Genomic DNA, 228,224 nt, shown 5'->3' with positions numbered 1-228,224 from the left:
CCTGCGCGCGAAAACTCGACATGACGCCGGATGCGATCCGCCGCAAGAACTTCATCCCGCCGAAGGCGCTGCCCTACAAGACGGCCACGGGCAAGGTCTACGATTCCGGCGACTTCGCCGCGCATCTGAAGCGCGCGATGGAGATCGCCGAATGGAAGGAGTTTCCAAAGCGCGCCAAGGTGGCCAAGAAGGCCGGCCTGATCCGCGGCATCGGCCATGCCAGCTATGTCGAGATCTGTGGCACCATGGGCGAGGAGACCGCCAATGTGCGGCTCGATCCCAATGGCGACGTCACCGTCCTGATCGGCACGCAGTCGAGCGGACAGGGCCACCAGACCGCCTATGCGCAGATCGTTGCCGAGCAGTTCGGCGTTGCGCCCGAGCGCGTGCACATCCACCAGGGTGACACCGATATGATCGCCACCGGCCTCGGCACCGGCGGCTCGGCCTCGATTCCATCCGGCGGCGTCAGCGTCGAGCGCGCCACGCGCGAGCTCGGGCAAAAGCTGAAGGAAATCGCGGCGCAGGCGCTGGAGGCCGGCGCCGGCGACCTCGAGATTTCGGAAGGGGTGGTGCGCATCGCCGGCACCGACCGTTCGATCTCGTTCGCCGATCTCGCCAAGCGGCCGGACGTCGATCCGTCGAAGCTGAATGCCAGCGCGACCTTCGCCAGCGCCGACGGCACCTATCCCAACGGCACGCATGTCGCGGAGGTCGAGATCGATCCGGCCACCGGCATCATCAAGATCGTCAACTACGTGATCGTCGATGATTTCGGCAAGACGCTCAATCCACTGCTGTTGGCCGGCCAGGTGCATGGCGGCGCCATGCAGGGCATCGGCCAGGCCCTGATGGAGCAGGTGGTCTATGGACCCAATGACGGCCAGCTCATCACGGCGACCTTCATGGACTATGCGCTGCCGCGCGCGGCGGACGGGCCGGCCTTCGTGTTCGAGACCAACAACGTCCCCTGCAAGACCAATCCGATGGGCGTGAAGGGGGCGGGCGAGGCCGGCGCGATCGGCTCCTGTCCGGCGGTCGTGAACGCCATCGTCGACGCCCTCTGGCGCGAATACAAGATCGACCACATCGACATGCCGGCAACGCCCGAGCGGGTGTGGATCGCCATCAACGAGCACCATCGCCGTCACAGCCTGTAAGTCCAAGCAGACGCGGAACGCGTTTTTGCGGGCTCAGCCAAATGATCCGGAGTGCGACGATTTATCGTCGCGCTCTGGATGGAATGAAATCTGCCAATCGGGGTTGGCCCAATGTGGGGTCAGCACGATCCTGTCTCAGCGAAAGGGATTTTGCGAATGAAGCGAGTGTTGGTTGTTGGGGGCGCGCTGCTGCTCGGGATGGGCGCCGTCTGGGCGGATCAGAACTCCGTCAAGGAAGTCCAGACCCTCATGAAGGGCAACGGCAAGAACGCCGGCGCGGTCGCGGCGATGGTCAAGGGCGAAAAGCCCTATGATCAGGCCACGGTGGACAGCGCGTTGGCGCAGTTCGAGGATACCGCCAAGAAGCTGCCGAACCTGTTTCCGGCCAGCGCCAAGGGCATCAAGCCCGAGGGCGACTATAGCGCCTCGCCGAAGATCTGGGAGGACAAGGCAGGGTTCGATGCCAAGGTCGCGAGCTTCGCCAAGATCGTCGGCGAGGCCAAGGGCAAAATCAAGGATATCGACACGCTCAAGGCGAATTTTCCCGCGGTTGGGAAGGAATGCGGCGGTTGTCACGAGACCTACCGCGTCAAGAACAGCTGAGGCGGTGGCTTTTGTAGCCCGGATGGAGCGCAGCGAAATCCAGGAAGCCTGTGCGGGTTGATAAACTTGTCCCGGATGTCGTCTCGCTCATCCGGGCCGCGGGAATCGAAGGGCAGTTGCGAAAGCGACTGCCCTTTTTTCTGTTCGCAAGGTCTGACGGATCGCTGCCGGAGCGGCTATCTTCGAGTCAACAGCCGCGGCGCTGATGCGAGTCGGCGCGTCTCTTTCCTGACTGCATGACATCGGGAGTTCCAACGCGCGGCGAGGATCTCAATCAAGAGCGAGACAGGCCATGGCAAAACCGTTTCCGTCGAAGACGCACATCGGCAATCACATGCTGCATCCCGAGACGCTGATGCTGACCTATGGCTATGATCCGCAGCTGTCGGAAGGCGCCATCAAGCCCCCGGTGTTCCTGACCTCCACCTTCGTGTTCAAGACGGCCGATGACGGGCAGGACTTCTTCGATTTCGTCGCCGGCCGGCGCGAGCCGCCGGAAGGGATGGGCGCGGGCCTGGTCTATTCGCGCTTCAATCATCCCAACAGCGAGATCGTCGAGGACAGGCTCTCGATCTACGAGCGCACCGAAAGCTGCGCGCTGTTCTCATCCGGCATGGCGGCCATCGCGACGACGATCCTTGCCTTCGTCCGCCCCGGCGACGTCATCCTGCACTCCCAGCCGCTCTATGGCGGGACGGAAACGCTGCTCACGAACACGCTGGCGCGTCTGTCGATCGGCGCCGTCGGCTTCGCCGACGGGGTCGACGAGGCGGCGGTCAAGCAGGCCGCGGAGGAGGCCATGGCCAAAGGCCGCGTCTCGATGATCCTGATCGAGACACCGGCCAATCCGACCAACGGCCTGGTCGACATCGCCATGATCCGCCGTGTCGCCGATTCCATCGGAAAGGCGCAAGGCGACACGCCGATCATCGCCTGCGACAATACGCTGCTCGGGCCGGTGTTTCAGCGGCCGATCGAGCACGGCGCGGACCTTTCCTTGTACTCGCTCACCAAATATGTCGGCGGTCATTCCGATCTGATCGCGGGTGCGGCGCTCGGCTCGAAGGCGATCATGAAGGGCATCAAGGCGCTGCGCGGCGCCATCGGCACCCAGCTCGATCCGCATTCCTGCTGGATGATCAACCGCTCGCTCGAAACGCTGAGCCTGCGCATGGAGAAGGCCAACAGCAACGCGCGCCTCGTAGCGGACTTCTTGCGCGATCACCCCAAGGTCGCCAAGGTCCACTACCTCGGTCATCACGAGGAGTCCTCGCCAGCCGGGCGTGCGTTCGCGCGGCAGTGTCTGGGGGCGGGATCCACCTTCTCCTTCGACATCGTCGGCGGCAAGGAGGCAGCCGTCAAATTCCTCAACGCGCTGCAGATCCTCAAGCTGGCGGTGAGTCTCGGCGGCACCGAGTCGCTCGCGAGCCTGCCTGCAACCATGACTCATTCCGGCGTTCCCGCCGACATCCGCCAGAAGATCGGCGTGCTCGATTCCACGATCCGGCTGTCGATCGGCATCGAGAACCCGTCGGACCTGATCGCCGACCTCACGCAGGCGCTGAATGCGGCTTGACCGCGTCGAAAGATGCGTAGCCCGGGATGGACGCTAGCGTAATCCGGGGTCTTCACCCCCTCGGAGTCCGTCCCGGATTGCGCTGCGCTTCATCCGGGCTACCTAGGTTAACCGCTTTGGAATCGAAAAGGCCGGACGCTCCCTCTTGCGCCCGGCCTTCGCGCGACGAAGCAGCGTTGCGGCTTACTTCGTGACCTGACCGCGGATCTCGCCGCCCGGATTGGCCGCGGTGTGAATGTTGACGTAGAGCTTGCCGCCGAGCAGATCGGCGGCCTGCGCATCGGTGAGCGTCGCTTCGCCCTTGACCGGGCTCGAGGTCGCATTCGGGATCGCAACCGCGACGCCGGCGTTCTTGCCGGCCTCGGCAGGCCCATGGAAATGCGCTGCAGTGGCCGGGCCGGAGAGCCCGGAATAGGTGACGGTCCAGGACAGCTTCTTGCTGGCGGCATCATAATCCAGATCGGCGGTTCCGGTGGCGCTGCTGGTCGTTGCCGGCACTTCGGACTTGCCGTCGAGCGTTGCTTTGAGCTTTTCGGCGCTGGCCGGGCCCGCAAAAGCGACGGCACCGAGCGCCAACACGGCGATGACGGTCTTGTTCATGACATTCTCCCTGCTGAACCCGTTCGGGCTGCCAAACTTTCAACAGCCGGCATTTCAGTTTATTCCCGTTTCCGGCCAGGGCAGGCTAAATTCTTCGTGGCTGGAGCCGCGACGACATTGGTCCTAGGTTTGCCGCGACGAGTGAATGGATCTGCATGTTGCAACGAACAATTCTCGTAGGGCTGCTCGCCGCGGTCGCTGCCGCCGGCGTCTATTGGTGGCTCAGCGCGCCGGTCGTGGCAGCCGCGGGCCATGCGCCGGCCCATGTGGCAAACCTTGCCAACGGCGAGGCGATGTTCAATGCCGGGGGCTGCGCGTCCTGCCATGCCACTCCCGACCAGCCCGATCGTGTCAGGCTCGGTGGCGGCGTCGCGATCAAGTCCCCGTTCGGAACGTTCTACGCGCCGAACATCTCCCCCGATCCGAATGACGGTATCGGCAAATGGACCGACGCCGACTTCGTCAACGCGGTGATGCACGGCGTTTCGCCGGGCGGGCAGCATTATTTTCCTGCCTTTCCCTATACGTCCTATCAGCGCGCAAGGCGCGAGGACGTGCTCGATCTCTTCGCCTATCTGAAGACGCTTCCGCCTGTGATCGGCAGGGTGCGCGGCCATGACATGCGCTTTCCCTTCGATATCCGGCGCAACGTCGGCATCTGGAAATTCCTGTTTCTGGACGACAAGCCGCTCATTGCCGACGGTACGAAGTCGCCGCAATGGAATCGCGGTGCCTATCTCGTCAACAGTTTTGGCCATTGCGCCGAATGCCACAGCCCGCGTAACGCGCTCGGCGGCATCATCGAAGGCCAGCGCTTTGCCGGCGGCCCCAATCCGGAAGGTGAGGGCTGGGTGCCCAACATCACGCAGAAGCGCCTCGGCGAGTGGAGCGCGAAGGACATTGCCTATTTTCTCAAAAACGGCGAATTGCCCGACGGCGACAGCGTCGGCGGCGCGATGACGCGTGTGATCAAGAACACCTCGCAACTGTCCGACGAGGACCTTGCGGCGATGGCGGACTATCTCAAATCGCTGCCGCCGGTGGACGGTCCGCCGCGGCCCAAGCGCAAGGAAGCCGGCAAGGAAGCTGGTTAGCTCAGCTGGCGCCAAACGCCTTGAAGGTGATGATGGTGAGGGTGTCCTGGATGCCCGGCAGCACCTGCACCTTCTCGTTCACGAAATGGCCGATGTCGGTGTCCTTGTCGACATAGAACTTCACAAGGAGATCGTATTGGCCGGCCGTGGAGTAGATCTCGGAAGCGATCTCGGCTTCGGCAAGCGCATTGGCGACCGTATAGGACTGTCCGAGCTTGCATTTGATCTGGACGAAAAAAGGAACCATCGCGGGCACTCCGAAAGCGTATCTGGCGGCTAATAGGCCAAAACCGGTACGATTTAGCAAGCGGACTTGCCGGCCGCCAGTTGCCGGCCGGGCATTCAGGACGTCACGGCCGTCGCGGCAAATGCGTCTCTGAGCCGCTGGGCGAGCTCGACCTTGCGATAGGGCTTGGTCAGCACGATCGCCTGTGCAGGCGCTCGGCCCTGCTCGACCAGGGTCTCCAGTGCGTAGCCCGAGGTGAACAGGACCGGCAGACCGGGACGAATCCGCCGCGCCTGATCGGAGAGCTCCCAGCCGTTCATGCCGCCCGGCATCACGATATCGGTGAACAGCATGTCGATGCCGGGGTCGGTGCGCAGCTGCTGCAAGGCCTCCTTGCCGTTGACCGCGGCAACGACGCGATATCCGAGCGCTTCCACCCTGCGAATGACGGAGGAACGGACGAACGGATCGTCCTCCGCGATCAGGATCGTCTCGTATCCTCGCGGCGCCGCGTCCTCGCCATCGGACAGGTCGGCCTGCGATTGTCCGGTGTCCGCGCGCGGCAGATAGATTCGGACCGTCGTCCCAAGGCCGGTCTCGCTGTAGATCGAGACGTGGCCGCCTGATTGCTTCGCAAAGCCATAGACCATGCTGAGGCCGAGGCCCGAGCCCTTGCCGACTTCCTTGGTGGTGAAGAACGGCTCGAAGGCGCGTGCGCTGACGTCAGGTGTCATGCCTTCGCCGTCGTCGGTGATCGAGATCAACGCGTAAGCGCCGGCTGCGACTTCGGGGTGAAGGGTGCAATAGTCCTCGTCGATCGCGGTCAGCTCCGTGCTCAGCGTCAAATGTCCTCCTGCGGGCATGGCGTCCTGCGCGTTGAGCGCGAGGTTGAGCACGGCGGATTCCAGCTGGGCGCGATCGGCAAACGCCACGATCGTGCCGGGGCCGGTGCTCGTCCTGGTCTCGATGTCTTCACGCAAGGTGCGCTTGAGCAGCTTGAACATGGAATCGAGCAGGCCACGGCAATCGATCATCTGGGGCTGCAGCAACTGGCGGCGGCTGAATGCGAGCAGCCGCTGCGTTAGCTCGGCGCCCCGTTCGCCCGACTGGCAGATGTCGTCGGCAAAGCGCCGCAGATCGGGCCGAGCCTTGAGCTGCTCGCTCATGTGCTCGGCGTTGCCGATGATGACGGTGAGCAGATTGTTGAAGTCGTGAGCGATGCCTCCGGAAAGCTGACCGACCGTCTCCATCTTCTGCGCCTGCTGGAGCTGCTGCTCGGTCAGCTTGCGCGCGGTCAGGTCGTGGACGATGCCGACGAAGATCAATTCGCCGTCCTGACGCGCCTGGCCGACCGACACGTCCATCGGAAAGGTCGATCCGTCCTTGCGGAGGCCAATGGCCTCGCCCGCGGTCGCGAAATGGCTCGCGTGGCTGTCGGGCCCAGCGGCCGCCTCGGGCATCAGCATCCCGACGTTGCGGCTCATCACCTCGTCGGCAGAGTAGCCGAACAAGCGCTCGCAGGCCGGATTGAACAGCAGGATGCGGTCCTGCGCATCCAACAGGATGACGCCGTCGACCGCGGTCTCGACGATTGCAGTGAGGCGCGCCACGCTCTCGCGCATCGCACGCTGCGCGTCTCCGACCTGCTGGAGCAGCAGCGTGGCGTCCCGGGTCTTGATTTCCTCCTCCTCGAGCGCGGCCTGGACCTGCCGCAGCTCGAACGGCGAGGGGATCGTCAGGATCTTCGGCAGCAGCGGCCAGAGCGCGCCCGCAGTAACCACCGATGCCACCGCGGTCGCCGCCTTGACGATGCCCTCGATGCCGTAGATCGGAACCCAGAGCGTGTAGATCGACAACACATGGGTCAGGCCGCACGCCATGATGAAGATCGCGAATGCCCAGTAGACCCAGCCGAATTTGAGGTCGCGCCGCTTGGTGACCAGAATCGCAAGGGCAAACGGGATCGAAAAATAGGCGGCGGCAATGCAGGCGTCGGCAACGACGTGAAGCCAGATCAGCTCAGGCTCCCACAACAGGCAGATGCCGTGCGGCGAAAGCATGGACGAGTCGAGGAGACGTTCAAAAAAGGCCCACATCGTTCCACCCCAAGATTCCGTTCCAGGCGGCTTGCGGGCCGGGGCGGCCCGCAGCATCGGTGAATGGTTCCACCACCTGACGTCTCACACATCGGCGAAGCAGTTCGCGACTATACCAAGGGCCCGGCGCGGTTGCATTTTCAAGCCCGCACCATTGCGGGGCGAAGCCCGCAATGTGCGCCTGATTCGGTGCGCCACGGTATCGCGAATCACGGTCGGCTACGGCCCGGCGCGCTTGCCGGTGTTGCGCGGTCGCGCTAGGACAGGCCATGGCGGTGTCCGTATCCAGCAAATGTGTCCGGCGATGACGACCCCGGTCGCACTCACCATCGCCGGCTCCGATTCGAGCGGCGGCGCCGGCATCCAGGCCGATCTGAAGACCTTTGCCGCGCTCGGCGTCTATGGCGCTTCCGCCATCACGGCACTGACGGCTCAGAACACGCGCGGCGTCACCGGCATTCAGGCCGTGCCTGCCGCCTTCGTCACCGCGCAGATCGACGCGGTGTTCGCCGATCTTAAGGTCGGCGCCGTGAAAATCGGCATGGTGGCCCAGGTCGCCAGCATTGATGCGATTGCGGCGGCGCTTTCGCGCTGGCAACCGGGGCATGTGGTGCTCGATCCCGTGATGGTGGCGACATCGGGCGACCGCCTGCTGGCGTCCGAAGCCGTCGATGCCCTGCGCACCAAGCTGATGCCGCTGGCGTCCGTGATCACGCCCAATCTGCCGGAGGCCGCGGCTCTGCTCGACGAGCCGATCGCGGCAAGCGAGGCTGAGATCGAAAAGCAGGGGCGGCGCCTGCTGGCGCTCGGCTGCCGTGCGGTCCTGATCAAGGGCGGGCACGGCGAGGGCGCGGAGAGCACCGACTATCTCATCGATGCCGACAACACGATCGCGCTCGCCGCGCCCCGCGTTGCGACCCGCAACACCCATGGCACCGGCTGCTCGCTGTCTTCGGCAGTTGCGGCGGGGCTGGCCAAAGGCGAGGATCTCGAAAGCGCCGTGCGCAACGCCAAGGCCTGGATCACCGCCGCGATTGGCGCCGCCGATCGCTTCAGCGTCGGTCACGGCCACGGCCCGATCCATCATTTCCACAAGTTCTACTGACGCGGGCTTGCGCAACCTCTCCCGCTTGCGGGAGAGGTCGCGCCGAAGGCGCGGGTGAGGGCTCTCTCCACACGCTGACTATCGGTTGGGGAGACAACCTCTCCCCAACCCTCTCCCGCAAGCGGGAGAGGGAGCCCACCTGCTCTCGCGGCGTCCAGTGTCAATCTGATCCTAGGCACCCCTGCGGCGCCATGTCGCCTGATTGTCGCATGCGACTGATATTCGCGGGGTGGGCGAGGCAAGGCGTGATTCGTATCTGAAGGTGCCTCAAAAGTTCAATCGGTCATTCCCCTGTCACGGGACATTGTTACAGGCTGGCGCATGGGAAGTTACGATGTGAGTGACGAGAGCCCGGAGCGGCGCTTTCGCACGTTGTTCATCTCCGACGTTCATCTCGGAGCCCGCGGTTCTCAAGCCGATCTTCTGCTCGACTTCCTGCGCTATCATGATGCCGATACGATCTATCTCGTCGGCGACATCGTCGATGGCTGGGCGCTGAAATCGAGCTGGAACTGGCCGCAATCCCACAACGACCTCGTGCAGAAGCTGCTGCGCAAGGCGCGCAAGGGCGCCAAGGTCGTCTACATCCCCGGCAATCACGACGAGTTCCTGCGCAACTATTACGGCACGCATTTCGGCGGCATCGACGTGGTCGAGAACACCGTCCACACCGGCGTGGATGGCAAGCGTTATCTCGTCATCCACGGCGACATCTTCGACCTCGTGGTGCAGAACGCGCGCTGGCTCGCCCATCTCGGCGACAAGGCCTACGACTTCGCGATCCAGATGAATCGCTTCGTCAACTTCTTCCGGCGCTTGTTCGGCGTGCCCTATTGGTCGCTGTCGCAATGGGCCAAGCAGAAGGTCAAGAACGCCGTCAATTATATCGGCGCGTTCGAGCAGGCGCTTGCCGCCGAGGCGCGGCGCCACGACGCCGACGGCGTGATTTGCGGCCACATCCACTACGCCGTGATCCGCGACGAGGGCGGCATTCGCTACATGAATTGCGGCGACTGGGTCGAGAGCTGCACCGCGCTCGTCGAACACGACGACGGTAATTTCGAGATCATCACCTGGGCGGATCATCTGCAGAAGCCGGCAGCCGTGCCGCAGGTTGCAGCCAGAGCTGCATAAAGAGGCCGCCTGATGCGCATCCTGGTCGCGACCGACGCATGGCACCCGCAAGTCAACGGTGTGGTTCGGACGCTGACCAAACTCGCTGACGCTGCCGAGACGCTCGGTGTCGAATTCACGTTCCTGACGCCGCAATCGTTCCGCACCTTCGCGATGCCGAGCTATCGCGACGTGCGGCTGGCGATGCCGCGCCCGGCGCGGATCGCCAAGCTGATCGAGGAAGCGCGGCCCGACAGCATCCACATCGCGACTGAGGGGCCGATCGGCCTGATGGTCCGCCGCTATTGCCGCCAGCGCAGGCTGCCGTTCACGACCAGCTTTCACACCCGCTTTCCCGAATATGTCCGCGCCCGCGTGCCGGTTCCGGGCTCGCTGATCTGGCGGGCGCTGCGCCGTTTCCACAGCCCCAGCCGCGCGGTGATGGCGGCAACGCCGGCGCTGGCCCGCGAGCTGACCGAGCGCGGTTTCGACAACGTCGTGCTGTGGCCGCGCGGCGTCGACACCCATTTGTTCCATCCCCGCGCCATCGATCTCTGCCTGCCGGCGCCGGTGTTCCTGTCGGTCGGCCGCGTCGCGGTGGAGAAGAATCTCGAGGCCTTCCTCGATCTCGACCTGCCCGGCACCAAGGTGATCGTCGGCGACGGCCCGGCGCGTGTCGCGCTGGAAGAGGCCTATCCCGAGGCGATCTTCCTCGGCCAGAAGCACGGCGAGGAACTGGCGGACATCTATGCGGCCGCCGACGTGTTCGTATTTCCCAGCAAGACCGATACGTTCGGTCTCGTCCTGCTGGAGGCGCTCGCGAGCGGCCTGCCGGTTGCGGCCTTCCCGGTGAAGGGCCCCCGCGACGTCATCGGCGATGCCCCGGTCGGCGCGCTCGATCACGATCTGCGCAGCGCCTGCTTCGCCGCTCTCGATGTCTCCCGGCAGGATTGTGTCGCGTTCGCTGCCAATTACACCTGGGAGGCCTCGGCGCGGGTCTTCATCGACAGTATTTTGGCGGTCGGCGCGGTGCTGCCGGGTCGGACCGGCGCGGAACAGCCCCGCCGGGTCGCCTGAGCGGGTAATTCCTCGCGCGCAGGTGTCTTGCCCGGGCCTCATCGGCCGCGATAAGCTCGGACATGACCGAACAGCTCCTCCCGATCGGCCCTGCCGACATCGATGCTGCGGCGCGCGTGATCGCGCCCTACGCCATCCGCACCCCGCTATTGTCCTTCCCCGTGCTCAACGAGCGCGTCGGTGCGAAGGTGTTTTTGAAGCCGGAGATGCTCCAGCGCACCGGCTCCTTCAAGTTCCGCGGCGCCTTCAACAAGGTGTTCTCGATCCCGCAGGACAAGCGCGCCGGCGGCGTCGTCGCGTTCTCCTCCGGCAACCATGCCCAGGGCGTGGCGGCGGCGGCGAAGATCCTCGACATGCAGGCGACCATCGTGATGCCTGCGGATGCGCCGCTGTCCAAGCGTGAGCGCACCAAATCCTATGGCGCCGAGGTCGTGCTGTACGACCGCGACCGCGACGATCGCGAAGCAATCTCGCGCGGCATCGCCGAGAAGCGCGGCGCGACGCTGGTCCGGCCTTACGACGATCCCTTCGTGATCGCAGGGCAGGGCACTGCCGGCCGCGAGATCGCGGAAGACATGGCAACGCTCGGCCTCAGCCCCGACATCGTGGTGGCGCCGGCCTCCGGCGGCGGCCTGATCGCGGGCGTCGCGACGGCGGTGAAGGCGCGCTATCCGCTAGCCGAGATCGTGGTGGCCGAGCCCGAGGCGTTCGACGATCACGGCATTTCGCTGAGCGCCGGCCATCGCGAGCCGCATCCGCCCGCCGGCCGCACCATCTGCGATGCGCTGATGGCCCTGATTCCCGGCGAGATGACGTTTGCGATCAACAGCAAGCTGCTCGCGCGCGGCGTCACGGCGTCGGACAAGGAAGTCGGTGCCGCTGTCGCGTTCGCCTATCGCGAACTGAAGCTCGTGGTGGAGCCCGGCGGTGCAGTCGGCCTTGCCGCGCTGCTGGCGGGGCGCCTCGACGTTGCCGGCAAGAACGTCGTCATCGTGCTCTCCGGCGGCAATGTCGATGCGGATTTGTTTGCGGAGCTGGTGGCCTGATCTTTATTCCGGAGCACGCGAAGCGAGAGCCCAAAACCCATACTCCCGATCGTGGCTATGGACCTGCGCCTTTCGGCGCATCCCGGAATGACAACGCTCAAGGGCTGATATGAAGAAGGGGCAGAGCGTCGCCGCTCTGCCCCTTTGTTTTATCGATTTCGAGGTTCGAATGCGCGGCTTGTTCGGTGCAACCTCTCCCGCTTGCGGGCGAGGTCGGCGCGAAGCGCCGGGTGGGGGCTCTCTCCTCGTTGGGGGTCTCTCTGTGGAAGCACACTCTCCCCAACCCTCCCCCGCAAGCGGGGGAGGGAGCGCACCTTCTTCTTCGCTCGATCAGCGCATGAAACCGCGATGGTTGTTGCCGCCACTCATGCTCGGCGCCTGGTTCATCGACTGCCGGAAGTTGCTGCCGCTGTTGACCATGCGGGTCGGCATTGTGTTGACCTGCGGACGCTTGTTCTGCAGGTTGTTCTGGACCTGCACCTTGTTCACCGGGTTGTTGGTGATCTTCACGCCATCGTTGATGCGGATCGGGCGGTTCTGCGTCTGAACGTTGACCGGCTTCGACTCGATGTTCGAGCCACCCTTGCCGACATTCACGGGCATGCTCACGATCTTGCCCGGCTTGCCGTTGACGTTGCCGCCATTCGGGGTGTTGGTCGCTGGCAAAGTGACGATCTTGCCAATGCCGCCATTGGTGTTGTTCGGCGCAGGCAGGGTGACGATCTTGCCCGGGGTCTGCGAGGGCGTGCCGTTCGGCTGGCCCGGCTGGTTGTTGTTGCCCGAGGGCAGGTTGACGATCTGGCCGCCATTGCCAAGCTTGCCGATGACATTGCCGTCGACCGGCTTCTGCACGACCGGCAGGTTGCCGCCCATCTGCGGCCCACCATTACCCTGCTGCAAGGGCATGTATTTGGGCTGGCCGAGATTGCCGATCTTGAAGGTCGGGGCGATGTTCTGCGGCGCCAGGAACTTGGTCGCCTGCATCAAGGGGATCTGCTTCGGCTGCGCCTGCAGGTTCAGCGCGACTTGCGCATAGGGGCTGTTGCCGTAGCTGTCATAGAAGGTCTTGTAGCCGAGCGGGGAGTTCACGAGCACCGCCTTGTGCCAGGCCTGCGAGAGCAGGATGTTATTGAGCAGCCAGCGGACGTGGTCGCACAGCGGATCGTGCGGATACATCTGGATGAACTCCTGATAATATTCCGGCCGGCCCTCGGAGACGACATAATCATAAGCCTGGCGCGTCGAACGGCTCGGCAGGTTGGGGGCCATCTGCACGACCGGTGTCTTGACCGGCGCGCGGTTGGCGGCAATTGCGGTGTCGCCGAAGAAGGTGAAGTCCGATGTCAGCGAGGAGCTCTCCCACGGAATCTGCGCGCCGCTGGTGGTCTGGTTCACCTGCAGGCGCACGCGCTTGAACAGCTGCTCGATCGGCACGTTGGGTTCGCGCGCGACGTTCAGGAAGGCTCGCGTATACGGGCTGTGGCCGCCGGTGCCGTCGAGCGCTTCGGCGCCCGGCGCGGTCGAGTAACCCACGATCGAGCCGTTCGGCGCATCGACGATGGCAAGGCCGCGGCCCGCGTCGTTCACGCTCGGGAACGGATTGTTGCGGCAGGCATCGAGGATGACGATGCGCATGCGGCTCGGGATCGTCTCCAGCGTCGACATCACGTCGACGAGGCGCACCGAATTGCTGACGAGCTCGGTGGGATTCGAGATCTTGGCATCGACCGGAACCAGGTAGTTCTCGCCGGCGAGCTGCACGCCGTGGCCGGCATAATAGACCATTGCCACTGTGTTCGGACCGCGCGAAGCGACCTTGGCGGAGAAGTCCTGGACGACGCGGAGCATATCGTTCTGGGTCAAATCGGTTGCTGAGACCACTTCGAAGCCGGCGGAGTTCAGGAACTGCGCCATCGATTGCGCGTCGTCGTCGGGGTTCGCAAGCTGCGGTGCGTTTTGGTAGTTCGCATTGCCGATCACCAGCGCCACCCGCTGCTCCGGGCCTTGCAGCGCGGTGGGGGCGGGCTGGACCGGGGCGACCTGCCCGGAAACGGGCCCGCAGGCGAAGCCGAACAGGCTTCCCAGAAGACCCGCAGTCATCAGGAAAGGCTTTAGGCGGAACATGGCGTGCTCCTTTGGCACTGATCTCGATGCGAGATTAGTTGCGAGGTAGCTTGGCCGCGTTCGAGCGTATGCTCCGTGATCTCTGTCACCATGGCGGCGTACGTGATCTGAATCACGCTTGGAACCTGCTATGGTTAGCGATCGACAACGGGAACCGCCGTCACATGCTGAAATCGATCGATCCGATCCTGACGCCCGACCTGCTTTGGCTGCTCGCCTCCATGGGCCACGGCGACGACCTCGTGGTCGTCGATGCCAACCACCCGGCCACGCACATCGCCCGCAGCACATCGTCGCAGCGCCTGATCCAGTTGCCGGGCATGACGATGGAGTCGGCCGTCCGAGCCATCATGTCGGTCTATCCGCTCGACGATTTCGAGCCCGACCCGGTGCGGGTGATGATGCCGGTCGACGATCCCGACCGCGTGCCCGACGTGCAGCGCGCGGTGCTGGCCGAGATCGAACGCGCCAGCGGCAGCGCCATTGCTCCCGGCAAGCTCTCTCGGGCGGATTTCTATCGTGCGGCAGCGGCGGGTTTCGGCGTCGTGCAGGTCGGCGACAGCAGGGGCTACGGCTGCTTCCTGATCCGCAAGGGCGTGATCAGTTAGCTGGACTGGCGCATCAGCTCCGACGGCCAGCCGATCCGGACGAGGAGGCCGTCAGGCCCGTTGATGCCCACTTCATACATGCCCCATTCGCGGTGACGCAGCACGCCGCCGGGGCGGATGATCAGATCGTCCACGCGCGCGGCAATGGCCTCGACGTCGGGCGTGCGGATGAAGACGCCAAAGGGATTGTGCTCCGGCACACGCCATGGGCCATCGCCGGCCTGCGTGAGATGGACCTCGCAGCCCCAACCGCTCATGATGACATAGCCATCATCGCCGCCCGTGCGCGTAAAGCCGAGACGTTCCCAGAACGGTTTAGCGGCGGGAAGATCATTGTTCGGAATGATCGCGAAGGCGCCGACGCGCGGGTGCTGAGACATGGGTCAACTCCGGAACTTGCAAGACGTTTCGTGCAGCACTCGTGCTGCACTTTGCAAGCGTATCGAGAGACGCCGATGAGCAGAAGCGGCGAAAAGCCTCGCACTCGAATTTGAGTGGTCTTCTCGCATCCGCCTGTTTATTGTCGAACCATGTCTCGCCTTGTGTGCCTATCTGTTGCCATCGTCCTGTCGCTGCTACCCGCCACAGCGCCCGCCGCGTCAAACAAGCCTGCTAAGCCGGTCTGGAAAGGCTACGGCTTCCTGCCGGGCTATCGGCAGCCGCTGAGCAACAGCATTCCGCTCTACAAGCAGAAAGACGCGATGCGCCGAATGTCGCGCGCCGACCGACGTCATTGGTATATCGACCCGGTTCCGCAATATTACCGTTGGGACGGCGAGTGGCACTATTTCGGCCGCCCCGGCTTCAACGGCGGCCGCTACAATGGCGGCAGCTTTGGTCCGTGCTGGACGCGCACGCCGATCGGGGCGGTGTGGAATTGCGGGTGACCAAGTTCGCGAACGGTAGTTAGTCCGTCATTGCGAGGAGCGAAGCGACGAAGCAATCCAGAGCCTTTCCGCGGAGAGATTCTGGATTGCTTCGCTGCGCTCGCAATGACGTTGTGGCGGGACTGCGCGCGCGGCATCTCGCTCTCGCTGCCCCGGACGCAGCGCAGCGTCTCTTCGACGGTGCGCTGCTGAGCCGGGGCCCATGTTGCGGTAGAACTCGCGGCTCCTGGGCCCCGGCTCTGCGCTTCGCTTGTCCGGGACACGAGAGAGAGCACTCGTCCTACGAGAAGAACGCGATCTTTTCGGCCTGGGTCATGCGGCGGATCGGCGCGAGGGGATCGTTGGCGGGCGCGCGAGGCTTCTGCAGAATGCCGCTGGCGAGGATGGTGGCGCCGAGCGAGGGCTCGGGCAAGGACGCGGACAAGGGTGAGGGCATCGGTGGCAGCGTTGCTGCTGGCGCTGCGGCGAATGTCGCCGTCGCAGCCATGGCCGGGACCTGCTGCTCCATCACTTCGGCGGCGGCCTCCGCAATGGCGTCGGTAAGGCGCGCGAGCGAGTCCATCGCGATCGGCGCGTCCGCGGCGTGCTCTTCCATCACCGGGGCAACGGCCGGCTGAGGTGCGATCGGCTCCGGAAGCTCGGCGGCAACGGGCGCTGTGGTCTCCGCTGGCATCGGTTCCGGAGCGGCCGTTTCCATCTCGACCGGCGTGATGATCTCGTCGAAATCAGGATCGGGCGCGGCCATCTCCAGCGCGATGGCCTCGAGCACGGCGTCGTCCTCGGCTTGCGCGGCAGCGTCGAGCGCGAATGCGTCAGCGCCTTCCGCGAAAGGGGCGGTGTCCGTGACCGGCTCTTCAAACGAGACGTCTTCAGGCGTGGTTTCTCCAGGCGCGACACTCTCCGGCGCGACATGGTCGAGCGCGGCGTTTTCGACAGCGATCTCGCCTTCGGCCGCAATCTCCGGCGCGACGGCCGCGTCCATTGCCTGCTCGGCAATTGCGGCTTCGGTGGCGACGGCCGCGTCTACGGCGGCTTCGGACTCGGCAACTGCCGCGACATCCTGCGGCGGCTCCGTAAAAGCCACGGGGGCTTCGCTGGTCATCGCTGGGGCTGCGGTCGGGGCAGGCGCGGTCTCGGCAGGCGGAGCTTCAGCGGCGGATGAGGGCGCCTCCTGCACCGGAGCCGCGGGCGCCGCCTGCGGCGTTGCGCCGCCGTCGGTCTGCTCGACCCGATCCCTCAACAGATCGAAGGCAATCTTGAGCTCGACGCGGGGGTCGATGGTCGAAACCTGTCCGCAGGCGGCCTCGATCGAGGCGAGCTGCGAATCAATGAGGTCGCATATTCGCCCGTCGGCGCCGATCTCGCGCCAGCGCCATGAGATCTCCTTGATGATGCGCACCCCACGCGGGATCGCCGCGAGGCTCGCCTCGATCACCGCGGGGTCGAACGCGGCGATCGCGATCGTCTCGGCTTCGCGGATGGCACGGCGGATCTCGACCAATGCTTCGGGCAGGCGGTCTTCGACGACGGGTTGTCGCTGCGCCGCAAGGGTTTCTTCGATCTTCGCGACCGCATCGAGCACCATGCGGGTGTCGGCATTGCGGTTGCGCTTGGCGTATTCGCCGAGGAACCAGCGGCCGCGCGCGGTCTCCATGAAGGCTTCGCGGATCGCGTCGTAATCCTGCTCGTTCGGCTCGGCCGCGCGGGCAGACATAGGCGAGAGGGCGAATGCTTCGTTGGCCATGGCAATCTCGTCGCGCAAATCACTGCGCGGTATTGTAACGATCATCACGATATCGACCGAATCGCAATTGGTTTGATGCAGTCCGAATCACAAATCCCCATCGCGGCATCCAGGAAGCGGCGATTCGCCGTCAGCCTCGCCCTGTTCTATTCGGCCATCTTCGCGGTTTCGGGCACGCATCTGCCGTTCTTCCCGGTGTGGCTGAAGGCGATCGGCATCGATGCGACCTGGATCGGGCTCATCAACGCGCTGCCGGCGATCACGCGCTTCACCACGCTGCCGCAAGTGACCGCCTTCGCCGAAAGGCGACATGCCATCCGCGCCGCGATGATGGTGTCGGTGCTGGCGACGGCGATCGGATTTACGGCGGTCGGCCTGCAGCAGCAGCCGCTGGCGCTGTTCCTGATCTACGCGCTGACCTGCATGATGTGGACGCCGACGATGCCGCTGACCGATGCCTATGCGCTGCGCGGTGTCGCCCGTTTCGGGCTCGACTACGGGCCCTTGCGGCTGTGGGGCTCGGCGGCCTTCGCCGCCGGCTCGCTCGCCTGCGGCTATCTCATCGACAGCATCGCCGCGCGCGACCTGATCTGGATCATCGTTGCATGGGCGGTCGTTGCGGTCGGAGCCAGCCTGTTGCTTCAGCCGCTCGACGATGTCAGGCGCAGGACGACGGAGAGGCATGCCGGCAAGGCGCTGCTGCGCGATGCCGGCTTCTGGGCGATCATCGCCTCGGCCGCGCTGATCCACGGCAGCCACGTCGCCTACTACACCTTCTCGGCAATCGACTGGCAGCTCCATGGGATCAGCGGGCTGACGATCGCGGGGCTGTGGACGCTGGGCGTGATCGCCGAGATTGTCGTGTTCGCGCTGTCGCCGCGCTTCTCGCTGCATCCATCCACGATGATTGCGATCGGAGGCGTAAGCGCCGTGGTGCGCTGGATCGTCACCGCCAACGAGCCGCCGCTGGCGCTGCTTGCGATCGTCCAGCTCGGCCACGGCCTCACCTTCGGCATGACCGTTGTCGGCACCATGAATCTGCTGGTGCAGCGCGTGCCCTCGCATCAGATCGCGCGCGGGCAGGGCTATTATGCCGCCTGCAGCGGCTTCTTGGGCGCCACGACCTCGATCGCGTCGGGCGCGATCTACGCCCGCATCGGCGACGGCCTGTACTACGTCATGGCGGCGATGGCCGCTGGCGGCGCGCTTCTGATCTGGTCGGCGCGGCAACGGCTCAAGGCTCAGCCCCAGAGCGAGGCGTCCGGCGGATAGATCAGGCTGTCGTCGTAACGCAGCCCATGGTCGCGGTCGCGCGCCAGCAGCAGCGGGCCGTCGAGATCGACGAAGCGCGCCTGCGGCGTCACCAGCATCGCCGGGGCCATCGACAGCGAGGTTGCGACCATGCAGCCGATCATGATCTCGAAGCCAAGCGCCTGCGCGGCATCGGCCATGGCGAGCGCCTCGGTGAGGCCGCCGGTCTTGTCGAGCTTGATGTTCACGGCGTCGTAGCGCTCGCGCAAGGGCGCAAGCGAGGAGCGGTCGTGCACGCTCTCGTCGGCGCAGACCGCGAGCGGCCGCTTGATCCGCGACAGCGCCTCGTCCTTCCCGGCCGGCAGCGGCTGCTCGACCAGCGTGACCCCGACAGCGTCGCAGGCGGCGAGATTGTGCTCCAGATTGGCCTCGGTCCAGGCCTCGTTGGCATCGACGATCAGCTCGGCTTCGGGCGCGGCCTTGCGCACCGCCGCGATCCGCTGGGGATCGCCGTCGCCGCCGAGCTTGATCTTGAGCAGCGGCCGGTGCGCCGCCTTGGCGGTCGCCGCGGCCATGGCCTCGGGGGTCCCTAACGAGATCGTGTAGGCCGTGGTGCGCTCGCCCGGCACCGGGCGGTCGAGCAGGTTCCAGGCCCGCTGGCCCGCCGCCTTGGCCTCCAGGTCGATCAAGGCGCAATCCAGGGCGTTGCGGGCCGCTCCGGGCGCCATGGCGGCCTGGAGGGCCTGCCGCGTGAGCCCGTCCACGACGGCCTGCTGCATGGCCTGGATGGCCGCGAGCGTCGCCTCGGGCGTCTCGCCATAGCGGGGATAGGGCACGCACTCGCCGCGGCCGGTCAGCCCGTCCCGGCTGACCTCCGCCACGACAGTCACGGCCTCGGTTTTGGCCCCCCGGCTGATGGTAAAGCTGCCCGCGATCGGGAAGCGCTCGATTCGCGCCGCCAGGGAAGCAAATTTCATGGAAGTCATTTTGAACTCTGGCGAAATCTGAACCTGCTAGTTACCTCTAGCAACTAACATTAACCACTTGGGGATACCTTCTCTGGGTAAGGGCGCGTGCGCAACTCTCTGATCTTCTCCGCCCCGGCACGGGAGCGGACATCTTGAACAGCGATCCGAAGCTGGAACGGATTGCCAAGGGCAACGCGCTGGCACTTTGCGCCACTGGGACCTGGACCGCGAGCTTCGCGCCGGTGCTGGAGCGGATCGTGGCCGACGCCGAGAAGCTCGCCGGCAGGCCCCAGAGCATCTTCATCGACGTCTCCGAGGTCGCCAAGCTCGACACCTTCGGCGCCTGGTTGATCGAGCGCCTGCGCCGTAGCCTGACCAATGGGCCCGTCGAGGCGCAGATCGCGGGGCTCTCCGCCAATTATTCGAGTCTGGTCGACGAGGTGCGGCGGGTCAGGGCGACGGCCGTGGTCGACGGCGGCACGGTGACCATCACCGGCATGCTGGAGCAGATCGGCCGGACCGTAGCCGGTGTGGGCGGGACGGTTGCGGGCCTCGTCGACATGCTCGGCGCCGTGCTCGCGGCAGGATTTCGCGTCCTGATCCATCCGCGCTCGTTCCGCCTGACCTCGACCGTGCATCACATGGAGCAGGTCTGCTGGCGCGCGGTGCCGATCATCGTGCTGATCACCTTCCTGATCGGCTGCATTATCGCGCAACAAGGCATCTTCCATTTCCGAAGATTCGGCGCCGACATCTTCGTGGTCGACATGCTCGGCGTGCTGGTGCTGCGCGAGATCGGCGTGCTCCTGGTCGCGATCATGGTCGCGGGACGCTCGGGCAGCGCCTACACCGCCGAGCTCGGCTCGATGAAGATGCGCGAGGAGATCGACGCGTTGCGCACCATGGGCTTCGACCCGATCGAGGTCCTGGTGCTGCCGCGCATGATGGCCCTCGTGCTGGCGCTGCCGATCCTCGCTTTCCTCGGCGCGATGGCCGCGCTCTATGGCGGCGGGCTCGTCGCCTGGCTCTATGGCGGCGTCGAGCCCGAGGCGTTCCTGCTTCGCCTGCGCGATGCCATCTCGATCGACCATTTCATCGTCGGCATCGTCAAGGCTCCGGTCATGGCCGCGGTGATCGGCATCGTCGCCTGCGTCGAAGGGCTCGCCGTGCAGGGCAGTGCGGAATCGCTCGGACAGCACACCACGGCCTCGGTGGTGAAGGGCATCTTCTTCGTCATCGTCATGGACGGCGTGTTCGCGATCTTCTTCGCCTCGATCGGGATGTGACGATGGCAGGCGAGATCCAAAATCCCATCATCCGCGTCCGCGACATCACCGTGCAGTTCGGCAGCACGCGCGTGCTCGACGGCCTCAACCTCGACGTCAAGTGTGGCGAGATCCTCGGCTTCGTCGGCCCTTCCGGCGCGGGCAAGTCGGTGCTGACGCGCACCATCATCGGCCTCGTGCCGAAGGTCGCCGGCTCCATCGAAGTGTTCGGTGTCGATCTGGATTCCTCCAACACCTCGCAGCGCCGCAACGTCGAGCGGCGCTGGGGCGTCTTGTTTCAGCAGGGCGCGCTGTTCTCCTCGCTCACCGTGCGGCAGAACATCCAGTTTCCGATGCGCGAATATTTGCGGGTCTCGCAGCGGCTGATGGACGAGATCACCATGGCCAAGCTCACCATGGTCGGCCTCAAGCCCGAGGTCGCCGAGCGATTTCCGTCAGAACTCTCGGGCGGCATGATCAAGCGCGTGGCGCTGGCGCGCGCGCTGTCGCTCGATCCGGACCTCGTCTTCCTGGATGAGCCGACCTCGGGCCTCGACCCGATCGGCGCCGGCGACTTCGACGAGCTGGTCAGGACGCTCCAGCGCACTTTGGGGCTGACGGTTTTCATGGTAACCCACGACCTCGACAGCCTTTACACAGCATGTGACCGCATCGCCGTTTTAGGGAACGGTAAGATCATTGCGGCAGGGTCGATCGCCGACATGCAGGCCTCGCAGCATCCCTGGCTGAGGCAGTATTTCCATGGCAAGCGCGCCCGCGCGGTCATGGGTTGAGAGCTGGGTTGAGTAGCTGGGATGAGTAGCCGGAGCACCTGATGGAAACGCGGGCGAACTACGTCTTGATCGGGTCGTTCACGCTGGCGGTGATCGCCGCGGCGATCGGCTTCGTGCTGTGGTTTCAATCGCTGCACACCACCAAGCAGCGCAGCCCCCTGCGCGTCGTGTTCGAGGGCCCGGCCGCGGGCCTGCGCAATGGCGGCAGCGTCAATTTCAACGGTATCAGGGTGGGCGAGGTGGTCTCGGTGAAGCTCGACAACCCGCGGCGGGTTGTCGCACTCGCCATGATCGAGAACAACGCTCCGATCCGCAAGGACACCCTGGTCGGCCTCGAATTCCAGGGCCTCACGGGCGTCGCCGCAATCTCGCTCAAGGGCGGCGACGAGGCCGCGGCCCCGCCGCCGCTCGACCAGGACGGCATCCCGACGCTGACCGCCGATCCCAACAAGCTCCAGGACGTTACCGAGGCGATCCGCGGCACGCTGCAGAACATCAACAAGATCGTCGCCGACAATCAGGAATCGGTGAAGAACTCGCTGAAGAATCTCGAGACCTTCACCAACTCGCTCGCGCGCAATTCCGAGAAGATCGATGGCGTGATGGCCAAGGTCGACGGCGTCATGCTCAAGGCGGACAATCTCATGCTCGGCCTCAACTCGCTCGCCGGCGGCAAGGACGGCGGCGAGCTGTTCCAGGCGGTGAAGTCGATCCGCGAGCTCGCCGACGATTTCGACAAGCGCTCCGGTGCGCTGATGGCCGACGGCCGCCGCACCCTCGGCGACATCAGCCGCGCCGTGAACAATTTCGACCGCAACCCGACCCGCGTGCTGTTCGGCGCCAGCAACTCGTCGCAAGCAGCCCCGCCGCCCGAGCCGCCGAAGCCGGCCGCGGGCGAGCGCAGGCGGCAGTAGACGTTAGTCCACGGACCTCTCCTCGTCATTGCGAGCGTAGCGAGGCAATCCAGACTGTGCCCGTGGCAGCAGAGTGGATTGCTTCGTCGCAAGGGCTCCGCGCAATGACGGTGCTTGTAGCGAGCAGCCGCATTACCAATGCGAAGTGAACTGCCGGCGCAATGACAGCGCAAAGAAAAAACGGCCATGACGCGTCCATGCGCGCTGCGGCGATACGAAAGTATGGGGGTCCGGCCGAGCCAAGGTAGGGGAGGGGCTGGCCCTGCTTGTCAGCTATATCGCGCTCAAGTCGCGCTCACGAAAAAGCGCGTCGACTTCACTCACAGGGGAGGAGAGAGCGTGATACGTCTGTTGCTGCTGTTGCCGTTCATCGGCCTGATGATCGTGCCGTTCTACAACATCCGGGAGCCCCATCTGTTCGGCTTCCCGTTCTTCTACTGGTATCAGCTCGCCTGGGTGCCGCTGACCTCGCTCCTCACTTACATCGTCTACAGGAGCGCGCGCCGTGCTGACTAATGTCGATAGCGCGGCGTTCGCCGTATTCCTCGCTTTGTTCGTCCTCGTCACCGGCATGGGCTTCGTCGCCTCGCGATGGCGCAAGCCGGAGACACTCGCCCATCTCGACGAATGGGGTCTCGGCGGCCGCAAGTTCGGGACCTGGATCACCTGGTTCCTGGTCGGCGGCGATTTCTACACCGCTTACACGGTGATCGCCGTTCCCGCGCTGGTCTATGCGGTCGGCGCCTACGGATTCTTCGCGCTGCCCTACACCATTATCGTCTATCCCTTCGTGTTCGCGGTGATGCCGGTGCTGTGGAAGGTCGCCAAGGAACGCGGCTACGTCACCGCGGGTGACGTGGTGCGCGGCGCTTACGGATCGCGCGGTCTCGAGCTCGCGGTCGCGGCCACCGGCGTGCTGGCAACGATGCCCTACATCGCTCTCCAGCTCATCGGCATGGAGGTCGCGATCAAGGCGCTCGGCCTGCACGGCGAGGTGCCGCTCGTTCTCGCCTTCCTGGTGCTCGCGCTCTACACCTATTCGTCGGGCCTGCGCGCACCGGCGCTGATCGCCTTCGTCAAGGACATCATGATCTACATCGTGGTGATCGCTGCGATCGCAATCGTGCCGTCTAGGCTCGGCGGTTACGGCGCGATCTTCACCGCGGCGGACGCGGCATTTGCTGCAAAGGGCTCTGGCGGCATCCTGTTGTCGCCGGCGCAGATCGTGCCCTATGCCTCGCTGGCGCTGGGCTCGGCGCTCGCCGCCTTCATGTACCCGCACACGCTGACCGGCATCTTCGCGTCCTCGGGCGGCAACACCATTCGCAAGAATGCGATGCTGCTGCCGGCCTACACGCTGCTGCTCGGCCTGCTCGCGCTGCTGGGTTACATGGGCCATGCGGCGGGGTTGAAGCTCGCGAGCAACAACGACGTTGTGCCCGAGCTGTTCAAGATGCTGTTCCCGAGCTGGTTCGCGGGCTTCGCCTTCGCTGCGATTGCGATCGGCGCGCTCGTGCCGGCCGCCGTCATGAGCATCGGCGCGGCCAACCTGTTCACCCGCAACTTCTGGAAGGTGTGGGTCGATCCGAAGGTGACGCCGGCGGGTGAGGCAAAGGTTGCCAAGATCACCTCCATGCTGGTGAAGGTCGGCGCGCTGCTCGCCATCCTGCTGATGCCGACGCAGTTCGCGCTCGACCTGCAGCTGCTCGGAGGCCTCTGGATCCTGCAGACGCTGCCGGCGCTGGTGTTCGGTCTCTACCTGAACTGGTTCTCGAGCAAGGCGCTGCTGGCCGGCTGGGCCGTCGGTCTTGCAGGCGGATCGTGGCTGGCCTGGTCGGACGGGCTGAAGCCGCTGCACAGTGTCGATTTCGGCATGGGCAAGGTTGCGATCTACACCGGCCTCCTGGCGCTCGTGCTCAACATCATGGTGGCCGTCGCGGTCAACCTGGTGCTCAAGCGCGTCCCGCAGGAACGGCTGTCCCGCGAAGCGGCGGAGTGACTGCCATCGGCGGCCGGAGATCGCTCCGGCCGCTGGTCCTCTTTGGAATGAATAGCCTTCCATGCGATTGAAAACGCTCTAGTATCCGCCCGCGTTCCGGAGCCGCTCGTTGCGGGCGGATCGGACGGTTTCGGGTGAGGATGTCTTGCAGGCGTGGTTCGTTCTTGCGGTCGCAGCCGGCTATGTGACCACGCTGTTCCTGGTCGCCTGGTGGGGCGACCGGCGAAGCGCCGGTGGGCCGCTGGTTGCGCCAAATTCCTGGGCGGCCGCGATCAGCTATTGCCTGACGCTCGCGGTCTACAACACCTCGTGGAGCTTCTACGGATCAGTCGGGCGTGCCGCCACCAGCGGACTGGACTTCGCCACGATCTATATCGGCCCGACCCTGGTGCTGCTGTTCGGCCAGAGGGTCCTGTCCAAAGTGATCGCGATCGCCAAGGCGCAGAACGTCACCTCGATCTCGGACTTCATCGCCGCGCGCTACGGCAAGAGTCAGGTGCTCGCGGCTTTCGTGACGCTCGCATCGCTGCTGGGCGTGCTTCCCTACATCGCGCTTCAACTCAAGGCGGTCGGCAAGAGTTTTGATTATCTGATCCTCCAGCCGGAGCGGGCCAGCGGCGAGGCGCTGCAGTTCTGGCAGGATTCGGCGTTCGGCGTGGCGGCGTCGATGGCGCTGTTCGCGATCGTGTTCGGCGTCCGGCATGTCCATGCCAGCGAGCATCATCGCGGCCTGATGCTCGCGATCGCCTTCGAGAGCGTCGTCAAGCTGGCCGCTTTCCTGATTGTCGCGCTGTTCGTGCTGTTCGGCCTGTCCGGCGGGCCGACCGCTCTGCTGTCGCAGTTCCAGTCGGATCCGCAATCGGCGGGGATTCTGACCTTCGATCTGGCGCAGCCGGTTTGGCCCTCGACGATCATCATCTCGGCGATCGCCTTCCTCTGCCTGCCGCAGGCCTTCCATGTCGCCGTCGTCGAGAACGAGAGTCCGGCCCACACGCGCACCGCGGCGTGGCTCTATCCTGCGTATCTTGTGCTGTTCAGCCTGCTGATCCTGCCGATCGCCGCAGCCGGGCTCGACCGCTTCGGCGCGATGATGGACCCCGACACCTACGTCATTTCGCTACCGATCGCGGCGGACGCGGGCACCGTCAGCCTGATCGCCTTCCTGGGCGGCCTGTCGGCCGCCACCGGCATGGTGATCATGACCTCCGTCGCGCTCAGCACCATGCTCTGCAACGACGTCATCATGCCGCTGCTGCTGCGGTCACGCGTCTTCGGCCTGCGTGCGCAGAGCCGGCCGATGACGTCGGTGTTGGTGGCGGTGCGCCGGCTCTCGATCCTCGGCATCCTGCTGCTCGCCTATCTGATGCACCGCCTGGTCAACCAGTCCTATCCGCTCACCGTGATCGGACTTCTGTCGTTCGTCGCGGTCGCGCAATTCGGTCCCGCCTTCGTGGGAGGGCTGTTCTGGCCGCGTGCCAACAAGACCGGTGCCTCGCTCGGGATCGCAATCGGGTTTTGCATCTGGGCTTATACGCTGCTGCTGCCCTCGGCAGCGCCACTGTGGCCAGGGATCGAGGAGATCGTTCGCCACGGTCCGTGGCAGATCGCCTGGCTCAGGCCGAACGCGCTGTTCGGCCTCGGAGGGATTGATCCGATCTCGCACGCCACGCTCTGGAGCCTCGGCCTCAACCTCGTCTGCTTCCTGATGTTCTCGGCGCTGGGGCGGCAATCGACCGTCGAGCGCAACCAGGCCGCGGCATTCGCCGACGGTGTCGTGCGCGAATCGATTCCGAAACTGTCGTCCCGCGTGGTGGTCCGGCTCGACGATCTCCGCGCGCTGGCGCTGCGGTTTGTCGGCGCGGAGCGCGGCGTGGCGGCCTTCGACGGCTATCTCGCGGCTCGCATCGCCGGCACCGGGCCGCGACTCGATCCGTCGGGGCTCGTCGATCTCGACTCGATCCGATTCACCGAGAACCTGCTCGCGGGGGCGATCGGTGCGGCATCGGCGCGCGTGGTGATCGCGGCGTCGCTGGAAGGGCACTCGCTGTCGCGGCGGGCGGCGATGGCGATGCTCGATGAAGCCTCGGAGGCGTTGCGCTTCAACCGCAGCCTTTTGCAGAGCACGCTGGAGAGCGTACCGCAGGGCATTTGCGCGTTCGATGCGGATTTCAACATCACGGCCTGGAACGGCCGGTTCATCGCGCTCCTGGACCTGCCGCCGGATTTCGTGCGCGTGGGTCTTCCACTGGCGGACCTGATTGCCTTTAACGTGGAGCGCGGCGAATATGCCGCCTCCGAATTCGCCGCGCTCCTGGTCAATCGTGACGTCGCCACGCAGAGCTGGCCCTATCTGTACGAGCGCAAGCGGCCGGACGGCACGGTGCTCGAGATCGTTTACGACCGCGTTGCCGAGGGCGGCTACGTCTCGACCTACACCGACGTCACCGAGCGTCACCGTGCCGCGGAAGCCCTGCGACGCGCCAATGAGGGGCTCGAGCTGCGTGTCCGCGAGCGGACCGAGGCGCTCGAGCAGGCGAAGGCGGAGGCCGAGCAGGCCAATCTCGGCAAGACCCGCTTCCTGGCGGCGGCCAGCCACGATCTGCTGCAACCACTGAACGCGGCCCGTCTGTTTCTGTCCGCGCTCGACGAGGGCCTGCATGCCTCGTCGCGAGCCGGTGATGCCGACAAGGAGCGCACCTTGGCGAGCAGCGCGATTGCGGCGCTGCGCTCGACCGAGCACGTGCTGGACAGGCTGCTCGACATCTCCTCCTACGATGCCGGCGCCGTCCGCGCGGAGGCGTTCGACTTTCCGATCGCCGACCTGCTCGTGCAGTTGAACGTCGAGTTCTCGGCGATGGCGCACGATCGCGGGCTCTTCCTCCGCGTCGTCGATTGCCGCCTCGCCGTGCACAGCGATCCGCATCTGCTGCGTCGCATCTTGCAGAACCTTTTGTCGAACGCGCTTCGCTACACGCCTAGGGGGCGCATCCTGCTCGGCTGCCGCAGGCGCGGCGACGGGCTGCGCATCGAGGTCTGGGATACCGGCATCGGGATCCCGGCGGAGGACCAGACACGCATCTTCGAAGAGTTCCAGCGTCTCGCGCCCGGCTCGGACAAGGGATTGGGCCTGGGGCTCGCCATCGTCGATCGCGTGTCGCGGTTGCTGGACCATGCCGTCGATGTCCGTTCGCGCCCGGGGCATGGGTCGTGCTTTGCCGTCACGGTGCCGCTTGCGCGCGGACCGGCCAGGCCGCTTCAGCGCAATCCAGCCATTGCGGCGCCCGCAGCGGCGGAACGGCCGCTGACGATCCTGTGTCTCGACAATGATGCGACGATCCTCGAGGGCCTGACGGCGCTGCTCGGCGGCTGGGGACATCGCGTGCTCGTCGCGGCAGATATCGCCGAGGCGATGGTTGCGGTCACAGCCGGTCCGCCCGATGTCGTGTTGCTCGACTACCATCTTGATGGCGGTCGCACCGGCTTGGACTTTCTCGACGATCTCAGGCAGAAGTCGGGTCGCACCGTCCGCGCGCTGGTCGTCACCGGCGATCGCAGCGAGGCGGTGCGCAAGGAGGCGAGGGCGCGCGGCTGCGAGATCCTGTCGAAGCCGGTCAAGCCGGCAGCTCTGCGGCGCTTTCTCGGCGGCGAAGCCCTGAGCCGGCAGTTCGGGACTAAACTGGAGGCTCCCTAACGATGCGCATCCTGATCGGCGACGATCATCCGCTGGTACAGGCCGCGTTGCGGAGCGCGCTGTCGAGCGTGCTGCCCGATCTCGACATCGTCGCCTGCCAGTCGCTGGACGAGGCCATCGGCATCCTGACGGCCCAGTCCGACGAGATCGACTTGATCCTCTGGGATCTGACCATGCCGGGTATCCAGGGCTTTGCCGCGCTGTTCATCCTGTCGGCGCAATTCCCGACGGTGCCGGTGGCGATCATCTCGGCCCGGCAGGATGCCACCACCATCCGCCGCGCCATTGCCTACGGCGCATCCGGCTACATCCCGAAATCGCTCGGCCTGCCCGAGATGGCGGATGCGATCACGAAGATCCTCGCCGGCGAGATCTGGATGCCGCCCAATGTCGGCGGCCGCGGCTCGATCCAGGGCGCCGATGTCGAGCTCGCCGCACGAATGGCCACGCTTTCCGCGCAGCAGCTGCGCATTCTCGCAATGATCGTGGAGGGCAAGCTCAACAAGCAGATCGCGGGCGAGCTCGACATCGCCGAGCAGACCGTGAAGGGCCATGTCTCGACGATCCTGCGCAAGCTCGGCGTCGGCTCGCGGACCCAGGCTGCCGTGCTGGCCGAGCGGCTGTCATTCGGCCAGCCCGGCGCGAACTGAGCTTTCCCTGCAAAACAAAACGGAGGCCGCGAGGCCTCCGTTTTCATTCGCTATTCGTTACTCGCCAGTCGCGAGCCGCTTTACCCCAGCCGTCCCGCCGCATGCGCGAGCAGCGTGTAGACCAGACCCGTCTCCGAGGTCAGGTGGCTGCGCAGCTCCTGCGGGCCGCGGCCGTCGCGGGCGACCTCGTCGAGCAGGCGCTCGAACTCGGCGACGTAGCGGTCGACCGTGCCCTTGAAGTTGCGGTCGGCGCGATACTTGCGGGCGACCTCGTCGAAGGCCTTCTGGCCGGCGGGCGTGTAGAGGCGCTTGGTGAAGGCCTTGTTCTCGCCGCGCTGGTAGCGGTCCCACATCTCGGCGGCGAGGTTGCGGTCCATCAGCCGGCCGATGTCGAGCGACAGCGACTCCAACGGATTGCTGCTGGCTTGCGGGGCCTGCGGCTGCGGCGCGGGTGCGGCGCGGCCACGGGAAGCCTGACCGGTCGGGGCGCCCTGATTGGCGTCGGTCCGGTTGAGGAGGTCCGACAGCCAGCCGTCACGTCCCTGGTCGTTGACTGCGGGCGCGACCGGCGGCGCTTCGGTGCGGCGCGAGTTGGCGGGCACGCCGAGGTCCGGCGGCGGCAGCGTGGAGGCGCTGCCGGTGTCGCGCATGCGGGTCTCGGTGCCACGACCACCCGCCGCTGCCATGATCGGCTCTTCCTGGCGCTGGACCGCGGCGGACGCGCGGCCCGTCGTGGTGACGTCGAGGCCGCGGCCATGCTGGGCCACGATGCGGTTGAGCTCGGCGAGGGCCTCGATCTGATCGACGATCACCTTGCGCATCTGCGCAGTGCTCTCGGCGGCCTCCTGCGGCATCTCGAGCACGCCGCGGCGCAGCTCGTTGCGGGTGGCTTCGAGCTCGTTGTGCATCTCGAAGGCCATCTGCTTCATGCTGGAGACGAGGTTGGTGAACTTCTCCGTCGACTGCTTGAACATCGTATCCGCCTCGTCCGTGGTCTGGCGGTAGATGTCGTGCATCGCCTCGATGGTCTGGCGATGCTCCTCTTCGGAGGCGACGCGCACCGCCTCGAACTGGCGGGTGATCGCGGCGGAGCCGGCGCCGGCGGTCTCGGCGACGACGCGCGCGATGTCGCGGGCGCGCTCCTCGGCGGCCGCCAGCGATTCATCGAGCAGGCCGGTGAAGCGCGACAGCCGCTGGTCGAGATCGGCCGTACGCAGGTCGATCGTGGTGACGAGCGATTCCAGCGCCTGCTTGCGCTCGGCGAGCGAGGCGGTGGTGTTCTTGTTGCTCTGCTCGACGACCTGCGCGGCGTCGACCAGCGCCTTGCCGTGCGCGTCGAACTGGGTCGACAGCTCGCCGAGATCCTGGAGGGCCTTCGTGGTCTTGCTGTTGAAGACGTTGAGCTGCTCTTCCAGGTTCTGCGTCGCCGCGCCGTTGCGCGAGGTGACGTCGTTCATCGCCGAGACGAAGTCGGCGACGCGCGTCACCAGCGCCCGCTCGAGCGAGTTGAGGTTGTCGTGCGCACCGGTCAGCACCTCCTGAAGCAGGATGTTGCCTTCGCGCAGACGTTCGAACAGCGCCACGGTGTCGGTACGCAGGATCTTGCTGGTCTCCTGCATCTCGGTGACGGCCGCGATCGAGACCTGGCGCGACTGGTCGATCGCGGAACGCGAGGACTGCTCGAGGTCCTTGAGCGACTTGCCGACCGCGCTGGTGGCGATCTCGCGCGCCGCGTTGATGGTGCGGGCGACTTCCGAGCCGTTGCCCATCATGGTCTGCGAGAAGGCCTGGCCGCGCGTCTCGATCGACTTCAGCGCGTCCGAGGTGACGCGGTCGATGTCGAGCGTGAGCTGGCTGGTCTTGGAGCCGATCGCATCGACCAGCGCACCGCGCTTGGCGTCGATCATGTTGGACAGACGGTCGGCCTGCTGCTGCACATAGGTGACGATCTCGTCGGTCTTGCCGGTCATGGCCTGGCCGAAACTGCTGCTGGCGGCGAGCACCGAACGCTCGACGTCGGACGAGCTCGACTTGACCCGCGAACTCGCCTCGTTGGAGGCCGTGATCAGCGCGTTCTGGGCATTGAGCGCGCTGGTCTGGATGTCGTTGGTCGCGTTCGCGGTGGCCGCGCTCAGCGTGCGCTCGATCTCGGTCGAGATCGTGCGGATCTGGCTCGCGGCGTCCGCCGAGGTCGAGGTCAGCGAGGTCTGGGCCTCGCGTGCGCTGTTGAGGATGGTCGAGGCGGTGTCGGCGCCGACCGCGGTCAGCGTGCGCTCGATGTCAGTGGTCAGCGACTTGATCTGGCTTGCCGCGTCGGTCGAGGCGGAGATCAGCGAGCCCTGGGCCTCGCGCACGCCGCTGGTGAGCGCCTCGATGGTGGCGCCGCCGGCGGTTGCCAGCGCGCGCTGCATCTCGGCCGCGAGCGAACGGACCTGGCTGGTCTGTTCGGCCGAGACCGTGAGCAGGGTGCTCTGGGCGTCGCGGGCGCTGGTGGTGATGGTCTCGGCGGTCGACTGGCCGACCTGCGAGAGCGAACGATGAACTTCGGCCGAGAGCGACTTGACCTGGCTCGCCGCCTCGGAGGACGCCGTCACCAGCATGTTCTGCGCTTCGCGAGCGCCGGCGGTGATGGTTTCGGCGGTCGAAGTGCCGGCCATCGTGAGCGAGCGCTGCACATCGGCCGTGAGCGACTTGACCTGGGCCGCCGCATCCGAGGACCCGGCAACCAGCGTGTTCTGGGCCTCACGGGCGCCGCTGGTGAGGATCTCGGCGGTCGAGGTGCCGGCCATCGTCAGCGAACGCTGCACGTCGGAGGACAGCGCCTTGATCTGGTTGGCGGTCTCGGTCGAGGCCGCGATCAGGGTGCTCTGCGCATCGCGGGCGCCGGCGGTGATCGATTCCGCCGTGGTGGAGCCGGCCAGCGACAGCGAGCGCTGCACGTCGGCGGTGAGCGTCTTGACGTGGTTGGCCGCATCCGAGGACGCGGTGACGAGGGTGGTCTGGACCTCGCGGGCGCCGGCCAGGATCGAGGCCGCGGTGGCCGAGCCTGCCGCCGACAGCGTGCGTTCGACGTCGGCCGCGAGCCCCTTGATCTGGTTGGAGGCTTCGCCCGAGGCGGCGACCAGCGTCGACTGCGCCTCGCGGGCGCTGCTCAGGATCGAGTTCGCGGAGCCGGTGCCGACCGCGGTCAGCGCGCGCTCGACCTCGGCGGAGGTCATCTTGAGCTGGGCGTTGACGTCGGAGGAAACCGTCATCAGCGACTGCTGGGCGGTGCGCGCACCGGTCTGGATCGTCTCGCTGGTGTTGACGACGAGGTTGGTGAGCGAGCGCTCGGCGTCCTCGACATGCGAGCGGATCGCGGTCGAGATCATCTCGGCGCGGGACATCATGTCCTCGCTGGCCTGGCGGCCGCTGCTTTCGATGCGGCCGGCGACGGCCTCGACGCGCGAGCCGAGCAGGTCCTCGAACTGCGCCACGCGCACGTCGATGTCGCTGGCGACCGAGCCGACCTTGGTCTCGATGACCTGATGGATCTCCTGGAAGCGCGCCGTGACCGTGTCGGTCAGGTGCGTGCTGCGGCCGTCAATGATCTCGGTGACGCCGGTGATGCGGCGGTCGACCGCCTCGATCGCCTGCGCGGTGCCGTCCGTGAGGGTCGAGGTCAGGAGGGTCAAGCGGGTGTCGATCGACTGCACGGCCTGCGATGCGCCGTTCGTCACCGCGGTGGTGAGGTAGGTGAGGCGGGAGTCGATGGACTCGAGCGCCTGCGACGCGCCGCCGGTGAGCGTCGTGGTGAGGTGGGTCAGCCTCGTGTCGATCGACTGGATGGTCTGGGATGCGCCATCGGTCAGCGAGGCCGTGAGGTGGTTGAGGCGCGCATCGATGGTTTCGATGGCCTGCGATGCGCCATCGGTCAGCGAGCTCGTGAGGTGGTTGAGGCGCGCATCGATGGACTCGATGGCCTGCGATGCGCCGCCGGTCAGCGAGGTCGTGAGGTGGGTGAGGCGGGAGTCGACTGACTGGATCGCCTGCGCGGCACCGTCGGTCAGCGACGAGGCGAGCGTGTTGAGACGCTCGTCGATGGTGTCGGTGACGGACTTCGCGCGGGTGTCGAACGACTGTTCGAGCGCCGCGACGCGGCCGACGAGCTGGTCGTCGAACGTCTTGATGTGGCCTTCGATCGTCGAGTCGAGGCTGGAGATCTTGCCGTTCAGCGAAGAGTCGAGATTGCTGACGCGTTCGCCGATCGTGGTTTCGAACTGCACCAGGCGCTGGTCGAGCACGGCCGTGATCTCGCCGCCGTTGGCGGTGAAGCGGGTGTCGAAATTGTCGACATAGGTCTTCAGCGATTCATGGATGTCCTGCGTGCGCTGGCCCATGCGCTCGACGATCTCGCCGCCGAAGGTCTTCACGGTGCGGTCGAACTCGGAGATGTGGCGCGTGATCAGGGCGCCCAGCGTGCCGGAGTCGCGGGCGAACTTCTCGACCAGCTCGGTGCCCTGGTTCCGCACCAGCTCGTCGAACGCGCTCATCTGCAGCGACAGCGAATCGTGCGCAGTCTCGGTCTGGCTGACGACCTTGGCCACGAGGGTGTTGACGGTGGCGTCGAGCGCCTCGCTCGCCTTGTCGCCGCTCGTCAAGATCTGGCCGGCGAGGCGGCTGCCGGCGTCGTCGATCTTGGAGGAGAGGTCGTTGGAGCGCAGCTCGAGCTCGAGCAGCAGCGAATCCGAGGAATTCTTCAGGCTGTCGTGCACCTGCTCGGTGCGCTCGGAGATGCCGTCGACGATCGCGGCGGAGCGCTGCTCGAATTCGCCGGTGATGCGGTCGATGCGCTCGTTCAGCATCTCGTGGACGCGGTCGGCGAGGTCGACGAACTCGTCGTGGACGTGGCCGGTCTTGAAGTTGAGGCTGGTGGTCAGCCGCTCGCTGGCGTCGAGCACGGCGCGCGTGGTCTCGTTGCTGGCCTCCTCGAGGCGGTCGAGCAGGTCGCCGCCGCGCTCGCCGAGCGCCAGGATCATGTTGTCGCCGGCATTGCTCAGCGCGCTGGTGATGTGGGCGCCGCGCTCTTCCAGCGCACCGGTGATGGACTTGGCGACCTCGTCGACGCGCGAGGCGATCGCGTCCGAGATCAGCGCGATGTCGTGGCGCAAATCGATCTGCACGCCGGAGATGGCGCTGCGGACCTGCTCGGCCTGGCCGACCAGATTGTCGCGCTGATGCGCGATGTCCTGGAGCAGGGCGCGGATGCGCACTTCGTTGTCGGAATAGGCGCGTTCGAGCGCAGCGACCTCGTTGGCGACCAGCGTCTCGAGCTCGCCGGCGCGCGCGATCGCGCGCTCGATGCCGTCGCCCATCGCCGCGACTTCGCGGCGGATGGCCTGGCCGACGGTGACCATGGAATCGGACGCCGAGCCCTCGGGCTCGGAGAAACGGATCGCGACCTGCGCCATCGCCTGGGCGATCATGCGCATTTCCTGGCCGCGCCAGACGAGGCTCGCCAGAAAGTAGAACAGCATGATCGGCGCGAAGAACATCGCGATCAGGCCGGCGATGACGAGCACGCCGCCGCTCTGGCCCATGGCGGCCTGGATCGAGGGCAGGAAGCCGAAGGTCAGCGCGGCGCAGGCGGCGAGCCAGACGCCGGCGAAGATGGTGGCGAACGTATAGACGCTGCGGGCAGGGCGGCCCTTCTGCAGCGCCTGGAGCAACTGGCCGATGGTCTCCCGGTCGTCATTGGCGGCGCGGCGCGAGGTGCGCGGCTCCTCGATCGGGTCGAACACGTTCGCCCGCTCATTGGCGGCGGGGCGCGGCTCGAAGCTCGGCTCGTCGTCGAAAATCGGGGGCGGCGGCGGCGCCACCGAGGACGTCGTCTCGTTGCGCATCGCGGCGCTGCGGCTGGTGTCCGCAGCGGTGTCGCTGATGTTGAGGGCTTCCTGGATCGCAGAAAGCGCAACTTCTGTGGGGTCTTTGACCTTCTTCGGAGTGTTCGCCATGTTCAGTCCGAGCCCTCGTTACTTGTACGCGTCCCCCCGCGAGCCCTGCGCACAACGCAAGCCCACAGACCGGATCATGCCGCTTGCGCGGATCTCCGAGCCGTCCCCACCCGGACGGCTTGTCCGCCAATTTCTGCAACATCCTATTGGCAGAGCGTCGCGAATGAAATGCCCGCGATTAAGACATTCTTAATCATCGTTAACAGGATCGCGCCCTAACGCCTTAGCAATAAATGCAATTCTCCACCGGACGCGGTCGATTGCGGCAACTTTTCGTCAATAAACGGGCAGATCTACGTCAAACAGCCCAAACATTTCGTTAACCATTTCCATGCTTGGGTGAGGTCAAATTCGCCCGCCGGACCGGCGGAACCGTCGCGCGATGCCGGGGCCTGCGCCATGACGCCTGAACTGCAACGGATGGACTGGATGCCCTCGCCCCCGCTTGCACCCATCGACAGTCCGCTCGACCTCGACCATCTCTCCCGGATGACGCTGGGCGATGCGGAGCTGGAACAGGAAGTGCTGGCCATGTTCGCCGAGCAGGCGGTCCGCCTGATGGCGGCGATGGCGACGCTGCCGGCCGAGGCCGGTGCACTTGCCCACAAGCTCAAGGGCTCGGCCCGCGGGATCGGCGCTTTTGCGGTGGCAGATGCCGCAGCGAGCCTCGAGACCGCGATCCAGACCGGCCGCAACCAGCGCCACGCCTTCGCCGCGCTGAAGGAGGCGGTGACCGAGGCCCGCGCCGCCATCCAGGCGATCCTGAAGCCTTGAGGCCACGCGGCGGAGCCGGGCTCTAGTCTCTTGTTTTGACGCATTTTCTTGCCGCAAAGCGGGATTCACTTCGCATCAAAACCCTATGGCGCCGGGCGGATCGACCCGTTATAGGACAGCCCGGACCCTCCTTCATTCCAGCACCGCGGCAGCACGAGCACACATGGCCAAGATTCACTTTGTCGACCACAAGGGCGAAACCCGCACGGTGGAAATCGAGAACGGCGCAACGGTGATGGAAGCCGCGATCCGTAACAGCATTCCCGGCGTCGAGGCCGAATGCGGCGGCGCGTGCGCCTGCGCGACCTGCCATGTGTATGTCGACGAAGCCTGGCGCGAGAAGGTCGGCAGCCCGACGCCGATGGAGGAGGACATGCTCGATTTCGGTTTCGACGTGCGCCCGAATTCGCGTCTGTCCTGCCAGATCAAGGTCTCCGACGACCTCGACGGTCTCGTCGTGACGACGCCGGAACGCCAAGCCTGATCGCTACAGGCGTCGTCCTGACGGGCTTTGTCCTGACAAGCCCGCCCCTTCTGAATTGAACTATACGTTCGGCGGCGCGACCTCGATGCCGCGCTTGTGCCAGGGTCTGAGCTTCTCGACGATCTCCGCGCTGAGCGGCGCAGGCCGCCGCGTTGCCTCGTCGAGCATGACGCCGACCGACATCGCCGAGGCGATGCACTTTGCTTGCGAGAACACGACCTGCTCGAAGGTCACCGAGGTTCGCCCCAACTTCACCACGCCGAGGCCAAGCTCGATCGTGCCCGGCCAGTGCAGCTCGGCGCGGAAATGCATGTCGAGCCGCACCATGATCCAGGCAAGGCCCGGCGGGGTCAGGCCGTACTGCGGAAGCTTCATCAGCGTGACGCGGCCGGTCTCGAAATAGGTGGCGTAGACCGCGTTGTTGACGTGCTGGTTGGGATCGAGATCGCCGAAGCGGACGTTGTCGCTGAGGCGGTAGGGAAAGTCCTCCAGGCGCGGCGTCGTATCGAGGCGACTTGGTGCGTTCACCGATTGATCTCCGTCATATCCTTGCTCGTTACAGCCCAGTTATGCTGCCCCGGCAAGTGGGCGCGGCTGCGGGGCGCTCCTGCTTTTATGCCTTCCCTGATCCATTCCCGTTGGCTAGACAGGCAGGGTCACCTCTGCCCAAAGGGCGCCGTCCAACAGACAACGACAAAGAGACGACATGAGCGACGCGATCAAAACCGATGTGCTGATTATTGGCGCCGGCCCCTGCGGTCTGTTCGCCGCTTTCGAGCTTGGCCTTCTCGACATGAAGGCGCATTTCGTCGACATCCTCGACAAGGTCGGCGGCCAGTGCGCCGAGCTCTATCCGGAAAAGCCGATCTACGACATTCCCGGCATTCCGCAGGTTTCGGGGCAGGGCCTCACCGACGCGCTGATGGAGCAGATCAAGCCGTTCCATCCGACCTTCCATCTCGGCGAGATGATCGAGACCGTGGAGAAGATCGGCGATCCCCTGTTTCGCTGCACCACGGATGCGGGCAAGGTGTTCGAATGCAAGGTGTTGGTGATCGCGGCCGGCGGCGGCTCGTTTCAGCCCAAGCGTCCGCCGGTGCCGGGCATCGAGGCCTATGAAGGCACTTCAGTCCATTACGCCGTGCGCAAGATGGAAACGTTCCGCGACAAGAACGTGCTGGTCGTCGGCGGCGGCGATTCCGCGCTCGACTGGACGCTCAATCTGCATCCGATCGCCAAGCGCATCACGTTGTTGCATCGGCGCGACGAGTTTCGCGCCGCACCCCACAGCGTCGAGCAGATGCGCGCGCTGGTTGCCGCTGGCAAGATGGATCTCCGGCTCGGCCAGGTCACCGCTCTCTCCGGTACCGAAGGCAAGCTCGCCGGCGCCACCATCAAGGGCAACGACAACAGCGTGACCGACATTTCCTGCGACACCTTGCTGCCGTTCTTCGGACTGACCATGAAGCTCGGTCCGGTCGCGAACTGGGGCATTGCGCTGGAGAATAATCTGGTGCCGGTCGAGACCTCCGCGTTCGAGACCAACGTGCCGGGCATCTTCGCGATCGGCGACATCAACACCTATCCCGGCAAGATCAAGCTGATCCTGTGCGGCTTCCACGAGGGCGCGCTGATGTCGCAAAAAGCCCATCGCTACGTCTATCCGGAGAAGCGGCTCGTGTTCCAGTACACGACCTCGTCCTCCAGCCTGCAAAAGAAGCTCGGTGTCAACTAACGGCGCCGAGCCCCCATGTTTCTGGTGCTGGAACCGTTCGCGAAATCGCCGTAGTCTGCGGCCATTCCGGTCGTGGCTTGGCAACGAGATTGGCTCAGCAAGGTGATGATAATGCGGACTCTCTTTTCCAGCTTTCGGCTCCCCCTCCTCGCGCTGGCATTGTCGCTCGCGACGGTGACGCCGTCTGCGGCGCAGACCGCCGAGCCCACGGCGGCGGGCCTCTGGCAGAAGGTCGAAGACGGCAAGACGGTCGGTTGGTTCCTCTTCATCGACCGTAACGGCATCTTCGAAGGCGTGATCGCAAAGACCTTCCCGCGGCCCGGCGACGATCCGAACGAGATCTGCAGCAAGTGCACCGACGACCGCAAGAACGCGCCGGTGCTCGGCATCTCCTTCGTCCGCAACATGAAGCGCGAAGGCATGAAGTACGAAGGCGGCAACGTGCTCAATCCGCGCGACGGCCAGATCTGGAAAGCCAATATGAAGGTCAGTCCTGATGGCCAGACCCTGACCTTGCGCGGCTATCTCGGAATTTCGCTGCTCGGCAAGGACGAGGCCTGGACGCGCCTGCCTGACGCCAGCATCGCCCAGGTCGATCCCGCCATCGTCGCAAAATATCTGCCCGCGCAGGCTGCGGCCACCAAGCCGCCGGCACCTGCGACGAAGAAGGGCGGCGGCGGGATGATGGCGCCGGCACCCAAGCAGTAAGGGGCGTTCGTCGCGCGCTGTGCCGCCTGACCGGCAGTGCTCCACACATCGTCGTCATTCCTCGTGCAGGCGGGGAAGACGGAAAGTCGTCGGCGGTCATATCCGCCGAAAGACGAATGCGCCGCGAGCCCGCTCCAGTAGTTGCCCGGAATGCATGCTGGCGCCGGATTTGCATAGCTATCCGCAGAGCTGCTGGGGGAACGAGTCGCAGCCCTCCGAGCCTTTCGCCGAGTTGCGGAAGGCGGGCGGTGCGCGTTGTCCCACGCCGCGATCATTTCGACCCGCGGAGACGACATGCGACTTGCAGGATTGTGTGTAGCGCCATTGCTGGGCCTGACAGCACTGGGTCTGACAGCACTCTTGGCGACATCGGCGCTGGCGCGCGACGACGGGCGTTACGCCAACTCGCCGTTAAAACCCTGGTTCGAAAGCCTGCATAGCGAATTCGGACAGTGCTGCACCGACGCCGACGGCTACGTCATTGCCGACGTCGATTGGGAGTCCGATCGCGGCCGCTTCCGCGTCCGCATCGACGACGAGTGGGTCGTGGTGCCCGACGGCGCGGTGATCACCGTGCCGAACAAGATCGGCCGCACCATGGTGTGGAAGCACTATATCGACGGTCACCCGCGCGTGCGCTGCTTCATGCCGGGCAGCATGACGTAGAGATTGTCTCTAGAATTTGTACGTCACGCTGCCGAGAACCGTGCGGCCGACGCCGAGGAAGCAATCGCCGCGCGCCAGGCAGGTGGTGAGATGGCGTTTGTCGAAGAGATTGCTGGCGTTGACCTGGAGTCGCCAGGGGCCGTTGTCGTAACGGATCATCGCATCGAACAGGGTGTAGTCTGGCGTGCGGAGCGTGTCGGTGCCGTCCCAGGAGGCGCCGATGTAGCGTACCCCGCCGCCGAGCGTGACGCCGGGCAGGCCGAATAGGGCGAGGCGGTATTTTGCCCAGAGCGAGGCCTGATGGTCCGGCACGGTCTCGACATGCTTGCCGGCGTTGTCGCCGCTCTCGACGCGGGCATCGAGGTAGGTGTAAGCGCCGATCAGATCGAGCTCCGGCGTGATGCGGGCCAGCACCTCGAGCTCGGCGCCGCGGATGCGGACCTTGCCGGTCTGGATCGAGAGCAGCGGATTATCGGGATCGCTGGCAAGCCTGTTCCGCTCGGTGGTGTCGAAGATCGCGCCGTTGATGGCATTGCCGGGTGACGGATTGTACTTGAAGCCGAGCTCCACCATTTCGCCGCGTTGTGGCGTGCAAACACCCGTGGCGCAGACACCGCTACCGAACACCGGGTTGAACGACTGCGCATAGGTGACGTAGGGCGTGACGCCGAACGGCAACTCGTACATCAGTGCCGCGCGGCCTGTAGTCGCCCGGTAATGCTCGCCCGGCGTGCCCTGGGTGTCGCTGGTGACGTAGTCGTGGCGCAGGCCGAGCACCGCGAGCCAGGGGCCGAGCCGCAACTGGTCCTGGGCGTAGAGGCCGAGCTGGCTTTGGCGGAGATCGGGCTCGGCCGACATGTCCGGCGGCGTGACGCCGGTGTAAACGGGCGCGTAGAGATCGAACGGCGTCGGATCATAGCCTCCGCCGGACGAGGCGCGCTCCCTGTAGCCGCGGTAGTCGATCCCGAACAGCGCCTTGTGCTGGACGGCGCCGGTTGCGAATTTCAGTTCGGCATTGGTATCCGAGGTGAAGTTGTCCTTGACGCTGTCGCGCGCCGAGACGTAGCGCGCCACCGTGCGCCGTTCGAGATCCAGAAACGGATTGTCCGGCTTGGAGTACACGTCCGGATAGAGGCTGTGATAGATGCCCTCGACGTGCACATAACGCATGTTCTGCCTGACGGTCAGGGCGTCGTTGAAGCGATGCTCGAACAGGCTTGAGACGGCGCCCGTCTCGGTCCGATAGCGGTCCCAGCCCGGCTCGCTGGCGAAGCGGTTGATCGGAATGAAGCCGTTGGGGCCGGCAAACAGCGTGCCTTCATGCGGCAGAAACGCGGTGGAGGAGCCGGTCGTGTCCTTTTGGTAGGTGCCGAGCACGGTCCAGCTGGTATCGTTGGTCGGACGCCAGGTCAGCGACGGTGCGAGCACGATGCGATCGTCCTTGACGTAATCCGTCTGCATGTTGCTGTCGCGGAATACGCCGATGAAGCGATAGAGCCACTCGCCGTCCTTGGTCAGCTTGCCCGTGGAGTCGAGCTGCACCTGCTTGCGGTTGAAGCTGCCATATTGCACGCCGATCTCGCTGGCGGATTCCGCCCGTGGCCGCTTTGAAATCAGGTTCAGCAAGCCTGCCGTCGAGGTGTCGCCGTAGAGCACGGAAGAGGGGCCGCGCAGAACCTCGATGCGCTCCAGCGTATAAGGCTCCGGCCGCCATTCATTGAAATTCCAGGTGTTCACCATCCGCGTGCCGTCGAGATAGATGTTCGGGTCCTGCCCACGGATGCGCGGATAGTCGCCGCGCGAGTCCGCGCCGTAGGCGTCGGCGAACACGCCTGGTACGTAGCGCAACGCTTCCTGCACGGTGGTCGCGCCCTGGTCGATGACCCGGTCCGCGGTCACCACGCTGATTGACTGCGGCGTCTCGCGGAGCGGCGTGTCGGTCTTGGTGCCGGTGCCGCTGCGACTTGCCACGTAGCCCTGCACCGGGCCTGTCGCGGTCTCAGCAGCAGCACCACCACCCGCCGCCGGCGAATTGGCGTTCGACTGTGCGTGCTGACGGCGTCGGTTCGTTGTCTGCCCGGCCTGCCGCGAGCGGAGCGGACGTGTTCCCGCCTTTGGTCGCGACGACGGCCGTTCGACGACGACGGCGGGCAATTCCTGCGACGATGATTGCGCCTCGGCCGGCGCCGCGTCGATCAGGCCAGCCAATAGCGGCAGCGCGCCGCCAATCAATCTCGTTGCCGTCTTCACCCATGTTGTCATTCGCGACCCCATCATTCCTGACGGGCACGACTAACAAGTGCATTCCCGGGCTTGAAGTGCAGAAGGACGCAATGATCCCTCAATCATCAGATTTGGAATTAGTATTGCTATAAACCGAGCGCGCGCCGGTTGATGCCGGCGCGCGAATGCGCGAATGACAAGATGACGTGGTGCGCCTTGCGCGCTGGCGATCAGCGCTGCTCGCTCGTCGCGCCGGCGCTTGCGAGCCGCTTGACGCGCTGCGACAGCACTGTGACCTGCGCGGGCGAGGCGGGCATGCCGGCGACGATCATCGCGGGCGCGGCCGACTGTTCCTCGACGCCGGCACCGCCGAGCACCTGCACTTGCGTCGCCGAGATCGGCAAGGACTTCACTTCGTAAGAGGGGAGTTCACTGGCGAAGGCGCCGGCCGAGCTCGCAATCACGGCGCCGGCGACGGCAATCATTGTGAGAACACGCATTGGAAAATCTCCGTTGAAGATGTCAATCGGAGGTTTGGTCGCGACGTTGCCGGAACAGGTTCGCTCGTGTGCGAACATTCCCATTGCCTACGGCGCACATATTGGTTGCTTGTTGCGAAAGGACGAAACGATGAAGAAGCATTGAGCGTCAATGTTTCCGGACGGTTTCGCGGGAGGGCCGTAGCGTCTCGCCTAGTGCACCTGCAAATCGAGCTGCGGGGCTTTGACCGGCGCGGCGCCTTGGGGAAAGCGCAGGCTCATGGTCGTGCCGCGGCCGGGCGCGGAAGAGATGATCAGCTCGCCGCCATGGGCAGCCATGATCTCGCGGACGATCGACAGGCCGAGGCCTGCGCCATCGCCGGCGGCGTTGCCGGTCTGAAACGGCTCCGTCAGGCCGTGTTCGGCGCCATCGGGCAGGCCCGCGCCGTCGTCGTGAATGGAGATGCCATCTCGGCTGAGCGTGGCAACGATGCGTTGCGCGCCATGGGCGTGGATGAGCGCGTTGCCGACGAGATTGGCGAGCGCACTGCGAATCGCGGCGTCCACGCCTTGCACCGGGAGCGGACCTTTTTCGTCCTGCTCCAGCGCGAGTTCGATGCCGGCGTCCAGTGCCGAGGGACCGAAATCGGCCAGCACGTCGAGCGTGATTTGGGCGAGATCGATCGGCCGCTTCTCGATCGCATGATTTTGCAGCCGGGCCAGGTCGAGCATGGCGGAGACCAGCGACGTCAGGCGCCTGATGTCGCGCACCAATTCGGCTTTCAGTGCCGGCTCGGGCACGTCCTCGATCTTCGCACGCAGCAGCGTGAGCGGCGTGCGGAGTTGATGGGCGGCGTTGCCGAGAAAGCGGCGTTGCATCCTGATGTAGGCGTCGATCTCGCCGAAGGCGCGGTTCAACGCCTCGACCAGCGGCTTCAGCTCCGAGGGAACCTCGGACAAGGAGATCAAGCCTTGCGGCGCCGACGGATCGATCGCGAGGGCGCGTCGCGCCACCCGCTCGATCCCGCGCGAGACGAAACGCGCAGCAAGCGCCGAACCGATTGCGACGGTCGCGGCAAAGGCCACGGCCACCAGGAAAATCGAGAAGAAGCTGCGGACGAGGAAGCTCCTCGCAATTCGGCCGAAGCGAACCTGAGGCTCGCCGACCATCATCGTGAGCCGCAAAGAGCCCCGTTGCGCAACGGCGAGACAGAACGTGCTGCTCTGGTCGGGTGTGCTGAAGACGGACAGGCCGACGGGCCCACGATAGGGAAAGGCGAAAGGAAGGGCTGGCCGGCGCTCGCTGCCGTATTCGCTGACGACATCGCCGGCGGACACGACGTACCAGAGGTTCGGGCTGTCCGCCTTCAATTCCTCGAGGGCGGGAGTCGGACGTACCGTCAGGTTCTGCCTATCGATCAGAGTGGCACGATCGAGAACGGCCGCCACGACCCGGCAGGCCCTGAACTCGCGTTCTTCCATCGGGTAGCGCCAGACGAAGATGCCGACCATGATCAGGAAGATCGTCGTCGCGGCGATGCCGAGCGAGAGCGCAAACGTCCGGGCGATCGACTTCATCGCGGACTTGCCAGCCGCAGGATGTAACCGATGCCCCGCATGCTGCGGATTTCGACGTCGCCGCCGAGCTCGGCCAGTTTCTTGCGCAGGCGTGAGACTTGCGCTTCGAGCGTGTTGGACTCGATCTCGTCATCGAAGCCGTAGATCTCCTCGATCAGGGCGGCGCGGGTGATGACGCGGTCGCGCCGCATCAGCAGCGCGCCGAGGATTAGTGCTTCACGCCGCCGCAACAGGATCCTGGTGTCGGCGACAACGGCCTCGTTGCTGCCGAGATGCAGCTCGACATTGCCGAGCGACAGCACCGAGGGCGCGAGCAGCCGTGGCCGCCGCAGCACCGCGCGCACCCGCGCAAGCAGCTCCTGCGGCTCGAACGGCTTGCCAAGATAGTCGTCAGCGCCCCCGTTGAGGCCATCGACGACATCCTCCTTGGCGTCCTTGGACGTCAGCATGATGATCGCGGGACGTTCCGGCGACTGGCTCAGCGCCGTGACCACCTGGAGTGCATCGCCGTCGGGCAACATCCGGTCGACGATCGCAAGGTCGTATTTGAAGTTGTCCAGGGCCTGGCGGGCATCGGCAATCGAGCCGACGAGGTCGACGATCCCGTGCAATTGCCCGAGCAGGCGGCTGACATAAGCGCCGATCTGCGGTTCGTCTTCGATCACGAGGGAACGCACGCGGGTCGTCCTTGACTCTGCTGGGTAACAAACCCCGAGCGTGACGCTCCCTGGCCGAAGTCTGGCGTTTCGGCTCGTGCGCAGGGTTCCCATAAAGGCAGCGAGCTTGGCGAATAAAAGGCAGACGCGAACGGGCTGACCGGCACTGCCGGCCAAAGTTTGGGCGCGTAAGGGCGGCCCGGCAATGTTCGGGCAATGTTGGTTCGGCGGCCCGTGCGCAGCGCACGCCGGAAACGGATTGGGACAGCGGCTCTCGCCTTGCAATCTTGGGGCAATTTTGCCGGCCCACATGCTGAGCTCCGAACCACATCAGTCGACCAGGCCAGCAAGGCCGGTCCGGGGCCCCGTAATGAAGCATTTTGACGAAGCCGCTTTCCGCCTCTCGGTGAATGCGCGGCGTACGACCGCCCTCCTTGCCGCACTCGGCGCGGTCGTGACGATCCCTCAGTCGGCTTCGGCGCAGACCGCGGTCACGCTGCCGGCGCCGCCGTTCGATTTGCCGATGCTGCCTTCGCCCTCCGGAAACTGGACGGTCATGGTCGGCATCGGCGGACAATACATGCCCGATTTCGTCGGATCGAAGGATGGAAAATTCCTCCCCATTCCGATCTTCGCCATTCGTCGTGCCGGATCGGTCGACCAGTTTCGCGGGCCGCGCGACAGCGCCAGCATCGCGTTGCTGGACGTCGGCAATTTTCGCGCCGGGCCTGCCTTCAAATACGTTTCTTCGCGCAAGAGCAGCAAATATGCCGAGTTGACCGGGCTTGGCGACGTCAAGGCCGCATACGAGGTTGGCGGCTTCGTCGAATATTATCCGGTCGACTGGCTCCGCCTGCGCAGCGAACTGCGCCAGGGCATCGGCGGCCATACCGGCACAGTCGCCGACATCTCCGCCGACGTCATCGTGCCGCTGATTCAAAGGCTCACGATCTCGGCCGGTCCACGCTTCACCTGGAAGAGCACCAAGGCGACCGCCCCGTATTTCGGCGTCGACACCGCGCAGGCGCTGGCGTCGGGGTTGCCGAGGTACGATGCCAAAGGCGGCGCGCACTCGGTCGGCTTCGGCAGCCAGATCTCCTACCGCATCAATCCGCAGTGGGAGGTCCACGCCTATGTCGAATACGAGAAGCTGCTCGGCGACGCCGCGGACAGCCCGCTGGTGAAGCTGCGGGGATCGTCGAACCAGACCACGGTCGGCCTCGGCGCGTCCTATTCGTTCGACTTCAGGATTCGATAGCTCGCCATGCGCCGCACTGCTTTTCTATGGATTGGCCTCGCGGCCACTTGCGTCGCTCTCGGCGCCGCCGCGGCCTTCGAGACGCGCGCGAGCCGTCTCCAGGCGATCAAGACCATCGGCGTCGTCTCGGCCATCGGCGAGGAGATGAGCCTGACACAGGCCGGCCTGACCGGCCTTGGCAACAGCGCGCAAAGCGTCTCGATCAGCGCATGGGGACTGGACGAGCTAATCGTGCAACAGACGACGAGGCTACTCGGCGGACGTTTTCGTGTGCAGCCGGTGACCTACAGGCGCGCAGCGTTCGCTGCGATCAGGGACTCGGCGGTTGCGCCCGTCAATCTGCTGCGGAGCGATCCGTTCAAGGAGCTGGTTCGCAGCGACATCACCCCGCAGGGGCTGGACGCCTATATCGTCATCACCCGGGCAAGATCGAAACTCGGAAATGGACGCAGCGTCGAGGGAGTCGGCTTCGCCGAATACCGGACGCTGCTCGCAAATTACGGCTTGATCCACGCGCTGTACGAGGTGCGCGTCATCGAGGGCAAGTCGTTCGACGTGATCGAGAAGAGGGCGGCCGCGCCGCTCGACAACACCGGGACCGTGAGTATCGCGGGCCCCAGCGGCCAGGTCGACGACACGTTTGACGGCCCAGCTGCAAGTGAACGGTTGCGCGCGGCGATCGCGGACCTGATCACGCGCAGTCTGCCCGTGACACTGGGCGACATGCACCTGATCGATAGTCAGTGATCGACCGGTTCGCCGGCGCTCAGGTCACCGGCGCCGGATTGAACAGTGTGAGGTCGTTGTGGATGCCCCAGCGATCCGACCACGGTTTTGTGCGGCCAGAGGCGACATCGAGGATCAGGCGGAACAGGTCCCAGCCGGTCTCCTCGATGGTCTTCTCGCCGGTGGCGATGCGGCCGGCGTCGAAGTCGATCAAATCCTTCCAGCGGCGCGCGAGCTCGCTGCGGGTCGCGACCTTGATCACGGGCGCAGCCGCAAGGCCGTAAGGCGTGCCGCGGCCGGTGGTGAACACCTGCAGCGTCATGCCCGAGGCGAGTTGGAGCGTGCCGCAGATGAAATCGGAGGCGGGCGTTGCCGCGAACAGCATGCCCTTCTGCGTCGCCTTCTCGCCGGGCGAGAGCACGCCGGTTATGGCGCTTGAGCCGGACTTGACGATCGAGCCCAATGACTTCTCGACGATGTTGGCGAGGCCGCCCTTCTTGTTGCCGGGCGTGGTGTTGGCGCTGCGGTCGGCGCCGCCGCGGGCCAGATAAGAATCGTACCAGGCCATCTCGCGCACCAATGCGCGTCCGACGTCCTCGTTGATCGCGCGCCGCGTGAGCAACTGGATGGCGTCGCGCACCTCGGTCACTTCCGAGAACATCACGGTGGCCCCAGTGCGCACCAGGAGGTCCGCGGCGAAGCCGACGGCGGGGTTCGCGGTGACGCCGGAGAAGGCGTCGCTGCCGCCGCATTGCAGGCCGATGATGAGGTCGGAGGCGGGGCAGGTCTCGCGCTTGCGGGCGTTCAGCACCTTCAGCCGTGCCTCGGCCTGGGTCATGATCGCGTCGACGATCGCGCCGAAGCCGTCGAAGGCTTCGTCCTGCATGCGTACGATGGCGTCGCTGACGCCTTCCGGCACCAGCCGCTCCGGCGCGAGCTTCTCGCAACCGAGACCGACGACGAGGATCTCGCCGCCGAAATTCGGGTTCAGCGCGATGTTCTGCAGCGTGCGGATCGGCACCACCGCATCGGGCGCGGTGATGGCGACGCCGCAGCCATAGGCGTGCGTCAGCGGCACGACGTCATCGACGTTGGGGTATTTCGGCAGCAGCTCGGCGCGGATGCGCTTCACCGCATATTCCATCGTCCCCTTGACGCATTGCACGGAGGAGGAGATGCCCAAAATGTTTTTCGTGCCGACCGATCCGTCGGGATTGCGATAGCCCTCGAACGTAAAGCCTTCGAGCGGCGGCAGCGCCGCCGGCACGGCGGTCGAGATTTCGAGCTTGTCGAGGTCGGGGGCCTCCGGCATGCGGATGCGCGCCTCGTCCACCCATTCGCCGGCCAGGATCGGCGACAGCGCATAGCCGATGATTTCGCCATAGCGGATGATCGGCGCGCCTTCCGCGATATCGACCAGCGCCGTCTTGTGGCCCTGCGGCACGAAGGCGCGCAGCGTCAGTCCGCAGCCGAAGCGAGAGCCGGCGGGAAGCCCGAAATCATTGACCACGATCGCGACATTGTCGCGATCGTTGAGCTTGATGTAGCGGGGCTGCTCTTTCGCTGCGACGTCCTGGTCCATGTGCGCTTGCCTCCGAAGCCGTAGGGTAGGCAAAGGCGCATCGCGCCGTGCCCACCATTCTTCACGTCGAACCGTAAGCGGTGGGCACGCTTCGCTTTGCCCACCCTACGAAGTCTATCAACCCGGGAACGTATAAGCCGTCTTCACCGTGGTGTAGAACTCGCGCGCATACGAACCCTGCTCGCGGGCGCCGTAGCTCGAGCCCTTCCGGCCGCCGAACGGCACGTGATAGTCGACGCCGGCGGTCGGCAGATTGACCATCACCATGCCGGACTCGCTGTTGCGCTTGTAGTGCGAGGCGTATTTCAGGCTGGTGGTGCAGATGCCGGAGGCGAGGCCGAACTCGGTGTCGTTGGAGATCGCCAGTGCTTCTTCGTAGTTTTTCGCACGGATGACGGCGGCGACCGGTCCGAAGATTTCCTCACGCGCGATGCGCATGTTGTTGTTGGCTTCGGTAAACAGCGCCGGCTGGAGGTAATGGCCGGGCGTTTCGCGCTTGAGCAGTTCGCCGCCGAAAGCGAGCTTGGCGCCCTCGTCCTGGCCGACCTTGATGTAGCGCAGGTCCTGGTCGAGCTGGCTCTGGTCGACCACAGGGCCGATATGCACGCCGGCCTTGAGCGCGTCGTCAACCGACAGGCCCTTCAGCCGCTCGGCCACGGCCGCGACGAAGCGGTCGTGGATGCCTTCGGTGACGATCAGGCGGGAGGAGGCGGTGCAGCGCTGGCCGGTGGAGAAATAAGCGCCATTGACGGCGACCTCGACGGCGGTCTTGAGGTCGGCATCGTCGAGCACGACGAGCGGATTCTTGCCGCCCATCTCGAGCTGGAATTTCTTCATCGGGTTCGAGAGCACGCAGGCCTGCGCGATCTTGCGCCCCGTTTGCACCGAGCCGGTGAAGGAGATCGCAGCCACATCCGGGTGGTCGAGCAGGGTCTGGCCGACCACGGAGCCGGAGCCGACCACGAGATTGAACACGCCGGCGGGAATGCCGGAACGGGTGATGATCTCGGACAGCGCATGTCCCGAGCCCGGCACCAACTCAGCCGGCTTGAACACCACCGTGTTGCCGTAGCAGAGCGCGGGCGCGATCTTCCAGGCCGGGATCGCGATCGGAAAATTCCAGGGCGTGATCATGCCGATGACGCCGACCGGTTCGCGGGTGAGCTCGACGTCGAGGCCGGGACGCACGGAGGCGCCCTTCTCGCCGATCAGGCGCAGCGCCTCGCCGGCGAAGAACGCGAAGATCTGGCCGGCACGGGCGACCTCGCCGATGCCCTCGGGCAGGGTCTTGCCTTCCTCGCGGGCCAGCAGGTGGCCGAGTTCTTCCTTGCGGGCGAGGATTTCGAGGGAAATCTTGTTCAGCGCGTCATAGCGCACCTGCGGCGTCGATTGGGCCCAGGCGGGGAAGGCGGCCTTGGCGGCGGCGATCGCCTTCTCGGTCTGCGCCTTGTCGGCCTTGGCGTATTCGCCGACGAGATCGTTGGTGTTGGAGGGGTTGATGTTCCTGGTGATGCCGGAGCCGTCGACCCATTCGCCGCCGATGAAGTTCTTCAGGATCGCAGTCATGTATTCCTCCAGAGTTTAGCGCACGAGGCAGGGACGTTTGTCGTCAAAGGTCCAGCCTGGGATCAGGTCCTGCATGGCAATAGCGTCATCACGGGCGCCAAGTCCATGCCGCTTGTAGAGGTCATGCGCCGCGTCGATGGCCGCCCTGTCGATTTCGATACCCAGCCCCGGCCGGTCCGGGACGGCAATCTTGCCGCCCTTGATCTGGAGGGGCTCCCTGGTCAGCGCCTGGCCGTCCTGCCAGATCCAGTGGGTGTCGATCGCGGTGACCTTGCCGGGTGCGGCGGCGCCGACATGGGTGAACATGGCCAGCGAAATGTCGAAATGGTTGTTGGAATGCGAGCCCCAGGTCAGGCCGTTGTCGCGGCAGGTCTGGGCGACGCGCACCGAGCCCTGCATGGTCCAGAAATGGGGATCGGCCAGCGGAATGTCCACTGCGCCGAGGCGCAGCGCATGGGAGAGCTGGCGCCAGTCGGTCGCGATCATGTTGGTCGCGGTCGGCAGCCCCGTGGCACGGCGGAACTCGGCCATGATCTCGCGTCCGGAGAAGCCGGCCTCAGCGCCGCAGGGGTCCTCGGCATAGGCGAGGATGCCGTGCATGCCCTTGCAGAGGCTGACAGCTTCGTCCAGCGACCAAGCACCGTTGGGGTCGAGCGTGACGCGCGCGTTCGGGAAGCGCTTTGCGATGGCGGTGACCGCCTCGATCTCCTGCTCACCGCGCAGCACGCCGCCCTTCAGCTTGAAGTCGGCGAAGCCGTAATGGTCGTGGGTGGCCTCCGCGAGCCGCACCACGGTCTCCGGCGTCATCGCCTCCTGATGGCGGAGGTTGAACCACTCGGGCTTGCCGGTCTCGCCCGCGGCGTAGTCGAGCCTGCTCTTGCGGCGATCGCCGACGAAGAAGAGATAGCCGAGCGTCTCGACGCTCTTGCGCTGCAGGCCCTCGCCGAGCAGCGCCGCGACCGGCAGGTTGAGGTGCTGGCCGAGCAAATCGAGTAGCGCGGATTCGATCGCCGTCACCGCGTGGATCATGACGCGGAGATCGAATGTCTGCTTGCCGCGGCCGCCGGCATCGCGGTCGGCGAAGGCGGTGCGGACGTCGGCGAGGATGTTGTTCATCGCGCCGACGGTCTTGCCGATGACGAGATCGCGGGCGTCCTGGAGCGTCTGCCAGATCTTCTGCCCGCCAGGCACCTCACCGAGGCCGGTGTGGCCGGCATTGTCGGTGAGGATGACGATGTTGCGGGTGAAGAACGGGGCGTGCGCACCGCTGAGGTTGAGGAGCATGCTGTCGCGGCCCGCGACCGGGATCACCTGCATCGCCGTGATAACAGGTGCGCCGGAAATATCAGTCTGGGCCATCGCACAGTCCTCGCTGTTGTCGTCCTATTCTGCAGCCTGTTGTGACGATCGGATGGCGGGCAGATTCTTCACCAGCGCGGTCACTTCCGCGATCTCCTGCTCGGTGAGGTCGGTCAGCGGCGGGCGGACCGGGCCGGAATCGCGGCCGATCACCTTCATGCCGGCCTTGATGATCGAGACCGCATAGCCCTTCTTGCGGTTGCGGATCGCGATCAGCGGCAGGATGAAATCCTTCAGCCCGGCCTGGATCGTGGCGTGGTCGCGCTTGCGCACGGCCGTGTAGAAATTGGTGGCGAACTCCGGAACGAAGTTGAACACGGCAGAGGAATAGGTCGTCACGCCCATGTCGAGATAGGGCAGCGCGAATGTCTCCGCGGTCGGCAGGCCGCCGACATAGGTCAGGCGGTCGCCCAGCTTGGTGTAGACGCGGGTCATCAGCTCGATGTCGCCGATGCCGTCCTTGTAGCCGACGAGGTTGGGGCAGCGCTCGGCAAGGCGGGCGAGCGTGTCGGGCTGGAGAATCGCGTTGTCGCGGTTGTAGACGATGACGCCGATCTTCACCGAGGCGCAGACCGCCTCGACATGGGCGGCAAGGCCGTCCTGCTCGGCATGGGTGAGATAAGGCGGCAGCAGCAATAGGCCGTCGGCGCCGGCTTTCTCGGCACCCACAGCGATCTCTCGGGCGATCGCGGTGCCGTAGCCGGTGCCGGCAAGCACGGGCACGCGGCCCTTGGTCTCGTCGACGGCGATCTTGACGACTTGCGGAACCTCGGCCGGCGTCAGCGAGAAGAATTCGCCGGTGCCGCCGGCAGCGAACAGGCCGGCGACGTCGTAGCCGCACAGCCAGTCCATGTTGGAGCGGTAGGTCGCCTCGTCGAAGGAATAGTCCGCCTTGAACGGCGTGACGGGAAAGGACAGGAGGCCGGATCCGATCTTCTTGGCCATTTCCTGCGGGGTCATCTTGCTCACGGGCGCGGCTCCCTTATTGCGTGTTGTGGAGGACGCGGGCCTTGAGGCCTGCGCGTCCATGCGCCGTGGTTTAGGAGACCGTTCGATACGCGTCCAAGCCAAAGCCTATATCGACCGATGCGGATTGAGCATCAATCCTCCGCCACCTCCGTGGAGGACAATTCACCGGCGATTTTGACCAGCGCCGAGAGCAGCGGATTCTCGTCGTCGCGGCGCCACACCATGAACAGCTCGACCGGCACGCGGCCCCTCAGCTTCAGCGGGCGCAGCCGGACGTCGGAGATCTTCAGGCCCGCGGCCGCAGCCGGCACGATGGCAAGGCCCAGGCCGGCGCGCACCATGGCCAGGATCGAGTGGATCTGGCTGAGGTGCTGGACATAGCGCGGCAGCACGTCGGCGCGGGTGAATTGCGCCACCAGCAGATCGTGGAAGTACCGGCTCTCATAGGGCGAATACATCACGAAGGGCTGGTCGTCGAAATCCTTGATGGTGATGCTGTCAGCATTCGCGAGCGGATGCTTCTTCGGGATCGCGGCGAGCAGCGGCTCGGCGACGACGCGGCGGCTGGTCAGCTCGGGCCGCGCGATCGGCGGACGGAGCAGGCCGGCGTCGATCTGGCCCGAGGTCAGCGCCTCGAACTGGTCGCCCGACACCATCTCCTTCAGCGAGAAATCCACCTCCGGCAGTTTTGCGCGGCAGGCTGCGACCAGTTCCGGCAGGAAGCCGTAAGCTGCGGCGGCCGTGAAGCCGATCTTCAGCGATCCGGTCTTGCCGAGCGCGATGCGGCGGGCGACTTGCGAAGCGCTTTCCGCAAGCTTGAGAATGCGGCGCGCCTCCGGCAGGAAGCTGCGTCCCGCAGGGGTGAGACGGACCGAGCGGCTGGTGCGCTCCAGCAGCGGCGCGTCGATGATATGCTCGAGCACCTGGATCTGCCGGGACAGCGGCGGCTGGGTCATGTTCAGCCGCGCGGCGGCGCGGCCGAAATGCAGTTCCTCCGCCACCGTGACGAAACAGCGGAGCTGGTTGAGGTCGAACATCGATACATGCCTTAGATGAATAAGGCGTTTCCCCGGCACTTCTAGCATCGATCATCCCCAAAACAAAGACGGCGGCTTTTGAGGGCCGCCGTTGAGTTGCCTGGTCAAGCTCCCATGGGAGCCCTCAGGAGGAACGTTTGAGCGTCACCCGCTCGATCTTGCCGACGATCACGAGATAGGCGAATGCGGCCACCAACGCGTTGGCGCCGACGAACACCAGTGCGCCGTTGAAGGAGCCGGTCGCGGCCAGGATGTAGCCGATCACGATCGGCGTGGTGATCGAGGACAAATTGCCGAAGGTGTTGAACAGGCCGCCTGAGACGCCGCCGGCTTCCTTCGGAGAGGTGTCGGAGACGACCGCCCAGCCGAGCGCACCGATGCCCTTGCCGAAGAAGGCGAGCGCCATGAAGCCGACCACCAGCGCCTGTCCGTCGACATAGTTGCAGGCGATGATCGACATCGACAGCAGCATGCCGCCCACGATCGGGATCTTGCGCGCCATGGTCAGCGAGCCGGTCCTGCGCAGGATCGCGTCGGAGATGATGCCGCCGAGCACGCCGCCGATGAAGCCGCACAGCGCCGGCAGCGTCGCGACGAAGCCCGCTTGCAGGATCGACAGGCCGCGCTCCTTGACGAGATAGACCGGAAACCAGGTCAGGAAGAAATAGGTCAGCGTGTTGATGCAGTACTGGCCGAGATAGACGCCGAGCATCATGCGGTTGGAGAGCAGCTGGCGGATGTGATCCCATCCGGAGCCGGCCTCGGGCGCACGCGCGCGCGGCAGATCGTTCTTGGGCGCATCGAGATCGACCAGCGCGCCGCCCTCCTTGATGTACTCGAACTCGGCGTCGTTGATCGAAGGATGTTCCTTCGGGCCATAGATGCTCTTGAGCCAGACGAAGCCCATGACAATGCCGAGCGCGCCCATCACGAAGAACACGAAGCGCCAGCCGTAGGAGTGCGCGATCCAGCCCATCAGCGGCGCGAAGATCACGGTGGCGAAATACTGTCCCGAGTTGAAGAAGGCCGACGCGGTGCCGCGCTCGTTGCTCGGAAACCAGGCGGCGACGATACGCGCATTGGCGGGGAAGGACGGCGCTTCCGCAACGCCGACAAGCAGGCGCAGCGCGAACAGCACGGTGACGGCCGTACCCGCGCTGAGGAAGCCGACCCAGCCCTGCATCAGCGTGAACAGCGACCAGATGATGATGCTGAAGGCATAGACGATGCGCGAGCCATAGCGGTCGAGCAGCCAGCCGCCCGGCACCTGCGCCGCGACATAGGACCAGCCGAAGGCCGAGAAGATCCAGCCCATGGCGACGGGATCGAGATGCAGCTCCTTGGAGAGCGCGGGGCCTGCGATCGACAGCGTGGCGCGGTCGGCATAATTCACGGTGGTGACCAGGAACAACATGGTCACGATGAATAGCCTGACGCGAGACCTCCTCGCATCCGCTGCGGACACCACTGCGCTCATCAGGCGCCTCCTTGAACTCGACCCGTTTCCCCGAGACGAGTCCTAGAGGCGCGCGCGGCGAAGTGTCCAAGTTCAAGGCAGCATCGATCGATGCCGTTTTTGGATTGATGAAACGGCAGGAAGAGGGAACGTTACGCGGAAATTGCGAACCTGCTCACCACGCACTCCGCTGTCATTCCCCGCGAAGGCGGGGAATCCAGTACGCCGCGGCCTCTCGGTTCAATCGCAGCTGCCGCGGAGTACTGGATCGCCCGGTCAAGGCCGGGCGATGACAGTGAGGGTGTGGAAAGTGTGAACCCCAAGCTCGTCATTGCGAGCGCAGCGAAGCAATCCAGGAATGCATCCGCGGAAACAGTCTGGATTGCTTCGTCGCAAGCGCTCCTCGCAATGACGCGAGGAGAGAGTCCGTCTTCGCTTCTACTGCCTTGCGCTCGGCAACAGCTGCGGCAGGAATCCGCGCGTCACGCCCGGCGGCGCGGCGTCCAGCCCGAGCACGGCGCTTGCGGCGGGAAGCGCCGCATCCGCCATCGCGGCATGACCTTCGGCGCTCGGATGCACCGCGCCGCCATAGACGGCGGAGAGCACGCCCCAGGTGGCGTCGTGGATGTCGGTCGGCTGGCTCGCCGCCGGCAATCCCTGCGGATAAGTCATCGCGGCAAAATAGCTGTCATTGGCGTCGCGGATCCAGCGCCCGCGCGGCAGGTAGGCGCGATATTCCGAGGCGCCGCGGCCGCAAAGCATCGGCTGGCTCGCCGCGCTCACGATATCGGGATTGAAGCTCTGGCCGTTCTCGGCGAAGCAGGCGCGATCGAATTCGGGATCATTGCCGGAATGGGCGCAGAAGCCGTGGTCGGCGAACGCCGCCTGATGCGCATCGACGAAGGTCATGCGCTCGGCCTCGGGATCGCGGCACAGCGCGCCGCGGGTACAGGTGGCGAGCCCCTTCAGCTGCGGCAGGAATTCAGTGTCGACGAAGGTCGAGACGCGCGCCAGGCGCTGCGGGTCGGCGTTGAAGGAGGGATGGATGTCGAAGCCGGCCCGGCCGCCGCGGCAGGGCACGCCGCCCTCGGCAAGCGCGGGATTGGCGTAGGAGACATAAACCACGTGCGAGAGGTCGCCGCCGACCAGCGGCTTCAGTGCCTCGCGCAGCTTGACGAAATTCTGCGGCAGCTCCCGCGCCAGCGCGTCGCGGGAATCGTCGACGCTCGCCATCACGCCGGAGCGGCGGAACAGCGTGCGCTCGGTCGCGGTCTCGACGATCACGTCGGCGACGAGGCCGGAGAAATAGACGTCGTTGGCGCCGACCGAGAGCAGCACGAGGTCGAGCGTGCGGTCGGGCTGGCGTTTCTTCGCCGCAGTGAGCGCCTCGCGCAGCTCGGCGACCTGGGCGGTCACGCTGGTGTTGCAGACGCCGGTCTTGCCGGGCGGGCATTCGCGGGCGCGCTGCGAGCCGAGCAGCCCGTCGCCGATGCTGGCGCCGGTGCAGGCGAGCGGCAGATAGGTCACGGCGATGTGGGTGTAGCGCACCGCGAGCGCCAGCGCGGTGCGCGTCTGGTAGCTGTACAGCGAGCGGTGGCAGGGCGCGTTGAACCAGAGCGCGCTGTAGCGTTGCCAGTTGGCGAGCGTATCCGGCGCCTCGCAGGCGCGGCCGCCCTTGAAGCCGTGGCGGCTTGGACGGTAGTACTGCGCACCGGCGGTGCCGAGATAAGAGCGGAAGCAAAAGCCTTCATCGGATAGCGCCAGCGGCCGGTCCGGATTGCCTTCGCCCGAGGCGATGCTGTCGCCGAGGCCGGCAACGAAGATGTCGCGGACCTGGATCTCGGTCTGGACGCGCTGGGTCGGATCGGAGCCGGAGGAGACGTCGACGGTCGCGACCGTCTGCTTGCCGTAGCGGACACGTAAGTTGATCGGCTCGGCGCAGTCGAAGGTCGATTGTTGCGGCCCGTCGCCGTCGTCGAACGACCAGGCGCAGGTGGCGCCGACCGGCACGGCGCCGACGAGGCGCACGGTGACGGGATGATCGATCGGGGTGAGATAGTTTTCCTTGGTGTTGTCGCGCGTGCAGGGCTGGTTGACCCGGCCCTGGAGGTCGATGCAGAGGCGGTTGACCATGTTGCGGGCCCAGCCGCGACCTTCGCTCTGGAGCTCCAGCGACTGTTCAGCGGCCAGGATGTTGCGGTTGCGCGCGTTCTCGACATGGAGCAGGAAGTCGCGCTCCTCGCGGAACAGCCGGAAGCGGTTACGCACCTCCCAGCTGATCTGCAGGCTGCCGGCGTCCTGAGCGGCGGCGCGCTGGGGCGGCAAGTCGATCAGAATCCCCGCAAGCAGCAGGGCGCCTGCGGAAAGGGTACGAAGGGGGAGAGGGATCATGGCCCGCTGTTCAACGGCAAAGTTGAGGCGGAAATAAGAGAGGATTGCTCCCCCGCCTGCAACCTTTGTCTCACGGGTTTGAGGATCCGCCTACCGCTTGCCAACCTGCCGCAGCGCCCGTTCACGCTCCATCGTGGCCACCTGCTTGGGCAGATTAGCCTGGGCGCAGGCCTCCGCCAGCCGTCGTCGCTCCTGCCACGGCGCGACCACGTTCATCCAGAGCTCGCGCGTGCCCATGATGGAGATGGCGAGGCCGAACGGGATCACGAAATAGAGGATGCGGAACACCAGCAGCGTCGCCAGAAGCTCTTCGCGGCCGAATTGGGGCAGCGCCACCAGCATGGCGGCATCGAACACGCCGATCGAGCCGGGCGCATGGCTGGCAAAGCCGATCAGCGTCGCCAGGATGAACACCACGGCAAGCGACATGAAGTCGATCGGCGGATTGGCAGGCATCAGCAGATACATTGCCAAGGCGCAGAAGCCGAGATCGACCACGCCGATCAGGATCTGGACCAGCGTCAGCGGCGCCGAGGGCAGCACCACCTTCCAGCCCTTTTGGCCGAGCTCCCGCCGCTTCTCGCCCATGCACAGCCAGACCAGATACGCGCCAATCGAGGCAAGGCCGCCGAGCGCGATCAGCCGGTTGATCGACGGGGGAAGCTGATCCATCGAGGACGCCGCATCCGGATGGATGGCCAGCCCGATCGAGAGCACGAAGATGTTACCGAGCCAGAAGGTGAGGCCCGACAGGAAGCAGATCTTGGCGACGTCAATCGCGTTCAGCCCGTAATCCGAATAGATCCGGAAACGGATCGCGCCGCCCGTGAAGACGGTGGCGCCGATGTTGTGACCGATCGAATAGGACGTGAAGCTGGAGAGTGCCGCGATGCGATAGGGCACGTGCTTCTTGCCGATCGTTCGCAGTGCAAAAAAGTCGTAGAATGTCAGCGTACAGAACGCGAAGAAGACGCAGATGGCCGCGAGCCCGATGCTCCCGCGGGGAATCTCGGTCAACGCGGTCAGGATGACCCCGGTATCGATGCCCTTGAGGGTCCGCACCAGCGTGGTGATCGCGAAGGCGATGATGAAGATGCTCGCGGCAACTCCGAGCCGTCGCCAGCCGATCCATCTCTTGAAGCCGCGCTTCAGCGCAGGCAGCAGTCCGTGCATTCATCCTCCCGGCGGGGGGCAAGACCGACCGGGCCAGGTATTGGCCAGTCGGGTGCGATCATGGCCAAAGGCAGGCATCGATCGCTAGGCATGATCCAGCTCATTTAAGGCAAAAACAGCGGCTTGTGCAGCCCTTGACAACAATAGGTTCTGCGCGGGACCGGCCATTTTGTCATACGCGGTTCACATCGAAGGCGCGTTAAGCATATGAGTCGTGAAACCGGCCGGCTCGCGCATTTGGTATGCTGACATGATCTCAGATCCCGGCGCCGTCCGTATTGTTCCAGCGCAAGCCTTACGGGCCTTTTTTGGAACGTCGCTGCCGCGCGCTCGTTGTGCCCCATCAGCAACCGAACATGGCGGAATAAGCGGCTTTTCGTGCAGGCCGCTGCCGTCGTGTCTCAGAAACCGAAAGAGGACGGAACGATGGGACTGTTCACAAAAGACATCAAGACCATGAACGACCTGTTCGTGCACCAGCTCCAGGACATCTATTACGCCGAGCAGCAGCTGACCAAGGCGCTGCCGAAAATGGCAAGCAAGGCGACCGATCCCCAGCTGAAACAGGGCTTTTTGACGCACCTCGAGGAAACCAAGCAACACGTCGCTCGGCTCGAGGAGGTCTTCAAGATGCACGGCGTCCCCGTGAAGGCAGTCGATTGCCCGGCCATTGACGGGATCATCGAGGAAGCCGACGAGACCGCCGGCGAAGTTGCCGACAAGGCGGTGCTCGACGCGGCGCTGATCAATGCGGCGCAGGCCGCCGAGCATTACGAGATCGTGCGCTACGGCAGCCTGATCGCCTGGGCCAAGCAGCTCGGCCGCAACGACTGCGCCAGCGTGCTCGCCAAGACGCTCGAGGAAGAGAAGGCGACCGACATGAAGCTGACGAAACTCGCCGAGAGCAAGGTGAACCTGCGCGCGGCGAGCTAGCGGCCGCGGCAAGCGCGCGCTTACCTCCCCCCCCTGTGGGAGAAGGTGGCGCGAAGCGCCGGATGAGGGGTTGTCGCCGCGAACTCGAGTGAGAGTCGAATTCGCGGAGACAACCCCTTGCCCGTCTCGCCGCTAGCGCGGCGAGCCACCCTCTTCCACAAGGGGCCCACAAGGGAGGGGGTTCACAGCGAGCGTGCCGCGCGTCCGGCTAGCCGGCATCCATCATTCGGTCATTATCGAAGCATGGCGGCGGGCTGGAAACGTATATTTCGCATGGGGCTGCAATCGGGTGCAGCATGCGAGCCAACACCATCAGAACTGAAACCTTCGACAACCGGGTCGCCACACCGCGCGCCTCGTCGCCTCTTGCGACCTCTCTCACGCTGGCGGCAATGAGCCTCGGCTATGGCGTCGTGCAGCTCGACGTCACCATCGTCAATACGGCGCTGGATGCGATGGGCAGGACGCTCGGCGGCGGCGTCGCCGAGCTGCAATGGGTGGTCAGCGCCTATACCATCGCGTTTGCCGCCTTCATCCTGACCGCAGGCGCGCTCGGCGACCGCATCGGCGCCAAGCGCGTCTTCATGGCGGGATTCGCCATCTTCACCACGGCGTCGCTCGCCTGCGCGCTGTCGCCCAACGCGGCCGTGCTGATCGCAGCGCGGCTGGTCCAGGGGCTGGCGGCGGCGATCCTGGTGCCGAATTCGCTTGCGCTGCTTAATCACGCCTATACGGACGACCGCGCGCGCGGTCGTGCCGTCGCGGTCTGGGCTGCCGGAGCGAGCCTTGCGCTCACCGCGGGCCCCTTTGTCGGCGGCGCGCTGATCACGCTGGTCGGCTGGCGCGCGATCTTCCTGGTCAACCTGCCGATCGGGCTCACCGGCCTGTGGCTGAGCTGGCGCTACGCCAGCGAGACCACGCGGGCGCGCTCGCGCGAGATCGATCTGCCCGGCCAGCTCGCCGCGATCGGTACGCTGGGGGCGCTGGCCGGAGCGATCATCGAAGGCGGTGCGCTTGGCTGGGGGCATCCGGCCGTGATCGCAGCTTTTGTCGGTGCCGCCGTTTTCGCCGCGCTCTTCGTCTGGCGCGAGAAGCGCGCGACGCAGCCGATGCTGCCGTTGTCGTTGTTCAGCCACAGGCTGTTCGCGCTGACCTCGCTCGTCGGCCTGCTCGTGAACATCGCAATCTACGGCTTGATCTTCGTGCTCAGCCTGTACTTCCAGCGCATCAACGGGCTGTCGGCGTGGTGGACCGGGCTCGCTTTCGTGCCGATGATGGCGGCGGTGCTGCCGGTCAACCTGCTGGCGCCGCGCCTCGCCGAGCGCATCGGCCCGTGCCCGACCATCGTGGTCGGTGCCTGCGCGTCGGCGCTCGGCTGTCTCGGTCTGCTGTGGATTGCGGCTGACACGAGCTATTGGATGATCTGCGCGCAGATGATCGCGATCAGCTCCGGACTTGGGCTCCTGGTTCCGCCGCTGACCTCGACCTTGCTGGGCAGCGTCGAAAAAGCGCGCTCCGGTATCGCGGCGGGCGTCCTGAACGCGACGCGGCAGACCGGCAGCGTGCTCGGCGTCGCGCTGTTCGGCTCTCTGGTGGCCGCGGAGGGGGCATTCATGGCAGGGCTGCATCTGTCACTGCTGGTGTCCGCGTCGGTCCTGTTGCTCGCTGCCGTCGTGATCGGCCTCGGTGCGCCGGCGCGAGGATGAACAATCCGAGTGAATGAGCACATCTTCTGTTCACCATTGCCGCAACAGGCGCGTAGCCAGTTACCGACTGTCCACTTCTGTTGGTTCAAGTGCGGGTCGATAGGGGCCCGCGATGTATCAAGTTCTCTACTGTCTCACCGAAGAGCACGATTTGCGGCTCGTCGCGCTTGGCGGCGCGGTGTGTCTGCTTGCCAGCGCGGCGGCGATCAGCCTGTTCCACCGGGCGCGCGCGACGCGCGGCCTCGGGCGTTTGGCCTGGCTCGGCCTCGATGCCGCCGTCAGCGGATGCGGCATCTGGGCGACGCATTTCATCGCGATGCTCGCCTACGGGCCGGGAGGCGCGGGCGCCTACAACATCCCGGTGACGATCCTGTCGTTGATCTTCGCGATCTCGGTGACCTTCGTGGGGCTGAGCATCGCCGTATCGTCCTTGCGCGCGGTGTGGATTCTTCTCGGCGGCGCCATCGTCGGCTCGGGTGTCGCGGCGATGCACTACACCGGCATGGCGGCGCTGGAGATACCTGCGCGGGTGGACTGGATCGGAAGCACGGTCACCGTCTCGGTGCTATCAGGAATTTTCTTTGCGGCACTCGCGTTGTTCGTGGCGGCGCGACGCGACGACCTCTTCCACGCGCTGGCGGCGACTGCCCTGCTGACGGTCGCCATCGTCGCGCATCATTTCACGGCGATGGGCGCGGTGCTATTGACGCCGGACCCGACGCTCGCGATCGGCGGCCTGTCGATCCCGCCGGCCTCGCTGTCCTTCCTCACCGCCAGCGCTGCGGTCGCGATCATCGCGATCGCACTCGTGGCCGCGTTGCTCGACCGCCGCGCCAGGGGCGAATTGGGTGCCCAGCAAATGGTGTTGGACACAGCGCTCGAGAACATGTCGCAGGGGCTGTGCATGTTCGACGCTGACGGCAAGATCATCCTGTTCAACGAGCGCTACGCGGCGATGCTTCGCCGCACCGACATCGCGCTCACCGGCCGCCGGCTGGTGGACATATTGCGGGACGAGCAGGCCAAGGGCCAGTGGCAGGGCGACGCGAATGATTTCTTCGCCCGCCTCGTCGCCGACGCGCGCGAGGGCCGCACCACGACCGACGTCGTCAACCGGTTCGGCCGCTCCATCCGGGTGGTCAACCAGCCGATGCAGGGCGGCGGCTGGGTCGCGACCTTCGAGGACATCACCGAATGGCTGGAGGCGCAGGCCAAGATCTCGCACATGGCGCGCCATGACGCGCTGACCAGCCTGCCGAACCGCGTGCTGTTCCACGAGCAGCTCGAGCAGGGGCTGCGCCGGACCAGGTCGGCGGGCGATCAGCTCGCGGTGCTCTGTCTCGATCTCGATCACTTCAAGGATATCAACGACTCGCTCGGCCATCCCATCGGTGATGCGCTGTTGAGGGAGGTCGGCCGCAGGCTGACGGCCGCCGTCGGCGAAAGCGACACCGTGGCGCGGCTGGGCGGCGACGAGTTCGCCGTGGTCCAGATCGGACGTTCCGAGGAAGCCGCTGCGAGATCGCTCGCCGGCCGTCTCGTCGAGGTGATCTCCGCGCCTTACGAGATCGACGGTCATCAGATCGTGATCGGCGTCTCGATCGGCATCTCGCTGTCGCCGCAGGACAGCAGCAATCCGGACGAGCTGTTGAAGAATGCCGACCTGGCGCTGTATCGCGCCAAGGCGGACGGCCGCAGCACCTATCGCTTCTTCGAGACCGGCATGGACGCCCGCGCGCAGGCGCGTCGCCTCCTCGAAATGGATCTGCGCGCGGCGCTGCAGCGCGACGAGTTTGAGGCGTATTATCAGCCGATCCGCGACGTCGTCAGCGGCCGCGTCGTCGCGTTCGAGGCTCTGCTGCGCTGGAACCACCCGCAGCGCGGCCTGATTGCTCCGATCGACTTCATTCCTCTGGCCGAGGAGACCGGACTGATCGTCCAGCTCGGCGAATTCGTGCTGCGCTCCGCCTGTATTGACGCGGCCACCTGGCCGGACGATGTCGACCTCGCCGTCAACCTGTCGCCTGTACAGTTCAAGAATCCGAACCTGATCACATCCGTGATCGGGGCGCTGGCCGCCTCGGGACTTCCGGCGCGCCGTCTCGAGCTCGAGATCACCGAATCCGTGCTGCTTCAGAACAGCGAGGCGACGCTGACCACCCTGCACGAGCTGCGCGCCCTGGGCGTGCGGATCTCGCTCGACGATTTCGGCACCGGCTATTCATCGCTGAGCTATCTGCGCAGCTTCCCGTTCGACAAGATCAAGATCGACCGCTCCTTCGTGTCGGAGCTGGCGACGCGCGAGGATTCCATGGCGATCATCCGCGCCGTGACCGGCCTAGGCCGCAGCCTCGGGATCGTCACCACCGCGGAAGGCGTCGAGAACGATGCCCAGCTCGAGCTGCTCAGGCGCGAGGGCTGCAACCAGGCGCAGGGCTATCTGTTCAGCAAGCCGCGGCCCGCCTCCGACGTGGCGATCATGCTGGACCGCCCGCGGCTGCTACGGGCGTCGGCTTAAGGGGTAGCCGCGGCGCAGCGCAAAATGGGCGCCGCAAAATGCCATGACGGCGCCGAGGCACAGCGCGGCGAGCCCGGCCAGCACGCCCGAGACGGTCGGGACCGGGCTCGGCGCCGAAGCCACCTGGCCCGCGCCTGCAAGCAGGAGCACGCCGACCGCGATCAGGAACTGCCGCATCCGCTGCGGGATCTGGCCGGAGACGGCGCTCTGCATCAACGTCGCCGTGAAATAGCCGCCGGAAAAGCCGACCGTGGCAATCAGCCACCACGCGATCGCCGCGCCGGCGGGGATGAACTCATGCGAGTCGGAGCGCCAGAGCCCGCCGAGGTCGAGCCCGTAGCGCGCGCCCAGCATGTGCACCGCGAGCGCGAGCAGCACGCCTGAGATCATTGCGGCGCCGAGAATCAGGCGGCGCGGAAAAAAAATCGTCTCAGCCATGTCTCGCTTGTAGGATGGGCGAGGGCGATCACGCAAGCGGGTCGCAGGCGGGACTGCGGGATTGGATCGATTGTGAAGATGCAGGATTCGGGAGCTGAGGCGACTTCGGGCACGAGCTATGCCTACAAGGCCTCGCTGATCGGCTCGGCGCATCGCTTCGAGCTGACGGAGGAGGGGCTTTCGTGGCACATCGCCGGGCGCTCGGGCCTGTGGCCGTATGACGAGATCAGCGCGATCCGGCTGTCGTTTCGCCCGGTGTCGATGCAGCAGCACCGCTTTCGCGCCGACGTCAGTCACAGCAGTGGCCGCCGTATCGCGATCCTGTCGACGAGCTGGCAGACCGCGGCGCTGATGGCGCCGCAGGACAACGGCTTTCGCGCCTTCATCATCGCGCTGCACGCGCGGATGGCGAAGGCCGGCAGCCGCGCGACGCTGACCGCCGGGCTTGGCGGCGCGGCCTATGCGGCGGTGCTGGCGTTCCTGGCGGTGCTGACGGTGGCGATGGCCGGCCTGTTGATCCGCGCGCTCGTGATCGGCGAGTTCGCCGGCGCGTTGTTCATCCTCGGCTTTGCCGCGCTGTTCGCCTGGCAGGTCGGCGGCTTCGTGCGACGCAACCAGCCGCGGAGCTATGGCTTCGAGCAATTGCCCCGGTCGTTGCTGCCATAGACCGATCGCTACTCCGTCGAGTCGAAATCCTCTTCCTTGGTGCCGAGCAGCGACACGATGGTGCGCAGGCCGGAATCGAGTTGCTCGAAGGTGGGCGGCGCGAGTGCGAGGCGCACCGCGTTCGGTGCATGGCCGTGGGCGATGGCGAAGGTGGAGGACGGCGTCAGCGCGATGCCGCGCCGGGCTGCAGCGGCGACGAAGGTCTGCGAGCGCCAGTGCGGCGGCAGCGTCAGCCAGAGATGATAGGAGCGTGGGTCGGCGGCGAGCTGGTACCCGGCCAGCAGTCTTGCGGCGGTCTGCTGGCGCCGCGCGGCGTCGATGCGCTTCAGCCGCGCCAGCTCGGCGACGGTGCCGTCGGCCATCAGCCGCTGTCCGGATGCGAGCGCGTGGCCGGAGGCGATCCAGCCGCCGGTCCGCACCGCGCTCATCACGCTTTCGCGCAAGTGAGGCGGCGCCACGAGGATACCGAGCGCAAGGCCGGGCGCGACCTTCTTGGACAGGCTGTCGAGCACGATGCAGCGGTCCGGCCCGAGCGCGGCCAGCGGCGTATCGTCGGCGAGGAAGCCGTAGACGGTGTCCTCGATGATGGTGAGGTCGAGCTTCTCGGCGACGCGCATGATGTCGGCGCGTCGCGTCGCGTTCATGGTGACGCCGAGGGGGTTCTGGATGATGGGCTGGAGATACAGCGCCGACAGATGCGCCTCGCGATGCGCCTTCTGGATGGCGTCGGGCCGCGCGCCGTGCTCGTCCATGGGAATTGGGACCAGCGTCACGCCTAACCGCGCGGCGATGCTCTTGACGTAAGGATAGGTCAGCGCCTCGACGCCGCAGCGGCCGCCGGTGGGAACGAGCGCTGCGAGCGCGGCCGCGAGCGACTGCTTGCCGTTGGCGGTGAAGACGATCTGCTCGGCCTGCGGCGCGAAATCCTTGCGCGCGAGATAGGCGGCCGCAGCATTGCGTGCGCTCTTGGTGCCGGTGCTGGTCGAGACGCGCAGCGCGGATTCGAGCGCGTCGACGCGCTCGAGCCCTGCGAGGCTCTTGGCGATCATCGCCCATTGCTGCGGCAGCAGCGGATAATTGACCTCGAAATCGATCCGCGCATCGCGCGGCTCGCTCAAGGCCTCGACCTCGCGCCTGATGTCGCCGGAGATGAAGGTGCCGCGACCAACCTCGCCGACGACGAGCCCACGGCGAAGCAACTCCGTATAAACCCGGCTCGCGGTCGAGACCGCGATGCCACGGTCATAGGCAAAATTGCGCTGCGGCGGCAGCCGGTCGCCGGGCCTTAACGTGCCGTTAGCGATATCGACGGCAATGGCATCGGCAAGCTTCACGTACTCGAACTTGGACATTATTGCACCGAGAGCAATGTTTTACTTGCTCCGAGTAGTGTACTGGAGCATTTAAGTTCCATCAAGTTCCGCGATTGAGCCGAGGAGAGCGAGAGCAATCCGACGGCAATGAGGTGCAAGCGCTCGTAGCGTCTGCGCCAACGGCATCGGCTTCGCCGCGCGGGACGACTGCCGGAGAAGAAAAATGACCCTGATCTCACAAACTGCCGGGCGGAGCTTACGCCCATCCTCAACGGGCGGATTTTTTGCATCGCTCGCCCACGCCGCCTATGCGCTGTTCGACCGCTTGGAGCGCCGCTCCGCCGTCAAGACCCTGAACGAGCTCGACGACCGCGCCCTGCGCGACATCGGCATCACCCGCAGCCAGATCGAGGACGCGGTGTACGGGCAGTTCAAGGCCGAGCTGACGCGGTATTTGTGAGGCACGTGTCCCGGACGCGCTGCAACGCTCTTGGCGTTGCTGCGCAGAGCCGGGACCTAGGAAGCCACAGGGCTCACTGATGCATGGGCCCCGGCTCTGCAGCGCACCGCCGAAGAGGCGCTGCGCTGCGTCCGGGGTACGAGAGTGGTGTTGGGCGCGCTATTGCTTCCGCACCGTCATTGCGAGCGGAGCGAAGCAATCCAGGACTGCCGCCGCGGAAAGACTCTGGATTGCTTCGTCGCAAGGGCTCCTCGCAATGACGGAGTGTGGGGTGGCATGGTCGATGATCATTCGCATTTCACCCGCAGACACACCTTCTCACCCACAGACACACCTTCGCATCCTCGCGGCTCATCTCGCCCGAGCTTTGCTTGATCGCTTCCCCTCAATTGAAAGAGGGCGCAGGGAAGACCGGGTGCCGGCTGGCACCCGCGGTCCACTGTGCGAAAGGCAGTAGCAAAAATTGCACAGCGGCATACAGGTGAAGCCAAACAACCGGCCTTCCCTGCGCAGTGGTTTGACGGCTTATGTCGTGCTCTCCTCGGGGAGCGATGCACTGTTGCCCCCGTCGCCTTGCGGATGATCGATGCGCGTGCCCGGTCGGGTCGCCACATCACCGCTGAGACTTGACGCACAGACCCCGGGCGTCAGGACCACACGATTTTGCCGTACGCCGATCACACCGGTCGTGTGCGCGAGGTGTTTCGCTCACGGTTACCCGCCCTGCGAAACCCTTCGCGCCGATGCAATCAGCGTCCACCGCCGTCCGGCCCGCGTTCGTGACGATCGCGATACGCCCCTCTTCCTTGGGCCGGGTTGCGGCGACACATACGTCATTTCCGAATTTCGGTAAAGTGGAATATTTTCGCCGCCGTGCGTTGACCCAGGGCTCGCATGTTTTGCCCGTCGGGCAACGCGATATCTTGTAGCCCGGATGGAGCGCAGCGTAATCCGGGAGTCCATCCATGCGGAACGACAGTCCCGGATTGCGCTGCGCTCCATCCGGGCTACGGACTGGTGGCGAAGCCTACGATGCCTCAACTTCGTCATTGCGAGCGCAGCGAAGCAATCCAGAATCTTTTCCGCGGAGGGATTCTGGATTGCTTCGTCGCAAGGGCTCCTCGCAATGACGGTTGAGAGAGCAGGGCCGCCAGCGCAGACGGAGTTCGCCGCGCCGCCTAATGCCTCACCACCAGCACCGAGCACTTCGCGTAGCGCACGACGTGGCCGGCGTTGGAGCCGAGGAAATAGGTGCGCATCGCCGGCCGGTGCGAGGTCATGACGATCAAATCGGCCTTCATGTGCGTGGCTTCCTCCAGAATCTCGTGGTAGATGCCGCCTTGGCGCACCACGCTGGAGATCCGCGCTTGCTCGATGCCGGATTCGCGCGCGACGATGGCGAGCGCCTCTTCCGAGGTCTGGCGTTGCTGCTCATCGAAATCGGCCGGCACGTATTCGGCCAGCATCACCGGCGTCATCGGCAGCACGTTGAGCAGGCGCACCATGCCGCTCCAGGTCTGCGACAGCGTTGCCGCCGTCGCGATCGCCGGTTTGGCCAGATCGGTGTCGGCGAGGTCGATGGGCACGAGGATGGACTTGAACATCTGCGCCTCCAATTCTTCCAGTCAGCACGTCTTGTCGGCACGTCGCGCGATCATCCCGATCGAAGCAGCTTGGGGCTGGTGAACAGCACCAGCTTGCCGCGGCGGTAGGCCACGTCACCCCAATCCTTGACGTCAAAGTCGAAGATCGCAAGTCCCGAGGTGGGCAGATTGTCGGCGAGCGCCTTGGCGCCGGCGGGATCGCCGCCGCCCATCAGCATGAGCGCGGCCTCGTGCATGCCGGGATTATGGGCGACCAGCAGCAGCTGCTTCGGGTCGGCCGGGGCCGTTGCAGTGCGAATGGAGTCCAGGATCTGCGCGGGATCGGCGCCATAGAGTTCCGGCAGGATCTCGACCTGCGGCGCCGGGACGCGGTCCTTCATCGCCTGCCAGGCGATGTCCCAGGTCTGCCGGGCCCGGACGGCATGTGACACCAGCACGGTATCGGGGAAGGGCCGATGGGTGGCGATCCAGTCGCCGATCTGCGCAGCATCCCTGTGGCCGCGGTCGTCGAGCCGGCGATCCTGGTCACGGCCGCTCGGCGCGTCAGTCTCTGTCTTGGCGTGACGCAGCAACATCAAACGGCGCATGGCATTCTCGAATCGTTCCACATCCAGAATAAGCTACAGGCGCCGGTTGAGGGCAAGGTGACAGGCGCCCGGTTGGTATAAAGCACACTGAGATTAGAACGAATCGTCATCGCGCTTTAGGTCGTTATTGTGAGCATGATCTCGACGCAAACCCGATTTCCCGGTTGGTAGTCATGGAAAACCGCTGCACACTTTTCGGGTTCATGCTCTAAGAAACGACATGAGCGAGACTTTCACAAGCGTGTCCCAGGGAGAAGCCGGCCTTCGCGACCGCACGCGGCTGACGTTTGACCTCGATGCCGACATCTGCGTCATCGGTGCGGGTCTCGCCGGGCTCACGATTGCGCTGGAAGCGGCCCGGCTCGGCGCCAGCGTCGCGGTGCTGGAGGGGCGCCACATCGGCTGGAACGCGTCCGGCAACCAGCTCGGCGCCGTCATGCCGGGCTTTGCTCTGCCGCTCGCCGACCTGATCGAGCGCATCGGCTTCGAGGACGCGCGTGAATTGTGGGGGTTGTCGAAGGAGGGCGCCGAGTTCGTCCGGGCCAACGCTACGGAAGAGAACATGCCGGGAATTGCCCGGAGCGACGGTGTGCTGGAGGTCTCCAACGTCGATGCCGGCGACCGGCTAATCAGCCGGTTGCAGATGCTGAACGAGGATTTCGACACCGAGGTCGAGGGTTGGCAGGTCGATCGCGTCCGCGAGGTGCTCAAGACCGATCGCTACTTCCACGGCGTGTATTACCCGAGGGCGTTTCAGGTCGACGGCCGCAAATATGTCCACGGCCTCGCGGCGCTGGCACGGCGGGCAGGCGCCCGCATCTTCGAGGACACGCCTGTCGTCAGTATCGATCATTCCGGCATCCGCAAACGCATCGTCACGCCCTCGGCGCGGCTGCGTGCAACCCATATCGTGCTCGCGGGCAACATTCATCTCGGCGCGCCCTTGAGGCGCCTGTCGGAGACGCTGCTACCGGTCTGGCGCTATGCCGGAATCACCGCGCCGCTCGGTGAGCGCGTGCACGAGCTTATCGCCTTCAAGGGATCGGTGATGGATTCCGACGGCGTCGACCATTTCCGCATCGTCGACGGCGACCGGCTGATGTGGGAGAGCCCGGAGACCACTTGGGCCGCGCGTCCGCAACGCTTTGGGGGCGCTGTCAGGCGGCGGATCCGTACGATCTTCCCGGCGCTCGGCAATGTCGAGATCACCGAGACGTTCGGCGGCGCCACCGGCCAGACCGTGCACGGCATGCCGCAGATCGGCCAGTTGCGCAAAGGCCTGTGGGTGGCAAGCGGGTTCGGCCGCCAGGGCATGAACACCTCGGCCATGGCCGGGCAGATGATCGCGCGCAGCATCCTGCGGGGCGATGAGCGCTGGAAGTTGTTCTCGCCGTTCGAACTGGTCTGGGCGGGCGGTGCCACGGGGCGGGTCGCGGGACAGTTGGTCGGGATCTGGGGCAGGGCGAGTTCCGCCGCCGCAGGCTCGCTCGCCCGTTACCGCGAACGTGCCAGGGTCAAGGACAGGGAGCGCGAGGCGCGCCTCGCCGAAGCCAACCGGGCCGCCGGCACCGGTCCGCGCCGCCCCCCCGCCCGGCGTCCGGCCGCGTCCGGCCCCGCCGCCGAAACCCGCGGCTCAAGAGGAAGAACGGGCCATGGAACCGGCCTCGCAGGACGTCGGCGTCGCGCGATAGACCCCGAGAAAAATTCCGCCCGGACGTGTAACGTTGGCCGTTAAAGCCCGTATCTCAGGGCGTGGACGCTCCCGCACGGAGAATGAGATGTTTGACCGCCGCATCCTGTTGACGACTGCCGCCGGCCTGTTCGGCCTTGCGGCCTTCCGCTGGCTCAAGGGAACGCCGGCCGAGGCCGGCGAGAAAGCCGCGGAAAAGTTCGAGATCACGAAGACGGAAGCCGAATGGCGCGCCCAGCTCACGCCGCAGCAATATGAGATCCTGCGCAAGCACGGCACCGAGCGGCCCGGCTCCAGCCCGCTCCTGAAGGAGCATCGCAAGGGCACCTTCGCCTGCGCCGGCTGTGACCTGCCGCTGTTTGCCTCCGAGACCAAATTCGAGAGCGGCACCGGCTGGCCGAGCTTCTACCAGCCGATCGAGGGCAATGTCGGTAAGACCGAGGACCGGGCCTACGGCATGGTTCGCACCGAGGTGCATTGCCGCCGCTGCGGCGGCCATCTCGGCCACGTCTTCGACGACGGTCCGAAGCCGACCGGATTGCGCTACTGCATCGACGGATTCGGGCTGGTCTTCCACCCGGCTGCTGCATCGGCGACGTAGGCAGCGAGGCGTCATTCCGGAGCGACGCGTCAGCGTCGAATCCGGAATCTCGAGATTCCGGATTCGATCCTGCGGACCGTTCCGGAATGACGTCACGTCCCGGCAATTGTTGCCGGTCCCGGCAATTGTGCCCCGGTCATCAGGCCGGGGCTTTTTCATTAAGTCGTTGATTTCCTGAGAATACCCGCATTGGCATAGCCCTTGCGACTGTCTCCCCCGACTGCGGCCTTGGTCGACCGGCCGCCGAGATCGGATTTGGAGACAAAGTTATGGGTATCTTCGATGCAATGAACACCTCGGTGGGTGGCCTGCAGGCGCAGTCCTACGCGCTGCAGAACATTTCCGGCAACATCGCGAACTCATCCACCACCGGTTACAAGGGCATCGGCACCAGCTTCGTCGATCTCATTCCCGACTCCTCGGTGCCGAGCAAGCAGGTCGCGGGCGGCGTGACGGCCAATGCGAAGGCGACCATCACCACGCAGGGCACGATCTCCGGCTCCACCGTCGCCACCAACATGGCGATCACCGGCGACGGCTTCTTCTCGATCCAGAAGGCGACCGGCGTCGTCGACAACGTGCCGGTGTTCAGCGGCGTCACCTACTACACACGCCGCGGCGACTTTCAGCTCAATGCCAACGGCAACCTGGTCAACGGCGCCGGCTATTACCTGATGGGCGTCACGGTCGACCCCAAGACCGGCAACCCGACCGGCAACGTGGCGAACGTCCTGAAATTCCAGAATAACTTCATCCCCGCCCAGGCGACGACTTCGATCCAGTACGCGGCCAACCTGCCGACCCAGCCGAACACTGCGGCCAGTTCGACCGCCTCGCCCGGGACGCTGCTGGCGGCCGGCGGCCTCAACCCATCGGATTTCGCTGCCAACCCGCTGCCGGTCGGCACGCCGCCCGCGCCCTACACCAACAACACCGCTTCGGGCGCCGCGGCCACGGGCAACATCCGTTCGCCCTATTCGTCGACGACGAACACCGGAGGGGTCGCTCTCCAGAACAACTCGTCGGCCGTGGCATCGACGACGACATCGCTGGATGCCGCCGTCGGCACGCATCTCGCGTCGAGCATCCTCACCGCGTTGAGCGGCCAGACGCTGACCATCAACGGCAGCAACACGATCACCTTCAACGCCGGCAACACCGTCACGCTCGGCACCAACTCGACCATCGGTCTGGGCGCCGGCACGCCTGCGACGGTCCAGGACATTCTGACCGCAATTCAGAACGCAGCCGGCCCCGGCGTCACCGCTTCCTTGAGCGCCAGCGGCAACATCGTGATTTCGAGCGGCACCACCACGGACGTGGCGGTGAACAGCGGCACCGCGGCCACGGCGCTCGGTATCACCAGCGTGACGCGCGGCGGCAACGTGCTGTCCTCGCCCGCCATCTCCGGGGCGACGCTGTTGAGCGGCAGCGCGACGGCCGGCGGCGCCCAGGTTCTCTCCTCGGGTTTTTCGGCGGGCCCGCCTGCCGACACGATCACCGTCAACGGCCAGACGTTGACATTCATGGCTTCGGGCGCGTCCGGTCCGAACCAGATTAACGTCACCGACAACATCACGACCCTGCTCAGCAAGATCGATGCGCTCTCCGGCGCCACCGGCTCGTCCGTCAGCACCAGCGGTGTGATCACCTTGAACACGGGCACCGTGTCAAACCTGTCGGTGTCCAGTTCCAACAGCTCCGCCTTCGCCGCGCTCGGCTTTACCTCCACCATCACCAAGAACCGTAACGGCGGCGGCACCGCGGGCACCGGCGGCGTGATCGGCAACGACATCGCGACCTTCACCAAGGAGTCGATCAGCGGCGGCGCGGTGACCGCCTACAACGCTGCGGGTACGCCGGTGAACCTGCAATTGCGCTGGGCCAAAACTGACAGCGCCTCGCTGGGCGCAGGTCACTCCGACAGCTGGAACCTGTTCTACCAGACTGATCCGAACGCGACCGGCACCACGGTCGGCTGGGTCAATACGGGCCAGGCCTTCACCTTCGCTTCAGACGGCTCGCTGACCACGCCGGCCGGCTCGGGCATCACCATCAACAATGTCAGCGTCAGCGGCCAGTCGCTCGGCTCCGTCGCCTTCAACATCTCCTCGGGCGGACTGACGCAATATGCCAGCACCAGCGGCGCCGTGACCATCAACACTATCACGCAGAACGGCTACGCCGCGGGCCAGCTTCGGTCGGTCGCCGTCAACAACAGCGGCCTCGTGGTCGGCACCTTCTCCAACGGCCAGAACCTCAACCTAGCCCAAGTCTCGCTGTCCCACTTCAACGGCACCAACTACCTGAAGGCGATGGACGGCGGCGCTTATGCGGCGACGGAACAGTCGGGTGCGGCGATCGATGGCGCATCGGGGAGCATCAGCGGCTCGTCGCTGGAGGGCTCGAACACCGACATTGCCGACGAATTCACCAAGCTGATCGTGACCCAGCAGGCCTATTCGGCCAACACCAAGGTGATCACGACCGCGAATTCGATGGTGCAGGATCTCTTGAACGTGTTGCGCTGATTGGCGCGTAACGTAACCAAAGGCGGCAAGTAACATGGGTTTGAGTTCAGCCCTCGCCAGTGCGATGAGCGGTCTGCGTGCCAACCAGGCCGCGCTCTCGATCGTCTCCTCGAACGTCGCGAATTCGCAGACGCCGGGTTACGTCGTCCAGAGGCCGAACCAGATCGAGGTCACCACCGGCGATTTCGGCTCGACGGCGATGACGACCGGCGTCAGCCGGGAGCTCGACACCTTTGTGCAGAACCAACTGCGCACCGAGACGGGCGGCAGCGGTTACGCCGACCAGATGGCCAACATCCTGAAGCAGCTTCAGAATGTCTATGGCACGCCCGGCAACAGCGGTACGCTCGAAGACGCGCTGAACAAATTCACCACCGCGCTGCAGGCGCTGTCGACCAGCTCGGGCGCGTCGTCGGCGCAAACCGTTGCCCTCGGTGCGGCGCAGGCGCTGGCCACGCAGCTCAACGTCACCACCAAGGGCATCCAGTCGCTGCGCTCGAACGTCGAGCAGGATCTCGGCACCTCGGCGCAGGCCGCGAACGCTGCGATGCAGCAGGTCGCCACCATCAACACCAAGTTGCAGGCCCTGTCCGCCAACGACCCCTCGGCCGCGACTCTGATGGATCAGCGCGACCAGGCCATCAACACGCTGTCGAAATATGTCGACGTCCGCGTCACCATGGACGGCTCGAACCAGGCCAATATCTACACCACGACCGGCATTCAGCTGGTCGGTGCCGGCCTTGCATCGGAATTCTCCTTTGCGTCCGCGGGCGCGTTGTCGGCGACCTCGCTCTACAACATCGATCCGGCCAAGTCCGGCGTCGGCGCGTTCAACATCAAGCTGCCGAATGGCTCGCAGGTCGACGTCGTCGCCAACAACGTGGTGTCGTCCGGCCAGATCGCGGCCGACCTGAAGCTGCGCGACGATCTGCTGGTGCAGGCGCAGAACCAGATCGACCAGCTCGCCGCCACGATGTCGAGCGCGCTGTCCGACAAGACTACGCCCGGCAGCACGGTGTCCGGTCCGCCGGCCGGGTTCGATCTCGATCTCGCTGGTGCCCTGCCGGGCAACACGGTCAATATCACCTACACCGACACCGCAACCAACACGCAGCGTCAGGTCACGCTGGTCAACGTGACCGATCCGGCGGCGCTGCCGCTCCAGAACGCGACGAATGCCAACCCGATGCGGATCGGCATCAACTTCGCCGGCGGCATGGGGGCGATCGCCTCCGCGCTCAACACCGCGCTCTCGGGCTCGCACCTGTCCTTCTCTGCCACGCCGCCGCCAGCGACCGCCACGACGCTGCGGGTCACCGACGACAGCAGCGGCCTCGCCAAGGTCAATTCGGCCTCGACCAGCAAGACGATCTCGTCGCTGACCTCGGGCAATCCACAACTGCCGCTGTTCACCGACGGCGGACAGGCGCTCTACACCGGCGCGATCACCGGCTCGGGATCGCAGATGACCGGCCTTGCCGGACGCATCGCCGTGAACACGCAGTTGGTCAACGACCCGACCAGGATGTCGGTGTACAACACCTCGCCGGTGACGCCCGCGGGCGACACCACGCGTTCCGACTATCTCTACTCGCAGCTCACCTCGTCGGTGTTCTCCTATTCGCCGCAGAGCGGTCTCGGCTCGGCGAGCCAGCCCTTCAGCGGCAGCGTTTCGAATTTTCTCCAGCAGTTCCTGAGCGTGCAGGCCAACGCCGCGACCCAGGCAACCCAGCTCCAGCAGGGCCAGAGCGTCGTTGTCTCGACGCTCCAGGCCAAGTTCAGCTCGACCTCCAGCGTCAACCTCGACTCCGAGATGTCGAACCTGATCCAGCTCCAGAATGCCTATGCCGCCAACGCTCACGTCATGTCGGTGGTGCAAAGCATGATGAACACGTTGCTCCAGGCTCAAGGGTAAGCAGTAACAGGGCTCTGAAACATGTCGATCAGCAGCATCAACTACTCCTCGTCGGTTCTCGGCTCGCAGATCCGCAACATCAATCAGCAGCTCACGGACCTGTCGACGCAGCTCTCGACCGGGAAGCTGTCGCAGAACTATTCCGGGATGGGAACCAACGAGGGCTTTGCGATCGCCGGGCGCGCGCAGCTCTCCAACATCGCCGCCTATACCGACACGATCACCAACGTCAATGTCAGCATCAACCTCGCCAACACCGCGTTGCAGTCGCTGACCAAGATCCGCAGCACTGTGCAGACGGGCGCCGCCAACACCGCGCAGGACCTCAACGTCAACGGCCAGACCATCGCGCAGAACACCGCCGCCGCCCAGTTCGGCTCGATGGTCGGCGTGCTCAACACGCAGACGGGCAACCGCTATCTGTTCTCCGGGACCGCCGTCAACACGCAGTCGGTTGCGGACGCCGGCGACATCATCAACGGCACGACGACGCAAGCGGGATTCAAGACCGTCATGGCGGAGCGCCAGGCCGCCGACTTGGGGGCCAACGGCATGGGCCGCCTGGTACTGGCAACGCCACAGCCGACGCCGAGCTCGGTCCAGGTGTCGGAAGACGTCGCGGGCTCGCCGTTCGGCCTCAAGATCAAGGCGGTCTCCTCGACGCTGACAGGCGCGACCGTCACCGGCCCGAGCGGATCGCCGGTGTCGTTCTCGGTTGATCTCAACGGCATCAATCCGAACAACGGCGACAAGCTCAGCGTTCAGTTCACGCTGCCGGACGGCACGACCGAGCAGATCGACCTGACCGCATCGACGGCGACGCCGACGCCGCTCGGCAGCTTCGCGATCGATGCGAGCACGCCGGTCAACCCGAACAACACGGCCTTGAACCTCAACAACGCATTGAACATCGCGATCCAGAAGCTCGCAGGCACCTCGCTGGTTGCGGCGTCCGCCGTGACCGCCGGTGACAATTTCTTCAACACCGCAAGCTCTGCGATCGGCGCGCCCAAGACCAGCCAGGCGGGCCCCCTCGTACCGATCAGCGGAGCGACAGCGCTGTCCGGTGCGAGCCCGACGGACTCGATCTCGCCGGGTTTCGTCGCCGGCGACACCATCACCGTCAACGGCACCACGCTGACCTTCGTGGCCACGGGCGCGACCGGCAACCAGCTCAACGTCGGCGACAGCATCCAGACGCTGATGAGCAAGATCGACGCGATCACGGGGACGTCGAAGCCGTCGACGGTCCACGGCGGTTCGATCACGATCAACACCGACGATGCGGCCAGCCTGAATATCACCAGCTCGAATACGGGCGCGCTGGGCTCGCTCGGTTTTGCCTCGACGCCCGTGACCGCCACGCAGCCGCCGCTCCGCGTCGGCTCCTCGCCCGCGAGCTCGGCGACGACGCTGGTCAACGGCTCGGCCACCACCGTGAAATGGTACCTGGGCAATGACGGGCCCGGCTCGGCGCGCTCGACCGCGATGGCGCGGGTCGACGATTCCGTCACGGTGCAGTATGGCGCCCAGGCGAATGAGGACGCGATCCGCCGGCAATTGCAGGCGACCGCGGTGTTCGGGACCTTCTCGACCTCGCCGACCGGACAATATTCGGGCGGGCAGGTCGCCGCGCTGAGCCTGCGGGTGACCCAGGCGCTGACGCAGCAGCCTGGTCAGCAGCGCATCGAGGACATCCAGACCGACATCGCGATGGCCCAGAACACGATGAAGGACGCGAGCACGCGCCAGACCCAGGCCAAGGCGCAGCTCCAGACCATCATCGACCAGGCGGAATCGGCCTCGCCGGACCAGGTCGCGAGCGAGATCCTGGCGCTCCAGAACGCGCTTCAGGCCTCCTACCAGGTGACATCGAACCTGGCGCAGCTTTCGCTCGTCAAGTTCCTGTAAGGCTGCGTTAAGACGCCGTTAACCATGCCTCTTTACCTCTTGGTGAGGATTGGAGCGGGGCGGAGCTGCCGATGTCGGACAAGATGCAACTGGTGGTGGCCACGCCATGCTTCGGCGGGCAGGTGTCGAGCATCTATGCGAGCTCGATCTTCGCGCTGCAGCGCGCCGTGCACGGCATGTCCAACCTCGAGCTCAAGGTGCTGCTGCGGGACGGCGACGCGCTGATCACCCGCGCACGGGCCAATCTGGCCGCGATGTTCCTGGACGATCCCAAGGCGACGCATTTCCTGTTCATCGATGCCGACATCGGCTTCAAGCCGGAGCAGGTGTTCCGGCTGATCGAATGCGGCGCCGACGTCGTCGCCGGCTGCTATCCGATCAAGCGGGTCAACTGGGACAAGGCCGCGCGGGCGATCCAGTCTGGCCGGGCCGACGTGCCGGCGGCTTCGCTCGACTACGTGCTCGAGATCGAGGATCCCGACCGTATCGTCGTGGTCAACGGCTTCACCCGCGTGCGCTATGCCGGCACCGGTTTCCTGATGATCCGGCGCCACGTGCTGGAGGCGATGTGCCGCCATCCGGACTATGCGAGCCTGCAGTTCTTCCGCGAGCATTCGCACGACACCCTGGTCGCGAGCCCGAACCGGTTCGCATTGTTCGAATGCATGATCGATCCGGCAACCGGCACGTATCTGTCCGAGGACTTCGCCTTCTGCAAGCGCTGGACCGATATCGGCGGCGAGATCTGGGCCGACATCCAGAGCTCGCTCGATCACGTCGGGCCGTCGGTTTTCCACGGCGACATCGCTTCGCAATTCGCAGCCGCGCCCGCGGCGGCGGCAGATGCCGCGGCGTGAGCCTGCCGGGATGAGCGCCGGCGCATCCCGTCTGTCAGAACCGGACCGCGCATCCGGCGGTTCGCGTTATCGCCTGCGCGATCTCTTCACGCCGCTCGACACGCTCCTCGTCTCCGGCGGAGATCCGCGGCTGGCGCTCGACCCCAAGGATCGCGTCAACGGCTATGGCTGCGCGGCCTCGCCGGAGCCGGAGATCTGGAATGTCGGCTCCTCGACCGCGTCGACGATCTCGCAAGCGGCCTATGACCGTGCCGCGCTGGCGCGCGAAGAGCTGATGCACAAATGCCTGTTCGACGAGGTCGAAATCGCCTTCGATGCGCGCTGCGAGGACATGCGGGACGAGCTGCGCGGCCATCTCCAGCTGCCGCCGCGCGTCGACGTCGTGTTCTCGCCCTCCGGCACGGATTCCCAGCTCCACGCTCTGTTCCTGGCGCGCGCAGTGCTCGGAGCACGGCCGGTAACGATCGTGGTCGGGGCCGACCAGACCGGAAGCGGGACGACCCATAGCGCCCGCGGGCACCATTTCAGCGCCATGACGGCGAGCGGCTTTGCGGTTCGCAAGGACGGCGCGGTTGCGGGGCTCGCCGGCGCCAGCGTTGCGTTGCCGCTGCTCGAGACCGCGCCCGGGATTGCGATGCGTGCGGACGCCGATGCCGCGGTGCTGCATGCGATCGAGACCACGATCGCGCACGGCGCGCCCGTGCTGCTCCAGATCATGGATTGCTCGAAGCTCGGATGGCGGGCGCCGAGCGCGGCCTGCCTCGACGAGATCGCGCGGCGCTGGCCGCGCAAGGTCCAGATCGTCGTCGACGCCTGTCAGGCCCGGCTCGGCCGCCGCCGACTGCGCTCCTATCTCGACCGCGGCTATATGGTGCTGATGTCAGGCTCGAAATTTTTCGGTGGGCCTGCCTTCAGCGGTGCGCTGCTGGTGCCGAAGGTCCTTTCGCGATCGATCGACCGGGTCGAGGGAATAGCGCCCGGTATCTTCGACTATGCCGGCCGCTGCGATTGGCCGATGGGCTGGACGGCGCTGCGTTCGCGCTTCGATCGCCGGCCGAACTTCGGTCAATGGCTGCGCTGGGAGGCGGCGCTCGCGGAGATCGGCAGCTACTACGCCGTATCAGGGGCTTTCCGCGCCAAGGTGCTGGCCGAGCTCGCCGCCGGCATCGACAGCATGATCGCGTTGTCGCCCTCGCTTCGCTCCGTTCCCCCCACGACCAGGACGGCGAGCGTGGATGACGAGGAATTTGCACAAACCACGATCTTTCCGTTCATGCTGCTGCGCGGCGGCAAACCAGCGTCGATCGCCGAGACCAGCGCCATTCATCGGGCGATGGCGCGCGACATGAACGAGGAGATCGGTGGCAGCGCGGCGGACCGGCAGGTCGCCGCGCAGCGCTGCCTGATCGGCCAGCCGGTCCGTCTAGAGCGGGAGGACGAGGCACCGCAGGCCGTGCTGCGCCTTTGCGTCGGCGCCCGGCACGTGACCGAGGCCTGGTCGCCGGACGCGGCGGAGCGGCAGCGCAATGTGCAGCACGTTCTCGATCGCATCGCCCAGGTCCTGGTAAAGATCGAGCTGCTGCTTGACCGTGGCGCAGTCGCGGCCGTGCCCGTAAACTCCGCGTTCGAGGTGTGAGATGCAGCATCCGGTTTCCGCGCCAATCGGCATGACCGCGGCGAACTATGCCGACCGCATCGGCTTTGCGCAGCTGACGCGCCGGGCCTTCGAAGGCGTCGACCTGCATCCGTTGCGCGACCAGATGCTGACGCGGATCGCGGCGGGGACCGCGCTGGCGGGCGAAGCGCTCGATCTGTCGTTGATCACCCAGCTTCTCGGCGACAAGGATCAGGGGCTCGCGATCCAGTCGGAGGTGCTCGCCTTCCATCAATTGTTTCGCACGCCGAGTGCTGCTCCGAAACCGGGCCTGCGCGTGCTCGCGCTTGCCGCCGACATCGATATGGGTGGCAACACGCCGATCGATTTTCTGCTCGAAGACTCCGACATCGAGCTGTTGACGCTCTACGTGGTCAAGGGCGCCGGTCTGCCGGAGATTTTGCCCGAGCACGACGTTGCCATCGTGGTTGCCTCGGATTCCGAGGAATGCCGCGAGGCGCTCGCGTTGATCGAGAAGGCCGCACCGCACTGGCCGCGGCCGCTGCTCAATCGTCCTGATCGCATCGGCAATCTCGATCGCGACAAGCTGCATCGGCTGCTGGCCGGCGTGCCGGGTCTCGACATTCCCGCGACCATCCACGCGACGCGCGCGCAATTGCTGGATCTTTCGCGAGAGCAGATCGCTTGCCGGGACGTTGCGGATGAACTGCGCTTTCCGATGATCGCGCGGCCGCGCGGCTCGCATGCCGGCGTCGGGCTCGCGAAGCTCGACGATGCGGCGGCGCTCGCAGCTTATCTTTCCGCACGCGACGACCAGGATTTCTTCGTCGCGCGCTTCGTCGACTACGTGAACGCGGACGGCCTCTATCGCAAATATCGCCTCGCGATGGTCGACGGCAAGCCTTACGCCTGCCACATGGCGATCGCCGACCGCTGGGATATTTGGTATCTCAACGCCTACATGGCGTTCAGCGAGGAGAAACGGGCCGAGGAAGCCGTCTTCATGCGCGAGTTCGACAGCGCCTTCGCAGCGCGCCACAGAAGCGCGCTCGATGAGATGAGCAAGCGCGTCGGCCTCGATTATTTCATCGTCGATTGCGCCGAGAACCAGGACAACGAGCTCCTGGTCTTCGAAGCCGACAACACCGCCGTCGTGCACAACATGGATTCGCCGGACGTGTTTCCTTACAAGCCGCCGCAGATGCGCAAGATCTTCGCGGCGTTCTCGGCGATGCTGTCGCGGCATGCAAGAGCAGGCGAGGGGAGTGCAACATGAACGAGATCGTCCGCAACGCGCAAAGCTCCGTCGCGCACGCCTCGCTCGACCCGCAGGACTGGAGCGCATTTCGCGCGCTCGCCCATCGCATGCTGGACGAGACGATCGACGGCATCGCCGACGTTCGGGCGCGCCCGGTCTGGCAGCCGATCCCCGATGCGACCCGCGCGGCCTTCAAGGCAGACGTGCCGCGCGAGGCGAGCGACCTCGCCGAGGTCTATCGCGAATTCGCCGAGCACGTCGCGCCGTTTGCGACCGGCAACGTCCATCCCGGCTTCATGGGCTGGGTGCATGGCGGCGGCACCGCGGTCGGCATGCTCGCGGAAATGCTCGCAGCCGGTCTCAACGCCAATCTCGGTGGTCGCGATCACATGCCGATCGAGGTCGAGCGCCAGATCGTGGACTGGATGCGCCGCCTGTTCGCCTTTCCGGACAGCGCGAGCGGCATCTTCGTCACGGGCACGTCGATGGCCAATCTAATGGCGGTGCTGGTGGCGCGCACGAACGCGCTCGGCACGCTGGCGCGGCAATACGGCATCGGCAACGATGGCGCTCTGCTCACGGCCTATACCTCGCAGGCCGCGCATGGCTGCGTCTCCAGGGCGATGGACATTGCCGGGCTCGGCACGGATGCGCTGCGCAAGATCGCCGTCGATGCCGATCATCGCATCGATGTTGCCGCGCTACGCGCGCAAATCGCCGTTGATCGCGAGGTCGGCTTCAAGCCGTTCCTGATCGTTGCCTCTGCCGGCACGGTCGACATCGGTGCGATCGACGACCTCAAGGCCATCGCGCAGCTGTGCCGCGAGGAGGGGATCTGGTTTCACGTCGACGGTGCTTTCGGTGCGCTCGCGATCTTCTCGCCCGAGCTCGCGCCGCTGCTCGGCGGCATCGAGCTCGCCGATTCCATCGCGCTCGATTTCCACAAATGGGGACAGGTGCCTTACGATGCCGGCTTCCTGCTGGTACGTGACGGCGAGCAGCATCGGCAGGCCTTTGCGCAGCCGGCGGCCTATCTGCGGCGTGAGGCGAGGGGGCTTGCGGCGGGGGCGGTCTGGCCCTGCGATCTCGGACCCGATCTGTCGCGCGGCTTCCGTGCGTTGAAGACCTGGTTCACGCTGAAGACGTTCGGCATCGACCGGCTGGGTGCGACGATCGCGCGAAGCTGCGCGCTCGCGAAATATCTGGAGACGCGCATTCTTGCCGAGCCGCGCCTGGAATTGCTGGCGCCGGTCAACCTCAACATCGTCTGCTTCCGCTACCGTGCCGATGATGCGATCAATCGCGAGATCGTCGCCGATATTCAGGAGTCCGGAATAGCAGCGCCGTCGAGCACGACGCTGAACGGCAAGTTTGCGATCCGCGCTGCGATCGTCAATCACCGTACCGAGGAGGCGGACATCGATGCGCTGGTCGCGGCCGTGCTGGAGTTTGGCGGCCGGCGGTGCGGCGACGGAATGATCGAGGTCGAAGCGCCGCCGCTCGCGGCGCAATAGCACTGGTGCATGCCTGAAACGGACGACGGCCCCGGAGGCGATCCGGGGCCGTTGTCGTTTGCGGGACTTGGTCGTCCGCGCGGCTTCGGCACGCGAAGGCGTGTGGTCAGGCGGCGGAGCTCACGTCGGCGTTGTCCGCGTCCGCCTTGGGATGGGTGGCCTCGAATTGGCTGCGCAGCTTCTCTTCATAGGCGATCAGCTTGCGGGCGTCCTTTAGCGCCCGGTAGAGGTCGCCGTTCAGGATGTTGTTGTTGATGGCCTCGATAATCGGCCAGGCGCTCGGCACCGCGGTGACGATGTCGCGCACCAGGTTGAAATAGGTGCCGTGCTGGGTCTGCGGATCCGGCGAGATGTACATGAGCTGGACCGCCAGATAGACGAGCTTGGCCGGCGTATCGGCGGTCTCGGGCGTGAGGATGTCGCGCTCGCGCAGGATCGGCACGTTGTCGCCGTCGATCAGGAGGCGGGCACGCTGGTCCGTGTTGGTAATCACGCAGTTACCGACGATGATACGTTCGTGCGGCCTGAGCTCGACCTTGAGGGCCATGCCTGTTCTCCATCAACGCTTTCGTAACCGAGCGTGTGTTGCGGCGGGTCAAGGCGCAATACTCCATCAACATTAGTTAACGAGTTGTAAATCGCCGGCATTCGCGCTGAAAAGCGCAGTCATATCAACGTTGAAATAGCGCGGCGGTGCCGCGCCGCAGCCGGGCGGATCGGCCGAATCGAGCGCCGACTCAGTAAAAGCGCCGGTTTCATTTCATGTTTCGTTAGAGGACTCCGCCCCACGGTCCGCCGGTCGCTGGGTCGATCTCGATCCAAGCAGACGTGTAACAGTCGCGTCGTTTACCAGAAAGGTAACAGAGTTATGTCAGGTATCGTCCTCTCCTCATCGGTTCGTCAGAACCTGCTCTCCCTCCAGTCCACCGCTGACCTCCTCGCCACCACGCAGAACCGTCTGTCGACCGGCAAGAGCGTCAACTCGGCCCTGGACAATCCCACCAACTTCTTCACCGCACAGTCGCTCGACAACCGCGCCAGCGACATCAACAATCTGCTCGACGGCATCGCCAACGGCGTGCAGGTGCTGCAGGCTGCCAACACCGGCATCACCTCGCTGCAGAAGCTGATCGACAGCGCCAAGTCGATCGCCAACCAGGCGCTGCAGACCACCGTCGGCTACTCCACCAAGTCGAACGTCTCCGCCACCATCTCGGGTGCGACGGCGGCCGACCTGCGTGGCACGACTTCGTTCGCCAGCGCGACGGCGAGCAGCAACGTTGTGTTTAGCGGCGCTGCCGGCGGCACGACGGCTGCGAGCGGCACCACGACGCTCGGCGCCACCATCGGCACCTTCACGGGCACTGCGGGAACGGCCGGCGACGGCACCGCGGCCTTGACCGGCGCCATCACCCTGATCGCCACCAACGGCACGACCGCAACAGGCCTGGCCGGCAACGCCCAGCCCGCCGACGGCGACACGCTGACCGTGAACGGCAAGACCATCACCTTCCGCTCGGGTTCTGCTCCGGCGTCAACTGGGGTTGCGTCCGGCTCTGGCGTCAGCGGCAACCTCGTCACCGACGGCAGCGGCAACACCACGGTCTATCTCGGGACCGCGGGCACCCCGGCTGCGACCGTCAACGATCTGTTGACCGCGGTCGATCTGGCCAGCGGCGTCAAGACGGCCTCCATCACTGCCGGCGCTGCGACCATCGCCACCAGCTTCAACCAGACCGCTTCGAGCGTTGGTGCGGGCGCCGTCACGCTGAAGAGCTCGACGGGTGCGGATCTGAGCGTCACCGGCAAGGCCGACCTGCTCAAGTCTCTCGGCTTGACCACGTCTGTGGGGGGCGGCAACGCTACCGTGAGCGTCAACCGGACCACGAGCGCGGGCTCGCTCGGTGCGACGATCGCGGACGGCTCGACGCTGAACGTCGACGGTCACGTCATCACCTTCAAGAACGCGCCGATCCCGGGTTCGACCGGTGCGCCGAGCGTTCCGAGCGGCTTCGGTGCGAGCGGCAACGTTCTCACGGATGGCGCCGGCAACTCGACGGTCTATCTGCAGGGCGGTACGGTCAATGACGTGCTGAAGGCGATCGATCTTGCCACCGGCGTGCAGACCGCGACGGTCAATGCCAACGGCACCGCGACGCTTGCGACCGCCACCGGCCAGACCAACTCGTCGATCAACGCCTCGGGTCAGCTCAAGCTATCGACCGGCGTCAACGCCGATCTGTCGATCACCGGCACCGGCAACGCGCTGAATGCGCTTGGCCTCGCCGGCAACACCGGAACGGCGACCGCCTTCACCGCGGCGCGCACTTCGGGCGTCGGCGGCATCAGCGGCAAGACCTTGACCTTCTCCTCCTTCAACGGCGGCACGGCGGTCAACGTCACCTTCGGCGACGGCACCAATGGCACGGTCAAGACGCTCGATCAGCTCAACACCAAGCTTCAGGCCAACAACCTGACGGCGACGATCGACGCCAACGGCCTGCTGACGGTCTCGACCACCAACGACTACGCGTCCTCGACCATCGGTTCGAGCGCCGCAGGTGGTGCGATCGGCGGTACGCTGACCTCGTCGCTGACCTTCTCGACGGCTTCCACCCCCGTCCAGGATACGGTTGCTCAGACGGCTCGCGCCAATCTGGTGTCTCAGTACAACAACATCCTGAACCAGATCGACACGACCTCGCAGGACTCCTCGTTCAACGGTGTCAACCTCCTGAACGGCGACCAGCTCAAGCTGGTGTTCGACGAAACCGGCAAGTCGAACCTCAGCATCACGGGCGTGACCTACAACTCCAAGGGTCTGGGCCTCGCTGCGTTGACCAGCGGTGTCGACTTCATCGACAACTCCGCGACCAACAAGGTGCTGTCGAACCTGAACGCCGCGTCGAGCACGCTGCGCTCGGAAGCCTCGAGCCTCGGCTCGAACCTCTCGGTGGTGCAGGTTCGTCAGGACTTCAACAAGAGCCTGATCAACGTGCTGCAGACCGGCTCGTCCAACCTGACCCTGGCCGACACCAATACCGAAGCGGCCAACAGCCAGGCGCTGTCGACCCGCCAGTCGATCGCGGTCTCCGCGCTCTCGCTGGCCAACCAGTCGCAGCAGAGCGTGCTGCAGCTGCTCCGCTAAGTCGCGGACGACATCGCAAGCAAGATCCGGCGGCGGGGCTTCGGCCCCGCCGCTTTCTTTTTTTGTACCTGCATCAAGGTGCCGCTCGGCGGGTGGAGAGGATGCGTTCGATGCAGCCAATTGCTCACTCTGAGTTATGGTTGACAAGTCGCAAACGCCTCGTCGCTGCACCGAAAAGCATCATTTTATCATGGCGATATAGGCGGGCACGATCCGGCTCCGAACGCGCGTATGGTGAATCCGGACAAGGGCTGCCGCGACACGCTTCATGCTTTGTTAGCCGTCTGCGTTCACCGTCCCGGCATCGATTAATCCTAATCGAAGTTTGTTTGTTGCGTTGCGTACCAGAAGGGTAACACTCAATGTCCGGTATCGTCCTCTCTTCGTCGGTTCGTCAGAACCTGCTCTCTCTCCAGTCCACCGCTGATCTTCTCGCCACCACACAAAGCCGTCTGTCGACCGGCAAGAGCGTCAACTCGGCCCTGGACAATCCCACCAACTTCTTCACCGCACAGTCGCTCGACAACCGCGCCAGCGACATCAACAATCTGCTCGACGGCATCGCCAACGGCGTGCAGGTGCTGCAGGCCGCCAACACCGGCATCACCTCGCTGCAGAAGCTGATCGACAGCGCCAAGTCGATCGCCAACCAGGCGCTGCAGACCACCGTCGGCTACTCCACCAAGTCGAACGTCTCCACCACCATCTCGGGTGCGACGGCGGCCGACCTGCGCGGCACGACCAGCTTCGCCAGCGCGACCGCGAGCAGCAACGTCGTGTATAACGGCGCTGCCGGCGGCACCACCGCGGCGACCGGCACGACGACGCTCGGCGCCACCATCGGCACCTTCACGGGCACTGCGGGAACGGCCGGCGACGGCACCGCGGCCCTGACCGGCGCCATCACCCTGATCGCCACCAACGGCACGACCGCAACAGGCCTGGCCGGCAACGCCCAGCCCGCCGACGGCGACACGCTGACCGTGAACGGCAAGACCATCACCTTCCGCTCGGGTTCTGCTCCGGCGTCAACTGGGGTTGCGTCCGGCTCTGGCGTCAGCGGCAACCTCGTCACCGACGGCAGCGGCAACACCACGGTCTATCTCGGGACCGCGGGCACCCCGGCTGCGACCGTCAACGATCTGTTGACCGCGGTCGATCTGGCCAGCGGCGTCAAGACGGCCTCCATCACTGCCGGCGCTGCGACCATCGCCACCAGCTTCAACCAGACCGCTTCGAGCGTTGGTGCGGGCGCCGTCACGCTGAAGAGCTCGACGGGTGCGGATCTGAGCGTCACCGGCAAGGCCGACCTGCTCAAGTCTCTCGGCTTGACCACGTCTGTGGGCGGCGGCAACGCTACCGTGAGCGTCAACCGGACCACGAGCGCGGGCTCGCTCGGTGCGACGATCGCGGACGGCTCGACGCTGAACGTCGACGGTCACGTCATCACCTTCAAGAACGCGCCGATCCCGGGTTCGACCGGTGCGCCGAGCGTTCCGAGCGGCTTCGGTGCGAGCGGCAACGTTCTCACGGATGGCGCCGGCAACTCGACGGTCTATCTGCAGGGCGGTACGGTCAATGACGTGCTGAAGGCGATCGACCTTGCCACCGGCGTGCAGACCGCGACGGTCAATGCCAACGGCACCGCGACGCTTGCGACCGCCACCGGCCAGACCAACTCGTCGATCAACGCCTCGGGTCAGCTCAAGCTCTCGACCGGCGTCAACGCCGATCTGTCGATCACCGGCACCGGCAACGCGCTGAATGCGCTCGGCTTCGCCGGCAACACCGGCACTTCGACCGCCTTCACCGCGGCGCGCACTTCGGGCGTCGGCGGCATCACCGGCAAGACCTTGACCTTCTCCTCCTTCAACGGCGGCACGGCGGTCACCGCCACCTTCGGTGACGGCACCAACGGCACGGTCAAGACGCTCGATCAGCTCAACACCAAGCTTCAGGCCAACAACCTGACGGCGACGATCGACGCCAACGGCCTGCTGACGGTCTCGACCACCAACGACTACGCGTCCTCGACCATCGGTTCGAGCGCCGCAGGTGGTTCGATCGGCGGTACGCTGACTTCGGCGCTGACCTTCTCGACGGCTTCCAGCCCCGTCCAGGATACGGTTGCGCAGACCTCGCGTGCCAATCTCGTCAACCAGTACAACAACATCCTGAACCAGATCGACTCGACGGCGCAGGACTCCTCGTTCAACGGTGTCAACCTCTTGAACGGCGACCAGCTCAAGCTGGTGTTCGACGAGACTGCCAAGTCGAGCCTGAGCATCACGGGCGTGACCTACAACTCCAAGGGTCTGGGCCTCGCTGCGCTGACCAGCGGTGTCGACTTCATCGATAACGCTGCCACCAACAAGGTGCTCACGAACCTGAACTCCGCCTCGAGCACGCTGCGTTCGGAAGCTTCGGCTCTGGGTTCGAACCTGACGATCGTGCAGGTTCGTCAGGACTTCAACAAGAACCTGATCAACGTGCTGCAGACCGGTTCGTCCAACCTGACCCTGGCCGACACCAACGTCGAAGCCGCCAACAGCCAGGCGCTGTCGACCCGGCAGTCGATCGCGGTCTCCGCGCTGTCGCTGGCCAACCAGTCGCAGCAGAGCGTGCTCCAGCTGCTCCGCTAACAAGCGGACGACATCGCAAGACGATTACGGCGGCGGGGCTTCGGCCCCGCCGCTTTCTTTTGCGCTCGTCTCGCGCAGCCGGCGTCCTGCGCGGCCTTCGAAAAGTAACCAGCGGTTATGGTTAATGGAGCGTAAGCGCAGAGAAACACCAATGATTTCAGGCTGATTGCAGAACCCGCGCGCGGCTGCCGGTCGGTTATGGTGAACCGACGCTTATGCAGGCGATGTTCGTTTCACCCTTTGTTAGCCATGTCGCGGCACGCTGGCCCCGTCACTCGATCCGAAGCGATCGAACGAAGACGCGTAAGCCAGAAGGGTAAGAGTCATGTCAGGTATTGTTCTCTCTGCGTCGGTTCGTCAGAACCTCCTCTCTCTCCAGTCCACCGCTGACCTCCTCGCCACCACACAGAACCGTCTGTCGACCGGCAAGAGCGTCAACTCGGCCCTGGACAATCCCACCAACTTCTTCACCGCACAGTCGCTCGACAACCGCGCCAGCGACATCAACAATTTGCTCGACGGCATCGCCAACGGCGTGCAGGTGCTGCAGGCCGCCAACACCGGCCTGACCTCGTTGCAGAAGCTGATCGACAGCGCCAAGTCGATCGCCAACCAGGCGCTGCAGACCACCGTCGGCTACTCCACCAAGTCGAACGTCTCCACCACCATCTCCGGTGCGACCGCCGCCGACCTGCGCGGCACGACCAGCTTCGCCAGCGCGACCGCGAGCAGCAACGTGCTGTATAACGGCACGGCCGGCGGCACCACGGCGGCGAACGGCACCACGACGCTCGGCGCCACCATCGGCTCGTTCACGGGCACTGCGGGAACGGCCGGCGACGGCACCGCGGCCCTGACCGGCGCCATCACCCTGATCGCCACCAACGGCACGACCGCAACAGGCCTGGCCGGCAACGCCCAGCCCGCCGACGGCGACACGCTGACCGTGAACGGCAAGACCATCACGTTCCGCTCGGGTTCTGCTCCGGCGTCGATCGCGGTTGCGTCCGGTTCTGGCGTCAGCGGCAATCTCGTCACCGACGCTAACGGCAACACCACCGTCTATCTCGGCACTGCCGGCACTCCGGCTGCGACCGTCAGCGATCTGTTGACCGCGGTCGATCTGGCCAGCGGTGTCAAGACGGCCTCCATCACTGCCGGCGCTGCGACCATCGCCACCAGCTTCAACCAGACCGCTTCGAGCGTTGGTGCGGGCGCCGTCACGCTGAAGAGCTCGACGGGTGCGGATCTGAGCGTCACCGGCAAGGCCGACCTGCTGAAGGCGCTCGGCCTGACCACGTCTTCGGGAGCAGGCAATGCCAGCTTGAACGTCAACCGGACCACGACCGCGGGCTCGCTCGGTGCGACCATCGCGGACGGTTCGACGCTGAACGTCGACGGTCACGTCATCACCTTCAAGAATGCGCCGACCCCGGGTTCGACCGGTGCCCCGAGCGTTCCGAGCGGGTATGGCGCGAGCGGCGCGGTCGTCACCGACGGTAACGGCAACTCGACGGTCTATCTGCAGGGCGGTACGGTCAACGACGTGCTGAAGGCGATCGATCTCGCCACCGGCGTGCAGACCGCAACGATCAACGCCAACGGCACTGCGACGCTTGCGACCGCGACCGGCCAGTCGAACTCGACGATCAACACGTCCGGCCAGCTCAAGCTCTCGACCGGCATCAACGCCGACCTGTCGATCACCGGCACCGGCAACGCGCTGAACGTATTCGGCCTCGCCGGCAACACCGGAAACGCGACGGCATTCTCCGCCGCCCGCACTTCCGGCATCGGCGGCATCGCCGGCAAGACCTTGACCTTCTCCTCCTTCAACGGCGGCACGGCGGTCAACGTCACCTTCGGCGACGGCACCAACGGCACGGTCAAGACGCTCGATCAGCTCAACACCAAGCTTCAGGCCAACAACCTGTCTGCAACGATCGACGCCAACGGCTTGCTGACCATCACCGCGTCCAACGACTACGCGTCCTCGACACTCGGCTCGACGACCGCCGGCGGTGCGATCGGCGGCACGCTGACTTCGGCGCTCACCTTCTCGACGGCTTCCACTCCCGTCCAGGATGGCGTCGCCCAGACGGCCCGTGCGAACCTGGTGTCTCAGTACAACAACATCCTGAACCAGATCGACACGACCTCGCAGGACTCCTCGTTCAACGGCGTCAACCTGCTGAACGGCGACCAGCTCAAGCTGGTGTTCGACGAGACCGGCAAGTCGAGCCTGAACATCACCGGCGTGACCTACAACTCCAAGGGTCTGGGCCTCGCCTCGCTGACCGTCGGTGTCGACTTCATCGACAACGCCGCCGCCAACAGGGTGCTGACCAATTTGAACGCCGCGTCGAGCACGCTGCGCTCGGAAGCCTCGAGCCTCGGTTCGAACCTCTCGGTGGTGCAGATCCGTCAGGACTTCAACAAGAACCTGATCAATGTGCTGCAGACCGGCTCGTCCAACCTGACCCTGGCCGACACCAACGTCGAGGCGGCCAACAGCCAGGCGCTGTCGACCCGCCAGTCGATCGCGGTCTCCGCGCTGTCGCTGGCCAACACCTCGCAGCAGAGCGTGCTCCAGCTGCTCCGCTAATAAGCAGCTGAAATAACTGAAGAAAATTGACCGGCGGGGCCATTTGCCCCGCCGCTCTTTTTTGCGTCCGGAGGCGGGCAGGGGCGTTCACCCGCCATTAACCCTATCGCTTAAACCGGCGTTAACCATACTTTAAAGGACACCTCCTAAAACTGGACAAAAGCCCGCTTTGCAGACCGCGCGGCCGATTCGTATCCGGTTCAAGAGGAAGACTCGCCAATGTCCAACATCGTTCTCTCGGCGTCCGTTCGCCAGAACCTGTTGTCGCTGCAGTCGACGGCCGACTTGCTGGCCACGACGCAGGAGCGGCTGTCGACCGGTAAGAAGGTCAACACGGCGCTCGACAACCCCACCAACTTCTTCACGGCGCAGGGGTTGGACAACCGGGCGAGCGACATCAGTAACCTGCTCGACGGCATCAACAACGGTGTGCAGGTGCTCCAGGCCGCCAACACCGGCATCACCTCGCTGCAGAAGCTGATCGACAGCGCCAAGTCGATCGCCAACCAGGCGCTGCAGACCACGGTCGGCTATTCCACCAAGTCGAACGTCTCCACCACGATTCCCGGGGCGACGCCTGCCGACCTGCGCGGCACGACCTCCTATGCCAGCGCGACCGCCAAGAGCAACGTGCTCTACACCGGTGCAGCCGGTGGCACGACCCCAGTCACCGGGACTGCGGCGCTGGGTGCATCGCTCGGCTCGAGCGCCGGCACCTTTACCGGCACGGCAGCGCTTGCCGCCGACGGCACCACCGCGCTGTCCGGCACCGCGACATTGGTCGGCACGACCGCGTCCACCACGTTCGGGGCCGCGCCCGCCGATGGCGACACGCTGACCGTGAACGGCAAGACCATCACCTTCCGCACCGGCGCCGCTCCGAGCACGCAGCCGACCGGCTGGGGTCTCGACGCCAGCGGACACATCGCCACCGACGGCAATGGCAATTCGATCGTCTATGAGGGAACGGCGGCTGCGCCCGGGGCGACCATCAACGACGTACTCACTGCCATCGACCTCGCCAGCGGCGTCAAGACCGCCACGATCAGCGCGAGCGCGGCCACCATCGCGGTCAGCGGTTCGGCCGGACCCGTCGGCACGCTTCAGACCGCATCGTCCATCTCGGGCGGCGGCCTGGTCACGCTGAAGAGCTCGACTGGCTCCGATCTGAGCGTGACGGGCAAGGCCGACTTCCTCAACAAGCTCGGTCTGACCGCGGCGACCGGCGCCGGCAATGCGAGCGTGACCGCGGCCCGATCGACCACCGCCGGCTCGCTGGGCACTCTCGTTCAGGACGGCTCAACCCTGAACATCGACGGCCATACCATCACCTTCAAGAACGCGCAGACGCCGCAATCTGCGGCGAGCGTGGCCACCGGGTATGGCGTCAGCGGCAACATCGTCACCGACGGCAACGGCAACTCGACCGTCTATATCCAGAGCGCGACGCTGACCGACCTGCTCAACGCGGTCGATCTTGCCACCGGCGTCAAGACCGCGAGCCTCTTCAACGGCGCGGCGACGTTGACGCCCACCGCGGGTCAGATCCCGTCGTCGGTCAACAGCAGCGGCCAGCTTGCGCTCTCAACCGGCATCAATGCCGATCTCTCGATCACCGGCACCGGCAACGCACTGAGCGCGTTCGGCCTCAGCGGCAACACGGGAACGGCGACGGCCTTCACCGCGGCGCGCACCTCCGGGGTTGGCGGCGTCAGCGGCAAGACCCTGACCTTCTCGTCCTTCAACGGCGGTACGCCGGTGAACGTCACCTTCGGCGACGGCACCAACGGCACCGTCAAGACGCTCGATCAGCTCAATGTGCAGCTGCAGGCGAACCACCTGACGGCGACGATCGACGCCAACGGCGTGCTGACGGTGACCACCGTCAACGAATACGCGTCCTCGACCCTCGGTTCGACTGCCGCGGGCGGCGCGGTCGGTGGTACGCTCACCGGCGTGCTCGCCTTTACCACCGCGCAGCCCCCGGTTCAGGACCCCGTCGCGCAGACGGCGCGTTCGAGCCTGGTCAGTCAGTTCAACAACATCCTGGCGCAGATCGACACGACGTCGCAGGACTCGTCCTTCAACGGCATCAACCTGCTCAACGGCGACACGCTGAAGCTGGTGTTCAACGAGACCGGCAGCTCGACGCTCGGCATCAACGGCGTCGTGTTCAACGCGGCGGGTCTCGGTCTCAGCAATCTCGTTCCCGGCACGGACTTCATCGACAACGGCGCCACCAACAAGGTGCTCGCCAGCCTGAATGCCGCCTCGAGCAGGCTGCGCTCGGAAGGCTCATCGCTCGGTTCGAACCTCTCGATCGTGCAGGTGCGTCAGGACTTCTCGAAGAACCTGATCAACGTGCTGCAGACCGGCTCGTCCAACCTGACGCTCGCCGATACCAACGAGGAAGCGGCGAACAGCCAGGCGCTGTCGACCCGCCAGTCGATCGCGGTCTCCGCGCTGTCGCTGGCGAACCAGTCGCAGCAGAGCGTGCTGCAGCTGCTCCGCTAATTTCGAGAGCCAAGCTCACTATTCGAGATTTCGCGGCGGGGCTAAGGCTCCGCCGTTCTTTTGAGGGAGATCGCTAAGACAAGATTAGCTGAGATCAGCACGCATCGCGCGAAGCGCGTTTACATCGTGCGTGCGTGGATCTAGCGTTGCGCTGACGAAGAGCTTCGCGACCCGTAATTGTCCGGAGTGCTTCCAAGCACACACGTAAGCAAATCTTAAGCGGTGCTGCCTAGGGTTGGGAAAGAAATCCTTAAGCGCTTACAACGCGCTAGGTAACCTCCAGGGTGTGATTGATGTCGAATTCCGCTGCCTCGGCTTATGCGCGTGTTGCAACCACCACCGCATCTCCTCGCGACATCGAGGCGCAGACCCTGCTCAAGGCCGCGAACAAGCTCCAGGACGCCGTGAACAACGCCGATCCGCTCAGCGAGCAGACCATGCATGCCCTCATGTTCAACCGCAAGCTCTGGACTATCTTCTTGAGCGAGGCGATGCGCGACAACAATCCGCAGCCGATCGACGTGCGGCAGAAGATCGCCAACATCAGCGTGTTCGTGCTGAGCCAGACCGCCGCGCTCCAGATGAGCCCGCAGTTCGATCACTTCCGTCCGCTGATCGAGATCAACCGCAACATCGCTGCTGGTCTGTCCGGACGCCCGTGACGGGCAGGTGCCGATCACGGCTTGTCGTTTTGCTTCGGCAATACGACTTCCGCGCCGACCGGTGCCGGTCAGGCGCGGAGCAACAACGTCGATCCCGCAATCTCGATCGTGATCGTCAGGCGCTGACGTCGGTGCTGAGCGGACGCGAGGGCTCGGACTTCATATCCAATGCATGGAAATAGGCTCGCCGGCGCAGCATCGCTTCGTCGGGGAACTGGTTGACCACCGCGTCGGTCCTGTCGTTGACGACCTGGAAGACGAAGGACGCGGCGGCCTGGTCGAACACGACCTGGCGCGAGACGTTCTCGCGGTTCGGCAGATCATTGCGCACGGGCGCGCTCGTATCCGCCGCGGCGACCGTCTGGCTCACCGGAAGATCAGTTTGCACGGCCTCGTTCGCCGCCACGTTGGACGTCGTTACGATCTGCACGGGGGCCGGGATCCCCACCGGCCTGATGCTGAAATCTGTACTCATGGCAGCCTCCTGGTTGCCTTATGTGAGTCAAATCCCAACCCCTCTAATAACGCAACCATGGAACACCAGGACTGAAGACCCGGTAAGGAAACGTACCTAACCGCGCGACGATATCGTCGCGCGGTTTTTCGTAAAATCGTCTCTAGTCTTTGTGTGCGCTCAGAGCGAGCGGCTGACCGCAAGCGGGGTGATGTGGCGCGGACCTGGAGCTGCGCGGCGCCCGGCGGCCGTATAGGTGTTCGGCACGTTGCGCTTCTGGATCTCGGCATTGACGCCGCGCACGACGCTTTCGGAGACCGCGTGCGCGGTCGCGAGCACGGTCAGATTGACCTGGAGCATCGCGCGGAACGCGTCGTGGTGGCGATGCAGCGTCGAGAGCAGCTCCGGCGCGGATTTCGCGAGTTGAGGCTGGTTCGCCTTCAACTGGCTGACGGCGCCGACGTAGTTTCGCGACAGCTCCAGCTTCTTGCTCTCGAGCATCATTGCCTCGCGGACCTTGCCGGCGCGAACGAGCTCCGTCTCGCGCTCGATCAGTCCGAGCAGGGCGTTCATCGCATCCATCAGGTCTTCGGCGAGCTTGCGCGCCTCGGCGCTGCCGGGCGCGGTGTTCGGACGCTGGGCTTGCATCGGCTGACGTGAGGCGTTGAACTGGTTCATCTCGTTTGACCTTATGCCGTGCGGATCGTTTTCGCCTGCTGCAGGATGAGGGTGCGGTAGACTTCGGTGGCGACGCCGACGCCGCCGGCCTTGGCGAAGTTCTTGGAATATTGCTCGGTCAGCATCGAGCGCCACACGCCGGTGCCCGGCGTGTCGCCGAACGGGCCTTCGCCCTTCAGGCCCGAGGTCATCTGCGAGAACATGCTGTTGAGAAACATCGCCTCGAAGTCGGTGGCAGTCTTCTGCGCCCTGGCCTGCTGCTTCGGCGGGACCTTTTGCAGGGCGCTCGCCAGCTCGAAGTCCGGCCGGCCGTTGCGGCTTTCCACCGAAAAGGACGAGGAGGTGGCGAGGCGCGGAGTGTTGATCGTGCCGGTCTGCATCACATCACCTCGATGTCGGCTTCGATCGCGCCAGCGGCCTTGATCGCCTGGAGAATGCTGATCATGTCGCGCGGGCCGATGCCGAGGCCGTTGAGGCCGTCGACGAGCTGCTGGAGCGAGACGCCGTCCTTGACGAGGGCCAGCTTCTTGCCGTCCTCGGTGACGGTGACACTGCTGCGCGGCGCGACCACGGTACGGCCGCGCGACAACGGGTTAGGCTGGCTCACCTGCGGGCTCTCGGAGATGGTGACGGTGAGGTTGCCCTGCGCCACCGCGACGGTGGCGACGCGGACGTCACGGCCCATCACGATGATGCCGCTGCGCTCGTCGATGATGATCTTGGCGGCGAGATCGGGATCGACCTGGAGCTGCTCGATCTCGGTGAGAAAGGCGACGACGTTGCCCTTGAACTCCGGCGGGATCGAAAGCTGCACCGTGGAGGGGTCGATCGGCTCGGCGGTCTTGACGCCGAGATAGTCGTTGACCGCGGCCGCGATCCGCTTGGCCGTGGTGAAATCGGCATTGCGCAGCGCCAGGCGCACATTCGGCAGCCGGTTGAGCGCGAACTCGATCTCGCGCTCGATGATGGCGCCGTTGGCGATGCGTCCCACGGTCGGAACGCCGCGCACGATTTTCGCAGCTTCGCCCTCGGCCTGGAAGCCGGAGATCGCCAGCGAGCCCTGCGCCACCGCATAGACATTGCCGTCGGCGCCGAGCAGGGGGGTGACGAGCAGGGTGCCGCCCTGGAGGTTCTTGGCATCGCCGAGCGCGGAGACGGTGACGTCCATCCGCGTGCCCTGGGTGGCGAAGGCCGGCAGATTGCCGGTGACCATCACGGCGGCGACGTTGCCGGTGCGGATGGTGGCGCCGCGGATGTTGACGCCCATGCGCTCGAGCATCGCCTGCAGCGACTGCTTGGTGAAGGGGATGTTGTTGAGGGTGTCGCCGGTGCCGTTGAGGCCGACGACGAGGCCGTAGCCGATGAGCTGGTTCTGCCGCACGCCCTCGATGTTGGCGAGGTCCTTGATGCGCGAGGTCGCAGCCGCCGGCGCGACCGACAGCGCCAGCGCCGACAGCGCCGCGCAGGCCACCCCAACAATCCTCACCCAACGAACGCCTGGCATCCTCTGCTCCCCAAGCCTCCCGAAAAGGCCCCTCAAATCGGAAAGACCTGCACGACACTCCCATGACGAGCTGGTCCAGCGCTGTCCTTGCCAGTGCTGTGCCAACCGGGGCAGCGAGGGTAGGTGGCTGAATAGGTTGAATAAATCTGTTTCGACCGGTGTCAGCGGTCATTCGCCCTGAGGAGCGAAACTGCCGCCCGTCGGCAGATTTTGCCGGGCTGTTTACGCCCCGTTAACCATAAGACGGCGAAGGTGATGCATCGATCACCCGGATTCCCTCCGATGCGCATCTACGGACCGAACGGCACCACGCTTGGAGCGCCGGCCAGCCAGGCCAGGCGAACGGGCTCCGGCACCTTCGTGCTGCCCGACGCCTCGTCGGCACAGGAGACGCGGAGCGCTGCCGCACCGAAGGCCGCCGCCAACATCGACGGGCTGCTGGCTCTGCAAGGTGTCGAGGAGGATCCGGTCGAGCGCCGCAAGCGCTCGGTGGCCCGCGGCAGGACCGCGCTCGACGTGCTCGACGATCTCAAGATGGGTCTGTTGTCCGGCAATCTCGACGCCTCGACCGTGATGCGGCTGCGGGATGCGGCGGCGAACCTGAAATCGTCCTCGGGCGATCCCGGTCTCGATTCCCTGCTCTCCGAGATCGAGCTCCGCGTCGAGGTCGAACTCGCCAAGGCCGGGCAGGCTTAGCAGGCATTGCGCGCTGTCATCGCCCGCCTTGTGCGCGCTTGCGCACTGGGGCGGGCGATCCAGTATTCCAGAGACAGTCGTTGTTGAATCGATAGGCCGCGGCGTACTGGATGCCCCGGTCAAGCCGGAGCATGACAGCGGGGTTTGGGGCGAAACTCCACGTCGCTTCGCACGCGCCTACGCCGCTTCCTCCTTCTGCTGCGCGTCGTAGCGGCGCTGGGCGGCGAGAACGTCTTTCAGATTCTGCTCGGCCCAATCGCGCAGCGGATCGACCGCGCCGGCGAGAGTCACTCCGAGCTGCGTGATCGAATATTCCACCGTGACAGGCACGGTCGCGATCGCATGGCGCCTGATCAGCCCATCGCGTTCGAGCGATTTGAGAACCTGGCTCAGCATCTTCTGCGAAATGCCTTCGATCGTGCGGCGCAACTGATTGAAGCGCATCGCCTCTTCGCGCAACAGCAGGAGGATCAGCACCGCCCATTTGTCGCCGACGCGATCCAGGATCTGGCGGGTGGGGCAGTTCGCTGCATAGACGTCGGGTTTCATGGTCGGGCCTCGGAATCCGTTCTCGTCGCTTACAGTACGCATGGGGTTACCCTCGTGTAATCAGGTAAGCACAAAGTGCTCTCTTAACACCAGCATTCTTTTTGTTATCTAGTTTCCTTTAGTTACCAAAGTAGCAAAGGAGCCTTCCAATGAAAATCGCAGTCGCCGGCGCCTCGGGCCGGGCCGGGTCGGAGATCACCAAGGAACTGTCTCGCCGCGGCCACGCGGTCGCAGCCATCGCCCGGAACCCGGAGAAGATCGCAGCCCTGCCCAACGTCACGCCGACCAAGGGAGACGTGCTCGACCAGGCGGGCCTTGCCAAGCTGTGGGCCGGGCACGACGTCGCCGTGAGTTCCGTGCACTTCCTGGCCAGCGACGCGATCAAGCTGATCGGCGCGGCGAAGGACGCCAAGGTCGGTCGTTACCTCGTCGTCGGCGGCGCCGGCAGCCTCGAGGTGGCGCCGGGCGTGAAGCTTGTCACCACTCCCAATTTTCCGGCCCAATACAAGGCCGAAGCGGAAGCAGGTTCGGCCTTCCTCGATCTCTTGCGGCAGGAAAAGGAGCTGAATTGGACCTTCATTTCGCCGTCCGCGCTGTTCGTCGAGGGGGAACGCACCGGCAAGTTCCGGCTCGGCACCGATCAGCTTCTCGCAGATGCGAACGGCAAGAGCTGGATCAGCTTCGCTGACTACGCCATTGCGCTTGCCGACGAGATCGAGCGCCCGGCCCATTTGAGGCAGCGCTTCACGGTCGGCTACTAGGCCTTCGGCCGCCCCCGGTCCTTCCAGGATAAACCTTCCTGTGCAAGGGTTTGGGGGCGCCGATCGGACGGTGAGGGAAACATTGTCTGTCACAGGAGGCCGCTATATAACGCCCCGCTCAACGGACACCATTTCCGTTGCGAGTCGTTGCTTAGACAGATAGGCCGCCCTTGGAAAAGTTGAAAAACTACCGACCGACCGAAAAAGAGCCTTTCATGAACGACCGGCAAAAGGAGTACTTCCGTTTGAAGCTCCTTGCCTGGAAGGATGAGATCCTCAAAGAGTCCAAGCTCACCCTGCAAGCCTTGCAGGAGGAGAACGTGAACCACCCCGATCTCGCCGATCGGGCATCGTCCGAAACCGACCGTGCCATCGAACTCCGCGCCCGCGACCGCCAGCGCAAGTTGATCGCCAAGATCGACGCCGCGCTCCAGCGTATCGAGGACAACACCTACGGCTATTGCGAGGACACCGGCGAGCCGATCTCGTTGAAGCGGCTCGAGGCCCGGCCCATCGCGACGCTCTCGGTGGAGGCGCAGGAGCGCCACGAGAAACGCGAGAAGGTCTATCGCGACGAATAGAGTCCGAGCCGCAGAGATGCGGCTCTTTGTTTTTGGACACAAGGCGCCGTTTCGCGTCGTGATCAGCATTTTGCCTGGCGCTTGCAGATGCGTGCCTCGGCGCGCGCGCGAGCGCGAAAAGTGAATCGCGATCAACGGGCTAGGCTCGATTCCTCCGAGCTCACGTGAGTTCGGATGAGAAGCAGCCTTCACTTCAGGTGCGGGAGATTTTGCGAGTCGCATCAACGGGATCGACTCGGGAGTTGAAGCGCTGATCCAGCTGCATGAAGCATCGCTGCAATCATGCCTTTTGCGCTGTTTGCGGGACCTGCGAGGCGCCTGCCTCCATAGAGCCTCCACCAGCTCAATATTTCCTTAAACGCGGGCGAGGCACTGTAATTCCTCCGGCCGGGCGCGCTTGTCAGGCCGGAGCGGGGATGCTGAAGTACCGCCTGCGACTGCGTAGCGTGGGAGGCGGCGCCGATGGACAAGATTCTTGAAGCCGCAAAGGCGATCGCGCTGGCGCGCCGCAACCATGCGCCGCTCGCGGTGCTGGAACGTCCACCCATTGATGAAGCCGAGGGCTATCAGGTCCAGCGCACGCTGCACGACCTGCTGCTGCCGCATGCCGGTCCGCTGGTCGGCTACAAGATCGGCTGCACCAGCCAGGTGATGCAAGACTATATCGGCATCCCGCATCCCTGCGCCGGCGGCGTGTTCCAGAAGGGCGTGCATGATAGCGGCGCCAGGCTTGCCGCCTCCAAATATGTCCGGGTCGGTGTCGAATGCGAGATCGCGGTTCGCCTGAAGCGCGACCTCGCCGCCGGCGAGGCGCCGTTCACGGCCGAATGGGTCGGCGAGGCGGTCGAGGCCTATCATCCCGCGATCGAGATCGTGGACGATCGCTACGTGAAGTGGGAGACGATGGGCGCGCCGACGCTGATCGCGGACGATTTTTTCGCGGCCGGCTGCGTGCTGGCCCCGGCGGTTCCGCGCTCGTCGGTCCCGGACCTGAAGGCCGTCAAGGGCCGCGCCATCCTCAACGGCGAGGAGGTCAGCCACGGCACCGGCGCCGACGTGCTCGGCCACCCCCACAACGCGCTCGCCTGGCTCGCCAACCATCTCGCCGCCGAAGGCAAGGGTCTTCACGCGGGACAACTCGTGCTGACGGGCAGCCTGGTCAAGACGCTGTGGCTGAAGGCCGGCGACAAGGTGCGGATGGAACTGGACGGGCTGGGCGTGGTGGAGGCTGAATTTACTTGAGCTCTCGGCGCCGTCATTGCGAGGAGCCCTTGCGACGAAGCAATCCAGGGTCTCTCCGCGGAGGGATTCTGGATTGCTTCGCTTCGCTCGCAATGACGGAGATTGAGGCGACGCCATCGCTCTTCAATTTACAACTCAACTGCAGACACGCCTTCTCATCCTCGCGGCATCTTCCGCCCAAGTTTTGCAATCGTCTCGCCCTCCTGAAATCAAGAAGGCGCAGGGAAGGCCGGGCGCCGGCTGGCACCCGAAGTCCCGCGTGTGCGAAAGGAACGCGCACGGGGTGGACGACAGGTGACGCCGGGACATCCCGGCCTTCCCTGCGCGAATGGCTTTAACGGTGTCCTTCGTGCTCTCCTCGGGGAGCGATGCACTATCCCCGTCGCCTTGCGGATGATCGATGCGCGCACCGGTCGGCCGCCACATCACCGCAGGACTTGACGCACAGACCCCGGGCGTCAGGACCACACGACTTCTCCGTCCGCGCACGTCTTCGCCGGCCCCTCGATGGCTGGCGTGCGCTCACCATCGAGACCAAGCGTCAGACGCTGTCAGCGCCGTGTCGTACCGCGCAGGCGGCTGCTCACAGGTTTCCCGCCCTGCAACCTGCCATGCCCGCCGACGCCGTCGCGTGACCGCATTCCATCCCGCGTTTCGTGACGATCGCGATACGCCCTCTTGTGAGACGGAACGAAGCGAGAACATAATGAGGTGGTCGGAGCGTGTCAACGAAAATTTTCAAAATCCGAATATTCTGAAATTGAAAATTGGTGTCGAATATGGTACCAAGTTCGGCTTCGTTCAACGCGAATGAGCTCGGAATCAAGGATCGCCGATGCCATTGACCCATAGTTTTCGAGAGACCATTCGCGCGCGGGCGGAGCGTGATCCTGCCTTTCGCGAGGCGCTGTTCCTGGAGGCGATGCAGGGATTGTTGCAGGGAGATGTCGACTACGGTCGCACGGCGCTGCGGACCTACATCAATGCCACCATCGGTTTCGAGCGCTTGAGCAAAGTGCTCGACCGTCCGCAGAAGAGCCTGATGCGGATGTTCGGGCCGCGCGGCAATCCGACGGCGGAAAACCTGATGGCGGTGATCCACGCGCTCCAGAAGGAGACCGGTGTGCATCTGGAGATACGTGCGGTCGCAAAAGCGGCGTGAGGAGTAGACGTTCTCTCAGCCGTCATTGCGAGGAGCCCTTCGCAACGAAGCAATCCAGGATCTTTCCGCGGAGGGATTCTGGATTGCTTCGCTTCGCTCGCAATGACGGTGGTTGGCAGCCGCGACGCCAAAATACATGCGGCCCTCGCCAGGGGAGCTAGCGAGGGCCGCGTCGTACATCGTCGTTCGCGTCTAGGTTCGCGAACACGATGTGGGAGCTCGGGAGAGGGCTAGAAGGGCAGCAGCACGTCCATGACCTGCTGGCCGTAGCGCGGTTGTTGCACGTCCATGATCTGGCCGCGGCCGCCATAGGCGATGCGGGCCTGCGCGATCTTGCTGGAATCGACGGTGTTGTCGCTCTGGATGTCTTCGGGGCGGACGATGCCGGCGACCACGAGCTCGCGGATCTCGTAGTTGACGCGGATCTCCTGCTTGCCTTCGACCACGAGGTTGCCGTTCGGCAGCACCTGGGTGACGACCGCGGCGACGTTGGTCTGCAACGCTTCCTGGCGATTGACCGAGCCCTTGCCGTCGGCGGAGGAAGTCGAGTCGGTGGTGAGAAGGCGACCGGGCAGGACCTTGAGCGGCTGCGTGACCGTCTGGCTGCCGATAAAATCGGTAATCCCCGAATCTTCCTTGGCGGTTCGGCTGCGCTGGGTTTCGTTGGAGAGGTTGGCCTTGTCGGTGATGTTCACGGTCACGGTCAGGAGGTCGCCGACCTGGCGGGCGCGCTGGTCCTTGAAGAAGGCGCGGCTGCCGTTGCGCCACAACGAATTCGGATTGTAGGAGGCGACTTCCGGCTTCGGCATCGGCATCTGCACCGGCTTGTAGCCGGGCTGCGCCGTCGGATTGTCGATCGCCGAGAGCTTCGGCTGCTCGCCGATCTGCGACAGGCGATCGATCGAGGAGCAGCCGCCCAGCGCGCAAGAGGCCAGCAGCAGGGCAGAGATCGCGATGCGACGAAGACGGGAAGCCGAACTGAACGAGGACATGACTTACTCTGACTTGGCTGGAGCTTGCGAGGCGCGAACTTGCGGGATCTGTGCTTGTGCGACTTGAGCCGGCGAGGCGGGAGCTTGGACCAGGCTCCGGACGATGGCTGCAGTGTCGATGGGAGCGGGCGCTTCGCGCTGGAGCGAGGAGGTCTGCTCGACCGCGGGCGCCATCGGTGCGGACTGGCTCGCGCCCTGGATCGTCACCTGGCCGCGACCGGTGACGACACCGGTCAGCGTCCGCTTGGATTGCAGATTGATCACGCTGACGGTGTCGCCCTCGGCGCCGCTCTCGATCGCCTTGCCGCGCGTGGTGAGATAGACGCCGGGCACCTGGTAGATGATGGTGACGGCCTGATCGCGCACCACGAAGTCGGGTTTGACGATGTCGGCGGCACGGAGCGGCGTGCCGGCCCGCATCGGCCGGCGCAACTGCATGCCGACGCTGCGTTCGCGCGAGGCAGGCTCGCCGGTGACCTCGGCCTTCGGCCGGCGCTCCAGCGAGACGTCGGAAGATTTCAGGAGATCGGTACGGTCGATGTCGCGCGTCAGCACGGCCACTTCCACCGTCTCGATCGCGGTGCCGGTGAAGCGGAGCTTGGTCGGGGCCGGATTGTTGTCGTTGGCAATCTCGAAGGCGATGTCGAAACGGCCGCTGCGGGCGTCATAGCGGGTAGCGACCGGCTGCAGCGCGCCGCTGTTGGAGGCGTCCAGCCGCATCTCGGCGGCGCCGCGGTCGAACGTGATGGTGATGTTGGCGGCGTCCCCGAGGCCGAAGCGGCGTTCGAGGGCCGCGGCGACCGCGGTTTCGAGGTCCTTGCTCGCGAGCGTGCGGGCGAGGCGGGTGACCTGGACCTCCTTGATGTCGCCGGTCATCACGCCGATCACCTGTTTGGCACGGAGCACCGACAGCACCTGGGCGACCGGCAGCGCGCCGGTGGTGCCGAGATCGGGCGAGCGATAGACCGGGATCAGCGCGGCCGATCCGGCATTGTCGATGAGATCGCCGACACGCACCACGTCCGAGGTCACGGTGACGCTGGCGCGCAGCGTCGGCGAGGCGATGAAATCGTCGGCGGCCGCTGCCGGCAGGGCCAGCGCGAGAAGGGCGGAGATCGTGGCGAGGGTGGCGCGGATCATCGTCATCACCTCAGCGGAACAGCGCCGTGGTCGATTGCATCATCTGGTCGGCGGCGCTGATCACCTTGGCGTTCATCTCGTAGGCGCGCTGGGCGGCGATCAGGTCGCTCATCTCCGAGACGACGTCGACATTGGCCTGCTCGAGGCTGCCTTGCGAGATCTTGCCGTAACCTTCGGCCGTGGCCGTGCCGTCCTGGGGCGGACCGGAGGAGGGCGTCTCGGTGAACTGATTGCTGCCGACGGGCTGCAGGCCCGCCTTGTTGATGAAGCGGGTCAGGCCGATCTGGCCGAGGATGGTCGAGGTCGAGGAGCCTGGCAGCGTCACCGAGACCTGGCCCTGCTCATTGACGGACAGGCCCGATGCGTTGTTCGGAATCGTGATGGTCGGCTGCACCGGGTTGCCCTGCGCGGTGACGACGCGGCCCTGATTGTCCATCTGGAAGGTGCCGTCGCGGGTGTACTGGTAGGTGCCGTCGGGCATCAGGATCTTGAAGAAGCCTTCGCCGGAGACCGCGAGGTCGAGATCGTTGCCGGTCTGCGACAGCGTGCCCTGAGTCATGCTGCGCGGCGTGCCGACGGTCTTGACGCCGCCGCCGATGTCGACGCCGACGGGCAGGATGGTGCCCTGGTCCGAGGCTTGCGCGCCAACGCGGCGTACGTGCTCGTAGATCAGGTCCTGGAACGCCGCGGTCTGCTTCTTGAAGCCGGTGGTGCGCAGGTTGGCGATGTTGTTGGAGATCACCTGAACGTTGAGTTCCTGTGCCGCCATTCCGGTCGCGGCGGTGTGAAGCGCCTGCATGTCAGTTCTCCCTCAATCAGGCCGGAACGTCGGCGAGCTTTTCGATCGCCGATTTGTGGAGGTCGCTCTGCTGCTGGAGCAGGTTGGCGATGGCGGTGTAGCTGCGCATGACTTCGACCATGCGGGTCATCTCGCCGACCGAGTTCACGTTCGACTTCTCGACATAGCCCTGGCGCACGCTGGACTTGGCGTCGGTCTGCTGGGTGGCGGAGCCGACAGCATAGAGATTGGCGCCGAGCTTGGTCAGCTTGGTCGGATCGTCGAACGAGGCCATGCGGATCTTGCCTCGGATGGAGTCGGTCTTGGCGGTGCCCTCGAGCACCGTGATGGTGCCGTCGGGGGCGACGTTGATGTCGTGGTCGGTCGGCTGGAAGGTGATCGGGCCGCCGGTGCCAAGCACCAGATTGCCGTCCGAGGTGACGAGCTGGCCGGTGCTGTTGAGCGAGAATTTGCCGTCGCGGGTGAAGAGCTCGCCGCCATTGGCCTGCACCGCGAAATAGGCGTTGCCGTCAATCGCCATGTCGAGCGGATTGCTGGTCGGCTCCATCGGCCCCTGGCCGATGTCGCGGTAGGTGCCGCGGTCCTGCACATAGGAGACACGGCGGTCGGCGCCGATGAAATTGTCTTCACGCGCGTTCGAGTTGAGAAACTCCTCGAACAGCGAATGGTCGGCCTTGAAGCCGTTGGTATTGGCATTGGCGACGTTGTTGGCGATGACATCCATCTGCCGTTCCAACGTCATCTGCCGCGACAGGCCGATCAGAAGCGCGTTCTGCATCGGAAATCTCCCCTGAGTGGATCTGCCATTTCGCTCTCCCAAGCGCCTTGGCGGACCCCGTGAACGAGACCGTCAGGTTCTCCCAAACCGTTCGGTCTCGGCCCTCTCTCAGCGAAAGCCGTGCCAACTCCGAAAATTACGCGATTTCAGCGACTTGCCGATTTTTGATGGGCGCGGGAGGGCGGCAGAAAGGTTCTGTTAGCCATGTCTGCCCGGCAGATTTTTCCTAGTGAAAGCCCAATCGAAAGATTCCGTTAACCATTATTACCGTAGCGTTTGCCGTGAAGAGGAGCGCACTCCGCCGGGCATTTGTATCGCGTCACTGTCTCAAGGCTTCGCTCTTTCGACCCCTTTTAGAGATCCGGGCGCGGCGACCATGGCAGAGAATGAAGCGGAAGGCGGCGCAGCCAGTGAGGGCGCGGAAGCCCCTCCGAAGAACAAGCTGAAGCTCATCATCATGGCCGTCGGCCTGCTCGCCGTCCTCGGCGGCGGTGCTGCGACCTGGTTCTTCTTCTTCCGTCACGGCGACAACGAGCATCATGCCGAGGCCGCGCCGCCGCCCAAGCCGCCGTCCTTCGTCGACGTCCCCGACATCATGGTCAACCTCGCCGGCGCGCCGGGCGAGCGGGTGCAATATCTGCGGCTGAAGATCGTGCTGGAGCTGAAGGAAGAGAAGCAGATCGAGGCGATCAAGCCGACGATGCCGCGCGTCACCGACATCTTCCAGACCTATGTGCGCGAGCTGCGCCCCTCCGACCTCAACGGGTCGGCCGGCATCTTCCGCCTCAAGGAGGAGCTGACCAAGCGCGTCAACGCGGCGGTCGCCCCGGTCCAGGTCAGCGCGGTGCTGTTCAAGGAAGTCGTGATCCAGTGAGCACGCTGCGGAAGGCAATGGGCTAGCGGCATGGCCGGCAACGAGCAAATGGACCAGGATGCGATTGCCGCCCAATGGGAGGCGTCGCTCGATTCCGAGGATCCCGCGGAGGCCGCGAAGGCTGCCGCCGAGAACGAATTATCGGAGACCATGGCCCTGCAATGGGCGGCCATGGTCGAGGACGGCAGCCGCGATCTCGGAAGCGGCAAGAACTCCGGCGAGCGGGTGCTGTCGCAGGAGGAGATCGACAATCTCCTCGGCTTCACCGTCGGCGACGTCACGCTCGACGACCATTCCGGCATTCGCGCCATCATCGATTCGGCAATGGTCTCCTACGAGCGTCTGCCGATGCTCGAAATCGTCTTCGACCGCCTGGTGCGGCTGATGACGACGTCTTTGCGCAATTTCACCTCCGACAACGTCGAAGTCTCGCTCGATCGCATCACCTCGGTGCGCTTCGGCGACTACATGAACTCGATCCCGCTGCCCGCCGTCCTCACCGTCTTCAAGGCCGAGGAGTGGGAAAACTTCGGCATGGCGACGGTCGATTCCAACCTGATCTATTCGATGATCGACGTGCTGCTCGGCGGCCGCCGCGGCACCAGCCAGCTCCGTATCGAGGGCCGGCCCTACACCACGATCGAGACCGAACTGGTCAAGCGGCTGGTCGAGGTGGTGCTGGCCGATGCCGAGCAGGCGTTCCGGCCGCTGTCGCCGGTGACCTTCACGATCGACCGGCTCGAGACCAATCCGCGTTTCGCCGCGATCAGCCGTCCCGCCAATGCCGCGATCCTGGTGCGCCTGCGCATCGACATGGAAGACCGCGGCGGCAACATCGAGCTGCTGCTGCCTTATGCGACCATCGAGCCGATCCGGGGCGTCCTGCTCCAGATGTTCATGGGCGAAAAGTTCGGCCGCGACCCGGTCTGGGAAGGCCACTTCGCCACCGAGATCGTGCAGGCCGAGATCGCCGTCGATGCCGTGCTCTACGAGGCCGACATCCCGCTCAAGCAGCTGATGCGGCTCAAGGTCGGCGACACGCTGCCGCTGGACATGCGCGCCGACGCCAACGTCACCGTGCGCTGCGGCGACGTCACGCTGACCGAGGGGCGGATGGGCCGGGTCGGCGACCGCGTCGCGATCCGCGTGACGAAACCCTTGCGCAAGCCAAGTACGACACTTGCGATGTTCGAGAAGGTGGACGAGCAGAACAAGATGATGGAGGCCCCATGAACCACTCCCTGGGAATGGCGATCGAGACGCTGGTGGCTATCCTGCTGATGTTGACGATCGTCTACTGCGTCATGCTCAACAAGCGGCTGACGCGGCTGAAGGCGGACGAGCACTCGCTGAAGGCGGTCATTGGCGAGCTGATCACCGCGACCGAGATCGCCGAGCGGGCGATCGGCGGGCTGAAGCTGGCCGTGCGCGACGTCAACGAGAACCTCGGCAGCCAGCTCGCCGCGGCGACGCAGATGTCGGACCAGCTCTACAAGCAGCTCGGCGAAGCCGACAACGTGGTGCGGCGGCTGTCCAAGATCGCGATCGCCGCGCGGCCCATGACCAGTCCGGAAACAGTCGCCGCGCCCGCGGCCAAGCCATCGACGGCGAAGGCAGTAGCGGCGGCAGCCGAAGCCTTCTCCGAGCGCCGACGATCCAACGGCCTTGCCGCATGAAATCAGGATATGAAGTCCTTTCGTAACATCCGCGTCATCCCGGTCGTCCTGGTCGCCGTCGCAGGCCTCGCCACGCTGAAGGTCGCGGGCCTCGTGATCAATGGCGGCTATGTGTTCGACTACAAGCCGAACCAGGCCAAGAAATCCTGGGCGCAGGAGAATCTGAACTTCCCGACCGGCCGCGAGGACCCGGAGATCATCACCGGCTCGACCCATGGTGCGCCGAAGGAGGCGCCCAAGCCCGCCGCGCCCGAGACCAAGCCCGAAGGCACCGTGGTCAAGGTGGACGAAGCCCAGCCGCAGGTCTCGGCCTCCGAGCGCGCGATCCTCGAGCGGTTGCAGGCGCGCCGCCAGGAGATCGAGGCCCGCCAGCGCGAGATCGACATCCGCGAGAGCCTGCTCAAATCGGCCGAGAAGCGCATCGAAGGCAAGGTCGAGGAGATGAAGGCGGTGGAAACCCGCATCTCAGCGACGCAGGCCGAGCAGAAAGCCGCCGAAGCCCAGCGCATGAAGGGCCTCGTCACCATGTACGAGGGCATGAAGCCCAAGGACGCCGCGCGGGTGTTCGACCGGCTGGAGATGGGCGTACTGATCGAGATCGCCTCGGCCATCGCGCCGCGAAAGATGTCGGACATTATGGGGCTGATGTCGCCGGAGGCCGCCGAGAAGCTGACGGTCGAGATGGCCCGCCGGGCCAATGGCGGCGGCGATCAGTCCGCCTCGGCCGGTGATCTGCCCAAGATCGACGGCAAGCCGACGCAAAAGCCGAATTGAGCGCTCAAGGCGGCGCGTGCTTTGGCAACCTGCGCGTTGCCGCGCGGTCGTTCGACTGAAGCCAGCCAGACACCCTGCGTGTCTAGTTCGCGAACGCCTGTTGCACCCTGCGAACAGGCGGGCGCAACTGCTTCTCCACACGAGGAAGAGTATTGAGCTGCTGCTTGTTCGCCACGGCCTTTGTGACCCGAGTCACGAGCTGCAGCGTGCTATGGCAACAGGAGCATTCATATACTTTCAGGGCATATCCTCTGGCGATCGGAATGATCTCGACGACCGCTCTTGCCCTGCTACACACAATGCAACCGGCTTCTCCGCTCATTGATGACCCCCCAAAGCCCTTAATCGGTTCGCATCGCCGAGATCACATCTGATTCAGAGTCGCGTGCGAAGCGCAACGCCTCGAAGGTTGTGGGCACGCACGCTCAACAACTCGTCAAGGCGGCACGTTGCGGGTGCAGCTGCGGCAGCCGGCATCTTCTGAGACTGCGGTGAGTTGACGCGCGCGTGTGTGAAGTGGCGGACAGTGGCACTCAAGGCGCCGTCGTAAGCTTCGGCCATTCGCAGTCAGCAGCGCAGGAGGAGGAGGCCATGAACTACTCGTCCGCAGCAGAACGCGTAATCGAGGCCGTCAACCGGCTCCTCATAGCGGCGATGACTTCCGCCTGGACATCCGCGCTAAACCATCAGCATGCAGCGCCGCCCGAGGGCGACGACGGCAACGATGATGAATCTTCTCTCGATCAAGAGAACGCCTCAGCGCCGGATGGCGCCGGCAATCAACACTAAAGACGCCATCGGCTTGCGAGCGTCACACGATCAGATCGTGCAACACATGGCCTTGTGCACCTGCTCCGTAAGCTGGATCAACGTCAGGCGGGGATGTTTCAGGCATGGACGCCAGCTCGGATCCGCGGAATGCTCCAGCGTGGTCGTGATGACCGGCGACATCTGAAAGATGATCCAGCACCGCACTGTGCTGTGAACCCTGCGAAGCGTCATCCTTGAACAGGAACGAGTCGCCGAGCTGCTGCGGATCGGCGGGCTTTGACGCGGACGTTCCATGGGGCGAGCCGTGCTGCTCCGCCGCCTTGCTTGAGAGCGAGGAGTGGGCGCCAGGGGGCGATGACTTCAGAAGGTCGGGGTTGAGCGCCGTCTCTGGCGCGTGATCGCCGGTATGACCAGCCGCCTGTGCGGCGTTTGCCGGGTGCGAGACGCCGTGATTCCCGGCATCGTTCCCCAGCGCAAGCCCGCGCCCGGCGTGCGGTTCGGCGGCGTCATGGTCAAAATTCAGCGCGGCGACAGCGATGTCAGGCGTCTGGCCGCCTCCGGAAATCGCGCCATTTTTGCCAGCCGTCGTGTCTGTGTCGAGCACGTGATTGAAGACAAAACTGACCTCCGTCGGTGCGGCCATGTGCTGCAGGATCGCAGGAAGTCCGCTGGCTGAGGGAGCTGCCGCCTCACTGCGGGTCGTTTCGGTCGCGCGCGTTTGCGCTTCGTCTGAACCGGTGAGGCTGGAATATTCGGTCCATTCCCCGCCCCAATTCAGGCTGGAGGTCGCCTCGCTTGATTGGATTGCGGAACTCCCATCGGCGAGGAGCGTGCCGTCGCCGCTTCCGGAATCGGACGAGACCTCGGAAGTGGTCGCGATCAGGGCGGTCGCGTCACTCTGCGCGGTTGCGGTGAGGTCGAGCAGTTCGCTGGCCGTCGCCATCACAGGTGCCGCCGGCGGCGCCAGGATGAAGTCCGACGCGTCGATGGTTGCAATGCCCTGCAAATGGATTTCGAGCAGGCCGGAATCGCCGACGTGAAGGGTCTGGTCCGTTGCATTGACGTACACGATGGTTTCGTTTGCCGCGCTGTCATAGAGCCAGGCGATCGTATGTGCCGGCACGACCGTGCTTGTTGAGCTCAAGGCCAAGATGACGAACCCAAGCGCACCAAGAGCGGTCAAGTCGATCTTGTCGGTCCCCGAGGCGAAGTCGGTGACGGTGTCGAACTGGCTCGCGTTGGAATCGGCTACGAACAAATAAGCGAAGCGGTCGTTGCCATTGCTGCCGGTGAGTTGGTCCGCACCAAATCCGCCGGTTATGGTGTCGCCGCCGTTGTTGCCGTTGATCGTATCGTTGCCCGAGCCCCCGTAGATGACGTCATCGCCGTCGTTGCCTTTGATCGTGTCATTGCCGGAGCCGCCATAGAGAACGTCCGCTTTGCCGGTGCCATTGACGGTATCACTGCTGGCCCCCGCGTAGATGATCTGACCTGTATGGCCGCCGCCCGCGATGGTTTCGCTCCCCGGCGTCCCATACACGTTGGGTGGATCGGAGATCACGACGGATCCGGTGGCCAGGTTATCAAAATCGTTGGGGTCTGCGTCACTAGCGCCATGGATGGCGACGGTCACCGCCTGGGTCGTACCATCGATGGCAGTTACCGTGAAAGTGTCAGTCAAGGTGTCGCCGACCTCGAGCGCCTGAACCACGCTATTGTTGTTGTCGAGGGTGTAAGTCCATACGCCGGCGGCCGTCATGGTGAAGGTGCCGTATCCGTCGTCGCTCGCCGCAGGCGAAGAGACCGCGGTGAAAGTGTTCGGCGCGTTGTCGACATCCGTATCGGTGAGTGCTCCGGTCGCGATGGGAACGCCGGGCGAGAAAGTTCCTGCCTCGGTCACTGAGCCGGTCGTGGTGCCGGAAATGATGGCCGCGTCGTTGGTGCCGTGGATGGTGATCGTCACCACCTGCGGCGTGCCGTCGACGGCTGTCACAGTGAAACTGTCGATAAGTGTGCCGCCGACATTGAGCGACTGCACCGCGCCGTTGGAGTTGTCGAGCGTGTAGGTCCACAGGCCGGCGGCGGTTATTGTGAAGGTGCCATAACCGTTGGTGCTTGCCGTGGGCGAGGTCACCGCTGTGAAAGTACTGGATGGATTGTCGACGTCGGTGGCAACGAGCGTGCCTGTTGCGCTCGGCGTGCCGGGTGTCGCGTTGGCAACGGCTCCGGCCTCGGTCACTGAGCCGGCCGTTGTCCCGGAAATGACAGCGGCATCGTTGCTGCCATGGATGGTGATCGTGATCACTTGGGCAGTTCCATCCAGCGTGGTCACAGTGAACGTATCGGTCAGTGTCTCGCTGGAATTGAGGGACTGCACCGCAGCCTTGGCATTGTCGAGCGTGTAGGTCCACACGCCCGCTGCGGTCATGGTGAAAGTGCCGTAGCCAGCGGCGCTCGCCGTTGGCGAGCCGACCGCCGTGAAGGCATTTGCGGTCGTGTCGACGTCAGCGTCGGTGAGCGTACCACTCGCGGTGGCGGTGCCGGGGTTTGCATTGGCGATGCCGCCAGCCTCGATCACTGCGCCGGTCGTCTCACCGGAGATGATCGCCGCGTCACTGGTGCCGTGGATGGTGATCGTCACCACCTGGGCGGTGCCTCCGATCGTGGTTACCGTAAAGCTGTCGGCCAGCGTCTGGCCGGCCTTGAGCGCCTGCACAGCAACGTTGGCGTTGTCCAGAGTGTAGGTCCACACCCCGGCAGCCGTCATCGTGAAGGTGCCGTAGCCACCGGCGCTCGCCGTTGGCGAGTTCACCGCGGTGAACGTATTGGGCGGATCGTCGACGTCGGTGTCGGTGAGGGTGCCGGTCGCAATCGGCGTGCCGGGCGTTCCATTCGCGATGCCACCAGCCTCGATAGTCGAGCCGACCGTGGTGCCGGAGATGATTGCCGCGTCATTGACACCGTTAATGGTGATCGTGAAGGTCTGATTGACAGAGCTGAATCCATCGGAGACCGTGATGACGAAGCCATCGGTCGTGGGTGCCTTCAGCGCGTTGATAGCGGCGTCGTCAGGCACGAACGTATAGGCGCCGCTCGTGCTGTTGACGTAGAGTATTCCGTAGGGGCTTGTCTTCGACAGATCGTACGTCACTCCACCCAGGACCGTATTGCCTGCGCTCGCCCCGATGACGCCGAAGGTCAGCTGGTCGTTGCTGTTGGTGCTACTGGCACTGAAAGTTCCTGTCGCCGCAGTGAATGTGTCAAACACCACCGTGTCGAGTTCAGCTGGCCCGGCTCCGGTGCTGAGCGTCGGAGGTAGACGTCCCAGAGGCTCGGGAACGACGAATGGCAACACGGTCGGCAATGTCCGCAGCTCGGGCGCGTCAGGCGGAACGAAGTTGATCGGCTGCAGCGGCTGGGCTTTGACAAAGGGTGGTGTGCTCGATCCATGTGGCCCTTGCCCGTCCGTGAGATTGGCGAGCACATCCTGCTGAGCGGCGCGCAACTCGTCCATGCGAGCGGCCGTGTTCGCGACCTGGTTGACACTGATGGTGGATCCCACCCTCTTGAGGACGATTGTCTCGCCGGGATCTTCAACGATGATGTGTCGTGGGATCCGCTCCTTGGTCACGAGCTCAAATGCACCGTGCGCAAGGTCCTTGTAGGTGATGGAGTCGTCATCCAGGAATGTGACATCAGGATCCGCAGCTTCGGCATTTTGCGCGGCCGAGAAAGTCAATGCTGCAAGTGTCAGCATCCCGAAGCCGCCGGCGTGGCCCCGGGCGCGGATGCCTGCAATGGGTGTACTCACCTGGAGTGATCCGGTTTCTGCTAGCCGGCCTGGTACGAAACTGAAGCTCCCTCGGGTCACGTCGAACAGGGCCCTCGGTGACATGCCTTCGGCGTCGAAGACGAATTCGCTCAGCACGACGCGAGTGCCGCAGGCGATGTTGAACAAAGTACCGTCGAGGAAGCGAAGTGTGATCTGTCCGGCAGCATCGGTCTCGATCACGTCAGCCCTGTGGACAGGCGCGCCAGCTACCGCCTGTGTGGCCACGCCGCTCGATGGTATGAGCGTGCCGCAACCGATCACTGTATGGATATGGCCAATGATTTGGACGGGCAGGGCCATGGCGGCCCCGCTATCAACCTGGATGCCGGACGCAACTGACATGGTTTAACCTCGCCTGGGTGATCGATTCAGGCTCGGCGTGCTGCCATGGTCTTGCTCGGGGCGCCCTCGCCAAGGGACGAAAATATCCTAGGCGCTGGCAGCCCAAAGGCATGCCCGCCGAAATAATCAAGTTTGCTTTTGAGAGAGACGTTTCGCGGGGACAGCCAGACTGACTGCCATTTCCGCTCCGCCCTCCCGCCAATGTGATTAAATTAAAAAACGAAACGTATTCAAATTTGTGGCATTTAGCTCGCGCTGGGCTTAATTAAGCCGGTCGAGAAAATTAAACAACAATTATATTTATTGCAGCTGCGCTTCGCGGCTCAAAAGATGGCCGCCGATAGCGACAAGATCTTCTCAGAAAGGGGGGATCATGCGCAGATCTACGATAGCCGCTTTGGCGACCGGCTTTGTTTTGGCGATTGCCAATTTCTTGCCGAGTGCGGCTCGAGCGCAAATCGATTCCGCCAAGCCCGCCGTCGCTACCCCGGCTTCGAAACCGATTGGGAAGGTGGTGGCGGCAACAGGCTCGGTCACGATCGAACATGCGGGCGCAGTGGTCGTTCAGGCGAATGTCTCGAGCGAGCCCGCCCGGACCAAGACGGGTGATTCCGTATATCTCGGTGATGTGGTGCTGACCGGGGCCGACGGCCGGGTCGGCATCAACTTTACCGATGGCAGCTCGTTCAATCTATCGAGCAACGCCCGCATGGTGTTGGATCATTATGTGTATGAGCCGGACGGCAAGTCCAATGCGACCCTGTTCAATCTCGCCAAGGGAACGTTCACTTTTGTTGCGGGCAGTGTCGCCAAGACCGGTGACATGAAGGTCGATACTCCCGTCGCCACGCTGGGGATCCGAGGCACGACGCCGCATATCGAGATTTCGGATGATGGGTCAGCCAGATTTTCGACCCTGATTGAAGAGGGCAACAGCAAGCTCCTGAAGAAGCCGCCGGCAGTCGCTGCGCCGAAGCCCGATCGAAGCGCCAATCGCAGACTCAATATCTGTCGCGGATGCTGAGAAGTTGACCTGAAGCCGCCATGCCGGCGCAACGCGGCCGATACCGGGATTAACGCTTCGTCACTCTCCGAGATCGGCGCCTGGTGCGAAAATGACCGCAAGAGCCAGTGCCATCAAGGCAGTGATTTTCATTCTGATTGTTGTGCTGTCCGGTTCGTCGGGCTTCGCGCAGAAGCCAAAGAAGGGCGGCTCACTCAAGAATGTTGAACTGTGTAACGGCTCAGATCGGGTGTTGCCCGAAGCTCGGATCGACGGCTGCACGGCGTTTATCGATGCGGGCGAGGGGACTGCGAACGGCTTCGCTGTCGCCTACAACAACAGGGGCAATGCCTATAGCGCCAAAACCGACTACGAACGCGCGATCAAGGACTTCACTGAAGCGACCCGGCTCAATCCAAATTATGCCAAAGCCTTCAACAATCTGGGCGTGGCTTATCTGAGGACGGGCGCGCACGACCTCGCCCTTGGCGCTTTTGAGGAGGCGCTCAAGCTGAATCCAAACTATGGCGCTGCGTTTGCCAACCGTGCGGCAGCCTACCTGAAGGGCAATGCGTACGAGCGTGCAGCGCAGGACTATGATGAGGCAATTCGTCTTGATCCGAATCTGGAGGCGGTGTGGAGCGGACGCTGTTGGGCCCGAGCCGTCCTCGGTGCTTTGCAGGCTGCGCTGGACGACTGCGACAGGGCGCTTCGATCGGAAGCAAACAACGCCGCAACGTATGATTCGCGAGCTCTGATCAATCTGAAAATGGGGCAACTTTCCGCGGCTATCGATGACTACAACTCAGCGCTGCGATTCGCGCCCAAACTTGCGAGCGCGCTCTACGGTCGCGGGGTTGCCAGACTCAGGCTCGGCGACAAAGGCGGCGGCGATAGCGATATTTCGGCGGCAGGAAGAATCGACGCGGGAATCCGCGAGGATTTTGCTCGTTTTGGAGTGCCGTCGAACGATTGACCAATCGCGACAGCGCTGTCGTGCAGGTGTTAACAACTTCTTAACCGCCTGCCTCTCAAATCCAAGCTCGACGGAGGCGCCCACGCTCGATCCGGCACGGCGTGCTGTCCCCAGAGCAAATCAAGATATAGCATTAACAAGTCCTTAATTGGCGGGTCCTACAGTCGACGGCACCGGCCGGCGCCATTGCCGGCATGGATTGTCGGACCGGAAGAAATGCCGCCAATGGCGCGAGAGGCTGCCGATGGATTGTGGTCGCGAGCCCGCGCAATGGCGCCAGGGCTGTCGCGTCATGTCCGAAAAGCTGGCGTGCTGGCGGTCTGCCTGCTGATCGGCCTCGGTGCGCCTGCCCGGGCGGCCGATCCTGTCAGGGGCGAGGCGACCTTTTCGGCCGGCGGCGGCTTTGCCCGCCTCGTCATCAAGCTCGGCGAGGACGTTCCCTCCGAGGTGACGACTGCGGGCTCCGTCCTCATCATCCGCTTCGACCGGCCCGTCGACGTCCCCGTCGACCGCGTTCCGGAAGGCGCGCCCGATTACGTCAACTCCGCGCGCCGCGATCCTGACGGCGGCGCCATCCGCCTGTCGCTGGCGCGGCGCGTCACCGTCAACACCATGAACGCCGGCGAGCGCACCTTCGTCGACTTGTTGCCCGAGGGCTGGAAGGGACCGCCGCCGAGCCTGCCCATGGACGTGGTCAAGGAACTCGCCGAGCGTGCCCGCGTGGCCGAGCGGGCGCTGCGCGCCCAGCGCGCCGCGGCCGAGAGCAAGAAGCGCCCGCAGATCCGCGTGCGCGCCTCGGTGCAGCCGACCTTCGTCCGCTTCGTGTTCGAGATGCCCGACGGTGTCGGCGTCTCCTCCGTGCTCAACGAGCAGAAGCTCACGCTCGCTTTCAACGCCAACCTCAATTTCGATCTGGCGGACGCAATCGTCGCGGCGCCGCCGAACGTCGCCTCGATCAAGCAGAAGGCCGACATCGACCAGACCAATGTCGAGATCGCGCTGATCGGCGATTCCGACGTGCATTCGTTCCGCGACGAGAAGAACTACGTCGTCGACGTCTCCTTCCAGCCCGACAAGGGCAAGACGGCGGCGACTCCCGAGGCGGCGATCGCGCAGATGAAGCCGGCCGGTCACGGACCGACGCCGGACAAGCCCGCGGCCGAGAAGCCGAAGGACGCCCATCGCGAGATCACGCCGCCGACCTCCGAGGCGATCGCGCGCGACGCCAAGGTCGATGTGAAGCCTGAGGTGAAGCCGGAAGCGTCCGCCGCGATGCCGCCCGCTGACGCGCCGAAACCGGCGCCTGCGACCGAGGCTGCGCACGCACCGGAAGCGCCCAAGGAAACCGCCAAGGAAACGGCGAAGGAAACCGCGAAGCCGGCGCCGCCTGTTGTCGAAGCCGCGCCAGCCAAGCCCGCGCCAGCCGAAGCGCCGAAAGAGGTCGCGAAGGAAGCCGCCAAGACTGTGCCTGCCGAAGGACCGGCCGCGCCGCAGCCGACCGTCGCCAGCGTCGATGCGCGCCGCGACAGCGACGGCCTGCGCGTGACGTTCCCGATCCAGGTCGCAACGCCCGCGGCGGCGTTCCGCCGCGGCGACACCGTCTGGCTGGTCTTCGATACACCGAAGCCGATCGATGTCGAGGCGATCCGCGCCAGGGGCGGCGCGATGATCGGCGAGGTCGGCCGCGTCCCGCTGGACAAGGGGCAGGCGCTGCGCATCCGTCTCACCCGCCCGCTGGTCTACTCGCTGGCGAGCGAAGAGGTCGGCAAGGAGACCAACTGGCTCTTGACGCTGGCCGACAAGATCCAGACGACGCCGCTGCCGCTGATGATGTCGCGCAACATCACCGACCCCGCGCTCGCCAACATCGCGATCCCCTTCGCCAATCCGGGCGTCCTGCACAAGCTCACCGATCCCGACGCCGGCGACACGCTCTATGTCGTGACCGGGCAGCGGCCGGTGCGCGGCTTCATCAAGCGGCAGGACCTCGTCGATCTCTCGCTGCTGGAATCCGCGCACGGCATCGCGGTCCGGCCGAACTCCGACGAGGTCGGCGTCGAGGTCGGCTCCGACAAGGTGATCCTCGGCAAGAAGGGCGGATTGACGCTGTCGCCGGTCGATATCTCGGCCGAGCGGGCGCCGACCGCGGTGCGCCCGGTCTTCAGCCCCGAAGGCTGGCGCAAGGGCCAGTCGGAAAATTTCGTGGCGCGCCAAAACGAGCTGATGACGGCGATCTCCAACGTCGAACCGGCGCTGCGCTCGCTACCGCGGCTCGATCTTGCGCAGTTCTACATGTCGCGCGCGATGTATCACGAGGCCAAGGCCGTGACCGAATTGATGTTGAGCGATCCGCTCAACAAGGAGGAGAGCGGCGCGCTGATCATGCATGCGATCGCCAGCATCCTGATCGGCCGGCCGGCGCAGGGCCTGAAGGACCTGGCCAATCCCGTGATCGGCAACAGCCACGACTCCCAGCTCTGGAAGGCGCTCGCCTATGCGCGCCAGGGCAAATGGGCTGACGCGCGCGAGAAGTTCAAGAACGTCGAATTCGCCATTGCCTCGCTGCCGCTCGACATCCAGCGCATCGTGACGATGGACGCGATGCGCGCCTCGCTCGAGGTGAAGGACTATGCCGGCGCCTCCAAGCGCCGCAGCGAACTCGAAGTGGTCGGGGTCCCGCCCGAGGCAGCGCCCGGCTTCGCCGTGCTGCGCGGCCGGCTCGCCGAGGCGCTCGGTCACGACAAGGACGCGCTCGACGATTACAGGCTCGCGGTCGCCTCGTCCGATCGGTCGGCTGCGGCCGAGGCCAAGCAGCTCGAGGTCGCGCTGCGGCAGAAGCGCGACGAGATCGGCAAGGAAGACGCGCTGCGCGAGCTCGAGACCCTGTCGATGACCTGGCGCGGCGACGCGATCGAGGTCAAGACGCTGCAGATGCTGTCGCAGCTGTATGCCGAGAACGGGCGTTACCGGGACGCGCTCACGGCCGCGCGCACCGCGACGAAGCTCCAGCCGAACGCTGAAGCCTCGCGTCAGGCGCAGGATCTCGCCTCCGAGCTGTTCACGCAAATCTTCCTGGGATCGAGGGGTGACGAGCTGCCGCCGGTCGAGGCGCTCGGGATGTTCTACGAGTTCCGCGAACTGACGCCGATCGGCCGCCGCGGCGACGAGCTGATCCGCCGTCTCGCCGACCGTCTCGCCTCGATCGATCTGCTCGACCAGGCCGCCGAGCTGCTGCAATACCAGGTCGATCACCGCCTCGAAGGCGCAGCGCGCGCCCAGGTCGCCGCGCGCCTTTCCATGATTTATCTGGCCAACCGCAAGCCCGACATGGCGATCACCGCGCTACGCGCGAGCCGCATCAGCGATCTCTCCGGCGAGCTCAGGCAGCAGCGCCTGCTGCTGGAAGCGCGCGCGCAGAGCGACGTCGGCCGTCACGACCTCGCGCTCGATATCGTCTCCAACGTCTCTGGGCGCGAAGTGCTCCGCCTGCGCTCCGACATCTTCTGGGCGGGCCGGCGCTGGCGCGAATCCGCCGAGCAGATCGAGCTCTATTACGGTGAGCGCTTCCGCGACTTCAAACCGCTCAACACGGTGGAGAAGAGCGACATCATCCGTGCCGCCGTCGGCTATGCGCTCGCCGACGACTCGATCGGCCTGTCGCGCTTCCGCGAGAAATACGCGCCGCTGATGAGCGAGAGCGCCGACCGTCTCGCCTTCGACATCGCCAGCAAGCCGGCCGCGGCCTCCAGCGCCGAATTCGCCGAGATCGCCAAGCTGGCGGCCAGCGTCGATACGCTCGACGGCTTCCTGCGCGAGATGAAGCAGCGCTTCCCCGACGCCACCGCCCGCGCGCCGAGCTCGCCGCAGGCCAAGGAAGAAAGCGACCACACCGGCTCGCTGCCGACGATCCCGGTGGTGCGGCAGATCAAGATGACGCGGTAGGTTGCCGCGCGAAGCGCGGCCCGGACGACGCCTCGACCTCCGTCATTGCGAGCGCAGCGAAGCAATCCAGGAATCTTTCCTTAGTGGCAGTCTGGATTGCTTCGTCGCAAGAGCTCCTCGCAATGACGGGGAGGGAGTTGCGCGAAAATCCCAGCGCGTTGTCGCCGAGCTTCTCGCATTCACCTGGTGGTTGTGTTATCGTAAAGTTCCTCAGCCGAGCACGATCATGAAGCAGCCTTGCGTCTACATGTTCGCTAACCGCCGCAACGGGACGATCTACGCCGGCGTCACCTCCAATCCGCCGCGCCGTGCGTTCGAGCTCGCGAAGGCTTGGTGAAAGGCTTTTCGTCCAAGTACGGTTGCAAGCTGCTGGTCTGGTACGAGCTGCACGCCACCATGATCGACGCCATCACGCGCGAGAAGCAGATCAAGGGTGGCAGCCGGGCTGACAAGAGAGCGTCAATCCGGACTGGCAGGATTTGTACGACACGCTGATCTGACGGCGCAGGCTGTAGATTTGTCAGGCGAGCCGTCGCTCCATCCTCCGTCATTGCGAGCGCAGCGAAGCAATCCAGGAATCTTTCCGCGGTGGGATTCTGGATTGCTTCGTCGCAAGGGCTCCTCGCAATGACGGGGAGGGCGGGGAGGCTTTTGCGGGAGAGCGGAGAGGATGCGCAGCGGTAAAGTTACCGAAGATCGCCCCTCATCCCCCGTAGCTCTGCACCAGGCTTCCTGCCACCAGCGACCAGCCATCGACCAGCACGAAGAAGATCAGCTTGAACGGCAGCGAGATCGTTGCGGGGGGTAGCATCATCATGCCCATAGACATCAGGACCGAGGCGACGACGAGGTCGATGATCAGGAAGGGCAGGAACAACAGGAAGCCGATCTCGAACGCGCGCTTCAGTTCGGAGATCATGAAGGCGGGGACGAGGATGCGAAGTGCGAGATCATCGGGGGTGGCCGGGGGCGGGTCGCCCGAGAGGTCCAGGAACAGCTTGAGGTCTTTCTCGCGCACGTTCTTCTGCATGAAGCCGCGCAAGGGGACGGAGGCACGCTGGAGCGCGTCCTCGACGCCGATCTGGTTGGCGACGAGCGGGCGGATGCCGTCGTCGTAGGATTTCTGCAGCACCGGCCCCATCACGAAGAAGGTGAGGAACATCGCGAGCGCGATGATGACCGAGTTCGGCGGCGCGGTTGCCGTGCCCAACGCGGTGCGCAGCAGCGACAGCACGACCACGATGCGCGTGAACGACGTCATCATGATCAGGATCGACGGCGCGATCGACAGCACGGTGAGCAGCGCGATCAGCTGGATTGCGCGCTCGGTGACGCCGCCACCGCCGGCGCCGCCGCCGAGATTGATGCTGATGTCCTGCGCATGCGCCGGCATCGCTGCCGATGCCGCGCCGATCAGAACAGAAAGGAAAAGAACTCTACGCGGGAGGGACGGCAGCCTCACGAAGACGGCTTCGGACGGCCGAGCAGCGAGGCCATCTCGTCTTCGAGATTTTCAAAGCTGGTCTTTTCCGCGGCCGGCTTCGGAGGCGGAGCCGGGGGCGCCGCCGGCTCGCTGCGAGCCGCCCGCGGGGGAGCGGCCGGCGGCTCCGGCGCGACGGGAGGCGCGACCGTTTCGCCGGCGGGGCGGCGCAGCGCGGCCTCGAGCCGCTGGGCCATTTCCGCGAGGTTCTGCTCGGCGCTCGACGGGCTCGCGGCGGGCGCCGGCGACGGCACGGGCGGCGCTTGCGGCACCGGCGGAGGAGGCGGCGGCGCAGGGGCGCGCTCGGCGCGCACGGGCGGCATCTTCATCGGCTCGCTCTGGCGCGGCGGACGGGGCATCAGTGGCGGCTCGCTGCGCGGGGCGCGCGGCGGCAGCGGCTCGGGCCGCGGTTCGCGCTCGGGACGGGGCGCCATCGGCTCGGGCGGAAAGCCGCCCATTGGCGGTTCGCTGCGGCGCTCGGCCAGCGCGGGAGCGGGCCGGCGCACCTCGTCGGCGAACGACGGGCGCGCGGGCCGCGGCGGCGGCTCGGGCATTTGCGGCTCGGGATGATCGAGCAGTTCGGGCCGCGGCGCTTCGTCGGCCCAGCCGCCGGCATCAGGCATGGGGGCAAGGCGCGGCGATTCGGGGGCGTTGGGACGCTGGGGGAGCTGGTCGCGGCCATGCGCGGCGCGAACGATGTTGGGCTCGACGACGATGTCGGTGGGGCCGCCGATCATCAGGAGATGCTCGACATTGTCGCGCCGGACCAGCACCAGGCGGCGCCGGCCGTCGACCGCGGCGGCATCGATCACGGCGAGCCGGGGCATCCTGCCGCGCTGGGTGTTGGCGCCGAGCCGGCTGCTGGCGAATCGGCGAACCAGCCAAGCAGCGACACCGATCAACGCCAGAACGACGATGAACGCGACGATGAAGGTGATAGGGCTGCCTTGCATACTTGTCCCCGACAAATGGCGCTGTTCTCGTTCCCATGGTCGGATGTGCCAACCACCGGCCTACGATGCCCCAAACTGCGATTTCTTAACGTCCCACGGCAAGTTTTGCCGTCCCCAACTCTTAATAACCCATGAATCGCTCGATCCAAAACGACTTCTTGGCCTGTGCATGCGCCGCCAAATGGTTGGGTTAATACCACTTTTGGAGGCGTAGAATCACGGGGCGCAAAATCTGTGTCCCACGCGGGGACAGGCGTCGGGAACGTCCTTAACCAGCTGTTAACCATACACGCGGCAAATTCTGCCTAGCTTCGGACCTTAGAGGTCCGCAGGAGGCGGAAGGAGCCGCGACGATGTCCATCAACGACCTCCCGGTGCTGTCGGCGCTTCGCACCAAGATGCAGTGGCACCAGGAACGCCAGCGCGTCCTGTCCGAGAACGTCTCCAATTCCGACACGCCCAAGTTCCGGCCGCGCGACCTGGTCGAGCCGAAACTCGACAAGGCCGGGGCCGTCACGGGCTCGATGGGGCCCCTGGCACTCGCCCGCACCAGCGGTTCTCACATGACGCCATCGGGCGCGGCATCCGGATTCGACCAGAACAAGAATGCGGGCTTCGAGACCCGCCCCGCGGGCAATGCCGTCAATCTCGAAGAGGAGATGATGAAGGCCGCCAGCAACCAGATGGACTACGCGGCGGCGACCTCGCTCTATTCGAAGAGCCTGCATCTGCTCAAGACCGCCATCGGCAAGGGCTAGCCGCATGATCCGGGAACAGAACAGCTAGGAGAGGCGCATCATGGCCAATGACAGCAGCGACTTCGCCCGCTCGATGGCGATCGCGACCTCCGGTCTGCGGGCGCAAGCCGGCCGCATGCGGGTGATCTCGGAAAACATCGCGAACGCGGATTCGACCGCGCAGACATCGGGCGGCGATCCCTACCGCCGCAAGGTTCCGACCTTCTCCTCCGCGCTCGACCGCACGCTCGACGCGCAGGTCGTCACCCTCGGCAAGATCAAGCCCGACCAGTCGAACTTCCGCGTCAAATACGAGCCGAGCAATCCGGTCGCGGACGCCAGCGGCAACGTCAAATATCCCAACGTGAACTCGGTGGTCGAGATGACCGACATGCGCGACGCGCAGCGGTCCTACGAGGCCAATCTCAACATCATCAGTGCGACGCGCCGGATGATCCAGCGCACCCTCGACATTCTCAAGAGCTGAACAGGACAATTGAGCCATGGCATCACCGACAATCGCCGCCAATGCTTATGCCAACCTTGCCCGGGTGCTGGAGAACAGCGGTGCCGGTGCCGGGAAAGGCACCGAAGCCAGCGGGCAATCCTTTGCTTCGATGCTGAAGGACGCCGTCGGCAGCGTCATGGAGTCCGGTCGCAAGTCGGATGCGCAGACAGTGGCGATGGCCGCCGGCAAGGCCAACGTGATGGACGTGGTCACGGCGGTCGCCGACACCGACGTCGCGGTGTCCACGCTGGTGTCGGTCCGCGACCGCGTGATCGCGGCGTATGAGGACATCATGAAGATGCCGATCTGAATTTGGGCGCTGGCGCTCGCCCCAGTCGTCATTGCGAGCGCAGCGAAGCAATCCAGAAATCCCTCCGCGGCGGCAGTCTGGATTGCTTCGTCGCAAGGGCTCCTCGCAATGACGGGGAGGGGCCGGACGATCCTCTCCGGGGTGGTGGGGATGAAACTTGAACAAGGAATTCTGCAAATGACCGGCCCCGAAACCCTCGACGTTGCGCGCGATGCGATCTGGACCATCGTGATCGTGTCCTCACCCCTGATGGTGGTCGGTCTGGTGGTAGGCGTCATCGTGTCGCTGTTCCAGGCGCTGACGCAGATCCAGGAGCAGACGCTGATCTACGTGCCGAAGATCCTGGCCATCTTTGCCACGATGCTACTGGCGCTGCCGTTCATGGCCGACGCGCTGCACGCCCACATGCTGCGGATCTCGTCGCGAATCATCGGCGGCTGAGGCAAGATGCGTCAATTATGCGCATCGACGTCTCGCTGCTGCCGGCGCTCGCCGCTTCCTTCATGCTCGCCTTCGCCCGGGTCGGCGCAATGGTGATGCTGCTGCCCGGCCTCGGCGAGACCAATATTCCGACGCGGATCAAGCTGTCGATCGCGCTGCTGCTCACCCTGATCATCCTGCCGCTGCACCGTAACGCCTACCAGGTCGACATGGGCTCGCTCGCGCCGCTCCTGGTCCTCATGCTGCATGAGATTGCGATCGGCATCGTGCTGGGCGCGACCGCGCGCGTGACGCTGTCGGCACTCCAGGTCGCGGGCTCGGTGATCGCGCAGCAGATGGGGCTCGGTTTCGTCACCTCGGTCGATCCGACGCAGGGCCAGCAGGGCGTGCTGGTCGGCAACTTCCTGACCATGCTGGGGGTGACGCTGCTGTTTGCCACCGACAGCCATCACCTGGTGATCGCGGCGCTGAACGACAGCTACACGATCTTCTCGCCGGGCGAGACCGTGTCGAGCGGCGATGTCGCCTCGCTCGCGACGCGCGCCTTTGCCGCCGCGTTCCGCCTGGGCCTGCAGCTCTCGGGGCCGTTCCTGGTGTTCGGCCTGGTCTTCAACATCGGGCTCGGCGTGCTGGCACGGCTGATGCCGCAGATGCAGGTCTATTTCGTCGGTGTGCCGCTCTCGATCTTCGCGGGCTTCCTGGTGCTCGCCGTGGTGCTCACGGCGATGATGGGCACGTATCTGGATTACTTCATCGGTGTCATGCACCAATTGATGCCGCTCAGGTCACGATAGATCGATGGCGGAAGACAACGATCCAGAGAGTCAAACAGAAGACCCGACGCAAAAGCGCCTGGACGATGCGCTCGAACGCGGCGACGTCGCCAAGAGCCAGGAGATCAACACCTGGTTCATGATGGCGGGCGGCACGCTCGTGGTCTCGACCTTCTCGGGCTCGGTGGGCAGCGGGCTGCTGACGCCGATGCGCAATTTGCTCGCCAATTCCTGGATGATCAAGACCGACGGCAAGGCTCTGCTCGCGCTGATGCAGCAGATTGAACTCGCCTTGCTTGCGGCGATCGGCGTGCCGTTGTTGATGCTGGTGCTGGCGGCGATTGCCGGCAATATGCTGCAGCACCGCCTGGTCTGGTCGACCGAATCCCTGACGCCGAAGTTCAGCAAGATCTCGCCCGGCGCCGGCTTCAAGCGCATCTTCGGCAAGCAGGCGGCGGCCAATTTTCTCAAAGGCATCGGCAAGCTGGTGCTGCTCGGCGTGGTCATGACCATGATCCTGTGGCCGGAGCGGCATCGCATGGAGGCGATGGTCAGGCTCGATCCGGCCGCCATGCTCGGCGCCAGCACCAGCATGACCATTCATCTGCTCGGCGCGGTGGTCGCGGCGCTCGCGGTCATCGCCATCGCCGATTATTTCTTCCAGTACCGCAGCTGGTTCCAGCGGCAGAAGATGTCGCTGCAGGAAATCAAGGAAGAGTTCAAGCAGTCCGAAGGCGATCCGCACATCAAGGGCAAGCTCAGGCAGTTGCGCCAGCAGCGCTCCAAGAAGCGCATGATGGCGGCGGTTCCCAAGGCCTCGGTGATCATCACCAACCCGACCCACTATTCGGTGGCGCTGTCCTACGAGCGCGGCATGTCGGCTCCGATCTGCGTTGCCAAGGGCGTCGACAACCTCGCCTTCAAGATCCGGGAGATCGCGCGCGAGCACGACATCCCGATCGTGGAGAACGTGCCGCTCGCCCGGGCGCTCTACGCCACCGTCGAGATCGACCAGGAAATCCCGACCGAGCACTATCATGCGGTCGCCGAAGTGATCGGCTACGTCATGCGGCTGAAGCAGGGATTCGGCGCGGGGCGAGGATAAAACACCTGAAAAGTACCGGAAATGGCCGTAATCTGGGAATCAGCGTACCTTTCGCCTCTGCTGCCCTTGCACCTCAGGGTCCGATTCAGGCAGGGAGGACCCTACGCGCCCGGTGGCGCGTTGATTCTCTGCCGACAGGCCGCGCCAGCTTGAGATGACAGCCGAGACCGACCACGACCTGCCACGCGAGCCCGTTGCGGCGCACGAGCCGTCGCCGCGCTCGGGCAGCATTGCGCTGGTGCTGCTGGTAGCCGCCGGCCTCGTCGCCGTGGCCGTCGGGCTGATGACGCTCGGGCGCGCGCAGGCGCAGCCCTATATTCTCGGCATCCTTGCCGTGCTGGCGATGGTCGGCCTGTTCAACCTGTTCGCCTTCGCCGCCGGCATCATCCGCTTCGCCGACCGCAGTCTCGATGATCCGGTCGTGGGGCGGATCGCCGATCATGGATTCGACGGGCTGGCGGTCACCGATGCCCGCGGCCACGTGGTCTATTCCAATGCCGCCTATCTGACCCTGACCGGGGCCGCCGGCCCGCAGGACGTGCGCCCGGTGGAACGCGTCTTCATCGGCAACCCCGATGTCTCCGAAGCTGTGTTCCGGCTGCTGAAAGCCGCGCGCGAGGGCAAGCGTCAGCAGGAAGAGGTGCGCATCTCCGGCCAGGACGGCAGCCAGGGCCGCTGGCTGCGCATGCGGGTGCGTCCGCTCGGGACCGGCAAGCGCGAGTCGAAATACGCGGTGTGGTCGATCGCCGACATCACCCGCGACCGCGAGCGCCAGGAGGACGTGTTCCAGGAGCTCCAGCATGCGATCGAATATCTCGATCACGCGCCGTGCGGCTTCTTCTCGGTCAATCCGGCCGGCGAGCTCGCTTATGTCAACGCGACGCTGGCGAACTGGCTCGACTACGACCTCGCCGAGATCGGTTCTGGCGGCCTGAAGCTGACCGACATCGTCTCCGGCGACGGCGCCTCGCTGCTGACCTCGATCGTGGCGGTGCCGGGCGAGGTGAAGACCGAGGTCTTCGACATCGACCTGCGCATGCGCACCGGCAAGACCATGCCGGTGCGGCTCTATCACAAGCTCGCCTTCGGCGCCGACGGCGCGCCGGGACCCTCGCGCACGCTGGTGATCAGCCGGGCTCGCGACGAGCGCAGCGATCCAGACCGCGCCGCCGAAGTGCGCTTCATGCGCTTCTTCGACCACACGCCGATGGCGATCGCGACCGTCGATCGTGGCGGCAATGTCGTCCGCGCCAATGCGCGCTATGCCAAGCTCGGACAGGCCCTCGGGCTCGACAGTGCCTCCAAGTCGATCTTCCGCGCGGTCAATTCGCGCGACCGGCACCTCCTGATCGCGGCCATCAACCAGGCCGCCGAAGGCCAGGCCGACATCGCGCCGGTCGAGGTGGCGCTGGAAGGGACCAAGGAGCGCTGGGGCCAGTTCTTCGTCACACCGGTCGATTCGGCCGAAAACGACGCGGAAGCTGCCATCGTGCACATGCTCGAGACCACCGAGCGGCGCGCGCTGGAGAACCAGATCAACCAGTCGCAGAAGATGGAGACGGTCGGCCAGCTCGCCGGCGGCATCGCCCACGACTTCAACAACGTCCTCTCCGCCATCATGATGGCGAACGACTTCCTGCTGAACGCGCACAAGCCGACCGATCCGTCGTTCCAGGACATCATGCAGATCAAGCAGAACGCGACGCGCGCTGCGACGCTGGTGCGGCAATTGCTGGCGTTCTCGCGGCGGCAGACGCTGCGGCCGCAGGTGCTCGATCTCGGCGACGCCCTGAGCGATCTCGCAATGCTGCTGCGCCGCCTGATCGGCGAGAAGGTCAAGCACGAGATCATCCACGGCCGCGATCTCTGGCCGGTCAAGGTCGACGTCTCCCAGTTCGAGCAGGTGATCGTCAATCTCGCAGTCAACGCCCGCGACGCCATGCCCGACGGCGGCAAGCTGATCATCCGCACCGCCAACGTCACCACTGAGGAAGCGGCCAAGCTCGCCTACAAGGGCATGCCGGCCGCGGACTATGTCCGGATCGAGGTCTCCGACACCGGCACCGGCATCCCCGCCGACATCCGCGACAAGATTTTCGAGCCGTTCTTCTCGACCAAGGAAGTGGGCAAAGGCACTGGCCTCGGCCTTTCGACGGTCTACGGCATCGTCAAGCAGACCGGCGGTTTCATCTACGTGGACTCCGAGCCGGGCCAGGGCACCTCGTTCCACATCTTCCTGCCGCGCCACCATGCCGAGCCTGAAGCGCAGGTGGAGCAGCCGGCGGCTGCGGTCAGCGCGACCAACGGCGCCGCCAAGGACGCCGCTTCCGTCGAAGCAAAGCCGCGGACCGATCTCACCGGGCAGGGCACCATCCTGCTGGTCGAGGACGAAGAGGGCCTGCGCGCGCTGAACGCACGTGGTTTGCGCTCGCGCGGCTACACCGTGGTCGAAGCCGAGAACGGCGTCGAGGCCATGGAGGTGCTGGAGGAGCAGAGCGGCGGGATCGATCTCGTCGTCTCCGACGTCGTCATGCCCGAGATGGACGGCCCGACGCTTTTGAAGGCGATGCGGGAGAAGAATCCCGACATCAAGTTCATCTTCGTCTCCGGTTATGCCGAGGACGCCTTCGAGAAGAGCCTGCCCGAAGGCCAGCAGTTCGACTTCCTGCCCAAGCCGTTCACACTCAGCCAGCTAGTGGCGGCGGTGAAGGAGACGATGACCAAGCAGGGGTGAGGTTTCGTCATTGCGAGGAGCGCAGCGACGAAGCAATCCAGACTGTCCCCGCGGAAAGAGCCTGGATTGCTTCGTCGCAAGGGCTCCTCGCAATGACGAGGAAAAAGCGGAATTTACCCACTAACACCGCCGGTAACCCGTGACCACGGTTCCCCCAGCCTCCGGCCAAATCCGCGTCAAATATGGGCTTTTACCACATCCCCGCGACTGAGGGCCGCAGCCACAGGTTCCGAAACCGGCTTCACTTTTCGGGAAGTCTGCCCATCTTAAGCGCATGTCCCCATGCCGGGGATTTGGGAAACGCACATGAAGTTCTCGTTACGCTCCCGCAATCTCTTCAAGACGATCGCCGTCGTGCTGGCGCTTGCGCTGCCGACTGCGCTGGCGATCTCGTCCGCCGATGCGCGCGTCGGTGGCGGCTCCTCGTCGGGTTCACGCGGCTCGCGCACCTATTCGGCCCCGCCCTCGACCACGACGGCGCCGGGATCGGCCTCGCAATTCAACCGCACCTACACCCAGCCGGGTGCAGGCATGAACTCGGCTGCGTCCGCGCCTGCGCGCGGTGGCCTGTTCGGCCGCGCCGGCGGCTTCATGGGCGGCCTGGCGGCCGGCTTCCTCGGCGCCGGCCTGCTCGGCATGCTGTTCGGCGGCGGCCTGTTCGGCGGTCTCGGCGGCCTGTCCTCGATCCTTGGTCTGATCATCCAGATCGTGCTCGTGGTGCTGGTGGTGCGGCTGGCAATGTCCTGGTGGCAGCGCCGTCACACGCCGCAGGCGGCCTACGCCAATGCCGACGCAGGGGCAGCTTCCGGACCGCAGCCGAACCAGCGCAGCGGCCTCGGTGGAGGTCTTGGTGGCTTCGGCTTCGGCGCCAATGCCAATAACGCGCCGCTCGAGATCAAGCCGGACGATTACGAATCGTTCGAGCGACTGCTCGGGGATATCCAGGCCGCCTGGTCGAACGAGGACGTGGCTAAGCTGCACACGCTCGCGACCCCGGAGATGGTCTCCTATTTCGAGCAGGACCTCGGCCAGAACCGCGCGCGCAACGTCGTCAACAAGGTGACCGACGTCAAGCTGCTGCAGGGCGACCTCGCCGAAGCCTGGCGCGAAGGCGAGACCGACTACGCCACGGTGGCGCTGCGCTTTGCGCTCACCGACAAGACGCTGGACCGCAACAGCGGCACGGTCGTCGCCGGCAGCGAGCAGCCGGGCGAAGTCACCGAGGTCTGGACGTTTGCCCGGCGGCCCGGCAGCGGCTGGGAATTGTCGGCGATCCAGCAGACCAACTGATCGCAAGCGGCATGAGAAACCAGGGCGTCGTGCTTCCGCACGGCGCCTTTTTCTTTTCGGCGTCTCGCATCGCCGCATCGGAATAAGCAGGCGCGCGACGGGTTGAAATCAGGCGGCCAACGACAAGCACAACGGGAGGACAACATGATCCGCATCGAGAGAACCGTGACGATTTCAGGCCTTGCACTGGCAATGGCCTTACTGGCGACGCCATCGGCGCAAGCGCAGTCGGCCGACATGACGTTCTTCGTGACCTCCAGCGGTCCGGGCAAGGGCGCCGATCTCGGCGGGCTCGAGGGCGCCGACGCGCAATGCCAGAAGCTCGCGCAGGCCGGCGGCGCCGGCGCCAAGACCTGGCGCGCCTATCTCTCGACGCAGGCCGCCGACGGCAAGCCGGCCGTCAACGCCAAGGACCGCATCGGCAAGGGGCCGTGGCAGAACGCCAAGGGCACGGTGGTCGCCAAGGACGTTGCCGAGCTGCACGGCGCGGCCAACAACCTTACCAAGCAGACGGCGCTCAGTGAGAAAGGGGAGGTCATCAACGGCGCCGGCGATACGCCGAACCGGCACGACATCCTGACGGGAACGCAACCCGACGGCACCGCGTTCGCCGCCGGTGACGACAAGACCTGCAAGAACTGGACGTCGAGCACGCAAGGCGCCGCGGTCGTCGGCCATGCCGATCGGCGAGGTCTGCGCGACGACGAACCGTCGAAGTCCTGGAATAGCTCGCACCCCTCGCGCGGTTCCGAGGGCGGCTGCTCGCAGGCCGATCTGAAGAGCACCGGCGGCGACGGCTTGCTGTATTGTTTTGCCGCGAATTGAGTTAAGCGCGCGAAGCTCTTTCCGCTCGTCATTGCGAGGAGCGAAGCGACGAAGCAATCCAGAGTCTTTCCGCAGAGGCCGTCTGGATTGCTTCGCTGCGCTCGCAATGACGAGCGGGTTGCGCGAACGCTCCGTCTCACTCTGACGGAACCTCGAGCCGCATGCTACATTGGTCCGTACGCGTTCACGTTCACGGACCTCTCTCATGAAATACGAGCTCTACTACTGGCCCGAGATCCAGGGCCGCGGCGAATATGTGCGACTGGCGCTGGAGGAGGCGGGAGCCGCTTATGCGGACGTCGCGCGTGGAGCGCGCGGGACGGCTGCGATGATGAAGATGATGGACGCGAAAAAGGGTACGCCGCCCTTTGCGCCGCCGTTCCTGAAAGCGGGCAAGCTCGTCATCGGCCAGACCGCCAATATCCTGCTCTATCTCGGCGCCCGTCATGGGCTTGCGCCCAAGACGGAGGCCGGCCGGCTCTGGGTGCACCAGCTTCAGCTCACCATCAGCGACCTCGTGGTCGAGATCCACGACACCCATCATCCGCTCGGGCCCTCGCTCTATTACGAGGACCAGAAGCCGCCGGCGAAGAAGCGCACCGCCGATTTCTGGAGCGAGCGCGTGCCGAAATATCTCGGCTATTTCGAGCAGCTTCTCAACGAGAATGGCGGCGCCTACGTCACCGGCCGCAGGCTGACCTATGTCGATCTGTCGTTGTTCCAGATCGTCGCGGGGCTGCGTTATGCCTTCCCCAAGCGCATGACGGCGTTCGAGGCAGACATTTCGGGCCTCGTCAGCCTGCATGATCGGGTCGCTGCGCGGCCGAACATCAAGGCCTATCTGGAGAGCCGGCGCCGCATTCCCTTCAACGAGCAGGGCATTTTTCGCCGCTATCGCGAGTTGGACGGCTAGAGCGTTTTCGAGCGAAGTGGATACCGCTTCGCGTTAAGAAAACGCGTCAAGACAAAAAATTTTAGCCGTGAGATGCAGGGAGAGCGGGGCGCTCTCACCAGACGCCTGGCACCAGGCGATAGCGCACCCGTGCGGCGTAGTCGGCATAGCCCGGCAGGCCATCGCGCAAGGTGCGTTCCTCTATGCCGATGCGGATCGCGAACAAGAGGACCAGGATCGGGACCATCAGAAGTCCCCACCACGAGCCCAGCAGCAGCGGCACGCCGGCAAAGAACAGGATCATGCCGCTATACATGGGATGACGCACATGGGCGTAGGGGCCGCTCGAGATCACGCGTTGCGCGCGCTCGGCTTGCAGCTTCACCACGGGGGCAGCGAACGAGTTCTCGCGGAATACCCAGAGTGTGAACAGCGTCGAGAGCAGGAACAGCGCGAAGCCGGCTGCCTGCAACGCGACAGGCATGTCGGACCATTGCATGCGCCGGTCGACGCCTATCAGCACCAGCCAGACCAGCATCGCAACGACGAAGACGCTCATGAACACCTTGTCCGCGGCGGGCTGGCCCTTCTGCAGGACCGGCCGCAGACGCTCGGCGAGCAGCGCCGGATCGATCCGGTAGAGCCACCAGCCGCAGAGCGGACCGAGCAGGGTGCATGTTGCGAGGAACACCCAGGCCGAGGGCCAGCGCAAGGTCCCTGCGGACGCGAACAGCAGCGCGCCCATCGCGACGGTGGTGATCGTGTTCTGCAGCAGCAGTTTGGCGATCATTGTCGATCTTGTTCTATCCCACGCCGGTGCATTGATCGCATTTGTTTCCGGCAAACATGCGGCCGGGACGCGACAGCGATTGCGGTCAGGCCTTGATCGATGGCGTGAAGGCAGCACGAGCCGAACCAGATCCGCATGTCGTTTGGTTCCGGTCTTGGCGAAGATTCCGGGCGAGATGGGTTTTGATAGTTCCGGCGAGGCCCATGCTTCTGGCCACGTCGGGAACACCGCCGATCTCGACAATGGACAGGAAGACGCGCAGCTCGGTCGGCGTCAGTGTGCGCGAACGAGGACATTGCCGAGGCGTGGCGGGATGTGCGGACCAAGATCGTGTTCGGCAACGGCAGTCGTGCGATCATGCGCAGGGCCCCGGGGCGCGCATGATATTGATCCGGCAAGGATGCGGCCGGGACGCGCAACAGGCCGGATCGACCGAATTGGGCGATCCGTCTTCGAGAGGATCGATCAGGCGAGCTGATCGATCCGCGTGCCCTGACCCGGCGGCAGCGGCGCGGGCGGCTGCGGCTTGTAGGTCGGGTCGGCGTCCTTGGTCTTGGTCTGGTCGTCCTGCTGCTTGGTCGTGTCGTAGCTCGGAACCACGATCGCGATCGGCGGCGGCGCAACGGTAGAAACCTTCATCCGCAAATCCTCACACATGGAAGCAATTCAACCTGCGCTGCGAGGAGCGAAAATTCCTTCAAGGCAATCGTTAAAATGCGAGGGATCTGGTGCGGTAAGGTGCGCTGTTGTTGCTCGTCATCCACGCTGTAAGAGGGCGATCACGAACCTCTCCTCGTCATTGCGAGGAGCACCTGCGACGAAGCAATCCAGAATCCATCCGCGGAGAGATTTCTGGATTGCTTCGCTTCGCTCGCAATGACGGAGTCCTTGGCGAGCTGCGTCGCGCCACACGTGCACGGTATCCGCAGCAAGAACGACGGCGGTCCCCCCGTCTATTCGTCCTTGCCACGCGTGATGGCGATCGATGCATCCTTCTTGGTGCGGGTGCATTCCATGTTGAGCCGCCGATAGCGCATGCTGATCTTGTCGCCGCGCAACAGCCCCATCCGCTTGAGGCAGCGCGTTGCGCCCGTCGTGGTGTCGTCCTTCGTCACGGTGAAGACGATCGCCGCCATCGACCCGACCAGCGCATAGAACTCCGGCGTGGGCTTGCGATCACCCTTGGCATAGAGCTCGATGGAATATTTGTCGCCGCGGCAGCCGACGGACAGCTCCTTGGCTGCCGGGTGCGTCAGATAGACGGTGTTCGCGGCCCGGAAATTCACCTTGAGGCGATCGACCTGGTTCGCCAGCTCCTTGGCGCTGTCGTCGCAGCGGTCGGCCCGCGCAGGCGAGGCGAGGGTCACGAGACCGGTGATGGCGGCGGCGACCAGGATCGCGCCGCGGACGTTCAGTTTCAATGTCATGATGAAAAGCCCCTTATGGGGCGCATTCAAGCGTCGGCGGACGCGAAGCGCAAGGGTCGGGCCTGGCCTTTCCACGTGCTGCGCCAATGCCTTCCCAAACCCTGGCCGCCCTCTCTCATGCGTACCGGTCCCTTCCTTTTCCGTCCAAAATGGGCTTAGAACGCTTCTACGCGAGGGCCCGCGCGTGGCCCCAAAACCCCGAGATTCGCCCCATGAACGCTCCCACCGCCTTTCCCGACCCGTCAAAACCCGTTCCGCCCTACAAGCACACCCCGCTGTTCCCGCTGGGCAAGGACGAGACGCCCTACAAGAAGATCACGGCCGAGGGCGTGCGGGTCGAGAAGGTCCTGGGGAAAGACATGCTGGTGGTGTCGCGCGAGGCGCTGCGCGCGCTGTCGGAGGCGGCTTTCGGCGACATCAACCATTACCTGCGGCCGGGCCACCTGAAGCAGCTCCGCGCCATCCTGGAGGACGGCGAGGCGAGCCCTAACGACAAGTTCGTCGCGCTGGACTTTTTGAAGAACGCCAACATCGCCGCCGGCGGCGTGCTGCCGATGTGCCAGGACACCGGCACCGCGATCATCATGGGCAAGAAGGGCTGCAACGTCATCACCGACGGCGACGACGAGGCGGCCCTGTCGGAAGGCGCGCGCGATGCGTACCTGCGCCGCAATCTGCGCTATTCGCAAGTGGCGCCGCTCTCGATGTACGAGGAGAAGAACACCGCCAACAACATGCCGGCGCAGTGCGAGATCTACGCCGAGGGCGATGACGCCTACAAGTTCATGTTCATGGCGAAGGGCGGCGGCTCCGCCAACAAGAGCTTCCTGTTTCAAGCTACGCCGTCGGTGCTGACCAAGGACCGGCTGCTTGCCTTCCTGAAGGAGAAGATCCTCACCCTCGGCACCGCGGCGTGCCCGCCCTATCACCTCGCGATCGTGATCGGCGGCACCTCGGCCGAGCTCTGCATGAAGACGGTGAAGCTCGCCTCCGCGCGCTATCTCGATGCGCTGCCGACCCACGGCTCGCCTGACGGCAACGCCTTCCGCGACGTCGAGATGGAGAAGGAAATCCACAAGATGACGCAGTCGCTGGGTGTCGGCGCGCAGTTCGGCGGCAAATATTTCTGCCACGACGTGCGCGTGATCCGCATGCCGCGTCACGGCGCATCGCTCCCGATCGGGCTTGGCGTGTCCTGCTCGGCCGACCGTCAGGTGCTCGGCAAGATCACCAGGGACGGCGTCTATCTTGAAGAGCTCGAGCACAACCCGGCGCAATATCTGCCTGAGGTCGAAGAGGCGCTCGGCGGCGAGGTCGTCAAGATCGACCTCAACCAGCCGATGAAGGACATCCTGGCGACGTTCTCGAAGCATCCGATCAAGACGCGGGTCTCGATGACCGGCACCATGATCGTCGCGCGCGATAGCGCCCACGCCAAGCTGCGCGAGCGGCTGGAGAAGGGTGAGCCGCTGCCGGACTATTTCAAGAACCATCCGGTCTACTACGCCGGCCCCGCCAAGACGCCCGAGGGCTACGCCTCCGGTGCGTTCGGTCCGACCACCGCGGGCCGCATGGATTCCTTCGTCGACCAGTTCCAGGCCGCCGGCGGCTCGATGGTGATGGTGGCCAAGGGCAATCGCGCCCCCGCCGTGCGCGAGGCCTGCAAGAAATATGGCGGCTTCTATCTCGGCTCGATCGGCGGCGCCGCGGCGAACCTCGCCGAGCACTGCATCAAGAAGGTCGAAGTGCTCGAATATCCCGAGCTCGGCATGGAGGCGATCTGGCGCATCGAAGTCGTCGACTTCCCGGCGTTCATCATCGTCGACGACAAGGGCAACGACTTCTTCAAGGAGTTGAATTTGGGCTGAGGCGACGTTCCCCGGATGCTGCGCAGCATGAAATGCTGCGCTGCTGATCCGGGGTCCATCGTAGCGGCATGGGTCCCGGCTCTGCGCCGCGTCACTGCGTGCCGCGTCGCGTCCGGGACACGAGAGCGGGGCGTGATCGCTTTATTTCACTAGCTGCAATTCGTGACCTGGTTGGAGCACAGCGAGCGCCACCAGCCGCGGACGCCGTCATGGCTCTCGACGAGGCCCCAATATCCGCTGCAGGCGAGAAGGCGCTTCGGGCCGCCGTCGCCGTCGATCGGGCCGCCGAGTTCGCGCTGGGCGGGCATCCATTTGGCGTCGACGAAGGGCGCCTGGAAAAGTCCGCCGGCGCGCGTGTAGCCGTTGGCAAAGCTGGCGCCGACCTTGTTGGCCGCGACCCAGCCGCGCCCGGCATAGGGTTTTGGCGCGCTACGTGGATATTTCTTGTCGTCCTCGTAGTCCTTGCCCGGCGGCTTCGCGCCTTCGATCAGAAACCAGCCGCTCTTGAAGCCGATGATACGGAATTCGGTGAGCCAGCCGCCCTCGGGCGTGTTCTCGGCGCCGCCGAGTTTCAGCTGATAGGGTGGCGGCAGCGTGCCGAGCACGCGCCCTTTCACCGACGGCTCGGCGCGCACGTTGAGGCCGCTGGGATCCTTGTCGATCGACCAGGCGCCGAGAGCGCAGGGCTCGGTGCCCTCGGGCAGGGTTTTGTGCTTTGCCGCGAGATCGGCGTGCAGCTTTGCGAAATCAGTGTCGTCGTCGTCAGGGGCCGGCTCGGCGCGCGGCTTCAACTCGGCTGAAATCGCGCGTGTCGCATCCGGTGTCAGCGTGACCACGAGGCTCTGACGCGCGGCGAACACGCTGGCCGGTGTTTTCTGATCGTTCGATGTCTCGGGATAGACGGCAAGATAGCCGGTCGCACCTTCGGTGCGATAGGCGGTGCCGGCCACGTAACCCGCCGGCACCAGCGCGAGCGCGCTTGCGCGCCACGCGGGGTCGGTGTCATCCGCGCGTGCCGCTTGTGTCGCGACGCACAGCATCGTCGCCGCGATGAGACGGAGCACGCGCACTGTGCGGCCTTACGCGCGGGCGCCCGTGAACGGGAAGCTGCCCATCGGGCCGATGCCCATCTCGCCGCTGATGCTGTCGCCGGAGACGGTGCCGGCGAATTCGAGCGTGAGCGGCATCGGGTTGGTGATCGAGACCTTCCACGAGACGTTGTCGCCAGAGACGGTGCCGTCGAAGATCTCGGCGGTATTACCTTCCGCGCCTTGCGTACCCGTCAGCGTGCCGTCGGCGGCCTTGAGGCTCAGCGTCGCCTGGCGCTCGCCCATCGGCGTCGTCATGGTCAGATTCCAGTTGCCGTCTACGGCCATTCCCGTCTCCCGAACGAATCCCGGCGGACCGCGACGATCCGCGATCAGTCCCGAGCGAGCCTATAGCCCAACTCGTAGCTCCTGCCTAACCCTCCGATAGGGCATTTAGGCGCGGGCGGCGGCGCGCCTGCGGCTGGTGACGATGAGCCTGAGAACGACGTATTGCACGGCAAAGGCGAGGATCTTGGCGCCCCCTGCGACCACCGTGAGGTAGAACGCCCACAGCTTCAGATCGCCGGTGGAGGCGACCACGATCATGCCGGCGCCGATCACGAACATCAGCACCGCCCAGGCATAGCCCGCAGCCGTCACGTATTCCGGAACGGTCTCGACGACGATCGGCGGCATATAGCGCAGCATCCAGCCGCGCTTGAGCATGATCGCGCCGATCGCGAAATGCGCGATCGAAGGCTTTGCCATCATGAAGCGGGGATCATGGGTCAGCAGTGTGATCGCGCCGAGTCCAACGACGAGCGCGAGGCTCGCATAGGTCATGTAGTTGAGTTGCTGCCCCTTGACGCGGGCATAGATCACCTGAGCGATCGCGCCGGCGACCGCCACCGATGTTGCCAGGATGACGTTGTCGGTGACGAGATAGACGACCAGGAAGACGATGGCGGAGAAGAGATCGGAGGCGAGGCGGGCGAATACGTCCTTCATCGTCAATCCTGTTCAGCGAACGTTGGGCAATGTGCGGGCGGGCGTACCGTACTTGATCTGACGATATTCGGGATACCACTTTGTGAAGTAAATCGCGCTGTTGCGCGCGGCGAAGGCGACCGCAAGGCTCGACCAGAGCGGCAAGCCCGGGACATAGAGCAGCACGACATTGGCGGCCGCCATCAGGAGCGTGGCCGCGGTCCAGGCGCCGGTGATGACGTAATTGGCGTGGAGAAAGCCCGGCATCGCTGCGGTCTCGGCCGGCACCGCTTCAAGCGCATATTGCAACGTGAAGGGACGGCGGACCAGCATCGAGCCGAGCGAGATGGCGAAGATGCCGAGATCGACGGACAGCTTGACGCCGAGCGCTCCCAGCGTCGGATCGAGCAGCGCGAGGTAGAGGCCGATTGCGGCGAACACGACGGCCGAGCCCGCGGCCAGGGTCTTCACCGAACGGCCGCACGCCACATCGAATGCGACGGTGCCGAGGCAGATCGTGGAGGCCACGAACATACTGACCGTGGCCGACGTCACCAGCATCAGGAAGGTGTAAGCGCCGTAGGGCGCGAGGATCAGGAAAATCGCCATTGCCCACCTCGGTCAGGCCGATCTTTACGATGTAAAGATCAATAATTCAGGCGGTATCCCGGGTCAAGCGAAATCTTTACAGTGTCAAAATAACGTAAGCGACCTCCAAAAAATGAAGTGCTGCAACGGCTTGGTCGGACGCCTCGTCGGCCAATTCCACCCAGGACAGGCGCGACAGGATCGGCAGCGCGGCGGCGATGAGAAGGCCGGCGGCGAGCAGGATGCCGCCGTTGAAGATGACGTGGCTGCTCCGCCGCTGCCGGATCATCTGAAGCGTGAGCGCGACGCAAGCGACGGTGAGGACAGCGAGAAAATTCACAGTGATCGAGGGCATGTGCATGAGATATCTCTTTGGTGACGCATCTGCGCTGTCATTGCGGGCGCGCTAAACCGCGCCCACCCAATTGCCGTGAAAACCGTCGGGCACGCGGTGGCCGAGCTGCACCAGCGCGACGGGGCCCGCCTCGATATCGGTGGCGTTGAACACGGCGAGGTCGCTGCGGTTCTCCCGCGCGCCAGACCACCGCCAGCAGCCAGCCATCGCCCTCAGTCGCATCCTTCGATCGCTCGACGAACACCGGTTCGGAGATGGTGTCGCCGGCGGGCAGCAGATAATGGCCGAGCCGCCGGCCGTTGCCGTCGACATGAACGACGTCGGACAGCGCGCCGAACATCGGCAGCCGCGGATTGGCGCAGGCGTACCAGCCGTGACGGTTTTTCAGCCCGGCGCGGCGATCGTCGATGCGCGGGAATTCGCCGGTGAGATCGTCGAGGTAAGTCTGCTGGAAGCGGTCGGTATTGCCTGAGAGGTCGAAGGTCCAGCGGCAGTGCCGGGCGCGCGACTTCTCCGGATCGGTCGGCCGGCCGTCGGGATGCGGAAACAGCGGCGCTTCCTCGAATTGCATGACGTCGGCGATGATGCGGTTGTCGTCCTCCCACGCATTCATGACGTGGAAGACGTAGCAGGCCTCGCTGCGAAACCAGACGATCTCCTTGGCCGTGCCGTTGCGCTTCATCACGCCGACATAGGCGCCCTTGTCCGGCTCCCAGGCATAGGGCGGCCGTCCGCTCATTGCGCGCTCCATGCTGCCGGTAATGGGGAGGATCGGAAACAGCACGTGGTTCGCGGTGACGATGAAGTCGTGCACCATGCTGGCATAGGGCGCCTCGAACCGCTCGAAGCGCCTCGCCTTGCCGGAGGCATCGATCGAGCCGTAGGAGAGGGCAGGCGTCAGCGGACCTGCCGCGTTGTAGCCGAAGAACACCAGCTCACCGGTCACGGGGTCGATCTTCGGATGTGCCGTAAAGCTGCCGGCGACGCGGCTCTGGTAGTTGTGATAGCCGCGCGTTGCGAGCGTGCCCGGCTCGATCTCGGTCGGCAGATGCGCTTCCTCGAGCGCGAGCAGCTTGCCGGCATGGAAGATGATGTTGGTGTTGGCGACGCCGCCATCGGTGAGATCAGCCGGCGCATCCGGCAACTTGCGGCCGAAGCCGGCGAACAGGGCGCGGCCGGCATCGTGCTCGGCCAGCCATTTCGGCGTGCGGACCCAGCGGTTGCGATAGCTGGCGCGCCCGTTGTCGAGCTGGAACGCGTGCAGCATGCCGTCACCGACGAACCAATGCGCGCCGGGCGACGAGAACTGCGGATTGGGGCCGTTGCGATAGAGCGTGCCGTTCAGCTCGCGCGGCAATTCGCCGATGATCTTCAGGAAAGGCGCGTCCGCTTCGAACGGGATCGGTGCGATATTGTTGCGGCGCTCAGTGCTGGAGTCGTGCTGCACGGCATATCCTCCGTATCTTTACATCGTAAAGATCACCTAGCGCCGATGGCCGCATTGGTCAAGCGAAATCTTTACACTGTCAATATTGCGTCCTATAGCTTGTCTCATGAGCAAGAGTGAACCCAGGACTGAAACCGCGCGCCGCGCGCGTACGCCGCGAAAGGCATCCTCGTCAGCGGGCGCGCCGACGCGGACCGCGCGTCGTCCGCCGAGCGCCAAGCCCGAGACGCCCTATCATCATGGCGCCTTGCGCGAGGCGCTGCTCCAGGCCGCCGAACGGGTGCTGGAACGCGATGGACTCTCCGGTCTCACCTTGCGCGCGGTGGCGCGCGAGGCGGGTGTCTCGCATGCCGCGCCGACCCATCATTTCGGTGACCTCACCGGGCTCCTCAGCGAACTCGCGGCTGTCGGTTTCCGTCAGTTCAACGCCGCGATGTCCTCGTCCTCGGACGCCGCCACCACGCCGCTCGAATGCGCACTGGCGCGGCCGAAAGCCTATGTCGCCTATGCGCAGGCTCATCCCGGCATGTACGGCATCATGTTCCGCACCGAGCGGCTCGATTATTCGAGACCCTCGCTGCACGAGGCCGCCGAAACTTCCTTCGCCGGACTTGCGAATGCCATCGGCGCGATGCGGCAGGAGCAGATCAGCGAAGATGCGCTGACGCTGAACCAGGGCGCGGCGATCGCGCACGCCTGGTCGATGGTGCACGGCTTCACCATGCTGCTGCTCGACGGACGGCTCGAGGACATTTTGGGCCGTCTGCCCGAGGGCACGACCGCCGAACGCCTGCTCGAGGCGATGCTGACGGCGCCCATCACGGCGAAGCTGCCCGGCCCCTGATCGCCAGCAACGAACGCAACCCTTGCCGCGATCAGGCGTTGACGCCGCATGGCAAGAACAGCACGCGCTCCCTGGAAACGCTCGAATCCTCGCAAACGGGCCGGCAAGGCCTCCAAGCATCTCAGTCCCGCGCAGAAATCGGCGGCGAAAGCGCGCGCTCGCCGCGCCGGCCGCCGCTATCCCAATCTCGTGGACAACATGCGCGTGGCAGCGAAGAAGAAGTCTTCCAAGAAGAGGAGCTCAAAGTCGAAGGCGTCAAAAGCAGAGTCGAAGACATCTGCAAAGAAGAGCCGCAAGCGCAGCGCGAAGAAGACGGCCAAGTCCTCCCGCAAGCGCAGCGCAGTGGCGCGCGAGAAGGATTCCCGTGGCGGCCTGACCGCGGCGGGCCGCAAGGCGTTCGCGCGCAAGCAGGGCGCTCACTTACGGCCTGGCGTCACCAAGAAAGAATCGGAGATGACGCCGCAGGAGATGCGGCGGAAGGGAAGTTGGGCCGTGCGCTTCTTTGGCCGCGCGAAGCTGCCGCCGCTGGTCGATGCCAAGGGGCAGCCGACCCGCCACGCATTGTCAGCGCATGCCTGGGGCGAGCCGGTTCCGAAAACGGTGGCGGCGGCACGGCGCATCGCCGCGAAGGGAGAGCGGTTGCTGGCGCACTATCGACGGGCCAAGGCGAGAGGCTAGCGCATCGTCGCCAGCTCGACCGCGCGGCCGCCTGCGCCGATGATCTTCACCTCGTCCTTGCCGCACGTGAAGCCGCGGGCGAAATCGTCGGCGGCCTTGCGCGCCAACTCATTGGCGGCGGGGTTGGCGACCGCATCGACATAGGCAACGTGGCAGACCGGGCCGGGCGGCAGCCGGGTCACGACCAGCATGGCCTTGGAGGTGTAGGTGCTGCCCACGGATTGGGCGTCGGCGCTGTTCAGGCCGATGCAACTCATCAAGGCAGCGAGGCCAATGCGGGTGATGTGGTTCATCATGAGGGCTTTGATGGTGCGGGAACTCCGTACCATCAGACGTCTTCATTGTGGGCAAGGTTCAAACAGGGCCGGGATATACCTGACAGCGGCGCGGAATCGTTCTAGAAGAGCGGCTTCGCCTGAGGCATCGTGCCTCGTTCGCGTCCTCATTTCTCTTGATCATGCCAGCCATCGCTTCCAGCAAATCCTATCGCGTCGGCCGTTCCAAAACCGGGCTCGGCCTCTTCGCCACCAAGCCAATCAAGAAGGGCACCCGGATCATCCGTTATTTCGGACCGATCCTGGACTCGCGGATCCCCGAGCAGGACGACATCGAGAACAAGTACCTGTTCGAGCTCAACGGCCGCTGGACCATCGACGGCTCGGTGCGCAAGAATGTCGCCCGCTACATCAATCATTCCTGCCGGCCCAATGCGGAGTCCGACGTTCGCCCGCGCGAGCGCAAGGTCTTCATCCGCGCCATCAGGAACATCGAGCCCGGCGACGAGATCAACTACGACTACGGCACCGACTATTTCAAAGCCTATCTGAAGCCGATCGGCTGCAAGTGCCCGTCCTGCGAGAACAAGCGCAAGAAGCTGCGCGCCGAGGCGCGGGCGGAAGCCGCCAAGGTGAAGGCGCGCAAGGCCAAGAAGGCGGGCGCCAAGGCTGCCAAAAACAACGCCGCCAAAAAGAAGAAGCTCAACGGCCACGTCGTTGGCAAGGCCAACGGCCGCGCGCGGGCATAGTTGCTAGCCGCGGTGTCATGCCCCGCGCAGGCGGGGCATCCAGTACGCCGCGGCCTCTCGATTGTATCACTGCCGCCTCGGAATACTGGGTCACCCGGCCAAGCCGGGCGACGACAGCAAGTAATGCGGCTTCACGCCGCCAGCGCACTTCCGCTCCTCCTCAATCCCACATATTGCAGCTCGGCGAACACGCCGGTCGCGATGGCCTGCGCCACGACCATCAGCTCGCCGGCGAGGTTCGGCGACACTGCGCCAGACAGCAGCAGCGCGATGCTGCCGACCGTCCAAGCGGCGTTGCCGACGATAACGAGGAGCACGAGCGGCTTCGGCACCGCGGCGCGCGAAGCGAGCCAGCCGACCAGCGCGGTATAGGCGATCAGGAACAGGCCGGTCTCGCGCAGCAGCGCCTCAGGCAAGTTAAACAGCGCAGCGAACGCGCTCGCGCCGAAGGTGAAGCCGAGCGCGGCGACGCCGCTGAAGATGGCGTCGGCGAGCAGGGCGCGGCGCAGGAAGGTGGATGCGTCGATCATCGTAGGTCTCCTTGCTTGGGTTGGGCTCGGGTGGAAATCAATGCAATCCGCGCCACCAGGCGCGGAGCAGGCGGGCGAGGCGGAACGGACAGAGGCTCCTGCCGACGCCGTGCTCGAAGGCGATGACCTGCGCGACCACATAATCGCCGGTCGAATGCACGAGTGGCTCCGGCATGTTGAGGCTGCGCGCCAGGATCCGGGTTGCGAATGCCATGGCCCAGGGCAAGACGTGGTCTGCGACGGTCCGGTAGAGCAGCAGCGCGATCATGGTCATCTCCTGTTGCAACCGAAGATGCGCCGCCGGGCGGCCCAATTCGATTACCTCGCGGGTAATGGAACGGCCGAAACCAGCATGATAGGTTTCTGGTCATGAACGCACATGCATCCACGGCCCAGACCGAACGCAGCCAGCCGATCCATATCGGCGACCATTTGCGCGAATGGCGGCAGCGCCGCCGCATGAGCCAGCTCGATCTCGCCGGCGAGGCCGAGATCTCGGCGCGGCACCTAAGCTTCGTCGAGACCGGCCGCGCCGCGCCCTCGCGCGACATGGTGCTCAGGCTGGCCGAGCGTCTCGACGTGCCCTTGCGCGAACGCAACGTGCTGCTGGTCGCCGCCGGCTATGCGCCGGCATTCCCGCAGCGCCAGCTGGAGGATCCGGCCTTGAAATCAGCTCGCCAGGCGATCGACCTCGTCCTTCGGGCGCACGAGCCCAATCCCGCGCTGGCGGTGGACAGGCACTGGAACCTGGTCTCCGCCAATCGCATGGTGGCGCCGCTGCTCGACGGCATCCCACAGCATCTGCTCGGCCAGCCCTTCAACGTGCTGCGGCTCGCCTTCCATCCCGAGGCGCTGGCGCCGCGCACGGTCAATCTCGCGGAGTGGTGCGGGCACCTGTTGGAGCGGCTGCACCGGCAATGCGAGGCGACCGCCGATCCTGAGCTGATCAAGCTCTACAACGACCTGAAGAGCTATCCCATTCCGGCGCGCTCTGCGCCGCTGTCGAGCGACAATGTCGCGATCCCGTTCAAGCTGCGACATCAGGGCGAGATCCTCAGTTTCTTTTCCACCACCATGGTGTTCGGCACGCCCGTGGACATCACGCTGTCGGAGCTGGCGTTGGAGACGTTCTTCCCGGCGGATGAGCGCACCGCCGAACGGCTGAAGCAGATGGCGGCCGGTTTGCCATAGCGGCGTTTACAGGCAGGAGCGGCCCCCGCATAATCTGCGGATGGACACACGCGCGTTCCGGCGGTTGCGGCCGGCCAATCCCGTCGGTGATCTCCTGCGCGGCTGGCGCATGCGCCGAGCCTCGAGCCAGGCGGAGCTGGCGTTCGAGGCCGGCATCTCGGTCAAGCACCTGAGCCATGTCGAGACCGGCAAGGCGGCAGCAAGCCGGGACATCCTGCTGCAACTCGCATCCGCTCTCGATTTGTCGCTGCGCGACCGCAACGCGCTGCTCGAGGCCGGCGGCTTCGCCCGGCAATATGGCGAGCGCGACCTCGCCGCGCCCGAGCTTGCCGATGCGCGGCACGCCATCGATCTTCTGCTGCGACGGCACGAGCCGTTCCCAGCGATCGTGACCGACCGGCGCTGGAATGTGAAGCAGGCCAATCGCGCCGCCTCGCGCCTGATGACCATGCTGCTCGGCCCCGAGCGCATGCAGCGGCCGCTCAATCACATGCACATGTTCCTCGCGCCCAGCGAGCTCAAGCCGTTCGTCGAGAACTGGCCCGCCGTCGCGGCTGCTCTGCTGTCGCGTGCGCGCCATGAAGCGATGGCCGCGCCGCTCGATGAGGCCCTGCAATCGACCTGGCGCGAATTGATGCGGCTGCCGGAGCTTCCCGCACTTGGGATCGAGGACAGCGCCGTGCCGGGACCGCTCTGCGAGGTGCGCCTGCGCAAGGGCGACGTCGGCATCGGCCTGATCGGTGCGGTGCTGACGCTCGGCACGCCGCAGGACGTGACGCTGCAGGAGCTTCGCGTCGAGATGTTCATGCCGGCCGATCCCACATCCGAGGCCGCGCTGATCACGCTCGCGGCTCAGGACGCCTGAGCCTGCACGGGCTCGCGCCGCTCGAAGCTCATGGCCTGCATCACCTCCGCGAACGGTCCGTTGCGGTCGCTCAGCGTCGCCGTGGTGAGGCCCGCGCCATTGGCGCCGACGCGCGTCGTGGCGCGGATCAGGATCCATTCGCCCTCTGGCGGCCGAAAGAAATAGAGGCTGATCTCCGGGTTGATGAAGGTCCAGTCGCGCATGTCGACGATCTGCGCGACGCCGCTGGAAAAGTCCGCGGCCTGCACCGCTTGCAACAGCGGCGTGTTCGGCTCGCCCTCGACCAGGGGCGCATCGAGCCGCATCCAGGCTGCCGCAGGGCCTGGTTTTTCCAGCGCGCCCTCGATCAGCCGCACCGAGACGTTCTGGAAATAGCGGCTCCATTTCTGCGCGAAGGCTGGTGGTGCGGTGCCGGTTTCGGGCGCCTTGTCGACCGCGGCAGGCCTCGCAAAGGGATCGACGGGCGATTCTGCGCTCGGCGCCGTCAGCAGTGCCGTGCAACGGCCGATCTCCGTCTCGCCGTCCATCAGCCGCACCTGCAAGGTCTTGGCCTTGCGGCCGTCGCGCAGCAATTCGCTGGCCGTCCTGAAGGCGCGCAGGCCCGCCGGTCGCCACAGATCGAAGGTCAGGCGCCGCACGGCGAAGCCGGATTCGGCGGCGAGACGCTCGACCTCGCGGGTCATGAGGGCTGTGGTGGCGCTTCCCTGCAACATGTCCGGCGACCACGGACCGCCGGCATGCTCCGTGGCCCGGAACTGATGGCCTTCCGGCCTGAAAATGGCGCTCATCGCGGTCTTCCCTCCTTGATCCCTCGGCTTGATCGTGGCCGCGAGTATCCCGGCGGGCTGGACCTGTCACAATAACCGCAGAGGTGAAGTCGTGAGCCATGCAGGACGGGTGCCTTGCGCCGTCTCCGGTTCGGCTTATCTTCCGCCGAACCCGTGTTGCCCGAAGGAGGCGCCTGATATGAGCACGCTCAAACCGCTCCAGATCGACGTCGTCTCCGACGTTGTGTGCCCCTGGTGCTATATCGGCAAGCACCGGATCGAGAGCGCGCTGGCGCTCGTTCCCGACGTTCCGGTCAAGCTCAATTTCCGCCCGTTCTTCCTCAATCCCTGGGTGCCGCGCGAGGGCATCAGCCGCGAGGCCTATCTCACCCAGAAGTTCGGTTCGGTGGAGGCCTATAAGGGCATTGCCGGGCGCGTCGTTGCGGCCGCAAGCGAGGAGGGCCTCATCTACAAGCCCGAGTCGGTCGCCCGTCAGCCCAACACGACCGACTGCCATCGCCTCATCCTGTGGGCGGAAGCGATCGGCAAGGCGCCCGAGATGAAGCAACGCCTGATGGAGCTGTATTTCCGCGACGGCGGCGATCTCACCGATGTGAACGTGCTGGTGCAGGCGGCCGCCGATGTGGGCCTCGATGCCGAGGACGTGCGCAAGCGCCTTGCCACCGACGAGGACGTCGCGCGCGTTTCGGCCGACGCGCAGGAAGCGGCCGAGAAGGGCATCTCCGGCGTGCCGACCTATGTGTTCGCGCAGAAATACGCCGTCTCCGGCGCGCAGGATCCGAACCTGCTCGCCCGCGCCATTCGCCAGGTGTCGGAGGAGATCAACGCGCAGGCGGCGGAGTAGCCCCACGAAGGTTGTATAAGTGGGCAACTTGGGCAACTATCCTGATTGCGAGGTCGTCATGAAGATCAAGATAGTTGTGCACGAAGCGGAAGAGGGTGGCTTTTGGGCCGAGGTCCCGGCGATTCCTGGCTGTGCCACCGAAGGCGACACCATGGATGAGCTGATGGCTAATCTCCGCGATGCGATCGAGGGATGTCTATCCGTCGAAGTCGCGCCGCCCGAACCGGGCGGCGTTGAGCGAATTCTGGAATTGCCCGTGTGAAGTCAGTTTCTGGTCGGGAGTTCGCACGAATTGTCGAACGTCACGGCTGGAGTCTGCTTCGGGTGAGCGGCAGCCACCACATCTACGGCAAGCAAGACCGCATCGTCAGGCTCTCGGTCCCGATTCATGGCAACAAGCCCGTGAAGGTCGGTCTCCTGCGTCATCTCATCAAGATGCCCGAGCTGTCTGAGGCTGATTTCTAGTCCGCCACTTTCTGAGCAAGTGCACCGTTGATCGCGCTGCTTCGCGCGCAGCGTAGCATGATGCGAGCGACCCGCGGATGAGCGTCACCATCGGATCGTGCCGGCGCAGCGGGATCAGCACGTCACCAATTGCGAAGCGTCCGCGCCAGATCGGATTGATCATGGGGTGGTCGGCGCCCGCGGTGGAATCCGCGCTGGCGATGGCGGGATCGGCGCAGAGATGGCGGGTGAGGTCGAGCGTGAGCTGCACGCCCGGCGAATATCTCGCAAAGCGCTCGTCGATGCCGAGCTTGAAGAAGAAAGCGCGATCCTGATGGCGCAACACGATGCCGGCGGCAATCGGCGTCGCGCCGGCGCGAAGCGTGATGATCTCGCACTGCGCGGTCTCCGCCAGCGCCGGCACGGCGCGGCGGATGAAGGCCGCGTCGCCGGCATGCTGAGCCAGCGCGGTGCCGCGCTTGCCTTTCCAGCCGCTGGCCTCGAGCTGCAAGAATGTTTCGAGCGCGGGCGCGATCTCGTCCGGCTGGCGTGCGACGTCGAACGTAACGGGGCCGTGCTCTTCGAGGCGATGGCGCAGGCGGCGCAGCTCCTTGAGCTTTTTGGTGCCGAGTGCGTCGCGGAGCAGCGTTTCGCCATCCTGCGTCGCATCGAGGCTGGCGCGGGTGTATGAGGAAAGTACGCGCGGCTTCAGGCCGTCGCGGCTCAGGACCTGTTTGACTGAATTCATCGCAGCACCGTCGAGCGCGACGTCGTTCAGCACGAGCGCATGCGCGCCGGCCGCGCGCGCCCTCTGCAACAGAGACGCGGCCGCTTCGATCGGCGCGTCGCGGTCGATCAGCGGACTGCACAGCGTTCCATAGGGATGCGCGCTCACCAGCGCGGGCAGGGGTATCTTCCAGGCGCGCCACAGCGAGATCACCGGCATCAGCCCGATCAGCCGCGTCGAAGAACCGTCGAATGCGGGTAAGGCCGAGGCTTGGGTGCGGCCGCGCGCGGTTGCGCTGACGGCGAGCTCCCAGGCCGGTAGGTAATATCCGTTCGGCTCGACCGCGCGCTGCGCGAGCGCGCGCCATTGGCCGGGGTCGATCGTCGTGAGTGAGACGCGCGCGCGCGCGACTCCGGCGTCCGTTGCCGATGCCGGATTGATCGCCGCCTGCTGCGCGATGTCGACCACGTCCCGTCGTCCCCAATCACGCGGGCTGAGCCCGTGTTACGCCGTTCATTCTTAGCGCAAAGAATGGAAAATACCGTTGGCACGCCGCTTCAATTCGAGTGGTATTATTAACGTCGCGTTGAGCATGCGGCGGCAGGCTCCTGGATGCGCGAGAGAATGCGGACGTTATTGATCGCCCGGCGCGGGCGCTTGCCTGCACCGACAGCCTGACCTCGCGCCTCTTTTGCTCGTGCCGCACGTTGACGTCCATCGTCGCGCACGTCACGAGGGTGTAGAGTGCGAGGGGCGCGCTCGGTCCGGAGGGTCGAATGGTTGCGACGTCTTTCACACCAATGGCTTCGCTGATGGGCGGCGCGCTGATCGGCTTGTCCGCAGTCCTGCTGATGTGGGCGAAGGGACGAGTCGCCGGCGTCAGCGGCATCGCGGCACGGCTGTTTCCGCCCTACGAGGACGGCGAATTCGCCGGTCGGCTGGCCTTCGTCGCCGGTCTTGTCGCCGCACCCGTGCTGGTGCGGCTCACCATGGGAAGCCTGCCGCCGCAGACGATCGAAGCGGGAACGGTGATCCTGATCGTCGGCGGCTTGCTCACCGGCTTTGGCTCGGTGTGGGGCAGCGGCTGCACCTCCGGCCATGGCGTCTGCGGCCTGTCGCGGCTCTCGCCGCGCTCATTGGTTGCGACCGCCGTCTTCATGGCAGCCGGTATGGCGACCGTCTTCGTGATGCGGCACTGGAGCTGACGCCGATGGCCATCCTCATTCAATTCGTGATCGGCCTGATCTTTGGTCTCGGTCTCATCGTCTCCGGCATGTCCGACCCGGCGAAGGTTCTGAACTTCCTCGACATCGGCGGCATTCCGACCGGGACATGGGATGCGAGCCTTGCCTTCGTGCTGGCCGGTGCGGTGGCCGTGACCTTCATCGGCTTTGGCCGCGTCCTGAGGCGGGCGCATCCGTTCTTCGCCGAACGATTCTATCTCCCCACGCGAAGAGACATCGATTCCAGAATCGTCGCAGGTCCGGCGATCTTCGGGATCGGCTGGGGATTGGCGGGCTTCTGTCCGGGGCCGGCGTTGACCGCGCTCGGGTTCGGGTCTTCTTCCGCCTTCATCTTCGTCGCGGCGATGTGTGCCGGCATGGTGCTCGCGCGCTTTGTCGCCCACCGGCCGTCACTGATGCGCTTCGTCGCGCCGGCCGATCCGCTCGAAACCTGACGTCCCTGCAGAGAGTGGAAGTCATGGACATGAACTATCCCGAAATCGTCAGGCAGATCTCCGCCAACATGCAGCAAGCTGCGGAGCGACATTCCCGATGACGCCGAAAAGGACCGGACGACGATCGTCGTCCGATCCCTTTGCCTTTGCCTTACCTCGCGGTCATTACCAGCGGTCGTCGCCGACACCCACGCCGACGCTGACGCCAGGCGCGCGAATGCCGACGCCGGCGCGCGGGCCGTCATCCCAGTCGCGATGATACGACCGACGCTCGTAATAACGCTCGCGCGGCATGGAATTATAGGAATCGCGTACGACCACGCGCGAACCGCCGCGCGTGCGATAGCAGCGGCCGGCGTCGTCGCAGACAAGCCGTACCTGCTGGACCAGATCCGGATTGGTGTACTCGCTGCTCGTGTAAATATCGGACGCCTTCGCGCTCGAAGCGGCTGCCAAAGCACCGACGCCCGCCAACAGCGCAATCGTGAATGTCTTCATCCTGTCCTCCTCAGAAACTGCCCTCGGCGGTAACAAGAAGGGGAGGCGGTGATCGTTCCCCGCCGCGGTGCTGGTTTTTCCCGGAACTGCCCGTCTTTTGGGCGGTTCCTAGATCGGCTCGTAAGTTTCGGTCCCGCAGATGTCGTCGGCTTCCGCACGACGGCGGTCGACAACCTTTCCGCCTGTTATCGTTACGATGTAGGTCTGGGCACCGAGCGAAGTGCCGGTCGCGGAGGTGAGCTGCGCGCGCACGCAGGAGGTCCAACCCGGTCCGCGCACCTCACGATGGGGCGGGGCGACGTGCACCTCGCGCGGATAGGAGGTGGTCAGGAAGACGACATCGATCTGCTCGCGGACCAAGCGCTTGACGTCGGGAGGCGCTTCGGGCGGCGACTGCTCGGCCTCCTTCATGCGCATGAACTCCGGCACCGGGGCGCGGCTGTCGGCAAAGCCGCAGGCACCGAGCGCGAGCGCGCCGGCGAGCAGCGCCGCTTGAGCAATAGTCCGCAACATCCGTGAAGGTCCCCCGCGGCCCAACAGATAGGTAGCAATGCGATCCGACGAAGTCCCCGGCGATCAAGATTTGCTGAAGTGCCGGAACTCGCGGCATTTCATATTCCGGAATTGCACGCTAAGTTTGTACCCCAGACGAAGGGGATTGCACCAATGAGGATTTTGGTCATAGCGGCCGCCGTGCTGGCGCTGACGGCCGCATCGGCGCAGGCGCAGAGCCGGCGGCCTGCCACTGACCCCGCCAAGCCGGCGGACAACAAGCCCAAGGTCGACGAGAAGGCCTACAAGGCCGCGCTCGAGCGCATTCCCGAACCCAAGGACAAGTACGACCCCTGGGGCGGAGCCCGCCCCAGCGAACCCGCCAAGAAGCCGAAATAGGCAGCCGGCCTCTGGCGCTTCAACGGGGGTTGCGCGCGATCCCCGCACGGGCGCGCAGAACTACCATCCGAGGGCCGTGATCAATCAGCCGTCCGCCGATCGTTGCTTCTGAGGCGGCTTCACTCACGGGATCGACGAAGAGGTGCCCGCGATCGCCGCGCTTGCAGGGCAGCGCCGTCGCGGCGTCACGCAATCATAACCTTGCTGTGGCTGCGATGCGAACGCTCGTTCACATCGTGCGCATTATTGCACGAAGGCGAGGCCGACGCGCTTGTCACTCCTCAATACTGGCGCTACTTGCACAGCGCTTCAGACTTCGATTGCGACGCTGGAGCGGCCAGTCACTTCCCGCCGACTTTACTCACAAGCCCTTCTTTTATGGCGTTACGCGCCGATGGAGATTCCGATGAAGACCACGCTTTCGCTTCTGCTCGCCGCCGCGTTCTCGCTGTCGTCGATGCCCGCCCACGCCGTCAAGTGGGACCTCTCGACCATGAGCTGCAAGCAGTTCCTCGAGAGCGGCGAAGACAATATCCAGGTCGTGCTGACCTGGATGGACGGCTGGTACAAGGGCGACGAGGACAACGCGATCATCGACACCGACGTGTTCATCGAGAACGCCAAGAAATTCGGTGCCTATTGCGGAAAGAATCCGACCGCCAGCATCGTCACCGCGGCCGACGAAGTGCTCGGCAAGTGATTTGAATCGTGCGGGCCGAAGCGCAACTGCAATCGCGCTTCGGCCTCTCGCTTCGATGCAAACGCGATGGAGAGCCGCGGTGCGCTTTGCGCTCGCGCGGCTCTCGTCTTTTGAGCTGATGCTCAGCCCGGCAGCATAGCGAACGCGCTCGACACCATCGCCACCGGCTTGTTGTCGGCAGCCGAGAGCAGCGTGACGCGGCCAAAGCTCATGGTACGCCCGAGCCGCACCACGCGCGCGTCCGCCAGCACGTCCATTGAGGAGACCGCGCGCATGAAATGCGTGGTCTGGTCGACCGTGGTCATGGGGCGATAGCCGCGATTGGCAGCGAGGATCGCGATCACCATCGCGGTGTCGGCGAGCGCCATCAGGGCCTGGCCGCAGACCACGCCGCCGTTCCGGCACAGCCGCTCCGAAAACGGCATGCGCAGGAGCGCGCCCGGCTGCCAGTCCGCCACATCCGCCGGCTGCGCGTGCTCGATGCGCTCGACCGCGAGGTTGAGATCCTGGACCCAGGGCGCAAAAACCTCGCCGAGGATGCGTCTGGCGTCGGGGAGGCCGAATTCGGCGTCTGGCTGCATTTGCATTGCTGTCGCGCTCTCCTGTATTGACTGATGTTTCGTCCCATTGTGCGCGCATCGGCGCGGCAAAGTCACCCGGTCTCGCACCGGTCCCGTCGGCTTGAAAATGCCTGACTTGGGCCGATATGATGGCTCGCTTGGGTAGGGGTGGATGATGTTGCGTCGGTGTGTCCTCGTCTTCTCTATGGTCGCGCTCGGCCTGGCGCTGAGCGGCTGCACCAAGTGCGGTCCGATCTGGGACGATTGGCTGCATGCGCCCAAATCGTGCCGATCGGATCGGCTCTAACGGGCCCGAACGGCCCCGGCGGCCGCGACCGGCGACGACAAGGATGACGAGACGCGGGCGATCCGTGCCTCATGGATGATCAAGGAGTAGACGATGAAGCTTTTCCGTTTGGCCGCGGTGCTGGCCGTGGTGGCGGGACCTGCCTACGCGCAAATGCCCCAGCTCAATTTGCTGCAGGACGCCCCGAGCAAGACCCCGGAGGAGAGGGCCGCTGAAGCCGAGCGTGACAAGGCCTATAAGGAGACGCTGAAGAAGATTCCGGACACCAAGGCGTCCAACGATCCCTGGGGCGGCATGCGCTCCGATCCGCCGAAGCAGACCGCGGCGCCGAAGGCCTCGGCCGCAACCAGCGCGCCGAAGAAGAAGTCCGGCACGGCCGCCAATTGATCGCATGGCCCGATCGGGGGCTGCAACGACGCCTCCGATTGGGACTCCTCTTGATCCGATCCGCTCCCTACATTTGGTCGAGCGTATTGCGTAGAGGAGAGCAGGGCATGGCCGATCGCCCGCGGGATCTTGCCGAGCGGATGGCGCGCCGGCGCAAGCCGGCCGGCAAGCCCGGCCAAACGGTCGGCGACGGCTATCTGCGCGAGACCTTCACGCTGCCGCGTGCGGCGGCGCGGGAACGGGCGCAGGCCTTCTTCGCCCGCTACCCCAAGGCCGGCTATATGAGCGCGGTCGAGACCTGGCGCGAACTGCCCGGCGGCGACATCGAATTCACCATGCGGCGGCTGCCCAGCGCGGACTGAAACGGGCCTGATCCGCAGACCTTGCTAGTCGAGGGTCTCGGCAACGATGCGGATCCGGAACACGGGCTCCTTGGCCTCGTCCAGCAGCTCCATGTGCCATTCGGAATTTTCCTGGAGCTTGCGCGCAAGGCCGGCGGTCATGTCGGCGCAGACACTGGTCATTTCTTTCCAGGCCGAATCGCGATCGGCAAATTCCGTCGCCTGATCGGCGCAGCCGGAATAGCGGCCATTCCGGATTCGAAAGAAATAGAGCGGCATGGCTGGCACCGAATAGCGCGCGTGATGGCCTCGTCCCCAGGGCCATGGGCGCGCGCACTCCAATCCCAAACCAGCGTCAGATCAATTCCGGGCGGCTACGGATGATGCCGCGGATTTCATCCGGCGGGTTCTGGCGGCCTTTCGGCCGATCGCTTCAGCTCCCGATCGATGCGCAGCTGCACGCGCCGGATCGCGAGCAGATCGATTTTCGTCTCGGTCCTGCCGGACTTGATCTGCTCGCCGATCCGGAACTGCCATTGCCAGATTCCGGGAATCGCCGTCTTGGCGACGGTGAACTCGATGCCCCTGTGATTCATGGCGACCTCCCACGATTCACGTCCAAGATTGCAAACATGCTGGTCGTCTCAATATTCCCGAGACAAGCTAAATCTGTCGGTAAGCCCCGGATAGTTCAAGGATCTCTCGAAAGCGCGCGCCCCGAAACAAGTGAAGCCGTGTTTAAGACTCCGGTCCGTCAGCGAGACTGTCGGATCCCCGTGGTTCTCCGACCATGAACAGAGTTCCTGAGCTTACGTCCCGGTGCGTTCACGTACCGAGACCGGCCCGTGGGCCCGCCAGGGACCGATTCCATGCTGCGGCATGTGCTTTGCTTGGCGTGTAACGGCAAGCAACATGGGCCCGTCATGCTCGGCATTCCCCGCCGCTACAGTCACTTCGTCTTCGGAATCATCCAGTCCGGATTGACCTCGCTGATCGCGGCAGGGATCGCCAGCCTTCCCGCGGACAGTGCGATGATCTTCGTTGGGCACTGGATGGTGTCGTGGCTGATCGCCTGGGCCGCGATGCTGCCGATCTTGCTGTTGGCGGCGCCCGCGATCCGCGCCTTCGCGCTGCGCCTGACGCAGGAGGAGCGGGAACCGCGCGCCGGCAGCCAGGCTTAAAAAAACCCCGCCTGGGGAGAGCCAAGCGGGGCAGAAAGTTATTGGAGGCTGAGGTGCTGGGCTGCAACACCATAGCCGCATCACCCTAGCGGGCTCCGCTTACGGCAGCCTGACAGGCGGCAGACAGATTTCCGGGCGCGATGCTGAGGCCGCAGACTGGCCCCGCACCCGTCCCAATTTCGACATCCGTTCGCACAACTGCGGACACACCCGTCGGCAAGATTCCAAACCGTTCGGCGCCGCCATGGGGGAAACGTGGCACGCCGGCAACGGGGTGGCATCATGGATAACGTAGAGCGGTCATTCGCCGCCGCGACAGCGGCTGGCTTCGTGGTGCTGGTGATCGGCCTCGTGCTGCTGGCGCTGCTGTAGGACAGGCGCACGGGCGTGGCGCCCGTGCCCTGCGATGATCGAGGGCACGGGCGTGGCGCCCTTCGCAAAACTGGAAAACAACCCCATGCACAGTAGGCCGCATGGAAATTCTGTTGTTCTCTCAGTGGCTTGAAGGTAGTGTTTAGATACCGTTGCGCATGACCTGCGGGCCTTCCGCGTCATCTTGGCGTGCGATGCGGCCCCCTTGGGGGGACAAGGCGATCGCTAGCGGCCAGCTCTGCGCGGTTGGCGAGAGGGCCCCGCAAGCCGGACCGCCGGCGCGGCGTCACCAGTTTCGAAGCGGCCCCGGCGAGCTTCAGTGGATCTTGATGTCGTTCAGGGGAAGATGGAGCTCGCTGGCGCGCTCTTCGCGATCCCTCTTGCGAAACTCGTTTTCCTTGCGCTCGAACTTGATCATCTCCTCATGCGCCGCCTCGAGCAGCGGATTGCGCCTGATCGTTTCGCGGTGTTTGTCTTCGGTCATGACTGAGGTCCCCAGAGTTGCGGTCTCATCCTGAAGAAGGCCCCAGACCGCGAAAAGGTTCGGTGCCGTACGATTGCGGAATTATGACGGCGACGCGCGGCCGCGTCTTTGACGGACGTCAGTTTTAGTCGGGCAAGGACGTCGCGGCTGCTCTGCTATTTCGGCGGTTGCAGGCCGGGGGATTTGACCCAGTCGTGCAGATGATTGGCCAGCTCGGCCTGGCGGGCCTTCTTGAGCAGGGCGTCCCTTTCAGGACCGGGTGGAAGCCTGGAGGCGTCCGCCTTGACCTGCTTCACCCATGCGGAGAGCCGGTCTTGAAGGGTCAGTTGTTGTTTGAAACGTCGTCGCTTGAACATGGCACGCCCCTGTCCGTGTGAGGAGGGCGGGAGCGCAGTCGGCGTTCTCGTCACCGATAGCAGCCACGGTCCGTGCGGTGATGATGAGATTAGGATCCAGAATCGGAACGGCGTCTGTTCAGTTGTGCGCATAACGCGCCCATGGGTGGAATGCCCAAAACCGCAAAAGAACATATTGCGAACCTAGAACAAATGGGGTACATTGCTTTTATCGCCGAGCCGCCTCGCAACCGTTTGTCCCTCACGCGAATCCTCGCCATAAGGAGCACGACCCAATGTCCGCCACTGCCCTGCGTATCGTCGAAGGATCTTCCATGGACAAGAGTAAAGCTCTGGCCGCCGCGCTCTCTCAGATCGAGCGCCAATTCGGCAAGGGCTCGGTGATGAAGCTCGGCAAGAACGACCGCTCCATGGACATCGAGGCAGTGTCCTCCGGTTCGCTCGGGCTCGATATCGCGCTCGGCATCGGCGGCCTGCCCAAGGGACGTATCGTCGAGATCTACGGGCCGGAATCCTCGGGCAAGACCACGCTGGCGCTGCATACGGTGGCGGAAGCACAGAAGAAGGGTGGTATCTGCGCTTTCATCGACGCCGAGCACGCGCTCGACCCGGTCTATGCGAGGAAGCTCGGGGTCAACATCGACGAGCTCCTGATCTCGCAGCCGGACACCGGCGAGCAGGCGCTGGAAATCTGCGACACGCTGGTGCGATCGGGCGCGGTCGACGTGATGGTGATCGATTCGGTTGCGGCGCTGGTGCCGAAGGCCGAGCTTGAAGGCGAGATGGGCGATGCGCTGCCGGGACTTCAAGCGCGGTTGATGAGCCAGGCGCTGCGGAAGCTGACGGCCTCGATCAACAAGTCCAACACCATGGTGATCTTCATCAACCAGATCCGCATGAAGATCGGTGTGATGTACGGCTCGCCCGAGACCACCACCGGCGGCAACGCGCTGAAATTTTACGCCTCCGTCCGCCTCGACATCCGCCGCATCGGCGCGATCAAGGAGCGCGACGAGGTGGTCGGCAACACCACACGCGTCAAGGTGGTGAAGAACAAGCTGGCGCCGCCCTTCAAGCAGGTCGAGTTCGACATCATGTACGGCGAGGGCGTGTCCAAGATGGGCGAGATCCTCGATCTCGGCGTCAAGGCCGGCATCGTCGAAAAGTCCGGCGCCTGGTTCTCCTATGACAGCCAGCGCCTCGGCCAGGGCCGCGAGAACTCGAAAGCGTTTTTGAAGGCCAACCCCGACATCACCGCCAAGATCGAGACCTCGATCCGCCAGAACTCCGGCCTGATCTCCGAGCAGATCCTGGCCGGCACGCCCGAGAGCGACGCCGACGGCGAGGAGCCGGCGGAAGAGTAAGCCTTAACGCGAAAGTTTTTCGCGAGGAGCGGGCGCTGAAGACGTTGAGTTGCCGACGTCGTCAGTGCCCGTTTCGTTTTGCGTTGCGTTGATCAGGTGGTGAGATGAAGCGTCTGATCCTGACCAGTTCGTCCGGAGTCGGTCTCACCTATATCGGTCGCGCCGACATGGTCGTGCCCCTGATCTTTCGCTTCGTCTGGGGACCGCTGCCGACGTCGCACCACCTCGAAAGATACTTTACCGGTCGCTCTTACAGAGACGATCCAGAGGCGCAGTGGTCCGATCTTGTTCCGCGGTCTCCCGAGACCGGCCTCGCGCACAAGCAGCTCCCGCTGGATTGGTTCTGCAAGGCCTACGGCTTCGATCTCATCGAGCTGTGGTTTGATCCCCGTCCGAACGATCAATTGCAGCTGGTCTGGAGTCTCGATTACCTGCGCTCTCAATCCTACATGGGCGAGCGCCTGAAATTGAGCCTCGTCGATTTCGATCTGCTCGAATCGGGCGGTGCGAGGCTGCGCGACCGTGCCGTGCGGGCGTTCGACGTAGCAGAGCCTGACTTCGAGGCCGGCCGCATGGCCTGGGAAGCTTACCGGGCACCTACACCGGAGCTCTGTTTCGGATTGCTGGGCCGCGAACTGCCCAGGCTGCCTTTCCTGACGCCGGCGATGGAGCACTTGCTGGCAGAACTGCCGTCAACCATCAATGGGCTGGGCGCGACGGAATCGGGGCTTCTCGACCTGATTGCGAGGGGCCACAACCGCACGAAGGAGCTGTTTCAGCCGGGCGGACTGCTCGAGACGCGCGTGTTCGACCAGTGGGAGCTTGGTCCGTTGCTCGAAGGGCTTGGGTCCGGCCCGATGCCGGCGATCACCGGTCTCGACCCGAAGCTCGCCACTCTGGCCCCGCACGATGCGCGCGGTCGCAACGCCGCTTATCGCCGGAGCCGGCCGTCGCTGACCGAATTCGGCAAAGCGGTTCTGGAGGGCCGGGAGGATTTCCGCCGTCACAATCCGATCCGGCGTTGGTGGGGTGGTACGCTCCTCACCAACGAACAGCTCTGGCGCTGGGATCGCGAGAGCCGGTTGTTGATCGCGCCTGACTAAGGCCTGCGTGTTGCTCAGTATACTCCCGTATTGCGTATCAATTTTGAAAGTCGATCATGTCACATCTGATCCTGGCGACGAACGGTGGAGCAGCCGCGGTGCTCGACCGCTCTAACCTGGCGAACATCGCCCTCAGCTTTTCCCTTCGATACGTCCGGGGCCCATTGCCATCCGAAGAGGAGCTCGCGATGGGGCTGGAGCCACGTTCCGCGAAGCACTCCAGAAGGGGCGATCATTGGCTCGACGGCGTGGAACGAAATTGGCTGATGGACTTCGGCTCGCCGGACATTGGTTTCCTTCAGCTCTGCGAAAAGTTCGACTCGATCGAAGTGTGGTCCGATCCTCGGCCGAACGATCAACTCGTGCAAAGGCGTGTCACCGAGGCGCGGTGGATGCGCGATGTGTTCGACGAAAACGACGCGCACGATGCCTTGCTCGAACTTGGGGCACATTCGGCGCCGCCGGTCTTGTTGGGCGATCCGGCGTTCGACAATGACGATCGTTATTTCGGCAGAAGCGAGTGGAAGGTCACGCTGACTGAACTCGGGCGTTCAGTTTTCGCGCGCGAAGACGACATGTGGCGTCACAACCCGATCAAGCGCTGGTGGGGCGGGACCGAACTCACCAACGAACGGCTGTGGCGGTGGGACCGCGAAAGCCGGTTGTTGATTGCGCCTTGAGCTAAGGAGCGTAGCAACCATTAAAGGCTAGGCGACTTTTTCGGTCCAGGGCGTGCCGCGTTGTACGACAGTATTGGCGTAGATCAGGAGTTTCCTGGCGCAGGCGATTAGTGCTGCGTTGTGGACTTTGCCCCTTGCCATGAGGCGTGCATAGAGCGCGATCAAGGCCTTGTTCCAGCGGAAGGCAGCTGGAAGGGCCGCGGCGAACAGGGAGCGCCGTAGGCGGCTGCGGCCTCCGGCGATCTTGCGCTGTCCTCTGTGCTGTCCGCTGTCGGAATCGAAGGGAGCCAGCCCGGCCAGGGCTGCGGCTTGCTCCCGGCTGACGCGTCCGAGTTCGGGCATGCGGATGACGATCGCCAGCGCCGTCCGCTCGCCGATGCCGGGAATGCTCAGCACCAGCTTGAGCCGCATGGCTAGGGCGTCGTGGGCACGAAGGCGCTTGGCAATGTCACGAATCTGCGCGGCCTTGCGTGCCTTCAACCGGGCGATGTCGCTGTTGACGATGCGTCGCAACGCAGGCTCGTCGATGTGCTCGAGACGCGTCTTGAAGCGCCGGATATCTTCCTCGATCTGCTCAAGGAAGGTCAGATAGTCGGCCAATTCCGTCAATCGCGGATCCGGCGCGATCTCAGGGGGATCGAGCGCCGCAGCACAGGCGGCGATCAATACGGCGTCGAGCGCATCGTTCTTGGCCCGGCGCAAATGGACCTTGGCGAAGGCCTTGACCTGAAGCGGCTGCAGCAACAGCACGGTAAAACCGGCCGATCGCAAATGCTCCACCACGCCACGTTCATAGCCGCCAGTGGCCTCGATCCCGATCCGCGTGACGCCGGCCTTGGCCAGGTTTGCTGCCAGAGCGCGCCAACCCGGTAAAGCATTGGCGACCTGCCAGCGTTCGGTTCGACCATGAACCGCGATGTCCAGTTTAGCCTTGGACGTATCGATCCCGGCCGTCGTTATGTTAGTCTGTGTCATCTTCGTCGACCCTGCCTTGTGAAGCGAACCAAGTTGTTCCGGCAACCATCCGGGTCCGATGAAGGTGCTGACGCGATCACGCTACGGGGCAGCCACAAACTGCTCTGGGTGGGCTCGATCCGATCGCCAGCGGCCTGTCGCGGGGTGCAAACCGCGGCAGGCCATTCCTCATGGAACGGGTCGAGAATAAACGATCGCGCTATTACAAGGGTGGGCAAAGGCGCGTAAGCGCCGTGCCCACGATCTTTCACCGCATTAACAGGTGGTGGGCACGCTTGCGCTTTGCCCACCCTACGAGACCTTTGTCGCGTCTTACTCCGCGGCCTCTGCGTAGTCGCTCACCGGCGGGCAGGAGCAGACCAGGTTGCGGTCGCCGTAAACGTTGTCGACGCGTCCCACCGGGCTCCAGTATTTGTCGGTGCGCGAGCTTCCCGCGGGGAAGCAGCCTTCGGCGCGGGTGTAGGCGCGCTTCCAATCGTCGTCCGCGATGTCGTGCACGGTGTGCGGGGCATGGCGAAGCGGCGAGGCCTCTATCTTGAAGCGGCCGGCCTCGACCTCGGCGATTTCTTTCCGGATCGCAATCATGGCGTCGCAGAAGCGGTCCAGTTCGGCCTTCGATTCCGACTCGGTCGGCTCGATCATCAGCGTGCCCGGCACCGGGAAGCTCATGGTCGGCGCATGGAAGCCGTAATCGATCAGGCGTTTTGCGATGTCGTCGACGGTGACGCCTGAGGTCGTCTTCAGCGGACGCGGATCGACGATGCATTCGTGCGCGACGCGACCCTTGGCGTTCTTGTAGAGCACCGGGAAGTGCGGATCGAGGCGCGCTGCGATGTAATTGGCGTTGAGGATCGCGATCTCGGTCGCCCGCTTCAAGCCGTCGCCGCCCATCATCAGGATGTAGATGTAGGAGATGGTGAGGATCGAGGCCGAGCCGAATGGCGCAGCGGAGACCGGGCCGACCGGGGCATCCGCCTTCGTCGCGGGATGTCCAGGCAGGAACGGGGCGAGATGGGCCTTCACGCCGATCGGACCCATGCCGGGGCCGCCGCCGCCATGCGGGATGCAGAAGGTCTTGTGCAGGTTGAGGTGGCTGACATCGGCGCCGTAATCGCCGGGCCGGCTCAGGCCGACCTGCGCATTGAGGTTGGCGCCGTCGAGATACACCTGGCCGCCATGGCCGTGCACGATGTCGCAGATCTCGCGGATGTGCTCCTCGAACACGCCGTGGGTCGAGGGGTAGGTGATCATGACCGCGGCGAGATCGTTCGAGTGCTTCTCGGCCTTGGCGCGAAGATCATTGACGTCGACGTCGCCGTTCTTCTCGCAGGCGACCACCACCACGTCCATGCCGACCATCGCGGCCGAGGCCGGGTTGGTGCCGTGGGCGGAGGAGGGGATCAGGCAGATCTTGCGGTGCGTCTCTCCGCGCGCGGCATGGTAGCCGCGGATAGCCAAAAGCCCGGCATATTCGCCCTGCGCGCCCGAGTTCGGCTGCAGCGAGATCGCGTCATAGCCGGTGATGTCGCACAGCCATTTTTCCAGCCGCGTGAACAGCGCGTGGTAGCCCTTGGCCTGCTCGCGCGGCACGAACGGATGCAGCGAGCCGAACTCCGGCCAGGTCAGCGGCATCATCTCGGTGGTCGCGTTCAGCTTCATGGTGCAGGATCCCAGTGGGATCATCGCGCGGTCCAGCGCGAGGTCGCGATCGCTGAGCTTGCGCATGTAGCGCAGCATCTCGGTCTCCGAGCGATGCGCGTGGAACACCGGATGGGTGAGGAAGGAGGTCGCGCGCTTCAAGCCGTCCGGCAGCGCCTCGCGGGTCTCGGCGTCGATCTCGGCATAGGCGAGCTTGCCGCCAAAGGCGCGCCAGACCGCCTCCACCGTCGCGGGCGTCGTGGTCTCGTCGAGGGCGATGCGCAAGCTGGTCTCGCTGATCCCGAGATTGATCTTCTCGGCTGCTGCGCGCGCGACGATCTCGGCGCGCTTGGCGCCGGCATCGACGCTGAGCGTGTCGAAGAAACTGTCGGACTGCGGTACAAAGCCGAGCTTGCGCAGGCCAGCCGCGAGCACGGCGGTGCGCCGATGCACGTTGCGCGCAATCTGCGAGAGGCCCTCGGGGCCGTGATAGACCGCATACATCGAGGCGATCACGGCGAGCAGCACCTGCGCGGTGCAGATGTTGGAGGTCGCCTTCTCGCGGCGGATGTGCTGCTCGCGGGTCTGCAGCGCGAGGCGATAGGCCGGCATCCCGCGCGAGTCCACGGAGAGGCCGACGATGCGGCCCGGCAGCGAGCGCTTCAGCGCATCGCGCACCGCCATATAGGCCGCGTGCGGCCCGCCATAACCCATCGGCACGCCAAAGCGCTGCGCCGAACCGATCGCGATGTCGGCACCTAACTCGCCGGGCGAGGCGAGCAGCGTCAGTGCGAGCAAATCCGCGGCCATGATCGCGAGCGCACCCTTGGCCTTCAGCGCTGATATCGCGGGCCGGAGGTCGCGCACCGCGCCCGAAGAGCCCGGATATTGCAGCAGCGCACCGAGTACGTCGGCCTTGTCGAGATCGGTGAGGGGATCGCCGACGATCAGGGTCCAGCCGAGCGGCTCGGCGCGGGTGCGCATCACGGCCAACGTCTGCGGATGCACGTCCTTGTCGACGAAGAAGGCCTGCGCTTTCACCTGCGAGTGCCGCTCCGCCAGCGCCATGGCTTCGGCGGCGGCGGTGGCCTCATCGAGCAGCGAGGCGTTGGCGACGTCGAGCCCGGTGAGATCGCAGATCATGGTCTGGAAGTTGAGCAGCGCCTCCAGCCGGCCCTGGCTGATCTCGGGCTGATAGGGCGTGTAGGCGGTGTACCAGGCCGGATTTTCGAGGATGTTGCGCTGGATCACCGCGGGCAGGATGGTGCCGGAATAGCCCTGGCCGATCAGTGAGGTGAAGACCTGGTTCTGACGCGCAAGCTCGCTCATATGCGCGATCGCCTCGGTCTCGCTGAGCGGCTTGCCGAGGTCGAGCGGGGCGGCCTGCCGGATCGAGGCCGGCAGCGTCTCCGCCATCAAGGCATCGACGCTTTTTGCGCTGACCGTTTCGAGCATTGCGGTGACGTCGCGCGCCGACGGGCCGATGTGGCGGCGAACGAAGGCGGCGGTGTCGCCGTTGGATTTGCGGTGCGCGGTCATCATGGGTCCTCGCTAGATTTCGCTGTCGCCGTCATGCCCCGCGAAGGCGGGGCATCCAGTAGTCGCAGGCGTTAGTGCCGAGCCGAGAAGCCGCGGCGTACTGGATCACCCGCCTGCGCGGGTGATGACACCGAATACGGGGCGGCCGTTCGCTTCATCTCACGCCGTATGTGCCTTGTAGGCGGCTTCATCCATGAGGCCGCCGAGCTCGCTCTTGTCGGCAATCTTGATCTTGAAGAACCAGGCCTTGCCTTGTGCGTCCGAGTTCACCAGCGCCGGCTCGCTGGCGAGCTCGGCGTTGGATTCGAGCACTTCGCCCGTCACAGGCGCGTAGACGTCGGAAGCGGCCTTCACCGATTCCACGACCGCTGCGGCTTCCGCCTTCTTCAGCGTGCGGCCGACCTTGGGCAGTTCGACGAACACGACGTCGCCGAGCTGCTGCTGGGCGTAGTCGGTGATGCCGACGGTGGCAACGTCGCCCTCGATGGCCAGCCACTCATGGTCGGAGGTGTACAGCGTCGTGGTCATTTCGAATCCTCAGCGTTTGTAGGTGTTTTTGACGAAGGGCATGGCGGCGACCTGCAGCGGCAGCCGCTGGCCGCGCACCTCGGCGAACAGTTTGGTGCCGAGTGCGGCGAGGCTTACAGGCACGTAGCCCATGGCAACCGGCGCGTTCAGGCTCGGGCCGAAGCCGCCCGATGTGACTTGTCCGATCGGCTCGCCCGCGGTGGCGTCGGCAAACAGCAGCGCGCCCTCGCGCACCGGCGCGCGGCCTTCGGCGCGGAGGCCGACGCGGCGGCGAGACGCACCGTTATCGAAATGGGCGAGGATTTTTTCCGCGCCGGGAAAGCCGCCGGCGCGCGCGCCGCCGCTGCGGCGGCTCTTCTGCACCGACCATTCCAGCGCGGCCTCGACCGGCGTGGTGGCGGTGTCGATGTCGTGGCCATAGAGGCAGAGCCCGGCTTCCAGCCGCAGGCTGTCGCGGGCGCCGAGCCCGATCGGCAGCACGTCGGGGTTTTCGAGCAGCATCTTTGCGAGGCGCTCGGCGTCCGCAGCGGGGACCGAAATCTCAAAGCCGTCCTCGCCGGTGTAACCCGAGCGCGAGACGAAGCAGGCGATGCCGGCAACCTGGCGCGGCCCGGAATCCATGAACTTCATGGCGGGCGCCTCTGCACATAATTTCGCCAGCACGGCTTCCGCCTTCGGCCCCTGCAGCGCGATCAGCGCGCGGTCGGCAAGGGACTCGATGACGCAATCGTCCGAGAGATTCGCGCGCAAATGCGCCTCGTCTTCGGCCTTGCAGGCGGCGTTCACGACCAGGAACAGATGGTCGCCGAAATTGGCGACCATCAAATCGTCGAGAATGCCGCCATCCGCATTGGTGAACTGGGCATAGCGCTGCCGCCCCTCGGCAATCGCCACGATATCCTGCGGCACAAGCCGTTCCAGCGTGCGGGCGGCGTCCTCGACCCTCCCGGACTTCGGCCGGAGCGCGAGCTGCCCCATATGGGAGACATCGAACAGGCCGGCGGAGGCTCGGGTATGGAGGTGCTCCTTCAGCACGCCCGCAGGGTATTGCACGGGCATGTCATAGCCCGCGAACGGCACCATCTTGCCGCCCAGGGACACATGAAGCCCGTGAAGGGGCGTACGTTTCAGGGAGTCTTGGTCGTGCGCTAGCATCTCAAGGGGCCCTCGGCGGTTCCCCGGGGACGATTCCCCGATGGACACCAGTCGAAGCCCCATCTGTCGCTGTGCCTGAGAGTATTATCCCGTCGGCGGGTGCCATCCGGGTCTAGACCCGTCGGCGCCTCTTTCCAGATGCTGTCAAAGCCACGCGGTCCTTTTGCCTGAGAGTTTCCGGGGCGGTTGCTCCTTCGGCGCCGGCTGCCTAAAGCCGGTCTCTCCCGACGTGGCCGTACGATACAGATGGGTACAGACCACAGGCTAGCCAAGCCTGTCAACGCGTCCGCTTGTCCTATCAACGGGATTGCAAAGGGGATTGCGCGGCTGCGGCAACCCTCTGATCTGCTTGCACATCTCCTTGCACAGTTTCTGGACAGCGAAGCTGGCCTTGTCTAAAAGCGCTTTGGCCCGCAGATATCAGCCTTAACGTTACGGTTTGGATGGCGAGAAGCGGGTCCAAGCACACCCGATTGGATGAACATGAGCGGCGTCAACGAGATCAGGTCGACCTTTCTGAACTTCTTTGCCGAGAACGGCCACGAGATCGTGTCCTCCTCGCCATTGGTGCCGCGCAACGACCCGACGTTGATGTTCACCAATGCCGGCATGGTGCAGTTCAAGAACGTCTTCACCGGCGTCGAGAAGCGGCCCTACCAGCGCGCCACCACGTCGCAGAAATGCGTGCGCGCCGGCGGCAAGCACAACGATCTCGACAATGTCGGCTACACCGCGCGCCATCTCACCTTCTTCGAGATGCTCGGCAACTTCTCCTTCGGCGACTATTTCAAGGAGCGCGCGATCGAGCTCGCCTGGACGCTGATCACCAAGGAGTTCGGGCTCAAGAAGGACAAGCTGCTCGTCACCGTCTACCACACCGACGACGAGGCGGCCGGCCTGTGGAAGAAGATCGCCGGCTTCTCCGACGACCGCATCATCCGCATCCCGACCTCGGACAATTTCTGGGCGATGGGCGACACCGGCCCGTGCGGCCCGTGCTCGGAGATCTTCATCGATCGCGGCGAGCACATCTGGGGTGGGCCTCCGGGCTCGCCGGAAGAGGACGGCGACCGCTTCCTCGAATTCTGGAATCTCGTGTTCATGCAATACGAGCAGGTGACGAAGGAGGAGCGCGTGGATCTGCCGCGGCCCTCGATCGACACCGGCATGGGGCTCGAGCGCATGGCCTGCATCATGCAGGGCGTCGACAGCGTGTTCGAAACCGATTTGTTCCGCCAGCTGATCGATGCGACAGCCTCGGCGCTCGGCAGCGGGCCAAACGAGCAGACCGTCGCCTCGTTCCGCGTCATCGCCGACCATCTTCGCTCCTCGGCCTTCCTGGTCGCGGATGGTGTGCTGCCCTCGAACGAGGGCCGCGGCTACGTGCTGCGGCGGATCATGCGCCGCGCCATGCGCCATGCGCAGCTGCTAGGGGCCAAGGAACCGCTGATGCATCGGCTGGTCTGGGCGCTGGTGCGCGAGATGGGCCAGGCCTATCCCGACCTGATGCGCGCGGAGAATCTGATCGAGGAAACGCTGCGGCTGGAAGAGACCCGCTTCCGCAAGACGCTGTCGCGTGGCCTCGCCATCCTCGACGAAAAGAGCGCGTCCCTGAAGAAGGGCGACATGTTCGACGGCGACGTCGCCTTCACGCTGTACGACACCTACGGCTTCCCGCTCGACCTGACGCAGGACGCGCTGAAATCGCGCGGCATCAGCGTCGACCAGGCTTCCTTCTCCGATGCGATGGAGCGGCAGAAAGCGAAGGCGCGCGAGTCCTGGAAGGGCTCTGGCGAGGCGGCATCCGAGGCGATCTGGTTCCCGCTGCGCGAGAAGCTCGGTGCCAGCGAATTCCTGGGCTACGAGACCGAGAGCGCCGAGGGCGTGGTGTCCGCGCTGGTCAAGGATGGCGCTGAAGTCGCCAGCCTCAAGGCCGGCGAGACGGGCGCGATCGTGCTGAACCAGACGCCGTTCTATGCAGAGTCCGGCGGCCAGGTCGGCGATACCGGCGTGCTCCTAGGGGAGGGCGGCATCAAGTTCCGCGTTACCGACACGCAGAAGAAGCTCGGCGATTTCTTCGTTCACGTCGGCACGGTCGAGAGCGGCGAGCTGAAGCTCGGCACCGCGCTGCAGCTCGAGGTCGATCATTCCAGGCGCTCCTCGATCCGCGCGCATCACTCGGCGACGCATCTCATCCACGAGGCGCTGCGCCAGGTTCTCGGCGACCACATCGCCCAGCGCGGCTCGATGGTCGCGCCGGACCGGCTGCGCTTCGACTTCGTGCATCCCAAGCCGATCTCGGCGGAGGAGCTTGCCCGCGTCGAGGACATCGCCAACGACGTGGTGCTGGAGAATGACGAGGTCACCACGCGCGTGATGGGCGTGGACGAGGCCCGCGAGGCCGGCGCGCGCGCGCTGTTCGGCGAGAAATACGGCGACGAGGTCCGCGTCGTCTCGATGGGCCGGACCGCGCGCGAGCGCGGCGCCAACACACTCGGCTGGTCGGTCGAGCTCTGCGGCGGCACCCATGTGCGGCGCACCGGCGATATCGGCCTGATCACGCTGACTGGCGAGAGCGCGGTGGCCTCCGGCGTGCGCCGCATCGAGGCGCTGACCGGCAATTATGCGCGCAGGCACGCCAACGAGACCATGGCGCTGGCGAAGACCGCGGCGAACGAGCTGCGCACCTCGCTCGACGACGTGCCGGCGCGCATCGCCGCGCTGATGGAGGAGCGCAAGAAGCTCGAGCGCGAGCTCTCCGACGCCCGCAAGAAGCTGGCGATGGGCGGCGGGGCATCTTCGAGCAACGGCGCAGCCGCGGGCGTGCGCGAAATCGGGGACGTCAAGCTGATGGCGCGCGCGGTCGAAGGCATCGAGATGAAGGATCTCAAGAGCCTCGCCGACGACGGCAAGAAGCAGATCGGATCCGGCGTCGTTGCCATCGTCGGCGTCACCGAGGACGGCAAGGCCGGTGTCGTGGTCGGCGTTACCGCCGACCTCACCGCGCGCTTCAATGCCGTGAACCTGGTGCGCGTCGCCTCCGAGGCGCTCGGCGGCAAGGGCGGCGGCGGCCGTCCCGACATGGCGCAGGCCGGCGGCCCCGACGGCGCCAAGGCAACCGAGGCGCTGAGCGCGATCGAAAAAGCGATGGCGGGCGCGTGAGCCCGTGCGCCCGCGTTCCGCGCGGGCGTGGGCTTCGCGATCCCAATGTGAGGGATCGCCTCTACGACGTGCTGGAGCACAATCCTTTGGCTTAATCAGCTGGATCGCGCTTCATTCAGCTCATCATCGGCGTCATCGTGCTCAACGTGACCGCGATGATCCTTGCCTCGGTGCCGGAGCTCGATGCGCAGTTCGGCGCGCTGTTCGCAGGCATCACCATCCTGTCCGTGCTGGTGTTCGCGCTGGAATACGCGGCGCGGCTCTGGACGGTTGCGGGCCACACGCCGCGCCAGCGCTCGGCGCTCGCTGACCGGCTCTCCTATGCCTTCTCTGCGCTCGGTATCATCGATCTGATGGCGTTCCTGCCCGCCGCGATTGTTTTGGCGACGGGACGGCACGCGACGCTCGCCGCGCTCGGCGTTCTCCCGTTCTTCAAGCTGATACGGTATTCGCCGGCGATGCGCTCGCTGCTCGCGGCCGTGCATGCCGAGCGGCGGGCGCTGATCGGCTGCGTCGTCATCCTGATCGGCGCGGTGCTGACATTCGCCTCGCTGCTCTACGCCATCGAGCGCGACGTGCCGACGCTGGCCGACCACGTCCACACCACCGCCAAGGCACGGCTGGCCGATACTGGCGACCTCGCGCTGGCGGAACTGGTGCAGGCGGAGAGGGAAGGCGGGGCGAGGCGAGCTGATAGGCGTGCTTCGTCTCAGCCCTTTTTCAGGAAAACGTAGTTGGCCGAGTACGGCGCGCTCTTGAACTCGCCCGCCTTGTCGCAAGAACCCTCGAGCTTGCCGCCACGGGTGTTGATGCGCTGGACGGTGGTGATGGGTGCAAGCACGCCGTTGCCACGGCGGGCGGTGACTTCCAGCTTCAGCCAGGGAATATCGGCAGCCGTCGTGCCCGGCGCGTTGCCGACGGCCTTGCCGACCACGGCGCTGCCGTCGGCGTGCTCCCAGTTCGGGCCGGCATAGTGGCGGCCGATCGTCTTGCCGTCCGAGAGCAGCGTTGCGATCGGCTCGCGGAAGGCCCAGGCGAGCTTGCCGTCGGCGGCGGCCTTGCACTCATAGACCTGCGCGCCCTCGGCGTGGACGCTGAGCACGACGCTCTCGCCCGGTGCGGCGATGGACTCGGGAAGCGGGTCTGCCGCGAATGCGGAGGTGCTGGTCAGCGCGAAGGCCGCAAAGGCAAGGCTCTTGAATGCTGGCATGACGCTTTCCTGGGCAAAGGTCTCGTCATTGCGAGGAGCCCGCGACAAAATTGCAAGGCAATTTTGCGCTGGTGCGACGAAGCAATCCAGTCTGGTCCCATGGAGGGATTCTGGATTGCTTCGCTACGCTCGCAATGACGTGTGGGGCTGGCAGCTTACGCCGCCAGTTCCTTGGTCAGGTTCTCGGCGACCTTGTCGAGGAAGCCGGTGGTCGAGAGCCAGCGCTGGTCGGCGCCGACCAGCAGCGCGAGGTCCTTGGTCATGTAGCCGGCTTCGACGGTGTCGACGCAGACCTTCTCCAGCGTGTTCGCGAACTTGGCGAGCTCGGCATTGTTGTCGAGCTTGGCGCGGTGGGCGAGGCCGCGTGTCCAGGCGAAGATCGAGGCGATCGAGTTGGTCGAGGTCTCCTTGCCCTTCTGGTGCTCGCGGTAGTGGCGGGTCACCGTGCCGTGGGCAGCTTCCGCTTCCACGGTCTTGCCGTCGGGGGTGAGGAGAACCGAGGTCATCAGGCCGAGCGAGCCGTAGCCCTGCGCGACCGTGTCGGACTGCACGTCGCCGTCGTAGTTCTTGCAGGCCCAGACATAGCCGCCGGACCATTTCAGCGCCGAGGCCACCATGTCGTCGATCAGGCGGTGCTCGTAGGTCAGGCCCTTGGCCTCGAATTCCTTCTTGAACTCGCGGTCGTAGATGTCCTGGAAGATGTCCTTGAAGCGGCCGTCATACACCTTCAGAATCGTGTTCTTGGTCGAGAGATAGACCGGGTAGTTGCGCAGCAGGCCGTAGTTCAGCGAGGCGCGGGCGAAGTCGATGATGGAGTCGTCGAGATTGTACATCTCCATGGCGACGCCGGCACCCGGAGCCTTGAACACTTCCTTCTCGATCACGGTGCCGTCCTCGCCGACGAACTTCATCGTGAGGGTGCCCTTGCCGGGGAACTTGAAATCGGTGGCGCGGTACTGGTCGCCATAGGCGTGGCGGCCGATGATGATCGGCTTGGTCCAGCCGGGAACCAAGCGCGGCACGTTCTTGCAGATGATCGGCTCGCGGAAGATCACTCCGCCGAGGATGTTGCGGATGGTGCCGTTCGGCGACTTCCACATCTGCTTGAGGTTGAACTCCTTCACCCGGGCTTCATCAGGGGTGATGGTGGCGCACTTGACGCCGACGCCGACCTTCTTGATGGCTTCAGCGGCGTCGATGGTGACCTGATCGTTGGTGTGGTCGCGGTATTCCATGCCCAGGTCGAAATAGAGCAGCTCGACATCGAGGTACGGGTTGATCAGCTTGTCCTTGATGTACTGCCAGATGATCCGGGTCATCTCGTCGCCATCGAGCTCGACGACGGGATTGGATACCTTGATTTTTGCCATGATCGGGGAAGCCTCTTGGAACGGCGCTTTTGGCGCGCCACGGGAATATCCGCCGCCTCTTAGCACCCGGACGCGGCGGGCGAAAGCCAAGGGATTATGCACTTTTAGCTCATCCAGCTTGCCCAGATGGGGGGAGCAGCCGGCCTTCGGCCGGGGCCCGGGGTCACGTTCCAGGTGAGATTCAAAAACCGAATCCAACCCGTTATTTCCCTTGAGAATTTTGTCAGGACAGGCAAACGACAAGCGAGCGGGACGACCGTCCGGAAGGGCCGGCTTGAATCAATTCCTAAGGCGGCCTTGCCAAGGCCTTGAGAACCAGTGTGAAAGCGAAATCAGATGTCGGGGACTGACAAGAGCAAGGCGGGTTTGTCCCTCGACGGTCCCATCGTCATCCTGGTCGAGCCGCAGCTCGGTGAAAACATCGGCATGGCCGCGCGCGCCATGGGCAATTTTGCGCTTGGCGCCCTGCGCATCGTCAACCCCAGGGACGGCTGGCCCAACATCGCCGCCCAGCGCGCCGCGGCCGGCGCCGACCACATTCTGGAAAAGGTCGAACTGTTCGACACGGTGGAGCAGGCGGTCGCCGACCTCGACCTGCTGTTCGCCACCACGGCTCGCCCTCACGACCAGGCCAAGCCCGTGGTCGGGCCGGAGGCCGCGGCTAGCGAGATCGCCGGGCACGTCGCGACCGGCGGCAAGGCCGGCATCCTGTTCGGCCGCGAGCGCTGGGGGCTGACCAACGAGGAGGTCGGGCTCTCCAACCGCATCATCACCTTCCCAGTCAATCCGGGCTTCGCCTCGCTCAACCTCGCCCAGGCCGTGTTGCTGGTCGGCTATGAATGGTTCAAGCGGGCCACGTCAGGCGAGTTGCCGCATGCCATGCCGGAGCGCTCCGAGCGCGCCTCGCAGCACCAGATGCAGGCCTTCTTCGACAATCTCATCCGCGAGCTCGACAAGGTGGAATTCCTGCGCCCGGCCGAGAAACGCGACACCATGCTGGTGAACCTGCGGAACATCTTCAGCCGGATGGAGCCGACCAAGCAGGACATGCACACGCTCCATGGAGTCGTCATGGCGATCGCCGAGGGGCGCAAGGGCCCGGCCAAGGGCGGCGTGCTCGACGGCGAGCAGGCCACGCGTCTGCGTGCGCTGCTGGCCGAGCACGGGCAGGGCGGCGTGCCCGACAGCGGCTCGACCGTGCGCGGCCTCGCTCGCCTGCTCCGCCGCAACCCGACCGATGCCGAGCGCCTGCTCTGGCAGGCACTGACCCGCGACCGCCGCTTCGCAGGTCAGTTCAAGCGCCAGACACCCGTGGGGCGCCACATCCCGGACTTCGTCTCGTTCCCGCATCGGATCGGGATCGAGTTGGTCAACCCGGGCGAGGGCGAGGCGATCGCGGCCGACCGTGCGTCAAGGCGGGCGTGGCTGGAGGCGCGGGACTATCGTGTGCTGGAGATTCGCGCGGCGGATGTGGAGCGGGATCTCGATGCGGAGCTAGTACGGCTCGCGGGGATGATGGAGCAGAGCGCGTAGGTTTCGTAGCGCCCCGGACTCGTAGGGTGGGCAAAGCGGAGCGTGCCCACCATCTTGACCGACGAGTCGGGACGGAAGTCGTGGGCACGGCGCTGCGCGCCTTTGCCCACCCTACGAGATCGCGTTCGTGGCTTGTAGGGTGGATTAGCCGAAGGCGTAGTCCACCAATTCTTGCGCGGTGACCGAGTGGTGGATTACGTCCGCGACCGCGCCACGCGCGGGCCGCGGGCTAATCCACCCTACGCGTCTATCGTCCGAGCTGCACTTCGCGCTCCACCGCTATCCATGTCGTCCTAGCCACCGCCAGCAATCTCCCGGCTTCATCATGCAGCGCGGCGTCGGCCGTGTGCTTGCGGCCGTCGCGGCCGGTGGGCCAGGCCGTGACGATGCAGCGCTCGCCGGGGCGGGGGCGCGCTTCGATGCGGGCTGACATCCGCCCGAGCAGCAGCGGAATCTTCTCGAAGCGGCCGCTCTGTGGATCGTAATTGCAGGCGAAGCCGGTGGGGCAATCGAGCGCGGACCAGAGGAATTCGGGCGCGACGAGGCCGTCCTCGGCGGCAAGATTCGGATCGGGTGCCCAGCTCGCGGCGAGAACGGCGCTCTGCGCATGACGGCGGAGCGGGCCGGCGAAGATGCGCAGGCCGTCGCCTTTCGTCCTTGAGGGGCCGCAGACAAAACAGTGTGGCAGCGGATGTTCGTGCGGTCTAGACAGCGCGAGCAATTCAGCCACGCGGGCTTCCGGCAAGGTCGCCGTCTCGATTTGCGCGAGCTCGACGCTTGCGGCGCGGGCGGTGGCGACGGCCTTGCCGCCATGGCAAAGCTCCCATATGCCGTCGCCCGTCGCGACCGCAGTGAGCGGCGTGTTCAGGGGAGGCGGCGCACGCAGCGTCACTTCCGCAGGCCCGGGAATGTGACGGGCGAGCCGGCCGCAGACGTAGCCGCCGTTGCCGGAGTTCGGAGGGCCGCAATAGCGCTTGTCGATGATGATCTCTGTCATCGGTTCTCTCTTCGTCGTTGGCGCACTCTACCTGATCTTGAGAACAATTCGCCCCTGAACCGTTCGGCTAGCCACGGCGCGCATGGCGTCGCCGACCTCCTCAAAGGGAGGATACGATCGATATGCGGGCGAATTTGTCCGTCGGCCAGCAATTGGATCAGCGTGTCATTCATGTGCGCACTCTCGTGCGGGAATTTCTCCGCCCAGGCGCCGGCAAAGACGCCGACGATTGAATAGTTCTTCAGCGCGACGCCGAGCGCCGCCGCCACCTCGGGAACGCCGCCGAGCTCCACGATCGCGAGCATCACGCGCAACTCGGCGGGCGTTAGTCTGAAGGCTTTGCCGATCACTTCGGAACGAGGCGGTATCGTCAGCGCCGCCCTGCGAACGAACAATGCTGCCACGGCGCTGTAGGCCACACCCGCACGCCGGCGCGTGCCGGAGATCAACGGCATGGCATGGGCGACGTGGCGCTGCCCATCCCGGTCGATGATCGGCACTGCGATTCCGTTGGCGCCGAGGATCGCGTTTTCCAGCCCGGCCGCGGCGAAAAAATGCTGCAGTGTCCGGTTGACCGTTACGTCGCAAGCCGCGAGGTGCGCGCGGATTTCGAGCAGGATATCGCGCGCATCGACAATGGCTTGCCCGGCAGTATTGACGTGAATGAGACGCGCGTCCGCGTCAACGAGATACAGGCCGACGTCGAGCCCATCGAGCGTATCGGCGAATGTGGCGGCTTCCGCGGACATTCGGGGGATAGGGGGCATGGCGTTCATCGAGGCGCTCCAACAGGCCGAGGCGGCTGGCGATCTTCGGTCCGGCGGGATCTGAAAATCCTGGGCAGCAGCATGGGAACGCGCCGGCGATACTGCTGATAGGTCGCGCCGAACTCCGCGATCAGATCCCTCTCCTCGAACTGAAGCGCGACCAGTATGTAGGCTGTGTTCGCGATCGCGAACAGCAAGTGGCCGGCGGTCATCTCGGGCGTGGCCCAGAACGCGAGCAAGAAGCCCAGCATGATCGGATGCCGCACGATTCTGTAGAGCAGCGGCGCCTTGAAGGATTGACCGGCCAACTCGGTCCCGCGCAGCGCCGAGAAGGCTTGGCGCAGGCCGAACAGGTCGAAATGATCGATCATGTGGGTCGAGGCGAAGGCGATCAGCCAGCCGAGCCAATGGACGCCGGTCAGCAACCAGGCCACGATTCCGCTGGTCTGCCAAATCGGTATCGCGATCGGCCGCCACTGCCAGAACAGCAGCAGCAGGATCAGGCTGGAGAGCAGCACGTAGGTGCTGCGCTCGCAGGCCACGGGAAGAACCTTGGTCCACCAGCGTTTGAAGCCCGGGCGCGCCATGACGCTGTGCTGGATGGCGAACAGGCTCATCAGCAGCAAGTTGACGACGATGGCCTCGGTCAAAGTCGAAGGGCTGCCGACGTCGAGGGAGCGATCGATTGACTTGGGTACGACATAATTGCCGACGAAACCGAGCGCATAGAGAAATGACGCCGTGAATACGGCATAGCTCACGATTGCGTAGAGCAGGATTGCGAAGCGCGAAAACATGGTTTCTCCTGTTGTGCCTGATCCGGCGGTGCCGCATGCAGAGCTTGAGGCGGTCGCCGGCGAGCGAACTCGATCTGGGCCGATGGCTACCGCGGCGCCGTCCCCTGTGCGTCCCCTGGTGACGTCCCAAGGCGAGCGAGGATTTCGATGACGGCTTTCTCGCTGGAGACATTCGGGTTCCCGGAGGTCCATGCTGACGGCCGCCCGATCAAGTTGAACCTACGCAAAGGTCTTGCTCTGCTGATCTATCTCACGGAGACCAAGGGCGCCGTCGCGCGCGACGTCCTTGTTGCGCTGCTGTGGCCCGAGGCTGCTCGCGAGACCGGCTTAGCGCGATTGCGGCGCCTGCTGCACCGCATCGAGCTCACGCTCGGGCAGTCGGTTTTCGAGACTGACCGTACGAGCGTCCGATGGTCTCCGGCGGTCGAGCTGAAGATCGATACGCATTTGTTCGAGAGCGCCTGCGATCGCGGTGCCTTTGAAGAGGCTTGCCTGATCTATCGGGGCGACTTCCTTGCGGGCTTCGCTCTGGACGACTGTCCCGAATTCGACGATTGGGCCTTCTTTCGTCGGGAGGCGTTGCGGGGGCGGCTCATGCATGCGCTGGAGCGTGCGGTGCAGGACAAGAACGCCGCCGGCGATCATTTCGCCGCGACTGTGCCTGCGGGACGCCTGGTTGAGCTCGATTCATTGAGCGAAGTGTATGGCCGGCATCTGATCCGCAGTCTTCTGCTCGCCGGCGACCGAAGCGCGGCAGAGCGCCATCACGCAGCCCTGACGCAGCGGCTGCGCGACGAGCTAGGGGTTGCACCGGAAGCCGAGACCGAGGCGCTGATGAGTCCCGCGGCGGCGCCGCATGCCGCCCCGGTGACGCGCTACGTGAAAGGCGCGGGGGTGCATCTGGCCTATCAGACCTACGGAAGCGGCCCGCTCGATATTCTGGTGATGCCCGGCTTCGTGTCGCATGTGGAGCGCGCCTGGGAGAACCCTGCGAGCCGGACATTCCTGGCGTCATTGATGCAGCTCGGACGCCTCATCGTGTTCGATCGTCGCGGGATCGGACTGTCCGACCGGGTCGGGTCGGCCCCTGGCATCGATGTCACCGCGGAGGATATCGGCACCGTGCTGCGGGCGGTGGACTCGCGCCGCATCGTGCTGTTCGGCGCCTCCGAATGCGGGCCGGCCTGCATCAAGTTCGCGGTCGACGAGCCCCGCCGCGTGGCCGGGCTCATCCTGTTCGGCGCACTGGCCAAGGGCTGCTGGGCACAGGACTATCCGCACGCGCTGCGCGCCAGTCAGTATGATGCCTGGAGCAAGCATCTGGTCGCGCAATGGGGCGGGCCAGTTGGGATCGAAACCTTTGCACCGAGCCTTGCTGGCGATCCCCAGGCGCGCGCCTGGTGGGCGGGGCTGTTGCGTGCAGCCTCCAGTCCCGGCGGTATCTCGGCCGTGCTCGAGGCGTTTCGCGACGCCGACGTGCGGCGCCTCTTGCCTGAAATCACTATGCCGACGCTGGTGCTGCACCGGCGCGGCGACCAGGCCGTGCGCATCGCGGCCGGTCGCGATGTGGCGAGCCGGATCAGCGGCGCGGAGTTCGTCGAGCTCGACGGCAACGATCACTGGTTCTTCGCAGGCGATCAGCGGCCGGTGCTCGAGGCGATCGGAGGATTTATAGAGGGATTGCCGCGCGAAGGGGCCGGTGTGAAGCGCTAGCCTCATTTTTTGGCACGTTTCATGCCTCCCAAAGCGGCAGGCCCGACACAATGCCTAACCAAGGAGCCCCTGACATGAAACGCGAAGACCTCACCGAAAAGCTGCTCGACATCAAGCGCGAGAAGGGATGGAGCTGGAAGCACATCTGCGACAAGATCGGCGGCTATTCCGAAGTGCTGATCGTTGGCGCCATACTCGGCCAGATGAAGCTGACGAAGCCGCAGGCGGCCAATGCCGGCGAGCTGTTCGGCCTGTCGAAGGTGGAAGTTGCGATGCTCAACGAGGTGCCGATGCGCGGCACCGGCACGCCGATGCCGCCGACCGATCCGTTGATCTATCGCTTTTACGAGATGGTGATGGTGAACGGTCCGGCCTGGAAGGCGCTGATCGAGGAGGAGTTCGGCGACGGCATCATGTCGGCGATCGACTTCGACATGGCAATGGAGCGCGTCGCCAACCCGAAGGGCGACCGCGTCAAGATCACCATGAGCGGCAAATTCCTGCCGTACAAATATTACGGCGCCAGCGGCAACGTGCCGGAATACGGCTTCAAGGAGGAGTGACCGACGCAAAGGCCTCACGCAGCTCGCCGACCGGAGCCATGTCGCGAACATAGGTGAAGGATCCCTTGTCCTTCATCTCGTGCGCGCAGTTCAGGAACGCGGCGAGCGCGTAGCGCGACATGGCCCCGCCGACGCTGATGCGCTTGACGCCGGCGGCGGATAATTGCCCGACTGTCAACGTTGGGTCAGCAAAGCCCATCACGTGGTTGAACGGCTTGCTGAGCGAGGATACGACAGTCCGGATCGTGGCGAGGTCGTACAGGCCGGGCGAATACAGGACGTCGGCGCCCGCGGCCTCGAAGGCCTGCAGGCGGCGAATTGTGTCGTCGATGTCCTTGCGGCCGTGCAGGAGGTTCTCGGCCCGCGCCGTCAGCGTGAACGGAATTGGCAGCGCGCGGGCCACTTCGACGGCGGCCTGGACGCGCTCGACGGCGTGAGAAAAGTCGTAGATGGGGCGATCGCGGTCGCCGCTGAAATCCTCGATCGAGCCGCCGACGGCGCCAGCTTCCGCCGCACGCCGTATAGCTTCGGCCGCACGTTTCGGCTCATCGGCCCCGCAATTTTCGAGATCGACGCTGACCGGAAGGTCGGTGGCATCGACGATCGTGCGTGCGTTGGCGAGGATGACATCGAGATTGACGCCGCTGCTGCCGAGCATGTTGGCGACCCCGAGGCTCGTGGTTGCGAGGGCCTCGAATCCCATCGCCGCGAGCAGCTTGGCCGTACCGGCATCCCATGGATTGGGGATGATGAAAGCGCCACGCCGCTCGTGCAGCGCGCGAAACGCTGTCGCCTTGTCCAGTTGGCTCGTCATGGCTCGTCTCCGTATTGTCCGTCTATGGAGCCTTAGGAGCATTTTCGCCATCCGCCAAATTTGTTATTCTTGCAAGCAACATCAGTTTTTTGCATGAGGTCGCGATGGACAGTGACGCCCTCGATACCTTCCTGACCGTTCATCGCAGGGGCGGGATCTCGAATGCCGCGAAATTCCTGCACCGCTCGCAGCCGGCGATTTCGCGCCGTATCGCGCTGCTGGAGCAGGAGCTCGGCGTGCCCCTGTTCGAGCGGGTGGCGGGCCGCACCCGGCTCAGCGATGCCGGGCGCGTGCTGGTCCCCTATGCCGAGCGCGCGGTTCCCGCGGCGCAGGACGCCGAACAGGCGATACGTGCGTTGACCAAGCAGAATGCGGGGCCGGTTTCGCTGGCGGTAACCGGCACGCTCGCCGATGGCCGCCTGTCGACCATCATGAAGCGGTTTGCCAGGGAAAATCCCACCGTCACGCTGACCTTGCGAACGGCGACCAGCGCGGAGGTCAGCGATCTCATCCGGCGCGGCGAGGCCACGATCGGCCTGCGCTACAACGCTGATCGCGCCGGCGATCTCGCTTGCGAGCTGGTGCTGACCGAGGCATTGCAGGTCGTCTGTGCGCCCGAACATCCCCTGGCGGGCAAGCGCGTGAAGCGGCTTGCAGAGCTTCGCGGTGAACGCTGGATCGCATTTCCGGAAACGCGCGGGCGCCGCGAGATCGCCGCGGCCCATGTGTTCGCGCTGTTTCTCACGCATGGGCTCGGCGAGGTCGAATGGACGGCCGTCGACAGCCTCACCGCGCAGAAGCGGCTCGTGGAAGCCGGCTTCGGTCTCGCGCTGCTGGCGAGGAGTCATGTGGCTGAGGAGCTGCGCGCGGCCTCGATCGCGACGATCGCCGTCGGCGATCTTGCCGCGGATCAGGACGTCGTCCTCGTGACGCGTCGCGGCGGCTTTCTGAGTGCTGCCGCCGAGCGCCTGCTCGACACCATCCGCCGCAACTTTGCCGGGCGGGATGGTTCGGCTCCACAGGGCGTCAGAAAGAGAACGCCGGCGCGCAAGGTTGTTGCGCGCCGGCGCCTCGCCTGAATGGATTATTTCCCTGCCTTCACCTCGGCGGCGGCCACCCCGAGCAGCTCGCTCATCTTGGCGCGAATCGCCTGTTCGGTGACGGCGACGTTTTTGGCGGCAAAATCGGCCGTGAGCTTACGCAGGACGTCGGCATCGCCGGCCTCCTCGAAATCGGCCGCGACCACCTCCTTGGCATAGGCGGTGGCGGCATCGCCCGACATGCCGAGCTTTTCGGCCGCCCACAGCCCGAGCAGCCGGTTGCGGCGGGCCTCCGCCTTGAATTTCTGCTCCTCGTCGAGGGCGTACTTCTTCTCGAAACCTTCCTGGCGCTTATCGAACTCGCTCATGCCTTGTTCCAAATCCCTCTGAATGGAGCGGGGGCCTTCCGTTGCGACCGCCCGGCTGCGTGCCTACATAGATAGCACATGTCGGCAAAACAACGGGCCGTTAAGCCGCAGGCGAGACGGTATAAGTTGGCGCCGGACGGCCGGATCGATTGTGCTCGGTCAGCCAATCGGATAGGTTGCCTAAGGTTTGGTTCCCGCTCTGTTTCCAAGGGTTCGAGACGGGTTCCTGGCCGTTCACGGCAGCTCCGCTGTGGGTCGTAAATCCTAGTAACCGGAGCACACCAAATTCATGGATTTCAACAAAACACGGTACATCCCAATGAGCCGTCGGCGTCGCATTTATGAAGGCAAGGCAAAGGTTCTCTATGAAGGCCCGGAGCCCGGTACCTTGATTCAGCACTTCAAGGATGACGCCACCGCGTTCAATGCCAAGAAGCATCAGGTGATCGAGGGCAAGGGCGTCCTCAACAACCGGATCTCGGAGTACCTGTTTCAGCACCTCAACGACATCGGGGTGCCGACCCACTTCATTCGCCGCCTCAACATGCGCGAGCAGTTGATTCGCGAGGTCGAGATCGTGCCGCTGGAAGTGGTGGTGCGGAACGTTGCCGCCGGCTCGCTGTCGCAGCGCCTCGGCATCGAGGAGGGCACGCAGCTGCCCCGTTCCATCATCGAATTCTACTACAAGAACGACCAGCTCAACGACCCCATGGTGTCGGAAGAGCACATCACCGCCTTCGGCTGGGCGACGCCGCAGGAGATCGACGACATCATGGCGCTCGCCATCCGTGTCAACGACTTCCTCACCGGGCTCTTCCTCGGTATCGGCATCCGCCTCGTGGACTTCAAGATGGAGTGCGGGCGCCTGTTCGAGAACGAGATGATGCGCATCATCGTCGCCGACGAGATCTCACCGGATAGCTGCCGTCTGTGGGACATCAAGTCGAACGAGAAGCTCGACAAGGACCGCTTCCGCAGGGATCTCGGCGGGTTGCTCGAGGCCTATACTGAAGTCGCAAAGCGCCTCGGCATCCTCATGGAGAACGAGCGTCCGCAGGGCTCCGGCCCGGTGCTGGTGAAGAGCTGAGGGGATTTGACGTGAAGGCACGTGTTACCGTTACCTTGAAGACGGGCATCCTCGATCCGCAAGGCAAGGCCATCGAAGGCGCGCTGAAGTCGCTCGGCGTCGACGGCGTCGCCAGCGTCCGCCAGGGCAAGGTGTTCGATATCGAGCTCGCCGGCGCCGACAAGACCAAGGCGGAAGCCGCGCTGAAGGACGCCGCCGACAAGCTCTTGGCGAACACGGTCATCGAGAATTATCGGGTCGAGCTGCTGAGCTAGGCCTGCCCTGGTAGCCCGGATGGAGCGAAGCGAAATCCGGGTTCTATCCGGGGCGACACCGTCCCGGATGCGCTTCGCTCCATCCGGGCTACGAAGCTGGAGTAACTCCCTCACAGCCATCCGGCGCGACGAAAACGCCAGTACAGCGCGGTGCACGCCGTCAGCATCACGCCGAGCAGCATGAAGTAGCCGTACTCCCATTCCAGCTCCGGCATGTGCTTGAAGTTCATGCCGTAGATGCCGGCGAGCGCGGTCGGGATCGCGATGATCGCAAGCCATGAGGCGAGCTTCTTCGACACCGCCGTCTCCTGCGCCTGGCCGACCAGCAGGCTCGCCTCGAAGGCGAAGGCCAGCACCTCGCGCATGGAATCGATGCGTTCCTGGATGTTGCGGACGTGGTCGGTGACGTCGCGGAACAGCGGCTGCATGGCCTGCCGTACCATCGACAGCTCGTCATGCTCCAGCCGGCGGCAGACCTCCACCAGCGGCCCGATCGCGTTGCGCAGCCGCAACAGGTCGCGGCGCAGCATGTAAAGCCGTTCGATCTGCGCCTTGGTGATCGCGTGCGCGAGCACGTCATCCTCGATCGCCTCGATCTCTACGTGAATGCTCTCGAGCACGGGCGAGTAGTTGTCGACGATGAAATCGAGGATGGCGTAGAGGATGTAATCCTCGCCGCGTGCGAGCGCCCGCGGGCAGCTTTCGCAGCGTTCACGGACCGGCTTGTAAGACGTCGAAGCGCCGTGGCGCACCGACACCAGATAGCCGTCGCCGACGAAGATGTGGGTCTCGCCGAAGGCGATCCGCCCTTCGATCAATTGCGCGGTGCGGGCGACGATGAACAGGGCCTCGCCATATTGCTCGATCTTGGGGCGCTGATGGGCGTGGTTGGCGTCCTCGATCGCGAGCTCGTGCAGGTCGAATTGCTTCTGCACCGCGCCGAGCAGCGCCATGTCGGGCTCGTGCAGGCCGATCCAGACCACGTGGCCAGGTTTGGACCGCCAGCTCGAGGCCTCGCTGATGGCGATATTGGCGGTGCGCCGGCCATCGACATAGGCGCCGGCAGCGACGACGCCCTCGGTCGATACCGGCTCGGCGGGGGATGTAGGCAGCGACGGGACGTTCATGGCTTCAATCCCGGGCAAATCGACCGACCGAACGGGTGCGGCCACAGCCTATGCGCATGGCCTGTGTACAAGGCCCTCTGCCGAGGCTAGCACTGGTAAAATCCCCGTCAAATGGTTATGTCTCTTCACGAAATGGCCCGTTGGCCAGCCCGATTCCTGCCACCGTCGGAACCTCTGTCATGAAAGCCGCCATCCTCGTCTTTCCGGGAATCAACCGCGAGCGCGACATGGCGCGTGCGCTGAGGCTGATCTCCGGCAGCGAGCCGGCGATGGTGTGGCATGCCGAGACGTCCCTGCCTGCGGGCACGGATCTCGTGGTGGTGCCGGGCGGCTTCTCCTACGGCGACTATTTGCGCTGCGGTGCCATCGCGGCCCGCGCGCCGGTGATGGACGCGGTGCGCGACTATGCGGCCAAGGGCGGCCTCGTGCTCGGCGTTTGCAACGGTTTTCAGATCCTCTGCGAGTCCGGCCTCCTGCCGGGCGTCTTGATGCGCAACGCGCGGCTGAAATTCATCTGCCACGACGTGCATCTGCGCGTCGAGCGTTCCGATACGCCGTTCACCCGCGGCTACAATGCAGGGCAGGTGATCCGCGTGCCGGTCGCCCATGGCGAGGGCAATTACGAGGCGGATGAAGAGACCATCAAGCGGCTCGAAGGCGAGGGGCGGGTGCTCTATCGCTACTGTTCCGCCGACGGCGTGGTGGACGAAGCCCACAACATCAACGGCGCGGCGCATTCGATCGCCGGCATCGTCAACGACAGGGGCAACGTGCTCGGCATGATGCCGCATCCGGAAAACCACGTCGAAGACATCATGGGCTGCACCGACGGCCGCGGCCTGTTCGCGGGCCTCACCGCGCATCTGGAAAAGGCCGCGTGATCTCGTTCGTGCTGAAGCGGTCTCTCGCCGCGATCGCGGCGCTGTCGCTCGCGTCATTTTCGCTCGCAACCAGCGCCCTCGCGCAGGATTACCCCAAGCGTCCGATCACCATGATCGTGCCGTTCGCGGCCGGCGGTACTTCGGACGTGATCGCGCGCACGGTAGCCGAGCAGATGGGGATCGCGCTCGGCCAGACCATCGTGATCGAGAACGTTGCGGGCGCCGGCGGCTCGACCGCGCTGGCGCGCGCCTCCCGCGCCGAGCCCGACGGCTACACCATCGCGATCGGCAATGCCGGCACCAATGCCGCGACCTACACGATCTATCCAAAACTGCCGTTCACGCCGGACTCCTTCGTCCCGATCGCCATGGTGGCGAAGACATTCGGCATCGTCGCGCTGCGCAAGGACTTTCCGGCGAAGGACCTGAAAGAGTTCATTGCCTACGCCAAGGCCAATCCCGGCAAGATCAATCTCGGCCATGCCGGCGTCGGCTCCTCGAATTATTTGATCTGCAAGAGCTTCGTGACATCAGCCGGCATCGACGCGACTCTGGTCGGCTATCGCGGTGCCGCGCCTGCGCTGACCGATGCCGTCGGCAGCCAGATCGACGGCGTCTGCGATGCGGCCGCCTCGGTCTCGCAGTCGATCAACGAGAAGCTGGTGAAGGGGCTCGTGGTCGGCTCGACCGTGCGCCTCGCCACGCTGCCCGATCTGCCAACGTCAGCCGAAGCCGGCCTGCCTGAATTCGAGGCACAGGGCTGGAACGGCCTGTTCGCGCCCAAGGGCACGCCGCCGGCGGTGATCGCCAAGCTCAACGCCGCCGCGCGCACCGCCGTCGAGACCGACGCGGTGAAGAAGCGCTTTGTCGACCTTTCGACCGTCGCTCCCGACGCCAACGAGCATGCGCCGGAGCTGCTGCAGCAGCTCGTGACGCGCGACGTCGAGAAGTACCGGAAGATGCTGGCGGACGACGCGAAGTAGCCGCAGCTTTTGGCTGCGGCCTCATGAACCTCGATCGAATTTGAGACGACTGAATCCTCGTCGCTGTCAAAGGCGCACGTCCTGGGTCGTCGATTCCTCCGGAGGCGAGCAACTCAAAGTTGTTTCATGGCTCCAGTTGCGATATCAGGAAGCCTGTGCTGCCGTGTGCTCCTGGATGTCACATGCCCGTTGCTCTGGTCGTTCTGCTGCTCGATATCACGCTCATTTATCACGCCTCACGAACCGGGCGGTTGCGGCCGTGGGCCTTCATTATCCTGCTGGTGCCGATGATGGGCGCGATTGCCTATATCGCCGTCGAGCTCATTCCGGAATGGTTTTCCAGCCCTGGCGCGCGTCAGGCGCGCCAGCGCGTTGCCAACCGGCTCGATCCCGAGAAACGTTATCGCGAACTGTCCGACCGCTTGGCCGGCACGGACACCATCGCCAATCGCGCGGCGCTGGCGGAAGAATGTGTCAATCTCGCGCGCTTCGCTGAAGCGGAGGCGCATTACGATCACGTTCTGAAGCTGCCGATGGGCCACGATCCCGCCTATGCGCTTCGCAAGGCGCAGGCCGAGTTTTCCGCCAAGCGCCCAGCTGACGCGCTCGCAACGCTGGACGATCTCCAGAAGCAATGGCCGGACTTCGATTCCGCCGATGCGCATCTGCTCTACGCCCGCGCGCTTGCGGAGGTCGGCCGGCTCGACGAGGCGCTCGAGGAATATCACGCGCTCGCCGGCTACTTCCCCGGCGCCGAAGCGCGAGTGCGCTAGGGCATGCTGCTGCAAACGGTCGGCCGCGGCGCCGAAGCACGCATGGTCTTCAACGAGCTCCTGATCCAGATGCGGCGCGCGCCGAAATATTTGCGCACGGCACATGCGGAGTGGTTGTCGATCGCCGAGAAGCAGCTTTCGGCCTGAAAGCGTCTAGGCGAATGCCGTCAGGCTGGGAATCTCACAGAAAAACCAGCGATATCCAGGGCACGAAGGTAATCAGCAGCAGGCCCAGGAACAGCCACGCGAGATAGATCCAGATCCTGCGCATGCCGGCATCCGGCGACACGCCACCGATGCTGCAGGCGGCGTAGTAGCAGAGGCCGAATGGCGGTGCGAACAGACCAAGGCCCATCGCCAAAATTACCACCATGGCGTAGTGCACCTCGTGGATGCCGAACTGTGCCGCGACCGGGAAGAGCAGCGGGCCGAACAACACGATGGCCGGGATGCCCTCAAGCACGCTGCCGAGCACGATGAAGGCGACCACCGAGATCAGCAGGAAGCCGTAGGCCCCCCCGGGCACGCCCGCCATGCGTGCGGCGAGGTCATGCGAGAAGCCGGATTGCGCGAGCGCCCAAGCCATTGCGCTTGCGGCGCCCACGATGAACAGGATCGAGCCGGAGAGCGAGGCGGTCTGGACCAGCATCGGCAGCACGTTCTTCCATGCCAGGCTGCCACGATAGATGATCAGGCCGAGCACAAGGCAGTAGGCGATACCGATGGTCGAGACTTCGGTTGCGGTGGCAACACCCTCGACCACCGCGCTGCGGATCAGGAACGGCAGGGCAAGCGCCGGCAGCGCCACCCAGAGCGTTTTCGCCACCACGGAGAGCGGCGCGCGCGCGACTTTGACCCCGGCATGCTCCTCTGTGCTTGCCCGATAACGCGCGACGAAGGCGAGCACGATCGCCAGCACGATCCCCGGGAGGATGCCAGCGGTGAACAGGGCCGCGATCGACACGCCGGTGACGGAGGCGATCGCGATCAGAACGATCGACGGCGGAATGGTCTCGCTCATTGCTCCCGACGCCGCGAGCAGCGACACCAGCTCGCCATCCTTCATGCCGCGCTTGCGCATCTCGGGAAACAGCACCGGTGCGATCGCGGCCATGTCGGCGGTCTTGGAGCCGGAGATGCCCGAGACCAGCAGCATGGCGCCGAGCATCACGTATGACAGCCCGCCGCGGACATGGCCGAGCACGGAGGCGAGGAACGCGACCATGACGCGCGCCATGCCGGTCTGCTCGACCAATTGCCCGAGCAGCACGAACAGTGGCACAGCGAGCAGGATCAGCGAGCTCATGCCCTCGTCGATCCGTCCGACCACGACCAACAACGGTGTCCGTGTCGTCGTCAGCAGGAAAGCGACGGTCGCAAGACAAAAGGAAAACGCGATCGGCACACCCGCCATCACGGCGCAGCCGAGCAGGCCGACGAAGAAGATCAGCAGGTTCCAGTTGCCGAGCGACTTCAGCGAAGGGCCGGCGAAATAGAGGGCTCCGGCGATCGCCGCAAACAATAGTCCGACGGCCAACAGATCCTTGGCCGAACGCTTCACCAGCGTGAGGCAGATGCTGGCCAGCGCGACGATGCAACCAGCTGGAATTGCGGCGGCGCGGACCACGCCGGACCAGCCGAGCGCTGGCGTCTCCACGAGCGCCTGGTCCTCCACATAGTCCAGCGCCGGATGCAGGATGATCGCCAGGAACAGCGCGACGGAGCCGGCTGCGAGCGTCGAGGTCCACGCCTCCGCGCGGGGCGACAAATGGGAGGTGAAGAAAGTCAGGCGCATATGCGACGAGCGTTGCACTGCGATGGCGCTGCCGAGCATGGCGAGCCACAGGAACAGGATCGAGGCGAGCTCGTCCGACCAGATGATCGGCCGATGAAAGACGCCGCGCGCGACGATGCCGGCGAACAGGATGACGACTTCCGCGACGACAGCGGCCGCCGCCGGGATCTCCACCAGCCAGCGCAGCATCTGCTCCGGCCAGCGTCCCCGGATCGGCCGCGCCTCATCGAGCGTGACCGCCTCGGGCATGCCGACGACCGCGCTCACGCGAGCGCCCCGACGGCAGCCTCAAGCGTCTTCCAATTGTCTTCGCCGAACTTGCCACGCCACTCCTTGTAGAATCCGGCGCTCGACAGTCCTTTGCGGAAGGCCTCCTTGTCGGACGCCTCGAAGGTAATTCCCTTTGCGACCAGCTGATCCTTCAGTGTCATATTGAGCTTTGCAGTATCGGCGCGCTGCTCCATCGCGGCCTGGTCGAACTCCTTACGGACCAGCGCCTGCAGATCATCGGGCAGTGCTTTCACCGAGCGGCGATTGCCGAGGATGAAGAACGGATCCCAGATGTGATTGGTCTCGGAAATGTACTTCTGCACCTCATAAATCTTGCCGGCCTCGATCGTCACAAGCCCGTTCTCCTGCCCGTCGACCAGGTGCGTCTGCAGCGCCGTGTACAATTCGTTGAAATTGATCGACGTCGGATTGGCGCCCAGCGACTTGAACAGGGAGGTGAAGATCGGTGAGACAGGCACGCGGATCCGATAGCCGGCGAGATCGCCCGGCGTCTTGATTGGCTTTGTAAACGACGAGATCTGCCGAAACGTATTGTCCGCCGGCTTGGCGATCACAAGCGCGCCGGTCTTCTCGATTTGGGCTGCGATCAGCCTGCCGAGATCGCCGTCCATCGCATTCCAGACCTGGCTGTAGTCGGAGAAGGCAAAGCCGACATTGGCGATGCCGGCGACCGGCGCCACCGTCGACAACACGGAGCCGGCGATGTTGAGAAAGTCGACGCCCCCGCTGCGGATCTGGGTCAAGAGATCCGTATCGGAGCCAAGCTGCGAGGCCGGAAAGAACTTGATCTCCAGCCGCCCGCCGCTAGCTTCCTTGATCCGCTTCACGGCCTGGTCGAGCCGGGTGTTGATCGGTTGCGTCAGCGACTGGCCGGTGGCGAGCTTGTACTCGAACTCGGCCGCTTGCGCCGGCCTGGTGCGAATTGCGACCAGAGGTATGGCCGCGGCAGCAGTCAAGACGTTGCGGCGCGAGATGGTGTGGCGTTGGCCCGACATCGTTCGTCCTCCCCTGGTGCTCGTTTGCCGCGCCTTGTCGACGCGCATGTTTATTCATTGCCGCGCGCAAGCCCTGCGGCGGGTATCGTTGAAGTCGCTTGTCTGGTGAAAGGGCTCTAGCCTTGCGTTCCTTCCCCCGGGCGGACCGGCGCGCTGCGTCGGCCCGTTTCCTCGATCGGCGCCTGTCTGTCGCGGGCTGCCTTGAACCTGAAGCCTAGATCGCTGGTCATGCACGACAATTGAATTATATTCGTCGTCACTTTAGCTGGTCTAAAAGGTTCTCTGATGCAGATACCGTTCCGCGCCATTATTGTCTTCCACGCGGTGGCGCGTGCGGGCAGCATATCCCGTGCGGCGGATGAACTGCGGGTGACGCCATCGGCCGTCAGCCAGCAGATCCAGGCGCTGGAGCTGCACCTTGGCACCGCGCTGACCTCGCGGGTCGGACGCAACATCACGCTGACCGAGGCTGGCGAGCGCTATTTCGAGATGATCAGCCGAGAGATCGAGCACGTCACGGACGTGACGCAGCACGTCCGCGGCATCCGCTCGGCCACCACATTGACGGTGCGCGCAGCACCGAGCGTGTCGAGCAAATGGCTGTTGCCGCGGCTGGCTAGCTTCGTCGATGCCAATCCCGACATCGAATTGCGGCTTGACGGCACCAATGAGCCGACCGATTTCCGCAAGGAGAATGTCGACCTGGAGATTCGGCATGGCGAAGGCGGCTGGGCCGGCCTGTTCGTCGAAAGCCTCGGCAAGGAGCGGTTCTTTCCGCTATGTGCGCCTTCATCCTTTGCGGCGGGCAGCCTATCCGCCCACGATCTGCTCAAGCATCGGCTGATCCATTCGGTGAAGTCGCAGATGCAATGGCCGCGCTGGTTCGCGGAAGCCGGCATCGAGGCTGCGGAACGCTGGAAGCGCGTGCTGTTCGATCGCAGCCACATGGCCATCGATGCCGCCGTCGACGGCATCGGCATTGGCCTCGACAGCGAGCTGCTGGCCTGGCGCGAATTGCGCGACGGCCGCCTGGTTTGCCCGGTGAAGGATCCGCCCGAGGTCACACTGACCACGCAGTGGATCGTCTGTCCGCACGGCCATTTGCGCCACCGCAAGACCCGCACTTTCCTCGACTGGCTGCGCACGGAACGCGACAGCTGGAGTGCGCAGCAACACACGCGGATTGTTTAGCGTGTCTACATCGTCGCCGCAGATAATCTGAATTGCCCCCGGATTCGCCGCTGCCTAACGTTTCGCTGCAGGGCGAGCACGGCCGGACCTCACGGCTGCAACGAACGCCGTCACCCGAGGAACGCTGAAGGAAATCCAGATGAATCTCCATCGCATGCTGCTGGAGCGCAAGGCTGCCGGCAAGCCTGTCACCATTGGCTTGATCGGTGCCGGAAAATTCGGCCTGATGTTCCTGTCGCAGGTGCGCCAGACCGACGGCATGCATCTCGTCGGAGTCGCAGACCTGAACACTAACCGCGCCCGCGCGCAGCTCAAGCTCGGTTGCTGGCCGGAAGAGCAATACGCGGCAGCCTCTATCGATGACGCGCTCAAGCATGGCAGCACGGTTGTCACGGACAACGCCGACGCGCTGATCACCCATCCGGCGATCGAGGTGATCATCGAGGCGACCGGCGACCCCGGCGCCGGCATCCGCTTTGCGATGAAGGCGATCGAGAACGGCAAGCACATCGTGATGGTCAATGTCGAAGCGGACGCGGTCGCAGGGCCCATTCTGGCGCGCAAGGCGAAGCAAGCCGGCGTCGTCTATTCACTCGCCTGGGGCGACCAGCCGGCGCTGATCGCCGATCACGTCGACTGGGCGCGCGCGGCCGGCTTCAAGGTCGTCGCCGCCGGCAAGGGCACGCGCTACCACCCGACCTATCACCAGTCGACGCCGGATACCGTCTGGGACATCCTCGACAAATACATGAAGATCAAGGATCGCAACTCGATCAATCCAAAGATGTTCAACTCGTTCGTCGACGGCACCAAGTCGGGCATCGAGATGACCGCGGTGTGCAATGCGACCGGGCTGCATGCGCAGAGCGAGGGCCTCTCATTCCCGCCGGCCACGCGCTTCGAGCATGCCGAGATCTGCAAGCCGAAATCCGACGGCGGCATGCTGGAGAGATCCGGCGTTACCGAAGTGACCTCGTCGGTCTATCGCGACGGCTCCGATGTTCCGCAGAGTCTCGTGATGGGCACCTATGTCGTATTCGAGACCGACAGCGCTTATTCGGAGGAGTGTTTCCGCGAATACAGCATGCTGCAGGACAAGACCGGCAAATATGCCTCGCTGTACCGGCCGATCCACATGATCGGGCTCGAGCTCGGCATCTCCGTGGCGTCAGCGGCGCTGCGCAAGGAGCCGACGGGGGCACCGATCGTGTTCAACTCCGACGTGGTCGCGACCGCCAAACGCAAGCTGAAGGCCGGCGAGATGCTCGACGGCGAGGGCGGCTTCTGTGTCTGGGGCAAGCAGACCCCGGCCGACGCTTCACTGAAGCAGGGCTATTTGCCGCTGGGCCTCGCCCATCATGTCAAGCTCAAGACCGATATCGAGCAAGGCCAGCGCCTGAAATGGGAGGACGTCGAGTACGACCCCGACGGTCTCGCGGTGCGGGTACGCCGCGAGATGGAGGCGGCTTTCCGGCAACCGAACATCGCCTAGCGCAGCTTCAGCCGCTCCGCAGGCACGGTCATGGCCGCAACGCCGGCCATGACCAGCAGCAGGCCCAGCGCGAGGTTTGACGGCACGCTCTCACCGAGCAGCAACACCGACAGACCCACGCCGATCGGGATGCGCAAGTACCCTTGCGCGTTGGTGGTCAGCGTGCCGAGCCGGCCGAGGCAGATGTAGAACAGCATCAGGCCCAGTGCGCTGGAGACGATGCCCATGACGATGGTGGCGATGATCGCCGTCGGCGTCGGCTGCAGCGTCCAGGGCTGGTCGATGATCAGCGATGGCGGCAGCAGGATGATGCCGCCGAACAGCAGCGAGCCGGCCGCCACCACCATCGGGTCGTATTCCGACAGCCGAAGACCGAAGATGGTCGCGCAGGCAAAGGAGATGGTGGCGAGCAGGATCGCGATCTCCGCGACGATCTCGCTACCGAAGCCGCGCAGCGCGTCGAGCCCAACGATGGCGACAGTGCCGGCGAGACCCAAGATCGCGCCGGCGAGCTTGAGCAGCGTCGCCGGCTCGTGCCGTGTGATCAGCGAGGTGATCAGGAAGGCGAAGATCGGCGTGGTCGAGGCCAGCACCACCGTGTTCGAGGCCGGCACATATTGCTGCGACCAGGTGATGATCAGGAACGGAAAGGTCGAGTTGATCAATTGCTGGGTGGCGAACAGCTTCCAGGCCGTGGCATCGGTCGGGACCTTGATGCCGCGCATCCACAGGATCGCGAACAGGAAGGCGGCCGCAATCAGCGACCGCGCCGATATGAAGGTGATGGGCGGGACGGTGGGAAGCGCGAGCTTGGCCAGCGGATAGGTCGAGCTCCAGCAGCAGGCCAGCGCGAGCAGCAGGGCATAGTCGCGCCAGTTGCGTGCGCCGGTTATGGCGATGCGCGAAAGCGGTGCGGCGGCCGTCGCGCGACCCGTCGGCGATGTGCTCTGCGGCACCTTGTTCTTGCTCCCCGGCGCAATAGCGCTTGCCGGGAAGTCTGGGCGAGGGCGCGCGAAAAGGGAAGGCGTCGAGCTATGCGTTTGGCTGGGGCTGCGGCTTCCGCTTCATCCGCTTGATCGTGCCGGAAAAGGTGAGCAGCAGCCGCTCGCCGGACATCATCTGGCCGCGCAGGAAGATCAGCGAACCGCCGGCCCGGCTCACCTCGCCGGTGCATTCGATCAGCTCGCCCTCCCGTGCCGCGTCGAGGAATTCGCAGGAAAAATTGGTCGTCACGGCCCGGCTGTCCAGGACATGGGTGGCGATCGCAAACAGGGAATAGTCGGCAAAGGCCATGTAGCAGCCGCCATGGACGTTTCCGGAGCCGTTGAGGTGCTTCTTCTCGACCCGGAAGGCGCTGCGGATGCTGCCGTCCGCCTCGATCCGGTGCCAGAAGGGGCCGACATGGGACTCAAAACTGTCGCGAATCCAGGTCCGCCAGCCCTCAAATTCGCCCTCGGTGGCGACGTGAAGGTCAGGGCGGCGGGGCGGGGGCGCTTTGGTCAATTCGTGCAAGGAAATGGGCCTTCAATTGCGGGTCTTCAGCCCTTAAATCCGATCTGTTCGCGCCGTGCAATTCCTGTTCCCGCAGGCGGCCTGCTGCAAAATGTGGGACAGCGGGAAAATGCGCCATAAAGGGCTTTTCGCGAGCCCCGGATGTTCCTAAGAACGGCCAAACCGCCGCCGAAAGCCCCGAATCCATGAAGAACGAACCCAAGATCACCCCCGAACTGGTTGCCGCCCACGGGCTCAAGCCCGACGAGTACGAGCGCATCCTGAAGCTGATCGGGCGGGAGCCGAGTTTTACCGAGCTCGGCATCTTCTCGGCGATGTGGAACGAGCACTGCTCGTACAAGTCCTCGCGCATCCATCTGCGCGGCCTGCCGACCAAGGCGCCCTGGGTCATCCAGGGCCCCGGCGAGAATGCCGGTGTGATCGACATCGGCGATGGCCAAGCCGTGGTCTTCAAGATGGAGAGCCACAACCACCCGAGCTATATCGAGCCCTACCAGGGCGCGACCACCGGCGTCGGCGGCATTCTGCGCGACGTTTTCACCATGGGCGCGCGCCCGATCGCCTGCCTCAATGCGCTGAGCTTCGGTGCGCCCGAGCATGCCAAGACCCGGCATCTCGTCTCCGGCGTCGTCGCCGGCGTTGGCGGCTACGGCAATTCCTTTGGCGTGCCGACGGTGGGCGGCCAGGTGCGCTTCCACACCCGCTATGACGGCAACATCCTCGTCAACGCGATGGCCGTAGGCCTCGCTGACGCCGACAAGATCTTCTATGCGGCCGCCTCCGGCGTGAACATGCCGATCGTCTATCTCGGCTCCAAAACGGGGCGCGACGGCATCCACGGCGCCTCGATGGCCTCGGCCGAGTTCGACGACAAGTCCGAGGAGAAGCGCCCGACCGTGCAGGTCGGCGATCCCTTCGCCGAGAAGCTACTGCTCGAGGCCTGCCTCGAGATCATGGAGAAGGGCTGCGTCATTGCGATCCAGGACATGGGCGCGGCGGGCCTGACCTGCTCGGCGGTGGAGATGGGCGCCAAGGGCGACCTCGGCGTCGATCTCGATCTCGACGCGGTGCCGACCCGCGAGACCGGGATGAGCGCCTACGAGATGATGCTCTCGGAAAGCCAGGAGCGCATGCTGATGGTGCTCAAGCCCGAGAAGGAAAAGGAAGCCGAGGCGATCTTCAAGAAGTGGGGCCTCGACTTCGCAGTCGTCGGCTACACCACGCCGAGCAAGCGTTTCGTGGTCAAGCATGGCGGCGACGTCATGGCCGATCTGCCCATCAAGGAGCTCGGCGACGAGGCGCCGCTCTATGACCGCCCGCACGTCCCCTCGGCGGCGTTGCCGGTCGTGCACGCCCGCGACGTGCCGGCGCCGATGAGCCTCGGTGCCGCGCTGGAGAAGCTGATCGGCACGCCCGACATGTGCTCTAAGCGCTGGGTCTGGGAGCAATACGACCACGTCATTCTCGGCAACACGATGCAGCGCCCCGGCGGCGACGCCGCCGTCGTGCGCGTTGAGGACGGGCCGAAGGGGCTTGCGCTGACTGTCGACGTCACGCCGCGCTATTGCGAGGCCGACCCGTTCGAGGGCGGCAAGCAGGCGGTGGCGGAGGCCTGGCGCAACATCACCGCGGTCGGCGGCAAGCCGCTCGCGATCACCGACAATCTCAATTTCGGCAACCCTGAGCGGCCCGAGATCATGGGCCAGTTCGTTGGTTGCCTGAAGGGCATCTCGGAAGCCTGCCGCACGCTGGACTTCCCGGTCGTGTCCGGCAACGTCTCGCTCTACAACGAGACCAACGGCCGAGCGATCCTGCCGACGCCCTCGATCGGCGGCGTCGGCCTGCTCGATGACTTCACCAAGTCCGCCTCGCTCGCCTTCAAGGCGGAGGGCGAGGCGATCCTCTTGATCGGCGAGACGCACGGCTGGATCGGCCAGTCCGTTTACTTGCGCGATATTTGCGGTCGCGAGGAGGGCGCGCCACCGCCGGTTGATCTCGCCGCCGAAAAGCGCAATGGCGATTGCGTGCGCGGCATGATCCATGGCGGTACCGCGACCGCCGTGCATGATCTCTCCGATGGCGGCCTCCTGATCGCGCTCGCCGAGATGGCGATGGCGAGCGGCATCGGCGCAAAGCTGCTGGCGGCGCCGACCGCGCTGGTGCCGCAGGCCTATTGGTTCGGCGAGGACCAGGCGCGCTATCTCGTCACCGTGCCGGAAACGGAAGCCGGCCGCGTGCTCGCCAAGATGCGCGGCTGCGAGGTGCCCTGCGTGCGCATCGGCACCACCGGTGGTGATGCGATTATCATCGCGGGCGAGGCGCCGGTTGCGATCGACGCGTTGCGGAAATCGTTCGAGAAGTGGCTGCCGGAGTATATGGGCGGGAAGGCGGCGTAAGGCGCCGCCACACACTCAGTCCCGTAGCCCGGATGAGCGAAGCGACATCCGGGACCGCAGTCGCTTGTGGCAACACCCCGGATTTCGCTTCGCTCATCCGGGCTACGGACTTCGCTGAGCTCGCAATGACGGAGACCGTCAGTGTCACAGCACCTTCGTTGCCCCGGGGATCTGGCGCAAGGCGCGCGTTAGCGCCCAACTGAACGCGACTGTCAGCACGAATCCAATCGTCGCCTTGATGATCGCTGGCAGGTCATAGTCGAACAGCCAGTATTGCAGCCAAAGCGCGATCGGGTAGTGCACCAAAAAGATACCGTAGGCGTCCGCCTGCATCGGATCGAGTAGCTTGGCCGAGCCTGATTGTCTGAACCTCTGGAAAAAGGCCAGGATCAGAAACATGATGGCTACGCTGAAGACAGCGAAGCAGATGGCATAAAGCCCCTCATACCAGTTCGGCAGCGGCGACGGATTTCCCAGTATTTCGCGCTTAATGAAGATCAGCACCCAGAGCAGGCAATATGGAACGATCGCCAAGACCATCCAGTCCCAGCTGACCCTCGCCATCCGGCCTTCTGCCGCGAGCAGGCCGCGATCCATGTTCGCGACGCCGATGCCGGCACCGAAAAAGAAGTAGGTCGCATAGAGCATCACGCGCCCATGCTGCACCGAGAACGGTCCGAACTCGAACCAGCTGCTTGGTCCATAAAGGATCCGCCCAGGAACGTAGAACGCTGCGGTGACGGCAAGCATGACCGCGAAAAACGCGGCGGGCCGACGGCGACCGTACAGCGAGAGGCGATTGATCGGATCGAGCAGGTTGGGTGACAGCCGATGCAGTATGCAGGCCACCACGTCGAAGCCGAGCAGGACCCAAAGGAACCAGATCGGCCCGCTCGGCCACGGGCCTTTCGTGACCATATTCCACCAGTATTCCGAAAAGCCGATCTCGGGATGGTGTCGGAGCGAGATGGCGTAATAGGCGAGCGGGATGATCGTGAATGCGCAGATCACGAATGGCAGGCCAAGTCGAAGCAGGCGATCTGCCAGATAGTTCAGCGCGCCCTTGCGGGCGATACCCGACCACGCAAACAAGCCCGACAGGAAGAAGAACATCGCCATGAAGAAGCTGTCGGTGGCGAGCACGATCACGTCGAAGCCGGCCCAGGAGGCCGGATCGGTGTGACCGAAATGCGTGTAGGGAATCACCGCGTGGTGCAGCAGCACCACCAGCGTCAGGAAGGTGCGGGCGCGATCGAGCGACAGATTGCGTGCTTTGCTCTTCGGCGCGACTTGCGCCTCCGCGCCGATCGTCGCTGATTGTGACATCGTGGTCATGGCTGCCCCGCGCTCCTGCTCCCGGGCGGGACTGTGCCGCCGGGAACCCGATTCAGCAAGCCTCGTTTGAGCAGGTCTTCGGGCCCGACAGGATTAGGAACCAGTTCCGAGCAGCAAGGTTAGCGTTCGCCAAACCAAAAGGGCGTGAGGCTGCGGGCGAGCGGCACCAATGCGGAGCTAGCGATGACGATCCTGAAATGGGCGCTGATTTTCCTGCTGATCTCGATCGTGGCCGGTGTGCTTGGCTTCACCGGCGTCTCGGCCGCCTCCGCCGATGTCGCCCGTTTCCTGTTTTACGTCTTCGTCGTGATCTTCCTGGTGCTTCTGATTCTGGGGCTCACGATCTTCAGGGCGTAGCCTGGCTGTGCCAGCACTCTCAGTCGTCATGCCCGGGCTTGTCCCGGGCATCTACGTTTTTCCGTAGCCGCGATTGGCCAAGAACATAGATGGCCGGGACGAGCCCGGCCATGACGGCGCCGTATATCGTGGCCTACCCCACTTCCTCGATCTTCACCTTGTCCGGGTAGAAGGCGAGATGGCCGGAAATCTCCGTCATCGCGGGGAAGGGTGTCTCATAGGTCCAGATCGCATTGTCCAGCGTCTTGCCGTCAGCCTTGACGCTGTAATAGCTGGCGTCCCCCTTGTAGGGGCAATGGGTGACGCGGTCGGTGCGCTCGAGCAGGGCCATCTTGGTGTCCTCCCGCGGCACATATTGCACCGCCGGATATTTGGCCTCCTTCAAGGTCAGCGCCTTGCTGGTCTCGGCAATCACGATGTCGCCCGCCGTGACGCGGACGCGCCTCGGGTTCTGGGTGATGGTGATGGGGTGGTCGGGCCCTGGAAGCTTCATGATTTCACGCCTTTTCGATCAATCTGCCGCGCGCGGCACTTTGTCGTGCCTTTATCCTGATGGGATCATGGATATAGTGCCGGAAAGCGTGACGCAGAAGGCCGTTCACGCTAAGTTTGAGCCTGCCGGCGAGGGGACCTCCGGCAGCGATTCGAGACCAAAAGGAGCCAGACCCGAATGCCCATGGACGCCCACGATATCGAGGCGATGATCAAGGCAGCGATCCCCGATGCCGAGGTGACCATCCGTGACCTCGCCGGCGACGGCGATCACTATGCCGCGACCGTGATCTCGGAATCCTTCCGCGGCAAGTCCCGCGTCCAGCAGCACCAGATCGTCTATCAGTCCCTGCGTGGTCAGATGGGCGGCGTGCTGCATGCGTTGGCGCTGCAAACCGGCGTGCCGGGCGCTTGATCTGATCGCGCGACGGGGGAGGACGATGGCTGCGGACAATCCTCGCGGCGCGATGTTTCGCGTCATCGTGCCAAACCAGCACAGCCGTGTCACCAATGTCGAGCTGTTCTTCGACCTCGTCTTCGTCTTCGCCGTCACGCAGGTGTCGCACACGCTGCTGCACCATTTCACGCCGCTCGGCGCGGTGCACGTCGCCGTGCTGTTTCTCGCGGTGTGGTGGGTGTGGGTCTACACCGCCTGGGTCACCAACTGGCTCAATCCCGAGCTGACGCCTGTCCGCGTCATGCTCTTCCTGATGATGCTGGGCGGCCTCGTGCTGTCGACGACGATCCCGACCGCGTTCGAGGGGCGGGGCCTGTGGTTTGCGATCGCCTACGCGACGATGCAGCTCGGGCGAACCGCCTTCTGGCTGTTCGCAACGCCACGGCATCGGGCGGCGGTGCGGCACAACGCGATCCGCATCCTGACCTGGCTCTCGATCTCCGCCGTGTTGTGGATCGCCGGCGGCCTGTCCGAGGGCGAGACGCGGCTATGGCTGTGGATTGCGGCCGTCACCTGGGAGTACGTCTCGCCGGCGGCACGCTTTTGGGTCCCCAAGCTCGGTTTCTCGTCGGTCGAGGCCTGGGCGGTCGAAGGCGGCCATATGGCCGAGCGTTGCTCCCTCTTCGTTATCATCGCGCTCGGCGAAGCCGTTGTCGTCAACGGCGCGACCTTTGCCGAGCTGGAGTGGACCGCGGCCAACATCCTGGCCTTTGTCGCCGCACTGGTCGGCGCCATCGCGATGTGGTGGGTCTATTTCCACAAGGGGGCGGAGGCCGGCTCCGAGCGGATCTCGAAGTCCACCGAATCCGGCCGGCTGGCGCGGCTCGCCTATACCTATCTGCACATGCCGATCATCGCCGGCATCATCCTGACCGCGGTCTCGGACGAACTGGTGCTGAAGCACCCGAGCGGCCATTCCGATGTCCGCACCATCGTGAGCACGATCGGCGGACCGCTGGTGTTCCTGATCGGCACCATCCTGTTCAAGCACGCGATCCGAGGTTTCCTCCAGCTCTCGCACGGCATCGGAATCATCATGCTGCTGGTGCTGTGGTGGTTCGCCGCCGATCTCCCGCCGCTCTGGCTCTCGGTCGCGACGACCGCGATCTTGATCGTGGTGGCGGTGTGGGAGTCGCTATCGCTGGGATCGGCAACCGAGGAGGCCGAGGAGCATTGAATCTGGAGCTGGCTGAGCAAGCGCCTCGTCCTTCGAGACGACCGCTTCGCGGTCTCCTCAGGATGAGGCTGATTGGCATGGGTGCCTGTTGAACATGCTGCCGCGCACTCCACCCTTATCCTGAGAGCCCACCGAAAGGCGGGCGTCTCGAAGGATGCGCCACAGCGCCAGCGCGCAGCGTCTACTCCGCCACCTCCAGCGCATGCACGGAGAACATCTTGGCTGCGTCCGTCCAGCTTTCGCGCACTCGCCAGCCGGCGCCCTGTGCCAGCGTGGCGAAGCGTTCGAGACTGTATTTGTAGCTGTTCTCGGTGTGGATGCTCTCGCCCGGACGGAACGAGAAGCTGGTGCCGAGCAGGCGCACGGTCTGGCTCTTCCTGCTGATCAGATGCATCTCGATGCGGTGCCGCTCGCGGTTGTAGATGGCGCGGTGGGTGAAAGCGGACAGATCGAAATTGCCGCCGAGCTCGCGGTTGATGCGCACGAGAACGTTGAGGTTGAAGCGCGCGGTAACGCCGGCGGCATCGTTATAGGCGTCGCGCAGCACGCGCTCTTCCTTTTCGAGATCCGCGCCGATGATCATCTGCGCGCCCCTGCCCAGGATCTCGCGCGCGCTCTTCAGAAAGGCCTGCGCTTCATGCGGCTCGAAATTGCCGATGGTCGAGCCCGGGAAGAAGCCGACCTTGGGCATGGATGCGACCTGCTTGGGCAGCTCGAACGGCGTCGTGAAGTCGGCTGCGACCGGATAGATGCCGAGCGTCGGGAAGTCACGCTTCAGGCCGCTCGCCTGCGCCTTCAGGAAGTCGCCGGAGATGTCCACGGGCACATAGGCCGAGAATTTGCAATGACCCAGCAGCAGGCGGACTTTGGTGGTCGCGCCCGCGCCAAACTCGACCAGAGCTGCGTGCTCCGGAATGATCTTCGCGATCTCGCTGCCGCGCTCCTTCAGGATCGATAGCTCGGTGCGGGTCGGATAATATTCCGGCAGGCGCGTGATTGCCTCGAACAGCTCCGAGCCGGTCGCATCGTAGAAGTATTTCGGCGACAGCTTTTTCGGCTGCTGCGAGAGGTCCTCGATCGCCTCGCGGGCGAAGGCGGTGGTCTGCTCGTCGGGAAGATGGGCTTCGGCCAAAGCGCTGGCGTGCACATTCATGATACTCTCCTGAACGCGCTGTCCGGCGCGCATCTGTCGTCGGATGAAGATTTTACTCGTAGTCAGCGAGCCGCAGCCCCGTGAATTGCCAGCGGTGGTGCGGATAGAAGAAGTTCCGATAGGTGATACGGCTGTGGCCCTCCGGAGTTGCAAGCGAGGAGCCGCGCAGCACCAGCTGGTTGACCATGAACTTGCCGTTGTACTCGCCGAGCGCGCCTTCGATGGCGCGGTAGCCGGGGTAGGGCGCGTACGCGCTGCGGGTCCACTGCCAGACGATGCCGAAGGCGTCGTTGAGCTGGCCCGCGCGGGCGGCGACCTCCCATTCCATTTCGGTCGGCAGATGCTTTCCGGCCCAGCGCGCGAAGGCATCGGCCTCGTAATAACTGACGTGGCAGACCGGCGCGTCGGGATCGACCGGCTTGAGGCCGGCGAGCGTCATCACTTGCCACGCGCCATCAACTTCGCGCCAATGGCCTGGGGCCTGCCAGTCTTCCTTGCTGGCTGCGGCAAAGCCGTCCATCAGCCACAGCGTTGCAGTCCGGTAGCCGCCATCGCGCATGAAGGCGAGCCATTCGCCGTTGGAGACGAGGTTGCGCGCGACCTTGACCGGGCCGACCAGGGCGCGGTGCGCCGGCTTCTCGTTGTCGAAATGAAAGCCCTCGTCGACATGGCCGACGGTGTGGATGCCTTCGTTCAGCATCAGCCAGTCCTCGCCTGAGCGCGTCGGGGCGGGGAAGCGCCAGTCCGGGTCGTAGGCCGGATAGACCGGGTTCTGCGCGAAGGCATGCAGGATGTCGGTGAACATCAATTCCTGATGCTGCTGCTCATGGTTCAGCCCGACCTCGACCAGCGGCGCGATCTCGCGAAGCTTGTCGGCAGCGGCCTCGCGGAAGAATTTGACGACCGCGGCATCGACATATCTGCGGTAAGCACCGACCTCGTCGGCGCTGGGGCGGGTGATGTCGCCGCGATGATTGCGGGCATGACGCGGGCCGGCGCTGACGTAATAGGAATTGAACAGGAACGCGAAGTCGGGGTGGAAGGACCGATAGCCCGCAGCGTGCTCGCCGAGCAGGAATTGCTCCCAGAACCAGGTGGTATGCGCCCGATGCCATTTTGTCGGGCTCGCATCGGGCATGGACTGGATCTGCTGGTCTTCCGGCGACAGCGGTGCGGCCCGGCGTTCGGTCTCATTGCGGACGGCAGCAAACGCGTCTTCGAGCCTCCGGGCGAGGCCGCCCTGACCGGAGCTTGACGAAAACGGGGCGGTGGCCGAAGCGGAGGCTTGTTTCGTCACGTTTTTCTCCAGACAGGACAAGAGAACGTTGTTGGCGTTGCCCGGTTCCAAAAACAGGGTTCGTCCTAGATAGGGGCTCCGTTACGGTATGAAAGTCCTCCCGGGCGATGATATTCGCGTCATCATGCAATGCGGCTGACGTCATCAAAGGGCGGCCGCCCAGGGCTGTTCGCCGCCATTTTACTTTGGATGCACAACGGTTTGGGCTACATATATGAGCAGATATCGGGTTAGATCGGCTGAGCTGGCCCGAAGCGATCGTTGAGGCCCCAGAAGGACACAAATATGAGCATCGAGGAATTCATCGCCAACGAAGTGAAGTCGAACGACGTGGTTCTGTTCATGAAGGGCACGCCGCAATTTCCGCAGTGCGGTTTCTCCGGCCAGGTCGTCCAGATCCTCGACCATATCGGCGTCGGCTATAAGGGTCTCAACGTCCTCGAATCCGCAGAACTGCGCAACGGCATCAAGACCTTCTCCAACTGGCCGACCATCCCGCAGCTCTATGTAAAGGGCGAGTTCGTCGGCGGCTGCGACATCGTCCGCGAGATGTTCCAGGCCGGCGAATTGCAGCAGCTCCTCTCCGAGAAGGGCGTCGTCGTCGCGGCTTAACCCGTGACCCGGCTGACGCGCCGGATCGGCAATGCCGAGCTCGAGGTTATCGTTGCCGACATCACCACACTCGGCGTTGACGCCATCGTCAACGCCGCAAACTCGTCTCTCCTTGGCGGAGGCGGCGTCGATGGTGCGATCCACGATGCTGCCGGTCCCGGGCTCCTCGCCGAGTGCCAGGCACTCGGGGGATGCCCAACCGGCGATGCCAAGATCACGAAGGGCTATCGCCTGCTTGCGCGCCATGTGATCCACGCGGTTGGTCCCGTCTGGCATGGTGGCACCCGCGGCGAGGCGGAGGCCCTGCGCTCCTGCTATCGGCGCGTAATCGAGCTCTCCCAGGCCAATGGGCTGAACTCGCTGGCCTTCTCCGCGATCTCCACCGGCGTTTATCGCTTCCCGGCTCAGCAGGCCGCGAAGATCGCGATCCATGCGACCATTGACGCCCTGCCGGCCGCCTCGCTGGTCGGCCATGTCATATTCTGTTGTTATTCGGATGCGAGCGCCGCGCTCCACACGGACGTTTTGGCCCCCTACGGCAGCCCTTGTGCCGACTGAGGCGGTCGGTACACTCCGCCGGACCATGTTCCGGGGAGGGGATATGATTTTACAGTCTGGACTGCGTGCGCTGCTCTGCGGCGCGCTGGTGTCGCTGGGCACAATGTCGTTCGCTCGGGCGGAAGGCACTTACGAGATCCCGGCGGGCGCGCATTTCAATCAGGACAAGCTCGCGAAAATCAGCGATTTTTTCAAGAACGAGGTCGCGACCGGCAAGATCGCCGGTGCAACCGTCCTGATCCAGCAGCACGGCAAGCCGGTCTATCACGAAGCCTTCGGCGTGCAGGACGTCGTCAGCAAGGCACCGATCACGGACAAAACGATCTTCCGCCTGTTCTCGATGAGCAAGGCGATCACCTCGGTGGTCGCGGTGCGGATGATCGAGGACGGCAAGATCAAGCTGGATGATCCCGTCTCGAAATACATTCCGTCGTTCGCCAACGTGAAGGTCGGTGTCGAGAAGAAGGCCGAGGACGGCACCAAGTCGCTCGAACTGGTGCCGCCCAACCGGCCGATGACGGTGCACGATTTGATGACGCACACCTCGGGCATCACCTATGGCTTCTATGGCGACAGCCTGGTCCGCAAAGCCTATCGCGAAGCCAATATCTATGCCGGCGATTTCGACCTCGCCGAGTTCGCAGAACGGATCGCAAAACTGCCGCTGCACAACCAGCCGGGGGCTCTCTGGCAATATGGCCATTCCACCGACGTTCTCGCGCGTGTGATGGAGGTCGCGGCCGGCAAGCCGCTGATCGACATCATGCGGGATAAGCTGCTCGATCCGCTCGGCATGGTCGACACCGGTTTCTTCGTCACGGCTCCCGAGAAGCAGAAGCTGCTGGCGCAGCCGGTGCCGAACGACAGCGATTTCCGGGTCGGCCGGATCAACGATCCGACGGTGGTCAAGAAGATCCAATTCGCCAGCGGCGGCATGGTGACGACCATGGCCGACTACGAGCGCTTCGCGCAGATGCTGCTCAATGGCGGCAGCCTCGACGGCAAGACAATCCTCAAGCCCGAGACGTTCAAGCTGATGGTGACTGATCAGATCGGCCCGGGCTCGGGCGTCGATCGCGATTATTTCTACTTCCCCGGCGACGGATTTGGCTTCGGCCTCGGGCTCGCCGTCCGCACCGATCCCGGCAATGCCAAGCCGCCGCCGCCCGGCGATCTCGGCGAGTTGAAATGGGACGGCGCCTCCGGCTGCTATTTCGTGATCGACCCGAAGCAGGACATGTTCTTCGTGCTGCTGGAGCAGACCCCGACCGAGCGCCAGCGCGTGCAGCGGACTTTGAAGCAGTTGGTCTATGAAGCCATGGAGAAATGATGTGAGCGGGCGCCGCGCGCTGATCGCGGCGCTCGTTGTTCTGGTCGGCGTGGTCCATGCGCGTGCAAGCTCCGAGCGCGCCGCGCACAAATTTTCAGCCGAAGGCCTCGCAAAGGTCTCCGACTACATCCGGAACGAGGTTGCGACCGGAAAGATCCCCGGGGCCGTCCTGCTGCTGCAGCAACAGGGCAAGCCGGTCTACTACGAGAAGTTCGGCGTCCGCGACGTCGCGACCGGGACCCCGATGAGCGCGGACACGATCTTCCGCCTCTATTCGATGTCGAAGCCGATCACGTCAGTCATGGCGATGATGCTGGTCGAAGAGGGCAAGCTTTCGCTCGAGGATCCCGTCGCAAAGTACATTCCGGCCTTTGCCGACATGAAGGTCGGTGTCGAGAGAAGGGGCGACGGGAGCAAGGTCGCGCTGACACTGGAGCCGCAGCAGCGTCCCGTCACGATCAAGGACCTGTTGCGTCATACCGCGGGCCTGCCCTACGGCGCCACTGGCGGCAGTGCGGTGCGCGAGCTCTATGCTGCCGCCAACCTCTTCAACAGCGATCTGTCCAATGCCGACTTCGTCGCGAAGCTCGCCGCGCTGCCGCTCGCCGAGCAGGCAGGCACGGTGTGGGACTACGGCTTTTCCACCGACGTGCTCGGCCGCGTTGTCGAGGTGGTCTCGGGCAAGACGCTGCTGCAGTTCGAGAAGGAGCGGCTGCTCGATCCGCTGGGCATGACCGAGACCGCGTTCCACGTGGCCGACCCCGCCAAGTTTCCGCGCATCGCCGAGCCGATGCCGGAGGACCGCAACATCAGTCCAACGACTGAGGTCCGCGACATCAGGCGGCCCGTGACATGGGAATCGGGCGGCGCCGGCATGGTCGGCACAATCGGCGACTACGCCCGTTTCGCCCAGATGCTGCTGAATGGCGGCACCTATGAAAGCCGCCGCTATCTCAAGGCCGAGACCATCGCGCTGATGGCGTCGGACCGCATCGGCCCTGAGACGGGGATCGTGCGCGATCAGAACTATTATCCGGGCGGCGGCTCCGGCTTCGGCCTCGGCTTCGCCGTGCGCACCTCGGTGCCGCCGGGCACGTCATGGCCACTCGGCGAGTATCGCTGGGACGGCGTCGGCGGCACCTTCTTTTTCATCGATCCCGAGGATGATCTGTTCGGGATCTTCATGGTGCAGACGCCGTCGCAGCGCGGCCGGATTCAGCTGGCGTTGAAGACGCTGATTTACCAGGCGATGGGGCGGTAGTCGCGGTCGCTTCGTAGCCCGGATGGAACGAAGCGCAATCCGCGATTCTCCCCGCCGAAAGACTGCCCCGGATTACGCTTGCGCTCCATCCGGGCTACGGCAGCTCACTAGGCCCCGCGCACGATCTCGCGCACATATCCGATCGTCTCCTCGATCTGGCCCGCATTGACGTCCAGATGGGTGCAGGCGCGGATGCGGCCGTCCATCATCGCAAGCGTCACGCCGCGCTGGCGCAGTGCCGCGACCATCTTGTCGCCGGCAATGCCGGCGCCATCAGGCTTGAAGAAAACGAGATTGGTCTCGGGCTCCTGCACCTCGATGCCTGCGATTTGCGACAGCCCGCGGGCGAGCGCGCGCGCATTGGCGTGGTCGTCGGCAAGGCGCTCGACGTGATGGTCGAGCGCGTAGATGCAGGCAGCGGCACAGATCCCGGCCTGTCGCATCGAGCCGCCGAGGCGCTGCTTCCACTGCCAGACTGCATCGATGAAAACGCGCGTGCCCGCCAGCACGCCGCCGATCGGCGCGCCCAGGCCCTTGGAGAAGTCGATCCAGGCCGAATCCCAGCCCGCGGTCATGTCGCGCGGCGAGATGCCGCTCGCGACTGTGGCATTGAGCAGGCGCGCGCCGTCCATGTGGGTGATGAGGCCGTGTTGCTTGGCGATCGCGACGATCTCGTCGAGATCAGCCTTCTTCCAGATCGTGCCGCCGCCGATATTGGCGGTCTGCTCGACGCTGACGACCGTCTGCGGCGGCTGATAGCGCGTGCGCGGATGCAGAGCTTTCCGGAACGTCTCCGGAGTGAACTGGCCGTCGGCGCCCTTGAGCGGGGTGACCTGGAAGCCGCCGATCGCGGCATGCGCGCCGCCTTCGCGCGCAATGATGTGCGCAGTCTCATGCGCCAGGATCTCGTCGCCCGGACGGCAATGCACCAGCGTCGCGGTGACGTTGCACATCGTGCCGGACGGCATATAGACCGCGGCCTCCTTGCCGAGCAGATCGGCCACACGCTCGCACAGCGCATTCACGGTCGGATCGTCGCCGACCTGCTCGTCGCCGACCTCCGCCCGCGCCATCGCCTCGCGCATCGCAGCCGTCGGCCTGGTTTGCGTGTCCGAGAGCAGATTGATGCGCGCCGGCGGCGCCTTGGGATCGATCGGGGGAGGGGTGTAGAGCATGCGACGGCTCCTCAAGCATTGCGGCCACTGAAATGTGGCTCTTAAGCAAAAAGGCCCCGGCGAACCGGGGCCTTTCGATATTCAGATCTTAGCGCGAATAGAATTCGACGACCAGATGCGGCTCCATCTGCACCGGGAACGGCACGTCGGAGAGATGAGGGATGCGCACGTATTTCGCGGTCATCTTGCCGTGGTCGACTTCGAGATAGTCGGGAGTGTCGCGCTCGGGGAGCTGGCTGGCTTCGAGGACGTGGGCGAGCTGCTTGGAAGCTTCCTTGACCTCGATCACGTCGCCGATCTTGACCTGATAGCTCGAGATGTTGACCTTGCGGCCGTTCACCTTGACGTGGCCGTGGTTGATGAACTGGCGCGCGGCGAAGATCGTCGAGACGAACTTGGCGCGGTACACGACCGCGTCCAGACGGCGCTCGAGCAGGCCGATCAGGTTCTCGCCCGTGTCGCCCTTGAGGCGGCTGGCCTCGACATAGATGCTGTGGAACTGGCGCTCGGAGATGTTGGCGTAGTAGCCCTTCAGCTTCTGCTTGGCGCGCAGCTGCACGCCGAAGTCGGAGAGCTTGCCCTTGCGGCGCTGGCCGTGCTGGCCGGGGCCGTACTCGCGGCGGTTGACGGGGCTCTTCGGGCGGCCCCAGATGTTCTGGCCCATACGGCGATCGAGTTTGTACTTCGCCTCACTGCGCTTAGTCATCGCGTCCTCTTTGGGTTCACGGTTTGAGGAAACGCGCCCTCCTGTGTGACGGGGCTAGCCCGGCACTGACAGGTCCGATCCCCAAAGCTTAAGGGATAAGACCACGGGTCGCGAAACGCTTCGCGGGCCGAAATCGGCCCGCGAGCAGGCGGCTTTTAGGTGAGTTTGGCCCGTTCTGTCAATGCGAATGGCCGCGAAATCAGGTCCCGACCGCCCGGATCGGCTTTGACCCGGCGGCTCGCAATTCGGCAACGATGTCAGTGTTCAGGACCTGTTCCAGCCGAGTCAGGACCCGGGCGATGGGGGCGGCGTCGGTGACCCGGTGATCCCACCGGATCACGACATGAATGGTCTGGTCCGCCTCGACCATCCCATAGCTGACGATAAAGGGGCCTGGCGTGATGGGATGGAGCTCGCCGCCGCCATAGGCCGCCACCGAGCTTACGGCAAAGCTGCCGAACCAATTGCCGCGTTGCCGGCCGAAATTGAGGCCGATCGCCCAGGACAGGCGCCGCAGCGGCAGTGGGAGGCGGGTCGCCCGCATGATCTTGCGGAACATGGGAACGTCCCCGACGGGCGCCGTCTTGGCGTGTCGGATCTCGGCATCGACGGCCGCCAGCGCCATCGTGTCGGGGGCCGCGATTCGCTGCGGGATCACGCATTCCTCGCCATCGTCGACCCGGGCGATCGCCACCAGCGCCACGCTCTTGGGTAGCTCATAGAGGGTCGGCCAAGGCCATTTGGCGTAGACGGTGCGCAGGATCGGCTCGTCCCTGGCCACGAGGGCGAAGGCCTTGACGAACATCGCGGCCCAGCCGGCAGGCGCCGTTGCGGCCGCGCGGGCCTCCAGCACAGGGCGGATATTGAGCGAACGGGATAGCGAAACGAACGGCACGCCCATCGAGGCATGCATGAGGTCGCAAATCAAACGGCGCCGCAGCGAGATGGTCTTGGGCGTCCCGCGCATTGGTCTCCGGTTCCGGATCAAAGATTAAAATATGTGCAGCGAGCGGGTTCCCGCTCGCTGCCTGCTCTAGCATGAACCAACCCGCTCGGGGCCGGTCGGTTCGCCGCATCAGGGCGCCGGCGACGCCAGCGGCTTGGTCTTGTCGACGATGTAAACTCCCAGCACTTTCATGGCCTTATCGCCATGAGCCTTGGCGTCGTGCACGGCGCCTGCCGGGATCTGATAGGAATCGCCGGCTTTGAGGGTTTTCTCTGGCTGCCCATCGATGAGGAGATTGAGCTCGCCTTCGAGCACGTAGCCGGTCTCGATCCCCGGATGGGTATGGCGTCCGGCCGAGCCGCCCGCCGGGATTTCCGCAATGGCGGTGATGGTGTTGTAGCCATCCGGAAATTCGACTTTCTGGAGTGGGGTGCGCTTGATGCCGGGCTGCTGGGCGAAGGCGGCAACGGCAAGGCCTGCAAAGGACAGAGCGAGCAACGTCTTTTTAAGCATGGTTTTTCCTCCCTGGACCGACCCTAGCAGCGCGGCAGTTCCCGGCAAGATGGCAATCGGCTCGTTCAGCGCCTGATTCCCTCGAACGCCGCCATGATGCCGCGCTGGAACAGCGACCAGTCGAAGCCGAGCGCGATCGCGCGGTAGCCGCGGTCGATGAGGGTGTTGGCCTGGTCGGCGGTGCGGGCCACGCCGCCGATCGGCACGCCGCTTCTGAGGATGCCGGCCTCAGCGCGCGCGACCAGTTCGAGCAACTCCGGGTCGTCCATCTGGCCGCGCTTGTTGATGGACGTCGCGAGGTCGCCGGGCCCGATCACCGCGACGTCGATGCCCGGCGTCGCCATGATCTCGTCGATGCGGTCGACGGCATCGACATGCTCGATGGTGATCATGCAGATCATCTCGTCATCGGCTGATGCCATGTAGTCCGGCATCGACTGGCCCCAGCGGAACGGCGCATGGAACGGACCCCAGAGCCGATCGCCGCGCGGCGGGTAGCGCACGCTGCGCACCGCCTTCTCGGCATCGGTGCGGTTGGTGATCATCGGAAAGTTGATGCCGAAGGCCCCGATATCCATCGGCGCCTTCGCAAGCCATGGCTCGTTCGCCGCGATCCGCACCAAGGGGGTGCACGGCGTGCCCGTCGTCGCCGCGATCATCGCATGCGCTTCGGTGAGCCCGATCGGTCCATGCTCGAGATCGACGATGATCCAGTCGAGCGAGCGCGCCATGATCTGCACGGTCTGCACGCTCGGGATGGTCGCAATGGCGCCGAAGGCGGGACGGCCTTCGCGCCAAAGCTGGCGGAGGCGGTTGAGCGGCGTGGTCTGGACCGACATGGAAAAGGCCTGCGGCTAGGTGACGACGGTAAAACCTAGCAGCGCGCCGTCGCGGCGCAAGGTCAGGCCAGGGCGCGACCGCCGAAGAACGGCGTCAGCATGGTCGAAAGGCCATGCACGCGGTTCGAGGTGAAGATCATCTCGGCGCGCTCCTGCGCGATGCCGCCGATCCGCGGGCCGAGCAGGTCCGAGACGCGGCGGGCGATCGCCGGCGCCGGATCGATCCAGTCGACAGGCCATGGGGCCAGCCGCTTCAGCCGGTCGAGCAGCAGCGGATAATGCGTGCAGGCGAGCACGATGGTGTCGGTGCGGGATGCCACATTCCCAGCGTCGCCGACAAAGCAGGGTGCGAGTTCGGCGAGGATCGCCTCGTCGCTGACCGGAGCGCCGCTGAGCTCGGCTTCAGCCAGCGAGGCGAGCTCGGGCGAGCCGACCAGCGTCACCTCGCATCCTTGCGCGAAATCGCGGATCAGAGCCTTGGTGTATTCGCGCTTCACGGTGCCTTTGGTGCCGAGCACAGAGACGCGGCGGGTCCTCGACTGCGCGCAGGCGGGCTTGATCGCCGGCACCGTGCCGACAAAGGGCACGGAATAAGCCGCGCGCAGGTGCGACAGGACCAGGGTGGACGCCGTGTTGCAGGCGATGACGACGAGGTCGGGATCATGCGTGCCGATTAGTTCACCCATCAGCGGCACGACGCGGGCGATGATTTCGTCCTCGCCGTGGTGGCCGTAGGGGAAAAAGGCGTCGTCGGCGACGTAGGCAAAGTGCGCGTCCGGCCGCGCAGCCACGACCTCACGGAGCACCGTGAGCCCGCCAAGGCCGGAATCGAACACCAGGATCGTCGGAGAATTGGTCACAGAACTACCCTAGCCCGCCATGGTTACCATTCGGTTTTTAGGGCGATTTTGCGGCGGGGACCGCTTGGGGCCGATTTGGAAGGCTTGAATGTGCCGGGACCTGTCCCCAAAGTTCCGGGAAGCCGGCAATCACGAAGTATGATGCGGCGTCACAGTGCTCCCATTTGCGTCCCGCAGGAGGCCTCATGCTCACCGTCCATCATCTCGGCAAGTCCCAGTCCGAGCGCATCGTCTGGCTGTGCGAGGAGCTGGGAATTCCCTATGAGCTGAAGCGCTACACGCGTGATGCCGCGACCATGCTGGCACCGGCCGAGTACAAGGCGCTGCATCCGGCCGGCACGGCACCGGTCATCACCGACGGCGAGCTGGCGCTTGCGGAATCCGGCACCGTCGTCGACTACATCGTCGCAAAATACGGCAACGGCCGACTCGTGCTCGGCCTCGATGATCCGGCCTTCGCGCAGTTTCTGTATTGGCTTCATTTCGCCAACGGCACGTTGCAACCCGGCATGGGGCGGATGATGATCCTGAGCCGGCTCGATCTCGCCAAGGACAACCCGACCCTGCGCGCGATGAAGGGGCGCCTCGATCGGGCTTACGACGTTCTCGACGCCAGGCTTGGCGAAGCCGAATATCTGGCGGGCAGCGCCTTCACCACCGCCGATATCATGACGGTGTTCTCGCTCACCACCATGCGCTACTTCCAGCCCTATGATCTCCAGCGTTGTCCGAACGTGGTCAGATATCTCGGCCGCATCGGCGACCGTCCGGCCTACCGGCGCGCGATGGAGAAGGGCGATCCGGGCATGGCGTTGCTGCTGAGCTGAGCTGCGGTCACGCGATCCTGTTCGTCGTGGCCGACCGCGCCGTCGCCAGCTGCTTCTGCAGACGATCGATGTTTTGCAGCAGGCGCTGGCTGGTTAGCACCAGGAAGTAATAGCCGAACTGTGGATCCTGGAAGTAGATCTCCAGCAGGCGGTCATAGGTGATCGTCAGCACCTGGCCGTCCTCGATGCATTCTATCGTTCCGGTGCGGCGGTTGTCCGGCGTCAGGAAGCCAAGTTCGCCCATCAGTGCGCCCGGCCCGATCTCGACGTTGATCTCCTTGACCAGGAACTTGCCGGTGACCGTGAGCAGCATCTCCTTGGCGGGATCGCCCAGCTTGAAGAGCGTATCGCCCCGGCGATATTTGCGCTCGGTCATGAACGGCTTCAGCCATTCGATCGACATGTCGCCTTCGGCGGCGTGGCGTGCCTTCTTGACCAGCTTGAGCATCTGCCGCAGGCGCAGGGCGTTGATCGGAAGCAGCAGCAGATAGAGCAGGAACGTCGCGACGTTGGCGGTGAGCGCGCCGAACACGGCGAAGAACGCGCAGCCGACCATGTTGGCGACGCGCAGTGGCACCATGGTCCGCATCAAGAGGGTGGCGACGAAAAAGCCGGCGCCGACCGCGGCAAACAGATTGGCGAACGTGATGTTGTGGACAAAGATCTCCAGCAGCCGATTGAAGATCGCGTCATAGGTGACGTTGTTGGGATCGAGGCCCATCTGGACCAGGATCTTCGCGATCCTGAGGTTGTCCGTTGCCGCATCGAGAACGCGGTCGAGGATCGAGGAAATGTCTGCGCTGCCGGACGGCATGGTACTAACCCCGCGTAAGGCCTTCAGTCCTGGTCGGTATGCTCGTATAGCCGAATTCAGATGACGGCCGCCTGAAATGAAGCCTTCGGCCGCCACGCCGCAAGAGGCAAATTTTAGCCTGATTAGGCGTTTCGGCAATTGCCCGTTGGTTGCGCGTCTGGCTGCAACACGGCCGTGATTCGGGCAGGCTTCGGCGTCGCGAGGGGCTGGATGCCCCCAGGCGGGCGTTGGACGATGTTCGCCTTATGGCTTGGCGGCGGGTTGGACGACCTGCTGCTCGACGAGGCCAAGACGACCGGGCAGCGAGCCGGCGCGCAGCAGCATGGCGACGCTGTTGGCCTCATCCAGGGTGAAGTTGCCGGAAATCTGGCCGGAGCCGCCGGTGATGGGCTCGCGGATCACAGGGGCGGAAATCACCTTGTCGTCGAGCGCGATGGCGAAGGGCATTCCAACGTTCTCTGCGGTGATGTGGGCGAAGCGCCGCGCACCGCGGCCGTTGAAGCGGAACGAGGCGATCGGCTCCTTCGTCCCGCTGGCAAATCCCGGGCCTGCATAGCTGATGTCGTCACCGTCGAGCGCGCTGGCCTTGACCAGATAGGCAAGCTTGTCCTTGAAGCCGAACATGACTTCCGTCCCCGCCGGAGGCGTGCCGGATTGCGCCTGCTCCGCCGACATCGTGACATCGATCAGGCGGAAGCTGACCTTGACCTTCTTGGCGAAGATCGCAGTGATACGCTCGGGCTCCATCATGCCTGGCAGGAAGATGCGAATGCGGTCCGTTCCCTCAGACTGGACGCTGGCGAGTGTCACGCCGGCGTCCTTGAGGCGCTGTTCGATCATGGCGATGGAATCTTCGACGAGATCGCGCAGCCGCGCGGCGGATGCGGCGTCGGTCGGCGCGAGCCTGATCAGCCCGTCTCCGGCGTCGGTCACGGTGAGCGCCTGCGTGGGCAATCCCTCTGCCGCAGAGGCGAGCTTGCGCGTGAGCAGGTCGCGACCCTTGGCGTCCGCGATCTTCAATTCGACGCCGCCGTCACGGATGACAAGGCCGGAGAAGGCGATCCGGCCCTCGCGCAGCGTCTTGTAGACGTCGTCGCGCAGATCCGTGGTGACTGCCTCCCGCAAGGCGTCGCTGTCCACCTTGTAGATGATGCGAGATCCGCCCAGCTTCTCCATCTTGTCGGTGATGAATGCCGCGACCTTCGCGCGCATCTTGTCGAGCTGGGTGTCCGCGGCAAATGTTGGGGAGGGCAGGGCCATCGTGGATGCGATGGCGAACGCAGCGATCAGCCGGTTGATGCGGTTCCGCGCGGGCGTCGTCATGATGACCTCAAGTCTTGCGGCAGGGCGCTGGCGAACGAATTCCAGCGCCAGTTCTTGGTCCCCGGGTCGGCCCCAGAGGTTCAAGCGTCGCAGGCCTAGGCAATGGACGAACGCCAAATCATCCATCATTCTGTCGGCTCGGCCGACCATCGGCCGAGGCCTCGCCGCACCAAAATGTCAAAAGACAGGGGCGGGGACGTGCATCTGAGGGAGGACGGAATTCCATGGCGGGGATCCACGCGCTCGATCGGTTTATCGGCAACGACTATCCGGACCTGGCGACGGACGCGGAAGTCCGGGCCTTCGAGCAGGTTCCTTATGCCGATCGTGTCGCGGCCGAGAGCACCTATGACGCGATCAGGCTGGGTGCCGCTCGGAATCCCGATGGCGCGGCGATCCAGTTCCTGCAAAACGCGGATCCCGCCGACACGCCGGTCGTGGTCACGTACCGCGATTTCATCGCGCGCGTCACGCAGGCCGCCAACATGTTTCATGCGCTCGGTGCGGAGAAGGGCGACGTCATCAGCTTCATGCTGCCGCTGGTGCCCGATGCGTTCGTGACGCTGTTCGGCGCCGAGGCCGCGGGCATCGCCAATCCCGTCAATCCGCTGCTGGAGCCGCACCAGCTCGCCGAGATCCTGGAGGCCGCGAACACGAAGATCCTGGTGGCGCTCGGTCCGATGCCGGGCACCGATATCTGGCAGAAGGTCGAGCAGATCCGACCGCAACTGAAGAATCTCAAGGCGATCGTGCAGGTGTTCGGCGGCGGCGATCCCGCCAAGGGCATCTTTGCCTTCAGCGACCTGATCAAGCAGCAGCCGTCCGACCGGCTCGTCAGTGGGCGCAAGATTTCGGGTGCCGACATCGCCGCCTATTTCCACACCGGCGGCACCACCGGCACGCCAAAGCTTGTGCGGCACACTCATACCAATCAGGTCTATCAGGCCTGGGCGCTCAACCTGCTGCTGAAGGCGAAACCGGGCGCAAACCTGCTGTTCGGCATGCCGCTGTTTCACGTCGGCGGTTCGCTGACGCAGGTGCTGCTGACGCTGTCGGCCGGCGGCTCGCTGGTCGTGCTGTCGCCGAGTGGCTGGCGCAATCCGAATGCGGTGAAGAATATCTGGCAGCTTGTCGAGCGCTATAAGCCCGAGGCGCTGTCGAGCGTCCCGACGGTGCTGGCCGCGACGCTCGCGGTGCCGTCTGGCAACGCTGATATCTCCAGCCTGAAATACGCCGCCGGCGGCGGCTCGGCGATTCCTGTCGCCGTGGGTTCGGCGATCCAGGACAAGCTGAAGCTGCCCGTGGTCGAGGTCTACGGCATGACCGAGACCTCGAGCGTGCACACGCTCGCCTATCCGTCACGGCCGATCCGGCTCGGCTCCGTAGGTCTGCCGATGCCTTATTCTCGCGTGCGCATCGTGCAGCTCGACGCCGACGGCCGCCTGATCCGCGACTGCAAGCCGGACGAGATCGGCGTCGTCATCATGGCCGGGCCCGGCGTGTTCAGCGGCTATCTCAACGACGAGCACAACAACGGCGCCTTCGTCGACGAGGTCTGGGTCAATTCCGGCGATCTCGGCCGCCTCGATGCCGATGGCTATCTCTGGATCACCGGCCGCGCCAAAGACCTCGTGATCCGCGGCGGCCACAACATTGATCCGGCGCCGATCGAGGAGATCATGTTCCGCCATCCCGCCGTCGGCTTCGCCGCCGTGGTCGGCCAGCCCGACGCCTATGCCGGCGAGCTACCGGTGGGATACGTGCAGCTGAAACCGGGCGCCAAGGTCGAGCCGGGCGAATTGGAGACGTGGGTGCGCGAGCGCACGCCGGAGCGCGCCGCCGTTCCGGTGCAGGTCATCCCGATCGATCCGATGCCGGTGACCGGCGTCGGCAAGGTGTTCAAGCCGCAGCTGCGCTGGGACGCGGCCGAGCGCGTGTTCACCAAGGTGCTCACGCCGCTGGTCGAGCGCGGCATCGATTGCAGGGTCAAAGTCGGTGCCCATGGCAGTCATGGATCGATCGCGACTGTCACGCTTGCCGATCTGCCGGCCGACCGGCGCGAGCAGGTTGCGAGCGAGGTGCACGCGCTGCTTGCACCGTTCGTGATGCGCCACGAGGTGGTGCAAATGTAGCGCGGTTTCTGCATACCTCGAAAGCAGGGCGACTCTTCGCCGCATTATCCTTACCCCCGTTCGAGGAGCCCTATGTGACAGGTGTCACATAGGAAGAATTAGCAATCTGCGACGCTAAGGAATAGTCTCGTGGAATTGCATCCGGGGGGACGCAAGTGATTCCGTTTCGGTTATTTGCATTGTTGATATTGACGATGGGACTTGCCTGCGGACCGGCGCATGCCGACCGCCGGGTGGCGCTCGTCATTGGCAATTCAGCTTACAAAAGTGCACCCAAGCTCGGTAACCCTGCGAACGATGCCACTCTGGTCGGCGGCATGTTCAAGAAGGCCGGCTTCGATTCCGTCGACGTCAGGCTTGATCTCAGCGCCAGCGAGATGCGGCGCATGTTGCGTGAGTTTGCCGGCAGGACGCGCGATGCGGAGATGGCGGTGATCTACTACGCCGGCCACGGCATCGAGCTCGACGGAACCAACTATCTCATTCCGACCGACGCGTCGCTGGAGACGGACGGCGACGTTCTCGACGAGACCATTCCCGTGGAGCGCGCGCTGTTCGCGGTCGAGCCCGCCAAGCAACTGCGCCTAATCATCCTGGATGCCTGCCGCGACAACCCGTTCGCGAAGTCGATGAAGCGCACGTTGGCTTCGCGCGCGATCGGACGCGGCCTGGCCAAGGTCGAGCCGACCAGTCCCAACACGATGATTGCCTTCGCGGCAAAGGCGGGATCGACCGCGTCCGACGGCGATTCCAGAAACAGCCCGTTCGCCGCCGCGCTGGTCGAGCATCTGCCGAGGCCGGGCCTTGATTTGCGCAAGGCCTTCGGCTTCGTGCGCGACGATGTGCTCAAGAGCACAGGCTACAAGCAGGAGCCCTATGTGTACGGCTCGCTTGGCGGCGACGACGTGCCCTTGGTTGCGGTCAAGCCGGCTGCGACCGGTCCTCAGGCCAACCCGCAGGAGGCCGTGCGCAGGGACTATGAACTCGCGCTTCAGCTGGCGACACGCGACGGCTGGGAGGCGTTTCTGGCGGCGTACCCGGACGGCTTCTACGCCAACCTCGCCAAGGGTCAGCTGAACAAGATCGGCGCTGAAGAGACTCGCGCTGCAGCCGAACAAAAAGCCAGGGCAGCCGAGCAGGAAAAGGCGAGACTGATCTCCGAGCGGGCCCAGAAGGCCGAGCAGGAGAAGGCTGCGGCAGCGGCCAAAGCCGCCGAAGAGGCGCGGATCGCGGCGGAGAAGCAGAAGCAGATCGAGCAGGCGAGGGCCGAGGCGGCCGAGCACCAGCGCAAGCTGGCTGAGGCGGCGGCGGCGAAGGCATTGGCCGAGAAGCAGGCGGCGGAAAAAGCCAGGGCCGAGCTCGCTGCAAAGCAAGCCGCGGAGAAAGCGGAGCAGGCCGCAAAGCCCGCCTCCGATCGGCAAATGCCCGAAGTCGAGAACCAGAAAGTGGCCGCGCTCTCACCCGGGCCGGCGTCCACATTGTCAGCCGCTGACCTCGCCAAATCCGTGCAGAGCGAACTACGCCGCGTCGGTTGCCTGACGTCGTCTGCGGAGAGCGAGTGGAGTTCAGCCGCGCAGCGCTCACTGACGCTGTTCAACAAATATGCCGGCACCCAGTTCGACGTGAAGCTCGCCAGCGTCGATGCCCTCGATGCGCTCAAGGCGAAGCCGGGACGGGTCTGTCCTCTGGTGTGCAATTTCGGCTTCAAGGCCGACGGCGATCAATGCGTGAAGATCAGCTGCCGTGCCGGCTATCGCGTCGGTGACGACAATGAGTGCGAGAAGATTCCGGAGAAGAAGCCGGTTGCGACGCGGGACGAGTCGAGGAGGAGAGATACGGAGCGAAAGCAAACTGAGTCCGCGCCGTCGAAGCCTGAGGCTTCGGGACAGATCTATTGCAGTTCTACCGGGTGTCGGCCGGTGCAGAAGGGATGCAGGCTGGTGAACGGGGTTGTCTTCGGCCGGGGCAGCCCGAATGGCGCAACTGGTGGAAATTACGAAGTCTGTAACTGATCGCTTCGTCGATCAAAACCGCGGATGAATAGTGTGACTACCGCTCGATATTTCGGCGCTTTTATTTTTGCATCTCTCGTCGCCTGCTCGTCCGCGCAGGCCGAGAAGCGTGTGGCGCTGGTCATCGGCAATTCCGCCTACAAGAGCGTGCCGAAGCTTGGCAATCCCGCGAACGACGCCGGCTTGATCGGCGGCATGCTGAGGAAAGCCGGTTTTGACACGGTTGACGTCAGGCAGGACCTGAACGCGCCCGAAATGCGCAAGGCGCTGCGCGAGTTCGGCACCAGGACGCGGGATGCAGATGTCGCGGTCATCTACTACGCTGGCCACGGCATGGAGGTGGACGGCACCAACTATCTGATTCCGACGGACGCCGCTCTGGAGACCGACACCGACGTCTATGACGAGGCGTTGCCGATCGATCGCGTGCTCGTGAGCATCGAGCCTGCCAAGCAGCTTCGGCTCGTCATCCTCGACGCGTGCCGCGACAACCCGTTCGCCAAGTCGATGAAGCGCACTGTGGCCTCGCGCGCAATCGGGCGCGGGCTTGCCAAGGTCGAGCCGACCACCCCGAACACGATGATCGCCTTCGCGGCCAAGGCCGGTTCGACGGCGTCCGACGGAGACTCCCGAAACAGCCCGTTCGCCACGGCTCTCGCGGACCACCTGCCGAAGCCCGGCCTGGACCTGCGCAAGGCGTTCGGCTTCGTGCGCGATGATGTGCTGAGAACCACCGCCAACAAGCAAGAGCCCTTCGTATATGGCTCGCTGGGCGGCGATGACGTGCCGCTGGTTCCTGCCAAGCCGGTTGCGACCGGCCCGCAACCGAATCCTCAGTCGGAGCTTCGGCGAGACTATGAACTTGCGCTCCAGCTGGGCACCCGGGACGGCTGGGAAGCGTTCCTGGCGCAATATCCCGAAGGCTTTTATGCCAACCTCGCCAAGGGCCAGTTGAACAAGATCGGCGCCGAAGAGACGCGCGCTTCCGCCGAGCAGAAGGCGAAGGCGGCTGAGCACGAGAAGGCGAGGCTGATCGCCGAGCGTGCCCAGAAGGCCGAACAGGACAAGGCGGCGGCTGCGGCCAAGGCTGCCGAAGAGGCGCGGATCGCGGCGGAGAAGCAGAAACAGATCGAGCAGGCGCGGGCAGATGCGGCCGAGCAGCAGCGCAAGCTGGCCGAGGCGGCGGCTGCGAAAGCGCTGGCCGAGAAGCAGGCTGCCGAGAAGGCCAAGGCGGAGCTTGCTGCCAAACAGGCCGCGGAGAGGGCGGAGCAGGCCGCAAAGCCGGCGGCCGATCGGCAATTGCCCGAAGTCGAGACCCAGAAAGTGGCCGCGCTCTCGCCCGGGCCGACGTCCACATTGTCAGCCGCTGACCTCGCCAAATCCGTGCAGAGCGAATTGCGCCGCGTCGGGTGCTTGGCATCGGCTGCAGAGGGCGAATGGACGTCCGCCGCGCAGCGCTCGCTGACGCTGTTCAACAAATATGCCGGCACCCAGTTCGACGTGAAGCTCGCCAGCGTCGACGCGCTCGATGCGCTGAAGGCCAAGCCGGGACGCGTCTGCCCGCTGGTCTGCAATTTCGGCTTCAAGGCCGATGGTGATCAATGCGTGAAGATCACCTGCCGTTCCGGCTATCGCGTCGGCGACGACAACGAATGCGAGAAGATTCCGGAGAAGAAACCGGTTGCCCGTGACGAGCCCAGGCGGCGGGACCAGGAGCGGAAAGACGCCGAGTCCGCAACGCCGAAATCGCAGGCCTCCGGGCAGATGATCTGCAACAGCGCGGGCTGCCGGCCGGTAGCCAAGGGATGCCGCCTCGGAACGGTGAAGAACATGTACGGCAGTTCGCCGACCACCGAGATTTGCAATTAACCAGCAGGTGAACGGGCGTGACGATTGTTCGACCTCTATGCGTATTGATCTTCGCGGCGTTCCTAACTTGCGCCCCCGCGCAGGCCGAGAAGCGCGTTGCGCTTGTCATCGGCAATTCCGCCTACAAGAGCGCGCCCAAGCTCGGCAATCCCGTGAACGACGCGACCCTGATGGGCGGCATGTTCAGGAAGGCCGGCTTCGACACCGTCGACGTCAGGCAGGATCTGAACGCGCCCGAAATGCGCAAGGCGCTGCGCGAGTTCGGTGCGCGGACGCGGGACGCCGATGTCGCGATCGTCTACTACGCAGGCCACGGCCTCGAGGTGGACGGCACCAACTATTTGATTCCGATCGATGCCGCGCTCGAGACCGATACGGACGTCTACGACGAGGCGGTGCCGATCGATCGTGTGCTGGTGAGCATCGAGCCGGCGAAACAGCTTCGACTCGTCATCCTCGATGCCTGCCGCGACAACCCCTTCTCGAAAACGATGAAGCGCACGGTGGCCTCGCGCGCGATCGGGCGAGGGCTTGCCAAGGTCGAGCCGACCAGCCCGAACACCATGATCGCGTTCGCGGCCAAGGCGGGATCGACCGCGTCCGACGGCGATTCCCGCAACAGTCCCTTCGCCACGGCGCTGGTCGAGCACCTGCCCAAGCCCGGGCTTGATCTGCGCAAGGCCTTCGGCTTCGTGCGCGACGATGTCCTGAGGAACACCGGCAACAGGCAGGAGCCCTATGTCTACGGCTCGCTCGGCGGCGACGACGTGCCGCTGGTGCAGTCGAAGCCAGCCGCCGTCGCGGGGCCGCAGGCCAATCCACAGGACAGCGTGCGCAGGGACTATGAGCTTGCGCTTCAGGCGGGCCTGCGCGAGGCTTGGGAGGCTTTTCTGCAGACCTATCCGGACGGCTTCTACGCCAACCTTGCACGCGTGCAGTTGAAGAAGATTGCGGCTGAGGAAGATCGCGCACAGGCGACGGAGAAGGCCCGGCTGGCCGAACAGGAGAAGGTGAAGCTCGCCGCCGACCGTGCCCAGAAGGCGGAGCTGGAGAGAGCCGCCGCGGCCGCCAAAGCCGCTGAAGATGCGCGGATCGCCGCGGAGAAGCAAAAGCAGATCGAACAGGCGAGGGCAGAGCAGGCGGAGCAGCAGCGCAAGGCGGCCGAGGCGGCGGCTGCGAAGGCGGTTGCGGAGAAGCAGGCGGCTGAGAAGGCCAAGGCGGAGCTTGCCGCCAAGCAGGCCGCGGAGAGGGCGGAGCAGGCCGCAAAGCCGGCGGCCGATCGGCAGTTGCCCGAGGCGGAGCAAAAAGTAGCAGCCCTTTCGCCCGCGCCGACATCCACATTGTCGGCCTCCGATCTGACGAAATCCGTGCAGAGCGAATTGCGTCGCGTCGGCTGCCTGTCGTCGGCCGCGGAGGGCGAATGGAGTTCGGCCGCACAGCGATCGCTGACGCTCTTCAACAAATACGCCGGCACCCGGCTCGACGTGAAGCTCGCCAGCGTCGATGCGCTCGATGCGCTGAAGGCGAAGCCGGGACGGGTCTGTCCGCTCGTCTGCAATTTCGGCTTCAAGGCCGACGGCGATCAGTGCGTGAAGATCACCTGCCGCGCCGGCTATCGCGTCGGCGATGACAACGAATGCGAGAAGGTTCAGGAGAAGAAGCCGGTTGCGCGCCAAGTTCCAAAGGCGCCGGACGAGAGCCGGAAGAGCGCCGAGACGGCCCCAACCAAGCCGCAAGCCACGGGACAAATCTTGTGTACATCAGCAGCCGGGTGCCGGCCCGTCCGCAAGGGATGTCATCTCAGTTCTGGCGGAGTGGGACAATCTGAGATATGCCCCTGAAAGTTGGTCCGCAGCAACGCGCCGGGTAAGTACCCAACGCAACTTACCTCTTGCCCTTGGTTCGCGAACTGTGGCGAATTGCGCCTGCGCGAACCCGCCGTTCCGTCCTAGCCCGCCGGCATCCGCGTCTCGACCAGCCGCGCCCAGAATGACGCGCCGTGGCCAAGGATGTTGTCGTTGAAGACGTAGGACGGGTGGTGGCACTCGTTGCCGTCGCCCATGCCGACCAGCACCATTGCGCCGGGACGGGCTTCCAGCATGAAGGAGAAGTCCTCGGCGCCCATCATCGGAATGAACTTGTCGTTGACGCGGTCGGCGCCGACGATGTCGCGGGCGACGTCGGCGGCAAGGCCCGCCTCGCGCGCATGGTTCATCGTCACCGGATACATCCGCGTGTACTTGGTCTCGGCCGAGCCGCCATAGGCCCGCGCGATGCTGTCGGCGACTTCGCCGATGCGGCGCTCGACGAGATCGCGCACCTCGGGATCGAGCGTGCGCACGGTGCCGGCGAGCTCGGCGATCTCCGGGATGATATTGAAGGCCGTGCCGGAATGGAATTGCGTGATCGAGATGACCGCAGATTTCAGCGGATCGACGTTGCGCGCCACGATCGATTGCAGCGCGTTGACGATCTGCGAGCCGATCAGCACGCTGTCGACGGATTTGTGCGGACCGGCGCCGGCGTGACCGCCCTTGCCGTGGACCGTGATCTGGATGTTGTCGGAGGAAGCGAGCATCGCGCCGGGCGTGGTTGCGAAATGGCCTTCGGGCAGGTTCGGCATGTTGTGCATGCCGTAGACTTCCTGGATGTTCCAGCGCGTCATCAACCCGTCCTCGACCATGGCCTTGCCGCCGCCGCCGCCTTCTTCGGCGGGCTGGAAGATCATGATCGCCGTGCCGTCGAAATTGCGCGTCTCGGCGAGATATTTGGCGGCACCGAGCAGCATTGCAGTGTGGCCGTCATGGCCGCAGGCGTGCATCTTGCCGGGGACCTTCGACGCATATGGCACGCCCGAGGTCTCCATGATCGGCAGCGCGTCCATGTCGGCGCGCAGGCCGATGGTCTTGCCGGAGGCGGACTTGCGGCCGCGGATCACGCCGACCACGCCGGTGCGGCCGATGCCCGTCACCACCTCGTCGCAGCCGAACTCGCGCAAGCGATCGGCGACGATGCCGGCGGTGCGGTGGACGTCGTATTGCAGCTCTGGATTCTCGTGGAAGTCATGGCGCCATGCGGCCATTTCGTCGGAGAGGGCGGCAACGCGGTTGACGATGGGCATGAGGTGGGATCCGTTTCTTCTGTGTTCGCGGGAGCGATGACGCGCGAGCGTACTCCGCGGCATCGCGGTGCGCAAATGGTCGCCGGGCTTTCGTCACCGCGCGCTGTGGCTATAAGGTGAGGCAGCGAGAGGCCGGGGACGAGGGCAAGCCATGAAGTTTGGACGCGATAGTCTTGTGCTGGTCGCCTGCCTCTCGCTCCTGGCCAGCCCGGCGTTGGCCTGCGATGTCGGCTCGGCGGCGGCTGCGATCGCATCGGTGAGCCAGAAGATCCAGGCCGGCCAAATCAAGCGGATCGATCTTCAAAAGATCTCCGATCGCCTGCTCGCCAGCATTCCGATCTCGCCCGAGCATTTTGCGAGCTATGCGAGCGAACGCAAGACCCTGGTCCTGTCGCCGCGCGATGCAACCGAACTTGCGGCAGCGGTCAGTGCGCTGGCGCCGGCACGACTGTCCTACCAGCCTGATTTGCGCTGGCAGCTCGTCTTCCTCGATGAGGCCGGCAACAAGCTGCACAATTTCTTCTTCAGCAAGCGCTATGTGCAAGGGCGCGGCCGCGCGGGCTATGTCGACGGCAACATGTGCGCCTTCAGCACCGCCACCATCGGCAGTCCCGCTCTGGTGAAATGGCTGCAGAAGCGACTGTAGCTCGTCGTTCCGCGGCGGTGGCGTAGCCCGGATGGAGCGAAGCGTAATCCGGGACTCGTGCCGCGTGGAAGGAATCCCGGATTTCGCTGCGCTCCATCCGGGCTACGAACGTGCGCTCAGCTCTCGCCGAACACACGCTTGAAGATCGTGTCGACGTGCTTGAGGTGATAGCCGAGGTCGAACAGCTCCTCGAGCTCGGCATCCGAGAGATACTTCTTCACCTCGGTGTCTTTCTTCAGGAGCTGCAGGAAGTCGCCTTCGCCGCGCCAGACCGGCATGGCGTTGCGCTGCACCAGCTTGTAGGAATCCTCGCGGCTCGCGCCCTTCTGCGTCAGCGCCAAGAGTACGCGCTGCGAATGCACGAGGCCGCCGAGGCGGTCGAGATTCTTCTGCATGTTGGCGGGGTAGACTAGGAGCTTGTCGATCAGGCCGGCGAGGCGCACCAGCGCGAAGTCGAGCGTCACGGTTGCGTCCGGGCCCATCATACGCTCGGCCGAGGAGTGCGAGATGTCGCGCTCGTGCCAGAGCACGACGTTCTCCAGCGCCGGCGTCACATAGGCGCGCACCATGCGTGACAGGCCGGTGAGGTTCTCCGACAGCACCGGGTTGCGCTTGTGCGGCATGGCGGACGAGCCCTTCTGCCCCTCCGAGAAGAACTCTTCGGCCTCCAGCACCTCGGTGCGCTGCATGTGGCGGATCTCCACCGCGATGCGCTCGACCGAGGAGGCGATCACAGCAAGGGTCGAGAAATACATGGCGTGGCGGTCGCGCGGGATCACCTGGGTCGAGATCGGCTCCGGCACGAGGCCCATGGCCTTGGCCACGTGCTCTTCGACGCGTGGATCGATCTGCGCGAAGGTGCCGACGGCGCCTGAGATGGCGCAGGTCGCGACTTCTTTCCGCGCCGCGATCAGGCGCTCCTTGGCGCGCGTGAATTCGGCATAGGCGTAAGCGAGCTTGAGGCCGAAGGTGACCGGCTCGGCATGGATGCCGTGGCTGCGGCCGATGGTCGGCGTCATCTTATGCTCGAACGCGCGTTTCTTGAGCGCGGCCAAAACCTTGTCGAGATCGGCAAGCAGCAGGTCGGCGGCACGGGTGAGCTGGACGTTGAGGCAGGTGTCGAGCACGTCGGAGGAGGTCATGCCTTGGTGCACGAAACGCGCCTCGGGGCCGACGATCTCGGCGAGGTGGGTGAGGAAGGCGATGACGTCGTGCTTGGTCTCGCGTTCGATCTCGTCGATGCGGGCGACGTCGAAGGTGGCGTTCTTGGCCTTGGCCCAAACCGTCTTGGCGGCCTCCTTGGGGATGGTCCCAAGCTCGGCCAAGGCGTCCGCTGCGTGCGCCTCGATCTCGAACCAGATCTTGAACCGGGTCTGCGGCTCCCAGATCGAGGCCATTTCCGGGCGGGTATAGCGGGGGATCATCTGACGGCTCCAAGAGGTGGGCGGGGGACACCCCAGGGGATGCTGGGGGTGCAGGGCTCCGGCCAAAATGCTTTTTACGCCGCGATTTAGCAGAGCGGCGAGGGCGAAACAAACGTTCCGGCCCACGGAGCGGGGTAGGGGGCGGCTAATCCACCGGTGGGGTTGAGAGCGGGCTCCCCCCGCAAGTCAAAAATTAGATGTCAATCACGGATCATCGACTGACAGATATTGAAATCTGTCAGCGAGACGTGTATATCCCTTCTCGGACGCTCCGATTGGGCGTCCCGCGACAAGCCCCGGGGAGCCCGACATCCGAAGCAAGCTCGGATCGAAGGGTGGATTGAAGAGCGGGGACCGCGGACGAATGGAGACTTAGACAATGACGACCGAAATCCTCAATTTTACCGGTGTGATTGGGCATTGGCTCAATGTGCTGGTGGCGCGCCAAATCGCGGCGCAGGCTGCAAAACTGCCTCATTAAGGCATAGGCTTTCCGAAACGACCGGCCAGGGCGCTTCGGAAGCAGCCCTGCTGCCGAGGTAAGTGAGCCCTCAACGGGAACATGGTGCTGGCATGAATGAAGCTGTTGTCTTGACGCCGGAGAGGATCCTCGAAGTCACCGAGGACGTGCTGCGGCGCTTCGGACTTGCCAAGGCCACCGTGGTTGACGTTGCCCGTGCCCTCGATGTGAGCCACGGCAGCGTCTACCGCCATTTTCCCAGCAAGGCTTCGCTGCGCGAGGCCGTTGCCAAACGCTGGCTCGACCGCATCGACGCGCCGTTGCGCGCGATCGTCGACGAGCAGGGGCCGGCGCCGGCCAGGCTCGATCGCTGGCTGCGCACGCTGTTCGCTGCCAAGCGTTCGCGCGTGCTCGACGACCCCGAGATGTTCGACACTTATCTGACGCTGGCACGCGAGGCCTGCGCGGCCGTCAAGTGTCACAAGGACACCATGATCGACCAGATCGCGGCGATCCTGAGCGACGGCGTGAAGCAGGGCGTTTTCGCCGTGGACGACGTCAAGACCACCGCGCGTGCCATCTTCGATGCCACCGTCCGGTTCCACCACCCGGCTCATGCCGACGAGTGGAGGGACGCCGATCTCTCCGCGCGCGTGGACGCGACGCTGGCGCTGCTGCTGCGCGGGCTGAAAGCGGGATAGACCGCCGCACCTGCTCAGCGCGTACCAGTCAAACCCGCGCCTTCTGAAGATGGACCCCGTTGTGAACCGGTGGCGAGGACGCCGAGCGCCTGCGCGCATGGACGTTCGGATCGGAGGATGGCACGACCGGGGGACTTTCCGGATATGCATTGACCGCGATTTCGACGGAGTCCTTTGACCGCTTGCGCAGGCGGTAGAAGGTCAGCTCCTGATCGAGCATGGGGCAGCGGAAGTGGACGACCGCGGTGTCCGGCAGACGGCAGAGTTCGTCGATGAGTTCGCCTACTGTGATGATCGGGGGATGGTCGACTGCGTTGTGATGACCCTTACTCATGACCTATGACTCCTTCACTCCGGTACTAACCGGGCTCGGATAGTCTCTGTTCCAATCTCGCTCAGCAGATTGAGAAGCTTCCCGGGACCGGGACAGTGCGGCAGCTTTGCTGCTAGATCCTCGTCAGCCCGCACGTCGCCGCGAGGCGCACCAGCTGCGCATCCGTACGCGCGCCGGTCTTGGTCTTGATGAGGTAGTGATAATTCTGCACCGTCTTCACACTGAGATTGAGATGCGTCGCGATCTGCTCGGTGGTGGCGCCGCCGGCGAACTGGCGCAAAATCTCGATCTCGCGTTCGCCCAGTTGATCCAGTGCTGAGCCGGTCGACAGGCTGTCCTCGGCGAGGATATGCGCGATGTCGTCGCTCATGGCGCGTTCGCCGCGGGCGACACTGCGGATGGCACCTACCACTGCGGACGGCTCGCTGCTCTTGGTGACGAAGCCGCTCGCGCCGGCACTGAAGGCGGCTTTGACCAGCACGGCCTCGTTGTGCATGGTGAAGACGAGGATCCGCGCCCGCGGGCTGCGGGCGCGGATGTTGCGGATCGCTTCCAGCCCGCTCGCGCCCGGCATCGAGATGTCGAGCACGACGACATCGGGGTCATGCGCCTTGAAGGCGCCGTAGGCGTCCGCGGCGTTGTCGGCTTCCGCCACGACGTGCAGATCGCCCTGGCTTTCCAGCACGCGCCGATAGCCTTGCCGGACGATCGGATGGTCGTCGACGAGCAGCACGGAGATGCCTGTTGCTGCAACCTCGCTCATTCCGGCCTCACGCGGCGAGCGGGATGGTGGCGGCGACACTGAGGCCGCCGCGGGCAGGCAGGATCGACAACGATCCACCGGCGGCCGCAATGCGTTCACGGATGCCGGTGAGGCCGAATCCGGCCGATTGCGCGACGCGCTCCGCATCGCCGCCGCCGTCGTCCTCGACGTGGATCAGCAGCGCGTCATCGTCGCCGGCGCGCCGTTCGATCCGCACCGAGATCTCGCGCGCCGCACCGTGACGCAGTGCGTTGGTCAGGCATTCCTGTGCTACGCGATAGGCCGTGGTGGCGGCCGGTCCGCGCACATCCGTCAGATCACCCCTGAGATCGAGCTGGATCGTTGGCCGCGCCGCGCTCTGCGAGCGCCAGCTGTCGACGAGATTGACAAGGCTCGCCTCGAGCCCAAGCTCCTCGGGCAGGGGATTGCGCAGGCGCTTCAGCGCATCGCGGAGCGAGGCCATCAGATGATGGGTGGCCTGCGAGATCATGCGCGCATCCTGGGCGATCCCGTTGTCCCTGCTTGTCCTCGCGCTCGCCGTTTCGATCGTGTTGGCGAAGGCGAGGATGGCGGAGAGATTCTGTCCGAACTCGTCGTGGAGTTCGCGGGCGAGGGCGCGGCGCTCATCGTCGCGTATCTCGATCAGGCGCCGCGTCAGCGCGGCGCGCTGCTCGGTGGCTTCCTCCAGCCGGCCGCCCAGCTCACCGACGGCGTTGCCGATCATCGCCAGCTCCATGGAGCGGAAGCGCGGCAGTTTCGTGTGATACTGTCCGCGTGCCATGCGCTGCAACGCGGTCACGATCGCGCGCGCCGGCGCCAGCGCATGCGCGATCGCCAGCGACGCCAGCAGTGCGATCGCTGCCGCCATCAATAGCGCGACGTCGATCACGTTGAGGATGTACTCCCAAGCGAGCGAGATGGCAGCCGCGGCATCCGGCGTCGCGACCACGGTGCCGGCAGAATCGGCGCGGGGGCTGACCGGCCGCACCACCTCGGCATGGCTGCCGAGGAAGGTCGGCACGATTGCGGCGAACCAGCGCGGCGGCGTCTTGCCCAGTCCCTCGCTCTGGCCGCAGAGGGGCTTCTCGAATGCTGTGGCGGGCTGGAACTCGACGCAGACGCCGGGCGAGATCAGCTTCATCGTCTCCAGGGTGCGCCAGTCCGGAACAGGCAGGAGATGCTCGCGCGCTCTGCTGCTGCGCAACAAAAGCTCACGCCAATACAGCGCCTGAAGCGCCTGTGCCACCCGCTGCGCCGAGGCCGCCGTCGCCCGGTCGACGCTGCGATAGGCGTCGAACGTGGCCCATATGGTTGCCGCGCCGAGACACAGGGCCACGATAAGAAGCAGACGGGCGACAAGCTGAAGCACGAGGCGCATGCGATCACCCCCAACGTTTGGTAAGCTCAGCCTAACAACGCCGCCGGCCCTTGCCAATCGCGGGGTGTGGCAGGATGGCAGCTCGGGCAAATTTCCCAAGCCGGATTGGGCATGGGTCTTTGGACCTGATACGGCGGCTTTGATCTAATCGGTGGGGAATTGGTGCAAACCAGGAGCAGTGCGGCATGAGTTCGATGACGATTGGACCGATCGCGCCGTCTGCGACCGACCCATCCGAGCGCAGCGCGCTGCTGTTCTGGATGATCTTCACCGGGCTCTCGATCTTTGCCGTCGTGCTGCTGTGGCGCTTCGGCCTGATCCACCTGATGCTGACCTCGGATCGAACGTACATTTCGAGCATCATCGCGTTGCTCTATGTCGTCACCTGCGGCCATTGCTTCCTGCGCACGCGGGCGATTGCCCGTGAAGGGGCCGCGGCGCGGCGCTGCCGGACGATGCTATCGGCCACCGGCGGCAGCAAGGCGCTGGAGGCGGGGGCGACCGCGTTGCCGCGCGGCCTCGTACGCGATCACATCGAGAGCCTGGTGACCAAGGCCGCCGCGCAGGACTACCGGCCTGTCGACCAGACGCTGCTGCTGCGGACGCTCGCCGACCGGCTGCGCGGCTCCAACGGGTTCGGCGCCTTCGTCTCGGACACGCTGATGAAGCTTGGCCTGCTCGGTACCATCGTCGGCTTCATCATCATGCTGGCGCCGATCGCGGGGCTGGACGCCGCCGACAAGGTCGCGATGCGCTCCTCGATGGGGTTGATGAGCGACGGCATGGCCGTCGCGATGTACACGACGCTCGCCGGCCTCGTCGGCTCGATCCTGGTCCGCATCCAGTACTACATGCTGGACGCCGCGACCCAGCGGGTGTTCTCGGATGCGGTGGTGCTGACCGAGACCTATGTGACGCCAGTACTGGAGCGCAAAGGCGCCGGAACCTCGTCATGATGGATGATTTCGGTCTCTATCCGCGCGAGGAGCCGTTCGATCCGCTGGGCGTGATGCTGTTCAAGGCGCTCCAGGTTATCGCGTTTCTCTTCTTCCTGGCGCTGCTCGCGGTCTCCCCGGACGCCAAGGAAGGCAAGATCGACTCCAAGGCCGAGTTCATGATCACGTTGGACTGGCCGGACAGTCACCCCGACGATCTCGACCTGTTCGTGCAGGATCCCGTCGGCAACATCGCCTGGTATCGCCACCGCGAGGCCGGCTTCCTCACCCTTGACCGCGACGACCGGGGCGGGGCCAACGACTTCATCGTCGTCGCCGGCAAGAAGATCGCCTCGCCCATCCGCGAGGAAATTGTCACGGTGCGAGGCATCGTGGCCGGCGAGTACACCGTCAATGTCTCGCATTTCGTGGCGACGACGGGCGAACCTGTCACAGCCAATGTGAAGGTGCAGAAGCTCAATCCAACGGCTCAGGTGGTGTTCGACAACAAGTTCACGCTCGACCACACCGGCGACGAAAAGACCGCGGTGCGCTTCCGGCTCGATGCCGAGGGCAAGGTGATCAACGTGGACCAGCGGCCGAAATCGCTGCTGGAGACGTTCCGCAGCAGTTGGCGCAACGGCGCCGATCTCGACCCGAGGACCGGTGTGAGCAGTAACGCCAAGAGGGTGCGCCGTGACTAGCCTGCAAACGGTCATCCTGACGCTGTCGGTCGCCTATGCTGTCATCGGCGCGCTGCTGCTGGTCGTGCTGGTCTACGCGCGCCTGCACTGGTCGCTGAAGGCGATCGCCGTGGTCGTGACCAGCGCCTTCTATGTCGTCAGCTTCACCGAGATGCGCGGGCTGCTCGGCTGGGCCAGCGCCGACCGGCTGCCGGCGACGTTCAAGCTGCTGAAAGCCCGCATCGTCGAGCCGCATTCGCTTCAGGGCGATCCCGGCTCGATCTATCTGTGGGTCGAGCAACTGGATGAGGACAATCGCCCGAGCGGCATCCCGCGAGCCTTCCGCGTGCCCTACAATGACAGGCTCGCCGACAAGACCCATGCCGCGGAGAACGAGATCGCCCTGGGACATCCGCAAGGCGGCCGCGCGGCCGATTTCGGCGGCGGCGATGGCAGCCTGATCGACATGGTCCGCGAATATGTGACGCCCAAGACGATCATGGAGACGACCGGCGGCGATTCCTCGACCGGGGAGTTCGTCGCCCCGCCCGCCGGCGCGCAAGGTGCGGTGTTCACGCCGATCCCGCCGCCCCGGATGCCCCCGAAGGACGAGCAATAGCTCTTCAGCATCGTGACAGCGGCGCGCTGGTAAACGGCGCGGCGCTGGCGCATGGTTTTGACCTCCCTCAATTTGGCCTTATCGGCTTTCGATAAGACCTGAGGGTGGAGGGTCCGTGCTCCTAGCTGTTTTTTCCGATATCCACGGCAACCGGCAGGCCTTCGAAGCCTGTC

Annotated in this window: 205 protein-coding genes, 6 pseudogenes and 1 riboswitch (2 of these 212 cut by a window edge); of the genes and pseudogenes, 119 read left to right on the top strand and 92 right to left on the bottom strand. The window is 64.9% G+C overall.

Annotated elements, in window-relative coordinates:
• From IVB26_RS27445 to IVB26_RS27435, 3 genes are all read left to right on the top strand, one after another.
• Window positions 1-1,160, top strand: the 3' portion of a protein-coding gene (locus IVB26_RS27445) for a xanthine dehydrogenase family protein molybdopterin-binding subunit (RefSeq protein ID WP_247968235.1). The gene continues 1,150 nt to the left of window position 1, outside the view; the window shows 1,160 of its 2,310 coding nt (coding positions 1,151-2,310); the start codon falls outside the window, past its left edge; it ends in the stop codon at window positions 1,158-1,160.
• 156 nt (window positions 1,161-1,316) lie between these two features.
• Window positions 1,317-1,763: a c-type cytochrome gene (locus IVB26_RS27440; RefSeq protein WP_247968234.1), complete on the top strand. Its 447-nt coding sequence runs from the start codon at window positions 1,317-1,319 to the stop codon at window positions 1,761-1,763.
• Between the two features lie 292 nt (window positions 1,764-2,055).
• Window positions 2,056-3,339, top strand: coding sequence for a cystathionine gamma-synthase family protein (locus IVB26_RS27435; RefSeq protein ID WP_247968233.1), 1,284 nt, complete (start codon window positions 2,056-2,058; stop codon window positions 3,337-3,339).
• 183 nt (window positions 3,340-3,522) lie between these two features.
• Here the strand turns inward: IVB26_RS27435 and IVB26_RS27430 are convergent, their stop codons facing one another.
• Window positions 3,523-3,939 (bottom strand): CHRD domain-containing protein, encoded by a 417-nt coding sequence (locus tag IVB26_RS27430; protein WP_247968232.1) that lies wholly within the window; start codon window positions 3,937-3,939, stop codon window positions 3,523-3,525.
• 155 nt (window positions 3,940-4,094) lie between these two features.
• Between IVB26_RS27430 and IVB26_RS27425 the strand changes: the two genes are divergently transcribed.
• Complete coding sequence (locus IVB26_RS27425; protein ID WP_247968231.1) at window positions 4,095-5,033, top strand: cytochrome c; 939 nt, start codon at window positions 4,095-4,097, stop codon at window positions 5,031-5,033.
• A 1-nt stretch (window position 5,034) separates the two neighbouring features.
• On the opposite strand, the gene IVB26_RS27420 is transcribed toward IVB26_RS27425, so the two are convergent.
• Both IVB26_RS27420 and IVB26_RS27415 read right to left on the bottom strand, forming a co-directional pair.
• Window positions 5,035-5,280 carry an Lrp/AsnC ligand binding domain-containing protein gene (locus IVB26_RS27420; RefSeq protein ID WP_018317369.1) on the bottom strand — a complete coding sequence of 82 codons (246 nt, stop codon included), beginning with the start codon at window positions 5,278-5,280 and terminating at the stop codon, window positions 5,035-5,037.
• Between the two features lie 95 nt (window positions 5,281-5,375).
• A complete protein-coding gene (locus IVB26_RS27415) occupies window positions 5,376-7,319 on the bottom strand; it encodes a hybrid sensor histidine kinase/response regulator (RefSeq protein ID WP_247968230.1) in 1,944 nt (647 codons plus the stop codon).
• 340 nt (window positions 7,320-7,659) lie between these two features.
• On the opposite strand from IVB26_RS27415, the gene thiD reads away from it, so the two are divergent.
• The 4 genes from thiD (at window position 7,660) to IVB26_RS27395 (ending at window position 11,696) form a co-directional block, all read left to right on the top strand.
• The gene (gene thiD, locus IVB26_RS27410) at window positions 7,660-8,460 is read left to right on the top strand and encodes a bifunctional hydroxymethylpyrimidine kinase/phosphomethylpyrimidine kinase (RefSeq protein ID WP_247968229.1); all 801 of its coding nucleotides are present in this window, start codon (window positions 7,660-7,662) and stop codon (window positions 8,458-8,460) included.
• 321 nt (window positions 8,461-8,781) lie between these two features.
• Window positions 8,782-9,594: a UDP-2,3-diacylglucosamine diphosphatase gene (locus tag IVB26_RS27405; protein WP_247968228.1), complete on the top strand. Its 813-nt coding sequence runs from the start codon at window positions 8,782-8,784 to the stop codon at window positions 9,592-9,594.
• 12 nt (window positions 9,595-9,606) lie between these two features.
• On the top strand, window positions 9,607-10,650 hold the full coding sequence (locus IVB26_RS27400) for a glycosyltransferase family 4 protein (RefSeq protein ID WP_247968227.1): 1,044 nt from the start codon (window positions 9,607-9,609) through the stop codon (window positions 10,648-10,650).
• Window positions 10,651-10,712: 62 nt separating this feature from the next.
• Entirely contained in the window at window positions 10,713-11,696 is a 984-nt protein-coding gene (locus IVB26_RS27395; RefSeq protein ID WP_247968226.1) for a threonine/serine dehydratase, read from the top strand.
• A 330-nt stretch (window positions 11,697-12,026) separates the two neighbouring features.
• Here IVB26_RS27395 and IVB26_RS27390 read toward each other — a convergent pair whose 3' ends face one another.
• Window positions 12,027-13,820 (bottom strand): caspase family protein, encoded by a 1,794-nt coding sequence (locus tag IVB26_RS27390; protein ID WP_247968225.1) that lies wholly within the window; start codon window positions 13,818-13,820, stop codon window positions 12,027-12,029.
• A gap of 164 nt (window positions 13,821-13,984) precedes the next feature.
• On the opposite strand from IVB26_RS27390, the gene IVB26_RS27385 reads away from it, so the two are divergent.
• Window positions 13,985-14,428 (top strand): RbsD/FucU family protein, encoded by a 444-nt coding sequence (locus tag IVB26_RS27385; RefSeq protein WP_346732891.1) that lies wholly within the window; start codon window positions 13,985-13,987, stop codon window positions 14,426-14,428.
• Here the strand turns inward: IVB26_RS27385 and IVB26_RS27380 are convergent.
• On the bottom strand, window positions 14,425-14,808 hold the full coding sequence (locus IVB26_RS27380) for a VOC family protein (RefSeq protein ID WP_247968223.1): 384 nt from the start codon (window positions 14,806-14,808) through the stop codon (window positions 14,425-14,427). The genes IVB26_RS27385 and IVB26_RS27380 overlap by 4 nt on opposite strands.
• Before the next feature lie 150 nt (window positions 14,809-14,958).
• Between IVB26_RS27380 and IVB26_RS27375 the strand changes: the two genes are divergently transcribed.
• A complete protein-coding gene (locus IVB26_RS27375) occupies window positions 14,959-15,315 on the top strand; it encodes a hypothetical protein (RefSeq protein WP_247968222.1) in 357 nt (118 codons plus the stop codon).
• A 280-nt stretch (window positions 15,316-15,595) separates the two neighbouring features.
• Here IVB26_RS27375 and IVB26_RS27370 read toward each other — a convergent pair whose 3' ends face one another.
• Window positions 15,596-17,059: a hypothetical protein gene (locus IVB26_RS27370; protein ID WP_247968221.1), complete on the bottom strand. Its 1,464-nt coding sequence runs from the start codon at window positions 17,057-17,059 to the stop codon at window positions 15,596-15,598.
• 75 nt (window positions 17,060-17,134) lie between these two features.
• Here IVB26_RS27370 and IVB26_RS27365 point away from each other — a divergent pair, with 75 nt between their 5' ends.
• Window positions 17,135-18,331: an MFS transporter gene (locus tag IVB26_RS27365; RefSeq protein ID WP_247968220.1), complete on the top strand. Its 1,197-nt coding sequence runs from the start codon at window positions 17,135-17,137 to the stop codon at window positions 18,329-18,331.
• Here IVB26_RS27365 and dgcA read toward each other — a convergent pair.
• Window positions 18,301-19,296, bottom strand: a complete 996-nt coding sequence (gene dgcA / locus IVB26_RS27360; RefSeq protein WP_247968219.1) for an N-acetyl-D-Glu racemase DgcA — start codon at window positions 19,294-19,296, stop codon at window positions 18,301-18,303. The genes IVB26_RS27365 and dgcA overlap by 31 nt on opposite strands.
• A gap of 134 nt (window positions 19,297-19,430) precedes the next feature.
• Here dgcA and IVB26_RS27355 point away from each other — a divergent pair, with 134 nt between their 5' ends.
• The 7 genes from IVB26_RS27355 (at window position 19,431) to IVB26_RS27325 (ending at window position 28,591) form a co-directional block, all read left to right on the top strand.
• On the top strand, window positions 19,431-20,564 hold the full coding sequence (locus IVB26_RS27355; protein WP_247968218.1) for an MlaE family ABC transporter permease: 1,134 nt from the start codon (window positions 19,431-19,433) through the stop codon (window positions 20,562-20,564).
• Between the two features lie 2 nt (window positions 20,565-20,566).
• Window positions 20,567-21,337, top strand: coding sequence for an ABC transporter ATP-binding protein (locus tag IVB26_RS27350; RefSeq protein ID WP_247968217.1), 771 nt, complete (start codon window positions 20,567-20,569; stop codon window positions 21,335-21,337).
• A gap of 41 nt (window positions 21,338-21,378) precedes the next feature.
• Window positions 21,379-22,251, top strand: coding sequence for an MlaD family protein (locus tag IVB26_RS27345; protein WP_247968216.1), 873 nt, complete (start codon window positions 21,379-21,381; stop codon window positions 22,249-22,251).
• 339 nt (window positions 22,252-22,590) lie between these two features.
• A complete protein-coding gene (locus IVB26_RS27340) occupies window positions 22,591-22,767 on the top strand; it encodes a DUF3311 domain-containing protein (protein WP_212301179.1) in 177 nt (58 codons plus the stop codon).
• Complete coding sequence (gene mctP, locus IVB26_RS27335) at window positions 22,757-24,250, top strand: monocarboxylate uptake permease MctP (protein ID WP_247968215.1); 1,494 nt, start codon at window positions 22,757-22,759, stop codon at window positions 24,248-24,250. Before IVB26_RS27340 ends, mctP begins: the two co-directional genes overlap by 11 nt.
• 145 nt (window positions 24,251-24,395) lie before the next feature.
• Entirely contained in the window at window positions 24,396-27,941 is a 3,546-nt protein-coding gene (locus tag IVB26_RS27330) for a hybrid sensor histidine kinase/response regulator (protein ID WP_247968214.1), read from the top strand.
• A 2-nt stretch (window positions 27,942-27,943) separates the two neighbouring features.
• Window positions 27,944-28,591 carry a response regulator gene (locus IVB26_RS27325; RefSeq protein WP_247968213.1) on the top strand — a complete coding sequence of 216 codons (648 nt, stop codon included), beginning with the start codon at window positions 27,944-27,946 and terminating at the stop codon, window positions 28,589-28,591.
• Between the two features lie 80 nt (window positions 28,592-28,671).
• Here the strand turns inward: IVB26_RS27325 and IVB26_RS27320 are convergent, their stop codons facing one another.
• Window positions 28,672-34,584 carry an apolipoprotein A-IV repeat region-like domain-containing protein gene (locus tag IVB26_RS27320; protein WP_247968212.1) on the bottom strand — a complete coding sequence of 1,971 codons (5,913 nt, stop codon included), beginning with the start codon at window positions 34,582-34,584 and terminating at the stop codon, window positions 28,672-28,674.
• Between the two features lie 399 nt (window positions 34,585-34,983).
• Between IVB26_RS27320 and IVB26_RS27315 the strand changes: the two genes are divergently transcribed.
• Together IVB26_RS27315 and IVB26_RS27310 are read left to right on the top strand one after the other, a co-directional pair.
• The gene (locus IVB26_RS27315; RefSeq protein ID WP_247968211.1) at window positions 34,984-35,358 is read left to right on the top strand and encodes an Hpt domain-containing protein; all 375 of its coding nucleotides are present in this window, start codon (window positions 34,984-34,986) and stop codon (window positions 35,356-35,358) included.
• A gap of 163 nt (window positions 35,359-35,521) precedes the next feature.
• Window positions 35,522-35,842 (top strand): 2Fe-2S iron-sulfur cluster-binding protein, encoded by a 321-nt coding sequence (locus IVB26_RS27310; protein WP_018317347.1) that lies wholly within the window; start codon window positions 35,522-35,524, stop codon window positions 35,840-35,842.
• 60 nt (window positions 35,843-35,902) lie between these two features.
• On the opposite strand, the gene IVB26_RS27305 is transcribed toward IVB26_RS27310, so the two are convergent.
• Window positions 35,903-36,370, bottom strand: coding sequence for an acyl-CoA thioesterase (locus IVB26_RS27305; RefSeq protein ID WP_247968210.1), 468 nt, complete (start codon window positions 36,368-36,370; stop codon window positions 35,903-35,905).
• 178 nt (window positions 36,371-36,548) lie between these two features.
• On the opposite strand from IVB26_RS27305, the gene IVB26_RS27300 reads away from it, so the two are divergent.
• From IVB26_RS27300 to IVB26_RS27290, 3 genes are all read left to right on the top strand, one after another.
• Window positions 36,549-37,577 (top strand): NAD(P)/FAD-dependent oxidoreductase, encoded by a 1,029-nt coding sequence (locus IVB26_RS27300; protein WP_247968209.1) that lies wholly within the window; start codon window positions 36,549-36,551, stop codon window positions 37,575-37,577.
• Between the two features lie 111 nt (window positions 37,578-37,688).
• Window positions 37,689-38,285, top strand: a complete 597-nt coding sequence (locus IVB26_RS27295) for a DUF2147 domain-containing protein (protein WP_247968208.1) — start codon at window positions 37,689-37,691, stop codon at window positions 38,283-38,285.
• A 294-nt stretch (window positions 38,286-38,579) separates the two neighbouring features.
• Entirely contained in the window at window positions 38,580-38,951 is a 372-nt protein-coding gene (locus tag IVB26_RS27290; RefSeq protein ID WP_247968207.1) for a hypothetical protein, read from the top strand.
• Between the two features lie 9 nt (window positions 38,952-38,960).
• On the opposite strand, the gene IVB26_RS27285 is transcribed toward IVB26_RS27290, so the two are convergent.
• The 4 genes from IVB26_RS27285 to IVB26_RS27270 form a co-directional block, all read right to left on the bottom strand.
• On the bottom strand, window positions 38,961-41,213 hold the full coding sequence (locus tag IVB26_RS27285) for a TonB-dependent siderophore receptor (RefSeq protein WP_247968206.1): 2,253 nt from the start codon (window positions 41,211-41,213) through the stop codon (window positions 38,961-38,963).
• A gap of 191 nt (window positions 41,214-41,404) precedes the next feature.
• Window positions 41,405-41,674: a hypothetical protein gene (locus IVB26_RS27280; RefSeq protein WP_247968205.1), complete on the bottom strand. Its 270-nt coding sequence runs from the start codon at window positions 41,672-41,674 to the stop codon at window positions 41,405-41,407.
• A 192-nt stretch (window positions 41,675-41,866) separates the two neighbouring features.
• Window positions 41,867-43,231 (bottom strand): sensor histidine kinase, encoded by a 1,365-nt coding sequence (locus IVB26_RS27275; RefSeq protein ID WP_247968204.1) that lies wholly within the window; start codon window positions 43,229-43,231, stop codon window positions 41,867-41,869.
• The gene (locus tag IVB26_RS27270; RefSeq protein WP_247968203.1) at window positions 43,228-43,908 is read right to left on the bottom strand and encodes a response regulator transcription factor; all 681 of its coding nucleotides are present in this window, start codon (window positions 43,906-43,908) and stop codon (window positions 43,228-43,230) included. Before IVB26_RS27270 ends, IVB26_RS27275 begins: the two co-directional genes overlap by 4 nt.
• A 349-nt stretch (window positions 43,909-44,257) precedes the next feature.
• Between IVB26_RS27270 and IVB26_RS27265 the strand changes: the two genes are divergently transcribed.
• A complete protein-coding gene (locus IVB26_RS27265) occupies window positions 44,258-45,145 on the top strand; it encodes a MipA/OmpV family protein (protein WP_247968202.1) in 888 nt (295 codons plus the stop codon).
• Between the two features lie 6 nt (window positions 45,146-45,151).
• On the top strand, window positions 45,152-45,892 hold the full coding sequence (locus tag IVB26_RS27260) for a hypothetical protein (RefSeq protein WP_247968201.1): 741 nt from the start codon (window positions 45,152-45,154) through the stop codon (window positions 45,890-45,892).
• Between the two features lie 19 nt (window positions 45,893-45,911).
• On the opposite strand, the gene garD is transcribed toward IVB26_RS27260, so the two are convergent.
• From garD to IVB26_RS27220, 8 genes are all read right to left on the bottom strand, one after another.
• A complete protein-coding gene (gene garD, locus IVB26_RS27255; RefSeq protein WP_247968200.1) occupies window positions 45,912-47,453 on the bottom strand; it encodes a galactarate dehydratase in 1,542 nt (513 codons plus the stop codon).
• 117 nt (window positions 47,454-47,570) lie between these two features.
• Window positions 47,571-49,019: an aldehyde dehydrogenase family protein gene (locus IVB26_RS27250; protein ID WP_247968199.1), complete on the bottom strand. Its 1,449-nt coding sequence runs from the start codon at window positions 49,017-49,019 to the stop codon at window positions 47,571-47,573.
• A gap of 15 nt (window positions 49,020-49,034) precedes the next feature.
• Window positions 49,035-50,378: a glucarate dehydratase gene (gudD, locus tag IVB26_RS27245; RefSeq protein ID WP_247968198.1), complete on the bottom strand. Its 1,344-nt coding sequence runs from the start codon at window positions 50,376-50,378 to the stop codon at window positions 49,035-49,037.
• A gap of 24 nt (window positions 50,379-50,402) precedes the next feature.
• Window positions 50,403-51,347, bottom strand: coding sequence for a 5-dehydro-4-deoxyglucarate dehydratase (kdgD, locus tag IVB26_RS27240; protein ID WP_247968197.1), 945 nt, complete (start codon window positions 51,345-51,347; stop codon window positions 50,403-50,405).
• Window positions 51,348-51,478: 131 nt separating this feature from the next.
• Entirely contained in the window at window positions 51,479-52,384 is a 906-nt protein-coding gene (locus tag IVB26_RS27235; RefSeq protein ID WP_247968196.1) for a LysR family transcriptional regulator, read from the bottom strand.
• A 124-nt stretch (window positions 52,385-52,508) separates the two neighbouring features.
• Entirely contained in the window at window positions 52,509-53,861 is a 1,353-nt protein-coding gene (locus tag IVB26_RS27230) for an MFS transporter (protein ID WP_247968195.1), read from the bottom strand.
• Window positions 53,862-54,278: 417 nt separating this feature from the next.
• Complete coding sequence (locus IVB26_RS27225) at window positions 54,279-56,231, bottom strand: SGNH/GDSL hydrolase family protein (RefSeq protein ID WP_247968194.1); 1,953 nt, start codon at window positions 56,229-56,231, stop codon at window positions 54,279-54,281.
• Between the two features lie 90 nt (window positions 56,232-56,321).
• Window positions 56,322-57,404 carry a lysylphosphatidylglycerol synthase transmembrane domain-containing protein gene (locus IVB26_RS27220; RefSeq protein ID WP_247968193.1) on the bottom strand — a complete coding sequence of 361 codons (1,083 nt, stop codon included), beginning with the start codon at window positions 57,402-57,404 and terminating at the stop codon, window positions 56,322-56,324.
• Window positions 57,405-57,830: 426 nt separating this feature from the next.
• Between IVB26_RS27220 and IVB26_RS27215 the strand changes: the two genes are divergently transcribed.
• From IVB26_RS27215 to IVB26_RS27205, 3 genes are all read left to right on the top strand, one after another.
• Window positions 57,831-58,337 carry a YciE/YciF ferroxidase family protein gene (locus IVB26_RS27215; RefSeq protein WP_063203919.1) on the top strand — a complete coding sequence of 169 codons (507 nt, stop codon included), beginning with the start codon at window positions 57,831-57,833 and terminating at the stop codon, window positions 58,335-58,337.
• 296 nt (window positions 58,338-58,633) lie between these two features.
• A complete protein-coding gene (locus IVB26_RS27210) occupies window positions 58,634-60,043 on the top strand; it encodes an MFS transporter (RefSeq protein ID WP_247968192.1) in 1,410 nt (469 codons plus the stop codon).
• Between the two features lie 112 nt (window positions 60,044-60,155).
• Window positions 60,156-62,561 (top strand): EAL domain-containing protein, encoded by a 2,406-nt coding sequence (locus IVB26_RS27205; protein WP_247968191.1) that lies wholly within the window; start codon window positions 60,156-60,158, stop codon window positions 62,559-62,561.
• On the opposite strand, the gene IVB26_RS27200 is transcribed toward IVB26_RS27205, so the two are convergent.
• On the bottom strand, window positions 62,544-62,999 hold the full coding sequence (locus tag IVB26_RS27200) for a hypothetical protein (protein WP_247968190.1): 456 nt from the start codon (window positions 62,997-62,999) through the stop codon (window positions 62,544-62,546). The genes IVB26_RS27205 and IVB26_RS27200 overlap by 18 nt on opposite strands.
• Before the next feature lie 78 nt (window positions 63,000-63,077).
• On the opposite strand from IVB26_RS27200, the gene IVB26_RS27195 reads away from it, so the two are divergent.
• Window positions 63,078-63,665, top strand: a complete 588-nt coding sequence (locus tag IVB26_RS27195; protein ID WP_247968189.1) for a hypothetical protein — start codon at window positions 63,078-63,080, stop codon at window positions 63,663-63,665.
• Between the two features lie 8 nt (window positions 63,666-63,673).
• Here the strand turns inward: IVB26_RS27195 and IVB26_RS27190 are convergent, their stop codons facing one another.
• Entirely contained in the window at window positions 63,674-65,017 is a 1,344-nt protein-coding gene (locus tag IVB26_RS27190; protein ID WP_247968188.1) for an aminotransferase-like domain-containing protein, read from the bottom strand.
• Between the two features lie 184 nt (window positions 65,018-65,201).
• Between IVB26_RS27190 and IVB26_RS27185 the strand changes: the two genes are divergently transcribed.
• Window positions 65,202-65,438, top strand: coding sequence for a DUF1127 domain-containing protein (locus tag IVB26_RS27185; protein ID WP_247968187.1), 237 nt, complete (start codon window positions 65,202-65,204; stop codon window positions 65,436-65,438).
• A gap of 1,178 nt (window positions 65,439-66,616) precedes the next feature.
• Here the strand turns inward: IVB26_RS27185 and IVB26_RS27180 are convergent.
• Window positions 66,617-67,042: a universal stress protein gene (locus IVB26_RS27180; RefSeq protein ID WP_247968186.1), complete on the bottom strand. Its 426-nt coding sequence runs from the start codon at window positions 67,040-67,042 to the stop codon at window positions 66,617-66,619.
• Between the two features lie 50 nt (window positions 67,043-67,092).
• Window positions 67,093-67,629, bottom strand: coding sequence for a SixA phosphatase family protein (locus tag IVB26_RS27175; protein ID WP_247968185.1), 537 nt, complete (start codon window positions 67,627-67,629; stop codon window positions 67,093-67,095).
• A gap of 220 nt (window positions 67,630-67,849) precedes the next feature.
• On the opposite strand from IVB26_RS27175, the pseudogene IVB26_RS27170 reads away from it, so the two are divergent.
• The 9 genes and pseudogenes from IVB26_RS27170 (at window position 67,850) to IVB26_RS27130 (ending at window position 81,524) form a co-directional block, all read left to right on the top strand.
• Window positions 67,850-69,320, top strand: a pseudogene (locus IVB26_RS27170) (NAD(P)/FAD-dependent oxidoreductase).
• Between the two features lie 87 nt (window positions 69,321-69,407).
• Window positions 69,408-69,920, top strand: coding sequence for a peptide-methionine (R)-S-oxide reductase MsrB (gene msrB, locus IVB26_RS27165; protein WP_246926655.1), 513 nt, complete (start codon window positions 69,408-69,410; stop codon window positions 69,918-69,920).
• A 269-nt stretch (window positions 69,921-70,189) separates the two neighbouring features.
• The gene (locus IVB26_RS27160) at window positions 70,190-72,451 is read left to right on the top strand and encodes a flagellar hook-basal body complex protein (protein ID WP_247968184.1); all 2,262 of its coding nucleotides are present in this window, start codon (window positions 70,190-70,192) and stop codon (window positions 72,449-72,451) included.
• Window positions 72,452-72,485: 34 nt separating this feature from the next.
• Window positions 72,486-74,369 (top strand): flagellar hook-associated protein FlgK, encoded by a 1,884-nt coding sequence (flgK, locus tag IVB26_RS27155; RefSeq protein WP_247968183.1) that lies wholly within the window; start codon window positions 72,486-72,488, stop codon window positions 74,367-74,369.
• A 21-nt stretch (window positions 74,370-74,390) separates the two neighbouring features.
• Window positions 74,391-76,280, top strand: a complete 1,890-nt coding sequence (locus IVB26_RS27150; protein ID WP_247968182.1) for a flagellar protein — start codon at window positions 74,391-74,393, stop codon at window positions 76,278-76,280.
• A 71-nt stretch (window positions 76,281-76,351) separates the two neighbouring features.
• Window positions 76,352-77,137: a hypothetical protein gene (locus IVB26_RS27145; protein ID WP_247968181.1), complete on the top strand. Its 786-nt coding sequence runs from the start codon at window positions 76,352-76,354 to the stop codon at window positions 77,135-77,137.
• Window positions 77,138-77,147: 10 nt separating this feature from the next.
• Window positions 77,148-78,773, top strand: a complete 1,626-nt coding sequence (locus IVB26_RS27140; RefSeq protein WP_247968180.1) for a hypothetical protein — start codon at window positions 77,148-77,150, stop codon at window positions 78,771-78,773.
• 1 nt (window position 78,774) lies between these two features.
• Window positions 78,775-80,028: an ATP-grasp domain-containing protein gene (locus tag IVB26_RS27135; RefSeq protein ID WP_247968179.1), complete on the top strand. Its 1,254-nt coding sequence runs from the start codon at window positions 78,775-78,777 to the stop codon at window positions 80,026-80,028.
• Entirely contained in the window at window positions 80,025-81,524 is a 1,500-nt protein-coding gene (locus tag IVB26_RS27130) for a pyridoxal phosphate-dependent decarboxylase family protein (protein ID WP_247968178.1), read from the top strand. The genes IVB26_RS27135 and IVB26_RS27130 overlap by 4 nt, the downstream gene beginning before the upstream one ends.
• Window positions 81,525-81,630: 106 nt before the next feature.
• Here the strand turns inward: IVB26_RS27130 and flbT are convergent, their stop codons facing one another.
• Window positions 81,631-82,071, bottom strand: coding sequence for a flagellar biosynthesis repressor FlbT (flbT, locus tag IVB26_RS27125; protein WP_247968177.1), 441 nt, complete (start codon window positions 82,069-82,071; stop codon window positions 81,631-81,633).
• Window positions 82,072-82,392: 321 nt separating this feature from the next.
• Between flbT and IVB26_RS27120 the strand changes: the two genes are divergently transcribed.
• The 5 genes from IVB26_RS27120 (at window position 82,393) to flaF (ending at window position 93,095) form a co-directional block, all read left to right on the top strand.
• Window positions 82,393-84,672, top strand: coding sequence for a DUF1522 domain-containing protein (locus IVB26_RS27120; RefSeq protein ID WP_247968176.1), 2,280 nt, complete (start codon window positions 82,393-82,395; stop codon window positions 84,670-84,672).
• A gap of 362 nt (window positions 84,673-85,034) precedes the next feature.
• Window positions 85,035-87,314 carry a DUF1522 domain-containing protein gene (locus IVB26_RS27115; RefSeq protein ID WP_247968175.1) on the top strand — a complete coding sequence of 760 codons (2,280 nt, stop codon included), beginning with the start codon at window positions 85,035-85,037 and terminating at the stop codon, window positions 87,312-87,314.
• Window positions 87,315-87,639: 325 nt separating this feature from the next.
• Entirely contained in the window at window positions 87,640-89,919 is a 2,280-nt protein-coding gene (locus IVB26_RS27110; RefSeq protein ID WP_247968174.1) for a DUF1522 domain-containing protein, read from the top strand.
• Between the two features lie 219 nt (window positions 89,920-90,138).
• On the top strand, window positions 90,139-92,433 hold the full coding sequence (locus IVB26_RS27105; protein WP_247968173.1) for a DUF1522 domain-containing protein: 2,295 nt from the start codon (window positions 90,139-90,141) through the stop codon (window positions 92,431-92,433).
• A 293-nt stretch (window positions 92,434-92,726) separates the two neighbouring features.
• Window positions 92,727-93,095: a flagellar biosynthesis regulator FlaF gene (gene flaF, locus IVB26_RS27100; protein WP_247968172.1), complete on the top strand. Its 369-nt coding sequence runs from the start codon at window positions 92,727-92,729 to the stop codon at window positions 93,093-93,095.
• Window positions 93,096-93,210: 115 nt separating this feature from the next.
• On the opposite strand, the gene IVB26_RS27095 is transcribed toward flaF, so the two are convergent.
• From IVB26_RS27095 to IVB26_RS27080, 4 genes are all read right to left on the bottom strand, one after another.
• Window positions 93,211-93,570: a hypothetical protein gene (locus IVB26_RS27095; protein WP_247968171.1), complete on the bottom strand. Its 360-nt coding sequence runs from the start codon at window positions 93,568-93,570 to the stop codon at window positions 93,211-93,213.
• A gap of 159 nt (window positions 93,571-93,729) precedes the next feature.
• Window positions 93,730-94,227: a hypothetical protein gene (locus IVB26_RS27090; protein WP_247968170.1), complete on the bottom strand. Its 498-nt coding sequence runs from the start codon at window positions 94,225-94,227 to the stop codon at window positions 93,730-93,732.
• A gap of 11 nt (window positions 94,228-94,238) precedes the next feature.
• On the bottom strand, window positions 94,239-94,607 hold the full coding sequence (gene flgJ / locus IVB26_RS27085) for a flagellar assembly peptidoglycan hydrolase FlgJ (protein WP_247968169.1): 369 nt from the start codon (window positions 94,605-94,607) through the stop codon (window positions 94,239-94,241).
• The gene (locus IVB26_RS27080) at window positions 94,607-95,731 is read right to left on the bottom strand and encodes a flagellar basal body P-ring protein FlgI (protein ID WP_246920635.1); all 1,125 of its coding nucleotides are present in this window, start codon (window positions 95,729-95,731) and stop codon (window positions 94,607-94,609) included. Before IVB26_RS27080 ends, flgJ begins: the two co-directional genes overlap by 1 nt.
• Window positions 95,732-96,013: 282 nt before the next feature.
• Here IVB26_RS27080 and IVB26_RS27075 point away from each other — a divergent pair, with 282 nt between their 5' ends.
• Window positions 96,014-96,427 (top strand): flagellar assembly protein FliX, encoded by a 414-nt coding sequence (locus IVB26_RS27075; RefSeq protein WP_246920638.1) that lies wholly within the window; start codon window positions 96,014-96,016, stop codon window positions 96,425-96,427.
• 177 nt (window positions 96,428-96,604) lie between these two features.
• On the opposite strand, the gene IVB26_RS27070 is transcribed toward IVB26_RS27075, so the two are convergent.
• Window positions 96,605-96,976 (bottom strand): winged helix-turn-helix transcriptional regulator, encoded by a 372-nt coding sequence (locus IVB26_RS27070; protein ID WP_247973280.1) that lies wholly within the window; start codon window positions 96,974-96,976, stop codon window positions 96,605-96,607.
• Window positions 96,977-97,125: 149 nt separating this feature from the next.
• Here IVB26_RS27070 and IVB26_RS27065 point away from each other — a divergent pair, with 149 nt between their 5' ends.
• The 4 genes from IVB26_RS27065 to IVB26_RS27050 all read left to right on the top strand — a co-directional run bounded on the left by IVB26_RS27065 (window position 97,126) and on the right by IVB26_RS27050 (window position 100,722).
• Window positions 97,126-97,737: an NAD(P)-dependent oxidoreductase gene (locus IVB26_RS27065; protein WP_247968168.1), complete on the top strand. Its 612-nt coding sequence runs from the start codon at window positions 97,126-97,128 to the stop codon at window positions 97,735-97,737.
• 215 nt (window positions 97,738-97,952) lie between these two features.
• The gene (dksA, locus tag IVB26_RS27060) at window positions 97,953-98,318 is read left to right on the top strand and encodes an RNA polymerase-binding protein DksA (RefSeq protein WP_008554760.1); all 366 of its coding nucleotides are present in this window, start codon (window positions 97,953-97,955) and stop codon (window positions 98,316-98,318) included.
• Between the two features lie 462 nt (window positions 98,319-98,780).
• Entirely contained in the window at window positions 98,781-99,560 is a 780-nt protein-coding gene (locus IVB26_RS27055; protein ID WP_247968167.1) for a 2-keto-4-pentenoate hydratase, read from the top strand.
• Window positions 99,561-100,395: 835 nt separating this feature from the next.
• On the top strand, window positions 100,396-100,722 hold the full coding sequence (locus IVB26_RS27050; protein WP_247968166.1) for a helix-turn-helix domain-containing transcriptional regulator: 327 nt from the start codon (window positions 100,396-100,398) through the stop codon (window positions 100,720-100,722).
• Between the two features lie 230 nt (window positions 100,723-100,952).
• Here IVB26_RS27050 and flgH read toward each other — a convergent pair whose 3' ends face one another.
• The 4 genes from flgH to flgF are packed head-to-tail and all read right to left on the bottom strand — an operon-like array spanning window position 100,953 to window position 104,431.
• A complete protein-coding gene (flgH, locus tag IVB26_RS27045; RefSeq protein WP_247968165.1) occupies window positions 100,953-101,714 on the bottom strand; it encodes a flagellar basal body L-ring protein FlgH in 762 nt (253 codons plus the stop codon).
• A gap of 3 nt (window positions 101,715-101,717) precedes the next feature.
• Window positions 101,718-102,854: a flagellar basal body P-ring formation chaperone FlgA gene (flgA, locus tag IVB26_RS27040; protein WP_247968164.1), complete on the bottom strand. Its 1,137-nt coding sequence runs from the start codon at window positions 102,852-102,854 to the stop codon at window positions 101,718-101,720.
• Window positions 102,855-102,864: 10 nt separating this feature from the next.
• Window positions 102,865-103,653 carry a flagellar basal-body rod protein FlgG gene (gene flgG, locus IVB26_RS27035; RefSeq protein ID WP_247968163.1) on the bottom strand — a complete coding sequence of 263 codons (789 nt, stop codon included), beginning with the start codon at window positions 103,651-103,653 and terminating at the stop codon, window positions 102,865-102,867.
• Window positions 103,654-103,669: 16 nt separating this feature from the next.
• Entirely contained in the window at window positions 103,670-104,431 is a 762-nt protein-coding gene (gene flgF / locus IVB26_RS27030; protein ID WP_247968162.1) for a flagellar basal-body rod protein FlgF, read from the bottom strand.
• 376 nt (window positions 104,432-104,807) lie between these two features.
• Between flgF and fliL the strand changes: the two genes are divergently transcribed.
• From fliL to IVB26_RS27005, 5 genes are all read left to right on the top strand, one after another.
• On the top strand, window positions 104,808-105,305 hold the full coding sequence (gene fliL / locus IVB26_RS27025) for a flagellar basal body-associated protein FliL (RefSeq protein ID WP_247968161.1): 498 nt from the start codon (window positions 104,808-104,810) through the stop codon (window positions 105,303-105,305).
• 30 nt (window positions 105,306-105,335) lie between these two features.
• Window positions 105,336-106,538: a flagellar motor switch protein FliM gene (gene fliM, locus IVB26_RS27020; RefSeq protein WP_018321852.1), complete on the top strand. Its 1,203-nt coding sequence runs from the start codon at window positions 105,336-105,338 to the stop codon at window positions 106,536-106,538.
• Window positions 106,535-106,981: a DUF6468 domain-containing protein gene (locus tag IVB26_RS27015; RefSeq protein ID WP_212081757.1), complete on the top strand. Its 447-nt coding sequence runs from the start codon at window positions 106,535-106,537 to the stop codon at window positions 106,979-106,981. Before fliM ends, IVB26_RS27015 begins: the two co-directional genes overlap by 4 nt.
• 9 nt (window positions 106,982-106,990) lie before the next feature.
• Complete coding sequence (locus IVB26_RS27010; RefSeq protein WP_246920670.1) at window positions 106,991-107,755, top strand: MotE family protein; 765 nt, start codon at window positions 106,991-106,993, stop codon at window positions 107,753-107,755.
• Between the two features lie 591 nt (window positions 107,756-108,346).
• Complete coding sequence (locus tag IVB26_RS27005) at window positions 108,347-108,544, top strand: hypothetical protein (protein WP_247968160.1); 198 nt, start codon at window positions 108,347-108,349, stop codon at window positions 108,542-108,544.
• Window positions 108,545-108,566: 22 nt separating this feature from the next.
• Here IVB26_RS27005 and IVB26_RS27000 read toward each other — a convergent pair whose 3' ends face one another.
• On the bottom strand, window positions 108,567-112,700 hold the full coding sequence (locus IVB26_RS27000; RefSeq protein WP_247968159.1) for a VCBS domain-containing protein: 4,134 nt from the start codon (window positions 112,698-112,700) through the stop codon (window positions 108,567-108,569).
• Window positions 112,701-113,097: 397 nt separating this feature from the next.
• On the opposite strand from IVB26_RS27000, the gene IVB26_RS26995 reads away from it, so the two are divergent.
• The 4 genes and pseudogenes from IVB26_RS26995 to IVB26_RS26980 all read left to right on the top strand — a co-directional run bounded on the left by IVB26_RS26995 (window position 113,098) and on the right by IVB26_RS26980 (window position 119,121).
• On the top strand, window positions 113,098-113,724 hold the full coding sequence (locus IVB26_RS26995; protein WP_346732835.1) for a FecR family protein: 627 nt from the start codon (window positions 113,098-113,100) through the stop codon (window positions 113,722-113,724).
• A gap of 91 nt (window positions 113,725-113,815) precedes the next feature.
• The gene (locus IVB26_RS26990) at window positions 113,816-114,679 is read left to right on the top strand and encodes a tetratricopeptide repeat protein (RefSeq protein ID WP_247968157.1); all 864 of its coding nucleotides are present in this window, start codon (window positions 113,816-113,818) and stop codon (window positions 114,677-114,679) included.
• Window positions 114,680-114,904: 225 nt separating this feature from the next.
• Window positions 114,905-118,621 carry a tetratricopeptide repeat protein gene (locus IVB26_RS26985; protein WP_247968156.1) on the top strand — a complete coding sequence of 1,239 codons (3,717 nt, stop codon included), beginning with the start codon at window positions 114,905-114,907 and terminating at the stop codon, window positions 118,619-118,621.
• A 226-nt stretch (window positions 118,622-118,847) separates the two neighbouring features.
• Window positions 118,848-119,121, top strand: a pseudogene (locus IVB26_RS26980) (GIY-YIG nuclease family protein).
• Window positions 119,122-119,324: 203 nt separating this feature from the next.
• Here the strand turns inward: IVB26_RS26980 and fliP are convergent.
• Both fliP and IVB26_RS26970 read right to left on the bottom strand, forming a co-directional pair.
• Entirely contained in the window at window positions 119,325-120,083 is a 759-nt protein-coding gene (fliP, locus tag IVB26_RS26975) for a flagellar type III secretion system pore protein FliP (protein ID WP_247968155.1), read from the bottom strand.
• Entirely contained in the window at window positions 120,080-121,054 is a 975-nt protein-coding gene (locus tag IVB26_RS26970; protein WP_247968154.1) for a flagellar biosynthetic protein FliO, read from the bottom strand. Before IVB26_RS26970 ends, fliP begins: the two co-directional genes overlap by 4 nt.
• Before the next feature lie 353 nt (window positions 121,055-121,407).
• Between IVB26_RS26970 and flgB the strand changes: the two genes are divergently transcribed.
• The 10 genes from flgB (at window position 121,408) to IVB26_RS26920 (ending at window position 130,690) form a co-directional block, all read left to right on the top strand.
• Entirely contained in the window at window positions 121,408-121,812 is a 405-nt protein-coding gene (gene flgB / locus IVB26_RS26965) for a flagellar basal body rod protein FlgB (RefSeq protein ID WP_246931034.1), read from the top strand.
• 40 nt (window positions 121,813-121,852) lie between these two features.
• Entirely contained in the window at window positions 121,853-122,278 is a 426-nt protein-coding gene (flgC, locus tag IVB26_RS26960; RefSeq protein ID WP_246931033.1) for a flagellar basal body rod protein FlgC, read from the top strand.
• Between the two features lie 16 nt (window positions 122,279-122,294).
• Window positions 122,295-122,609 carry a flagellar hook-basal body complex protein FliE gene (gene fliE, locus IVB26_RS26955; protein WP_247968153.1) on the top strand — a complete coding sequence of 105 codons (315 nt, stop codon included), beginning with the start codon at window positions 122,295-122,297 and terminating at the stop codon, window positions 122,607-122,609.
• 177 nt (window positions 122,610-122,786) lie between these two features.
• Complete coding sequence (fliQ, locus tag IVB26_RS26950; protein ID WP_018321865.1) at window positions 122,787-123,050, top strand: flagellar biosynthesis protein FliQ; 264 nt, start codon at window positions 122,787-122,789, stop codon at window positions 123,048-123,050.
• Window positions 123,051-123,067: 17 nt separating this feature from the next.
• Window positions 123,068-123,844, top strand: coding sequence for a flagellar biosynthetic protein FliR (gene fliR, locus IVB26_RS26945; protein ID WP_247968152.1), 777 nt, complete (start codon window positions 123,068-123,070; stop codon window positions 123,842-123,844).
• Between the two features lie 4 nt (window positions 123,845-123,848).
• A complete protein-coding gene (flhB, locus tag IVB26_RS26940; protein WP_247968151.1) occupies window positions 123,849-124,928 on the top strand; it encodes a flagellar biosynthesis protein FlhB in 1,080 nt (359 codons plus the stop codon).
• 154 nt (window positions 124,929-125,082) lie between these two features.
• A complete protein-coding gene (gene cckA, locus IVB26_RS26935; RefSeq protein WP_247968150.1) occupies window positions 125,083-127,662 on the top strand; it encodes a cell cycle histidine kinase CckA in 2,580 nt (859 codons plus the stop codon).
• A gap of 282 nt (window positions 127,663-127,944) precedes the next feature.
• Complete coding sequence (locus tag IVB26_RS26930; RefSeq protein WP_247968149.1) at window positions 127,945-128,952, top strand: Tim44 domain-containing protein; 1,008 nt, start codon at window positions 127,945-127,947, stop codon at window positions 128,950-128,952.
• A gap of 144 nt (window positions 128,953-129,096) precedes the next feature.
• Window positions 129,097-129,777, top strand: coding sequence for a lectin (locus IVB26_RS26925; RefSeq protein WP_247968148.1), 681 nt, complete (start codon window positions 129,097-129,099; stop codon window positions 129,775-129,777).
• A gap of 205 nt (window positions 129,778-129,982) precedes the next feature.
• The gene (locus tag IVB26_RS26920) at window positions 129,983-130,690 is read left to right on the top strand and encodes a glutathione S-transferase (RefSeq protein ID WP_247968147.1); all 708 of its coding nucleotides are present in this window, start codon (window positions 129,983-129,985) and stop codon (window positions 130,688-130,690) included.
• 94 nt (window positions 130,691-130,784) lie between these two features.
• On the opposite strand, the gene IVB26_RS26915 is transcribed toward IVB26_RS26920, so the two are convergent.
• The 3 genes from IVB26_RS26915 to IVB26_RS26900 all read right to left on the bottom strand — a co-directional run bounded on the left by IVB26_RS26915 (window position 130,785) and on the right by IVB26_RS26900 (window position 132,886).
• Complete coding sequence (locus IVB26_RS26915) at window positions 130,785-131,459, bottom strand: methyltransferase family protein (protein WP_247968146.1); 675 nt, start codon at window positions 131,457-131,459, stop codon at window positions 130,785-130,787.
• Between the two features lie 465 nt (window positions 131,460-131,924).
• A complete protein-coding gene (locus tag IVB26_RS26905) occupies window positions 131,925-132,098 on the bottom strand; it encodes a hypothetical protein (protein ID WP_018321873.1) in 174 nt (57 codons plus the stop codon).
• Window positions 132,099-132,412: 314 nt separating this feature from the next.
• On the bottom strand, window positions 132,413-132,886 hold the full coding sequence (locus IVB26_RS26900; protein WP_246929008.1) for a hypothetical protein: 474 nt from the start codon (window positions 132,884-132,886) through the stop codon (window positions 132,413-132,415).
• A 212-nt stretch (window positions 132,887-133,098) separates the two neighbouring features.
• On the opposite strand from IVB26_RS26900, the gene IVB26_RS26895 reads away from it, so the two are divergent.
• A complete protein-coding gene (locus IVB26_RS26895; protein WP_247968145.1) occupies window positions 133,099-134,754 on the top strand; it encodes a fumarate hydratase in 1,656 nt (551 codons plus the stop codon).
• A 149-nt stretch (window positions 134,755-134,903) separates the two neighbouring features.
• On the opposite strand, the gene IVB26_RS26890 is transcribed toward IVB26_RS26895, so the two are convergent.
• The 6 genes and pseudogenes from IVB26_RS26890 to IVB26_RS26865 form a co-directional block, all read right to left on the bottom strand.
• Window positions 134,904-135,824: an SH3 domain-containing protein gene (locus tag IVB26_RS26890; RefSeq protein ID WP_346732834.1), complete on the bottom strand. Its 921-nt coding sequence runs from the start codon at window positions 135,822-135,824 to the stop codon at window positions 134,904-134,906.
• A gap of 9 nt (window positions 135,825-135,833) precedes the next feature.
• Window positions 135,834-136,130 carry a hypothetical protein gene (locus IVB26_RS26885; RefSeq protein WP_247968143.1) on the bottom strand — a complete coding sequence of 99 codons (297 nt, stop codon included), beginning with the start codon at window positions 136,128-136,130 and terminating at the stop codon, window positions 135,834-135,836.
• A 105-nt stretch (window positions 136,131-136,235) separates the two neighbouring features.
• Complete coding sequence (locus IVB26_RS26880; RefSeq protein WP_247968142.1) at window positions 136,236-136,790, bottom strand: inner membrane-spanning protein YciB; 555 nt, start codon at window positions 136,788-136,790, stop codon at window positions 136,236-136,238.
• 12 nt (window positions 136,791-136,802) lie between these two features.
• On the bottom strand, window positions 136,803-137,378 hold the full coding sequence (locus tag IVB26_RS26875) for a hypothetical protein (RefSeq protein WP_247968141.1): 576 nt from the start codon (window positions 137,376-137,378) through the stop codon (window positions 136,803-136,805).
• A 76-nt stretch (window positions 137,379-137,454) separates the two neighbouring features.
• Window positions 137,455-137,718, bottom strand: coding sequence for a hypothetical protein (locus IVB26_RS26870; protein WP_247968140.1), 264 nt, complete (start codon window positions 137,716-137,718; stop codon window positions 137,455-137,457).
• A 45-nt stretch (window positions 137,719-137,763) separates the two neighbouring features.
• Window positions 137,764-139,159 (bottom strand): annotated as a pseudogene (locus IVB26_RS26865) (carotenoid oxygenase family protein).
• A 106-nt stretch (window positions 139,160-139,265) separates the two neighbouring features.
• On the opposite strand from IVB26_RS26865, the gene IVB26_RS26860 reads away from it, so the two are divergent.
• Together IVB26_RS26860 and IVB26_RS26855 are read left to right on the top strand one after the other, a co-directional pair.
• A complete protein-coding gene (locus IVB26_RS26860) occupies window positions 139,266-140,003 on the top strand; it encodes a TetR/AcrR family transcriptional regulator (protein ID WP_247968139.1) in 738 nt (245 codons plus the stop codon).
• Window positions 140,004-140,051: 48 nt separating this feature from the next.
• On the top strand, window positions 140,052-140,681 hold the full coding sequence (locus tag IVB26_RS26855) for a DUF6321 domain-containing protein (protein ID WP_247968138.1): 630 nt from the start codon (window positions 140,052-140,054) through the stop codon (window positions 140,679-140,681).
• Here IVB26_RS26855 and IVB26_RS43230 read toward each other — a convergent pair.
• Window positions 140,678-140,881, bottom strand: a pseudogene (locus tag IVB26_RS43230) (hypothetical protein); the annotation flags it as partial. The gene IVB26_RS26855 and the pseudogene IVB26_RS43230 sit on opposite strands and share 4 nt — an antisense overlap.
• A gap of 257 nt (window positions 140,882-141,138) precedes the next feature.
• Here IVB26_RS43230 and IVB26_RS26845 point away from each other — a divergent pair.
• Window positions 141,139-141,705, top strand: coding sequence for an SET domain-containing protein (locus tag IVB26_RS26845; protein ID WP_247968136.1), 567 nt, complete (start codon window positions 141,139-141,141; stop codon window positions 141,703-141,705).
• Between the two features lie 131 nt (window positions 141,706-141,836).
• On the opposite strand, the gene IVB26_RS26840 is transcribed toward IVB26_RS26845, so the two are convergent.
• Window positions 141,837-142,235: a hypothetical protein gene (locus IVB26_RS26840; RefSeq protein WP_247968135.1), complete on the bottom strand. Its 399-nt coding sequence runs from the start codon at window positions 142,233-142,235 to the stop codon at window positions 141,837-141,839.
• Between the two features lie 37 nt (window positions 142,236-142,272).
• Window positions 142,273-142,503, bottom strand: a complete 231-nt coding sequence (locus IVB26_RS26835) for a hypothetical protein (protein WP_246931369.1) — start codon at window positions 142,501-142,503, stop codon at window positions 142,273-142,275.
• Between the two features lie 101 nt (window positions 142,504-142,604).
• On the opposite strand from IVB26_RS26835, the gene IVB26_RS26830 reads away from it, so the two are divergent.
• Both IVB26_RS26830 and IVB26_RS26825 read left to right on the top strand, forming a co-directional pair.
• Window positions 142,605-143,426 carry a helix-turn-helix domain-containing protein gene (locus IVB26_RS26830; protein ID WP_247968134.1) on the top strand — a complete coding sequence of 274 codons (822 nt, stop codon included), beginning with the start codon at window positions 142,605-142,607 and terminating at the stop codon, window positions 143,424-143,426.
• A gap of 40 nt (window positions 143,427-143,466) precedes the next feature.
• A complete protein-coding gene (locus tag IVB26_RS26825) occupies window positions 143,467-144,291 on the top strand; it encodes a helix-turn-helix domain-containing protein (protein WP_247968133.1) in 825 nt (274 codons plus the stop codon).
• Here IVB26_RS26825 and IVB26_RS26820 read toward each other — a convergent pair.
• The gene (locus IVB26_RS26820; protein WP_247968132.1) at window positions 144,279-145,079 is read right to left on the bottom strand and encodes a thioesterase family protein; all 801 of its coding nucleotides are present in this window, start codon (window positions 145,077-145,079) and stop codon (window positions 144,279-144,281) included. The genes IVB26_RS26825 and IVB26_RS26820 overlap by 13 nt on opposite strands.
• 178 nt (window positions 145,080-145,257) lie before the next feature.
• Here IVB26_RS26820 and IVB26_RS26815 point away from each other — a divergent pair, with 178 nt between their 5' ends.
• The 3 genes from IVB26_RS26815 to IVB26_RS26805 are packed head-to-tail and all read left to right on the top strand — an operon-like array spanning window position 145,258 to window position 146,388.
• Window positions 145,258-145,923: a DsbA family oxidoreductase gene (locus IVB26_RS26815; RefSeq protein ID WP_247968131.1), complete on the top strand. Its 666-nt coding sequence runs from the start codon at window positions 145,258-145,260 to the stop codon at window positions 145,921-145,923.
• A gap of 58 nt (window positions 145,924-145,981) precedes the next feature.
• Window positions 145,982-146,185 (top strand): type II toxin-antitoxin system HicB family antitoxin, encoded by a 204-nt coding sequence (locus tag IVB26_RS26810; RefSeq protein WP_247968130.1) that lies wholly within the window; start codon window positions 145,982-145,984, stop codon window positions 146,183-146,185.
• Entirely contained in the window at window positions 146,182-146,388 is a 207-nt protein-coding gene (locus IVB26_RS26805; protein ID WP_247968129.1) for a type II toxin-antitoxin system HicA family toxin, read from the top strand. Before IVB26_RS26810 ends, IVB26_RS26805 begins: the two co-directional genes overlap by 4 nt.
• Here IVB26_RS26805 and IVB26_RS26800 read toward each other — a convergent pair.
• Window positions 146,354-147,562 (bottom strand): GNAT family N-acetyltransferase, encoded by a 1,209-nt coding sequence (locus IVB26_RS26800; RefSeq protein WP_247968128.1) that lies wholly within the window; start codon window positions 147,560-147,562, stop codon window positions 146,354-146,356. The genes IVB26_RS26805 and IVB26_RS26800 overlap by 35 nt on opposite strands.
• A gap of 308 nt (window positions 147,563-147,870) precedes the next feature.
• Between IVB26_RS26800 and IVB26_RS26795 the strand changes: the two genes are divergently transcribed.
• Window positions 147,871-148,299 (top strand): YeeE/YedE family protein, encoded by a 429-nt coding sequence (locus IVB26_RS26795; protein ID WP_247968127.1) that lies wholly within the window; start codon window positions 147,871-147,873, stop codon window positions 148,297-148,299.
• A gap of 5 nt (window positions 148,300-148,304) precedes the next feature.
• Window positions 148,305-148,772: a DUF6691 family protein gene (locus IVB26_RS26790; protein WP_247968126.1), complete on the top strand. Its 468-nt coding sequence runs from the start codon at window positions 148,305-148,307 to the stop codon at window positions 148,770-148,772.
• A 165-nt stretch (window positions 148,773-148,937) separates the two neighbouring features.
• On the opposite strand, the gene IVB26_RS26785 is transcribed toward IVB26_RS26790, so the two are convergent.
• Both IVB26_RS26785 and IVB26_RS26780 read right to left on the bottom strand, forming a co-directional pair.
• Entirely contained in the window at window positions 148,938-149,270 is a 333-nt protein-coding gene (locus IVB26_RS26785; RefSeq protein ID WP_247968125.1) for a hypothetical protein, read from the bottom strand.
• Window positions 149,271-149,378: 108 nt separating this feature from the next.
• Window positions 149,379-149,783 carry a hypothetical protein gene (locus IVB26_RS26780; RefSeq protein WP_247968124.1) on the bottom strand — a complete coding sequence of 135 codons (405 nt, stop codon included), beginning with the start codon at window positions 149,781-149,783 and terminating at the stop codon, window positions 149,379-149,381.
• Window positions 149,784-149,936: 153 nt separating this feature from the next.
• On the opposite strand from IVB26_RS26780, the gene IVB26_RS26775 reads away from it, so the two are divergent.
• Together IVB26_RS26775 and IVB26_RS26770 are read left to right on the top strand one after the other, a co-directional pair.
• Window positions 149,937-150,161, top strand: coding sequence for a hypothetical protein (locus tag IVB26_RS26775; RefSeq protein ID WP_246925216.1), 225 nt, complete (start codon window positions 149,937-149,939; stop codon window positions 150,159-150,161).
• Between the two features lie 406 nt (window positions 150,162-150,567).
• The gene (locus tag IVB26_RS26770; RefSeq protein ID WP_162307619.1) at window positions 150,568-150,861 is read left to right on the top strand and encodes an HdeA family protein; all 294 of its coding nucleotides are present in this window, start codon (window positions 150,568-150,570) and stop codon (window positions 150,859-150,861) included.
• A gap of 122 nt (window positions 150,862-150,983) precedes the next feature.
• Here the strand turns inward: IVB26_RS26770 and IVB26_RS26765 are convergent, their stop codons facing one another.
• Window positions 150,984-151,448, bottom strand: a complete 465-nt coding sequence (locus tag IVB26_RS26765) for a PaaI family thioesterase (RefSeq protein ID WP_247968123.1) — start codon at window positions 151,446-151,448, stop codon at window positions 150,984-150,986.
• Between the two features lie 373 nt (window positions 151,449-151,821).
• On the opposite strand from IVB26_RS26765, the gene IVB26_RS26760 reads away from it, so the two are divergent.
• Both IVB26_RS26760 and IVB26_RS26755 read left to right on the top strand, forming a co-directional pair.
• Window positions 151,822-152,115, top strand: coding sequence for a hypothetical protein (locus tag IVB26_RS26760; RefSeq protein ID WP_247968122.1), 294 nt, complete (start codon window positions 151,822-151,824; stop codon window positions 152,113-152,115).
• Window positions 152,116-152,222: 107 nt separating this feature from the next.
• Entirely contained in the window at window positions 152,223-152,477 is a 255-nt protein-coding gene (locus IVB26_RS26755; RefSeq protein ID WP_246925227.1) for a hypothetical protein, read from the top strand.
• Window positions 152,478-152,501: 24 nt separating this feature from the next.
• Here the strand turns inward: IVB26_RS26755 and IVB26_RS26750 are convergent, their stop codons facing one another.
• Window positions 152,502-152,735, bottom strand: coding sequence for a DUF6894 family protein (locus IVB26_RS26750; RefSeq protein ID WP_247968121.1), 234 nt, complete (start codon window positions 152,733-152,735; stop codon window positions 152,502-152,504).
• 116 nt (window positions 152,736-152,851) lie between these two features.
• Window positions 152,852-153,052 (bottom strand): hypothetical protein, encoded by a 201-nt coding sequence (locus IVB26_RS26745; RefSeq protein ID WP_247326795.1) that lies wholly within the window; start codon window positions 153,050-153,052, stop codon window positions 152,852-152,854.
• A 327-nt stretch (window positions 153,053-153,379) separates the two neighbouring features.
• Between IVB26_RS26745 and IVB26_RS26740 the strand changes: the two genes are divergently transcribed.
• Window positions 153,380-153,637, top strand: coding sequence for a DUF2798 domain-containing protein (locus IVB26_RS26740; protein ID WP_247968120.1), 258 nt, complete (start codon window positions 153,380-153,382; stop codon window positions 153,635-153,637).
• A 688-nt stretch (window positions 153,638-154,325) separates the two neighbouring features.
• Here IVB26_RS26740 and IVB26_RS26735 read toward each other — a convergent pair.
• On the bottom strand, window positions 154,326-154,493 hold the full coding sequence (locus IVB26_RS26735) for a hypothetical protein (protein ID WP_247326800.1): 168 nt from the start codon (window positions 154,491-154,493) through the stop codon (window positions 154,326-154,328).
• A gap of 155 nt (window positions 154,494-154,648) precedes the next feature.
• Window positions 154,649-154,849, bottom strand: a complete 201-nt coding sequence (locus IVB26_RS26730; protein ID WP_247968119.1) for a hypothetical protein — start codon at window positions 154,847-154,849, stop codon at window positions 154,649-154,651.
• 275 nt (window positions 154,850-155,124) lie between these two features.
• On the opposite strand from IVB26_RS26730, the gene recA reads away from it, so the two are divergent.
• The 3 genes from recA (at window position 155,125) to IVB26_RS26715 (ending at window position 157,996) form a co-directional block, all read left to right on the top strand.
• On the top strand, window positions 155,125-156,213 hold the full coding sequence (gene recA / locus IVB26_RS26725) for a recombinase RecA (RefSeq protein WP_091965478.1): 1,089 nt from the start codon (window positions 155,125-155,127) through the stop codon (window positions 156,211-156,213).
• A 104-nt stretch (window positions 156,214-156,317) separates the two neighbouring features.
• Entirely contained in the window at window positions 156,318-157,316 is a 999-nt protein-coding gene (locus IVB26_RS26720) for a hypothetical protein (protein WP_247968118.1), read from the top strand.
• Between the two features lie 56 nt (window positions 157,317-157,372).
• Window positions 157,373-157,996: a hypothetical protein gene (locus IVB26_RS26715; RefSeq protein WP_247968117.1), complete on the top strand. Its 624-nt coding sequence runs from the start codon at window positions 157,373-157,375 to the stop codon at window positions 157,994-157,996.
• Between the two features lie 27 nt (window positions 157,997-158,023).
• Here the strand turns inward: IVB26_RS26715 and IVB26_RS26710 are convergent, their stop codons facing one another.
• The 4 genes from IVB26_RS26710 to gcvT all read right to left on the bottom strand — a co-directional run bounded on the left by IVB26_RS26710 (window position 158,024) and on the right by gcvT (window position 163,831).
• Window positions 158,024-158,971 carry an IS110 family RNA-guided transposase gene (locus IVB26_RS26710; RefSeq protein ID WP_247968116.1) on the bottom strand — a complete coding sequence of 316 codons (948 nt, stop codon included), beginning with the start codon at window positions 158,969-158,971 and terminating at the stop codon, window positions 158,024-158,026.
• 312 nt (window positions 158,972-159,283) lie between these two features.
• Window positions 159,284-162,148, bottom strand: coding sequence for an aminomethyl-transferring glycine dehydrogenase (gcvP, locus tag IVB26_RS26705; protein ID WP_247973279.1), 2,865 nt, complete (start codon window positions 162,146-162,148; stop codon window positions 159,284-159,286).
• A 159-nt stretch (window positions 162,149-162,307) separates the two neighbouring features.
• Window positions 162,308-162,676 carry a glycine cleavage system protein GcvH gene (gcvH, locus tag IVB26_RS26700; RefSeq protein WP_247968115.1) on the bottom strand — a complete coding sequence of 123 codons (369 nt, stop codon included), beginning with the start codon at window positions 162,674-162,676 and terminating at the stop codon, window positions 162,308-162,310.
• Between the two features lie 9 nt (window positions 162,677-162,685).
• Complete coding sequence (gene gcvT / locus IVB26_RS26695; protein ID WP_247968114.1) at window positions 162,686-163,831, bottom strand: glycine cleavage system aminomethyltransferase GcvT; 1,146 nt, start codon at window positions 163,829-163,831, stop codon at window positions 162,686-162,688.
• A gap of 146 nt (window positions 163,832-163,977) precedes the next feature.
• Window positions 163,978-164,068, bottom strand: a riboswitch (glycine riboswitch).
• Between the two features lie 246 nt (window positions 164,069-164,314).
• On the opposite strand from gcvT, the gene alaS reads away from it, so the two are divergent.
• Window positions 164,315-166,993 (top strand): alanine--tRNA ligase, encoded by a 2,679-nt coding sequence (gene alaS / locus IVB26_RS26690; protein ID WP_247968113.1) that lies wholly within the window; start codon window positions 164,315-164,317, stop codon window positions 166,991-166,993.
• Window positions 166,990-167,571 (top strand): annotated as a pseudogene (locus IVB26_RS26685) (ion transporter); the annotation flags it as partial. The gene alaS and the pseudogene IVB26_RS26685, both read left to right, overlap by 4 nt.
• Before the next feature lie 131 nt (window positions 167,572-167,702).
• Here the strand turns inward: IVB26_RS26685 and IVB26_RS26680 are convergent.
• Both IVB26_RS26680 and IVB26_RS26675 read right to left on the bottom strand, forming a co-directional pair.
• Window positions 167,703-168,203, bottom strand: a complete 501-nt coding sequence (locus IVB26_RS26680; RefSeq protein WP_247968112.1) for a DUF3455 domain-containing protein — start codon at window positions 168,201-168,203, stop codon at window positions 167,703-167,705.
• Window positions 168,204-168,358: 155 nt separating this feature from the next.
• On the bottom strand, window positions 168,359-169,573 hold the full coding sequence (locus IVB26_RS26675; RefSeq protein WP_212081618.1) for an NADP-dependent isocitrate dehydrogenase: 1,215 nt from the start codon (window positions 169,571-169,573) through the stop codon (window positions 168,359-168,361).
• A gap of 336 nt (window positions 169,574-169,909) precedes the next feature.
• On the opposite strand from IVB26_RS26675, the gene IVB26_RS26670 reads away from it, so the two are divergent.
• The gene (locus IVB26_RS26670) at window positions 169,910-171,106 is read left to right on the top strand and encodes a TrmJ/YjtD family RNA methyltransferase (protein WP_247968111.1); all 1,197 of its coding nucleotides are present in this window, start codon (window positions 169,910-169,912) and stop codon (window positions 171,104-171,106) included.
• 247 nt (window positions 171,107-171,353) lie between these two features.
• On the opposite strand, the gene IVB26_RS26665 is transcribed toward IVB26_RS26670, so the two are convergent.
• The 3 genes from IVB26_RS26665 to mddA are packed head-to-tail and all read right to left on the bottom strand — an operon-like array spanning window position 171,354 to window position 173,667.
• Window positions 171,354-172,103, bottom strand: a complete 750-nt coding sequence (locus IVB26_RS26665) for a PaaI family thioesterase (protein ID WP_247968110.1) — start codon at window positions 172,101-172,103, stop codon at window positions 171,354-171,356.
• Window positions 172,100-172,879, bottom strand: coding sequence for an MDR/zinc-dependent alcohol dehydrogenase-like family protein (locus IVB26_RS26660; RefSeq protein WP_247968109.1), 780 nt, complete (start codon window positions 172,877-172,879; stop codon window positions 172,100-172,102). The genes IVB26_RS26665 and IVB26_RS26660 overlap by 4 nt, the downstream gene beginning before the upstream one ends.
• Window positions 172,876-173,667, bottom strand: coding sequence for a methanethiol S-methyltransferase (mddA, locus tag IVB26_RS26655; protein ID WP_247968108.1), 792 nt, complete (start codon window positions 173,665-173,667; stop codon window positions 172,876-172,878). Before mddA ends, IVB26_RS26660 begins: the two co-directional genes overlap by 4 nt.
• 147 nt (window positions 173,668-173,814) lie before the next feature.
• Between mddA and IVB26_RS26650 the strand changes: the two genes are divergently transcribed.
• Window positions 173,815-175,380, top strand: coding sequence for an alpha/beta fold hydrolase (locus tag IVB26_RS26650; RefSeq protein ID WP_247968107.1), 1,566 nt, complete (start codon window positions 173,815-173,817; stop codon window positions 175,378-175,380).
• A 74-nt stretch (window positions 175,381-175,454) separates the two neighbouring features.
• Window positions 175,455-175,943: a cyanase gene (gene cynS / locus IVB26_RS26645; protein WP_247968106.1), complete on the top strand. Its 489-nt coding sequence runs from the start codon at window positions 175,455-175,457 to the stop codon at window positions 175,941-175,943.
• Here cynS and IVB26_RS26640 read toward each other — a convergent pair.
• Complete coding sequence (locus tag IVB26_RS26640) at window positions 175,930-176,757, bottom strand: isocitrate lyase/PEP mutase family protein (protein WP_247968105.1); 828 nt, start codon at window positions 176,755-176,757, stop codon at window positions 175,930-175,932. The genes cynS and IVB26_RS26640 overlap by 14 nt on opposite strands.
• Before the next feature lie 104 nt (window positions 176,758-176,861).
• Here IVB26_RS26640 and IVB26_RS26635 point away from each other — a divergent pair, with 104 nt between their 5' ends.
• Window positions 176,862-177,836 carry a LysR family transcriptional regulator gene (locus IVB26_RS26635; RefSeq protein WP_247968104.1) on the top strand — a complete coding sequence of 325 codons (975 nt, stop codon included), beginning with the start codon at window positions 176,862-176,864 and terminating at the stop codon, window positions 177,834-177,836.
• 5 nt (window positions 177,837-177,841) lie between these two features.
• Here the strand turns inward: IVB26_RS26635 and IVB26_RS26630 are convergent, their stop codons facing one another.
• Complete coding sequence (locus tag IVB26_RS26630) at window positions 177,842-178,165, bottom strand: DUF1476 domain-containing protein (protein ID WP_247968103.1); 324 nt, start codon at window positions 178,163-178,165, stop codon at window positions 177,842-177,844.
• Between the two features lie 319 nt (window positions 178,166-178,484).
• On the opposite strand from IVB26_RS26630, the gene purC reads away from it, so the two are divergent.
• Window positions 178,485-179,252, top strand: a complete 768-nt coding sequence (gene purC, locus IVB26_RS26625) for a phosphoribosylaminoimidazolesuccinocarboxamide synthase (RefSeq protein ID WP_173015815.1) — start codon at window positions 178,485-178,487, stop codon at window positions 179,250-179,252.
• A gap of 11 nt (window positions 179,253-179,263) precedes the next feature.
• Window positions 179,264-179,506 (top strand): phosphoribosylformylglycinamidine synthase subunit PurS, encoded by a 243-nt coding sequence (gene purS, locus IVB26_RS26620; RefSeq protein ID WP_246918721.1) that lies wholly within the window; start codon window positions 179,264-179,266, stop codon window positions 179,504-179,506.
• A 110-nt stretch (window positions 179,507-179,616) separates the two neighbouring features.
• On the opposite strand, the gene IVB26_RS26615 is transcribed toward purS, so the two are convergent.
• Window positions 179,617-180,633, bottom strand: coding sequence for a magnesium and cobalt transport protein CorA (locus IVB26_RS26615; RefSeq protein WP_247968102.1), 1,017 nt, complete (start codon window positions 180,631-180,633; stop codon window positions 179,617-179,619).
• Window positions 180,634-180,812: 179 nt separating this feature from the next.
• Between IVB26_RS26615 and purQ the strand changes: the two genes are divergently transcribed.
• From purQ to IVB26_RS26600, 3 genes and pseudogenes are all read left to right on the top strand, one after another.
• Window positions 180,813-181,514, top strand: coding sequence for a phosphoribosylformylglycinamidine synthase subunit PurQ (gene purQ, locus IVB26_RS26610; protein WP_247968101.1), 702 nt, complete (start codon window positions 180,813-180,815; stop codon window positions 181,512-181,514).
• Window positions 181,511-182,497 carry a tripartite tricarboxylate transporter substrate binding protein BugD gene (locus IVB26_RS26605; RefSeq protein WP_247968100.1) on the top strand — a complete coding sequence of 329 codons (987 nt, stop codon included), beginning with the start codon at window positions 181,511-181,513 and terminating at the stop codon, window positions 182,495-182,497. The genes purQ and IVB26_RS26605 overlap by 4 nt, the downstream gene beginning before the upstream one ends.
• A gap of 182 nt (window positions 182,498-182,679) precedes the next feature.
• A pseudogene (locus tag IVB26_RS26600) lies at window positions 182,680-183,417 on the top strand (tetratricopeptide repeat protein).
• A gap of 34 nt (window positions 183,418-183,451) precedes the next feature.
• Here IVB26_RS26600 and IVB26_RS26590 read toward each other — a convergent pair.
• The gene (locus tag IVB26_RS26590) at window positions 183,452-185,314 is read right to left on the bottom strand and encodes a TRAP transporter large permease (protein ID WP_247973278.1); all 1,863 of its coding nucleotides are present in this window, start codon (window positions 185,312-185,314) and stop codon (window positions 183,452-183,454) included.
• A gap of 14 nt (window positions 185,315-185,328) precedes the next feature.
• Window positions 185,329-186,351: a TRAP transporter substrate-binding protein gene (locus IVB26_RS26585; protein ID WP_247968097.1), complete on the bottom strand. Its 1,023-nt coding sequence runs from the start codon at window positions 186,349-186,351 to the stop codon at window positions 185,329-185,331.
• A 285-nt stretch (window positions 186,352-186,636) separates the two neighbouring features.
• Between IVB26_RS26585 and IVB26_RS26580 the strand changes: the two genes are divergently transcribed.
• Together IVB26_RS26580 and IVB26_RS26575 are read left to right on the top strand one after the other, a co-directional pair.
• A complete protein-coding gene (locus IVB26_RS26580) occupies window positions 186,637-187,542 on the top strand; it encodes a LysR substrate-binding domain-containing protein (protein WP_247968096.1) in 906 nt (301 codons plus the stop codon).
• Between the two features lie 139 nt (window positions 187,543-187,681).
• Entirely contained in the window at window positions 187,682-189,034 is a 1,353-nt protein-coding gene (locus IVB26_RS26575) for an NAD(P)H-dependent oxidoreductase (RefSeq protein WP_247968095.1), read from the top strand.
• On the opposite strand, the gene IVB26_RS26570 is transcribed toward IVB26_RS26575, so the two are convergent.
• The gene (locus tag IVB26_RS26570) at window positions 189,031-189,990 is read right to left on the bottom strand and encodes a DMT family transporter (RefSeq protein WP_247968094.1); all 960 of its coding nucleotides are present in this window, start codon (window positions 189,988-189,990) and stop codon (window positions 189,031-189,033) included. The two genes, IVB26_RS26575 and IVB26_RS26570, sit on opposite strands and share 4 nt — an antisense overlap.
• 76 nt (window positions 189,991-190,066) lie before the next feature.
• Window positions 190,067-190,546: a PaaI family thioesterase gene (locus IVB26_RS26565; RefSeq protein ID WP_247968093.1), complete on the bottom strand. Its 480-nt coding sequence runs from the start codon at window positions 190,544-190,546 to the stop codon at window positions 190,067-190,069.
• A 185-nt stretch (window positions 190,547-190,731) separates the two neighbouring features.
• Here IVB26_RS26565 and purL point away from each other — a divergent pair, with 185 nt between their 5' ends.
• The gene (gene purL, locus IVB26_RS26560) at window positions 190,732-192,942 is read left to right on the top strand and encodes a phosphoribosylformylglycinamidine synthase subunit PurL (protein WP_247968092.1); all 2,211 of its coding nucleotides are present in this window, start codon (window positions 190,732-190,734) and stop codon (window positions 192,940-192,942) included.
• 144 nt (window positions 192,943-193,086) lie between these two features.
• Here the strand turns inward: purL and IVB26_RS26555 are convergent, their stop codons facing one another.
• Entirely contained in the window at window positions 193,087-194,277 is a 1,191-nt protein-coding gene (locus IVB26_RS26555) for an acyltransferase family protein (protein ID WP_247968091.1), read from the bottom strand.
• A 183-nt stretch (window positions 194,278-194,460) separates the two neighbouring features.
• Here IVB26_RS26555 and IVB26_RS26550 point away from each other — a divergent pair, with 183 nt between their 5' ends.
• The gene (locus tag IVB26_RS26550; protein WP_247968090.1) at window positions 194,461-194,634 is read left to right on the top strand and encodes a DUF1328 domain-containing protein; all 174 of its coding nucleotides are present in this window, start codon (window positions 194,461-194,463) and stop codon (window positions 194,632-194,634) included.
• Between the two features lie 133 nt (window positions 194,635-194,767).
• Here the strand turns inward: IVB26_RS26550 and IVB26_RS26545 are convergent, their stop codons facing one another.
• Window positions 194,768-195,127: a DUF427 domain-containing protein gene (locus IVB26_RS26545; RefSeq protein WP_246918689.1), complete on the bottom strand. Its 360-nt coding sequence runs from the start codon at window positions 195,125-195,127 to the stop codon at window positions 194,768-194,770.
• A 177-nt stretch (window positions 195,128-195,304) separates the two neighbouring features.
• Here IVB26_RS26545 and IVB26_RS26540 point away from each other — a divergent pair, with 177 nt between their 5' ends.
• Together IVB26_RS26540 and IVB26_RS26535 are read left to right on the top strand one after the other, a co-directional pair.
• The gene (locus IVB26_RS26540) at window positions 195,305-195,541 is read left to right on the top strand and encodes a BolA family protein (RefSeq protein ID WP_018316584.1); all 237 of its coding nucleotides are present in this window, start codon (window positions 195,305-195,307) and stop codon (window positions 195,539-195,541) included.
• 25 nt (window positions 195,542-195,566) lie between these two features.
• Window positions 195,567-196,760, top strand: coding sequence for a low temperature requirement protein A (locus IVB26_RS26535; RefSeq protein ID WP_247968089.1), 1,194 nt, complete (start codon window positions 195,567-195,569; stop codon window positions 196,758-196,760).
• Window positions 196,761-196,941: 181 nt separating this feature from the next.
• Here IVB26_RS26535 and egtD read toward each other — a convergent pair whose 3' ends face one another.
• Together egtD and egtB are read right to left on the bottom strand one after the other, a co-directional pair.
• Window positions 196,942-197,913: an L-histidine N(alpha)-methyltransferase gene (gene egtD / locus IVB26_RS26530; RefSeq protein WP_247968088.1), complete on the bottom strand. Its 972-nt coding sequence runs from the start codon at window positions 197,911-197,913 to the stop codon at window positions 196,942-196,944.
• A 52-nt stretch (window positions 197,914-197,965) separates the two neighbouring features.
• A complete protein-coding gene (gene egtB, locus IVB26_RS26525) occupies window positions 197,966-199,261 on the bottom strand; it encodes an ergothioneine biosynthesis protein EgtB (protein ID WP_247968087.1) in 1,296 nt (431 codons plus the stop codon).
• Between the two features lie 234 nt (window positions 199,262-199,495).
• Here egtB and grxD point away from each other — a divergent pair, with 234 nt between their 5' ends.
• From grxD to IVB26_RS26505, 4 genes are read left to right on the top strand one after another with little or no spacing between them, the layout of a single operon-like run.
• Window positions 199,496-199,822, top strand: coding sequence for a Grx4 family monothiol glutaredoxin (grxD, locus tag IVB26_RS26520; RefSeq protein WP_157333797.1), 327 nt, complete (start codon window positions 199,496-199,498; stop codon window positions 199,820-199,822).
• A gap of 3 nt (window positions 199,823-199,825) precedes the next feature.
• Window positions 199,826-200,380: an O-acetyl-ADP-ribose deacetylase gene (locus tag IVB26_RS26515; protein WP_247968086.1), complete on the top strand. Its 555-nt coding sequence runs from the start codon at window positions 199,826-199,828 to the stop codon at window positions 200,378-200,380.
• 43 nt (window positions 200,381-200,423) lie between these two features.
• Complete coding sequence (locus IVB26_RS26510) at window positions 200,424-201,710, top strand: serine hydrolase domain-containing protein (RefSeq protein WP_247968085.1); 1,287 nt, start codon at window positions 200,424-200,426, stop codon at window positions 201,708-201,710.
• 1 nt (window position 201,711) lies between these two features.
• Entirely contained in the window at window positions 201,712-202,971 is a 1,260-nt protein-coding gene (locus IVB26_RS26505; RefSeq protein ID WP_247968084.1) for a serine hydrolase domain-containing protein, read from the top strand.
• Between the two features lie 107 nt (window positions 202,972-203,078).
• On the opposite strand, the gene IVB26_RS26500 is transcribed toward IVB26_RS26505, so the two are convergent.
• The 6 genes from IVB26_RS26500 to murI form a co-directional block, all read right to left on the bottom strand.
• Complete coding sequence (locus IVB26_RS26500) at window positions 203,079-204,146, bottom strand: threonine aldolase family protein (RefSeq protein ID WP_247968083.1); 1,068 nt, start codon at window positions 204,144-204,146, stop codon at window positions 203,079-203,081.
• 88 nt (window positions 204,147-204,234) lie between these two features.
• Complete coding sequence (gene rpsD / locus IVB26_RS26495; protein WP_094895629.1) at window positions 204,235-204,852, bottom strand: 30S ribosomal protein S4; 618 nt, start codon at window positions 204,850-204,852, stop codon at window positions 204,235-204,237.
• A gap of 199 nt (window positions 204,853-205,051) precedes the next feature.
• Window positions 205,052-205,819: an acyltransferase gene (locus IVB26_RS26490; protein ID WP_247968082.1), complete on the bottom strand. Its 768-nt coding sequence runs from the start codon at window positions 205,817-205,819 to the stop codon at window positions 205,052-205,054.
• A 108-nt stretch (window positions 205,820-205,927) separates the two neighbouring features.
• Entirely contained in the window at window positions 205,928-206,311 is a 384-nt protein-coding gene (locus tag IVB26_RS26485; protein ID WP_247968081.1) for a cupin domain-containing protein, read from the bottom strand.
• Between the two features lie 65 nt (window positions 206,312-206,376).
• Complete coding sequence (locus IVB26_RS26480) at window positions 206,377-207,150, bottom strand: HpcH/HpaI aldolase family protein (RefSeq protein ID WP_247968080.1); 774 nt, start codon at window positions 207,148-207,150, stop codon at window positions 206,377-206,379.
• Between the two features lie 62 nt (window positions 207,151-207,212).
• Window positions 207,213-208,010: a glutamate racemase gene (gene murI / locus IVB26_RS26475; protein ID WP_247968079.1), complete on the bottom strand. Its 798-nt coding sequence runs from the start codon at window positions 208,008-208,010 to the stop codon at window positions 207,213-207,215.
• Between the two features lie 185 nt (window positions 208,011-208,195).
• On the opposite strand from murI, the gene IVB26_RS26470 reads away from it, so the two are divergent.
• Window positions 208,196-208,837 carry a glutathione S-transferase family protein gene (locus IVB26_RS26470; protein ID WP_247968078.1) on the top strand — a complete coding sequence of 214 codons (642 nt, stop codon included), beginning with the start codon at window positions 208,196-208,198 and terminating at the stop codon, window positions 208,835-208,837.
• A 7-nt stretch (window positions 208,838-208,844) separates the two neighbouring features.
• Here the strand turns inward: IVB26_RS26470 and IVB26_RS26465 are convergent, their stop codons facing one another.
• The gene (locus IVB26_RS26465) at window positions 208,845-209,651 is read right to left on the bottom strand and encodes a Crp/Fnr family transcriptional regulator (protein ID WP_247968077.1); all 807 of its coding nucleotides are present in this window, start codon (window positions 209,649-209,651) and stop codon (window positions 208,845-208,847) included.
• 243 nt (window positions 209,652-209,894) lie between these two features.
• Entirely contained in the window at window positions 209,895-210,974 is a 1,080-nt protein-coding gene (locus tag IVB26_RS26460) for a SecDF P1 head subdomain-containing protein (protein WP_247968076.1), read from the bottom strand.
• Between the two features lie 224 nt (window positions 210,975-211,198).
• Here IVB26_RS26460 and IVB26_RS26455 point away from each other — a divergent pair, with 224 nt between their 5' ends.
• The 4 genes from IVB26_RS26455 (at window position 211,199) to IVB26_RS26440 (ending at window position 218,828) form a co-directional block, all read left to right on the top strand.
• A complete protein-coding gene (locus IVB26_RS26455) occupies window positions 211,199-213,106 on the top strand; it encodes an acyl-CoA synthetase (protein WP_247968075.1) in 1,908 nt (635 codons plus the stop codon).
• Window positions 213,107-213,300: 194 nt separating this feature from the next.
• The gene (locus IVB26_RS26450) at window positions 213,301-215,118 is read left to right on the top strand and encodes a caspase family protein (protein WP_247968074.1); all 1,818 of its coding nucleotides are present in this window, start codon (window positions 213,301-213,303) and stop codon (window positions 215,116-215,118) included.
• 24 nt (window positions 215,119-215,142) lie between these two features.
• The gene (locus IVB26_RS26445) at window positions 215,143-216,987 is read left to right on the top strand and encodes a caspase family protein (protein ID WP_247968073.1); all 1,845 of its coding nucleotides are present in this window, start codon (window positions 215,143-215,145) and stop codon (window positions 216,985-216,987) included.
• Between the two features lie 17 nt (window positions 216,988-217,004).
• Window positions 217,005-218,828: a caspase family protein gene (locus IVB26_RS26440; RefSeq protein ID WP_458309288.1), complete on the top strand. Its 1,824-nt coding sequence runs from the start codon at window positions 217,005-217,007 to the stop codon at window positions 218,826-218,828.
• A gap of 107 nt (window positions 218,829-218,935) precedes the next feature.
• Here IVB26_RS26440 and IVB26_RS26435 read toward each other — a convergent pair whose 3' ends face one another.
• On the bottom strand, window positions 218,936-220,108 hold the full coding sequence (locus tag IVB26_RS26435) for a M20 aminoacylase family protein (protein ID WP_247968072.1): 1,173 nt from the start codon (window positions 220,106-220,108) through the stop codon (window positions 218,936-218,938).
• A gap of 151 nt (window positions 220,109-220,259) precedes the next feature.
• On the opposite strand from IVB26_RS26435, the gene IVB26_RS26430 reads away from it, so the two are divergent.
• Window positions 220,260-220,754 (top strand): hypothetical protein, encoded by a 495-nt coding sequence (locus IVB26_RS26430; protein WP_247968071.1) that lies wholly within the window; start codon window positions 220,260-220,262, stop codon window positions 220,752-220,754.
• Between the two features lie 116 nt (window positions 220,755-220,870).
• Here IVB26_RS26430 and purB read toward each other — a convergent pair whose 3' ends face one another.
• On the bottom strand, window positions 220,871-222,178 hold the full coding sequence (gene purB / locus IVB26_RS26425; RefSeq protein WP_246928652.1) for an adenylosuccinate lyase: 1,308 nt from the start codon (window positions 222,176-222,178) through the stop codon (window positions 220,871-220,873).
• A 573-nt stretch (window positions 222,179-222,751) separates the two neighbouring features.
• On the opposite strand from purB, the gene IVB26_RS26420 reads away from it, so the two are divergent.
• Window positions 222,752-223,339: a TetR family transcriptional regulator gene (locus IVB26_RS26420; RefSeq protein ID WP_247968070.1), complete on the top strand. Its 588-nt coding sequence runs from the start codon at window positions 222,752-222,754 to the stop codon at window positions 223,337-223,339.
• A 28-nt stretch (window positions 223,340-223,367) separates the two neighbouring features.
• Here the strand turns inward: IVB26_RS26420 and IVB26_RS26415 are convergent, their stop codons facing one another.
• The 3 genes from IVB26_RS26415 to IVB26_RS26405 form a co-directional block, all read right to left on the bottom strand.
• On the bottom strand, window positions 223,368-223,673 hold the full coding sequence (locus IVB26_RS26415) for a hypothetical protein (protein WP_247326893.1): 306 nt from the start codon (window positions 223,671-223,673) through the stop codon (window positions 223,368-223,370).
• Window positions 223,674-223,785: 112 nt separating this feature from the next.
• Window positions 223,786-224,436: a response regulator gene (locus tag IVB26_RS26410; protein ID WP_247968069.1), complete on the bottom strand. Its 651-nt coding sequence runs from the start codon at window positions 224,434-224,436 to the stop codon at window positions 223,786-223,788.
• A 7-nt stretch (window positions 224,437-224,443) separates the two neighbouring features.
• Window positions 224,444-225,814: a sensor histidine kinase gene (locus IVB26_RS26405; RefSeq protein ID WP_247968068.1), complete on the bottom strand. Its 1,371-nt coding sequence runs from the start codon at window positions 225,812-225,814 to the stop codon at window positions 224,444-224,446.
• 185 nt (window positions 225,815-225,999) lie between these two features.
• On the opposite strand from IVB26_RS26405, the gene IVB26_RS26400 reads away from it, so the two are divergent.
• The 4 genes from IVB26_RS26400 to IVB26_RS26385 all read left to right on the top strand — a co-directional run.
• Window positions 226,000-226,770 (top strand): MotA/TolQ/ExbB proton channel family protein, encoded by a 771-nt coding sequence (locus tag IVB26_RS26400; RefSeq protein ID WP_247968067.1) that lies wholly within the window; start codon window positions 226,000-226,002, stop codon window positions 226,768-226,770.
• A complete protein-coding gene (locus tag IVB26_RS26395) occupies window positions 226,767-227,453 on the top strand; it encodes a hypothetical protein (protein ID WP_246931042.1) in 687 nt (228 codons plus the stop codon). Before IVB26_RS26400 ends, IVB26_RS26395 begins: the two co-directional genes overlap by 4 nt.
• A complete protein-coding gene (locus IVB26_RS26390) occupies window positions 227,446-228,051 on the top strand; it encodes a hypothetical protein (protein WP_247968066.1) in 606 nt (201 codons plus the stop codon). The genes IVB26_RS26395 and IVB26_RS26390 overlap by 8 nt, the downstream gene beginning before the upstream one ends.
• A gap of 115 nt (window positions 228,052-228,166) precedes the next feature.
• On the top strand, window positions 228,167-228,224 hold the 5' end (the start) of the coding sequence (locus tag IVB26_RS26385; protein WP_247968065.1) for a metallophosphoesterase family protein. 683 nt of this gene lie beyond the right edge of the window; the window shows 58 of its 741 coding nt (coding positions 1-58); its start codon is at window positions 228,167-228,169; the stop codon falls past the right edge of the window.

This window comes from Bradyrhizobium sp. 195 (genome assembly GCF_023101665.1).
Taxonomy (GTDB): domain Bacteria; phylum Pseudomonadota; class Alphaproteobacteria; order Rhizobiales; family Xanthobacteraceae; genus Bradyrhizobium.
Note: the sequence above shows the minus strand (reverse complement) of the source record. Positions and strands in the feature narration are given on the sequence as shown.

Coding starts and splice junctions, on each gene's coding strand:
- IVB26_RS27440 (WP_247968234.1), top strand. CDS start 1,317: ATGAAGCGAGTGTTGGTTGTTGGGGGCGCGCTGCTGCTCGGGATGGGC.
- IVB26_RS27435 (WP_247968233.1), top strand. CDS start 2,056: ATGGCAAAACCGTTTCCGTCGAAGACGCACATCGGCAATCACATGCTG.
- IVB26_RS27430 (WP_247968232.1), bottom strand. CDS start 3,939: ATGAACAAGACCGTCATCGCCGTGTTGGCGCTCGGTGCCGTCGCTTTT.
- IVB26_RS27425 (WP_247968231.1), top strand. CDS start 4,095: ATGTTGCAACGAACAATTCTCGTAGGGCTGCTCGCCGCGGTCGCTGCC.
- IVB26_RS27420 (WP_018317369.1), bottom strand. CDS start 5,280: ATGGTTCCTTTTTTCGTCCAGATCAAATGCAAGCTCGGACAGTCCTAT.
- IVB26_RS27415 (WP_247968230.1), bottom strand. CDS start 7,319: ATGCTTTCGCCGCACGGCATCTGCCTGTTGTGGGAGCCTGAGCTGATC.
- thiD (WP_247968229.1), top strand. CDS start 7,660: ATGACGACCCCGGTCGCACTCACCATCGCCGGCTCCGATTCGAGCGGC.
- IVB26_RS27405 (WP_247968228.1), top strand. CDS start 8,782: ATGGGAAGTTACGATGTGAGTGACGAGAGCCCGGAGCGGCGCTTTCGC.
- IVB26_RS27400 (WP_247968227.1), top strand. CDS start 9,607: ATGCGCATCCTGGTCGCGACCGACGCATGGCACCCGCAAGTCAACGGT.
- IVB26_RS27395 (WP_247968226.1), top strand. CDS start 10,713: ATGACCGAACAGCTCCTCCCGATCGGCCCTGCCGACATCGATGCTGCG.
- IVB26_RS27390 (WP_247968225.1), bottom strand. CDS start 13,820: ATGTTCCGCCTAAAGCCTTTCCTGATGACTGCGGGTCTTCTGGGAAGC.
- IVB26_RS27385 (WP_346732891.1), top strand. CDS start 13,985: ATGCTGAAATCGATCGATCCGATCCTGACGCCCGACCTGCTTTGGCTG.
- IVB26_RS27380 (WP_247968223.1), bottom strand. CDS start 14,808: ATGTCTCAGCACCCGCGCGTCGGCGCCTTCGCGATCATTCCGAACAAT.
- IVB26_RS27375 (WP_247968222.1), top strand. CDS start 14,959: ATGTCTCGCCTTGTGTGCCTATCTGTTGCCATCGTCCTGTCGCTGCTA.
- IVB26_RS27370 (WP_247968221.1), bottom strand. CDS start 17,059: ATGGCCAACGAAGCATTCGCCCTCTCGCCTATGTCTGCCCGCGCGGCC.
- IVB26_RS27365 (WP_247968220.1), top strand. CDS start 17,135: ATGCAGTCCGAATCACAAATCCCCATCGCGGCATCCAGGAAGCGGCGA.
- dgcA (WP_247968219.1), bottom strand. CDS start 19,296: ATGACTTCCATGAAATTTGCTTCCCTGGCGGCGCGAATCGAGCGCTTC.
- IVB26_RS27350 (WP_247968217.1), top strand. CDS start 20,567: ATGGCAGGCGAGATCCAAAATCCCATCATCCGCGTCCGCGACATCACC.
- IVB26_RS27345 (WP_247968216.1), top strand. CDS start 21,379: ATGGAAACGCGGGCGAACTACGTCTTGATCGGGTCGTTCACGCTGGCG.
- IVB26_RS27325 (WP_247968213.1), top strand. CDS start 27,944: ATGCGCATCCTGATCGGCGACGATCATCCGCTGGTACAGGCCGCGTTG.
- IVB26_RS27320 (WP_247968212.1), bottom strand. CDS start 34,584: ATGGCGAACACTCCGAAGAAGGTCAAAGACCCCACAGAAGTTGCGCTT.
- IVB26_RS27315 (WP_247968211.1), top strand. CDS start 34,984: ATGACGCCTGAACTGCAACGGATGGACTGGATGCCCTCGCCCCCGCTT.
- IVB26_RS27310 (WP_018317347.1), top strand. CDS start 35,522: ATGGCCAAGATTCACTTTGTCGACCACAAGGGCGAAACCCGCACGGTG.
- IVB26_RS27300 (WP_247968209.1), top strand. CDS start 36,549: ATGAGCGACGCGATCAAAACCGATGTGCTGATTATTGGCGCCGGCCCC.
- IVB26_RS27295 (WP_247968208.1), top strand. CDS start 37,689: ATGCGGACTCTCTTTTCCAGCTTTCGGCTCCCCCTCCTCGCGCTGGCA.
- IVB26_RS27290 (WP_247968207.1), top strand. CDS start 38,580: ATGCGACTTGCAGGATTGTGTGTAGCGCCATTGCTGGGCCTGACAGCA.
- IVB26_RS27285 (WP_247968206.1), bottom strand. CDS start 41,213: ATGACAACATGGGTGAAGACGGCAACGAGATTGATTGGCGGCGCGCTG.
- IVB26_RS27280 (WP_247968205.1), bottom strand. CDS start 41,674: ATGCGTGTTCTCACAATGATTGCCGTCGCCGGCGCCGTGATTGCGAGC.
- IVB26_RS27275 (WP_247968204.1), bottom strand. CDS start 43,231: ATGAAGTCGATCGCCCGGACGTTTGCGCTCTCGCTCGGCATCGCCGCG.
- IVB26_RS27265 (WP_247968202.1), top strand. CDS start 44,258: ATGAAGCATTTTGACGAAGCCGCTTTCCGCCTCTCGGTGAATGCGCGG.
- IVB26_RS27260 (WP_247968201.1), top strand. CDS start 45,152: ATGCGCCGCACTGCTTTTCTATGGATTGGCCTCGCGGCCACTTGCGTC.
- garD (WP_247968200.1), bottom strand. CDS start 47,453: ATGGACCAGGACGTCGCAGCGAAAGAGCAGCCCCGCTACATCAAGCTC.
- IVB26_RS27250 (WP_247968199.1), bottom strand. CDS start 49,019: ATGACTGCGATCCTGAAGAACTTCATCGGCGGCGAATGGGTCGACGGC.
- gudD (WP_247968198.1), bottom strand. CDS start 50,378: ATGGCCCAGACTGATATTTCCGGCGCACCTGTTATCACGGCGATGCAG.
- IVB26_RS27235 (WP_247968196.1), bottom strand. CDS start 52,384: ATGTTCGACCTCAACCAGCTCCGCTGTTTCGTCACGGTGGCGGAGGAA.
- IVB26_RS27230 (WP_247968195.1), bottom strand. CDS start 53,861: ATGAGCGCAGTGGTGTCCGCAGCGGATGCGAGGAGGTCTCGCGTCAGG.
- IVB26_RS27225 (WP_247968194.1), bottom strand. CDS start 56,231: ATGATCCCTCTCCCCCTTCGTACCCTTTCCGCAGGCGCCCTGCTGCTT.
- IVB26_RS27220 (WP_247968193.1), bottom strand. CDS start 57,404: ATGCACGGACTGCTGCCTGCGCTGAAGCGCGGCTTCAAGAGATGGATC.
- IVB26_RS27215 (WP_063203919.1), top strand. CDS start 57,831: ATGGGACTGTTCACAAAAGACATCAAGACCATGAACGACCTGTTCGTG.
- IVB26_RS27210 (WP_247968192.1), top strand. CDS start 58,634: ATGCGAGCCAACACCATCAGAACTGAAACCTTCGACAACCGGGTCGCC.
- IVB26_RS27205 (WP_247968191.1), top strand. CDS start 60,156: ATGTATCAAGTTCTCTACTGTCTCACCGAAGAGCACGATTTGCGGCTC.
- IVB26_RS27200 (WP_247968190.1), bottom strand. CDS start 62,999: ATGGCTGAGACGATTTTTTTTCCGCGCCGCCTGATTCTCGGCGCCGCA.
- IVB26_RS27195 (WP_247968189.1), top strand. CDS start 63,078: ATGCAGGATTCGGGAGCTGAGGCGACTTCGGGCACGAGCTATGCCTAC.
- IVB26_RS27190 (WP_247968188.1), bottom strand. CDS start 65,017: ATGTCCAAGTTCGAGTACGTGAAGCTTGCCGATGCCATTGCCGTCGAT.
- IVB26_RS27185 (WP_247968187.1), top strand. CDS start 65,202: ATGACCCTGATCTCACAAACTGCCGGGCGGAGCTTACGCCCATCCTCA.
- IVB26_RS27180 (WP_247968186.1), bottom strand. CDS start 67,042: ATGTTCAAGTCCATCCTCGTGCCCATCGACCTCGCCGACACCGATCTG.
- IVB26_RS27175 (WP_247968185.1), bottom strand. CDS start 67,629: ATGCGCCGTTTGATGTTGCTGCGTCACGCCAAGACAGAGACTGACGCG.
- msrB (WP_246926655.1), top strand. CDS start 69,408: ATGTTTGACCGCCGCATCCTGTTGACGACTGCCGCCGGCCTGTTCGGC.
- IVB26_RS27160 (WP_247968184.1), top strand. CDS start 70,190: ATGGGTATCTTCGATGCAATGAACACCTCGGTGGGTGGCCTGCAGGCG.
- flgK (WP_247968183.1), top strand. CDS start 72,486: ATGGGTTTGAGTTCAGCCCTCGCCAGTGCGATGAGCGGTCTGCGTGCC.
- IVB26_RS27150 (WP_247968182.1), top strand. CDS start 74,391: ATGTCGATCAGCAGCATCAACTACTCCTCGTCGGTTCTCGGCTCGCAG.
- IVB26_RS27145 (WP_247968181.1), top strand. CDS start 76,352: ATGTCGGACAAGATGCAACTGGTGGTGGCCACGCCATGCTTCGGCGGG.
- IVB26_RS27140 (WP_247968180.1), top strand. CDS start 77,148: ATGAGCGCCGGCGCATCCCGTCTGTCAGAACCGGACCGCGCATCCGGC.
- IVB26_RS27135 (WP_247968179.1), top strand. CDS start 78,775: ATGCAGCATCCGGTTTCCGCGCCAATCGGCATGACCGCGGCGAACTAT.
- IVB26_RS27130 (WP_247968178.1), top strand. CDS start 80,025: ATGAACGAGATCGTCCGCAACGCGCAAAGCTCCGTCGCGCACGCCTCG.
- flbT (WP_247968177.1), bottom strand. CDS start 82,071: ATGGCCCTCAAGGTCGAGCTCAGGCCGCACGAACGTATCATCGTCGGT.
- IVB26_RS27120 (WP_247968176.1), top strand. CDS start 82,393: ATGTCAGGTATCGTCCTCTCCTCATCGGTTCGTCAGAACCTGCTCTCC.
- IVB26_RS27115 (WP_247968175.1), top strand. CDS start 85,035: ATGTCCGGTATCGTCCTCTCTTCGTCGGTTCGTCAGAACCTGCTCTCT.
- IVB26_RS27110 (WP_247968174.1), top strand. CDS start 87,640: ATGTCAGGTATTGTTCTCTCTGCGTCGGTTCGTCAGAACCTCCTCTCT.
- IVB26_RS27105 (WP_247968173.1), top strand. CDS start 90,139: ATGTCCAACATCGTTCTCTCGGCGTCCGTTCGCCAGAACCTGTTGTCG.
- flaF (WP_247968172.1), top strand. CDS start 92,727: ATGTCGAATTCCGCTGCCTCGGCTTATGCGCGTGTTGCAACCACCACC.
- IVB26_RS27095 (WP_247968171.1), bottom strand. CDS start 93,570: ATGAGTACAGATTTCAGCATCAGGCCGGTGGGGATCCCGGCCCCCGTG.
- IVB26_RS27090 (WP_247968170.1), bottom strand. CDS start 94,227: ATGAACCAGTTCAACGCCTCACGTCAGCCGATGCAAGCCCAGCGTCCG.
- flgJ (WP_247968169.1), bottom strand. CDS start 94,607: ATGCAGACCGGCACGATCAACACTCCGCGCCTCGCCACCTCCTCGTCC.
- IVB26_RS27080 (WP_246920635.1), bottom strand. CDS start 95,731: ATGCCAGGCGTTCGTTGGGTGAGGATTGTTGGGGTGGCCTGCGCGGCG.
- IVB26_RS27075 (WP_246920638.1), top strand. CDS start 96,014: ATGCGCATCTACGGACCGAACGGCACCACGCTTGGAGCGCCGGCCAGC.
- IVB26_RS27070 (WP_247973280.1), bottom strand. CDS start 96,976: ATGAAACCCGACGTCTATGCAGCGAACTGCCCCACCCGCCAGATCCTG.
- IVB26_RS27065 (WP_247968168.1), top strand. CDS start 97,126: ATGAAAATCGCAGTCGCCGGCGCCTCGGGCCGGGCCGGGTCGGAGATC.
- dksA (WP_008554760.1), top strand. CDS start 97,953: ATGAACGACCGGCAAAAGGAGTACTTCCGTTTGAAGCTCCTTGCCTGG.
- IVB26_RS27055 (WP_247968167.1), top strand. CDS start 98,781: ATGGACAAGATTCTTGAAGCCGCAAAGGCGATCGCGCTGGCGCGCCGC.
- IVB26_RS27050 (WP_247968166.1), top strand. CDS start 100,396: ATGCCATTGACCCATAGTTTTCGAGAGACCATTCGCGCGCGGGCGGAG.
- flgH (WP_247968165.1), bottom strand. CDS start 101,714: ATGTCCTCGTTCAGTTCGGCTTCCCGTCTTCGTCGCATCGCGATCTCT.
- flgA (WP_247968164.1), bottom strand. CDS start 102,854: ATGATCCGCGCCACCCTCGCCACGATCTCCGCCCTTCTCGCGCTGGCC.
- flgG (WP_247968163.1), bottom strand. CDS start 103,653: ATGCAGGCGCTTCACACCGCCGCGACCGGAATGGCGGCACAGGAACTC.
- flgF (WP_247968162.1), bottom strand. CDS start 104,431: ATGCAGAACGCGCTTCTGATCGGCCTGTCGCGGCAGATGACGTTGGAA.
- fliL (WP_247968161.1), top strand. CDS start 104,808: ATGGCAGAGAATGAAGCGGAAGGCGGCGCAGCCAGTGAGGGCGCGGAA.
- fliM (WP_018321852.1), top strand. CDS start 105,336: ATGGCCGGCAACGAGCAAATGGACCAGGATGCGATTGCCGCCCAATGG.
- IVB26_RS27015 (WP_212081757.1), top strand. CDS start 106,535: ATGAACCACTCCCTGGGAATGGCGATCGAGACGCTGGTGGCTATCCTG.
- IVB26_RS27010 (WP_246920670.1), top strand. CDS start 106,991: ATGAAGTCCTTTCGTAACATCCGCGTCATCCCGGTCGTCCTGGTCGCC.
- IVB26_RS27005 (WP_247968160.1), top strand. CDS start 108,347: ATGAACTACTCGTCCGCAGCAGAACGCGTAATCGAGGCCGTCAACCGG.
- IVB26_RS27000 (WP_247968159.1), bottom strand. CDS start 112,700: ATGTCAGTTGCGTCCGGCATCCAGGTTGATAGCGGGGCCGCCATGGCC.
- IVB26_RS26990 (WP_247968157.1), top strand. CDS start 113,816: ATGACCGCAAGAGCCAGTGCCATCAAGGCAGTGATTTTCATTCTGATT.
- IVB26_RS26985 (WP_247968156.1), top strand. CDS start 114,905: ATGGCGCGAGAGGCTGCCGATGGATTGTGGTCGCGAGCCCGCGCAATG.
- IVB26_RS26970 (WP_247968154.1), bottom strand. CDS start 121,054: ATGCAAGGCAGCCCTATCACCTTCATCGTCGCGTTCATCGTCGTTCTG.
- flgB (WP_246931034.1), top strand. CDS start 121,408: ATGTCCATCAACGACCTCCCGGTGCTGTCGGCGCTTCGCACCAAGATG.
- flgC (WP_246931033.1), top strand. CDS start 121,853: ATGGCCAATGACAGCAGCGACTTCGCCCGCTCGATGGCGATCGCGACC.
- fliE (WP_247968153.1), top strand. CDS start 122,295: ATGGCATCACCGACAATCGCCGCCAATGCTTATGCCAACCTTGCCCGG.
- fliQ (WP_018321865.1), top strand. CDS start 122,787: ATGACCGGCCCCGAAACCCTCGACGTTGCGCGCGATGCGATCTGGACC.
- fliR (WP_247968152.1), top strand. CDS start 123,068: ATGCGCATCGACGTCTCGCTGCTGCCGGCGCTCGCCGCTTCCTTCATG.
- flhB (WP_247968151.1), top strand. CDS start 123,849: ATGGCGGAAGACAACGATCCAGAGAGTCAAACAGAAGACCCGACGCAA.
- cckA (WP_247968150.1), top strand. CDS start 125,083: ATGACAGCCGAGACCGACCACGACCTGCCACGCGAGCCCGTTGCGGCG.
- IVB26_RS26930 (WP_247968149.1), top strand. CDS start 127,945: ATGCCGGGGATTTGGGAAACGCACATGAAGTTCTCGTTACGCTCCCGC.
- IVB26_RS26925 (WP_247968148.1), top strand. CDS start 129,097: ATGATCCGCATCGAGAGAACCGTGACGATTTCAGGCCTTGCACTGGCA.
- IVB26_RS26920 (WP_247968147.1), top strand. CDS start 129,983: ATGAAATACGAGCTCTACTACTGGCCCGAGATCCAGGGCCGCGGCGAA.
- IVB26_RS26915 (WP_247968146.1), bottom strand. CDS start 131,459: ATGATCGCCAAACTGCTGCTGCAGAACACGATCACCACCGTCGCGATG.
- IVB26_RS26905 (WP_018321873.1), bottom strand. CDS start 132,098: ATGAAGGTTTCTACCGTTGCGCCGCCGCCGATCGCGATCGTGGTTCCG.
- IVB26_RS26900 (WP_246929008.1), bottom strand. CDS start 132,886: ATGACATTGAAACTGAACGTCCGCGGCGCGATCCTGGTCGCCGCCGCC.
- IVB26_RS26895 (WP_247968145.1), top strand. CDS start 133,099: ATGAACGCTCCCACCGCCTTTCCCGACCCGTCAAAACCCGTTCCGCCC.
- IVB26_RS26885 (WP_247968143.1), bottom strand. CDS start 136,130: ATGGCCGTAGACGGCAACTGGAATCTGACCATGACGACGCCGATGGGC.
- IVB26_RS26880 (WP_247968142.1), bottom strand. CDS start 136,790: ATGAAGGACGTATTCGCCCGCCTCGCCTCCGATCTCTTCTCCGCCATC.
- IVB26_RS26875 (WP_247968141.1), bottom strand. CDS start 137,378: ATGGCGATTTTCCTGATCCTCGCGCCCTACGGCGCTTACACCTTCCTG.
- IVB26_RS26870 (WP_247968140.1), bottom strand. CDS start 137,718: ATGCACATGCCCTCGATCACTGTGAATTTTCTCGCTGTCCTCACCGTC.
- IVB26_RS26860 (WP_247968139.1), top strand. CDS start 139,266: ATGAGCAAGAGTGAACCCAGGACTGAAACCGCGCGCCGCGCGCGTACG.
- IVB26_RS26855 (WP_247968138.1), top strand. CDS start 140,052: ATGGCAAGAACAGCACGCGCTCCCTGGAAACGCTCGAATCCTCGCAAA.
- IVB26_RS26845 (WP_247968136.1), top strand. CDS start 141,139: ATGCCAGCCATCGCTTCCAGCAAATCCTATCGCGTCGGCCGTTCCAAA.
- IVB26_RS26840 (WP_247968135.1), bottom strand. CDS start 142,235: ATGATCGACGCATCCACCTTCCTGCGCCGCGCCCTGCTCGCCGACGCC.
- IVB26_RS26835 (WP_246931369.1), bottom strand. CDS start 142,503: ATGATCGCGCTGCTGCTCTACCGGACCGTCGCAGACCACGTCTTGCCC.
- IVB26_RS26830 (WP_247968134.1), top strand. CDS start 142,605: ATGAACGCACATGCATCCACGGCCCAGACCGAACGCAGCCAGCCGATC.
- IVB26_RS26825 (WP_247968133.1), top strand. CDS start 143,467: ATGGACACACGCGCGTTCCGGCGGTTGCGGCCGGCCAATCCCGTCGGT.
- IVB26_RS26820 (WP_247968132.1), bottom strand. CDS start 145,079: ATGAGCGCCATTTTCAGGCCGGAAGGCCATCAGTTCCGGGCCACGGAG.
- IVB26_RS26815 (WP_247968131.1), top strand. CDS start 145,258: ATGAGCACGCTCAAACCGCTCCAGATCGACGTCGTCTCCGACGTTGTG.
- IVB26_RS26810 (WP_247968130.1), top strand. CDS start 145,982: ATGAAGATCAAGATAGTTGTGCACGAAGCGGAAGAGGGTGGCTTTTGG.
- IVB26_RS26795 (WP_247968127.1), top strand. CDS start 147,871: ATGGTTGCGACGTCTTTCACACCAATGGCTTCGCTGATGGGCGGCGCG.
- IVB26_RS26790 (WP_247968126.1), top strand. CDS start 148,305: ATGGCCATCCTCATTCAATTCGTGATCGGCCTGATCTTTGGTCTCGGT.
- IVB26_RS26785 (WP_247968125.1), bottom strand. CDS start 149,270: ATGAAGACATTCACGATTGCGCTGTTGGCGGGCGTCGGTGCTTTGGCA.
- IVB26_RS26780 (WP_247968124.1), bottom strand. CDS start 149,783: ATGTTGCGGACTATTGCTCAAGCGGCGCTGCTCGCCGGCGCGCTCGCG.
- IVB26_RS26775 (WP_246925216.1), top strand. CDS start 149,937: ATGAGGATTTTGGTCATAGCGGCCGCCGTGCTGGCGCTGACGGCCGCA.
- IVB26_RS26770 (WP_162307619.1), top strand. CDS start 150,568: ATGAAGACCACGCTTTCGCTTCTGCTCGCCGCCGCGTTCTCGCTGTCG.
- IVB26_RS26765 (WP_247968123.1), bottom strand. CDS start 151,448: ATGCAAATGCAGCCAGACGCCGAATTCGGCCTCCCCGACGCCAGACGC.
- IVB26_RS26760 (WP_247968122.1), top strand. CDS start 151,822: ATGAAGCTTTTCCGTTTGGCCGCGGTGCTGGCCGTGGTGGCGGGACCT.
- IVB26_RS26755 (WP_246925227.1), top strand. CDS start 152,223: ATGGCCGATCGCCCGCGGGATCTTGCCGAGCGGATGGCGCGCCGGCGC.
- IVB26_RS26750 (WP_247968121.1), bottom strand. CDS start 152,735: ATGCCGCTCTATTTCTTTCGAATCCGGAATGGCCGCTATTCCGGCTGC.
- IVB26_RS26745 (WP_247326795.1), bottom strand. CDS start 153,052: ATGAATCACAGGGGCATCGAGTTCACCGTCGCCAAGACGGCGATTCCC.
- IVB26_RS26740 (WP_247968120.1), top strand. CDS start 153,380: ATGCTCGGCATTCCCCGCCGCTACAGTCACTTCGTCTTCGGAATCATC.
- IVB26_RS26735 (WP_247326800.1), bottom strand. CDS start 154,493: ATGACCGAAGACAAACACCGCGAAACGATCAGGCGCAATCCGCTGCTC.
- IVB26_RS26730 (WP_247968119.1), bottom strand. CDS start 154,849: ATGTTCAAGCGACGACGTTTCAAACAACAACTGACCCTTCAAGACCGG.
- recA (WP_091965478.1), top strand. CDS start 155,125: ATGTCCGCCACTGCCCTGCGTATCGTCGAAGGATCTTCCATGGACAAG.
- IVB26_RS26720 (WP_247968118.1), top strand. CDS start 156,318: ATGAAGCGTCTGATCCTGACCAGTTCGTCCGGAGTCGGTCTCACCTAT.
- IVB26_RS26715 (WP_247968117.1), top strand. CDS start 157,373: ATGTCACATCTGATCCTGGCGACGAACGGTGGAGCAGCCGCGGTGCTC.
- IVB26_RS26710 (WP_247968116.1), bottom strand. CDS start 158,971: ATGACACAGACTAACATAACGACGGCCGGGATCGATACGTCCAAGGCT.
- gcvP (WP_247973279.1), bottom strand. CDS start 162,148: ATGACCGCGCACCGCAAATCCAACGGCGACACCGCCGCCTTCGTTCGC.
- gcvH (WP_247968115.1), bottom strand. CDS start 162,676: ATGACCACGACGCTGTACACCTCCGACCATGAGTGGCTGGCCATCGAG.
- gcvT (WP_247968114.1), bottom strand. CDS start 163,831: ATGCTAGCGCACGACCAAGACTCCCTGAAACGTACGCCCCTTCACGGG.
- alaS (WP_247968113.1), top strand. CDS start 164,315: ATGAGCGGCGTCAACGAGATCAGGTCGACCTTTCTGAACTTCTTTGCC.
- IVB26_RS26680 (WP_247968112.1), bottom strand. CDS start 168,203: ATGCCAGCATTCAAGAGCCTTGCCTTTGCGGCCTTCGCGCTGACCAGC.
- IVB26_RS26675 (WP_212081618.1), bottom strand. CDS start 169,573: ATGGCAAAAATCAAGGTATCCAATCCCGTCGTCGAGCTCGATGGCGAC.
- IVB26_RS26670 (WP_247968111.1), top strand. CDS start 169,910: ATGTCGGGGACTGACAAGAGCAAGGCGGGTTTGTCCCTCGACGGTCCC.
- IVB26_RS26665 (WP_247968110.1), bottom strand. CDS start 172,103: ATGACAGAGATCATCATCGACAAGCGCTATTGCGGCCCTCCGAACTCC.
- IVB26_RS26660 (WP_247968109.1), bottom strand. CDS start 172,879: ATGAACGCCATGCCCCCTATCCCCCGAATGTCCGCGGAAGCCGCCACA.
- mddA (WP_247968108.1), bottom strand. CDS start 173,667: ATGTTTTCGCGCTTCGCAATCCTGCTCTACGCAATCGTGAGCTATGCC.
- IVB26_RS26650 (WP_247968107.1), top strand. CDS start 173,815: ATGACGGCTTTCTCGCTGGAGACATTCGGGTTCCCGGAGGTCCATGCT.
- cynS (WP_247968106.1), top strand. CDS start 175,455: ATGAAACGCGAAGACCTCACCGAAAAGCTGCTCGACATCAAGCGCGAG.
- IVB26_RS26640 (WP_247968105.1), bottom strand. CDS start 176,757: ATGACGAGCCAACTGGACAAGGCGACAGCGTTTCGCGCGCTGCACGAG.
- IVB26_RS26635 (WP_247968104.1), top strand. CDS start 176,862: ATGGACAGTGACGCCCTCGATACCTTCCTGACCGTTCATCGCAGGGGC.
- IVB26_RS26630 (WP_247968103.1), bottom strand. CDS start 178,165: ATGAGCGAGTTCGATAAGCGCCAGGAAGGTTTCGAGAAGAAGTACGCC.
- purC (WP_173015815.1), top strand. CDS start 178,485: ATGAGCCGTCGGCGTCGCATTTATGAAGGCAAGGCAAAGGTTCTCTAT.
- IVB26_RS26615 (WP_247968102.1), bottom strand. CDS start 180,633: ATGAACGTCCCGTCGCTGCCTACATCCCCCGCCGAGCCGGTATCGACC.
- purQ (WP_247968101.1), top strand. CDS start 180,813: ATGAAAGCCGCCATCCTCGTCTTTCCGGGAATCAACCGCGAGCGCGAC.
- IVB26_RS26590 (WP_247973278.1), bottom strand. CDS start 185,314: ATGCCCGAGGCGGTCACGCTCGATGAGGCGCGGCCGATCCGGGGACGC.
- IVB26_RS26585 (WP_247968097.1), bottom strand. CDS start 186,351: ATGTCGGGCCAACGCCACACCATCTCGCGCCGCAACGTCTTGACTGCT.
- IVB26_RS26580 (WP_247968096.1), top strand. CDS start 186,637: ATGCAGATACCGTTCCGCGCCATTATTGTCTTCCACGCGGTGGCGCGT.
- IVB26_RS26575 (WP_247968095.1), top strand. CDS start 187,682: ATGAATCTCCATCGCATGCTGCTGGAGCGCAAGGCTGCCGGCAAGCCT.
- purL (WP_247968092.1), top strand. CDS start 190,732: ATGAAGAACGAACCCAAGATCACCCCCGAACTGGTTGCCGCCCACGGG.
- IVB26_RS26555 (WP_247968091.1), bottom strand. CDS start 194,277: ATGACCACGATGTCACAATCAGCGACGATCGGCGCGGAGGCGCAAGTC.
- IVB26_RS26550 (WP_247968090.1), top strand. CDS start 194,461: ATGACGATCCTGAAATGGGCGCTGATTTTCCTGCTGATCTCGATCGTG.
- IVB26_RS26545 (WP_246918689.1), bottom strand. CDS start 195,127: ATGAAGCTTCCAGGGCCCGACCACCCCATCACCATCACCCAGAACCCG.
- IVB26_RS26540 (WP_018316584.1), top strand. CDS start 195,305: ATGCCCATGGACGCCCACGATATCGAGGCGATGATCAAGGCAGCGATC.
- IVB26_RS26535 (WP_247968089.1), top strand. CDS start 195,567: ATGGCTGCGGACAATCCTCGCGGCGCGATGTTTCGCGTCATCGTGCCA.
- egtD (WP_247968088.1), bottom strand. CDS start 197,913: ATGAATGTGCACGCCAGCGCTTTGGCCGAAGCCCATCTTCCCGACGAG.
- grxD (WP_157333797.1), top strand. CDS start 199,496: ATGAGCATCGAGGAATTCATCGCCAACGAAGTGAAGTCGAACGACGTG.
- IVB26_RS26510 (WP_247968085.1), top strand. CDS start 200,424: ATGATTTTACAGTCTGGACTGCGTGCGCTGCTCTGCGGCGCGCTGGTG.
- IVB26_RS26500 (WP_247968083.1), bottom strand. CDS start 204,146: ATGCTCTACACCCCTCCCCCGATCGATCCCAAGGCGCCGCCGGCGCGC.
- rpsD (WP_094895629.1), bottom strand. CDS start 204,852: ATGACTAAGCGCAGTGAGGCGAAGTACAAACTCGATCGCCGTATGGGC.
- IVB26_RS26490 (WP_247968082.1), bottom strand. CDS start 205,819: ATGCGCGGGACGCCCAAGACCATCTCGCTGCGGCGCCGTTTGATTTGC.
- IVB26_RS26485 (WP_247968081.1), bottom strand. CDS start 206,311: ATGCTTAAAAAGACGTTGCTCGCTCTGTCCTTTGCAGGCCTTGCCGTT.
- IVB26_RS26480 (WP_247968080.1), bottom strand. CDS start 207,150: ATGTCGGTCCAGACCACGCCGCTCAACCGCCTCCGCCAGCTTTGGCGC.
- IVB26_RS26470 (WP_247968078.1), top strand. CDS start 208,196: ATGCTCACCGTCCATCATCTCGGCAAGTCCCAGTCCGAGCGCATCGTC.
- IVB26_RS26465 (WP_247968077.1), bottom strand. CDS start 209,651: ATGCCGTCCGGCAGCGCAGACATTTCCTCGATCCTCGACCGCGTTCTC.
- IVB26_RS26460 (WP_247968076.1), bottom strand. CDS start 210,974: ATGACGACGCCCGCGCGGAACCGCATCAACCGGCTGATCGCTGCGTTC.
- IVB26_RS26455 (WP_247968075.1), top strand. CDS start 211,199: ATGGCGGGGATCCACGCGCTCGATCGGTTTATCGGCAACGACTATCCG.
- IVB26_RS26450 (WP_247968074.1), top strand. CDS start 213,301: ATGGGACTTGCCTGCGGACCGGCGCATGCCGACCGCCGGGTGGCGCTC.
- IVB26_RS26445 (WP_247968073.1), top strand. CDS start 215,143: ATGAATAGTGTGACTACCGCTCGATATTTCGGCGCTTTTATTTTTGCA.
- IVB26_RS26435 (WP_247968072.1), bottom strand. CDS start 220,108: ATGCCCATCGTCAACCGCGTTGCCGCCCTCTCCGACGAAATGGCCGCA.
- IVB26_RS26430 (WP_247968071.1), top strand. CDS start 220,260: ATGAAGTTTGGACGCGATAGTCTTGTGCTGGTCGCCTGCCTCTCGCTC.
- purB (WP_246928652.1), bottom strand. CDS start 222,178: ATGATCCCCCGCTATACCCGCCCGGAAATGGCCTCGATCTGGGAGCCG.
- IVB26_RS26420 (WP_247968070.1), top strand. CDS start 222,752: ATGAATGAAGCTGTTGTCTTGACGCCGGAGAGGATCCTCGAAGTCACC.
- IVB26_RS26415 (WP_247326893.1), bottom strand. CDS start 223,673: ATGAGTAAGGGTCATCACAACGCAGTCGACCATCCCCCGATCATCACA.
- IVB26_RS26410 (WP_247968069.1), bottom strand. CDS start 224,436: ATGAGCGAGGTTGCAGCAACAGGCATCTCCGTGCTGCTCGTCGACGAC.
- IVB26_RS26405 (WP_247968068.1), bottom strand. CDS start 225,814: ATGCGCCTCGTGCTTCAGCTTGTCGCCCGTCTGCTTCTTATCGTGGCC.
- IVB26_RS26400 (WP_247968067.1), top strand. CDS start 226,000: ATGAGTTCGATGACGATTGGACCGATCGCGCCGTCTGCGACCGACCCA.
- IVB26_RS26395 (WP_246931042.1), top strand. CDS start 226,767: ATGATGGATGATTTCGGTCTCTATCCGCGCGAGGAGCCGTTCGATCCG.